Raw genomic sequence first — 227,083 nt, 5'->3', positions numbered from 1 at the left:
CCGAAGTAGTTGTCCTCCGGCCGGTGGTCCGCCGCGAAGGTGAACGGCGGATACATCGAGACCGGCATCATGTGCTTGAGTTCGACCCCCTTCGGCGGCCCCGTCGTCCCGCTGGTGTACTGGATGACGGCCGTATCGTGAGCGTCGGTGTCGGCGACCTCGTACTCCGGGGGTCGGTCGTCGATCTCGTCGAACCGGCGAACGTGTTCGCCGTCCTCGCCGCCGTCGTCGGTCAGGACGACGTGTTCGAGGTCGTCGAGTCCCGCGACGTCGACCTTGTCGCTGTGGGCCGACGTCGTGACGATGGCCTTCGCGTCGGCGTCCTCTAGGCGGTAGTTGGTCGCGTCCGGGCCGAACAGGATGAAAAGCGGCACGAACTCGACGCCGGCCAGCCAGCAGCCGAACATGGTGGTGTACAGTTCCGGCGAGGCCTCCAGCATGGCCGCGACGCGGTCGCCCTGTTCGAGACCGAGGTCGTCGAGGTAGTTGACGAACCGGCCGGCACGCCGCTGCAGTTCCCCGTAGGTGAACTCCTCGGCCTCGCCCGTCCCGAAGTCGACGATTCGGACCGCGAACCGATCGCCGTCACCGGCCTCGACGTGCTTTCCGATCACCTCGTGGCCGAGGTTCACCCGTCCGTCCTTCTCGCCGGCGATCGAATCCCACGCCTGGTCCCAGTCGTACGTCTCGTTGATTTCTTCGTAGCGTCCCATACTCGCACGTCCCCCGCGGAGGGGTTAAATCTACCCCCGCCAGGCGGTCCCGTCACCGACCCCCGAGCAGTCGACTCCCATCGGTCGGCGGCGTCCGTTCGCCTCCGGACGCGAGGAGGCTCCGACCGCCGGATCGGTCATTCAATAACAATGTTAAAGACGTTATCTGTGTGTGATAATCACGCAAGTTCTGTTCGGAAGGTAGTCGATGATCATGAACAATGTTCCTCAATCCGCCGAGAACGTGTCGGACAGTGTGTATTTCTGGTTGTTTTCTCCGCGTTCGTCCCTGTGTGGACGGCGCTTGCGGTGTCCCGGTAGCGGTCCGGTTCCCGGTTTCCCGGTCTCACAGCTCTGCCGAACGCAGTCCGGCGGTACTACCGTGTCGGCGTCCGCCGGCGCTCGCCACGAACCTCCCCGCCTCGGTCGTGACCGCCGAGTTCTCGACGCCGAGGATCGGACTCGTTCAGCCTTCGTACGGCTCCGATCGCTCGATCAACGCGTTGTTCAGGTACCGGATCACCTCCTCTTCGCGTTGGTTGCGGCCGACGTACCGGGTGGTGACCTTCCCGTATTCGGGCTTCCTTCGGGTCCGTTCCGTTTCGACCACCTCGATTTCGGTCGCGATCGAGTCGCCCGCGAAGACGGGACGGGGCCACTCGAGATCGGTGACGCCCATCCCGATCCCGTCGGCCCAGTCTTCGCTTTCGATCGCATCGACGCCCAGCCGATGACAGAGGGACGCGGTGTGCCACCCGCTGGCGATGAGTTCCCCCCACATGTATTCCGCCGCCGCCTCCGGGTCGGTGTGGAACGGCTGGGGATCGAACTGTTCGGCGAACTCGACGATGTCGGGTTCCGTTACGGTGATCCGACCCGCCCGGGCCGTGGCACCGACCTCGATGTCTTCGAAGAATTTCGTCATCGGTTATCGTTCGCTCGCGCCCTACTTATAAATCGGGTCCGGGGACGGCGGCTCCCGCGGCGGTCCTCCCGGTCGATGGGTGAAAAACAGCCGCTGTCGCCGTCTCACTCGCCGAAGTACGCCGATCGTACGCGTTCGTCCTCGATGATATCGGCGCCGCTCCCGGTGGCGACGATCTCACCCTGGTCGATGACGACGACGCGATCCGTGACGTCGACGATCTTCCCGACGTTGTGATCGATGACCAAGATCGTGGTGCCGGCGTCGTGTATCCGGTGGATTATCTCGGATACCTCGTCGGTCTCTTCGGAGGTGAGGCCCGCGAACGGCTCGTCCAGCATGAGCAGCTCCGGCTCGCCGACGAGGGCCCTGCCGATCGCCAGTTTGGTCAGCTCGATCTGTGTCATGTCCGGGGGTGCCTTCGAGAGCTGTTCGTCGCTCAGCCCGATCAGACCGGTGATCTCCCCGACGTCCACGGCGTCGTCGGACCCCCCGCCCCGGAGCGCCGAGAGGTACGTATCGAGCCGTAGCACCCGGTTTTCCATGTTTGCGACCTCGAGGTTCTCGTGGCCGGTGAACTCCTCGAAGTGCATCTGGTCCTGGAACGTCCGGAACACGCCCCGAGAGGCTATTTCGGAGACGGAACGGCCCGTGATCGACTCGCCGTCGTACTCGATGCTGCCGTCCGTCACGGGTAACACCCCCGTGATGACGTTTATGAGTGTGCTCTTTCCGGCGCCGTTCGGACCGATCAGTCCGAGCAGTTCGTCCGGCCTGACGTCGATGTCGACCCCGTTCAGCGCGACGACGCCGTCGAACCGTTTCGTCACGTCGCGCAGTCGGAGCAACGGCTCGTTCTCGGTCATCGATCGTCACCTTCGCCGCTGAAGTCGATCCGGTCGATCCGTTCCCGAATCCGCGGGTAGAGCCCCTCCGGCCAGAAGTAGAAGAACACGACCGCGATGCTCATCCATATGACCCGCCTGAACTCCCGAATGTCGACGTACCCCCCCAGGGAGTTCTGGTAGAGGGTCGACGTCTGTATCGTCGTGAGCGCCCAGTCGAGGAACTCGAGGACGAATATCCCGATGATCGGTCCCGTGATCGTCCCGAGTCCCCCGATGACGGCAGCGACGAGGATGTCGATCATGATGCCGAGCGAGAGCTGCGTCGCGGGGGTGAGCGACGAGAGGAAGTGCGTCCAGACGGCGCCGGTGAACCCGGTGAAGAACGCGGTGATCGCAAACGCCGTGATCTTGAACTTGTCCGGGTTGATGCCGAGCGACGAGAGGAGCAGTTCGTCCTGCTGGATGGCCCGCAACACGACCCCCATCTCCGATTTCGTCACCACGAGCAGGACGCCGGTGATGACCAGGAGGTTCAGGAACATGAAGTAATACAGGAGTAGATCGGTGCTCGCGCCCACCGGGAGGAGCCCCGTCAGTTCGGGGCCCAGGGGGGCGACGAAGAGATGGCCGCCGAGTCCCCCGGTGACGTCGGAGAAGAGTATCACCAGGTTCTCGCTCCAGATGGCCACGACGAGCGTGATCGCGGCGAAGTAGATGCCGGCCAGCCGCAGACTCGGCCCCGCGAGGAAGGCCGTCCCGACGACGGTCGTGATGAGCGTCGCCAGGAAGATCGATAGCAGGAGCGGCAGGCCGAGTTCGTGTTCGAGTATCACGCTCGAGTAGCCGCCCAGTCCGACCAGGAACATGTGTCCGAAGCTGAAGTAGCCCGAGAGACCGGTGAAGAAATCCCACGTCACGGCCAGTGCCGCCAGGATGAAGAACGTTCCCGCGAGAAACAGCTGGAACGAGGACAGCCCGACCGGGAGGACCAGCCCCCCGAGGACGAGCAGGGCCGCGACGATTCCCTTGCCGTTGGTCAGTTGGTGCCGAGCACGCGAGGCCAGCGAGACGTTGGACGAGGACATGGGTTCAGAACTCGACCTCCCGTTTTCCGAACAGGCCTTCGGGCCGATACAGCATGAACAGGATGAGCAGCCCGAAGCTGAACAGCCCCTGCGCACTCGGGGCGATCAGAAAGGCCGCGGCCGTCTCGAGGAGGCCGACGATGTACGCCGCGACGAGCGATCCGGTGATACTGCCGAGGCCGCCGATCACGACGATCACGAACGCGATCAGGAGCGGATCGAACCCCATCTGCGGGTTCAGCCCCGTAAACGCGCCGAGGAAATAGCCGGATATCGCCGCGAGGGTGCCGGCTATCCCCCACACGGCATAGTCGATCCGGGTGACGTCGATCCCGAGCGATGCGGCGCCTTTCCGGTCGATACTCACGGCCAGCATCGCCTGTCCGAACTGTGTCCGGTTGACGAAGTACCACAACCCCACGATCAGCACCCAGGAGACGAAGAACGCCAGGACGCGATTGAGCGGTATCGTGACCCCGAGGGGCTGGACGATGCCCGAGAGAATCGACGGCACCGATCGGGTCTCGTGTGTGACGAAGATGCCGACCAGTTCCTCTATGATGAACGCGACGAGCAACGTCACCATCAACGCCGTCAGCGGCTCCTCCCGTATCGGCTCGAAGAACACCCTGAAAAGGAGGATAGCCACGACGAACACGAACCCGGCGCTTATCACGACCGAGGGCGTGAGGGGAACGCCCCCGCCGACCATGAAGAACACGCCGTACGCGCCCAGCATGATGAACGCGCCGTGTGCGAGGTTTACGATCCCACCGATGCTGAATATGAGCGTAAACCCGATCGCGATCAGTACGTAGAGGGCGCTGAGTGCCGCCCCGGTCACGACGATATTTTGAATAGCTGACATATGTTACTGTTTCAAACCCGTCTCTCGGTTTCGCTGTACACGAGAGCCTTCGACGCTACCATCACTCCCAAATCACCGTCATGGTATTTCAATCATTCGCCGCCCAGCAGCGATTCCCGGACGCGGTCGACGAGGCCGTCCCCGTTCGTACCCCGTGGTTCACGTCGTGACACGGTGGGACGGGAAGTTCCCCTCGAATCCCGAACTCGGCAACGGCCCGGCCGCCTCCGTCGTTGGATCGCCACTGGCGCCCCGGTACTCGGTCGGTCGCAGCGGCAGGCAATCCCACCGTTCGAGAATTGATACCTTTGTTCGTCGTACCGGAAAAGCTTAAATAATGAGGGGCGTAAGGCGAACTCGTATGACGCGTGTAAGCAGGAGACATTATTTGCAAGCCGGGAGTGTCGTCGTCGGCGGCGCACTCGCTGGCTGTCTCGGTGGCGGCAATGGTAACGGCAACGGAAACGGCAACGGAAACGGCAATGGCAACGGCGGGAACCTGCCCGACGAGATCACGGTCGGGCTCCTTTCGCCGCAGCCACATCCGCTGGCCGAGGGCGCCGAGAACGGGACGGAGTTCGCGGTCGAGAAGCTCAACGAGGCCGGCGGGCTTTTAGACCGGGACCTGACGATCGAGCAGGGCACGACGGAGGTCGAACCCAATACGGCCGCTTCGGAGGCGAGACGGCTGGTCGAACAGGAGAACGCCGACGTCATCATCGGACCGATGACGAGCGAGTCGACGCTGTCGGTCCAGGCGCAGGTCACGGCCGATACGGGCGTCATTCTCTTCGGGCCGGGGGCAGCGTCCCCCCGGATGTCTCAGCGTGTCGCCGAGAGCTACGACACATACAAGAACTACTTCACATGTGTCCTGCGGTCGCCGGACGTGTTCCGCACGCTGGCGACGAACTACCAGGAGGTGGCTCGACCGAAGGTCGGCGGCGGGTCCGTCGTGGCCATCGCCGAGGACCTGGCGTGGACCGAGGGACACGCCGACGCGGTGAGTGACGTCCTCGACGCCGAGGTCCACGAGATCCGGTTCCCACACGACACGGAGGACTTCACCCCGATCTGGAGCGAGGCGGTCGACACCGGTGCGAACTTCGCCATGATGGCGTTCACCGTCGGCGACGACGCCGCGATGCTCCAGCAGTGGGCCGAATCCGAGATTCCGCTCGGGGTCATGGGGGTTATCCCCTCGATGACGCTCGCCAACTTCCCGGACACGGTCGGCGGGAACAACGCGCTATCGGTCGCCGGCGGCGAGGCCGCCGCTCGTGCGCCGAAGACCGACAAGACCATTCCCTATTACGACAACTACAGCGAACGATTCGACAAGCCGCCCGCGACGTACGCGTGGTACTTCCACGACGCCGTCATGACGTGGGCGGAGGCCGTCGCGGGAACGGAAACCCTCAACCTGGACGACCTGGTAGGGTTCCTCGAGACGGAAACGTTCACGTCGACGATGGGGACGCTCAATATGCAGGGTCCCGACGAACAGTACCCGCACGCCCCGATGATGGGCAAGGAAGACGGGTACTGGTGGACGTCCACGCAGTGGCAGGAGATCGACGGCGAACTCCAGCGGGTGATGATCGCTCCGAAAGCGTGGGCCGACCACGACGGAGAACAGGAGTACGTGCTCCCGCCCTGGATGCAGTAGCGATGGCCAGCGCCGACGATTCGGCACCGAACGAGGGGCCGGACACCGAACCGCTGGTTTCGATCAGGGGTCTCGACGCCTACTACGGGGCGCTGTACGTCCTCCAGGAGGTCGATCTCTCGGTCACCGAGGGAGCCATCACCGCCATCATCGGGCCGAACGGCGCGGGCAAGACGACGTTGCTCGACTGCATCACGGGGTTCAAGAGCTTCGAGGGTGACCTCCAGTATCGCGGTCGTTCGATAGCGGGCGACGATCCGTGGGACTTCGACGGCGCCATCGGCTACTCCACCGAGGACGGGAACCTCTTCGAGGACATGACCGTCGGGGAGAACCTGCGGCTCGGGGGGTACACGGTCGAGAAGGCCGACCACCGCGAACTGCTGGACCGGGTGTTCGATCTGTTCCCCCGTCTCGACGAGCGCCGCAACCAGCAGGCCAAGACGCTCAGCGGGGGCGAACAGCAGATGCTGTCCATCGGACGCAGCCTGATGACCGACCCGGAGCTTCTGATCCTCGACGAGCCGTCGCTCGGGCTCGCGCCGACGATCATCAAGGACATCAGCGAATCCCTCGAGGAGATCCACGAGCAGGGCGTGACGATCCTCATGGCCGAACAGAACGTGAGCCTGGCGCTGGATCACGCCGACAGGATCTACCTCCTGGAGCACGGTTCCATAGCGACGTCGGGAACGCCGTCGGAACTGGAAGACGACGACCGGATCCGCGAGAGCTACTTCGGGGGGTAATCCACGAGCGAGCGGCCGTCCCCGAAACGGAGGACTGTTTTCGTCACGCGGGACGACGACCCGGACCCCTCGACGGGGACCAAATCGGGCTCACTCGCCGGGATCGACGACGACCTTTATGTGACCGCCGTCGGGGTCGAGAAGCGCCCGGAACCCCTCCGTCACGTCCCCCAGCGGGACCCGTTTCGTCACCAGCGGTCGCGCGTCGAGTCGCCCGTCGCGGAGCATCCCTATCGTCGCGGCGAACTCCCCGCGCCGCGAGAGCGGCCCGGCGGCGTAGCCGAAGGAGCCGACGACCGACCGTTCGGCCATCATCACGAAATCGGGGTTGAACTCGACCTCCCGTCCGAAGAAGGAGACGATCACCACCGTGCCCGCCTTCTTCGAGGCGCGGACGGCCTGGGTCATCGTGGGTTCGGTCCCCGCGGCGTCGATAGCGACGTCGACGCCGCCCTCGGTGGCGGCGGAGACGAACCGAACCGGATCGCGTTCGGCCGGATCGACCGTCCCGGTCGCACCCAGCGCCTCGGCCCGCTCCCGGCGGGCGTCCCGCGGTTCGATCACGTAGACGTCCCCCGCGCCCGTGGCGACGGCGGCCTGTAGCACGCCGAGCCCGATGGGTCCGGCGCCGAAGACCGCGACCGAGTCGCCGGTCGTGACCCCGGACCGACGGACGGCGTGCACCGCGACGCTCAACGGTTCGACCAGGGCCGCCTCCTCGAGGGAGACGCCCTCGGGGAGGGAAACGACGTTTTCGGCCGGGACGACGACACTGTCGGCGAACCCGCCGCCACGCCCGTGCAGGCCGAGGCTCACGAGGGAGTCACAGAGCGCGTAGCGCCCCTCCTCGCAGTAGCGACACGTCCCGCAGGAGAAGAGGGGGTTGACGGCGACCCGTTCGCCCACCGGGAGGTCGTCGACCCCCTCTCCCGTCTCGGCGACCGTTCCGGACAGTTCGTGGCCGAGCGTGACCGGGAGCGTCTCGCCGGTCACCGGATGCGGTTTCCCGTCGGGAATCGTGACGGGCCCGTGGGCGTACTCGTGGATGTCGGTCCCACAGATCCCGCAGAACCCGACGTCGACCCGTACCTCGCCCGGACCGACTTCGTCCTCGTCGAGTTCCTCGATACGGACGTCCTCGCGCCCGTGGTAGACGGCTGCTCTCATACCGAAACAAGGGGATCACCGGCCCCATATACGTTGCGGGGGGTCGACGGGAGGACGCTACCGTCGGATCGGCGCCGACCGGGGACGCAAGCGCGGCGCCAACGGTTAAGTGGGCGTCCGGCCGTAGGCGAGGGAGCAGGTCGACGACCTGCGGATACCCCCATGACTGGAATCGAATACGACGACTCGAACGGTGCGGCGGAGATGACGGCCAAAACGAAGGCGTTCATGGACGAGGTGGTGATCCCCGCCGAGCGCGCCCTGCCGGGCGGCGAACCGATCTCGGAGGCGGGAATAACCGAACTCCAGGAGGCGGCCCGCGAGTACGGTGTGTTCGCGCCGCAGGTACCCGAGGAGTACGGTGGGCACGGCCTCGACTTCCGCTCGATGCTCCCCGTCTTCGAGCAGGCGGGCCGGAGCCTCATCGGACCGATCGCCATGCGTGTCAACGCGCCCGACGAGGGGAACATGCACCTGCTGGAACTGGCCGGCACGGACGAACAGAAGCGACGGTACCTCGGTCCCATCGCGGCCGGCGAGATGGACTCGGCGTTCGCGATGACCGAGCCGATGGACGGCGGCGGGGCCGACCCGAAGATGATCAAGACGACCGCCGAGAAGGATACCGACGAGTGGGTCATCGACGGCCACAAGTGGTGGACGGGACAGGCACCGGCGGCCGACGTACTGATCGTCATGGCCCGGACCGATCCCGACGCCCACCCCTACAGCGGCACGTCGATGTTCCTCGTCGACCCCGACCAGCCCGGCGTCGACATCGTGCGGGAGATCCCGAAACTCGGCGACGAGGTGCTCGGGATGGCACACTCGGAGATCCGATTCGACGGCGTTCGCGTGTCCGAGGCGGACGTGCTCGGGGAGCTGAACGAGGGGTTCGCGCTGGCCCAGCGGCGGCTGGCCCCGGCGCGAGTGACCCACTGTATGCGGTACTCGGGGCTCTGCGAGCGGGCGCTCGACGTGGCGAAGGCCTACACGAGCGAGCGGGAGGGCTTCGGCGAGCGACTGACCGAAAAGCAGGCGCTGCGTCACGACCTCGCCGACGCGGAGACGCGGTTGCACGCCGTCCGGTCGATGGTCCGTCACGCCGCCCGCCGGATCGCCGCCGGCGACGAGGCCCGCGTCGAGACCGCGATGTGCAAGGTATTCGGCGCCAACGTCTTCCAGGACGTCGTCGACACCGCCGTCCAGATGTGTGGCGCCAACGGCATCGGCAAGGACCTCCCGATCGCCGACTTCTACGAGGACGTTCGGATCCTCAGGATCGCCGACGGCCCCGACGAGGTCCACAGACGGACCATCGCCCGCCACGCGCTCAAGGAGGTCGACCCGTCGGAACTCGAACGTATCACCCGCTACGGGGAGGCCGTTTCCGGCGAGTAGCCGGGGGCGCCGGAGACAGATTTATAGCCCGTTCGTCGGCATCTCCGTGCGAGCCATGACCGACGCCCACGACACCGACGTCTCGTTCGACCCGACCGCACTCGAGGCGTTCCTGGAAGAACACCTCGGCAGCGTCGAGACGTTCGACGTCGCGCCCGGCGGCGAGGGCAAGTCAAACGAGACGTGCTTCGTCACCTGGGGTGACCGGGATCTGGTCGTCCGGAAACCTCCAGCCGGCGCGACGACCGACACCGCCCACGACGTCCTCCGGGAGTACCGGGTCCTGTCGGCGCTCCAGGGGACACCGGTCCCCGTCCCGGAGACGGTCCTCTCCTCGGAGGACCACTCGGTCGTCGGCAGCGACTTCTACGTGATGGAGCGGGTCTTCGGGGACGTGATCCGCGGCGAGGAGCCGGACCGGTTCGGGACTCCGGCGCACAGGCAGCGTTTGGGCGAGGAGATGATCGACACCCTCGCCGCGATCCACACCGTCGACTACGAGTCGGTCGGTCTGGGGGCGGGCGACTTCGGCTACCCCGACGGCTACCTCGAGCGACAGGTCGACCGCTGGACGAAACAGCTGGAGTGGGCGTTCGGAACGACGACGGACGAACGGGAGGTACCGGCGCTACACGACGTACGCGAGTGGCTGGAAGACAACCTGCCGGAGACCGCCGAGCCGACCCTGGTTCACGGGGACTACAAGCTCGACAACGTCATGTTCGGTCCGGGAACGCCGCCGGAACTGGCGGCCGTCTTCGACTGGGAGATGAGCACGCTCGGCGATCCGCTGGCGGATCTGGGCTGGCTCCTCATTCACTGGTACGACGACGGGGACTCCGAGCCGCTCCTCCCCACCACGAACCCGCCGTTTCTGGCGCGAGAGGGGTACCCGACCCGGCGCGAACTCGTCGACCGGTACGAGCGGCGAAGCGACGTCGAGGTACACGACCTGCGGTTCTATCGCGTCCTCGCCGTCTACAAGGAGGCGGCGGCGTGTGAGGTGTTCTTCGCCCGGCACCTCCTCGGGAGCGACGACCCGTTCTACCCGCAGATGCGCGAGCAGGTCCCGTCGATCGCCGAGCGTGCGCTCCGGATGATCGACGGCGACGAACCGCTGTGACCCCCGGCCGCGCCCGACGAGCAACGTCGGCTGGCAGGGTGTGAGCCGACCGTCCCCCAGCCGGCGCGAAGATTCCTCGACTCCCCCGTCGGTCAGTACTCCTCGGCGACGCGCTCCATCTTGGTCGCGCTCTCGAGGCCGATCGCGTCGCTGGTCGTGACGATCAGCTCCGCGGGAACGCCGAACTCATCGCTCAGGGCGGCTTCGGCGTCGTCACGAGTGTCCGAACCGATGTCAGCCTCGGTGGCCACCCGGGCGACGAGTTCCGACTGCTCGCCCGGTTTGCGCTTGACGATCTGGTAGTTCTCCCCCATCAGTTCGTCGAAGCCCCAGATGACCTCCTCGACCTCGATGTTCGTCACCGGCCGTTCGCGCCCCTCGACCTCGACACTCCAGCTGAGACGGCCGAGCGGCCGGATCCGCATCGTGGTCCGGCCGCAGTCGCACTCGCCGACCTTGTAGTCGACCAGATCCTCGAGCCGGTAGCGGATGTAGGGGTTGGCCTCGGCCCAGAGGTTCGTGATGTGCACCTCGCCGTACTCGCCGGGCTCGACGTGCTCGCCCGTCTCGGGGTCGAGCACCTCGACGAGGAACTTGTCCTCGGGGACGTGACAGTACTGGCCGTCGTGGCCGCACTCGTAGGACGTGAAGAACTGGTCGCCGCTGGCGTAGCCGTTGTAGAACGGGACGCCCCACGTCTCCTCCCAGAGTTCGCGCTTGGGCTGGGAGGCGTCGACCATGCTGAAGATGAACCGGACGTTGGGGAACACCTCCGTCGGGTCGATGTCGTTCTCCTCGATGAACTCGAGTTCGGTCTCGGGCTGGTAGACGAGCACGCCGTCGAAGTCCGCCTCGGTCTGGAGCCCGAAGATTATCTCGGCGATGTTCTGGGCGCCGAATATCCCGTTGACGGGCGTGACACCGATCTGTCGGGCGGCCTCGTCCAGGGCCATCACCGTCCCATTCCAGTGGGCCGTCCCCATCTGGTTGAACTTGTCGCCCTTCCGGAACCCCCAGGCGTACATCTGCCGGGCGAAGATCTCGCCGACGTGGTCGTGGTCGCGGTCGGTGAGCCCGAAGTAGTTCGGCTTCCCGGTCGTCCCCGTACTCTGGGTGGCCCGGCCGACCTCCGACTCGGGGACACAGAGCGCCCCACACCAGAAGTCGCCGGTCCGGTCGCGGTACTCGCGGAGGTCGTCCTTGTCGAACACCGGGAGCTTCTCGACGTCCTCCCGTCCCCGTATCTCGTTCGGGTGGACGCCGTGGTCGTCGTACAGCTCCTCGAAGAAGCTCGAGTTCCGGTAGACGTGTTTTACCTGTTCGCGGAGCCGTTCGCCCTGCAGGGCTCGTAGCTCCTCGCGCGGCAGCGCCTCGCGCTCCGGGTTCCACATGCTGGCGTGACTGGACATTTCTGGCTCACTCTTACCAAACTGCGATTCAATCGTATTTAATGGTGCGGGTGGTCGGAGAGGGGTTCAGCGAGACGTTCCCCTGGGGAACACGGGGTCGGCTCTCGTGGATAGATCGTGTGTTTCGACGTACCGTTCGTGTGCCACCACCGCAGCGGAGTCGAGGATGGTCGTGGGACGGCTACTCGACGGCTTCCTCCAGGGGATGTCGGGGAGAGTACTCGGCCAGCGTCACGAGAACGCCCGAGAAGTGTCTCGGATGGTACAGCGCCTCGGAGACGTCCCCGACCTCGTACTCGTCCATCGGGTCGATCCCGTCGGCGGCGAGGTCCCGTTTCGCCGAATCCAGGTCGTCTATCCGGAGCACCAACCCGTACAGCCCCGGCCCTTCGGCGTCGAGGTACGCCGATAGTTCCGTCCCCTCCCGTTTCGGGGTCATCAGGTCGAGCCCGGACCAATCGAGACGAGAGGCGATGACCTCCCCGCCGACCTCCATCTCCACGGGGTCCCCGAAGTCGAACCCGAGCCGTTCGAACTGCTCGACGGCTTCCTCCAGCGCCGGTGTCAGAACGATAACTCTGTCGACCGCGAGTACGTCCACCATGAACCCGCAACTCCGGAGCCCCACAAAAACATCCCGATATCGGCAACGGATAGCAAACGTAAATCGGCATCGGAGGGACGGCTGCCGGGCGTCCGGGTTCAGTACCGTTCGTCCCGGACGTGCCCCTCGGCGTCGATCCCGTCGGCGAGTTCGACCTCGTCGATGCCGACGAGCAGGTCCGTCTCGAGGGCCTCCCGGACGGCCTCGCCGTCGACGGTCCCTCCCTCGCCCACTTCGACGGTTATCTTCAGATGATCTGTCTCGTTCGGACGGGAGGCTTCGACGAGGAACTCGCCGGTCAGCCCCGGGAACTCGGTGAGCACCGGTCCAACGGCGTCGGGGTAGAACTTCACCCCCTTGATCTTGAGGCGACTGTCGACGCGGCCGAACACGCCGTTCGGGAGCGTGAGCGAACGGCCGCAGGCACACTCCTCGTCGACGAGTCGCGTCAGGTCGCCGGTGCGGTATCGGATCAGCGGCATCGCTTCCTTCTGCAGGTGCGTCAGGACGACCTCACCGCGCTCGCCCGGCGCGACCGGTTCGTCGGTCTCCGGGTCGATTATTTCCACGAGCACGTAGTCGTCGGCGACGTGTAGCCCGTTTTCGTGTTCGCACTCGGCGGCGACCGGTATGATCTCGCTCAGCGCGTACGTGTCGACGACGGTCGTGTCGCCGCCGAACGCCTCCCGGACCTCCTCCCGGAGGCCGGGGACCGAGGTGAACGGCTCGCCACCGCCGACGAAGACATCGAGGTCGACGTCCGCCTGTTCAGCGATCTTCAGGCCGAAACTGGGGAATGCGAGCATCCCGTCGGCGTCGAGGCGCCGGGCGAGGTGCGCCGCCTGCTCGGAGTCGCCGCCGCCGACCGGGACGACCGCCGCGCCGGCCGCCTGGAGGCCGATGTGCGACGCGAGCCCCCCGAGAAACACCGTGTACGTCGTACAGTTCAGGAAGACGTCCCCCTCCCCGATCCCCTGCGACCGGAACTGGTCGGCAAAGCTCTCGGCCAGCCGATCGAGGTCGCGCTCCGTGTTGAACTCGGGAAGTAGCTGTTCGCCGGCGGGGGTCATGTTGACCTGCCGGACGTCCTCGGAGAAGAACGAACCGTGCGGTGGCCGGGCGTCGTACTCCTCGACCAGGTCCCCGGTGGTCATGAACGGAAGCTCCCGGAACGCCTCGATCGAGGCGACCCCGGTCGGGTCGACGTCGGCGAAATGTTCCTCGTAGAACGGGACCCCCGAAACTCGTCGTAGCTGCTCGCGTAACTCGTCGAGTCTGTGTTCGAACGCGTATTTACTGTCTGTCATTGTGGGTCGTCCCTCGCGGTGGCACGCGAACCGAGGGTCGTTTGCGTCCCTGCTGTTCGGTCTCCGGCCTTCTATTTCAACCTTGTCCACACGTAACACGGGGGATCTGGACGGGGCGACCGGCTCCGGGAACGGCCCGCGACCGCCGTCCGGATCGGCGGTTCGGCGGTGACGGAAACGCTTTTCGACGTGCTCTCCCATCGGGGGAACGAACCTCTGATGTACAAGGCGGGAATCGACATCGGCGGGACGTTCACCGACGTCACGCTCCTGGACCGAGACGAGGCGGTCCTGACGAGTCACAAGGAGCCCACGACCCCCGACGATCCGGCCGTCGGCGCGTTCGAGGGGCTGGACGCACTCGTTCGGCGGCAGGACATCGCCTTCGAGGAGATCGAGGAGATCGTCCACGGGACGACGCTCGTCTCCAACACGATCATCGAGGGCGACGGGGCGACGACCGGCCTCGTCACGACCGCCGGAACGAAGGACGTTCTGGGCATCCGTCGTAGCTTCCGGTTCGACCTCTTCGACTGGGATGTCGAAGACCCGCCGCCGCTCGTCCCCCGACACCGGCGAATCGAGGTCGACGAACGTATCGACGCCGACGGTACCGTCGTCGAACCGCTCGACGACGAGGAGGTAGCGCGGGCGGTCGGGACCCTCGTTGCCCGCCACGACGTCGACTCGATCGCCGTCTCCCTGTTACACTCGTACGCGAACGACGCACACGAACGGGAGATCGGCGAAGCGATACGGGCGAACCACCCGTCGGTGGAGATGTCGCTGTCGTCGTCGGTCGCCCCGATCGTCCGGGAGTACGAGCGGACGTCGACGACGGTAGTGAACGCCTACGTCAAGCCGACGGTCGACAGCTATCTCGGGCGCTTGGAGACGGCGCTCCGTGCGGAGGGTTTCGAGGGCGAACTCTATTTGATGACGTCCGACGGCGGGGTCGTCGGAGTGGAGACGGCACGCCGGGAGCCCGTCCGGCTGGTGAGCTCCGGGCCGGCCGCGGGGCTGCTACTGAGCCGGGAGATCGGCCGACGGCTGGACGTCGACGGCGTGCTCTCGTTCGATATGGGCGGCACGACCGCGAAAGGGGGTCTCGTCACCGACGGCCGGATAGCGGTCACCTACGAGGACGACGTCGCACGGGCCTACCGTTTCAAGAAGGGCAGCGGCTACACGGTCTCGATACCCCTCGTCGAACTCGCCGAGATCGGAGCCGGAGGCGGGAGCATCGCCACGGTGGACGAAGTGGGGCTGATCGAGGTCGGTCCACGAAGCGCGGGCGCGGATCCGGGCCCGGCCTGTTACGGTCGGGGCGGCGAGGAGCCGACCGTCACCGACGCCGCGCTGTTGCTGGGATACGTCGACGAGGACGGGGCGTTCGGCGGCAACATAGCGATCGACCGATCGAGGGCGGCCGAGGTTTTCGACGAACGGATCGCCGACCCCCTGGACATCGAGCGCGAACGGGCGGCGTGGGAGGTGTTCGAGGTCGTTACCGAGAACATGTCGAACGCGTTCCGGCGGCACGCGACCGAGAGGGGTGTCGACCCGTCGGAGCTCACGATGGTCGTCCAGGGCGGGGCCGGCCCCATGACCGCGTTTCGGATCGCCGAACGGCTCCGCATCGACGAGATCGTCTGTCCGAGAGACGCCGGCGTCGGGTCCGCGCTCGGCCTCGTCGAGGCGCCGAAACGGTACGAGAGTACGACCACCGAACGACACCTCCTCTCGGAGGTCACGCGGGCGGAGCTGGTGGACGCCCTCGAGGAGCGGCGGCGAGAATCCGAGCGCGTGCTCCTGTCGGCGGACGCCTCTCCCGAGGCGTTGACCGTCGAGTTCTCCCTCGGGATGCGCCACGTCAACCAGGGGGCCGAGATAGAGGTTCCCCTGGCGGTCGAGGACGTCGAAGCGGTCACTCCGGAGCTGGTACGGCGCCGGTTTCGAGAGCGATACCGGCGGTCGTACAACCGGGGGGCGCTGGATGCCCCCATCGAAATACTGCAGTTTCGGGCCGGGGTCGCCGAAGAGGCAACCGACGACGGGTGGACGCGACGCGATCCGGCGACGGGGGCCGTTCGACGGACCGAAGCGGCGTACTTCGGGGAGGATGGGTGGGTCGAGACGGACGTCCGCAACTGGGCAGCCCTCGATCCGGGACGGACGGCCGCCGGACCGGCGATCGTCCAGTCGGATCAGACCTCGGTCGTCGTCGGCCCCCGGTCGACGTACACCCTGGAGAACGACACCCTCCGTATCCGCCGGGAGGACGACGGCTGATGGGGCGTGAGACCCTGCAGACGAACCTCGTCTGGAACCGGCTCGGAACGACGACGGAGGAGATGTACGAGGTGGCCTCGAAGCTGGCGTTCTCGAGTTCCATCCGGGACCGTGCGGACAACGCCAGTTCGATCTGTACGGTCGACGGCGAGGTGATCGGGAGTTCGAAGCGGAGCACGCCCGTCCTCTCGGGGGCGAACCGCTCTACGGTCCGCACCCTACTGGAAGGGCGGTATCCGCTCGAGGCGCTCTCGCCGGGGGATGCGATCGTCACGAACGATCCGTGGTTCGTCGGCGGCCATCTGTCCGACGTCGCGGTCGTGAGCCCGATCTTCGACGACGGCACCCTCCGCTGTCTCGCGAGTTCGATCGGACACGTCGCCGACATCGGCGGGAGCATCGGCGGGTGGTCGATCGATACCAGGGACGTCTACGAGGAGGGGATCCGGATCCCGCCGACGAAACTGTACGAGAACGGAACGATAAACGACGAGGTTCGTCGGTTCGTTCGGGCGAACGTTCGACTACCGGACAAGGTGATGGGCGACGTCGAGGCGCTCCGGTCGGCGAACACCTTCGCCGAGGCGAGGATCGAGGAGATCGTCGACGAGTTCGGGGCCGAGACGTTCGAACGAGCGACGGAGGACATCACGGCGCTGTCCCGCGAGCGGCTCCGAAACCACGTCGGGGCCGTCGACGACGGGACCTACCGGAGCGGCGGGACCTGGACGGTTCCTCGCGGTTCCGAGCCCGACGTCTCGTTTCGGGTCGAACTGGAAGCCGTGATCGACGGACGGACGATCGCGTTCGACTTCTCGGGAACGTCGGACCAGGTGGCGGTCGGGATCAACTGTCCCTCGGGGAACCTCCGGGGGATGATCTCCTACATCGTCAGGTCGATGATCGTCCCGGAGTCGGAGAAGACCGAATCGGTCGACGGCGTCTTCGATCTCTCGGTTCCCGAGGGGAGCGTCGTCGACCCCCGCCGTCCGGCCCCGACGGGTGGCCGGCACATCACGCTCTTTCCGGCGTCGTACTGCGTCATCGACGCGCTTGGCAAGGCGATCCCGGAGGCGGCGATGGCCTGGCCGAGCGGCGGCCAGCGCGTCGTGATAGACGGAACGGACGAAACGGGGCGGACGTTCCTCGGCGTCAACACCGCCATCTCCCCGTGGCCGGCGCGGTCCGGGAAGGACGGGCTCGACTGTCAGGCGTTTCCGACGAACGTGAAGAACCTCCCCATCGAGATGATGGAGCTGTACACCCCGATCCGGGTCCTGAGCAACAACCTCGTCCCGGACACGGAGGGAGCCGGCAGGACTCGGTCGGGCTTCGCTCAGGAACTCCGCTTGCACAACCCGACGACGAAGGAGTTTAACGTATCGTTAACCTCGGGCGCGTCCGACCGGCCGGAGGGTGTCCAGGGCGGATCGGCGGGGCGTGCGGCCAGCGTCGAGAGCCGGACTCGAAGCCGTGATCTCCCGCTCAACGGCTCGTTTCCGATCGACCCCGGCGAGGTGATCCGGTTGCGGTCCCCGAGCGGGGGCGGCTTCGGCCCGCCCGACGAACGGGACGCCGAACGACTCGAACGCGACGTCGAATCCGGGCTGATAACGCCGACGAGGGCCGAAGCGGTCTACGGGTACGACCCGGCCGACGAGTGACCGGGGATCGCGCCGCACGCTTTAACACACGCCGAGTGCATGAGGACGTATGGCCCGACCGCTGGAGGACGTCTCCGTCCTCGAACTGTCGACGATGGTCGCCGGTCCGTACGCCGGCCAACTTCTCGGCGATCTCGGCGCCGACGTCGTGAAACTCGAGCGGGTCGGATCGGGCGAACTCGCCCGTTCGCTCGAACCGACCGTCGGCGACGAGAGTTTCTACTATCTGACCGTAAACCGGAACAAACGCAGTCTGGCGATCGACATCACCACTGACGAGGGCAGGGAGGCCTTCTTGGATCTGGCGGCGACGGCCGATGTCGTACTGTTGAACTTCCCACCGACGTTCGCCGAACGCCACGGGATCGATTACGAGACGGTCCGTGACCGCAATCCCGGGATCGTCTACTGCGGCATCTCGGCGTACGGAGCCGACGGCCCCCACCGGGAGGACGCCGGCATCGACACGACCGTCCAGGCGCTCTCGGGGGCGATGTCCATGACGCGAGAGGAGGGTGGGCCCCCCATGCGGTCGGGAACGCCGATGAACGACGTGTTCGCCGCGCTGTATGCGGTACAGGGCATTCTGACCGCGCTGTACACCCGCGAACGGACCGGCGAGGGCGAGTTCGTCGACGTCTCGCTGCTGGACGCCGCGGTCGCCGGTCTCACGACCCGGGCGACCTACAGTCTCGTGACCGAGGAGCCGTATCCGGCGTTCGGTCGGCGACACAACTACTTCGCGCCCGAGGGCGTCTACGAGGTGGCCGACGGCGAGGTCCAGCTGTCCGTCGTCACGAACCGCCACTGGCGCCGGTTCTGTGAGGCGATCGACGAGCCGGGGCTGGCCGCCGACGACCGGTTCGCGGAGGTCAACCGCCGGGTCCAACACCGGGACGAACTCGAAACCGAGCTCGGAGAGCGATTGGCGGAGTGGTCCGTCGACGAACTCGTCGCCGAACTCCGAGAGCACGGCGTTCCCGCGGCGCCGATCGAGGACACGCTTTCGGTGTTCGAACATCCCCAGGTTCAGGCTCGGGAGATGCGTCGGACGATCGATCACCCCGATGCCGGCGCCGTCGACACGCTCGGGTTCCCGGTGAAGTACGAGAACATCGAGCCGGCGATCGAACGCCATCCGCCGAGGCTGGGCGAACACTCCGTCGAGGTGCTCCGCGAACGGGGGTTCACCGACGACGAGATCGAACGGCTGCTCCGGAGCGGGACGATCGAGGACGCCTGACGTCCGGACGCGAACATCGACGGCTTCGGTCGCGGAGGCGTCTCCACAGTGCACCGGGTCGCCCCCGACGAGAGGGACGCCTGGGCGGCGCTCGAGCGACCCGCCCCCGGTTCCCGACTGCGATTCGGGGATCCCATCCCGGACGAGGCCCCGTTCCGACGGGTTTCGGTGTATTCCCGGAACGTGGGGAGCGACGGACAGGGTTAAGTTCTAGCGACGGATTGTTAGATGTGATCACACCCCAACCGATGGTCGCCGCGGCCCCCCTCCGTAGTACCACGTATGCAAACTGGACACAAGCGACTCGACCGCGCCGAGGAACGCATCGCCGACGAGCAGTCGTCTCTCGGGGCCGAATGCGACGCCTTCGAGGAGTTCCGGGACGCGGTCAGCCTGGCGCGAACGACGGCCGGCAACGGCCCGGAGTCCGCGACCGAGACGGAACGGCTCCGGGCGGCGTACCGCGAGACGGTGATGTCGTCGCCGGACTTCGAGGAGACCTACGGGGAATCCCTCGCCGAGAGCCTCGAAAACGAGTTCTCCGCGCCGGTCGCAAACGCGCTGTCGTTCGAGGACCAGGTGACACAGCGACTGAAGCGAGACCTCCTCGTCGGGACGAACGAGGCCATCGAGCGACGCGAGCGGGTCAGGGAGGCGCTCGACGCCGAGCGAGAGTCGATCGAACGGGTCCGGGAGGCGCTCGTCGACATCGACCGGGCGCTAGCGGAGACCCCCGTCCCCACGCTCCGGGCCCTGTCCTTCGAGGAGTTCCTCGAGACGTGGGAAACCTGCGAGGAACTCGCGTGTCGCTGTGAGCGCCTCCTCGAGGAGCGACAGTCGGCGATCGAGGACATCCAGGCGGCGATCGGGGGAGCGACGTCCCCCCACGCTCTCAACGAGTATCTCTACGGCGAACTGGAGACCACCTACCCCGCGCTGGAGGCTATCGCCCGGACGCGACGGTCGATCAAACGGCACCGACGCCGGCGGGAACGTCACGACGACGACGATCCTCGGGAAACCTCACACGAGGACGGGGCGCGACACAGCCCCTCGATGGCGGACATATAGCCGACTCGACCCCATCGAACGGCGTCGATGGAGTCCTCCCGGGCTCTCGTGGCGCTACGAACCCGTCTCGATCCGGGACAGTTTCGCGGGCGAAACTCGAGTCGTTCGTGCCCGGAACGTCCGCACGACCTCCCGTGTCCGTCGGACGTGGCCCTTCCCGAACGCCGCCGGGCGGGCCGAACGGATGCGGTAGTTCGAGGCGTTCGTCGCTATCGAACGCCACGTTTTCGACGTTGACGGATCGAACGGCGGTGTTGCCGGGGCGTCGAAACCGACCACGAGCCGAACGAAGGGGCCGGGACCCCCGGTTACGTCGCCCCGGTGTAGGCGTAGTACGACCTGTCCCCCTCGTCGGTTATCTCGACGCGCCCGTCGTCTTCGAGCAGGTCGAGGTGGCCGATCACCTCCGACATCCCGAGGAACACCTCGGTCGTCGGGAGCCCGGAGAACATCTCCCGCATGAGATCGTAGGCGGTCGCCGGCCCGGACTCTTCGAGCAGCTCGGCGACGTCTTCCTTCCGCTCGCGGTGGTGGTCGAGCGTTTCGCGGACGCGGGCGTGGAGGTCGGGAATCGGCTCGCGGTGGCCGCCGTAGCCCCGTTCGGCGTCGACCGACAGCAGGCGCTCGAGGGAGGACATGTACGCCGGGAGGCTACGGGTTCGACCCTCGCCGCCGATCCGGACCGTCAGGACCGGGTTCGGCGTGATGTCGCTCATGACGTGGTCGCCGGTGAACGTGGTTCGCGTCTCGGGGACGTGATAACAGAGAGAGCCCGGCGCGTGCCCCGGGGTGTGAACGCAGGTGAACGTCGGCGCTCCCTCGACGATGTCGCCGCCGCCGACGGTCCGGTCGATGTCGATGGGTCGCTGGAACGGCAGATACGGTTCCGGGACCTCGGTCACGGCGACGGCCGTCGATTCGGGGACGCCCATCGAGATCAGAAACGGTTCGAAGAAGGACTGCTCCCGGACGAAGTGCGCCTCCATGTCGCGCATGATCGCCGCGGCGTGTTCGTGAGCGATCACGGACGCTCCGGATTCGTCCCGGACCCGCCCGGCGATCCCGAAGTGATCCATGTGGGGGTGTGTGACGAGGATCCGTTCGACGTCCTCGACGCCGGCGCCGATCCGGGCGAGTCCGTCGGCGAGCGCCTCGTAGGCCTCGTCGGTGTCCGGCCCTGGATCGATTACCGTGAGCGCGCCGGATTCGAAGGCGTAGCAGTTCACGGTCCCGATGTCGAACGGGGTGGGAACTTCGATTCGGTGTACGCCGTCCATACTCCGACCTCACGTTCGAACTACTAATCAGTTCGTCTCGGGCGAGTCGACCGGGTGAGAACCAACCGCTGGGGACGACCGGCGGAGCGAACACCTCGTTCACCGTCACCGAACGCTGTCTGGACGGCAGCGTCGATCCGAGCGAGCGAAACACGGCGGACACCCGCGGTTTAACGGCGATCCGGCGTTCGACCCATCCGTTCACGTCTGGGGAACGCCGGGAACAGGGGGCCCACGCGCAGAACGATCACGTCCGGGAGGCGTCACCGGTCGTCGATCCCGAACACTGCACGTCTCCGTCGGGAACCACCGAGGTGTACTCCCCGCCTGCCGAGTGCGGTACTCGTCGGCGGAGCGATCCGAACGCTCACGTTCGTCGTTCGGAATCACGGAACGCGGTGCTGTCGGCCGGCGACGCCGAGACGGGGCGCCCCCGGATCGACCGCAGCGAGTCCGGTATCACGACGGGATACCCCGTCGGACCGAAGTCGGCAGGTCGGCAGCGGGCTAGATGTCGCCGACGTACTGGTACTCCTCCGAGAGCCCGGCAGCGTCCTCCGAGAGGAGCGCCACGACGAGGTGGTCGTTGTACCCCTCAAGGTACTCGACCAGCGTCGCGATCCGGTCGGCGTCGATGGCCTCCAGCGAGTCCAAGAGCAGGAACGGCACTTCGTCGTACACCTCGTGTGTGAGATAGCCCGCGAGGGCGAACACGAGCCCCGTGACCTCGCGTTCGCTCTCGCTGAGGTGGTCGACGGTGTCCTCGTAGGTCGCTCCGCCGTCGGTCTGGCGGATGATGTGGAGTTCGAAGACGCTCTTGGTCACCTTGCGGCGGCCCTCCCGGACCTCCTTTTCGACCCGCTCCAGCCAGATCCGCTCGAGGTTGTGGTACTCCAGCAGCTCCAGCACCGTCTCCATGTGCTCGTTGAACTCCTCGACGGCCTGTCGCTCGATCCGGCCGATCTTCGTCCGGAGCTCCTCGATCTCCTCGTCGAGTTCCTCGCGGCGGTCCTTCAGCCGGTCCTCCTCGTCGAGCCGGTCCTCGATTTCGGTGATCTCGGACTCGACGTCCTCGAGGTCGCCCTCCAGGCGCCCGAGGTCGTACTCGATCTGGTTGGCCTCCTTGTGCAGGTCGAGGACCTCCTCGTAGGTCTCGTCCTCCATCCGCTCGATCTCCGCCTCCAGGTCCTCGACCTCGTCCCGGAGCTCCTCGCGGCGGTCGGTGAGCCGCTCGATGGAGTCCTCGGCGCGCTCGACCTCGGATTCGGCCTCCTCGAGGCGGCGCTGGAGGTCCTCGCGGCGGCGCTGTTTCTCCCGGAGTTCCCGGGCCTCCTCCGTGAGTTCGTCCATCCGGGTCTCGATGTCGTCGACTTCGCCGAGCTTCGACTGGCTGAGTTCCTGGAGCCGGTCGACGGTCGCCTCGATCTGGTCTTCGGGGACCTCGCTGCCGCAGGTCCAGCAGGTCACGTTCCCGTCGGGCAGCAGCTCCTCGGTCACGTCGTCGGCGGACTCCTCTAGGGCGTCGAGGACGTCCTCGTCGCCGTCGTCGAGCATCTCCTGGTTGAACCTGACGACGCTTTGAACCTCGTTGACCTCCGATTCGAGCTGTCGTTTCTGCTCTCTGAGGTCGTCGATCCGCGATTCCAGCTCGTCGATCTCGCCGACCGGCGCGTCCGGGAGATCGTCGAGCTCCGACTGGAGTTCGCGCGTCTCCGCGCGGGCCGACTCGAGCGTCTCACGTTCGGTCTCGAGGTCGTAGCGGACGTCCTCGAGGTCGGATCGCTTCGAGCGGAGTTCCTCGAATCGCTCCTCGAGTTCGGCCTTCTCCGCGCGCGTCTCCTCGACGTCGGTGTCGCGGTTCTCGAGTTCCTCCTCCTTTGCGGCGAGTTCCGCCTCGGTCTCTTCGATCTCCTCTTGGAGGCTGGTCCGGCGTTCTTCGAGAGACGGCAGTCGATCCTTCAGCGAGTCCAGCTCCTCGAGTTCCTCTTCGAGTTCGCGTCGTCGCTCGACGAGCCGGTCGATATCGCGTTGGATCTCGTCGGTGTCGATCGGGCGCATGATGAGGTCGCGGAGGTCCCCGTCGGCGGCGACCGTCCGGCGCGCCTCGTTGGACTCGAGGAGGAACGCAAAGAGGTCCGCAAGCGTCGGGTCGTCGAGGTAGGGGTCGCCCCCGGTCCGGATCGTCGATCCCTGCCGGGTGAGCTCGCGCGTGTACGTCTCGCCCCCGATCTCGAGTTCGACGGAGGCCTCCTCGGCGTCGCCCTTCATCGTCACCTCGTCGCTCCCCAGCGCCGCCATGATGGTTTGCAGGAGGGACGTACGGTTCGTCGCGTTCTCGCCCGTGAGGATGGTCACTCCCGGCGTGAACTGGACTGATGTCTCGTCGATGCCGCCGATGTTCTCTGCGTTCAGCGAAGCGGGTTTTTCTTTTTGTGTACTCATATGAACGGCCCCACGGAGTGGGAGTTGTTAAATGTGATGGAATCGAACGGTTTCGCTAGAACGACAGCGAAAAACCGAACGGTTTCGTGAGAACGGTGGCGTGGAATCGAACGGTTTCGCCGAAGCAGGCTACTCCGCACATTCGCAGCCGCCGGCTTCGAGCAACTCGACGACGTCGTACTGGGTGTTACAATCCTCACAGACGACTCGAACGTCGACGAACGTTCGGAACTCGCCGAGCGTGAGGTGTCCACCGTCGCGGAACTGTTCGAGCTTTCCCTCGGTGACGGAGTCGACCCGGCCGCGCAACTGCTGGATGTTCGATATCTCCCGTTCCAGCGGGTCCGTCTCGTCGGCCTCGTACTCCGCGTCCCGGTGTTTCTTCAGGTAGGTTCTGATCGCCTGGTAGGTGACGAAGTCGTCCAGTACCGCGTCGATGTCGACGCCTTCCCGTTCGAGTCGTCGGCGGGCCCGCGTCCGGTCGGCGCTCCCGACGTCCTCGTCGGTCAGCAAGCGGTAGGTGTTCTCGACCTCTCCGTCGAGCAGCTGGGCCCCCTCGGTCTCCAGGGCGGCCTCCAGTACCGACTGATTGAAGTGCGCCGCCAGTTCCCGGAGGCTCCAGCGGTCCTCCTCGGCGGTCCAGCGCCGTTCCATCTCGGCGCCGATCCCGTTCAGGTCGTACTCGTCGATGAGTCGTGCTACCTTGCTCCGGCGTCCTCGTCTCGCTTCGTTCGACACTTCGCCCATGGATCGGCTAACGGGTACCACCCTAGATAATCTTTCGCTCCGGAGCCGCGTTACTCGGGGTAGCGTCGCGGCGAGTACGTCGGGGGCGCCGTGTGGGTTCCGTCGGCCCACGGCGGTCGGTGGACCGGCCCGAGGAACGTGGCTGTTCGCCTGCGGCACGAACGGTGCCCGGAACGGACGGACTCGACCGGGCGGGTGGGGTCGGTACGGACCCCCGACCCCCGTCGTGGCCCTCGCCTACCCTGTCACCGCCGGAGGGCGTGCCGTCCCATAACAGCTATAATTCTGTTATCGTCGACCGTGAGAGACGAGCGTCCACGAACCACCATCGCGTCCCGTCGCTCTCTATCTGAGAGGTTTCACAACTGCTATCAGTTATACTCAAAAGCGTATTATATTGTGAAATGGTTGTAGTACATCGACAGTGATCGAGACACCGTTCGATAGCACCGTTTATGCCGTCGCCGGTCGTTCGGGCCGAGAGAACCATGACAGAGCCGACCGACCTGATCGTCGCGCTGTTCGAGAACGGCGGTATCGACACGGTGTTCGGATTTCCCTGCGAGCAGATGGACCCCTACTACTCGAGTCTGGCCGACTCGTCGCTCCGGCACGTCCTGGCCCGGAGCGAGGCGAGCGCGGCGCTGATGGCCGACGGCTACGCGCGGGCCAACCGGACGGTCGGTGTCGTCGACGGCGTCGGCGGCCCCGGTGCCGCCTACATCGGGGCCGGCCTCTGTGAGGCCGCCGGCGCCTCCAGCCCCGTCTTGGCGCTCACCGGCGACAACGAGCGCGGGATTCGGGGCCGGGAGGTCATCCAGGACGCCGACAACGAGGCGATACTGGCGCCCCACGCCGAGGCCACGTTCGACGCCGAATCCGCCGACCGCGCCGTCGAGGCCGTCCGGGCGGCGGTTCGGCGGATGACGACCGGCGTGCCGAAACCCGCCCACGTCAACCTCCCCGGCGACGTCTTCGACGACGAACCGACCGGCGACCCGCCCGCCGCCGTCTCGCTGTCGTATCCGCGCGACCGGCCCGAACCGAGCGCCGACCGCCTCGCGGCCGTCGTCGACCGACTGGACGCCGCCGAGCGGCCGGTCGTCCTCGCCGGCGAGGGGGTGGTCCGTGCCGGCGCCGCCGAGGCCCTGACCGAGTTCGCCGACCGGACGGACACGCCCGTCGTCACCTCGATCAACGGCAAGGGCGCGGTCCCCGAAACCGAGCCGTTCGCACTCGGCGTCGCCGGTCGGTGGGGCTTCTGTGAGGTGGCCAACGACGCGCTGGAGGCCGCCGACCTCGTCGTCGGTCTCGGGACGCGCTTCAGCGACCTCACGACGGTCGGCTGGTCGCTCGTCGACGACGACGCCGACGTCGTCCACGTCGACCTCGACCGGGCGTGGCTCGGCCGGAACTACGACCCCGACGTCGCCATCCAGGCCGATCTCCGGGCGACCGTCGAGGCACTCCTTGAGGCCGTCGATGCCGACGACTTCGCCGACCGCCGCGAGCGAATCGAGACGCTCGCCGACGAGCGGGCGGCGTGGCGCGAGTCCCACGCCGAGGACCTCCACAGCGACGACGCGCCCATCGCCCCCGCCCGGGTCGTCGACGAACTGAACGACCGCATCCCCGCCGACGGGATCCTCGTGAGTGCGACCAGTTACTCGGGCTTCTTCACCGGCGCGTTCTACGAGGTGGAGCAGCCGGGACTGGGCTACCTGCAGGCCCGCGGTAGCGACGGCATCAACGTCTGTCTCCCGCAGGCGCTGGGCGTTCAGGCCGCCCGCCCCGACACGCCGGTCGTCGCCCTCTCCGGGGACGGCGGCATCGGCTACCACATCGCCGACCTCGAAACCGCTGCCCGCGAGGGCTTCCCCGTCACCGTCGTCGTGCTGAACAACGACGGACTGGGATCCTCGACGGCGAGTCAGATCGGCACCGACAACTTCCAGCTGTCGACCGATTTCGACCCGAGCGTCGATTACGCGACGGTCGCGGAGGGTCTCGGCTGTCACGGCGAGACGGTCGAATCCGTCGAGACGCTGGAGTCCGAACTGGCGGCCGCCCTCGACCGCGAGGCGCCGACGCTCCTGGACGTCCAGGTCGACCCCTACGCAGTCCCGCCGGTGCTGGTGTGACGGCTGGTGGACGCTGTCGCCGGATCGCCCGAAACGTTTTCAATATGAATACGATATGAACACGTATGGCGAACGACGACACGCGGACGGTCGGCGAACGGGGGCAGGTCACGCTTCCGAAGGAACTCCGGGATCGGTTCGACATCCGGGGCGGTGACGAGGTCGTCGTGCGGGAGTCCGACGGGCGTATCGTCGTCGAGAAGCCGATCACCCGGTCGGACCTCGCCGAGGGCTACCGGCAGCGGGCGGAACGGGACGGACGGCTCGACCGCGAACTGGCGAGCGTCTCCAGTGAGGCCGACGAGGAACTCGGTGACGCGCCGGAATGGTAGCGACGGTCCGCCGCGGCGACATCGTCGTCGTCGAACTGGACCCGACCCGCGGGTCGGAACAGCGTGGTACCAGACCCTGTCTCGTCGTCCAGAACGACGTCGGAAACGAGAACGCGCCCACCACCATCGTCGTTCCGTTCACCACGTCGTTCGGGGACCGGCTGTACCCGTTCGAGGTCCTCGTGTCCGCCGAGGAGTGCGCCCTCTCGGAGGACTCCGTCGCCCTCTGTAGCCAGCTCCGGACCGTCTCGATAGAACACCGGATCGGCGATCGAATCGGGTCGATTCCCGACGAACTGCTTTCGGAGGTCGACCGTGCACTCGAGTACAGTCTCGGGCTCCGGGAAGTCAACTGACCGACTCGAGCCCCCGACTACAGTACCGGCTCGTAGACGCTCGCCCCCGTCTCGGCGTGGCGCGCCTCCAGCGTCGCCCGGAGCGACTCACGGCCGAACATCTCCGCGAGGTCGAAGGGGCCGACGTCGCTGTCGGCGCCCCGCTTGAGGACGTCGTTGACGGTCGCCTCGTCGCCGACGCCGTCCGCGACGAGCCGGTGGGCCTCGTTGACTAGGGCGGCTATGACCGGCGTCGCGTCGTGGGGCTCCTCGGGAGTTGGTCGCCGGCACTCGTCGCCGTCCCACTGGAAGAACCCCTCGCCGCTCTTCTTGCCGAGGCGACCGGCCTCCACCATCCGCTCCATCCGCTCGCGGACGGACGGCGGCGGTGCGTACCGATTGCCGTAGGCGTCCGCGAGGTTGTCGACGGTCGCCAGGTGGACGTCGAGGCCGATGAGGTCGACGAGTTCCAGGGGCCCGCGGTCGAAGCCGACGTTGCGCGCGCCGGCGTCGATGGCCGCCGCCTCGGCCGCCAGCAGTTCCCACGTCGCGGCGCACTTGATGCTCGCCGAGAGCCGCGAGAGGCAGTTCGCGCGGTACTCCCGGTGGAGCCGGACCGGCTCGCGGTCTATCGCCCCGGCCACCTCGTGGGCCGTCTCCAGGGCCGCCTCGTCGGCGTCGTCGCCCGAGATCTCGACGAGGTCGCGCTCTAGCGCCGGGTTGGCGAAGTGAAACAGCACGACGCGCTCGGGGTGGGCCATCTCGGCGCCGACGTCGCCCGGCGTCAGCGAGGAGGTGTTCGTTCCGACGACCGCCGTCGGTGCGAGGACGTCCTCGAGGTCGGCGACCAGCGAGCGCTTCAGGTCCAGGTCCTCGGGGACGGCCTCGACGACGAACTCGGCGTCGGCCAGCGCCGAGAGGTCGGTCCCGTAGGCGATGCGGTCGGCCGGAGTACCCGACACCTCGATTTCGCCCGCCCGGAGGTTCTCGACGAGGTCGGTCTCGTGGTACTGGCGTGCCGCCTCGAGGGCGTCGGGGTCGACGTCGACGAGCGTCACGGGGTAGCCGCCGTTGGCCAGCAGTCCGGCGATGTCGCGGCCCATCAGTCCCGCGCCGACGACGCCGGTCCGTTGTGGCTCCATGGTCACGCGGAGGTGCCCGGCACGGCCCCATAGTTCATTCGGACGGCCCGGTAGGCGAGTCCGACCGCGAGCAGTCCGAGCCAGGCCGCGAACAGCCGCGGCGAATCGACGGCGAGTAGCCCGATCAAAAGGAGGTTCAGCGGGACGGCGAGGACGGCCATCGCGCCGACGACCCGCGTCGGGACCGGGAAGGCCTCGGGGTCGAAGTCGGTCGGTGGGTCGCGGACGACGTCGATGGCGGCGAGCATCACTGCGGTCACGACCAGGGCGCCGCCGAACGCCAGCATCGTCCCGAGGTCGGCGAACGGCAGCGGCGCCAGGAGGATGACCCCGCTGAGCAGGAACGTGGCCAGCAGCGTCCAGTGGGCGGTGCCGAACCGGTCGTTCGTCCGGCCGGCCGCCGCGGGGAAGACGCCCGCCTCGGCCAGCACCTGGGCGTACCGCGGAATGAGGATGAACGTCGCGTTGAGGCTGGTCGCAACGGCGAACAGCGCCCCACAGACGACGAACACCGTCCGGAAGGCCGGCGAGAGGATTCGCTCGGCGGCCACGAGGAGTGTTTCGCCCGCCATCGCGTCGACGCCGAGCGTGCCGACGGCGACGGCGGCCACGAGCACGTACAGCAGGAAGACGAGGGGGATGCTGACGAGGAACGACTGCGGGATGGTGACGGTGGCGTCCCGCAACTCGCCGCCGATGTCGATGACGAAGTTCGCGCCCAGGCAGGTGAAGTAGAGGATGCCGGCCCCGACGAGGATGCCGCCCAACCCGCTGCCGAACAGCGGGCCGAGGTTCGCCGCCTCGACGCGCGGGACGCCGGCGACGACGAACGCCCCCAGCGCGACGACGAGGCCGACGAACATCAGCAGTTGGGCGCGGGCGGCCGGCCGGAGGCCCACGAGGTTCACCAGGAAGAAAAGCGTCAGGAGCGCGAGACCGGTCACGGTCGGCGACACGGCCAGGAGACCGGTCAGGTACTCGCCGGCCGTCAGCGCGTACAGCGGGAGGCCGCCGAGGAACATGCTCACGCCGAGGCCCCAGGCGGCCGCGAAGGCGAGCGTCGGCGAGACGAACCGCGCCGGATACCGGTAGTGCCCGCACGTCGTCGGGAAGGTCGCGCCGAGCATCGCGGTCGGGACCAATCCCAGGACGGCGATAGTGATGGCGATGGCAAAGGAGACGACGACGCCCGCGCCGGCCACCCCGACGCCGACGCCGACCAGCGCGAACAGCGCGCCGCCGACGATGAGGCCGACCTCGATGGCGACCGCGTCGAGCAGGCCGACCTCGCCCTCACTGGCCCCGGAACTGGTAGACACACCGGCCATACGCGGACCGGCAGGTAAAACCATGCCCTGGGACGCGGCAGTCGAAAGCAGTGGGAGCGGACCGCAGTCGTTCGGGTCCCGAAAACGCAGACGAGGCCGCCTCGGCGATGTCCACAGCGTGGTTTCGAACTCCGCGCCCCGTTCGATGTGGACGCCGCCACCGCCATCGTCGGTGGATGATTTCGACCGTTGTCCTGTCGGGCAGTCGGGCGGCGACGCTGACGCCCCCACAAAGGAGCCTGGTGGACGTCGGCCGACCTGCCCTACCGGTGGTTCGCCGCGGCCGTCTACGACTCACCGTGAAGGGGGAGGGAAAGCAGCGGTCGGACTCCTGTCATAATAATAATAATAAACATACTTTTATGAATTACATATGAAAAATTATAAAAGAAATCGTACTTTATATCGGTATGGGTTCAAAACACGCATAAGAGAATCGATCGATAAAACGTCGCCTGAAAACGGTCAAATATGACTCGAATACGTCTTTCTATGCGGCTACGAACAGGACAGAGAAATTCTCTAAACGCCAACCGTGTTATTTTTGCAGGTAATAGTAAACTATATCTGTCATATATTGGATAAAAGATCTTATATTTTGGCCTCACCGCCCGGTGTACCGTAACAGAGTTAAGTCTGTTAGTGGCTTCCCAGGTCTGAGCCGCGGTCGGTTCCACCCCTGCCGTCCACTCGTCGGCATCGTCGGACCGCGAACGGATCGCCATTCGTAGTTACCGAATGATCGGATCGGTCTCGCGGGACGGCCGGACTCCGTCCACGGACCAATCGACAATAACGTAACAATCTAAACGTTGTTATCGGCGTCTGTGACTGGTCGTCTCGACGTCCGGTCGGTGCGTTCGTGGTTCGCGAGGACCGAATTCACGCACGGCACCCTCTAGCTGTACCTGATCTTCAACTCGAGTTCGTTGGTCGCTCCGAGCAGTTGGGTGGTCAGTTGCTCGCGGTGTTCGGGGTTCTGCAGTCGGCTCGTGGGTCCGCTCACACTCAGCCCGCCGATGATGGTGTTTTCCGTCCCGACGACCGGTGCACTGAGCGTTTCGAGCCCCGCCGTGTGCTCGCCGGAACTCACCGCGTAGCCCCGCTCGCGGATCTCCTCGAGCTCCTGATAGAGCCGTTCTTCGTTCGTGATGGTGCGGTCCGTCTGCTCGGGGAGCCCCACCCTCTCGAGGGTCGATTCGACGCGTTCGACGGGCCAGTGAGCCATGATGGCTTTCCCTGCCGCCGTCGCGTGCAGCGGCACGCCGTTGCCCGTCCGGACGGCGGATTCGACCGCGTTCACCCCTCGTTCCCGGAGGAGCACCACGCCCCGACCGTTCTCTTCGACGATGAAAACGACCAGCTCACCGGTCTCTTCGGCGAGAATTTCAGCTTTCCGCCGAATCAACGAGAACCCCTCGGTTCGATTCCGGGCGTGAAACCCCAGATCAAGGAAGCCCAGACCGATGTGGTACCGGGTTCCCGTCTTGACCACGTAGTCGTTCTCACGGAGCGTCTGGAGGTGAGCGTGGACCGTGCTCTTCGCCAGGCCAGCGTCGTCCGCGATCTCGGTAACGGTGCCGCCGTCGATGGCCACGACCGAGTCGAGTATGGTAAAGGCCGTCCGCAGCGTGGCAACCGTTCGACCCGGCCCGTTTTCGTCTCCCATACGGGACCGACACGGTGAACGGTAATCAGTGTTCGCATAGTGCGAACGACTCCGGCACCGCTCTGTTCGCACCTTGCGAACGAGCCGCTCGTCCACCCCGTGGCATTCCTCCGGCAGTGTGGTCACTCGATGGTGTGCGTCTCCCGGGAACTCGCTGGACGCCGCGACGCGGGCGACTGAAACTGATCGGGTGTCGGCGCCGTCAGACGACCCGGTGTTCGAGTGGGTCGGCCGCGACCCAGCTGTCGTACATCGAGAGAAAGACGTCGGCGAACCGTTCCATGTATCGGTCCGAAACGCCGGCGAGGTGCGGGGTCAGGACTGCGTTTTCGAACGTCCACAGCGGGGATTCAGCCGGAAGCGGTTCCGATTCGAAGACGTCCAGTCCGGCGCCGGCGATGGTGCCCCGTTCCAGCGCGTCGACGAGCGCCGTCTCGTCGACCACGCCCCCTCGGGCGATATTTATCAGCACGGCCGAGTCGGGGAGCGCCGCGAACGTCGCCTCGTCGACGAGGTTCCGCGTCGAGTCGGTCAACGGGAGCACGACCACCAGGTAGTCGGTCGACGGAAGCAGTGCGTCCAGCCCGTCGGGCGTGGCGAGCTGTTCGGCGTCGAGACTGCCCTCGTAGGCGTCGACATCCCGCTTGATCGCCCGGACGTCCATGTCGAAGGCGCGCGCACGGGCGGCGATGGCCTCGCCGATGTTGCCCATCCCGAGGATCGTGACCCTCCGTTCGGCGAGTTCGGTTCCGTACACGCGGTCCCACCGACGGTCGCGCTGGGCGTCACGGAATTCGTGGAGCCGGCGGGCGAACGACAGCATGAGCGCCATAACGTGTTCGCCGGCGCTTTGATCGTGGATTCCCGGCGCATTCGTCAACATGATTCCCTCCGCGGCGAACCGGTCGATGGGGAATCGGTCGTAGCCGGCGCCGATGGTCTGAACCCAGTCGCCGGGACCGAGCCCACTCAGGTAGCGGTCGTCCCAGCTACCGTTCGAGGTAATGAGAATATCCGCGTCGATCGGTCGGTCGACCAGTGTATCCGAGGGCACTACCTCGACCTCGAGGGCCGACGGTCGTCCCCGAAGCGGTTCGATGTCGACGGGAACGGGGATATCGGCATCGACCACTGCGCGTGGCATGTTACTCGGGATACCCCGACTCGGCCAGTGACTTTGCGATCATCGTCCGGTGGACGTCGTTGGTCCCGGAGGCGATCTGGAACCCGCGGACGAACCGGTAGATGTAGGATTCGGGTGTGTCCCCGACGTAGCCGGCCGCGCCCTTGATCTGCAGGGCATCGTCGACGACCTCCTGACAGGCCTCGGAGACGTACACCTTCGCCAACGAGGAGTCGATCCGGGACGGGAGTTCGTCGTCGGCCAGCGCCTCGTATATCAGGAGCCGTGAGGTCTTGAGCCGCATGGCCATCTCGGCGAGTCGGTGCTGGACGGCCTGGAACTCACCGATCGGCTGCCCGAACTGCTCGCGCTGTTGGGCGTACTCGAGGGCCTCGTCGAAGGTCCACTTCGCGGCCACCCACACCTTCGCCATCGCACCGATGCGTTCGATGTTGTAGGCCGTGATTTGCTTCTTGAACGCGTCGGGGCCGCTGAGGAGTACCTTCTCCTTCGGGACGCGGGCGTCGTCGAAGTAGAGTTCGCTCTGCGGCTCTCCGGCCATGTTCCCGTCCGGATCGGCGACGGTGAACCCTGGGGTGTCACGGTCGACGAGAAGCGACCCGATGTGACCGTCGGGCAGTACCACGTACGTGAGGAAGGCGTCGGCGATGTCCGAATCCGACACCCAGGCCTTCCGCCCGTTGACGACGTACTCGTCGCCGTCGGCCTCGGCGGAGGTGGTCATGGAGGTCGCGTGGCTGCCCGCTTCGGGTTCGCTGATTGCGATCGCAATCACCGACTCCCCGGCGGCAACCGGCGGCAGGTACTCCGCTTTCTGTTCGTCCGTTCCGAATGTGTCGATCGCCCGACTCGGCCCGAAACAGGCCGCGTGAATCGTGTTCGCCGTCTGGGGGCAGACCGAGCCGACGCCCTCCATGGCGAGTACGGCGTCGAGGGCGGACATTCCTGCCCCGCCGTACTCCTCCGGGAGACTGACTGCGAGCATGTCGTGGTCCGCCAGCGTCTTCGCGTTCTCCAAGGGAATGTTGTCCCAGGTGAACGCGTCGTCGGCGAACTGTTCCTCGGCGAGGTCGCGCGCGGTTCGTCGGACGAGCCGCTGTTGTTCCGTCAGCTCGAAATCCATACCCCAACACTGAGCCGATGAGATATAAACGAACCGGATACGTGTACGGACGGTCGACACGTCGCCCCGCCGGCGGTAAGTATAAATGGAAGAGTTCGGTAGATGCTCCATGGCCGATAGTGATGCGGCAGCGTGGCGGACAGCCATTAGCGAAGCCCGCCCGGACGAGATAGTCTATCGGGGGTACCAGCTCACTGACGTCGTCGAGCAGTTGGACTTCGCCTCGACTGCGTTTCTCCTCGCACGCGGCGACCCGCCCACGACCGCCGAGGCCCGCGTTTTCAACGCACTTCTGGCGGCGACGGCCGACCACGGAATCAGTCCCAGCCAGGCCGTAACCCGGTACGTCTCGGCCTCGGGATCACCGATACAGGCCTGTGTCGCCGCCGGTGTCCTGACGATCGGTGACCACCACGGTGGTGCCGGGGAGATAGCGGCCAGCCTCTTCGAGGACCACCTCGACGCCCGTAACGACGAACCGATGGACGAGGTCGCAGCGGGGTTGATAGCCGACCGACAGGCGAGCGGCGATCGGGTGCCTGGATTCGGCCACCCCGAGCACACCGACGGCGATCCACGGGCACAGGTCCTCGTCGACATCGCCCGCGAGGAGGGACTCGACGGGGAGGCACTCGCGCTCGCGCTGGCCGTCGAACGGGAACTCGTCGAATCGGTCGGGGCGGGCCTCAAACTGAACATCAACGGCGTGACGGCGGCACTGATGCTGGATCTCGGATTCGATCCGTCGTTTGCGAGACCCCTGGTGATCATGGCTCGAGTCCCCGGTCTCATCGTCCACGCCATCGAGGAACGGGACCGAGAGCGGGTCTGGCGGATGGTCGGTGGCGGTGTCGAGTACGACGGGCCCGAGGACCGGAGTCTGGAGGAGCGATGAACGACACTCGGTCCGGGGGGTGGGTCTGATGGAGGAACTTCCCGAGTACGCGGCGAAACGGGCGTTCGAAGCGGAGGGCATCTCGGTCCCGGCAGGCGTGGTTGTGGAATCGGCCGACGATGTCGCCGATGTCGACCTGCCGGCGGTCGTGAAGGCTCAGGTACCGGTGTCCGGCCGGGGCACGATGGGCGGCATCGAGTTCGTGGACACTCGTGACGACCTCCGTGAGGCCATCGAGGCGATGCTGGGATCGACACTGGACGGCCACCGCGTCGACCGCGTGCTCGTCGAGGACGGCGTCGACGTCGCTCAGGAGCTGTACGTCGCTGTCTCCACCGACGGTTCGGCACAGCGGCCGGAACTGATAGTCTCCGACCGGGGGGGCAACGAAGTCGAGACGCTGCCGCCGGATGCGGTTGCCGCCGTTCCGGTCGACCCGCTGATCGGAGTGCAGCCGTATCACCTGCGACGGGCGCTGGGGCGACTCTCCGACCCGGCGGACGGCTGGCAGCAGGCGTACCCCGTCGTGGAGGCCATCTGGCGGCTCACCGTCGAGCGCGACTACCGACTCGTCGAGATCAATCCCCTGGGCGTAACCGCGACCGGGGACCTCACCGCGCTCGACGCGAAGGTAGTCGTCGACGAAGCGGCCGACTATCGGCAGGAGTTCGGTCCGCTGGACTCGACTCGAACCGCACTCGAGACGGAGGCAGCGACCGATGGGGTGTATCTCCGTGAAGCCGACGGTGACGTTGGAATCGTCTCGACGGGCGCGGGGCTCGGCATGGCGACCCTCGATCTGCTGGCCGATTCGGGGGTCTCGTTTGCGGGATTCGTCGACACGCGAGGAGCACAGTTCGACCGAGAGCAGATACGCTCCTTTCTGGAGTACCTCGGACGAACCGGCGCGACAGTCGTCGTCATCAACGTGGTCGGGTCGATGGTCGACTGCAGCGAGGTCGCCAGCGAACTGGTGGCGGCGGCCGAGGCTGGCTACGAGTTGCCGATCGTCGCCCGGTTTACGGGCACCAACGAGGCGGATGCGTACGATATCGTGTCGAACAGCGACGTGACCGGAGCGGCGGAGGTCTTCGAACTCGTCGACCGGGTCGGGGAACTCGTAGCCGGGGGTGAGGCCTGATGGCGATCTACGTCGACGACGACACGCGGCTCCTCGTACAGGGCGCCACCGGGGCGACCGGCCGGACGCTCATCCCACACCTCCTCGAGTACGGAACGGACGTGGTGGCCGGCGTCGCTCCCGGCCGGGGCGGGGCGTCCGTCGCGGACGTCCCGGTGTACGGGACCGTCGACGCAGCCGTCGACCATCAGGATGCGAACGCGTCGTTCGTAACCGTGCCCGCGAGGTTCGTGAAGGGCGCGACCCTCGAGGCTATCGACGCGGGAATCGATACCATCGTCGTAATCGCCGAAGACGTCCCCGTTCGGGACACCCTGATGATCACCGCGTACGCGGACGCCCACGACGTCACGCTCATCGGCCCGAACACGCTGGGGATACTCTCTCCTGGCAAGACGGCCGCGTCGCTCACCGCGACGGGTAACGGGTGGTACACGCCGGGTGACGTGGGTGTCGTGACCCGGAGCGGAACGCTATCGAGCGAGGTCGCCAACGCCCTGACCCAGCAGGGGATCGGACAGTCGACGGTGTTCAGCGTGGGCGGCGACCCCTACGTCGGAACCACGCCGGCGGATGCCTTCCGGGCCTTCGACGACGACCCGGAGACGGCGGTCATCGCGTACGTCGGCGAGATCGGCGGCAGCTTCGAACGGCACGCGGCCGCCGCCTGTACGGAAATCGACACGCCCGTCTGTGCGACCGTCGTCGGGCGGAACGCGCCGCCGGGAAAGCAGATGGGGCACGCCGGGGCGATTCGGGGAGACGACGAGGACAAGGTCGAGACGCTCCGGGCGGCCGGGGCTCGTGTGGTGGACTCCCCGTTCCGACTCCCCGACAGCATCGAGTCGTTACTCACGTAACACCCGGAGATAGATTTATACCATGTGGGGACTTGAGCGATGACATGGCACGGCCAGACCAGAGAGTAGACGTTAGCTCATCGAATCGCCGTCAGTGGCTCAAGGCCCTCGCTGCGGCCGGCAGCGCCGCCTCGCTATCCGCGCTCGCGGGGTGCTCGAGCGAGGACCCCGGGAGCCCGGACGACGGGAACGGAAACGGAAACGGGAACGGAAACGACGACGGGAACGGAAACGGTGACGACGGCTCGACTGATCAGATGACCGTGACCATCTCCTCGACTTCCGAGGGGACGATGGGATTCACGGCGCTGAACGGGTACGCACAGATCATGAACGACGTCGGGTCGCGGCTGCAGTTGCGGGTCGAACCCGCAAGCGGGAACATCGAGTCCGCCCGTCTGCTGGCGCGTGGCGACATGCCCCTTGCGACGGGGACCAACGGCACGATCTGGTCGGCGGCCAACGCGGAGGACATGGAGGGCGACTTCGGGAGCAATCCCCTTCCGGAGAACCGTCGTCCCCAGCAGGTCCTTCCCTGGGCGGAACTGAACTTCTACTTCGCCACCACCGAGGACACGGGCATCACGGACATGTCCCAGGAGAGCCTCGAGGGCAAGACCATCGCAACCGGGCCCGTCGGTGCGACCGGGACCTGGACCGCCCCGCTGAAGGTCGCGGGCATCGACCTCGATAGCGTCGAACTGGTCAGCGAGGAGTTCGGACAGACACCGACGGCGCTGCGGGAGGGCCGGGTCGACGTGATTCCGGCCTACACGGTCTCGCGGGCGACGGTACCGGGGTGGCTTCAGGAGCTCACCGGCGACGACAGCATCACGATCCCGACGTTCACGGACGAACAGCTCGACGCGCTGAGTGGCGCATACTACTCCAACGTCGAACTCGCCGCAAGCGACACCTGGCAGGCCGATGTCGGCATGGACCAGATTCCGACGGCGACGACCGGCTACCAGACCATCAGCACACGGCACACCTCGCCGGAGATCACCTACGAGTACGTCAAGACGCTGTTCGACAACCAGCAGCGTGTCCAGGACTTCCACGCCGGTCTCGCGTTGTTCGCCCCCGAGTTCGCGGTGAACAACCTCGTTTCCAGCGTCCCGGTCCATCCCGGCGCTGTCCAGTATTTCGAGGAAGAAGGGGTCTGGGACGACTCGCTCACCGTCGGCGAGGTGGACGATGACCCGAAGTTCACCTTCTAACCTCTCTCGATGACGGAATCAGGGACGGAGGACGTCGATGAGGAACAGCGGACGTCGCTCGACCTGAACGTCGCGTCCTACAAGCCCGGTGCCGGGTCGGTTCCGCTGGATGCGACGTCGATCGCGTCCCTCGAGGGGTCGCTTCCCCGGCTCACCCGGGCGAACGCTGGCGTCGTGTTGGTCTTCGCCCTCGGAATCGCACTGTCGCTGTACAGCGTCGTCTTCGCGTACGACCGTCCCTACACGCGATCGCAGTACACGGTGCTGTTTCTCGGACTCTCGCTGGTCCTGTTTTTCACCAAGGACGCACTGGAGTCGAAGGAGTACCGGAACCGCTACACCCGGTTCGTCAGCGTCGCAACTGCCGTCGGGTTCGTCCTCGCCGCCGGCGGTGCGAGTATCTACTTCTTCTACACCTTCGAGTCCCTCGCCACCAGGATTCTCGACTACTACTGGTACGAATACGTACTCTCGGCGATCATCGTCCTCGCCGTCCTCGAAGGAACCCGTCGAGCCTACGGGCTGCTGCTGTCGGCGGTCGCGTATCTAGCGATCATCTACGCCTACGCCGGGTATCTCGTTCCGGGTCGCTGGGGTCACCCTGGGTACGACACGGGTCGGATCCTCGAGGTTACCGTCCTCGGCCTCGAGTCGATATACGGGTCCCTGCCGACGATCGGTGCGACCTGGGTGGCGATCTTCATCATCTTCGCCGGTCTCGTCCAGGCGTACGGGGGCATGGAACTCATCCGCGACATCGCCCTGTACGTCGGCAACCGGTTCACGTCGGGTATCGCCCAGATCGCCGTCATCACGAGTATGCTCATGGGGACGATTACCGGCAGTGCAGCTGCGAACACCGCGGCCACGGGCTCGTTCACCATTCCGCTGATGAAACGATACAACGTCGACAGCGAGGAGGCGGCGGCTATCGAGAGCGTCGCCTCCAGCGGGGGGCAGATGCTGCCGCCCGTCATGGGGACCGCGGCCTTCCTGATGGCCGAGATAATCGGCGTCCCGTTCGCCGACATCGTCATCTGGGGGCTGCTGCCGGCACTGCTGTTCTACATGACCGTCTCGATAACCGTGAGCATCGTGACGGTCCGAAACGGTATCGAGGCGCCGGCCGTCGATATATCCGGCGGCAAGGCGCTGGAAGTGCTCCGACACGGCTTGAACATCCTGCTGGCACTGGCCGTCCTCGTCTACGTTCTCGTGATACTCCGGTACGATCCGATGACGGCCGGGATGTACGCGATTCTGACGCTCGTCGGGTCGACGTACGTCATCGCGGTCGTCAACGCCATCCGCAGCACGGACGAGGAACTCTCGGCGGCGACCGCCCTCGTCACGACGACCAAACAGACGCTCAACGGCCTCTACATCGGGGCCAAGAGCACGGCTCCGATCATGATCGTGCTCGGGCCGATAGCCATCGTCGTGTCACTGGTCACGCTGACGGCCATCAATCAGGCGATAAGTATGCTCATGGTCTCCTACGGCTCGACGCTCCCGCTGTTGCTCGTCCTCGGGGCGCTGATGTCCATCCTCTTCGGGCTGGGTATGCCGACCGTCGCGGCCTACATTCTCGTCTCGATATTCGTCGTCCCCAGCCTGATTCGGTTCGGTGTTCCCGACGTGTACGGTCACTTTTTCGTGTTCTACTTTGCGATTATCTCCGGTATCACCCCACCGATAGCCATAGTAATCGCCGTAGCCTCGGGTATCGCAAACGCCGACTTCGTCCGCACCTGCGTGAAGGCCATTCCGCTCGCCCTTCCCGGCTTCATCGTCCCGTTCGTCTTCGTGTACAACCCCTCGATAATCGACTGGGGCGCGACCACACCGATCGTGTTCCTCAGCATGCTGGTGGGAACCGTGCTGCTCGTCATCGCCGTGCTCGGCTATCTCTTCGACAACGACTACTCGGCCGTGACGCGAATCCTGATGGCAGGCGTGGCAGTGACGATCCTCTTTGCCCCGTGGCTTCTGCTCCAGGCGACGCTGGCGGCGGTCGCACTCTCGTTCATCCTCTACAACACGCCAACCGTCTACGGGGCCGCCAGAACGTTCGTTTCGCCTCGGTGATTCGACGGTGCGGCCCCCTCGACCGTGCGTCCGGTCGGAGGGGCTCTCGACCGTGATTGCCGGGGACGCCCCGAACACCGACGGGGCGCTCCGATGGCGGCGTGCCGGCGACTCGGCCGGTCGTCCCGTCGGCCTCGGCAGTATCTATATGGTCGTCCAGTACCGACAGTGAGCCGAGTACCGATGCCAGACGAACCTATTCGACGCAGCCAGCTCGCCACCCCGGGGAGCTCCCCGGAGATGATGGCGAAGGCGGCCGACGGCCCAGCCGACGAGGTGTTCCTCGATCTCGAGGATTCGGTCGCACCGGACGACAAGGTCGACGCCAGAGCGTCGGTCGTCGACGCCATCACAGACAACGATTGGACCGATACTGTCCTCGCATACCGAATCAACGGCCTCGACACGAAGTGGTGGTACGAGGATCTCATCACTGTGGTGTCGGCGGCCGGTGAGGCGCTGGACGACATCATCGTCCCGATGGTGGGCTCCGCGAGCGATATCGACACCGTCGAGACGCTGCTTCAACAGGTGGAGGTCAACGCCGGCCTCGAGGTCGGTGCTATCGGACTGGAAGCACAGATCGAGGACGGCGCCGGCATGAACAACGCGGTCGAGATCGCTCACGCGACCGACCGCCTCGATTCGCTCATCTTCGGTCCCGGCGACTACTCCGCATCGATGGGCACTCCCGGACTCACCATCGGACAGTTCGAGGACTATCCCGGCCACTACTGGCACTACCAGCTCTCCCGACTCAACCACGCGGCAAAAAGCGCGAACATCCCGTGCATCGACGGCCCCTACGCCGTCCTCGACGACCCGGACGGCTACCGGGAGTCCTGTCGCCACGCGAACCTGCTCGGGTGCGACGGCAAGTGGGCGATCCATCCCGCACAGATCGAGATCGCCAACGAGGTCTTCGCGCCCGATCCGGAAACGGCCGAAAAGGCCGAGCGGATGGTCGAGGCCTACCGGAACGCGACCGACAGCGGTCAGGGATCGGTGTCTATCGACGGCGAGATGGTCGACGAAGCCACCCACAAGATGGCCAAACGCGTCCTCGACCGTGCTCGCGCGGCCGGCGTTCTATAGCCGAGGAACACCGATACCCTGCCCCAGCGACGTTGACTCGCCGTACGACGTCACCTAGATCCGCGCAGGCGGACGAATTCGTCGATCGATCGGTAGCGGGATGGGCGGCGAGTGGGGTGTTGCGTTACCGTTCGGCCGCGACGTCATCGCGTCGACGGACGATGTTGATCGACCGGAGCGACAACACGTCGACGCCGTCCTGGTTCAGCAGGTGCCGCTCGAACGTCACGTAGCCCCTGTCCGACCGGCTGTTCGACGGTGTCTTCTCGACAACCTTGAGGGTCAGCGACAGCTCGTCGCCCGGCGTCACGGCCTCGTGCCATCTGAGCTCGTCGAACCCGATTCCACCCAGGTTCGCAAGTCCGTCCGACGGGTTCACGTACTCGGTGACGAAGATTCGGACCGACACACAGAGCGTGTGGAGGCCGCTGGCGACGAGCTCCCCGAACGCCGAGTCGGCCGCTGCCTCCTCGTCGACGTGGAACGGCTGGGGGTCGAACTGTCGAGCGAACTCGACGATATCCGATTTCGGCATCGTCGCCGAACCCAGCGTCTGCGTGTCTCCCACCGTCAGGTCCTCGAAGTACACGGTCATAGAACCGGGGACGGGAGGCAGTCCCTTTACTCTACCGTCCGGCGGTCCATCGCTGTGCGCGACCGCACCCTTGTCGTGAGTGACCGACGCACGACCGGCCCGTCCGGTTCCGTATCGAACGAACCGCCCCGGCGTCAGTGAAGGCCGACCACGCCGGCGAGGCTCCAGTTTCCAAACCGGAAATGTCAGAATCAACGACAGTCTACACATGTGAATAGCAATCGAAAAAGCTTATGAACACAAGTGAGTGAGATTGTGTCAACTCGATTCAGGGCACTCCTGGTCAGGGTGTCGACGAGTGGATGCTATCGCCATCGATCCCCTCTGGCGGCAACGGGTGTCCCGACGGGCTGTACGGTCGCCACGGCCCCCGGACGCGACGATTATCGGCGTGGAAGCTGCAAGACCGCCGCTTGGCTCACTTTTACTACTCCGCCACATATGCTCGGTGTATGGAATCCATCGGTAGCGGCCTGGCAGCCGTCGAGTGGAACGAACCGCGAGCCGACGTCTACCTCTCGCGGCCCGAGAAGCGCAACGCGATGACCGTCCAGTTGATGAAGGACCTGACCGACGCGTTCCGGGCGGTGAGCGAGGCAGACGATGTCCGGGCGGTCGCACTGCTGGGAGAAGGACCGGTATTCTCCGCCGGGATGGATCTGGAGATGATGCGCGCCCGTGTCGAGGAGGACTCCGGCATCGACCGGGACGTCTTCCCCGACCTGCTGGACGCCATCGAATCGACGCGTCAGCCGGTCGTCGCCGGTATCAAGCGGGCGGCCCCCGCCGGCGCCTTCGAGTTGACGCTGCCCTGTGACTTCCGCGTGCTCGGCCGGGAGGCGAAGTACGGCGTCATCGAGGTACAGCTAGGAACCTTCCCGCACGGCGGCGCCACCCAGCGGCTCCCCCGACTGGTCGGCCTCTCGAAGGCGAAGGAACTGGTCCTCACCGGCGAGTTCGTCGACCCCGAGGCGGCGCTGGACTGCAATCTGGTCCACGAACTCTGCGACGACGAGGCCGTCGACGAGCGGACGACGGCCTTCGCCGACCGACTCTGTGAGAACGCGCCGCTCGGCCTCCGGAACGCGAAGCGCGCGCTCAACGCGGCCCTCGAGGCGCCGCTCGAGTCCGGCCTCGAGTTCGAGCGCGCGCTCGGCCGCGAACTCGACGACACCCGCGACTACCGGGAGGGGTTCGACGCCCGCATCGAGGGCCGCGAACCGGAGTTCCGCGGGGAGTAGCGGCGCGGCCGTTCGCCTCGCTCCGGCTGCAAGCCGGGGTCGTCGCGGTTCCCACGGCGTCGGCCCGTCGCCGCTCGCTCACCGCCCGTGGCCACCGGTATTAACACGACAGGGAGCCTTCCCGACGGTACGATGGGGCTCTCCGTTCCCGAACACGTCCACGTCGCCCCGCTCGGAATCGAGCACGACCGCGTCGTGGAACCGCCGGTGGAGCACTCGGCCGACCGGGTCGTCCTGCTCCAGTACCTCCCCGGGTCGCTCCGCCACCACCTCGAGGACGAGGCCATCGAGACGACGTTCGACGACCACGGCATCGACTGTGAGGTCGTCGAAGTCGAGATCGAGGACCTCTTCGACGCGGTGGCGGCGTTCGGCCGAGTGCTCGGCGCCCACGCGGACGACCGGGTGTACGTCAACCTGGCGTCGGGGGACAAGGTGACCGCCATCGGCGGGATGATCGCCTGCATGGCCGACGGGAGCGCACAGCCGTACTACGTCGAGGCCGAGGAGTACGGCTCGCTCCAGCCGCCGGCGCCCCGGGGCGTGCGCTCGATCGACACCGTTCCGACCTACCACATCGAACGGCCCGAGCGCCAGCACCTCGCTATCATGGCCCACGTCGCCGACTCCGAGCGGACGAACGCGGCCGGCGACCCCTACAGGATCAAGCGCGAACTCTTCGAGTACGGCGAGCGTGCGGGGCTGCCGTTCATGCTCGACTTCGACGGCGACACGGACAAGGGCAAGTTCCGGCGACTGGACGCCCACGTCATCTCGCCGCTCTCCGAGCGGGGCTACGTCGAAATCGAGCAGGTCGGCACCCAAAAACGGGTGTTCCTCACCGAGGACGGCCGGAACACGCTCAGGGCCTTCGAGTACCTCCTCGAGTAAATCGAGGGGACCGACGAACTCAGGGGCGCTCGCTGTCCTCGGGCGCGGTCCGGACCCACTCGCGGTGGCGGTCGGCCACCGGCTCCGGCGCGGCTTCGAGCAGTTCCTCGGCCCGCCTCGACCACTGGTCGGCCGCGTCGTCGTTTCCCGCCTCCCGACAGGCCCCGACGAGGTGCTCGAGCGTCGCCAGGGCGTCCTGTGGCGCGCCGACGGCCTCGAAGGTTTCGAGGGCCCCTTGCCAGTGCTGGCGGGCGGTCGCCGTCTCGTCGGCTTCGGCGGCGACCCGCCCCTGCAGTCGCCGCGCCCGCCCCTCCCAGTGGGTCGCGCCCACGTCGGCGAACGTCCGGTGGGCCTCGTCTATCCGCTCGCGTGCCAGGTCGACGTCGCCGCAATCGAGAGCGAGTCGCCCGCGTGCGAGCCGGACCCGGCCGGTCTCGAGCGGGTCGTCGCCGACATCGAGGGTCTCGGCGGCCCGCTCGAGGTGTTCGCGGGCCCGCCGGTACTCGCCCCGACGAGTGGCGACGATTCCGAGGTTTCTGAGGCTGTTCGCCTCCCCCTGTCTGTCGCCGAGCTCTCGTTCGATTTCGAGGCTCCGTCGGAGGTGTTCGCGGGCCCGCCGGTACTCGCCCTGCCGAGTGGCGACGATTCCGAGGGCCGTTCGGCCGTGTGCCGCCTCGTAGCGCGTGCCGAGTTCGTTGCAGATCTCGAGGCTCCGCTCGAGGCGCTCGCGGCTCAGCCGGTACCGCCCCCGCTTTTCGGCCAGTCGCCCGAGGTCGACGAGTGTGCTGGCCACCCCCTGTCGATCGCCGAGCTCTCGCTTGATCTCGAGGCTCCGTTCGTAGCGGTCGGCGGCCCGGTCGTAGGCCCCCTGCAGGGAGGCCACCTCGCCGAGGTTCTTGAGGCTGTTCGCCTCCCCCTGTCTGTCGCCGAGCTCTCGCTTGATCTCGAGGCTCCGTTCGTAGCAGTCGGCGGCCCGGTCGTACTCGCCCTGGTGTCGGGCGACCATCCCGAGGTTGTTGAGACTGTGCGCTCTCCCCTGTCTGTCGCCGAGCTCTCGTCTGATCTCGAGACTTCGCCGGTTGTACGAACGGGCCCGGTCGTACTCGCCCTGCCGCCATGCGACGATCCCGAGGTGGTGGAGGTTGTTCGCCTCCCCCTGCCGGTCGCCGAGTTCCCGGGCCGTATCGAGACTCCGTTCGTGATACTGGCGCCCCCGGTCGTACTCACCCAGCTGCTGGGAGACGATCCCGAGGTTCTTGAGACTGGCCGCCTCGGCCCGCCGGTCGCCGAGCTGCCGTTCGATCTCGAGGCTCCGTCGGAGGTGCTCGTGAGCCCGGTCGTACTCGCCCTGGCGTCGGGCGTTTCTCCCCAGGTTGGTGAGGGCGCGGGCCGTCAGTCGGCGGTCCCCGACCGCCTCGAACGTCTCGAGGGCCGCCCGGTAGTGTCCGGTCGCGGAGTCGTAGTCGCCGCGCTCGGAGAGCGCCCGCCCGAGCAGCAACCGGGCGCGAGCCGCCGCGAGCGGCTCGTCGGCGTCCTCGATCGCGGTCAGACACGCCTCGGCGTGAGACACGGCGTCGTCGTATTCCCCGCACTCCTCCGCGATACGGGCCAGCCCGAGGCGACGCTCGACGGCACTGTCGGCTCGCCCCCGCGGCAGTCGCCGGAAGGCCCGTTCGGCTGCCTCGTAGTAGCCACCGGCGACGAACATCCGTCCGAGCCATACCGGCCGTTCGTCGGCGAGTTCCGCCGAGCACGCGGCTGGCAGCGCGACGCTGTCGCGGTCGCCGTCACCGAACAGCGGCGCGAGCTTCGGCCGTTCTCGGCCCAGGGCGTACACCGCCGCGGCCGTCTCGTCGGCCCACACCTCCGTCCCCCGTTCGACGCGGGCGATATAGGGCGCGTCCCCGTCGAGCGCGGCGGCGATCCGCTCGCGGGCCGCGTCGTCGTCCGCAAGCGACAGCACCCGCGTCAGCACCCGGCCGAACCGCTCGGAGGCCGCGTCCTCGTCCGCGTCGAGACAGTGGCCGAGAAACGCCGTCGACCACGCCTCGTGGACGGCCGGGTAGGCCGTCGTGCCGCCGTACTGGTCGGCTTCCCGGGGGAAGACGGCCCGCCCCTCCATGGCGTCGACTGCGTCGTGGACGGCCAGCGGGTCGTCGGGGACCGTCGCGTGGAGCAGTTCGGGGTGGACGCCGACGCCGGCCGCGTTCAACGCGTTCGCGCAGACGCCGACGTCGAGCGCCTCGTCACCAAGTCCGGCGAGTCGGTCGTACACGGCTGCCACGGCGTCGATCAGCGTCGTCGCCGTCTCGCCGTCGGTCAACGGATCGCGAGCAATCGCCGTCAGCCGGTGGAGGAGGAGGAGCAGTTCGCCCGGTCGGGGGCCGTCGTCGCCGGCGTCCCCGACCGACGCCCGCTCGTCGGTCCCACCGAGTCGGTCGACGTCGATAGATCGGTCGGAAACCGCCTCCACGGCGTCGACGAACCGCTCGCGTTCGTGGCTGTCCGGCCGGGGGACGTGCAACGGCTCGACCGCCTCGCGGCCCGTCCGCACGGGGTCTGACCCGAAGGGACCCGTGCCGCGACCGGTGCCGTGCCACTCGGACTCCCGGGCGTCGAGCAGCACCGTGACCCCCTCGACGTCCCTGACACCCTCGAGCAGGTCGAAGACCGCATTCGCCCCCGGTCGGACCGCGTCCTCGACGACGACGAGCGCGTGGCCCGCGGCGTCCGTCACCAGGCGTGCGAGCGCGTCCGGCCGTTCGAACCGGTTTCCCTGCCCGCTCTCCCGGTGGAACACCGGGCCGTGCCCCCGGTCGAACCACTCGCAGGCGATCTGCTTGCAGACGGTGCTCTTCCCCGACCCCGGCGGCCCGAGGACGACGTGATCGGTCCCCTCGACCAGCCGATCGATCAGTCGGTCGGCCAGCGGGACGCGCTCGCGTCCGTCCTCGCCCGGGAGCGTCCGCTCGACGGCGTGTCCGGCGCGGGCGTCGGCCAGCGTCACCCCTCGACGCCACGCCTCCAGCGGCGGCGCCGGCTCCCGCCGGGCGAAGTAGCCCTCGCTCAACCGGACGAACCCCTCGTCGGCGAGTTCCAGCGCACGCTCGTAGGGGGAGCCAGCGGCCGTGTCAGGTCCGTCATCGTCGTCGATACCCGGGGATTCCGTCGTGAAATCCGCCCCGACGACACCCGTCACGGTCTCCGCCCCGCTTCCGGTCAGGTCGGCGAACAGCCGCTCCAGGCGCCGCCGGAAGGCGGCCATCGAGTCGTACCGCTCCGCGGGCGCTTTCGCCAGCGCCCGGTCGAGTACGTCGTCGACGGCTGCGGGCAGTGCGGGGTTCCGTCCGGACGCCGGCGGCGGCGGTTCATCGAGGACGGCGTCCCGGAGCGCTTTCGGCGGCCCGGCGAACGGCGGTGCGTCGACGAGCACCTCGTACAGGACGACCCCGAGCTGGTAGACGTCCGTCCCGACCCCGGGCGGGCCGAACCGGTCGGGAGCGAACTGCTCGGGGGCGGCGTAGCCGGGGGACAGCCCATCGAGGTCCACCGGCTCCGACCGAAGCGCCCCGGCCAGCCCCCAGTCGCCGACCCCGGGAACGGGCCAGGCGTCGCCCGGTGACTCCCGGAGGAGAACGTTCTCGGGTTTCAGATCGAGGTGGGCGACGCCCTCGCGGTGTGCGTGCTCGAGTGCCGCCGCTACGCAGGCGCCCGTCCACACTCCCTGTGCCGGAGCACACTCCCCGACCCGCTCGGCGAGGGTCCCGCCGTCCATGTACTCGAGGGCGAGCCACGGACGGGGGTCGGTCCCCCACCCGTGGACGGTGACGACGTGGGGGTGGTCGTCCAGTTCGGCCCAGGTCTCGGCTTCGTTCTGAAACCGATCGAGGACCATCTCCGGAACGTCTCCGGACAGGTGTGGCTCCTTGAGCGCGACGGTCAGGCCCGGGTGGGTCCGGAGCGTCGCCCGGTAGACGGTTGCGTCGCCCCCCTGCCCGACCACGCTGGAGACGTCGAACGCGCCCCGACCGAGCTCCTCCTCGAGCGGACGCTCCGACCGTGACGCCGACGGTATCGAGTGGTCCCCGGTACCCCCTCGCCCGGACATGGTTCGACACACGAGCCAGGATTATTTATATCACGTCCCCGTTCCGCCCTCCGGTCGCCCGATCGGACCTCGGGTCGTCTCCACGGACCGTTTCGAACGGCGACCCGGAGGGTACTCGGGGTAGTAACGCTCGTAACGTTACTAACGGGGGATCAGTTTTCCGTCGATGCCGATACACCCGGATGGGGGTCGAGTGGGGATGCACCCAGACGGGACGTTCGGTCCCGGACCTCCAGCGGATTCGTCGGTGATCGACCGGGGGGCGAACACCGACGGGCGGTCGACCGCTGGGCATGCACTCCGGGGTTCCGGCCGCGGGAGTGACCGATGCTGGCCGCGTCGACGGCCACGGTGCCAGGGCCGGCATTGTCCGTGGTTCGGGGTGTTCGGCCCCAGTGGACGGACGAACAGCACCGAGATTGCCGAACGCTGTCATCCGCCGCCCACGTCGACAACGACGGTCAGCGTCGTCTCGCCGTCGGGGCCGACGACGCGAACGTCGAACGCCACCGCGAGCAACACCGCCTCGCCGGCCCGCTCCTGGCTGGCGACGCCACCGTCGACCGCACAGTTGCCGAACCGCTTGCCGTCGCCGGTGACGCAGTTGTCGTCGATCCACTCCGCTGCGGCGGTGTCGTTGTACCTGACGACGTAGGTGACGCCCTCCTCGAGGCGTGCTGTCTCCAGGGATTCGATGTCGGGGTCGACTTCGTCCCGAACCGCGTCGGCCATCGCCGCCCGCTGGCCCCAGGCGTACTCGCCGGCCGTCCGGTCGGCCGCGTCGTGGACCGAACGGTCCAGGTAGTCGACCGCCTCCTCGCCGGAGACGTCCGGTTCGGGCGCGACGTCGGGGTGGTAGCCGAGTTGCAGGTACGCGAGCAGGATGGGAACGAGTCCGATGGCCACGACGGCGGCGGCGACGAGCACGAGCTGGCCCCGCTCTACACGTACCAGACCCATATCGTCACCTCCCCGCCGGGCGTCGGCACGGTGGCCCGCCCGGTTCGTGCGCCGGCCGGCCGCTCGTAGCCCACCGCGCCGTGTGGCGTCCCGACGCGGTACATGAGGTTGTCGGCGACGATGCGGTCGACGCGGCGCTCGAGGGCGGCCCGCTCGCGGTCGAAGGCGTCGGCGGAGCGGGTCACCTCCGTCAGCCGCGTCTCGCCGGCGTGCTGCGGCGGCTCGTTTGCCAGCACCGTGGCGACGTCTTCGGCGTAGGCGTTCAACTGCGGCGTGTCGGTGTCGGCCGCCGGGACGCCGAGGGCGAAGCCCATCGTCACCGCCAGCACGAACACGACCCCGATCGCCGCCTCGATTATCGACAGCGACAGCTGTCCCCGTCGGTCAGGCACCGACGGTCACCTCCAGGCGTGCCTTCGTCGTCCGCCGGGGGTAGTACGTCACCGCCACCTCGCCCTCGGACGCCTCGCCCTCGAACCGGAGCTTCGTCGTCTCGTACCGCGAGAGGTTCACCTCGTGGCTGCCGACGACGCCGTCGGGGTCGTGGAGGACCACCCGGTCGTTGGCCCGCACCGTCCGGACGTCGGCCGACGGGTCGATGTCGACGGTCGCCCGTGGACTCCGTCGCGGGAGCGTCACGCTCTCGAACTCCAGCGGCGGGACGAGCGTGACCGCCTGCCGTTCGGCGACGATTGCCAGCCGACGTGCGGTCGGCCCGGTGGGGTTCCCGCGCTCGTAGACGGGTCGGCCGTCGACGGCCACCCGGACGGCCGCCCCCGAGGGGACGACCCCCTCGACGTTCGCCGCCGTGAGCCGACTCGCGTTCAGCACGTTCGCCCGGTCGGTGAGCGGGCTGTCGGGTGCCAGGAGGCGGTCCGCGACGGCGGTCGCCGTCGCCCGCTCGCCCGCGCTTCGCTCGGCGCTGGCGAAGGCCCCGTCGGCGATGACGACCGCCAGGCCGGTGGTGGTGGTGACGACGAGCAGCGCGATCGCCAGGGCCGGGAGGTTCGCCTGGCCCCTCACGCGAGACGCACCTCCAGGCCATCCTCGACGGACTCGACGCGGAGCGTCGCCTCGTCGCCGCTCTCCCAGGTCCCGGACACGGCGACGACGCGGTCCGGGAGGACCAGCGGTGCGGTCGTCGCCACCCGGGGGTCGGGGTGCTCCAGGACCAGTTCGTCCGGCCCGGCCCGCACCCGGTAGGCCGTCCCGGCGATGGTCGGCGGCAACTCGGTCTCGATTCGGACGGTCGCGGCCGTCGTCGCCGGTGGAATCGCCCGCTCGACGTCCGTCGAGAGGTCCGCAAGCGTGCGGTCGGCCACCTCCGCGCCGGCCGCGCCCCGGTACCCGTCGACGGCGCCGCCGTACAGCGCCGTCGTCACGAGGCCGAGATAGAGGACGACCAGCGTCGCCTCCATCGCCTTGCCGACGACGGGGCTCGTCGCCCGCGTCGACGTCCGCAGGCTGTCAGTCACCGCCGGACACCTCCGTGTCGAGTCGGTGGACGACGAGATAGCCCGTCCGATCGCCCTCGAAGGTCGCCACGACGGTCGGCGGGTCGCCGGGATTGCGGTCGACCGTCGCGCCCATCTCCTCGAAGGTCCGGGCCCAGGCGCCCGGCGCGGTCGTCTCGATGGCGAGCGTGAACGTCGCTTCCCCGAGGTTCCGCCGGTCGTGGCTCACGTCCGTCTCGACGGTCGCGGTGACGCCCTCCGACCCCGAGACGGCGCCCACGTCCTCCCCGAGCACGGGCGCGCCGACGACCAGGACGTCGTCGTCGACGGTCACCGGCGGACCGGTCTCCAGCCACCCTCGGCCACGCTCGCCCCGGACGATGGCGCCCATGAGGAAGGCCACTCTGCGGTCGCCGGACTCATACACCAGGGCGTCGACGTCGAGGCGTTCGACGACGCCCCCGTCGGCCCGGACCTCCAGCGTCCTGTCGGCGGCCTGGAGGCGGCCCTGGCTGAAGGTCACGGTGCCTCGCTGGGGACCGGTGGCGGCGACCGGTTCCAGCGCCGAGTCGAAGTCGTTGGCGACCCGCTCGGCGTCCGCCTGGGCGGCGCTTTCGTCGACGACGACCCCGACCGCCGCCGTCAGCGCGCCCATCGAGACGACGGCGATGCCGAGCAGGAGCGCGACGCCGACGACGTTCGACTGACCGCGGTTCTCGATTCGCTTCATACCATACCGGCCCCCGCGAAGACGGCGTAGCAGACGACGACCAGCGCCGCCGAGTGCAACAGCGCCTCGTAGCGGCCCCGAGAGGCGGTGCCGGCGAACCACCCGCAGGCGAGCATCGTCGCCTGCGTGACGACGTAGAACCGCCAGGTGTCGCGCTCGACGTCGACGGCGTTCGGGTCGATGGCGACGCTGGAGCCCTGCGAGACGCTGGAGAGCTGGGCGAACCCGTCGAGGACGTAGGCGTTGACGGCCACGACGATGCCGACGACGAGGAGCGCGGTCGTCCACCCGACAGCGACGTAGACGAGCATCGACGACCGGAGTTCCTTGCGCTGGTGGTAGAGCTGCCCGATTTCGGTTTGGAGCGTCTCGAAGGTGGTCTCGGCGTCGCTGCCCGCATCGAGCGCGCCCGTCACCAGGCCGACGGACTGCTCGGCCAGCGGCGTCCCCACCCGCTCGACGAAGCGGTCCAGCGCCTCGCTGCGAGTGTCGCCGCCCTGGCTGGCCGTCGTGAGTCCCAGTGCGAACGCGAGGTCGTCGATGTCCTCCTGGAGCGGGCCGAAGTCGACCTCGCGGGCCACGGTCTCGACGGCCGCCCCGAACGGCCGCCCGAGGCTGACGTGCCCGGAGACCGCGTGGACGAAGTCCCGAATCTCGCGGTCCTTCGCGTCGTCGATGCGGGCCCGCCGGAGGGCGACGCCGCCGACCGGCAGCCCGTAGGCGGCGTATCCCAGGAGGAGCGCGTTCGTCGGGCGCTCGCCGAGCGTCCAGAGTCCGCCCGCGACGACGACCGCCAGCGGCAGGAAGACGACCGCAGCGCTCGCGGGATTCGCGGTCGCGGTGAGGACCGTCGCCAGCCCCGACGGTCGCTCGTAGGTCGGCGTGTGGCTGGAGGGTCGCAACTCGGCGACCAGCCAGGCGGTGCCGGCACCGACGAGCAGGACGAAGCCGGCGCTGGAGTAGACCAGAAGCGCCCGGACGGTCGGCTCCCCCGGCACCTCGACCGTCGTCGACAGTCCTGGCGCGAGCACGCTCATCACGGTGACGATGATGACGAGTAGCGCGGGCATCACGAGCAGGACGATGAACAGTTCGGCCAGCAACTCGAGGAAGTCGCTCGCCCGCTGGCGCGCGCGGGACTGCTGGTGGGAGAGCATCCGCGACTCCATGCGGAGGTAGCCCACGAGCGCGTCGGACCCCTGATTGGCGTGTTCGCGGAACTTGAGCAGGAAGGGTGACAGCAACTCCCGGGAGGGCGTCTCGCGGGCAACCCGGCGGAGTCCGGCGTCGAGGCTCCCGGTCAGCGCCGCCTTCTCGAGGACGCGCTCGAAGGCGTCGCTCGTCTCGCCGTAGGCGTCCTGGTCGGCGACCTTCCGGAGCATCTCGTGGCGGTCCTCGCTGCCGTCGGCCAGCGCCCGCAGGTAGCGGACCGCGCCCGGCAGCGTCCGTTCGATGGCGCTGCGTCGGGCGTCGGCCCGCCACTTGAGGTAGACGCTGCCGACCTTGAGGGTGGCGAGTCGGGTGCCCCCGCCGGCGAAGAGCGCGAGGACGGCCGCCACGTAGAGGCTCGGTATCGCGGGAACTGCCACCCGGTCGAGTCCCGGGAGCACCGCCCCGACCGTCGACACGACCGCCGACAGCGTCGACGCTGGAAGCGCGAGCACGACGAGGGCAGTCCCGGCGGCGACGCCCGCTCCCAGCACCCACGAGGCGCCGTAGACCCGGGCCAGATACGTGTCGAAGCCGACGTCGAGGGCGGCGCCGCGGTACCGGTCGCGGTCCCGTTCGTGGCGCGGGCGGTCGGCGTGTCTGGAGAACAGCGCGTACAGCCCCCGGTCGATGGCGGTCCACGGCTCAGTCATCGGTCCTCCCGGCGTGACGGCGCTGCAGCCGCTCGACGGTCGCCGCCTCGTCCGTCCGCAGATCCGAGAGGAACCCGAACACGTCCTCGATGTCGGTCATCTCCTCGCGGACGAGGTACTCGACGTAGCCGTGCTTGCGGTGGAACTCCGCCTCGACGTCCTCGATCGGCCGGTCGGTCCGCTCTGCGATCCGGTCGAGCGTCCGCAGGCCGCGCCGCTCTGTCGGGTCGCCGAGTTTCGGGTGGTCGTAGGCGAAGGTCCACTCCCCGTCGGGCGTCCGGCCGAGCACCTCGTTGTGGTGAATGGCCGTGCCGTCCTTCTCGATGCGGTCGGTCCCCTCGATGCCGGCCGCCTCCCGGTCGTCGAGCAACTCGACGGCTTCGCCGACGTAGCGGTCGCCGTCGACGTGTCGCGGAAACACGACCAGGTCTATCTCCCGGAGGAGATACGCGGGCAGGCCCTTCTCGATGACGCGGTTGATGAGTTTCTCGATGTCCTCGGCGTGGGTGGTCCCGAGGACGCCGTGACCGGTCTGCAGCACCTCGCCGAACGTCTCGAAGGAGGCCGGCGTGTTGATTTCTGCGATGACCTCCACGTCGGGGTTGAGGTAGTTGGTCTCGGTCATCAGGTCCGCCATCGAGACGTTCTTGTAGTCGTCGCGGTGCTCGCGGGTCGTCAGCGAGACGCCCGTCTCGTGGGGCAACAGCACCTCCCGTGAGCCCTCGTCGATGCTGACCGGCCGGTCGTCGAACTCGACGAACGGCATGTGGGCGTTCATCAGCGTCGTCTTCCCGACCCCCGTCGGACCCGAGAAGAGGACGACGCCGTGGTGCTCGTACAGCATCCACAGCAGCGTGACGAGTTCGGTCGGCACGGAGTCGGCCTCGACGAGGTCGACCGGCGTGAGCACGTCCGGCGCCTGCTTCCGGATGGAGATGTGGGGACCGTCCTCGGAGATGGTGGGCAGCGCGACCGCACACCGGATGGTCTGGTCGATGCCCTCGGGGTCGAGGTTCACCTTCGCGGAGGGCCGACTCGCCGAGAGTTCGACGCCGTCCTTGGCAGCCAGTTGCGTGACGACGTTGACGAAGGCGTCCTCCGAATCGAACCGGAGGTTCGTCGGTTCGCGGGTGTTGCCGCGCGGGACGACCTTGATGCGCTCGCCGACGCAGTTGGCCTCGATGTCCTCGAGGTTCGGGTCGCGTATCGGCACCGTCAGCTGGCTGTAGCCCGTCAGATCCCGGAGGACGTAGTACAGGAGGTCCTCGAGGCGGTCGTCGGCGAACCGGCGGTCGACGGGCGGCACCGCCAGGTCGTGTTCGGCCAGCAGGCTCCGGACCCGATGTCGGGTCGCGTCGAGCCAGGCGCGGGTGTTCCGGGCGGTCAGTCGCCGCGAGAGCAGTTTCGCGGCCCGCTCGCGGACGACCGCGGCGCGGTCCTCGAAGGCTGTCTCGCTGTCGATGCCCTCGATGCCGACCTCCCAGACGCGCTCCTTGCACTCCTCGATGAGCCGTTCGTCGCCCGGCAACAGGTCGGGTTCGAGGACGGCGTACTTGCGCTCGAAGGGGTCGGCGCCGAGGCTCCGCTCCCGGTAGCGGACGACCGGTATCTCGTAGCCCGCGAAGGGAACGGTGTAGCGCTCGATGCGTTCCGCACAGAAGCGGTCCCCGTAGTCGGGGTCCTCGATGCCGGTCGCGGCGGGCGCGTAGTCGGTCAGGTGGACGAGCAACTCGCCGTCCTGGAGGCTGGCCACCTCCAGGCGCTCGTCCAGCGCGTGCGGGGTCAGTCCCCCGAGACACCGCAACTCGGCCAGCGCGTGATACTCGAGGCGTCGTCGCTCCGAGGCCGCACAGTCGACCAGCCGGTCGATGGCCCGCTCGTACTTCGGGTCGAAGCCGGCCCGGAGCCGCTCGGCGGCGCCCTGTCGGGTCCGGGGGCGTCGCGGCTCGGCGTCGGCGAAGTGCTCCAGCACCGCCTCGAGGTCCCGTTCGGCGCGAGCCGACAGGCTCGGCTCCCGCACCTCGTAGGCGAACTCGTCGTCCTCGCTCCTGACGGTGGCGACGACACCCGACCCCAGCGCGTACTGGTCGTGGACGTCGGGCGCGTACCACGCGTCCGGTGAATCGGGCGGCTCCGGCGCCGGGACGGCTCGATTCATTCCTACAACTATTCTGTTAATTCTGGCACTTGAATGTTAGTATAATACACGATGAGGCCGGCCGGAGCGACTGCTGGCATGGAGGCGAGTATTTCTGCGAGTGGGAGAGAACGATCCGGTCGTCGCCCTGTAGTCTAGCGGTCCTACGGAGCGCGACGATTCAATGGCGCTGTCGAGCGCGTGACCCCGACCACGCGGGTGCCAACGGCACGAACCGTGGGGAGACGCTCGTCTCCCGTTCAGTCCTCGTAGGCTATCGGGGGTTGGTTCCGATCACCGATCGAACTCGGGGTCTCGACCTTCGAAGAACGCCTCTCTGGCTTCCGCTGCATTGTCGCCGAGCATGAGTTCCTCCGTCCGGCGGCGTTCTCTGCGGAAGTCCGTCATCGGCCACTCCGGCTGGTGCCGATTGATGAGCCCGACGAAGGCCTCTACGGCGTCGGGGCTCTTGGCCGCGATCTCCCGTGCGAGTTTGTTGGCGTCTTCTTTCGGGGACTCGGACCGTTCGCTGGCGAATCCGAGTCGATACGCGTGGTCCCCGTCGATCGTCTTCCCCGTGAGCGCCATGTACCGAGCGATGCCGTCGGGGAACTGCCGACGGACCGGTCGATAGCCCGCCGCGAGACCGACGTCGATCTCCGGTAACCCGAGCGTCGCCGACGGAGCGACGACCCGGAGATCACAGAAGCACGCGACGACCAGGCCGGTCCCCAACGCGGGGCCGTCGATGGCGGCGACGGTCGGTATCGAGAGTTCGTACAGCTCCTCCAGAAAGGCCATGTACGTGTCCGTCCCGTCCCGTTCCGTCTTCGCTGTAGACGTTTCGAGATCGCCGATGTCGTGGCCACCCATGAACGCCTTCGAGCCGGCAGTTTGAACGACGACGGCGAGTTCGTCTTCACGAGGTATCGTGTGGAGTTCCTCGCGGAGTCGGCCGATCTGTTCGTACGTCAGTGCGTTCACCGGCGGATGCGAAACGGTCAGAGTCCCGACCCTGTCCGTGACGTCGTATCGAACCTCGAAATCGCCCATGGCCTACAGATCGGCCGTTCGCTGATAATACCCATTGACGATCCACCAACAGGTCCTTTCGAGAGAACTCGGCGCTGCAGGTTCGAGTCAGCTAGTGGGGCGTTCGACCCGCGAGAACAAGTTATGTCGTAGACCAGCAAATACCCCACCTGCGGTACGGGAAGCCCCGCCGTTCAAGACGCGGAGGATGTCACCAGTGGTGGTCGTGGTCGCCTGAGATAACCGGGTCGACGGTGTCGTATTCGCCCGGTGTCTTCTCGAACGCACGCTTGCACCGCTTCGAACAGAAGTAGTACGTCTCGCCGTCGTGGGTGAGGCTTGAGTTCCCTCGCCCTCCAACGAAAACGCACATATGTTCCCATCCCGAGATCCATTCAATGGCCCTGCAAGACGTGTTTCTCGCTCCCCTGGGGCTCGCAGCTATCCTGCTTTCGGTGCCGATCGTCGTGCTGTATCTGATCCGGCCGGATCCCGAGCGCGTGGAGCTGCCGACCTTCCGGTTTCTCGCCAGCGAGGAGCGACAGCGGACGACCAGCCCCTATCTCGAGCGGCTTTCCCGGAGCACGCTCCTTTTCGTGCAGCTGCTCGTCGTCGTGCTGCTTGCAGTCTCGCTCGCAGCGCCGTACGTGCTCGTCGCCGAGCGGACGGCCGTCGAGGAGACCATCGTCGTCGTCGACACGAGCGCGAGCATGGCGACAACCGACGGCGACACCAGCCGCTTCGAGGCGGCCATCGCAACCGCCGACGACGAGATGACCCCGAAGAGTACCGTGGTCACGACATCGGGTGGCGGCGAGGTGGTCGCTCGCCAGGTGACCTCGGGGACGGCCCGCGAGGCGCTGGCCGGCCTCGAGCCGACCGACGCGCCGGGGAGCCTCCGGGGCGCCATCGCCCAGGCGGCGGCGCTGGCCGACGAGGACAGCCGGATCGTGGTGTTCAGCGACTTCGCCGGCGACGACTGGGCCGACCCCGTCACGACCGCCCGGGCACGGGACGTCTCGGTCGACCTCCGGCAGTTCGACCGGGGCGGCGAGGCCAACGTCGGTTTCATCGACATGCGCTTTGCCGGCTCCGAGGTGACGCTGTCGGTGAAGAACTTCGGCGACGAGTCCGCCACCCGGACGGTTCGGTTCGGCGAGGAAAGCCGCGAGGTCGACCTCGGGCCGGACGGCGTCGCCACGGTGACGATGCCGGTCCCGGCCGGCGGCGGCGAGGCCCGACTGGAGCCCGGCGACGACTTCGCGGTCGACGACACCGCCTACGTAGCCGCGCCGCAGGACTCGACAGTCGACGTGCTCGTGTTCACGAACGACCGCAACCGCTACCTGACGACGGCGCTGTCGGTCGTCGAGCAGGTGAACCTCACCGTCGAGACGCCGCCGACGACGTCGGAGGACGAGTACGACGTCATCATATACAGCAACGTCGACTCCGAGTCGCTCTTGCCGGGCAACGTCGAGAGCGGCCGCCAGCTCGTCACCGACGGTGGCGGTGTCGCTGTCCAGGCCCAAGAGGGGCTGCCAGAGAGCTACGGCGACCTGCTGTTGCTCGAGCCGGTCGGACAGCGGTCGAACCCGCGAGTCGAGTCGACGACGCGGACCGATCTCACGCGTGGCATCGACTTCCAGCCACCCGCGGAGTACCTCAACGGCTCGCTCCGCGAGGGCCGAACCCTGGTTGAATTCGACGACGGCTCGCCGTTGATCGCCACGTCCGACCGGGAGGCGGGGCGACTGCTGTACTTCGGCTACATGGAGCAGTATTCCTCGTTCAAGTTCGACAGCCAGTACCCGGTGTTCTGGAAGCGAGCAGCGTTCTACCTGGCCGATCGACCGACGCTGTCGGCGATCAATCACGCCACCGGCGAGACGGGTCGATTCGGCTCGGGAACGGTCGAATCCCCCGATGGCGACACGGCCGAGTCGCCGGTTTCGCTCCGGATGGCGGGGTTCTACACCGCCGACGGCCAGCGGGAGGCCGCCTCGCTTCTCGACGAGCGGGAGTCGGACACGAACGTCGAGCCCCTCGAGGACCGGAACAGCGTCGCCGGTTCGCTGGTGGAAACCGAACAGCGGACCGTTCCCAGGCCGCTCAGCGAGTACGTCGCGCTGGCGGCACTCGTGGTGGTCGTCCTCGAGATCGGCTATCTCCGTCGACGGGGGGACCTCTGATGCCTGCGGCCGTCTCCTACAACGTCGCCGACGGGCTGACCGTCGGCCTCGAACAGCTTTGGCCGCTGGTGTTGCTTCCGGTCGTCGTTGCGGCACTTTCGTACTTGACGCTGTGGAGCGACTCCGACGACGCCCGGTCCGCGTCCGACCGGAGCCGCCGGCTGCTGCTGGCGAGCCGCGTCTTCGTGGCCTGTCTGCTCGTCTTCGGGGCGATGGGCCCCTACACGATCCAGGCCCGGGAGACACCGGGCGAACCGGAGGTGACGCTGGTGACGGATGGCTCGGACAGCATGATGGTCTATCCGGACGCGACCGAGGCCCTCGCCGCCGACATCGAAGAGGAGGGCGCCCCGGTATCGACCGTCAGGGTCGGGAACGGGTCGAGTTCACCCATCGGCGACGGGGTGGCGGCGAATCTCCAGGAGAACGGGACGGTCGTCGTCGTCTCCGACGGCCAGGTGACCGAGGGGCGAGGTCTCGCGGTCGCCGCCGACGAGGCGCGCCGGTTGAACGCGACGATACACGCGGTCGAACTCGAGGCCAACCGGACCGAGCGGGCCGTCGCCATCGAGGGACCGGGAACGCTCACCGCCGGCGTCGAGGCCGAGTTCACCGTCCGGTTGCGAGGGACCAACGTCGACGAACCAGTCCCGGTCGAGGCCCGCATCGACGGCGAGAACATCACGACCCAGGAGATCGACGACAACGGCGCGTTCACCGTCTCGAAGACGTTCAACGAGACCGGCACCCACCGGGTGACCGCGACCATCGAGGGCGGGGACGTCTTCGCCCGGAACGACGTCTTCCACCGGAGCGTCCGCGTCGTCGAACAGCCGGAGGTCCTGTACGTCGCGGACGGCGACTACCCGCTCGAGGGGTACCTCGACGAACTGTACGACGTGACGAGGGCCTCGAGCGTGCCGCCCGACCTCGACGACTACGCGGCGGTCGTCGTCCAGGACGTCCCGGCCTCCGAAATGGGCGATGTCGGCGCGTTGCAGGAGTTCGTTGTCGGCGGCGGCGGCCTGGTGGTCGTCGGTGGGGAGAACGCCTACGAGAACGGCGGCTACAATCGGTCGTCGCTGGCGCCCGTCCTGCCGGTCCGGGTCGGCAACGCGACCGGCGGCGCAGCCAGTATCGTCCTGGTCGTCGACATCTCTGGGAGCACACAGCGGACCTTCGAGATACAGAAGGCGACCGCCCTGGACGTCATCGAGGACATCGACGGCCGCCACCAGGTCGGCATCGTCGCCTACACGATCCAACCCTACCGGATCGCCGACCTCCAGCGGCTGGAGGGCAACCGTGACGAACTCGCGGACAAGATACGGCGGCTCGAGAACGGCGGGGCGACGGACACCGCACGCGGCCTCCAGGGCGCTGGCCTGATGCTCGGGGACAGACAGGGGACGGTCATCCTCCTGAGCGACGGCCAGGACGACCCCGACCAGGCGGCGGTCGTCGCCAGGCAGCTCCAGCGCGACGGCAACCGGGTCATCGCCGTCGGGACCGGCGAGAACGTCGACGCCGAGATGCTCAAGGCGGTCGCCGACGCCTCCGGCGGGACGTATCTCCGGGCCGACGATACGACCAAGCTGGAACTGCTGTTCAGCGGCGGCGGCGGCCGCAGCTTCGAGGGCGAGAACCTCACGGTCGTCTCGCGGGACACGTTCATCACCTCGGGGCTGGAGCTTTCGGCCAACCCCGGCAAGGCCAACGAGGTGCAGGTCAAGCAGGGCGCCGACTACCAGGTCGCGACGGCCGAGGGGACGCCCGCGGTCGCCTCCTGGCGGTTCGGCCTCGGGCGCGTCGCTACCGTCACTGCCTACGACGAGGCGGGCACGCTCGACGGCCTGCTGGAGCAGCCGGACTCGCTTTTGACGACCCGGACCGTCAACTACGCCGTCGGCGACCCGACGCGGACGATGACCGGCGTTACGACGGTCGATGACACACGGGTCGGCACCCGGACCGCCGTCAGATACAGGGGAGAGACGCCCCCGGAGACCGACGAGGTCACCTTCCGACAGCTCGAGGAGGGGCTGTATCGCGGCGAGATAACGCCCGAGGAGGCGGGCTACCAGCGGACCGCCGGCACCGAGTACGCGGTCAACTATCCCCTCGAGTACGGCACGTTCGGCACGAGTTCGGAGCTGTCGAACGCCGTCTCGAGCACCGACGGACGGACTTTCGACGCCGACGAGGGCAGCCGGATCGCCGACGTGGCCAAGGAACGGTCGACCAAAGTCCGCTCGGTGCGCGACTCGTGGGCCTGGCTGCCGCTGTTGCTCGGGCTCTTGGTGTTCGTTCTGGAAGTCGTGACCCGACGTGTTCAAGTATACCGTGGCCGGACGTTACTGGAGAGTGGTCTCCCGTGAAGTTCGTCGGCCAAACCCTCAACGTCGGCCTGATAGCAGTCGTGATCATCGCGCTTGTCGGAACGGTTGGCGCGACCGTCATGTACCAGGACTCCGCCGAGGACATCCGCGGCCAAAACGAGCAGCTGCGCTCGGAGAACGCGGAGCTCCGGAGCCAGCTCAACGAAACCGCCGGGGAACTCCAGAACGCGCGCGAACGGATCGACGCCCTCGAGCAGCGACTCTCGACCCGGACCGAGGACGTAGATCAGGTTTCGGGCGAACTCAACGAGACTGAACAGGAGCTCGCTGCCACCGAGGCTCAACTCGAGGAGACCCGCGATGAGCTGACGGAGGCCCGAAACAGGATCGTCGACCTCGAAACCCAGGTCGACGACCTCAAGCGACAGCGCGACCAGCTCGAGGAGAACGTCACCTACCTCGAGGAGAACGTCACCTACCTCGAAGAGAACGTCTCGAAGCTCGAGACGGAAAACGAGAACCTCGAGACGGAAAACGAGAACCTCGAAGAGGAAAACGAGAACCTCGAAGAGGAAAACGAGAACCTCGAAGAGGAAAACGCGGATCTCGTCGACCGGCTCGACGACCTGTGTGCGAAGGAAGAGAACCAGAACGAAGACGCATGCCAGGGGTACGATTAGCGCCGTGACGGACGACGAGGAAACCGGAGCGTCGGCGGCTTCCGCGGCCGAATCCACCGGCCGGCCGGACGCGGAAGCCCCGGCGGAGACGGACGGCGACGCCATCGACGAAGCGGGCGCAGAAGCGTCAGCGGACGCGGAAGCCGACACCATCGACGAGTCGGCCCCCGATACGACGGCCGAGGAGTCGTCCAGAGAGCGAATCGAGCGTGCCCTCGAGGCGGTCCGGCGCGAGGGACTGAAGGCGGCGGCCGTCTACGCCGTCTTGGACGCGACGGCGGTGTTCCTCGCGGTCAACCTGCTGTTGGCCACGGCCGCGCCGGCGGGGCTCCCGGACCACGTCGTCACCGCCGCCGTCGCAGCGGTCGTCGCCCTCGTCGCGGAGCTTTGGTTCCGGACCCGCCGGTCGCTGGTCGAGCAGTTCGAGGCGGCGAACCCCGAGGTGGCTGGACCGCTCCGGACCGCCCGCGACGCGGTCGAACGCGGGACGGACACCCGAATGGCTGCCCGGCTCTACGAGGAGGTCATCGAGCGATTGCGCGAAACCTCCGGCGTCGCCCTCGTCGACTCCCGGCGGGTGGCCGCGACCGCCGTCGTCGTGGTCCTGCTCTCGGCGGCGACGGTGCAGGTGTCCATCGTCGGGCTCTCGCTGTTCGGCACCGACGAGGACGTCCCGGAAGGCGAGGTCGAACCGGGCGGGGCCCTGACGCCGGAGAACGACGGCCTCCGGGACGGCAGTGAGGTCCTCGGCGACCCCGATTCCGTCGACCGGGGTGACGACGAGACGACCGCGGAACTCGAGACCAACGAGGGCGACGGCCCCGTCGAGGAGGAGCGGTCCTTCCCCTCGGACGGCGGGGGTAGCACCGGCGGCTACGACGTCGAGAGCCAGCAGGCCGGCTTCGAGGAGGGCGAACGGCTCGAGGACGCCGAACTCGTCCGGAAGTACAACGTTCGCATCCGCGAGGACGAGTGACCGATGGCGGACGCCGAACCGCGAACGGAGCGCGTCGGCATCGTCGCCGATAGCTCATCCGCACGGGGCGACCACTGACAGACCCACCACACCACATGACCACAGACGACACCGAATCCGCGACGTTCGATTACGAGGAGTACGACATCGACGAAATTCAGTCGAAGCTACAGGCGGCCCGCGAGCAGGTCGACCGGCGTATCGTCGGCCAGGAGGAGGTCCTGCAGGGGCTGTTCGTCTGCATCCTGGCGGACGGCAACGCCCTGCTGGAGTCGAACCCCGGCCTCGGGAAGACGACGATGGTCCGGACGGTCGCGGAGGTCACCGACCTCTCGTTTTCGCGCATTCAGAACACCCCCGACCTGATGCCATCGGACATCACGGGCACGGAGATTATCCGCGATAGCGGCGACCGACGCGAGTTCGTCTTCGAGAAAGGACCCGTCTTCGCGAACGTGGTGCTGGCCGACGAAATCAACCGCGCGACGCCGAAGACTCAGGCCGCGCTGCTGGAGGCGATGCAGGAGCGACAGGTCACGAGTACCGGCGAAACCTACGACCTCCCGGAGCCGTTCTTCGTGCTGGCGACCCAGAATCCGATCGATCAGTCGGGAACCTACGCGCTGCCGGAAGCTCAGACGGACCGCTTCACCCTGAAACTGCTCGTCGAGTACCCCGACAAGGACGACGAGGAAGCCATCGTCGACCTCTACACGGAGGGCAGCGAGGATGTCCCGGTCGAGCGGGTGCTCACCCGCGAGGAGATCCGCGCCGCCCAGCGGTTCGTCCGGGATGTCCCCATCGCCGACGATCTCCGAAAGCGTGCGGTCGACCTCGTCCGGCGGACCCGCGAGGCCGAGGAGATCGAGTTCGGCGCCAGCCCGCGGGCGAGCATGGCACTCGTCTCGACCGCCAAGGCGCGGGCGTTCTTGCAGGGGCGCTCCCACGTGACCGAGGCGGACCTCGAGGCGCTTGCCGCGCCCGTCCTCAGACACCGGATCATCCTCGATTTCCGCTCGGAGCGGGAGGGAACCACGCCGGACGACGTCATCGCGTCGCTCCTGGAGTGACGATGGCGCCGGACTACCCGCCGTCGACAACCGGCCGCGACAGGGGGGCAGCGCCGTGACCATCGATCCGGCGTTCCTCGACGAACTCGGCCGGTTCGGGACCGTCCTCGACAGGGAGACGGGCGCGCTCCAGCAGGGCGACAAGCAGTCACCACGTATCGGCGAGGGGCTCACGTTCAGCGACTACCGGCGCTACTCGCCGGGCGACGACACCCGGCTCATCGACTGGAAACTCTTTGCCCGGACCGAGGAGTACTATATCAAGCAGTTCGAGGAGGAGCGCAACCTCACCGTCCACCTTCTGGTCGACGCCAGCGGGTCGATGGACTTCGGCGACGACGCCGCCGGGGATCACAAGTTCGAGTACGCTGCGAAGCTGGCGCTCGGGTTCGGCTACCTCACCGCCGAGAACAACGACGACTACCGGTTCTCGACGTTCCGGGAGACGGCCGACCGACTCGACGCCGGGCGCTCGAACCGTGGCGAACTGCTCGACATCATCGACCAGTTGAACGACACGAATCCGTCGGGCGAGGCGGACCTCCGGTCGGTTCTGGAGACGTATGCCGATCGGATCCGCTCGCGGTCGCTCGTTGTGGTGTTCAGCGACTGCCTGGCCGACCCCCAGGCAATCGAAGACGGCGTCGCGGCGCTGACCCGGAAGGACGTCGACGTGCTGGTTGTCAGGCTGGTTGCGCCGGCCGAGCGGGACCCGCCTATCGCCGGCGACGCGCTGTTCGAGGACCCCGAGGGCGAGGAAACCCGCCGGTCCTACTTCAGCGGGTCGCTGGCCGAGGACTACCGGAGCAGGCTCGACACCCACGTCGACGCCGTCTCCGAGCGCGTGACGGCACTGCGGGGCGACCACGTCCTCGTCGACACCGGGTCGGACTACTTCGACGCCTTCGCGAGCGTCTGGCTGGCGTAGCCGGACAGCCCGGGACGGCGACCCGTCGTCCCTGGCTCTGTGGATCACAGCAGTCGACCTACTGCTCGATGACCGCCCGCTCGTCGGTTCGCCCGACTTCGAATCCGTCGTAGTCGTCGCGGGCGACCCGGTCGCAGATGTCGCGGTAGACGTCCAGTCCGCCGGGGAACGGCGTGAACACCGGCGGCTTGCCGGGGACGTTCTCGCCCCGATACCAGGAATCGGCCTCCGAGAACAGCATGCTGTCCGCGAGGGTGTTGGTGTTCTGCACCCACTGCTGTTCGGCGTCGGCGGTCGGCTCGATGTAGTCGTAACCCTCCCGGTCCATGTAGGCGATGCAGTCGTCGATCCACTCGACGTGCTGCTCGATGGACAGCGGCATGTTCGTCAGCACGGACGGCGACTGCGGCCCGGTGATGGTGAACAGGTTGGGGAACCCGCGGGTCATGAGCCCGAGGTAGGTCCGGGGGCCGTCGGCCCACTTCTCCTCGAGCCGCAGGCCGTGTCGGCCCTCGATGTCCATCGCCAGGATGGCGCCCGTCATCGCGTCGAACCCCGTCGCGAAGACCAGCACGTCGAGGTCGTACGCCGCGTCGGTCGTCCGGACGCCGTCGGCCGTGACGCGCTCGATGGGCTCGCCGTCCTCGCTGACGTCGACCAGGGAGACGTCGTCGCGGTTGTACGTCCGGTAGTAGTCGTCGTAGTCCATCGGCGGGCGCTTGGCGCCGTAGGGGTGGTCCGTCGGGACGAGCGCCTCGGCGGTTTCGGGGTCGTCGACCTTCGCGCGGATCTTCTCGCGGATGAACTCCGAGATGGTCTCGTTCAGCTCGGGGTTCGAGAGGACGTGGCCGGGTTCGAACGCGTGGAGGAACCGGAAGCCGCCCTGCTGCCAGCGGTCCTCGAGCGTCTCCCGAACCTCCGCCTCGGAGAGGCTCGCCGCGGTGTAGTGGTCGTGGTCGAACGGCATCCCCAGCCGGGCGTCGCGGGCCCGCTCCCAGATCTCCTCGTAGTTCGCCCTGATCTCCTCGTACTCGTCGTCGCCCAGCGGTCGGTTGCGCGCCGGGACGGCGTAGTTCGGCGTCCGCTGGAAGACGGTGAGGTGCTCGGCGGTCCCGCCGGTTTCGGAGACGAACTGGATACCGGTCGAGCCGGTGCCGACGACGCCGACGCGCTCGCCCGCGAGGTCGACCCCCTCGTCCGGCCAGCGGGCGGTGTGATACCACTCGCCGCCGAAGTCACCGAGGCCGTCGAAATCGGGAACGAACGGCTCGGAGAGACAGCCGACACCGGTGATAAAAAAGCGGGTCGTGACGCGCTCGCCATCGGCCAGCTCGACGGTCCACGTGGCCGCGTCCTCGTCGTACGTGGCGGATTCGACCTCGCGCTCGAAGGCGATGTCCCGCCGGAGGTCCAACTCGTCGGCGACGAAGTTGAGGTACTCGAGGATCTCGGGCTGTTCGGGGTAGCGCTCGCTCCACTCCCACTGCGCTCGGATCTCGTCGGAGAAGGAGTAACAGTAGATGTGGCTCTCGCTGTCGCAGCGGGCGCCGGGATACCGGTTCCAGTACCACGTCCCACCGACGCCGTCGCCCTTCTCGTAGACGCGAACGTCCAGCCCCCGTTCGCGGAGGCGGTGCAGCATGTACAGCCCCGAGAACCCGGCGCCGACGACGACGGCGTCGACGTCCGTCGCCCCCTCGGTCCGTCCGGTCCGTGTGTCCGCGTCAGGCATGGCTCCTCACTGCCGGAGGTGCGGGCCAGTCGGGATTAATTATGCTGCTTGTCAAACGACGTGGTTTAAATACCCCTGCCCGTTCCGACGGCTACACGACCTCGTCGAAGGTGGCCGTCCGACCCTCCTCCGGGTCGTCCTCGCCGGCCGGCACCCAGACGACTTCGGGCTCTGCGTCGCCCTCGCCCGGTTCGATGTCGACGATTTCGGCCTCCTCGCCGGTAGCGACGACGCGGCACCGGTCCCCGATCTCGAGCCCCCGCTCGTCGGCCAGCCGCTCGACGGCCTCGTCGTACCGGCGCTGCTCCTCGGCGACCGGACAGGGTTCGTGCTCGATGCGGAGCGCCGAGAGCGTCTCGAACTCCTCGCCGCAGGCGTCGCAGGCGTACATGCGGCCCGCTTCGTCGGCCCCCGGCAAACGTCTGTGGGTTCCGACGCCCCATCGACGTGGGCCCCGCTCGCCGTTCGCGCTGGCGGCCTCGAGTGACGCTCGTTTCGCCTCCATCTCGACGTGAAACCGACCTCACATATATACCGGCTCGGTCCTGACACGTTCTCAAGCCTACGCGCATGGTACGCGAACGTTCTACCGGTGGGGTCCGGGGCGACCGGGCGACTCTGCTCTGCGAACCGGGGCGGTGCGGGGACGAGAACGATGAACGGTGACGCGTCGGCAGTGCTCTTCGGCGACGGCGACGCCGCGGGGCTCGGCGGCGCCGACGGCGTCCGGCTTCGGACGGTCGACGACGTCGAGGCTGGCCTCGAGGCGGTCGACGAGGCGCCCCCGGACTGCGTGGTCTGTGTGGCCGGGGTCGTCGAGCCGTTCGGCCTGCTGGGGCGGGTCCGCGAGCGGGTTCCGGGCCTCCCGTTCGTGGTGGTGACGGCCGATCACGATCCGGACCTGGCGGTGCGGGCGAGCCGGTCGGACCGCGTCGAGTACCTCCCCCGAAGCCACGCCGAAAACGGCGAGTTGGCCGAGCGGATCCGGGTGCTGGCCGACGAAACCGGCGTGGTCAGGACCCACAACCGCGCACTCGTGCGACTACAGGAGATACTCGCCGACGAGGAGGCCGACTTCGGGGAGTCGGTCGACCGGCTGCTCGCGCTGGGCTGTGAGTACCTCGGCACCGACATCGCCTTCCTGTCGGCCATCGACCGCGACGACGAGCGGTTCGACATCGAGCACGCCGTCGGCGGTCACGAACTCATCGCGCCCGGCGCGACCGACTCGCTGTCGAACACCTACTGTCGGCGGGCCATCGACGGCGAGGGGCTGCTCGGCGTCGCCGACACGACGGTCGACGAGGGGTGGACCGGCGACCCCGCCTACCAGCGGTACGAACTCGGCTGTTACATCGGCGGCCGCATCGACGTCGACGGCGACCTGTACGGGACGCTGTGCTTCGCCGACGAGGAGCCGCGGGACCGGACCTTTGCCCACCGCGAGGAGGCATTCGTCGAGTTGCTCGTCGAGTGGGTCCAGGAGGAACTCGAGCGGCGCGCCTACGAGAGCGAACTCGGGGCCGCCCGCGAGGACCTCCGGCGGATGCTCGGCCGCATCGGCGAGGGGTTCCTCTCGCTTGACGACGAGTGGCGGGTCACCCACCTCAACGAGCGGGGCGAGGCGTTCCTCGGCCGGAGCGCGGACGAACTGCTCGGCGAGAACCTCTGGGAGGCCTTCCCGGAGGCGACCGACGAGCGGTTCTACGAGGAGTACCACCGCGCCATGGAGACCCAGGAGCCGGTCACCTTCGAGGAGCGCCACGAGCCGCTCGACCAGTGGTTCGAGGTGCGCGCCTACCCCGCCTCGGACGGGCTGTCCGTGTTCTTCCGGGATGTCACCGAGGTGAAAGACAGGAGGCGGAAGCTCCGGCGGAGCCGGGAGCGCTACCGGACGCTCGCGGAGAACCTCCCCAACAGCGCGGTCCTGCTCGTCGACGAGAACCGCCGGTTCCAGCTCGCCCGCGGCGGTGGTCTCGAGGACACCAGCTTCGTCCCCGAGGACTTCGAGGGAAAGCCGGTGACCGAAGCGCTGGACGAACTCGCCGACATGGCCGTCGAACTGGTCGACGCGACGTTCGACGGCGAGTCCGTCCGGACGGAGTTCGCGATGGCCGGCAACGACTACCAGCTCCGGACCGCCCCGGTCGAGGACGAGACCGGCGAGGTGTTCGCCGCGACGGCGGTGGTCTCGGAGATCACCGACATCCGGGAGCGCGAGCGGGCCGTCCGGGAGGTCTACGAGGTCATCGCCGACTCCGACCGGTCGTTCGACGGCAAGGTCGAGGCGCTCCTGGAGATCGGCTGCGAGCGGCTCGGCACCGACTACGGCTCGCTGTCGGAGATCGACGGCGAGGAGTACCACTTCCAGGTGGTGCAGGCGCCGCCCGGGACCATCGAGGCCGGCGACACCGTGGCACTGTCGGCGACCAACTGTGAGCGGACGGCCGCGACCGAGGAGACGCTCGTCCTGTCGGACGTCGCCGACGAGGCCCCGGAACTGACCGAGAAGGCCGGCTACACCGAGTGGGGTATCGCCTGCTATCTCGGCGCGCCCGTCTTCGACGGCGACGGCGTCCACGGGACGTTCTGCTTCTACGACGACGAGCCCCGCCGGGAGCCGTTCTCGGAGTGGGAGACGACGCTCGTCGACCTGATGAGCCAGTGGGTCAGCTACGAACTCCAGCGGGGCGAGCGCGAGCGGGAACTGGAGCGCTACGAGTCGGTACTGGAGACCGTCCGGAACCCCATCTACGCCGTCGACGAGTCGCTCCGGTTCCGGCTGGTGACCGAGCCGCTGGCGATGGCGCTCGGCTACGACCGCGAGGACCTGACCGGCCGACCGGTCGCCGACGTCCTCGACGGGGCGAGCGCCGACGCCTTCGAGGCGGCCGTCGCCGACCTCCGGTCGGGCGAGGCGGAGGCGACCGTCTTCCAGGGCGAGGCCGTCACCGCCGACGGCGGGAGCTACCCCCTCGAGGTGGGCGTCTCGGTTCCCGACGAGGCCGGCGGCTTCGTCGGGTCGATGCGGGACATCACCGCCCGCCGCGAGCGGAAGCGGGACCTGAAGTTCTTCTACGAACTCGTGTCGGCTGCGGGGGTCGGCGTCGTCGCCATCGACGAACTCGGGCGGCTGGAGTACCTCAACGACGCCTGCGCCGAGTTGCTCGGCGACCCCCCCGAGGGCGCGGCCGCCGACATCGGCGACGTCATCGCCGACGGGGCCTTCGCGGGCCACGAGTCCGTCTGGGAGGAGGTCGGCTTCGAGGGCTACGAGGCCGTCTGGGACCGTGTCGGCTTCGACGAGACGACGGCCATCGAGGCGACGGCCGACGGCGACGGCGCCGGCGCGCCCGTCGAGTTGCGCCTCACGAAGCAGGCCATCGAAGGCGAGCCCTACCTGTTCGGCACCGTCGTCGACATCAGCGAGCGGAAGGAGACGGCCGAGATACGCCGGACGCTCAGCGAGACCGCCGGCGCGATGTTGGAGTCCGGCGGCCGGGCCGAGACGTACCAGCGGGCGCTGGAGGCCGGGCGCGTCATCACCGGCTTCCCCGCCGGGGCGGTCTACCGCTTCGACGACGACCGCGGGGCGCTCGTCCCCGAGACGGCGACCCCCGAACTCGAGGCGGTCGCCGGCGACCTGCCGACGCTGTCCGGCGGCGAGAGCGTCACCTGGCAGTCCTTCGTCGAGGGCCGGATACGCGTCCTCGAGGACGTCTCCGGCCACGGACTACTCGACGGCGACGACCACCCGTTCCACAGCGGGCTCTTCGTCCCGCTGGGCGAACACGGCGTGGTCGCGTTCCTCTCCAGGGAGCCCCGGACAGTCTCCGAGAAGCAACGCGACGCCCTCGAGATACTCGCGGCCAACGTCGAGGGCGACCTTGACCGGACGCTCCGGGAGCAGGCGCTCGAAGCGCGGGAGCGCGAACTCGAAGAGCGCACCGAGCGCCTCCAGCGGCTGAACCGCGTCAACAGCGTCGTCCGCTCCATCGCCGCCGTCGTCGTTCAGGAGTCCGACCGCGACGGGATAAAGCAGGCCGTCCCCGAACGGCTCGTCGGCGTCGAACCGTTCTCGTTCGTCTGGGTCGGCGACGACGGCCCGACCGGGCCGTCGGCGGAGGCGTGGGCCGGCGAGCCGACGGCCTTCGACGACCCCGCAGAGGAGGCCGGCGACGGCCACCCGGCCGTCCGGGCCGCCTCGACCGGCGAGGTCCAGTTCGCGCGGAACCTCGTCACCGTCCCGGAGTCCGAGCGGGCGGTCTGGCAGGCGGCCGCGCTCGAACGGGGCTACCCCGCCTGCTGTGCGGTGCCGCTGGTCTACGAGGGGACGACCCGCGGCGTGCTGACCGTCTACGCCGACCGGGTCGGCGTCTTCGACGACTCGATGGTCGAGTTGCTCGCCGAACTGGGCGAGATGATAGGCTACGCGCTGACGGCCGCCGAGCGGCGGGCCGCCCTGGAGTCCGAGCGGACCGTCGAATTGACCTTCGACGTCGACGGGGGGACCGCCGCCACTCGCCTGGCGGAACACCTGGGCTGTACCGTCGAACTGAAGCGGGTCCGCAACGAGGGCGACACGACGGCCGTAACGTACCTCCTGAGCGACGTCGACGAGGCGGCACTCTCCGAGGTCGAGGCGGCGCTGCCGGGCGGGACGACGGTGGCGACGACGGAACTCGACGACGGGACGGCGCTGGTCGAGGTGACGTTCGGCGGCGAGTGGGTCGGCTCGTCGTTCGCCGCCGAGGGCGGCCGCGTCGAGACGGCGAGTGCCGACCCCGACGGCGGCGAACTCGTCGCCACCGTCCCGCTCGGTATCGAGGTCCGGCCAATCGTCGAGTCCGTCCGGGAGTCGTACCCCGGCGTCGAACTCGTCGCAAAGCGGGAGCGCGAGCGGAGTCCGGAGACGAAGACCATGCTCCGGGGCGGCGTCGAGGAGCGACTGACCGACAAGCAACTCGACGTCCTCGAGACGGCCTACCTCGCGGGCTTCTTCGACCAGCCGCGGCAGAGCAGCGGCAGCGACGTCGCCGACCTGCTCGACGTCAGCCAGCCGACGTTCAACCAGCAGCGCCGCGCCGCCGAGCGGAAACTCGTCGAGTTCCTCGTCGACGAGCGCTGACTGCCGCCTATCAGTATAGGCACGGCGCGAGCGACCCAATCAGCATAGCAGTCAGTGGCTGGTGGGACCGGTCCGTACGTCGGGATAGATGTTGGATCGAACGGTCGTCCGTGACAACGGGGTTGCTCCCGGCCGAACGCCGAACGAGCGCGGGGCGATAGCCCGCCTCGCGGTCCTCGAACCGTCGTGTCGGCCCGTTAGGAACACGGTTACAACTCCCGTCCGGCCCGTCGCGTCGGCCGTGAGGGATCGTCCGAGTAGGAACGGGATGACGGCGCATCGACCAGCGCCGACTGACGCCGATCGTGGCGCGCACGGCGGAGACGAACCGGGGAGGTCGAGCCGATGACCGGACGGATGGTGACCGACGCCGGGGCTCTCGACCGAAAGCGCGACGAGAGCGAGTCGACGACGACCGAACCGGGCGCACCGACCGACGAGCCGTTCGCCAGCCTGCTCCGGCGTTCGGTCCGGCCGGTCGACCTGCTGGCGCTGCTCGTCGTGCCGGCGGTGCTCGTCGCCGGCGCCCTCCTGCCCGCCGAGACCCGACTCGAACTGGCCTTCTCCTACACGGACCCGACGCTCCCGACCGCGTTCAAGTCGGCCTTCGTCCACGTCGGCCCCGACCACCTGCTGTTCAACCTCGCCACCTACGCGTTCGTGGTCCCGACGGTCTACCTGCTGTCGGTGCTGGCCGGCGACCGCGACCGCTTCTACGTCGCGTTCGTCTCCTTCCTGGTCGTCTTCCCGGTCGTGCTGTCGTTTCTGAACCTCGCGGTCCCGCGGGACGGCGTCTCGCTGGGCTTCTCGGGCGTCAACATGGCCTTCGTCGGCTACCTGCCGGTGGCGCTCGCGGGCTACCTCCGGCGGCACTTCGACGTGACCGACGAGTACGACGCCGCGAGCGGCCTGTTCTTCGCCGGCCTCGTGCTCGTGGCGGTGCTCGTGGTCCGGATGCCGCTCACCGAGGCCGTCGCGGCGGTGGCCGCCGTGGCGGCGCTCGTCCACCTGCGGTCGGCCGCGGGCGGACTCCCGCGGTCGCTACCCGCCCTCGGTCCCGCCGGCTACGCGGAACTCGGCGCCGTCGCCGTGCTCCTCCTGGCGGGCGGACTCGTCGGCGGCTTCCCGCCGGACCTCACCGCCGGCGGCGCCGTCGTCAACGTCTACGTCCACTTCCTCGGCTACGCGCTCGGGTTCGTGGCGACGTACGTCACGTTCCGGGTCGCGCCGGTCGTCGAGCGCTCGCCGCTCGTGGCTGCGGTCCGCGACCTCACGGTCGCCGTCCTGCCGGGCCTCACCGCGGGTTCGTGACTCCCTCACGACCGGAGGCACCGCCACGCAACGATGCCGCCCACCAGCGGCGTTCCAACTGCTGCCCGCCAGCGGCGTCCTGATAGATGACCGCGAACGCGACGCAGACGGTGACTCCTCCGGGCGGACGGAACGGTCAGGCGAGGCCGTCCAGGCGCTCGCTGTCGGCCCGAATCTCCGAGAACCGCCGTTCCAGCCACCGCGTCGCGTCCGGATCGCTCGTCACGATTACCCCGGCCAGTTCCTTCTCGGGGGTGTGTACCACGACCCCGCCCTTCGTTTCGGACTCGGCGTCGACGACGGCGACCGTGTAATCGGGACCGGCCGTCGTCTCGTAGCCCGTGACCCCTTCGAGGTCGAACAGCGCGGTCATGGCATCGGGGGTGTCGTTGCGCAGTTCTCCCAGGAGGTCGGCGTCGAACACGAGTTCGAGGTCCACCCGTTCGGCGAGGTCCCGTGCCAGTTCGATGCCACGGGGGTTCGTGAAGGCCGGCACGTACACCCGGACCCGGTCGTCGGCCGCTCCCAGCAGCGCCTCGAATGCGTGGTAGGCCTCGTACGGACTCGAACCACCGGGCGTGCTCACCTCCGCGTCCGCGAGAACGCTCGGGTCGAAGTCCGCCCCCGGCGGGAGCGATTCGAGCACCTCGCGGCCCTCCAGAACGTCCGACGCCGCACGGACGTACGCCTCGTACTGCTCGAGCAGCAGCGACCCGACGACGGTCGTCCGGCAGCCACCGGGTGCGTCGTTGACCAGGCCCGCGTCCGACAGCGCCGCGACGGCCCGGTTGACCGTCGACCGCGAGCACTCCAGTTCCGCCTCGATCCGCCGCTTCGGAACCCGCTCGCCGTCCAGCAATGCGAGCACGTCGCACCGCTTCGAGACGAGGCCGAGCGCGTCCTCGACGTCCGAATCCGGCTGCATGGGTGTGCATGACGGGCGGGCCCTATTTATTTGCGAGCAAGGCGAATCCCCCGGGGCTTGGCCCCGGGGATGAAGCTGACAACCTGTGACACAAACCACTAAGTGAACGCATCGGTAATCAAGAGACAGCGATGGAGTACAGTCACCGCTACCACGCCTTCCCGACAGACGAGGTAGCGGAGCGACTGGAACGCCATCTCGACGTTCATCGCCAACTCTACAACCACGTCCGCTGGGACTACGAGAACAGTCCCGAGGACGACAAACCGTCCGAGTACAACCAGAACAACAAACTCCCCGAGTGGAAGCGCAAGTGGCCGGTGTTCAGTGAACTGCACTCGAAGGCCGCACAAGCCACCGTCGCTCGCTTCCATCGCAACCTCTCGAACCTTCGCAAGAAGAAAGAGAAGGGATACAACGTCGGTCGCCTCAAACGGCAAGCACCTACCGAATATCGAAGCGTGACGTACAACCAGTCCGGGTTCGACCTCGATGAAAAGAGGGGCCGCGACAGGTTTGCATACGTCCGTTTCAGCAAGATTGGCTGGGTCAAAATCCGTTACCACCGCCCGATTCCCGACCACGCCACCATCAAAGAAGTCACGTTCAAAAAGGAGACGACCGGCGAGTGGTTCGTCTCCTTCGGTCTGGAAACCGACGACGCCAACCTACCCGAGAACCCCGACGTGGACTCGCTGGACGCGAGTAACAGTGTCGGGATTGACCTCGGTATCCAGCACTACATCCACACCAGCGACGGTAAGACTGTAGACTGGCTCGACCTCGAAGACGAGTACGAACGCCTCCAACGCGAGCAACGCAAACTGTCTCGCAAGGAGCAAGGGTCAACCAACTACGAGAAGCAACGCCGAGACGTGGCGAAGGTGAAGCGACACATCCGTCGGAAGGTGCTGGACTACCAGCACAAGATTACGACGTGGCTCGTCCGCGAGTACGACGCCGTATTCGTCGAGGACTTGGACGTGAAGGGGATGCTCGAACAGTCGCACAACGCCCGTAACAAGCAGGATGCGGCGTGGCGACAGTTCATCACGCTCCTCGAATACAAGGCCGACCTGTACGGCTGTCACGTCGTGCAGGTCGAATCACGAGGCACCACGAAAGAGTGTGCCCGGTTTGGCGTGGAGACAGCGAAACCCATCTGGGTACGGGAACACTCTTGCCCGGCGTGTGGATTCAAAACGGATAGAGATGCGAACGCGGCGATGAACGTGTTGCAGAGAGGCTTTTCTGAACTAGGGCTGGGATGGCCCGAAGACACGCCCGTGGAGACTGTGACCGCTACGGACAGGACTCACTTCGAGTCCGTGTCTGCAAGTCACGTCGTGGAAACGGGAAGCCTCGGGGCTTGACCCCGAGGCGATTCACTTGCTCAACCGGTGCGTGGCGGTGCAACCGGTAGGAATACCGCCTCCGTGCTCGCCACTCGGAGACGCGTCATGGATCGAACGGTGGGACGGGCGGTCCCGGTCCGGTCGTCACCTCGGCGACCGTTGCCGGTGCCGGCGGACGCCGGACGGGGGAGACCGTGACCGGTGGAGTCGCCAGGCGCCGGATGCTCGCGTGTCTCGGTACCGGACTCGCGGTCGGCGTGGCCGGCTGTTCGGGTGGCGGCGAGGAGACGGCCGACCCGGACGGCGGGGACGACAGCACGCCGACCGGGGGCGGCGACGGTGGCGACCCGGCCACGGACGCGCCCGACGAGGATGTGGGGGACCCCACCGCGACGCCAACCGACGCCGACGCGATGCCCGTCTCGGGCGTCGAGGGCACCAGCACGGTCGACGGGCTGGAGGTCACCGACGTCGAACGGGTGGACAGCGACGACTACTTCACCGCCTACGTGACCGTCCGCAACGCCGGCGAGCGGTCGACCGACCCCTACGCGTACGGCTACGACGTTGCGCTGTACGACGCCGAGGGAGTCGACATCGCCGCCGGCGCGACGAGCAAGCGGCTGAACGAAGAGGAGATCGCGCCGGGCGCACAGGCGATAGCGACCGTCACCGCGTCCGTCGACGGCAGCGTCGACGACGTCGACGCCGCCAGGGTGACGGTGAACTGCCGGCCCGACACCGGCGACACCGGCGCCTACTGCGCCGACTGAGAGGGGGATGCACCCGACGAACGCACGCGACGCCGGGACCGACCGAACGGCCCGAACTGGGGGGTTCGACCGTTCGAAGTCCCGGCAGCCGGCGATGCGGCTGCGACCCGTTTTCCGTCGCCGGCAGCGCCGACCAGCGCCGCCTCAGACCTCCCGGTCGTAGGCGCCCTGCCGCTGTAGCTCGCCGCGCCGCCGGAGCACCGCGGGCGTCCGGCAGACGCCCTCGGCGCCCGTCACCTGCGGCACGGTGCAGTTGTTACAGCTCTCACAGACGGCGGCGGCCTCCCCGTCGGCCAGCAACCGCGCCGGCAGCCGCGGTTCGGCGTAGAACGGCCGCGCCATGCCCGCGAGGTCGCAGGCCTCCCCCAGCAGCGCGTCGATGCGGTCGCGCTCCCGGAGACCGCCCTCCAGCAGGACGGGCACGTCGACGGCCGCCCGCACGCGGCGACAGAGGTCGGCGTTCCACCCCGACGCCGCGGGGAATCGGCGGGCCTGCAATCGGTTCAGAAACGCGACGGCCCGCGCACGCCGCCGGCTGCCGAACGCCTCGGCGTACCCCGACCGGAACCGCTCGTCGTTCCAGGCGCGCTCCGGGAACGCCCCGCGGACGATGCTCGCGTCCCAGAACGTCGACGTGTGGACGGGCACGAGGGCGTCGAACCCGACGTCGGCAAGCCGTTCGCAGATGCGGACGGCGTCGTCGGCGTCGAGGTGCCGACGCACGACCCGCGGCGCGGCCGTCTCTGCGGGCACCTTCGTCAGGAGCGGCACGTCGCCGGCCCGCGCTCGAATCTCGTCGTGGACCAGTTCGGGAAAGCGGACGCGCGAATCGAGCGAGCCGCCGAACTCGTCGTCGCGGCGGTTGTAGAACGGCGAGAGGAACTGCTGGACGATGCCCATGTTCGCGCCGGCGATGTGGATTCCGTCGTAGCCGGCGTCGACGGCCCGCGCCGCCGCCCGGCCGAAGTCCGCGGCCAGTTCGCGCACCTCCGCAGTCGAGAGCACGCGCGTCGACAGCGACAGCAGGCCGAGCCGATCCAGCGCCCGCAGTTGCCACGGCGGCCGGGAGACGGCCAGTTGCTCCAGGTCGGGGTGCTCGTCCCGGTAGCCGGCGTGCCACGTCTCCATGCTCCGCAGACCGCCGTGTTCGAGTTGCATGACGATGCGGCTCCCGTGGGCGTGTACCCGGTCGACGAGGTCGGAGAGCCGGGCGACGAAGGTCGGGTCGTCGACGCGGGTCATCCCCGGCGCGGCACAGCCGCCCTCGCCGCGGACGACGGTCGCACCCTGACAGACGAGGCCCGCCCCCGACGCGGCCGCCGGCTCCAGTTCCGCTATCAGGCGGTCGACCGCCGCCGGCCCGTTGCCGGCACACTCGAGCAACGGCGCCCGGTAGAGCCGGTTGGAGAGCTCCAGCCCGCCGACCGACACCGAATCGGAGAGCGTGACCATCAGCGACGCTTGCGCGACGAGACACAAGAACCCATCCCCCCGACAGTCCCTGGCGGCCGACCCGCCCCGCGTTTTTAGTTCCGGCGTGCGAACAGCTCCCATGGACATCGCTCCCTTCATCGACGACCTCGTTCACGAACCGACCCAGACCGAGGGCCGCGGCGTCGACCTGACCGCCGCCGGGGTCCACCGCGTCGCCGCGCCCGGCCGCGTCGACTTCGGCGGCGGCGAACTCGAAGCGGCCGACCTCGAGGCGGTCGAGACCGAACCGCGGAACCCCGACGACGACTACGAGTGGTGGCACCTCGACGCCGGCCGGTACCTGCTGTCGTACAACGAATCCCTGTCGGCGCCCGAGGACGTCTCGCTCCTGGTCCAGACCCGCGAGGCGGTGCGGGCCCGCGGCGCCTTCCACCCGACGCTGCACGTCGACTCGCTTTCCGCCGTGCCGCTGGCCGTCGGCGGCGCCGGCCTCCGCCTCAAGGAGAACGCTCGCGTCTCGACGCTGCTCGTCGGGTGAGGCGAGCGAGGCGACCCGGCTATATAGCCCTCGCCAGCCCACGAGAGCCGTTCGTACCCCAATTATAACCGGCTATGTTCCCGGCGGTACCGAGACCGACATGGACGCGACCGATGGGGAGGCGTTCGGCATCGAGAGGCGCCTGGAGCGGGCCGCGACGGCGTTGCGGCGCGAACGGCGGCGGACGGCCGACGAGTTCGAGGCACTCCGCACCTTCGAGGAGCGAGTCCGGGAAATAGAGACCGAGACCACCGTCTCGCAGGGCGGAGCGGTCGCCCGGGTCGGCGTCGCTGCCGGCCCGACGGACGGTCTCGATTCGGTCCGGGAGGCCTACGAGGAGACGGTGATGAGCGCGCCGCACTACGACGAGGAGTACGGCGACAGCTACGTCGAGAGCCTCGGGGCGGAGTTCTCGCCGGACCTGGCGGCCGCACTCACCGACGGCACGCGGTTCAACGCGCGCTGCAAGCGGGCGCTGTTGTCGGCGGCCGGCGCCGCCCGCTCGGCCCGGGAGTCGCTGCTGGGGACGCTGTCGGGGGAGGCCGAGTCGCTGGAAGCGGCCGCCGAGGCGCTGTCGCCCGTCGCCGAGGAGGTGGCCGACCTGTCGGCGCGGTCGCTGTCGGAGGCGCCGTTCGGGACGCTCGACGCCTACCGGGCCCGGCTAACCGTCCTCGAGGAGAACTGCGAGGCCGTCGCCGAGGAGCGACAGGCGACGCTGTTCGAGCAGCGCCGCACGGCCGGGTTGCCGACCGACGCGCCCGACGTCCCACAGTACGTCTACCAGGAGCTACCCTTCGACTACCCGGTCATGTCGGCCGTCGCGGACCTCACGGCGGCCGTCGGCCGCGTCCGGGACGACGTCGAGAGTGCGATGGCTCGCTGTTGAGGCGGGGACGGCGCGTCGCTCCCGAACAGCCGACAGCGTTAGCATCTCCGAGCCCAACGGGAACGTATGCCGAGTTCCTACACCTGCGACTGTGGGGCGACGCTGTCCTCGGGGGACGAACTCATCCGGGAGTCGCGGCCGACCGGCCGGTCGTGGTACTGCCGGTACTGTCGGACCCCGGTGCCGGGGTCGGTGGGCGAGCGCCTGGCCCACCGCGAGGACGGCTCACCGACCGATCGCCGACCCTGACGCGGCCTACGGCGGGGGGTCCCCGGGGAGCACCGACGGGGGGTCGGACGGAACGTCCTCCGGCGGCCCGCCGGCGGGGAACGAGAGCGTCCGGTACTCGGATTCGTCGACGTCGTCCAGCGAGCGGTACTCCTCGCTGCCGACGTTCGCCAGCGTGTCGACGTCGGCGGGCAGCAGTTCCAGTTCCGCGCCGGCGCGGACGAACAGCGGAATCTCGTCCAGCGGCGCGTCGACGGTGACGTACTGACCGCCCTCGACGACCTCGACCGGCCCGACCCGCTCGAAGGCGCCCGTCGCCTCGTCGTACTCGACCGCGTCCCAGAAGTTCACCCACTCGCCGTCGGGGAGGTACAGGCGGCGCTCGCGGGCGCCCTCGGTGACGACCGGCGCGACGAGCAGGTCACGGCCGAACAGGAACTGGTACTCGGCGTCGGCGGCGTACACCTCGGGGTCGTCGGGGTAGTGGAAGGCGAGGTGCCGCATGATGGGGAGGCCGCTCTCGCGGTACGTCCCGGCGGCCTCGCGGAGGTAGGGGAACAGCTGGGTCCGTAGCTTGCAGAGCTTCCGCCAGACGGGCCGGACGTCCTCGTGCCACGGCTGGGCGCGCTCGGAGTCGTCGCCCGGTCGGGGGTACCCGCGCGCCCGCGGCGCCATGACGCCGTTGAACGCGCCGAAGGCCGCCCACCGGAGGAACAGTTCCTCGTCGGCCTTCTCCTCGTTGAGGAGGCCGACGAAGCCGCCGATGTCCGACCGCCAGTAGGCGACGCCGGAGACGCCCATCGACTGGCCCTGGCTGACGGCGGCGGCGAGGCCGTCGGCCTTCGAGTAGTCCTGGTTGGGGTCGCCGCCCCACACCATGCGGGCGTACTGGGCGGTCCGGGTGTAGCCGGCGCGGACGAACTGCCCGAAGTCGGTGCCCCGTCGCTCGGTCGTGAGGGCGTGGCTGGCCCGGTGGTACAGCGTCGGGTAGCGGTTGTGGAGTTCGTAGCCCGTCCGGCCGTCCGCCGAGACGGAGCGCGGCGGGACGTACTCGCCGAAGTCCTCCATCCAGCCGTCGTAGCCGTCCTCGATGGGTTTCGAGATGAGGTCCTGCCACCAGGCCGTCGCCTCGGGGTCGGTGAAGTCGACGACGCCGTGGTACGGGTGGTCCCGCTCGAAGTACGCGAAGTACGGGACCGGGTAGGTCTCGCCGCTCTGGGTCGGGTCGCCGTCGGCGTCGGGCGCACCCGGGGTCTGGAGGAAGTAGCCCTCGCTGTCGCCCTCGGCGTAGGCGCCGTTGGGGTGGTTTTCGCAGACGAAGGAGTTGACGTACGCCGTCACCTTGTAGCCGCGCTCGTGGTCGCGGGCGGTCCGCTCGCGGTGGAACTCGCGGTCGCCGGCCTGGTCGGCACACGGCAGGTAGTGGATGGACGTCTCCCGGACCGTCGTCGGGACGTCCCACTCGCGGAACAGCCTCGTGAGGTCCTCCCGGAAGTCGCCGGGACCGGCGGCCTGGAACCACGGCCCGAATATCCAGTCGGCTGGCTCGGGCTGTCGGCCGACGAACCCGCTGAAGGCGGCGACGGCGTCGGCCGGGTCGGGGCCGGCGAAGACGACGCACTCGAAGGTCGGCTCCCACGTCTCGACGTGCCAGGCGTCCGGCCGGTCGGCCGCCAGTCGGAACTCGTTGTAGTACGTCGACTCCAGCAGGAAGCCGTAGCCGTCGCTGGAGGCGAACCACGGGACGGGGTAGTTCGTGCCCCCGACGGGGCCGCCCTGGAAGCGCTCGCCGACCAGCGGGTCCGTCGCGGGCTTCAGCGCCCCCGTCGAGTAGGGCCCCTCCTCGGTCCAGTTCTCGACGACGCTGCCCGTCTGGTCGACGCCGTCGGAGCGCTCGCCGAAGCCGAGGAACCGCTCGCCCGTGCGGTCGTCGTTCGCCCCGTCGCCGGTCGGTCGCAGGAACGACCACCCCGACTTCCGGACCGCCGCCGGCGCCGAGGGTTCGGCCCGCACCCGCAGGCCGCCGTCGACGCCGTCGACCGTGACGGTCGCCGACAGTCCCGGCACCTCCGTGGCCACCTCGAAGGTCGCTCCCTCCCGGTCGGTGACCCGCGTCGCGTGGACCCACTGGATGTCGGCCTCGACGGTGACGGCCCACGCTTCCAGCGGCGTGTTCTCTGCTTCGGCGACGCTGACGGCGAAGCCGAGCGTCCCGTAGCGGTCGCTGGCGGCTCCCTCGGCGGCCGCTGCGACCGTCTCGGCGGCTTCGACGGGCGCGTCCCCGGTCGGCGGCGCGGCGACCGGCGAGGCGTCGCCGTAGCCGAACCCCGTGGGGCCCTCGCCGTCGACGCCCGAAAAGCGGACGCCGAAGGGGTCCAGCCGAACCTCGGCGGTCATGCCGTCGTGTTCGATGCGTACCGCGTCGTCGTCGGTCTCGACGGTCGGGTCCTCGCCGGCGGGCCGAGGACCGGTCGCCCCGCTCGCGACCGTCGGCAGGCCGGCCGCGACCCCCGTCGCCGCGAGGCTCCGGAGGACGCGCCGCCTCGAGAGGCCGTCAGTCGGCTCCATGGGCCGACCTGCGACCGCTGTGAAAAATGCCTGCTGCCGTCTACCGCGGGTGGTTTTTGTGCGACCTGCGGGGGGTCACCCCCCGACGGCGACTGCCCGCTCGACCGTTCCCGGGAGTCATGCCCGTCGTAGTGGACGGCGCTCAATCAACCCACCGCCGGTCCCCGACAGACGGGACCGAGACGGCGGCCGCCCCCTCACGACCGCGGGGCTACTCGACCGGCCGGACCGTCGCCTCGACACCGTCGGCGGGCCGCAGCGTCGGCGTGATGCGCAAGTCGTCGAGGGCGTCCTCGGGGACGTCGACGTCGAAGTCCCGCACGAGACGCGCGAGCACGAGCGTCGCCCCCGACAGGGCGAACCCGCGGCCGATGCAGGCGTGCGGTCCCGTCGAGAACGGCATGTAGGCGTCGACGGCGTTGGGGTCGCGGCGCTGCCAGCGGTCGGGGTCGAACGTCCCGGGGTCCTCGAAGTACCGCGCGTCGCGGTGGATGGACCACAGCGGGCTGATGACGGCCGAGCCGTCCGCGACGGTGTACTCGCCGAGGGGCTGGTCGCCGTCGGCCTGCCGGAAGACGGCCCAGGCCGGCGGGTAGAGCCGCAGCGCCTCGTGGTAGGCCCGCTTCGTGTACTCCAGGTCGGCGAGGTCGGCGTGTTCCGGCGGGCCATCGCCCAGCACCTCGCGGGCCTCCTCGCGGACGCGCCGGCGAGCCTCGGGGTGCCACGACAGAAGCGAGAGGGTGTAGGTGAGGCTCAGCGCCGTCGTCTCGTGGCCGGCGATGAGGAACGTCGCCACCTCGTCGCGTATCTGCTCGTCCGGCATCTCGACGTCGGGGTTCTCGGCGGCCCGGAGCAGGAGCGTCAGCATGTCGGCGCCCTCCTCGCCGCCGTCGGCCATCGCCGCCCGGCGCCGGTCGATGAGTTCCTCGCTCAGCCCGCGGATACCCTCGGCGGCCTCCTCGAAGGCCGGGGAGGTCCGCGTGGGGACCCACTCGGGTAGCGCCACCTCGACGCCGAACTCGAACTCCCGGCCGGCGACCGACATCCACTCGTGGAACTGCTCGGCGCGGTCGGCGCCGATGTCCTCGCCGAGCAGGATTTCCGAGGCGACACGAATCGTCATCGCGGTCATCTCGCGGTGGAGGTTCAGGTCCTGCCGGCCGGCGGCGGCCCACTCGTCGGCCAGGCGGTGGGCGCGCCGACCGGTCGTGTTCGCGTAGGCGGTCACCTGCTTGCCGCCGAAGGCCGGCGCCATGACCGACCGCTGCTGCTCCCAGAGGTCGCCCTCGCTCTGGACGAGGCCTTGCTCGGCTATCATGGCCGCGGCGTCCTGGGCGGGCACGCGCGGGAAGTTCTCGCGGCGCTCCAGCGCCTCGGCGACGAGGTCGGGATTCGTCAGGAGCACCAGCGGCGGCCGGCCGGGAATCGGAATCGCCGTGCCGTCCTCGAACCGCGCTTGGATGCCCTCGAGGAACCGGAAGGTTCCCGTGCCGAACCGGACCGCGTTCAACAGGCCCGCGTCCGGCGGGGCCGGGAGTGGACGCGACATACCCGAGAGTAGGGTCTCACCCGCTTGGGGCTTTCGCGCCCGGCAGAGGGTTCCGCATACGCGGTCGACGGCCTCCCCGAGCCGTGGGCAGGCAGTACGACGTTCGACTCGCTCGCCTCGCCCCGGCTCGCAACCGCTGGCCACCACCGCGTTTATGCCCCGCCCGGCGGTATCGGGACCGATGCCGACGCTCGACGTCACCGCGGATCAGAAACTCGACAGCAATCTCTTCGTCACCGTCTCGGGCCGGTCCGGTTCCGGGGTGACGACGCTGTGTGAGGCGCTCTCGGAGGCGCTGGACTGTGGCTACGTCTCCGGCGGCGAGGTGTTCCGCGAACTCGCCGACGAGCGGGACATGAGCCTCACCCAGTTCGTCGCCGAGGCCAGTGCCTCCGAGGAGATCGACCGCGAGATCGACCGCCGCCTGCGCACCGTCGCCGAGAAGTGGGGCACGGCGAACAAGGCGTTCATCCTCGAGTCACGGCTCGCTGGCTGGATCGCGGGCAACCGTGCCGACCTCCGCGTCTGGCTGGACGCCCCCGAGGAGGTTCGGGTCGACCGGACCGCCGACCGCGAGGAGATCGGCGCCGAGATGCGCGTCCGGGACGTCATCGACACCAAACGGTACGAGGACTACTACGGCATCGACATCACCGACCGCTCCATCTACGACCTCTCGATCAACACCGCCCGCTGGAGTCCGGCGGGCGTCCTCGAACTCGTCCTCACCGCGATCGAGACGTACGAACCGACCGACGACGAGGGTGCCGTTCCGACGCAGGATCTCGAAATCTGACGGCGACGCCGGTTCGTTCGGCGCCGGTTCTCACCCGGCCGGCAGCGTCAACACTGGCACCGAACAGGTGCGCACGACCCGCTCGGTCGTGCTCCCGAGGAGGTGTTCGGCGACGCCCTCCCGGCCGCTGGTCGGCATGATGACGAGGTCGGCGTTGGCCTCGGCGTACTCGACGATGATATCGTGAGGCTGCCCCTGGATGACGGCGTCGACGGCGTCGATGCCGCGGGCCTTCGCCCGGTCGACGTACTCGTCGACGATTTCCTCGCCCTCCTGCTCGAGGACATCGACGACGTCCCCGCCGACGGTGGTCACGCTGTCTCTGGTCGTGTCGGCGACGTAGAGGACGTGCAGCCTCGCGCCGAAGGTCTCGGCGGCCGCCACGGCCCGCTCGAACCCCGCGTCGGCACCCGTCTCGCCGTCCGTCGGAAAGAGGATGTCGTCGTACATACACTCGACGTCGGGTGGCAGCCACAAAAGCGGTCCGGCGGAACCGCTCAGAACGTCAGATGCGACGTCGAGGAGGGCGAACCGTCGTCGTCGATGCCGCCCTCGCCGACGAACTCGAGGTCGTCGTCGGTGAGGTACACCTGGCCGTGCCGGACGGCGATGTCGACTTCGACGAGCGTCGAGCCCGCGGCCTTCCCGTTGTCGCAGTAGCCCGTCTCGGCGTCGAACATCGAGCCGTGTTTCGGGCAGATGAGCCGGCCGTCGCGCACGGCGGCGCCGTTGCCCCGGTCGAGTCGCTGGTCGGTCTCGTGCTGGCAGAAGTTCTTCCACGCAGCGACGCCGTCCTCGAGATCGACGAGGACGACCTCCTCCAGGCTCCCGTCGGGTTCGCGCACGGTAAAGAGGTACGTCCCGACCTCCGGAATATCGTCGGTAGCGGCGACGAGGCTCGCACACATGGCCGTCGTTCCGGCCGTGACTGACTTAAACGTACAGACCGGAAGTTTCAGGAACGGCGGGACAGTACAGGGTACCAGCATTGAACCCCGAAGGCGGCGCCGCGGGCGACCACACCACCGACCAATGACCGGCGTAGACATCGACAACGTCGTACTCGTGACCGTCGATTCGCTCCGTGCGGACGCGACCAGTCCGTACGACCCCGAGCGGCACACGCCGGTGCTTCAGGACCTCGCCGACAGCGGCACGGTCTTCGAACACGCCTTCGCCAACGGCAACTGGACGCCCTTCTCGTTTCCCGGTATCCTCGCCTCGCGGCCGGTCTTCGCCGACACCGGACACATTGGCGTCGACGAGTCCCGCACGCTGGCCGAGGTCATGTCGGAGGCCGGCTTCGAAACCGGCGGGTTCAACGCCGCCAACGGCTTTTTGACGAGCCACTGGGGGTACGACGACGGCTTCGACGACTTCGAACCGTTCGTCGCCGAGATCGGCTCCAGCATCTACAGCCGGTATCTCGCCGCCCACCCGACCGTCGAGGCGTGGCTCCAGTTGGCCACCTCGCCGTTCCGGCGACTCTCCTCGAAGCTCCGGGGCAACTCCGACGAACAGCCGTTCCACGACGCCTCACGGGGGCTCGACGTCGAGCGGAGCGCCACCGAGTTCGTCGAGTCGACCGACGGCCCCTTTTTCCTGTGGGTCCACTACATGGACGCACACACGCCGTACGTCCCCGCGCCCCGCTACGTCCGGGAGGTCTCCGACTCGCGGCTCGGCACCCACCGGATGATCGTCGCCCACACCAAGACCGGCCTCGGCTGGGAGGTCGACGACCGGACGCTCGGGGACCTCCGGACGCTGTACCAGGGCGCTGTCCGGCAGGTCGACGCCAGTATCGGCCGCCTCCGGGACACCCTCGCTGCGGCCGGCCTCGCCGACGACACCGCCTTCGTCGTCGCCGGCGACCACGGCGAGGAGTTCCAGGAGCACGGTCACCTCGCCCACTACCCCAAACTGTACGACGAACTCGCCCACGTCCCGCTCGTCGTCGACGTGCCCGGCGTCGATGGGGGCCGCGTCGAGGGGGCCGTCGGACTGGACGCCATCCCGCCGACGGTGTGCGAACTCGCGGGCGTCGATGCCGACGCCTCCTGGGGCGGCGAGAGCCTCCTCCCGGCCGTCCTCGAGGGGACGCCGCCGGCCGACGATCCCGTGGTCTCCGTCACCGTCCGCGGCGAGGAGGTGACAAAACAGCCCATCCCGCGGGGACTCGACGACGGCGACCTGCTCGTCAGCGCCCGGACGACCGAGTGGACCTACATCACGAACACGGAGACGGGCCACGAGGAACTGTACCACCGACCTTCCGATCCCGACCAGCAGGAGAACCGACTGTCGGCGGCGCCGGGCGGCGAGACGGCGGCGGTTCTCGACCGACTCCGTCCCGTCGCCGAGGCGCACGCGGCGTCGCTGACCGAGGAGTCGGCCGGCGACGCCGGCGACGCTATGGATGAGGACCTCGAAACGCGGCTCTCGGCGCTCGGCTACAGGTAGATGGTGCGGCGACTGCTCCGCATGGCAGTCGAGGGGCCGCTGGCGGTCCGGCTCCGGCGGTTCTTCCTCGTCGGCCTCCTCGCAGCGGGCGTCCAGCAGGGGCTGCTGTTCGGGTTCGTCGAACTCGGGAGACTCAACTACCTGCTTGCGGCGGCAATCGCCATCGAGATAACAATCGTGTTCCAGTACGTCCTGAACAACGCATGGACGTTCACCGCCGACCGGAAGACCGAGCGGTGGGCCTACCTATACGGACTGTTGAAGACCAACATCGTCCGGGGGTCGGCCATCCCGCTCCAGCTCGGGCTCCTGTGGCTGCTGGTCACGTACGCCTCCCTGCAGTACCTCGTTGCGAACGTCTTCGCCATCGGCGTCACGGGGCTGTACCGGTACGCGCTGGACTCCCAGTGGACCTGGGCGTGAGCCCCGGCCGACCCCGTCAGGTCGGGTCGCCGACGGGGTCGTCGACGCCGCCGAAGTACCGCTCGGCGGCGTGTTCTGCGGTCCGGAGCGCCAGCGCCTGACCGGTGTGGGTCGGGTTCGCGCCGCCGACGCCGTTGGCCAGCGCCGAGTGGTCGGCCACGAACAGCCGGTCGACGTTCTTCGCCTCGCCGCCCGTATCGAGGACCTTCCCGATGGCCATCGAGGACTGCATGTGCAGGAGGATGGGCGCGGCGTCGGTCCGGTGGACGTGCTCGGCGCCGGCCTCCCGCAGCACCTCGGCGCCGCGTCGGGCGAGTTCGTCCCGCCGTTCGTCGTCGTCGGGGTGGGGTTCCCACTCGACCAGCGGGACGGGGCCGTGCTCGTCCTCGGTGGATTCGTCGACGGAGACGCCGTTGTCCTTCCGGGGTCGGTCGTCGGTGTGACAGATGAGCGTCAGCGTCCGCCGGTAGTCGGCCATCTGTTCCTTCAGTTCGCGGCCGGACAGCCGGCCGCAGGTGTCCCACGGCTCTCCCGCGGTGTCGCGGTCGAAGGCCCACTCGCCCTTCCCGGCGGCGTACGTCGCCATCGCCGTGATGCCGGGCGCGAAGGTGTTGACCGCGATCCCGCCGACGCCCGGCACGTCGAGGCGGGAGCCTGCCGCCTGCCCCTGGTGGGGTTCGATGGCTCGCTGGCCGATCAGTTCCTCCAGCGTGTCGGGGTCGAAGGTGCCGGCCACGAAGTCGAACCAGTGGGTCGTCAGCCCCCGGCCCACCCAGCCGTCGTCCGGTAGGCCGCTGTTGAGCCACAGCCGCGGCGTCTCGACACACCCGGCCGCCAGCACGACGACGTCGGCGTGGACGCGCTCGGTGGTCCCGGCCCAGGTGTCGCGGAACTCCACGCCGGTGGCCTCGATGCTCCCGGGGCCGCCCGCGGTCAGCACCTCGGTGGCGAAGGCGTTGGGCCGTATCTCGACGTGGCCCGTGTCGAAGGCCCGCGGCACCAGCGAGACGTTCGAGGACCTGCGGGCCCGCTCGCGGAACGGTGCGTCCCGCGGGTGGGGGCCGCCCTGGTGTTCGTGCATCGCCAGCGTGTCGCCCTCGAAGTCGGGATAGCGGTACGGGCCGTCGTCACCGGACGTCTCGTCGCCGTCGCCCGCGCCTCCACCGTCGCGCCGTAGCCGTTCGTCCGGCTGTGGGATGGCGTTCGGGAACGGCCGGTAGCCCGCCTCGGTGACGTTGAACCCGTCGTTGCGGTCGTACCCGGCCCGCCGGGCGCCCTCGAAGAACGCCTCGGCCTTCGGCGTCGTCGGCGCCGGCTTCACCGGGTGGGTATCCTCCAGGAGCTGATAGTACGGCACCAGGTCGGCGTAGTCGATGGGCCAGTGAGGCTGGTCGTTCACCGCCGGCACGAACGCCCGCGGGTGGTTGGCGTAGTAGTGCTGGGTCGTCCCGCCGACGCCGGATAGCTGGGCGATGAGCGCCTGCTGGGGGACGGTGCGCTGCCACGGCGGTCGGTCGTCGTCCGCCGGTCCCCACCGGAGTTTCCCGGTGACGGGGTCGTTCATCTCGCCTTCCCTCGCGGTGAACTGCTCGTCGTACAGCGTCCCCGAGAGGTCGTCGGGGTCGCCCGAGGCCTCGCCGCCGGGCGCGTCGTTCGGCGCCGGCCACTCCTCGTTGCCGTAGAAGGGGCCGGCCTCCAGTATCGTCACGTCGACGCCGAGTTGACCGAGGCGCCACGCCAGGGCGGGACCGTCCCCGCCGGCGCCGACCACCACGACGTCGGTGTCGCGTTCGCGCATCAGTACTCGTTCTCCTCGAACTCCGCTACTTCGTAGCCCATCATCACGGGATAGCCGTCGGCCGGCCCGGGGTAGTCGGCCTGCCGCCACCCGAGCGACCGCTCTTCGCCTTCCTCGGCCGTCGCTTCCGAGTAGTAGACGAACTCCACGAGGATGGGCAGCGAACTCGCCAGGAACTGGACGGTCCCGAGGCTCGCGGCGTCGAACCGCTCGGCCAGCGCCGCGACGACGCCCTCCTCCTCCAGCAGCCGGAGCGCGCGCAGGCGGTCCTCCCGCGAGAGCCGCGAGAACGGTCCCGACGAGAACGCCGAATCGGGCGACTGCAGGCCGTCCTCGTCCCGCCGCCGAACGAGTAACTCCGCGGCGGCCGTGTCCAGAAGCGCCGCGACGACGGGCGCCAGCGGCACCGCGTCGCCGGCCAGCGACGCCAGCCCGTGGGTCTCGACGAAGTTGTTCACGCGCTCGATCACCGCCTCCTCCAGTCCCACCTCCAGGCCGCCGGGGACCTGCTCGTCGCCGCGGGCTGCCAGTTCCGGCGTCTCGGGGATCAGGGCGTCGACGAGCGCCGCGAACGTCCCGCGGGTGTAGCTCACGACCGGCCCACCTCCGCCCGCTGTGTGTTTGCCATGCCTTCCCGTGTGACGGAACGCCCGTCAACCTTCCGCCGGCCATCACGGCGGCGTTGAAAACCCTCCATCGGACCGGTGGTAGCCGACCGCTACCACGGCCCTGCAACGCCGACGATTCCTCCGAGGGGTGATATATCCCCGCCCGGGTCCAAACCCGCAGAAGAAACGGGGATATAACGTCTGACGCACGTTTTGGACCCGTATATTCGGCGTTTTCACGGGGTTAGACGGCTCTGTGGCGAGAATCCGGAATATACGTACTTCCGATATCTGTCTTAAATCTTAAGGTAATTTTATTTGCCGTGCCACCATCTACCAATCTGTCATGTCCGAAAGCGAGAACGCGGTCGCCGCGTGGCTGGCGGAGAACCCGAAGATGACCGGCGTGCTGTTTACGATGATGCTACTGCTGTCGCAGGCGGGGACAGTGGCGGCGAACGGCGCGAGTGCTGGGCCGTAACTGGAGGATTCAGAAAATGAGTGACGACACAATCTCGACGTGGCTGGCGGAGAACCCGAAGATGACCGGCGTGCTGTTTACGATGATGCTACTGCTGTCGCAGGCGGGGACAGTGGCGGCGAACGGCGCGAGTGCTGGGCCGTAATTTCTAAACGAAAAACAGCGCGAGTTCCCCGCCCCACCGTGGGCGGGGGTGAAGCGCGTCACTCCGGCGCGTGTTCCGCCCCTTCGATATACCGTTCAACCACTTCTTCTGACACCGCTCCCGTCGTTCCCACGTAGTACCCAACCTTCCAGAATCCGCCACCCCAGAAATACGACTCCCGAATTTCGGGATACCGCTCCAGCAAGTGCTTACCCGAATACGACTTGAACTGCCGAGCAATGTCCGCCGGACTGTGCTTCGGGTCTGTTTGCACGAACAAGTGTACGTGGTCGTCCGCGATCTCCAACGCCAGAATTTCGTGTCCGAAGTGGTCGGCAGTCTCTCCAAACAACTCCCGCACATCGTCCTCCACTACATCCAGAACCGGGTGGCGGTACTTGGGACATCACACTAAGTGACACTTGCAGGAACTAACTGAATGTGCATGACTACGGTATTCTTTCACACCTAATCCCTACATTTATGACAGTCTAGAACGATTGTCAAAACATGGGTGAAGAAGCCACAAAAACGATTCAGACGCGTCTTCACATAGCGTCTGGTGAACGGTCGTGGCTTCACGACGCCCGCCTCGCCTCACGCGAAATTTTCAATCAAACCATCCGCCTCACACAACAGGGGTACACGCGTACCGAGATACAGAACGAGGTTGACCGCGACGACTTCTTGCGGAACAACAAGTGCGCGGTTGTCGGCAAAGCCCTCCAAACGTGGGACTCCTACCAGTCACTCAAAGAGTGGTGGGAGAACCAAGACAATCCAAACGGAGGAAAACCGACGCCTCCCAGTACCGACAGGACTGGCGCGTACCCGCTCGTGATGGCGCATACGGAAGGTTACCGCCTCACCGTTGACGACGACACGAACCGCGTCCAGTTCCGGATCAGCGCGAAACCCTACAAGAAGGTGAGAGGCCACCTTCGGGGGGAACCGGACGCGATAGACGAACTTCGAGACGCCCTCGCGTCGGACGAGGTGGATGTGGGGCAAGCCGAACTCCTATACCGCGATGACGTGTACTACCTACACGTCACGGTCACACGCGAGTTCGACGTACCCGAACCCGACACCGCTGATACTGTAGTCGGCGTAGACATCAACGAACGCAACGTCGCTCTCACAGCCCTCGACCGCGAGACGATGCGGACGAAGGGCACGCTCGTCCTCGACTACGGACGGGTCAAGCAGGAACGCCAACGCTACCACACCATCACCACACGCTGTCAGGAACACGGCAAGGCGAGCATCCACCACAGACTCGGTGACAAGGAGGAACGATTCACCGAGTGGGTGTTGCATCGGCTCTCCCGTGCTGTCGTGGAGTTCGCAGAACAGTTCTCAAACCCGGTTATCGTGTTCGAGGATATGAGTGGTATCCGAGACGAGATCAGGTACGGGACGTATATGAACCGCCGATTGCACAAACTCCCGTTCCACAAGTTCGAGACGTTCGTCTCGTACAAGGCGACGTGGCGAGAGATTCCCACGGACACGGTGGACGCATACTACAACTCACAGACGTGTTCGTGCTGTGGTGAGCGTGGGTATCGTCAGGGACGGCGGTTCCGGTGTACGAACGACGAGTGTGACGTGGTGCAAGACCACGCCGACCGGAACGCGTCGGTGAACATCGCGGGGCGCGAAAAGGCGAAACTCGACGGTAACACGACGAATTACCGGACTCACAAAACCCAACCACAGGTTCGGTTGGTGCGTCTGTCCGGGTCGGGGCGTGTAAGCCGCCCAACCTCATCCCGCTCGCTTGCCGAGCAGGGAGTGCTAGCGCACGGCTGAGGGAACTACAAAAGCCTCGGCCCACCGCGCCCGAGGCTGTTTACACGACTCAATTGTCGTCTCTTCTATCCTTGAGGCGGCTGCGGAGTTCCGACACTGAAACATTGTCAGACCAGTGGAACTCTCCAGCCGAAATAATCGGGAAGAGTCCGTGGTCAAGATAGTCCGCAAGTGTGTCACTGTCGATAGTCCACGGTCCAAGCTCCCCTGGGACAACGTATCTGCGATCGACTGCGTCAAGATACGGCGTGAACATGGCACCGATACCGTAGTCCCAACTCGCAAACGCTTCAATTCGCAGTCTAAATCGCCCGTCGCTGTCTAACTCTATTTTCTGGACGTTCGGGACGCCCCCCGTTGATTGTGCGACTGTTGCGTTTGAGTCTCCCACCACAGCGTAGTGCTCGCCCGAAAACATGGTCTCTTGTATAAGATTCGTCGCACTACCAATTGGGAATCCGTAATTGAGTAAGCGGGCGATTTTTCGACCAATCTTCGTCGCCATCGAATTGATGACGTCCTTCAGTGTGACCACACCTGCGATCGCTCCGCTGTCGACGAGACGCTGGCCCTGCCCGTAGGACGAACAGGCGTTCAACACGAAGGTGTCGGCGCCCACGTCGCCGATCTGGGCGGCGTCGAGGTGGCCGTCGGCGCAGTCGAATCCCTCCGGGTCGACGTGGCCGATGTAGTGGACGAAGTCGGTGTCCCGCTCGAACACGTCGGCCAGTTCCGAGGTGGTGAGGTCGCGTTGGAGATTGATGTCGAAGTCGAGGTGGTCCCGCGTGCCGTAGATGTCGGAGACGTCGGCCTCTTCGGCCATCTCCGCATCGTTGACCACGACATCGATTTCGATTCTGGAGTTACCTTCCACCTGTTTTTCCAGCCGCTGGAGGTACGATTTGGTGGTCGCCTTCGCCGCGCCGACGGCGAACCCGTCACCGACCCACGCCTGGGACATACTGTCGGCCTCCGGCAGGTCGATGACCTCCTCGTGGGTCGTCGTCTCTTGCACTGGTTCGGACGAGGACGACGATCTGGTGAGAACGCTATCCGAGTCCCCGGTGGCCGGGCCGCCTCCGGCTCCGGCCGACCGTGTGAACACGTTTGCGGGAGCCGCCTGCTTCGCGTCCGTGAGCACGGCATCCGACGGACACCGGACGACCGCGAGGTCCCGGGCGAGAAACGGCGTCGTCGTTGCCCGACTCGGCTCGGGTTCGACATCGGCGGTGAGCCGCCAGTCCGGGCGGCCGATCTCGTCCGCGAGTCTATCGAGGGGCTCGCCGACCTCTAGGTACCGCCGGGTCCGTTCGGCGAGAGAGACCTCGGCCAGGCGATCGACATCGAGCGAGAGGTCCGACGCCTCGATGCGCCGTTCGACGTCCAACTCGACGTCGTAGAATCCCCGTGCCGCACAGTCGAACTGGAACGTGAACTGCAGGACATCCCTGACGTGGTGCTCGAAGGCCCGGCGGTCGGTGTCGGCGTCGTAGCCGCCGGCGGTCCCCAGCGGGTACCGCCAGCCGTCGACGTGCAGCGCCGGTGGTCCCGGTTCGACGGTCGCGCCCAGCCAGTAGGCCAGCGGAACTGCCGGATAGAGCCACTCGTGGGTCTCGGGCACCGTCAGCCGGATGCCGTTGTCCGGCGGGGCGGCCCCGTCGGGCAGGTCCGGTTCGCCGTCGAGTTCGAGCAGCGGCGGGTGGCCGCGCAGCGTCGGGAACGTCCGCTCGGGCGACCACGTCTTCATCGCGTTGCCGAACAGCGACACCGCTTCCATCAGGTCGCGCGGGTCGCTCGTGGTCGTCAGTGTCCGGCCCGGCTGGGAGTGGAAGGACCGCGCGCCGACGCGAACCGTCGTGTCCGGATCCAAGAGGATGTCGACGGACTCCTCGCCCGGAACGACGTGGAAGCCGGCGTCGTCTACCCGGGCGTACAGTTTCATCGGCAGGCTATCGAGTTCGAGGCTGTAGCTTCCGACAGGTACCTCCACGCTCCCGTTGTTCGGGGTGAATTCTGCGACGACGTTCCCTTCCATGTCCCGGACCCAGACGTTCAGGAGGAAGGGAGTCCGGAGCCGCGTCGCCGTCACCGAAACGGCGGTGTCGACGGGGTAGACGAAGTCCTCCGTCGACGCCGGCGTCGGGTCGACCGGCCCGTCGGTGTACAGTTGCGCCTGCACGTCCTCGATCGGATCCCGGACGTGGAGTCCGGAGCGTCCGAACAGCGACTCGAACCGCGGAACGACGCCCGTTCCCTCACTCATGGGTCCCTCCCCGGGCCGTCGCCCGGACCCCCCGGTGGCCCGTCCCGGTCCGATGCTTCCGCCGTCCGGTCTCCTGCCCGCTCTCGAACGACGGCGGGGGTCCCTCCGGACCGGACGGCGAGGTCATGATGTTGTTACGATTTGCCTAACAGCTTAAAAAGACTGCGGCCGACTCAGGGATCCGAACCGGGGCGGTCACGGCGGTCGCCGGCCCGGTTGGTTCAGTAGACGCTCACGTCGGCGAAGGCGCCGTCGTAGGCGATGTGGCCGGGGTGGGTCGGCTCCGTTCCCGACAGGAACAGGCGGTCGATCTTCTTCCAGGTGTTCTCGTAGAAGAGGTGGCCGAACTCCGCGGCGCACCGCAGCCGGTGGCCGACGCCGTCCCGGTGGTAGATCCGCCGGGGCGCCCCCGACTTCAGGGCGTCGACGAGTTCCTCGCCGGTGTCGAGGCGCTCCTCGAAGGCGGTCCACACCTCCCCGACGCTGCCGTGCAGGTGGGCGTACGAAGAGCCGAACGCCGGCAGGTCGAACTCCTCGGCCAGTTCCCGTGCCCGATCGTTGTGGATTCCGAAGTGCTTGGGATTGTAGACCTCGATCGCGTCGATCCGTTCGCGGTGGGCCCGGATGTCGTGGGCCTCGAGGCTCACCGTGGCGAACTCGGGATGTGGCGCCAGCACGGTCGCGTCTTGGCGGTCGAACTCGGCCATCGCGGCCTCCAGCGTGATGAAGTCCGGCACCGGGTCGGACAGCCCGACCGCCAGTACGTGCTTGCGGTTGCGCCAGTCGCCGGTGAACACCTCCCGGGCGGGGACGACGAGCAACTCCTCGTCGGAGAACCGCTCGGCGCGGGCCTCGATGTCCGGCAACCGCCTGAAGTGCGGCGCGTACACCAGGGCGTCCAGCCCGCGGGCCTTGGCCCGCTCGACGACCCCCTCGTCGAGCACCTTCACATGGGTATCGACGCGAAACTCGTCCATGGGCCGGCTACCGACCCTGCCCCGTTAGCGGTTCCGATTCGTCCGTACCACGGCAAACCCTAAGCCGTCCCCCGTCCAGGCTCCCGGTATGTGGGCGTGTGCAATCGACGGCTGTGCGTACGGCGCCGAGTCCGTCGAGAACCTGCTGGTCCACCAGGCGACCGACCACGAGCGCCACCAGTGTGCGGTCTGTAGCACCATCGTCCCGGACGGTTACTTCGCCATCCGGCACGCCTTCTCCGAGCATTCCCGTGTCGAGTACATGCGCCACTACGACGCCGACGCCGACGACGTCCGGACGCGAGAGGCGGTGGTGGAGACCGTCGAGTCCGAAGCGGACGTCGAGGCGGTGGCCGAACGACTCGACGACGACGTGACCGGCGACTGAGAAATCGAACTGCCCGGGGAGCGCTTTCAGCGCTCTTCGGAATATTCTCGCGGGCTGCGCCCGCTCGAACTGCCCGAGGAGCGCGTCATCGCTCCTCGCTGTCGAGCACGCGAATCTGGTCGCCGCGGACGGTGACCGGGATGGGGACGGTCGCCTCGTAGAGTTCGACCGTGACCTGATCCTTGCCCTCGTCGATACGCTGGACCTGGGCCTTCTCGCCCTTGAACGGCCCGGCGATGAGTTCGACGATGTCGCCCTCGGCGATGCCCTCGACGTCCGGCTTGGGACTGAGGAAGTGCTCGACCTCCGCGATTGAGGACTTGCCGGGGACGAGGTTGCGGGCGTGCGGGATGTCCTCCAGTGCCCGCTCGATGGCCGCCGTCCCGTCGGCCTCGACCATCACGTAACTGGTCAGCGAGTCGGGTGCCAGAGCGGCGTGAATGTCTGGCTCCTCGCGGTTGATGATCATGTCCGCGACGGTCCGCTCCTGGCTCGCCGTGGTCTTGACGGCGAAGACGCCCATCAGGGCCCTCCCGGAACGAACGACATGATGGCGAAGATGCTGAACCCGAGAAGGCCGACGAGCAGGATGCCGAGTCCCGCGATGGTCGACACCTTCGAGAACTCGTCCCAGGAGGGCGTGCTGGCCAGTTTCAGCACGCGAATGTAGGACGACAGGTCTTTCGGCGTGTTCATGTCTCCCCGTTCCGTCTCGGGGGTTTTCTACCTGTTGGTTGCGCCGAACGACCCGCTCGCAGGCGATAGCGGCGCTGGCGGCCGTCGCCGGCTTACTCGACGTAGTCGATGTCGTCGCCCGACGCGGTCGCGGCCCGCTCCTCTTCGACCTCGCTCTTGCCGTAAATCTGGGGGCTGTCGACGCCGGTGACGACGATCATCGTCTCCATCTTGCCGTCGAACTCCTGGTCGACGGAGGCGCCCCAGATGATGCGGGCGTCGGGGTCGATGCGGTCGTAGATCTCCTCGACGACGCCCTCGGCCTCGTCGATCGACATGTCGGGACCGCCGACGACGTTCACGAGGGCGCTGGAGGCGCCGTCGAACTCGACGTCGAGCAGCGGCGACCGCAGCGCCGACCGGATCGAATCCTGGGCCTTGTTCTCGGAGTCGGACTCGCCGAGGCCGATCATGGCGACGCCGCCGTTCTCCATGATGGTCTTGACGTCGGCGAAGTCGACGTTGACCAGTCCGGGCTTGGTGATGAGTTCGGTCATGCCCTTGACCGACCGCATCAGGACGCGGTCACAGATCTTGAAGGCGTCCTGCAGCGGCATGTTCGGGGCGTAATCGAGGAGCCGGTCGTTCGGGATCACGATGACGGTGTCGGCGACGGCCCGGAGCCGCTCGAGGCCGGCGTCGGCGTTGGCGCGGCGCCGCTCGCCCTCGGCGGTGAACGGGATGGTGACGATGGCGATGGTCAGGGCGCCGGCGTCCTGGGCGGCCTGTGCGACGACCGGGGCCGACCCGGTGCCGGTGCCGCCGCCGAGTCCGGCGGTGACGAACACCATGTCGGAGTCGTCTATCTCCTGGGAGATGTCGTCGATGTTCTCCTGGGCGGCCTCTTCGCCGATCTTCGGGACGGAGCCGGCGCCGCGGCCGCCGGTTCGCTGCCGACCGATGAGGATCTTCGTGTCGGCATCGACCTCGTTTGCAAGGTGCTGGGCGTCGGTGTTGGCGGCGACCAGCTTCGCGCCGTGGATGCCGGCCTCGGACATCCGGGTGACGGTGTTGCCGCCGGCGCCACCGCAGCCGACGACCGTGATGTTCGTCTCGAGGTCCTTGACGACGCTTGCGAGCTCGTCGTCGGTCATCGTGCCGGACCCCTTCACGTCCGTGCTCGCACCGTTGGAATCGGCCGACGCCGGCTCCCCGGCCGACGCCTCCCCATCCTCTTCGGCTTCGTCAATGGCATCCTCGATAATCGAGTCCATTATGCCTGCCGCTGTTGCGCACGCGATTAAAGTATCTTTCCCCCATGTCTGACGCTCGTCGGACGATATCGGCCCGTCGAGGGGGTGCGGTTCGTTTCGAGGTATAAACCAAAGACGACGATACAAAAACGGCGGCGGCTCAGAGCGGGAAGCGACGCTCGCGCGCGCTCCGGACGTCGGCGGGGTCGACCGTCTCGCCGCCGACCTCGACGGTCTCTCCGTCGGCGAGGCGGCCGAACGCCGGTCCCTCCTCGACGCCGGCCTCGCGGGCCAGCGCGGGGTCGAACGTCTCGCGGGCGGCGACCACCTCGTCGTCGCGCACCTCGACGGTGTCGTACTTCGCCTCCAGCACCGCGGCCAGGGCCTCGACGATTCCCCGTCGGTCGCCGTCGTCCGCGAGTGCGACCGGTCCGGCGACGACCGTCCCGCCCTCGCTTGTCTCGTAGGCCAGCGCCCGGCCGTCGACGGCCTCGCGGACCGCCTCGCGGTCGATACCGGTCGCCTCCTCCAGTAGTTCGGCCGGCAGGTCGGCGGCCACGAACTCGCCGTCGTACCCCTCGGCCGGGGTCCCGAAACGGAGGCCGTTGTCGATTCTCGACAGCGCCTCTTCGACCCGCTCGACCAGTTCCAGCGGGACCGCCGTCGTCTCCCGGAGCCACGTCTCCGAGACCGTCTCGAAGCCCAGTTCCTCGATGACCTCGACCAGCCGCGGCCGGTCGCCGTCGACGAGGGCGAACTCGGTCCCGCTCGTCGTGAAGGCCTTTCCGACGACTGCCTTCGCCTCCCGGGGGTCGCCCATCGCCTCCAGCGCCCAGTCGGCGGCGACGTGGCCGACCCGCCAGTCCGTCTCGGCGAGTACGCGGTCGAACCGGGGGGCGTAGTGACCGCCGCCGAAGCCGACGACCGTCCGGTAGTCGGTCGGGGCGACGCCCCGAAGGTCCAGAATCGAGCGGGCGACCGCTTCCGCACCCTCGGGGTCGGCCCACTCGTCTTCGCCGCTGCCCAACTCGACGAAAAGCGACGGGCGGCCGACGGTGCTCGGGCCGTGGTGGGTGCACTCGATGCCGACGTCGTAGCCCTCGGGAGCGTGCTCGGCGAACGCCTGTCGGACCGCTCGCAGCGCGTTCGGCGCGGCGCGGGCGAGTGACCCCGCTCCGCCGCCGTACTCGGCCGGCCCGAAGTTGCCGGTCGCGTGGGCGGTCAACAGCGGCCCGGTCTCCCCGGAGTGTCTCGAGGCGAAGACCAGCAGGTCGGGGTCCTCGAAGGCCGCGGCGGCCCCATCGAGGTGCAGGTGGAGGTCCTCGAAGGTCCGGAGTTCCGCGCCCTCGGTGCGGTAGTAGGTGCCGCCGCCCTCGGCGTCGCTCCTCGTTTCGTCTTCGTGTTCCGTCCACGATGCCAACTCGAGCAGGTGGTCGCCGATGTGGGAGGAGGCAGAATCGGCGCGGGAGACGACGACAGCGAGCATACCGCCACTCGGGACCGCCCCGGTAAAGCCGCGGTGGTCTCGGATCGGACCTGTGTGGCCCCGACGCGTGCCGAGGGAGCCACGTCTCCTGTGTCCGTCCGATACCGCCGATTGCGGGTTCTATATCGCGCTATCCGATTTATCACTCGGTACCGGGCCGGGTCGAGTTCCCCGCCGTCCAACTGTGCGTCGAGAACTCGTACCGTCGGGCGATCCACACCAAGTACGGACGGTACGCACTCGTCGGCCCCCGGCCGAGCACTCGATGCGATTCTCGGTCACCGCTCGACGGCAGGGCTGGCTTCCGGGGTCCGTGGACGGGTGAAGGATGCCGTACCGTACAGCCACAGGACGCCGACGACAACGGTGACGTCCACGCCGACGAGACGTAGACAAAGGGCGATTCCTCTCCCGATCACGCTCCGAGAGCGGCGACCAGTGCCAGCCCGATACCGATGGCGTTGACCAGTCCGTGGACCAGGATGACCACGACGAGGTTCTCCGTGCGCTCGTAGATGGCGCCGAGGATGACAGACGCGGCGGCGATGTTCACGAGGGCCACGAGAACGCCCAGCGAGAGCAGGTCGGACCCACCGATCCAGTAGCTCGGCACATGACCGAGTGCGAACCCGACCGAGACGATGCCGATTGCGGGAACGGGGCCCATCCGTTCGCGGAGGCGGCCCTGGACGATGCCGCGGTAGAAGTACTCCTCGATGGGAGCGAGGATGAACAGGACGGCGAACAGTGCCAGTCCGTACACCAGGACGGGGCGTTCGGCGGCCGCGGCGGTGATGAAGTTCGTCGGCTGAACCGCGCCTACCAGTTGGCCGCCGATACCGATCAGGATCGCGGCCGCGATAGAGAGGACCATACCCCCAAGTATCCAGCCCGTCTCGCGCACCGTCGGGAGCCACCTCGGCGCGTGGACGGTGACCGGATGGAAGCGGTGGTAGGCAACGCCGAGGAGGCCCACGGCGAGCGACGCGATGAGGCCGCCTCCGATGTACGTGATGGCGAGGTCGCCGCCGTACCCGAGCTGTCTCTGGAGGAGCTTGAAGCCCTCGACGAGGGCAAGCGGCGGTATCGCCGCGGCGACAAGCAGCCCCAGAGCGACGAGGACCGCCCGTCGTGGACTATCGTTCCGGGTGGGCTGGACGTTCGACTGATTCTGTGTAGGTGTTGACATGATGCTGCGGAGCGGCACGATGCGTCTGTACGCTCGGTTTTCTCTACGTCCGCACCGCCAGTGAATGGGGCCGTCGGACCTGTCCGCGGTTTAAATACTACTGTCGGAGTACTACTGTCGAAATCGAAGAATCGGATACGTAGTAGTTAGATCGGTCGTATCGAACACCAAATACCGGACGGCGGCTGGAGTCGACGACCGCGGAATGTGTTGGTCGTTCGTATCGTGTGTCGGATAGGGGCCGTTGGAGGTTGGAGCGCCGATCTATCCCGAGGTCCGTTCGAGCGGGTCGGTGCTGCCGTCAGCGTGTTCATCGGCATCAACGACGCGCCGGTCCTGCCAGAGGAGCCAGGCGCCCATCAGCCCGACGACCAGCGAGAGACCGAGATACGCGAGGACGAACCGCGTCGTCGCGGCAGCCCCAATCGTGGCGGGCACCAGCGGAAGGGCGATGTCGGCTGCGACGTGCCAGACGATGAGTGGCCAGAGGCTCCCGAGTCGGAACGCGACGGCCGCGAGACCGATCGCCATCGGGATCATGAGGACGACCCCGACCAGCCAGTCCCCGATCGACGCGCCGAAGACGACCTGCGAGACGTGCGTCAGTGCGAAGAGAGCGGCCGTGACGAGCGCGGCGAACACCCTGCCCTTCGATTCGAGCGCCCGGAGGAGTACCCCTCGGTAGAGGATCTCCTCGCTGATACCGGCTCCCAGGGCACTCCCGACGACGATGACGAGTAACGCGACCCACCCGGAGAGCGTCACTCCCTCGACGAGCGAAACGTCGGGGATGGCGACCCCGAACGCGAACGGGAGAGCCACGAACCCGAACAGCGGCACGAGATACACGAGCGCACGGCGGTCGACCGGTGCAGTCAGGCGGATCTTGCCCCACCAGCCGAGCCACGCGACGAGTCCGACGACGACGGCGACGAGGAGCCAGTTCGTGACCAGGGAGATGCCGTCGACCGTGAGGCTCGGAACGGCGGCGCTCAACACGAGACGGGTGCCGACGAACAGGGCGACGATGAACCCGAGGGTCCCGACGGCGAAAGCTACCGGACGACGGTCTACGACGGTTGTCATGCTGGTAGAGACGTGCCAGTAACCCAAGGGTTCGCACCCCGTATCCGTCCGTGGCTTATATACCCGGTCGCCGCTACCCATGGTGGCCGGTCCGAGGGCCCGAACCGACAGCCTCCGTCGGATAGGGTGTACAGCACGCCACCAGCGAGCAACGGTTGGCGGCGACTACTAACGTGGCTGGGGACCGTCCTCGGGTTATGAGCGTCTTCGGCGAGTTCCGGGTTCCCACGGACGCGCTGGTGTTGGCCGAGACATTCACCGCGGAGCCGGCGTTAGTTATCGACATCGACCGCGTCGTCGCCACCGACGAGGAGTATCTCACGCCGTACTTCGTGGCCACGGGCGTCTCCAACGACGCCTTCGAGTCGGTTGCCCGGGAGGACGATTCGATCGGCGACCTGCAGCGAGTCCACGAGTCCGACGGCATGACGATGTACCTCGCCGAGTGGCGTGATCACGTCGAGGCGCTCGCCTACAGTTACACGCGCGACGGGGCGTCGATCCTCAAGGCCACGGGCTCCACCGACGGCTGGCTCCTGCGGATGCGGTTCGACGCCCGCGAGAACATCGCGGGCTTCACCGATCACCTCCGAGAACGGGGGTTCTCGTTCGATCTCATCCGGCTCCACGAACGGTCCTACGCCCGCCCTGGGAGCAAGTTCGGCCTCACCCCGAAACAGTACGAGACACTCGTCACCGCCTGGGAGATGGGGTACTTCGACCTTCCACGCGACACGTCGATGACGGACGTCGCTGCGAAACTCGGAATATCGACCTCCTCGCTGTCCGACCGGCTCCGCCGGGCGCAGCATACGCTCATCGGCGATACCCTCCGCGTGTCCGTCGATCGGAACCATCGGAAATGATGCACCGATCGGACCGCGGTTCGACGGGACACGGTCCGTCCGAGCCCGTGTGACGAATCCGGGACTCCCGACCGTGACCGGCTGTCCGAACTCCGTCCACCTATAGTAGAATCTGGAAGTCTTTGCAGGGCAACCAGCCGAAAACCGGTGTTTCCTGTCCGCCCTCAGAGATTCAGAGAGGAGTGTGAGTAGATACTTCTGGAGATTACTATATCTGGCCGGTCTGAGACTCGATTCGTCGTGTCCACGTCGGGTTCTCTATCGTGGTGTCTCGTTTACGCTGATCGGGGTTCATCCAGGGGTCCTCTCTGGTCGTATCGAACGGTCGTTGCGGCTGCTGGCCGTCGACCTTCGCGTTGTCCGCGCTTTCAGGTCGAGAACGCTTATGCCGGCGGCCGGGCCAACGCCGGTATGGATGTCTTCGGTCTCGTCGGCAATCCGGTCGAACACTCGGTGTCGCCACCGATGCACGAGGCGGCCTACGAGGAACTGGACATGGACGCCCGCTACGTGACGTTCGAGCCGACCGAGGAGCGACTCGGCCTGGCCATCGAGGGCGCCAGCGCCCTCGGCGTCCGCGGGCTGAACGTCACCATCCCGTTCAAGGAGTCGGTCCTCCCGCTCGTCGACCCGGACCCGCTGGCGGAACGGATCGGCGCGGTCAACACGGTCGACTTCGACGGGGAGCCGACGGGCCACAACACCGACGCCGCGGGCGTCACGCGCGCGTTCGAGTATCACGACGTCGACCTGTCGGGGACGGCGGTCGTCGTCGGGGCGGGCGGGGCCGGCCGCGCGGCCGCCTTCGCACTCGCCGACGCCGGGGTGTCCGTCCGGGTCGCCAACCGGACCGTCCCGCGGGCCGAGGCGCTCGCCGAGGAGGTGCCGGGTGCCGACGCCCACGGTCTCGACGCCCTCGGTGAACTGCTCGCCGATGCCGACCTGCTGGTCAACGCCACGAGCGTCGGCATGGAGTCCGACGAAACGCCCGTTCCGGCCGACGCACTCCACGGCGACCTCGCCGTCCTCGATGCGGTGTACGCGCCGCTCGAGACGAGGCTCCTCCGGGAAGCGGCGGCGGCCGGCGCGAGAACCATCGACGGCGCCTGGATGCTGCTGTTCCAGGGGGTCGAGGCCTTCGAGCTGTGGACCGACCGGACGGCGCCCGTTGAGGCGATGAACCGGGCGCTGCGCGCGGCGCTGTAGCGGTCCGGTGCCTCCGGCGGTGGCCGGGTTTAAGTGCGAGCCGATGCTTCCCTCGTACATATGGTGTTCAAGCTGATCCGATCGGTTCTGGGGCTGGAGAGCTCCGATTCCTCCAGCGGGACCGACGTGACGGTCGAACGGGAATCCGGCGAGGCGGCCGCCGCGGGCACCTCGGCGTCGGCGTCGACCGGTTCGGTGACCGACGAATCGGAGGACGGCGACGGCGCTGCCGAGCCGGCCGAGGCCGTCGGCGCCGCCTCGACGGACGAGGATGCCGACGAACCCGACCCCGACGCCGAAACACCGGACGAGGCCGTCGCGGCGGGCACTTCGGCGTCGGCGTCGACCGGCTCGCTGACCGAGGAACCGCCCGAGGAGGAGGCCGCCGCCGAGCCAGCCGAGGCCGCCGGCCCGACCTCGGAGGACACTCCCGACGCTCCGGAGGACGGCGGTGACGGCGCCGTCCCCGTCGAGGAGGTCAGCGGCATCGGACCGGCCTACGCCGAACGGCTCGAGGACGCCGGCATCGAGACGGTCGCCCAGTTGCTCGCGGCCGACCCCGAGGAACTCGCCGACAGCACGGAGCTGTCCGCGAAGCGAATCGGCCGCTGGCAGGACCGCGCCGCGGAGCTGTAGACCGCAAGAGCGTTACCGCTCCGTCGCCTGCCTCCGGCAATGCGAGTCGTTACCGACCGGGCGGCCTTCCGCGAGACGGCCGCGGACGCGCCCCCCGAGGCGCGGGTGCCGGTCGAACTCCGCGTCCGCGTCGCCGACCCCTTCGAGGCGTACCGACGCGCCCGTCGCGGCGACGGCAACGATGTCTTCCTCGAGACGACCGGCGGGCAGTCGGGCTGGGGGTACTTCGCCACCGACGCGGTCGAGCGGGTGACCGTCTCCGCCGACGCCGCCTCCATCGATGGCGGGTCGCCGTCCGTCGACGCCCTGGCGAACGCACTCGACGGAGAGGCGCTTCGCCGCGGCGACTGTGACGTGCCGTACCCCTGCGGACTGTTCGGCTGGCTCTCCTACGACGTCGCTCGGGAACTGGAGTCGTTGCCCGAAACGACCGACGACGACCGGGAACTGCCCCGGCTCCAGCTTGCGAAGTACGACCGCGTCGCCGCCTGGGAGGAGCCGTGGACGGCCGAGGCGACCCTGCGGGTGACGGCGTGTCCGCGGCTCTGCGACCACGCGTCGGTCGACGCCGCCTACGAGTGGGCGGTCGGTCACGCCCGCAACCTCGTGGCCCGGGCGGTGGCGGGCGACCGGTCGGTCGGTCGCGGGGCGACCGCCAGCGGTCGGGCCACCTTCACCGCCGGTACCTCCCGCGAGGTGTTCACCGACCGGGTACGGACCGTCAAGGAGTACGTCCGCGACGGCGACACCTTCCAGGCGAACGTCTCCCAGCGGCTCTCCGCCCCGGCGACGGTCCACCCCGTCGAGGCGTACGCCGCGCTCCGACGGGTGAACCCGGCGCCGTACTCGGCGCTCGTCGAGTTCCCTGGTGTCGACCTCGTGAGCGCGAGTCCCGAACTGCTGCTCGACGTCGAGGGCGACCGCCTGCTGACCGAACCCATCGCCGGGACCCGACCGAGGGGCGAGACGCCCGAGGCGGACGACGATCTCGAGACGGACCTGCTGGCCGACGAGAAGGAGCGGGCCGAACACGCGATGCTCGTCGATCTCGAGCGAAACGACCTCGGCAAGGTCAGCGAGTTCGGCTCCGTCGACGTGCCCGAGTACCGCCGGGTCGACCGCTACTCGGAGGTGATGCACCTGGTCAGCCTCGTCGAGGGCCGGCGCCGCGAGGACTGCTCGGTCGCCGACGCCGTCGCGGCCGTCTTCCCCGGCGGCACCATCACCGGCGCGCCCAAGCCCCGGACGATGGAGATAATCGACGAGGTGGAGACGACACGGCGAGGACCGTACACCGGTTCCGTCGGCGTCTTCGGCTTCGACGACCGGGCGACGCTCAACATCGTCATCCGGACGCTCGTCCGGCACGGGGGGACCTACTACCTGCGGGTCGGCGCCGGCGTCGTCCACGACTCGAATCCCGACGACGAGTTCGAGGAGACGCTCGACAAGGGCCGGGCGCTGGTCACCGCCATCGACGCCGCTCTCGAGGAGCACTCGGCGTTCACCCTGGAGGCAGTCGAGCGATGACCCGCCTGCTCGTCGTCGACAACTACGATTCGTTCGTCTACAACCTCGTCCAGTACGTCGGTACCCACGCCGACGTCGTGGTTCGGCGCAACGACGACATCGACGTCGCCGGGATTCGTGACCTCGACCCCGACGGCATCGTCATCTCGCCCGGTCCCGGAACGCCCGCGGAGGCGGGCGTCTCGATGGCCGTCTTCGAGGAACTCTCCTACCCGACGCTCGGGGTCTGTCTCGGCCACCAGGCGCTGTGTGCCGCCAACGGGGCCGGCGTGGGCCACGCCCCCAGCGTCGTCCACGGGAAGCCCTCGACGGTGACCCACGACGGACGGGGCCTGTTCGAGGGGTTGCCGGCTCGTCTCGAAGTGGGCCGGTACCACTCGCTGGCGGTCGAGCGCGGCGACCTCCCGGCGCCGCTCGTCGAGACGGCCCGGACCGAGGACGAACAGGGCGTCGTGATGGGCGTCCGCCACCGGTCGAAACCCCACGTCGGCGTCCAGTTCCACCCCGAGAGCATCCTCACCGACGCCGGTGAGCGCATGATAGAGAGCTTCTGTGAACGATGCAGTACCACGTAGACGGCGAACTCCTCGACCGGGAGAACGCGACCGTCAGCGTCGACGACCGCGGCTTCCGGTACGGGGACGCCGCCTTCGAGACCTGTCGGGCCTACGGCGGCGAGGTGTTCGCGTGGGACCGCCACCTGCGGCGACTCCGGCGGACCTGCGAGACGCTCGGCATGCCGGGGGCGGTGCCCGACGACCTCGCCGTCCGGGTCGCCGACACGCTTGACGCCAACGGCCTCGCCGACGCGTACGTCCGCGTCTCGGTCAGCCGGGGGGTCCAGCCGGGAAAGCTGACGCCCCAAGAGCGCGTCGACCCGACAGTCGTCGTCTACGTCGATTCGCTTCCGCGCGGCGGCGCCGACGGTGAACCGGTATGGGACGGCCCCGCCGTCGTCCAGTCGGTCACGACCCGGCGCGTGCCCGACGCGGCGCTGCCGGCCGACGCGAAGACCCACAACTACCTCAGCGGCATCCTCGCGCGGCTGGAGTTGCGCCGGGCGGCTAACGAGGACTACCGGCCCGACGAGGCGCTGATGCGGGATGTCGACGGCCACGTCGCCGAGGGGGCGACGAGCAACCTCTTCTTCGTCGACGACGGTGTCCTGAAGACGCCCGCGGAGGGGTCGCTCCTGCCGGGCATCACGCGGGAAATCGTCGTCGAACTCGCCGAGTCCGAGGGGTTCCCGGTCGAGACGGGCCGCTACGCCGTCGACGACGTCCGCGAGGCCGACGAGGCGTTCCTGACGAACACGACATGGGAACTCCGGCCGGTCGAGAGCGTGGACGGCATCGACGTCGGCGGCGGGCCGATGACCTCGCTTCTCGGACGACTCTACGACGAGCGGGTCGAGGAGCGCTGTTACTAGCTGCCGCCGAAGCCGATGCGACCCGATGAGAGGTCGCGGTCGCTCTTCGGGCCGAGTCCCTCGAACTCGTAGTCGTCGTCGGTGAGGTAGACGGCCCCTTCCCGAATCGTCACGTCGACCTCCTCGAGGTACGCCCCCTCGCATGGACCGTGCGTGCACGCGCCGGAGTCCGACTCGAAGGTCGCGCCGTGGCGCGTACAGACGATGTCGCCGTCGCGGAACTCGGCGCCGCTGCCCTTGTCGAGGCGGACGTCGGTCCAGTGCGGACAGTAGTTCCGCCAGGCCGCGACCTCGCCGTCGAGACGGACGAGAAGCACTTCCTTCTCGTCGAACCCCTCGCGGACGGTGAAGAGAAACGTCGAATCGTCGGGCACGTCCTCGACGTCGACGATGCGACTCTCCGATTCCATCACCTGCGGGTAGCGGCCGCCCCGGCTTAGGTCCTTAGGTTTCCGACAGCACTGTCGCGGCGTCGACGTCGGCGTCCGAGCCGCCGACGACCAAGTCGCCGGCTGCTCCGGGGCCGATAGCGATGGCCGCACCGGCGAGTATCGGTGCGACCAGCCCCGCTGCGACGGTTCCGGGATCGGAAAAGGAGGTTCCGGCCGCGACGGCAACCTCGTCGTCGGCGTCGATGGCGTGCTCTTCGACGACGGTTTCGGCGGCGGCGATCACCTCGCCGTGGGTGTAGGTGCGCTCCGCGCTCCGGAGGAGCAGGTCGTCGGGCATCACGAGGTCCGGCGGTGCCGTCGGGTTCTCGCTCCAGACGTCGCGTTCGAAGTACGCCACGTCGGGGTCGGCGTGGCGGTCGCCGTAGACGACCGCCTTCGTCCCGGGACCGACCTCGTCGGCGTCGAGTTCCGACGCGGGGACGACGACTGCTCGCGCGTCGTCGCTCGGCGCCGATGGCGGGTCGAAGCGGACGATGCCGCCCAGCAGTGCGGCGCCGTAGAAGGTCAACACGGGTTCCGGAGTCGGGTCGTCGGCGACCGCGACGTTGGCACCGCTTCTGACGCCGAGATGTCGGAGGAAGTTCCCGACCTTCCAGGCGCTCGTGCAGAACCGCCGGTAGTCGTACTCCCGACCGACGGCCGGCACCCGAAGTGCCGGTGTCCCGGACCGTCGGTCCCGGTCGACGAGGTCACCCAGGACGTCCATGCAGTCGGTAGGAACGCCGGACGTTTATATGCGAGCGAATCGCGTCGCCGACATGGACTCCCAGTCCCGCGTCGCGGCGTTCGTCGAGGACAACGACATCGAGGCACCGGCGGCGTACCGGTTGCTGGACACCGTCTCGGAACTCGGTGAGGTCGCAAAGGAGGTCTGTACCTCCACCGACTACGGCGACGACCCCGGTTCGGTCGACGTTTCGGAGGACGAACTCGGCGACGCGCTGTTCGCGCTCTTGGCGCTGTGTTCGGCGCTGGACGTCGACGCGGAGGCCGCCCTGGAGACATCGCTGGCGAAGTACGAGGAACGTCTCGCCGAGTCGGGGCAGGCCGGCAGCGGCGAGTAGCGAGCAGGCGGAACGCCGGTTCGGTCGGATGGCAGTCGACGGCCCACGTTCCGCGCTCCCGCCTCGGCGGGCCGCCGTCGGTTCGTCAGATCACGGGCCGTCTGGCCGCCCGTTCGGTTATAAACGTTCGCAGGGGTGCGCGCAGTGCCGTGTGGCGCGCTTCAGCCGAAGTTCTCCGTCTTCGCGGCGTCGGGGTCGCCGCCGGCGGCCTCGATTGCAGTCTCGGCGTCATCGAGGAAGTCGGCGAAGCCGTAGACGAAGACCTGTTCGGCCTCGGCGCCCGACAGGGCGGCCCCGACGGCGTCGGTCAGGGGTTCGGTCTCGTTCAGGAGGAACACGTCCGCGCCGGCGGCGGCGATGTCCGCCAGGCGGTCCTCGTGGATCGGCGCGTCGTCGCGGTAGACGACGGCAGCCTCGTTACCGTCCTCGAGGGCGCGCTCGGCGATGGCGACGGCGGGGCCGATGCCGGGCCCGCCGGCGACGACGACCACGCGGGACTCGCCCTCGTAGTAGTTGCTGCCGAACGGGCCGCTGAAGGTGACGGCGTCGCCGGGCTTGAGCTCCCGGAGGTAGTCGCTGAACGCCCCGGCCTGGTCGGGGTCGAAGCCGACGGTGAACTCGAAGGTGCCGACGGTGGTCGGAGAGGAGATGGTGTAAAAGCGGCTCTCGGTCTCGCCGTCGACGGTGGCGGTAATCTTGACGAACTGACCCGGTTCGGCCTCGAAGCCGCCGGGGGTCTCGAGGTCGAAGGCGAGCGCGTCCTCGCCGGCCTCTCGGACCGCGGCGACGGTCGTCTCGGTCGCGTCCATACCCGGAGGTACGGGCTCTACGGCAAGGCGCTTTCGAAGCCGTGTCGTCGACAGGTGGAAAAATCCCGGCCGCTACCGGCGAACGAAAACCGCGAGTTCGGCGGGCCGACGCCGGGCAAACCGCTGACGGGTGGCAACATTCAGAAGGCTTAACGTCCGTCGTGCTGAATTCGGACCTAGTATGCCAGAGGACCTCAACTGGGCCATCGGCGGGGAGGCCGGCGATGGGATCAACTCCACCGGCAAGATATTCGCCCAGGCGCTCTCGCGGGCGGGGCGACACGTTTTTACGTCGAAGGACTTCGCCTCGCGCATCCGGGGCGGGTACACCGCCTACAAGGTGCGGTCGTCGGTCGACCGCGTCGAGAGCGTCGTCGACAGACTGGACATCCTGATCGCGCTGACCCAGCGGACCGTCGACGAAAACATGGACGAACTCCACGACGGCTCGGTCATCATCTACGACGGCGAGCGGACGATGATGGAGGACTTCGAGGCCCCCGGCGAGATGACGGGCCTGGACGTCCCGCTGAAGCGCCTCGCGGAGGACGCCGGCGGCGCCATCATGCGCAACATCGTCGCCCTGGGAGCGGCGTGTGAGGTGACCGGCTTCGACATCGAGTACCTCGATGAGTCCCTCGAGAAGCGCTTCGGCAACAAGGGCCAGGCCATCGTCGACAACAACCGGGAGGCGGCCCGCCTCGGCGCCGAGTACGTCCGCGAGGAGATAGACACGACGACCGACTACGACATCGATACGACCGACAACGACTACGTCCTGCTGAACGGCGACGAGGCCATCGGCATGGGCGCCCTCGCCGCCGGCTGTCGGTTCTACGCCGGCTACCCCATCACGCCCGCGACGGACGTGATGGAGTACCTGAAGGGCCGCATCGAGAACTACGGCGGTATCGTCGTCCAGGCTGAGGACGAACTGTCGGCCATCAACATGGCGCTCGGTGCCGCGCGCGCCGGCGCGCGCTCGATGACGGCCACCTCCGGTCCCGGTATCGACCTGATGACCGAGACGTTCGGGCTGGTGGCCACGTCGGAGACGCCGCTCGTCATCTGTAACGTGATGCGCTCGGGGCCCTCGACGGGGATGCCGACCAAACAGGAGCAGGGCGACCTCAACGCGATGCTGTACGGCGGCCACGGCGAGGTGCCGCGGTTCGTCGTCGCGCCGACGACCGTCGCCGAGTGCTTCCACAAGACCGTCGAGGCGTTCAACCTCGCCGAGAAGTACCAGCTCCCGGTCTATCTGACCGCGGACCTGGCGCTCGCGGTCACCGAGCAGACCTTCGAACCCGAGGAGTTCGACATGGAAGCCGTCGAAGTCGACCGCGGGAAGGTCGTCGACGAGGACAGCGTCGAGGAGTGGACCAACGACCAGGGGCAGTTCAAGCCCCACGCCGTCACCGACGACGGCGTCAGCCCGCGGGCCTTCCCCGGGACCACCGACGGCGCCCACATGTCCACCGGTCTCGAGCACGACGAACTCGGGCGCCGGACCGAGGACACCGACATGCGCGTCCAGCAGGTCGACAAGCGCGACCGGAAGGTCGAGACCGCAATCGAGCGGGAGGACTGGAGTTACCGCGAGTTCGGCGACCCCGACGCCGACACGCTCGTCGTCTCGTGGGGGTCCAACGAGGGCGCCATGCAGGAGGCGATGGACTTCCTCGACGAGGACGGCATCGACGTCCGGTTCATCTCGGTACCGTACATCTTCCCGCGGCCCGACCTCACCGAGGAGATCGAGGCCGCCGACGACGTCATCGTCGTCGAGTGTAACGCGACCGGCCAGTTCGCCGACCTGATCGAACACGACGCGCTGACCCGGGTCGAGCGAATCAACAAGTACGACGGCGTCCGGTTCAAGGCGGACGAACTCGCCGAAGAGGTCGAGGCAGCCCTCGGCGAACCCGACGAGGCGGACGCGGAGGTGGAGGCATAACGATGAGTTCCGAGATCCGATTCACTGACTTCAAATCCGACAAGCAACCGACGTGGTGTCCCGGCTGCGGCGACTTCGGGACGATGAACGGCATGATGAAGGCGCTGGCCAACACCGGCAACGACCCCGACAACACGTTCGTGGTCGCCGGCATCGGCTGTTCCGGCAAGATCGGGACCTATATGCACAGCTACGCGCTGCACGGCGTCCACGGTCGCGCGCTGCCGGTCGGCACCGGCGTCAAGATCGCCAACCCCGAACTCGAGGTCATGGTCGCCGGCGGCGACGGCGACGGCTACTCCATCGGGGCCGGCCACTTCGTCCACGCCGTCCGCCGGAACGTCGACATGACCTACGTCGTGATGGACAACCGCATCTACGGGCTCACCAAGGGCCAGTTCTCGCCCACCTCGCGGGAGGACTTCGAGACCTCGACCTCGCCCGACGGCACGAACCAACAGCCCGTCAATCCGCTCGCCCTGGCGCTCGCCGCGGGCGGCACCTTCATCGCCCAGTCGTTCTCGTCGGACTCCCAGCGCCACACCGAAATCGTCCAGGAGGCCATCGAGCACGACGGCTTCGGCTTCGTCAACGTCTACTCGCCGTGCGTGACGTTCAACGACGTCGACACCTACGACTACTTCCGGGACGCCATCGTCGACGTCGGCGACGAGGAGTTCGACCACGACCGCGGCGACTACGACGCCGCCAAGGACCTCATCATGGACCGCGACAAGGAGTACCAGGGCGTCATCTACCAGGACGAGAGCTCGGTCGGCTACGAGAAGCGCGAGGGCGTCGAGGCACCGATGACCGACATCCCCGACGGCGCCCCCGAGGACGCGATGGACCTGGTGCGGGAGTTCTACTGAAACTCCGCTTTTTGCCCTTTCGGCGTCGTTGCATATCTCGGTCGGTGACACGTCCCAGCGACCGTGCTGAATACAAGGCGCGAATCTTGTACGTGGAATTGCGCTAGGAACCGTCGGTAACGCGAGCCGCGTCTATGATAGATTGAGTCGCCTTCATCGGTCCCGGCATGCGAGAATTGAGTGCTCAGTTTATCTATAGCGGGCGCGTATACTTCTACGAGGGAAATACTATGAACAAAAACGTCGGCGGCATGGACCGCCTCGCTCGCCTCGTTATCGGTCCCATCCTAGTTCTGGCTGGGATCGCTGGCTACGCGGGCTTACTTGTCCTCGCAGTCGGTCCGTTACCCCAAGCACTTACCTCAGTACTCGTGTTGCTCGTTGGGATGATACTGCTGGTCACCGGCCTCATCCAGAAGTGTCCACTCAACCGAATCCTCGGATTCAACACGTACCGCCAGAAGGGGTCCCGCGAATCAGAAGAGCCGACTTTGACCGACCCGAAGTAATCGTTTCCCTTCCTTGGGCGGCGATACCGGCCAGCCGAAAGGGCTGATCGATTCACGCTCTGAAGTCGCATGCTGTTTCTGACAGAAAGCGGGTAGTTCGTTTGGCCGCTGCTGAACCTATAGCGCGAGTCGGTCGCGCAGTTCAAACGATTCCAGCGAACCAGAGAACCGTATAGGTCAACGCCAGAATAGACAGGACGATGCCGACGATACCGAGGAGACGCCCTTGCCGTTCGCTCATACCTATCTTTGGAACTGGTACGTAATCATTCTACTGCCGACACAGTCACCCTGCTGCATACACGCTCTATATTCAGCACGGCAAGCGTATCAAATATTTGCCATCACAGTTGAAATATAAGGTTATCATCATTTTGAAATGGTGGGGTAGGGCCAACTTTGATGTGTACACAAACTCATACACAAACACGGATGGCCTCGAAAAATATCGGTATCAAGGAGGACGTTTACGAGCGGCTGAAAGCACACAAACGCGGTGACGAGAGCTTCAGTGAGACGCTTGACCGTCTCCTCCACGAACTCGATTCCGATTGGCGGACGAACGCCGGATTTCTCTCTCAGCAAGCGGCTGCCGACCTCGAAGCAGAGGTCGAGCGAGGCTTCGAGGACCTCGATGACGCGTTCGATGAACGCGGCGACGGAATCGACGAGCGGCTTTCAGGGGAATCGTGAAGCTCGTAGACGCGTCGTTTCTCATCGACTACGCCCGAGGTGACGACGCCGCAATCGCGTATTTAGCCGCCCACGACGAGGAAGAGATCGGTGCATCGACCATCGTCCTCTCCGAGCTCTATCGCGGGTTGATGATCACCCAGGATATGCCACGAGAGGAGGCGATGTCGAAGTACGAATGGGTGGAGCCGGTGCCGTTCACGAACGAAACGGCTGCAGAAGCCGCCGAGATCTACGTCGGGCTCCGTGCCGACGGCGAAATGATCAACAAAAGCGACATCTACGTAGCTGGAACTGCTCGCTCGCTCGGTGTGTCCCTCGTCGTGAACGACAACCATTTTGCTGCTATCGAGGACCTGGAAGTCGAGACGTACCGGGAATAGCCTTCTCTTGGTAACATCTGACCCTGTCGAACCCCTCGGTTGCTGATAGTTCTCAGAGGTGTGCTACAGGGAGATGCATCCTATCGTTTGGTTGCTCTAGCTACCCCGGTTTGGAATCGACGGTGACCGACTGCTTCACCCCCGTCTCTATCAGCACGCGACTCTTGATAGCACCAAGAGATTTCGAAAGGTCACTTCCTCGCGCCACCCTGTGGTCGCGCTGCGGGGGGTCACGTTTTCGGTAGACCGCTCGCTCCGTTCGCTCGCGGATGCTCGTTCTCCTCTCGACTCGCTACGCGACCAGTCCGGTGAGGTCTTCGACCCGTGCCTCCGTTTCAGCGACCAGTTCCTCGACGGCCAGGTCGTCGCCATCGCAGCCGGGCGAGAAGCGCCGGTTTCAGTGCTCGACGAACTCCACGAGAACGCCGCCGGTCGATTCGGGGTGGAGGAAGGCGACGTCGTGGCCCCACGCGCCCGGTCGCGGCTCTTCGTCTATCAACTCGACGCCGACGGACTCGGCGTTCTCCAGGGCGGCCTCGATGTCGTCGGTCTCGAGTGCGACGTGGTGCAGGCCCGGCCCGTGGTTCTCGAGGTACCGCGAGATGGTGCCCTCCTCGCGGGGTTCGAGCAACTCGAAGTAGCCGTTATCGAGTTCGAGAAACAGTACCTGGAGGTCTCCGAACCGTTCCTCGTGGGCGATTTCACAGCCGAACAGGTCCTCGTAGCGGAAGGCCAGGCTCTCGGCGTTCTCGGTGGCGACGCCGGCGTGGTCGAAGCGCATGGTGGGTGGTCGACGGCCGACGAGAAAAGCCCGACGTTCTACCGGGGTTCGCTCACACCCCGGCTCGGTACTCGCCGAAGACGTCCCGCATGGCGTCGCATATCTCGCCGGTCGTCGCGTAGGCCTTCACCGCGTCGACGATGTACGGCATCACGTTCTCCTCGCCGCGGGCAGCCTCCCGGAGCGCCTCGAGGGCGGCGTCGACGGCCTCGCCGTCCCGCTCCTCGCGGAGTTGCTGGACGCGCTCGCGCTGGCGGCGCTGCTCTTCCTCGCTTACCTCCTCGATGTCCTCCTTGGGGTCCTCGTCGACGGTGTACTCGTTGACGCCGACGATGACGCGCTCGCCGGTCTCTATCTCGCGCTGGCGCTCGAAGGCGACGTTCTGGATCTGGTCCTGGACCCACCCGCGCTCGATGGCCTTCCGCATCCCGCCGCGGTCGTCGACCTCATCGAGGATGTCGAAGGCCTCGCTCTCGAGTTCGTCGGTCAGCGCCTCGACGTAGTACGACCCCGCCAGCGGGTCGATGGTGTCGGCGGCGCCGGACTCGTGTGCGAGGATCTGCTGGGTGCGGAGCGCGGTCCGGACGGACTTCTCGGTCGGGAGGCTGAGCGCCTCGTCCTTGCCGTTGGTGTGGAGGCTCTGGGTGCCGCCCAGCACTGCTGCGAGCGCCTGATACGCGACGCGGACGACGTTGTTCTCGACCTGCTGGGCGGTCAGCGTCGAGCCGGCGGTCTGGGTGTGGAACTTCAACTGCTTGGACCCGGGTTTCTCGGCGTCGAAGCGCTCCTCCATGATTCTGTACCACATCCGGCGGGCGGCGCGGAACTTCGCCACCTCCTCGAGGATGTTGTTGTGGGCGTTGAAGAAGAAGGATAGCTGCGGGGCGAACTCGTCGACGTCCTGGCCGGCCTCGATTGCGGCCTCGACGTACTCGATGCCGTCGCCGAGGGTGAAGGCGAGTTCCTGGGCGGCGGTGGCGCCGGCCTCGCGGACGTGGTACCCCGAGATGGAGATGGTGTTGAAGTTCGGCACCTCGGCGGCGCAGAACTCGAAGATGTCGGTGATGATCCGCATCGAGGGCTCGGGCGGGTAGATGTAGGTGTTGCGGGCGATGTACTCCTTGAGGATGTCGTTCTGGATCGTGCCGCGGAGCTGTTCGCGGTCGACGCCCTGCCGGTCGCCGACGGCGATGTACATTGCAAGCAGGACCGAGGCGGGCGCGTTGATGGTCATCGAGGTCGACACCTCGTCCAGCGGGATGCCGTCGAAGACCGTCTCGAAGTCCTCCAGGGAGTCGATAGCGACGCCGGCCTTCCCGACCTCGCCCTCGGCCATCGCCGAATCGGAGTCGTAGCCCATCTGGGTCGGGAGGTCGAAGGCCATCGAGAGACCGGTCTGGCCCTCGTCCATCAGGTAGTTGAACCGCTCGTTGGTCTCGCTCGCGGTGCCCATGCCGGCGTACTGTCGCATCGTCCACAGGCGGCCGCGGTACATCGTCGAGTAGACGCCGCGGGTGTAGGGCGACTCGCCAGGGAAGCCGACGTCGTCGTCGTAGTCGAGGTCTGCCACGTCGGCGGGCGTGTAGAGGGGATCGACCTCCTGGCCGCCGGTGTCGGTCGTGAACTGCTCGGTTCGTTCTCCGAAGCGCTCGACGGTCGGACCGTAGGTCTCCGCTTCCCACCGGTCGTGTCCCTCCCGAATCGCCTCGAGATCGTCCGGATCGAACATTATCGAAGAAGGGGACGGACGAGGCTTAAGCGTTGGCTGGTGTGGGGCGGCCGAACGTCGCCGTTCGATCCGGGAAATCGGTCGAAAGAACTGCGGATGTCGATCCGTGCCGGACCCGACCCCACCGTCTCAGAACAGGTGGTCCGGAATCACGACGTTGAGCAACGAGAGCGCCATCAGGAGCAGGAACACGTAGACCAACAAAACGATGACGTTGCGCTTGTGGGCTCCGGGCGCTATCCCCGGAAGAAGCGCCGCCCAGTTGCCGTTTCTTTCCTTCATCACTGATCGCTCCCGGCTATCTCCCGGTCATCCCTATCCGCTATCGTCACTCTCCGAGTCGGCCCCGGTCGGCGTCGATGCCGGCTCCGAGGGCGGCGTCGGGGTATCGTCCGGTGTCTGAGTCGGGGTATCGTTCGGTGTCCGGGTCGGGGTATCGTTCGGTGTCCGGGTCGGGGTATCGTTCGGTGTCTGAGTCGGGGTATCGTTCGGTGTCCGGGTCGGCGTTTCGTCCGGCGTCGGGGTCGCTCGGCGGTTCGGCGGTGTCGGCGTCGGTGTTTCGCCCGGCATCGATGTCGGCGTCGGTGTTGCTCGCCGATCCGACCCATCGTCGGGCGGACCGCGAGGTCTGTCGTCCGGTGGGCCGCGGGGTCCGTCGTCCGGTGGGCCGCGAGGTCCGTCGTCGGGCGGGCCGGTCGGAAGTTCCGGCGTGTCCGTCGGCGTCGGTGTCGGCTCGATCCCTTCGATGGTGACGGTGGCACTCTCCTGGTCGCTGAGCACCGCGAAGCTGTACCCGCCCCCGAGGCTCAGGCCGAACACGAGCAGTCCCAGCAGGACGGCCCACCGTGCCTCAGTCATCCCGACCACCTCCGCCGGCGAACGGCAGTCGCCGGTAGACGAACCTGACCGGTTCGACGATCACGTACCCGATCGCATAGAGGATCGCGTGCAGCGGATACAACAGCGGGTTCCTCGCCAGCGGCCACGTCGTTTCCTCGGCTGCCTGCTCCCTGGCGTCGGCTGCCTGCTCTCCGGCGTCGGCTGCTTGCTCCACCTCGACGACGGCGGGTTCGAGGTCCTCGAAGTTCGGGTTCGAGGGTTCGCCCCCGGGGCGTTCCGGTTCTGCTGTCGTCGGCCGGTCCGGTTCCACCGCGGTCCTCGGTATTCCCGGCCCGTCGACGGCCTCGATGCCGCCGTCGACGAGCGGTTCGGTCCTCGTTTCGGGCGGTCCAGCGACCGTCCCGCCGTGGGACGGCTCGGTGACCGTCTCTGCCGGCTCCTCGACCGAGTCCGACCCGCCGAAGAGGTACAGACCGCCGATCATGACGAGCGCCGCGGCCACCGTCGAGGCGGCCGTGAACGACCACACCTCCCGCGTCGTGTAGGCCACCCAGACCGCGTAGCCGGTGAACACGACGAGGAGGATCACCGAGAACCGGAGGTCCTTCGGCGTCAGCACGATCCCCGCCTCGTCCTCGTCCGCCTCGGGGGTCGCCGCGGGCACCTCGCCCTCGACCCCGTCGTCGGGACCGGTCGCCTTCGAGGGGGCGTCTCCCCGCTCGTCGTTGTGGGTCGTTCCCGCCGCACTCCCCGCGGGTTCCGGCTCCTCGTCCCCGCGGGTCGACCGAATCAGGTCGTACGCTTCCGAGAGCACCAGGAGTATCAGCGGGGTGACGACGAGCGCGACGAACCCGAGTCGGGTCCCGGCGAACCCGATGACGTACCCGATGTACGGGAGGACGAACAGGTGGCCGTCGACGGTCGGCACTCGCCCTCTGACCTGATCGGGCTGGACGAGCGCCGGATCGGGGTCCTCGTTGGCGTCCCCGGCCGTCCGGAACGCCGGCCCCGCCTCGGTTTCGACCACCTCGATGACGCGGTGGGTCGTCGGCCGGCTCTCGCCGTCGCGGGCGAACGTTATCACGTCGCCCGCCGATATCGACTCGGCGGGCACCGACTCGACGACGATGACGTCGCCCGGGCTGAACGCCGGCTCCATGCTGCCCGAGAGGACGACGTAGCTCTGGTCGGCCCCGACGGTCTGTGGAACCGCATAGACGACGAACGGGAGTACGAGGACGATCAGTGCGATCGTCGCCGTGATCGAAAGCAGATCCCGCTTGGACAGCGACGAGCCTCCCCCGTCGCTTTCCTCTCCGTATTCGGTATTGTCCGTACTCATGATGAACACCCCTTCGCCTCCGGTGAGCCGACGTCGTCGTCCACCTCGTATTTCAGGCCACACACCCCGGGACACGGGTCGGGGTTCGACCGGTCGGTGTTTCCGAACCCGCTACCCTGCTGTTGATACACGGTTCCGCCCTCCGCCGTGGTGAACACCCCCGCCGCTCCGGGGTCGCCGAAGACTCGGATTTCGGTGCCGTACTTCAGCACGACCGCGCCGAGCGACTCCGGCGCGTCGGTCAAAACGAGGGTGTCACCGTCGACGGTAAACGCCAGGTCGTCGTCGGTCAGCCCCGTGTCGGCCGTCGCACAGAAGCCGATCCAGCTGATGTCCTTGCCGGAGGGGGGACTCCCGCACTCGTCGGGCCCCAGCGTCTCCGATTCGGCGAACGGCGACGCTCCCGGTGCGCTGCCGTAGCGACACTGTTCGGCGTAGAACTCCAGTTCGAGATCGAGGTCCGAACTGGGGGCAGACGGCGTCTGGATGACGAGCGTCCGCGTCTCGCCCGGGCGGAGACAGTCGTTTTCGTCGGTCCCACACGAGAGGAGGAATCCCTCGCGGAACGTCTCGCTCGTGAACACGTCGAAGGCGGTTCCCTGGTCTATCAGGGTCCAGTCGTTCCCGCAGACCCGGTACACCTCGACGTACGTCGTGGCGGCCACGACGGGGTCCGGACACGTCTTTGTCCGCACCCAGACGTGAGACGGGTTGTTGTTCACGTCGTCGGGCAGACTGACCCGCAGCTCCGCCATCCCGGGGTTCGGCGACCCGACGGTCACCTCTATGTCGACGACGCCGGCGACGCTCTTCGACGCCGAGACGTCGTTGTCCTCGAAGGTCTCGGTGTCCGAGAACAGCGCCGCGCTGCCGCTGCCGGCCACCGCACCGGTCCCGCCGGTTACGGCGAGTCCGGCGAGTAACTGACGGCGACTGATACTATAATCCGGCATTGACACCCCCCCGTAAGCCGTCCGGTCTCCCCCTCGTTCCTGACGGGTGTGACGTACTCCGCTGTAGGGGCGATGACCTAATATAGGTACCTATCATCCCGCTGTCATTCACCGACGAAATTAACGCCGGGCGGGGAATACACCACCGCTCGACGTCCCGCTGTTCGGACCCGGTAGATGCCTGCCCGCGTGTGGTCCGGCCGCTGTTCGAGGGCGAGCAACGACCGATGCCGGGCGAATGTATCATTTATCTGTTTTCTCTTGGTTCGTTCGTCCGTTCGTTACCGCGGGTTCACGACTCCTCCCGGCGGAGTCGAACCGCCGAAGCGCCAGCGTGGAGGTCGGTCGGCGTCCATCGATGTCTCGTTGATTCGTCGCATTCGTCCCTCATGGTGCGGGCGTGTTGTTCCGACTCTGTTCGGTGTAGCCGCGGAGGTCGAATCCCAGCGAGTCGGTCTGTATTTCGTTGCCGACGTCGGTCGGAATCGTCCACTCCAGTCCGATACACAGGGTGGTGCCGTTGCCGGGAACCGGGTCCCGGCCACTGCTCCCGTAGGGGTCGCCGTCCAGTTCGAGTCGGCGCCCGCCGGCGACCGACTGGCCGGCGCTGTCGAACAGCGTCCGCACGCTCGCGTACCCGGAATCCGGATAGATGGTCCGCTCGCCGCCGTCGAAGGCGTTGTTGCAGTCCTCGTCGTACCAGAGTCGAACGTAGACGTTCTCCGCGAGTTCGCTTCCCCCGTCGTCGTCGACGGTCGCTTCCGGTTCGGTCATCCCGTTTTCGCCGCCGGTCAGGTTCAGGAAGTCCAGCCAGAGGTATCCGGGGTTGCCGCAGTTGTGGATGCTGAACGTGATCTCGCCGGTGTCTCCGGGTTTGACGTCGGCCAGTTCTATCAGGTGCTCCTGGTCCGGGTAGCCGTCGCTTTGGAACACGTCCGGCACCTCGAGGTCCTTGCCGCTCCTTGCGCTACACCGCGCGCTCAGCGTCAGCGGTTCCGTCACGTCGAGTTCGATCGGGTCCGTCCGGTCGCTCGAGATGGCGACCCAGTCGGTGACGTCCGACGCCGAGAAGTCGGGGACGAGGGTGATCGGCCCGAAGTCGTCGGCCAGGTGGCCGTACGCCCCGCCGTCGCCGTAGGGACCGCCCCACTGGAACCGCGCGCTGGCGGTCGTGAGCGTGTCGTTGCCCTCCTCGACGACGAGCCACGACTCGCCGTCGTCGTCGGGCAGTCCTCCGGGGAAGTCGAAGACGACGACCTCGCTGCCCTCCTCGGGACTGTCGGCGACGTCGTGGACGAACACGAGACTCAGGTCGCCCTCGTCGCTGTCGGCGGCGGCACCCGTTTCCTCGTAGAGGAAAACCGCGCTGCGGTCGGTCTGCTCGAAGCCGGTGTTCGGGCTGCCGTCCGAGTAGTCGTAGAACTCCTCGATGGGATCGTCGCCGCGGATCGGCTCGATACACGTCGAGAGCCGACCGGACCCCGTCTCCTGGAAGAGCAGGTACTCGTCTATGCCACAGTCACAGCAGACGGCCGGGATGTCCGAGGCGTCCTGCGTGGCACCCGGGCCGCCGTACTGCACTTCGTTGAACGACTGGAGGCCGTCGCCGTCGTGGTCGGGATAGGCGTTGACGCCGTGGCGTTCGACCTCGCCGGTGTCCGGGTTCGGCCCGCTGTAGGTCTGTTGCCAGTCGATCTTGAGATCGAGGTCGCCGGCGGCGAGCGTGTTCCGCTCGAACGACTCCGTGTCGCTCAACAGGGCCCTGGTCCCCACCCCGGCACCGACGCCGGAGAGCCCTATCGCTCCGGTCGCCTTCAGCAGCCTCCGTCGCGAGATGTCCATGTGTTCCCTCATGTGCTGAACCCCCAAGCGGGGGAGGCCCACCGGCGGAATCGAACCGCCGTGACGCACCAGCGTGGGAACCGCGCCGCCCGTCGCCCCGGGTTCGTCGGCCCGGGTCGGTCGTTCGTCTCAGTTTTCGACGAGGAACGCCGCTCCATCACCCCCGTTCGCCGCCGGTGCCCCGACGACGCCCCTGGTCCCGTCCGGGGCGATCGCCACGGACGCGCCGAAGGAGGGGGTCTCGGGAAGCTCGAACCGCCCGGCGAGCCCGTACGGCGATCCGATTTCTCCCGGGCCTGTCGGCTCGAAGAGGGCCGCGTACCGTCCGCCGGGGGCGCCGGCGAGGAACGGTCCCTCTTCGGAGCCCGAGAGCGACGCCCCCAGCCCGTCCGCGTCGTTCGGAGCGTCGCTCTCGGCCGATAACTGGCGTGCGGAGAACGACGGCCCCTCGACGGGGACGAATCGGTACACGGTCCCCGCTTCCGCCTCGCTGCCCGGCGCACCGACTATCGGCGGGAACGGTCCGACGGCGTCGACCGCGGTCCCGAAACGATCCCCCTCGCTCAGTGCTACGCCGGCCTCGTTGGCCAGCTCCATGCTGATGGCCTCGCTCCCGTCGTCGAAGAAGAAGTATCCTGCTCCCCTCGTTTGGTTCGCGCCCGGCGCGCCGACGAGAGCGAACGGAAACGAGAGCGAAACCGCGGCTCCGAACCCGGCACCGGGTTCGAGTTCGCTCGGCGCCTCGATCATCGGAACGGGGAACTCGCTGTCGCCCCCCTCCAGCGTCTTCAACTCGGCCGAACCGCTACCGTCGGCCTCGGGCGCGCCGACGAGAACGAACGCGCCGAGGTCCGAGTCGACCGCGACATCGACCGTCGAGCCGTATCCGCCGCCCGAGCCCTCGAACTTCGTTCGGAGACTCCAGGCAGACGATTCCCCCGACCGGTCGAAGAGGTACACCGCGCCGTCGCCGCCGTCGTCCCCGGGCGCACCGACGGCCAGCAGCTCCGCACCGGAGCCGCGGTCCTGATCGTGGGCGACCGCAGTGCCGAACTCGGCCCCGTCGAGGGGTTCGTCCGCGCCGACGAGCCCCGCGTTGCCCGGCTCGAGCTCCTCGAAGATGCCGTTCAGGACGTAGGCCGATCCCGTGTCCGCGGAGTGATCCTCGGCCGGTGCCCCGGCGACGACCGTCGACTCGCGCCGCTGCTCATCTGATTTCCGCAGCCTGAACTCGTCGGGTCCGGGCCCGGACGGGATCTCGACCCCCGTCCTGGGCGTCCCGAGTAGTTCCCCCTCAGAGGGATCGCCGATGTCGACCGACATACCGAACCGGGGCGAATCCCCGTCGCCGAACGTTTCCGGGGTCAGCACGGACCGTTCGAAACTCCCGCCCCCGGGTGTCGTTCCCTCGTTGATGGGGAGCAACGACGGGTTCCGGTCCAGGCTCGTGATGCGTGCGCTGTCCCCGGGGTCGTCGGAGAGCGGGCCGAACGCCCTGGTGAACTCCCCGGAGTCCGGGATCGGTTCGGCCGTCACGCCCCAGAGCCGCGCCACGACCTCGGTATCCCCGTCCGGGTTCGGCGGGTACGTCCCTCCTGGGGGTGCCCGGTCGTTCGGGCGTTTCACGTTCCCGTTAAGGAGCGTAAAGGGGAAGATCGGGACCTCGAACTCCTCGGTGTAGGTTCCCTTCTCCCGGATCCTGAACCCGATCACCGACGAGAAGTCGTCGGGGCTGCCGGAGCCGACGGGCGGATCGACGGCGTGAATCGCCACGACGAACGCGGGGGTATCGGACCCGTGGAGGTGCTCCGGGTCCACCAGGGGCGGCACCGGAACGAGGGACTCCGAGGGATCGGTCGATACCGCCGGAGCGGGCAGCCGACGCAGGTCGTCGTCCGTGTATTCGGCCCGCTCGATCGTCACGGTCGAGTACAGCTCGAAGTCTGGTTCTGATTCTGGCATCGTTCTGTCAGGGTGGTGCGTTCGCGGTCTGGTCGGGAATGACGACCGACTGGCCCCCGGCCGCCCCGAACGGGTCGTCGTTGTTGCGGACCTGTTCGGCCTGGAAGGCCAGGTCGAAGCTCACGGAGTCGCCCATGACCTCGTTGCCGACGCCGAGGGGCAACTCGAACTCGATGAAGTGGGTGACCTTCCCCCGGTCGACGTTGCTCCCCGTCGGGTCGCCGATGCGCGTCGGTGGCCCGCTGTCGGCGTGTCCGCCCGGCGGCGACCCGCTGGCGCCCTCCTGCCCGCGGTAGACGTACCCGCCGTCGAGCGCCGCCAGGAACGCGGTGGCGGTTGCCGATGGGGTCCCGTCGAAGCCGGATTCGGGCACGATACTCCCCTCGAGGCCGTCGTCGTGTCGACTGGTCCTGTCGCTGTCGTATCCCAGCGTGACCAAGAGCCGGTTGTCGAGGTCACCCGCGTCGTCGCCGGACCCGTCCCCGATCGGGTCGGACCCGTTCCCGGCGCCGCTGTTGGGGTCGTCGTTCTGCACGTCGGGGTTCGTGCCGGCGGCCTGCGTGGCGGCTTCCGGTTCCGGATTCGGGCGGTTCTCGCTGTCGTCGACGGCGTCGCCCCCGGGTAACACCGCCGCCACGTACATCGGATTGTCCTCGACGTCGACGGTGACCCGGAGGACGAACGAGTCGCCCGGTTTGGCGTCCCCGACGGTCAGTCCCAGCGCCGGCGCCGGCGTCCCGTCGACGGTGAGCTGGTCGTCGTCGCCGTCCCCGTCGTCGGTCGCGTCGACGATCTCGACGGTGCCGTTGGCCGCGAGCCCCTCCGACACCTCGACGACCGCGGCCTCCACGACGAGGTTCGTCGTCCCCGCTCTGATCGCATTGTCGGTGAACGCCTCCTCGTCGGAGAACAGCGCGCTCGTCCCCGCACCGACGCCCGCACCGGCGATGCCGACGGCACCGGCTGCACCGAGGATCTTGCGCCGCGTCAGTTCCAGTCTTTTTCGCGTCATGGTTTTTCCGTCCCGTGGAAGGCCCACCGGCGGAGTCGAACCGCCGTACGCCGAACGTGGGTTGGTTATCGGTGGTTTCCTTGCTATTGTCGGACGATTGCACCTCCCGAAATCGCCCCTGCCGGGGTGTAGCTATTATTAGCCAGCACGGCATTCAGATCCAGATCGCCTGTATCATCGCCAACGTAGACCTCGTCGTCTGTACTATCGCCGGAGAAGTCGTTCGAGTCGATGGAAACCGTCGTACCATCCGTGCTTCCCCCTAGGATAACGTGGAACGGCGGGGCGAAGTTATCTGTAGTCGTCGTCTCGATGTTCGAGATGGCGTTACCGCGAATCGTGACGTTCGAGGGACCAGTAGTACTCCCGCCACCCTGCTGCAGCGCGATGACCTGCGTGAAGCCCCCTGGCGCTCCGCCCGATCCGGGAATCGTTCCCTCGGTGTTCAGGTCGCTGATGTCGTTGTCGCTGATCTCTCCGGTGACGTCGCCGTTGAACCGGATTGCGTTCGTCGAGCGCGTGTCAAGCAGGCCAGTGATCGTGTTGTTGCTGACTTCCGCATCCGTGATCTGGGCACCGGACTCGTTGATCAGGACGCCCTGAACCTGCCCCTGATCCTCGTCGGTTCCCTCGAGATTGCTGATTTCGTTGTTGTAAACCCGGATTCCGCTGGTACCGTCGCTCGCGAGGACCCCAATCGGGTTCGCGTCGTCGTCCCCGGTCCCAATATTCGTGATGATATTGTTCTGTATGCACACGTTCGTGTTTCCGGATTTGATGTCGACGCCTCCGATTCCGCCAGGTGATCCCGGATTAGCCGTACCCTGCGTCCCGGGATTTCGGATTTCGAACCCATCGACCGTCACGTCGGCGGCGTCGACCCCCACTGCGAATCCATTCTGACCGTTAATTACGGGCCGTTCGGCGCTCGCTCTCGCCAGCGTCACGCCCGACGCGTCAATATTGAAGTTTCCGTCGTAGTCACTTCCGTCCCCGAAGCTTCCGCCGAAGACGCTGATTATCTCGTCCTGGCCAGCATTACTGACTACATTCGCGAGATCGTCACCCGGCCAGACCGTCGTGGTGGCGATCGGGTTCTCGGGGTTGGGGTTGTTCCGCCACTGCCGGGCCGCGAACGTGATGTCGAACTCGACGGCGTCGGACTGGATCTCGTTGCCGACCTCGGTCGGGATGTTCCAACTGATGCAGAGACACGGGCCGCTCTGCGTGCTCTGATTCGGTGACGAGGGATACTCCGTCGTTCCGTTCGCGGGGTCTGCGTCGCCGTCCAGCAGGATCCCACTCTCGAGTTCCTTGAACAGGTCCGCCAACGTGTAGTCGTCCGGGTTGTTGAACTCGCGGATCGTGTCGTAGTCCTCGAGACCGCTCGGGTCGGACGTGTTGGGCTCGCAGTACTCGACGTCGACCTGGATGGCCTCGGAGAGTTCGCCCGCATCCGAGCCGTCGTTCGTGTTGTTGTTGAGACTCCCGCTGCCGCTCGGGTCGACATCTCCCTCGGGTTCGGTCTGGCCGTTCTCGTAGTCGGTGACACCCTCGGCGCTCCCCACGAACAGCCAGCCGGGGTTGTCGACGATCTTCGGACAGAACGCCAGGAACCCGCTGTCGCCCGGTTTGGCGTCGGCGATCTGGTACTCGCCCGATTCGCCGCCTTGGATGGTCCCGTCGTTTGTCGTACTGCCCGGACTGACGCCATCCTGGGTGACCGTCGTCACGTAGTCGACCACGAGGTCCAGCGTCCCCGCCTGAACCGAGTTGTTCTCGAACTCTTCGGTATCACTGAACAGGGCGCTCGTGCCCAGTCCAGCGCCGGCGCCCGCGACCCCGATGGCCCCGACACCGCCGAGTATCTTCCGCCGCGACAGATCGATTGTATCCCGTGTCATTGTCGGTCCCCACTTTCGTGGAAGGCCCACCGGCGGAGTCGAACCGCCGTACGCCGAACGTGGGTAGGGGAGGGGAACGGCGCGCCGACTACGGCCCGCTGTAGGCGCCGTCGTTGTTGCGACACTGCTGGGTGTAGAACCCGAGGTCGAAGCTCACGGAGTCGCCCTGGATCTCGTTGCCGACGCTGTCGGGCACCCACCAGCCGAAGCCGATGTAGTGGGTGACGCCCGGCTGGAAGCACTCCCGGTCCGGGCTCGTATCGGGGTCGCTGAACTCGTCGAAGGCCGTCGTCAGGTCGCCGTCGAGCGGCACCGGCGTCGAGAGCGCGTTCAGGTCGCTCTCCAGGGTCCCGCGGCGGAACACCTCCTCGGACGTCGCGATCGTCTCGAGGATCGAGTTGAGGATGTTCGAGACGGCACCCGCGTCCTCCGCGGAGAAGTAATCGGCCATGCCGCCGGCGATCTCGTTCTGGAGGTAGCTCGAGAGGTAGCCGTTGGATCCCGTGCCGAAGATGCTGCCGGCGGGGTCGCTCTCGCGGCCCGACGGCTTCCGGTCGTCGTTGATACCGACCGTGAGGATGCGATGGTCGCTGCGGATGCCGTCGGCGATAGTCGCCGTCTCTTCGAGTTCGCTGTCGTCGACCGTCGAGTTGCCCGAAATACCGCCCGTGTAGCCGCTCCCGACCGTGTATCCGCCCGCGGAGTAGGTCTGGTTGGGGTAGTTCGGCCCGCCGTCGGTGAACAGCACGATGAACGTCTCGGCGCCCGGACGGGCGTTCGCGTCCAGTTCCGCCGCAGCGATCTCGAGCGCCGCCGGCGTCGGCGTGTTCCCGTTCGGGGACAGCCCGGAGAACAGCGTGCCCGGGCTGGCACTCAGCCCCGAGAAGTTCCCGATGGAGCTGTCGCCGAACGTCAGCCCGCCGACCTGTGCGTCGCCCGCGTTGACGAGGTCGGTGGCGAGCTGGTTCGCGTCCGACTCCAGGTCGCTCACGTTACCGCTCGTCAGCGACGCCGACGTGTCGACCGCCAACATTACGTCGACCTTCCCGATCTCCTCCTCGAGGACGTTGTCGCCGTCGTCGTACCACCACACCGTCTGGATGTTCTCCGCGAGGTTGGGGTCGTTGTTCGCGTCCCCCTCGGCGTCCTGTTCCGGCTCCGGGTTCGCGCCGCCCGACTGGTCGACGTTCGCCGCCTCGAGCCACAGGTATCCCGGGTTGTCACAGAGGTGGAAGCTCAGCGTGAACTCGCCGAAGTCACCGGGCTTGACGTCCGTCAGGTTGATGAGCGGCTCCCTGTTCCCGTCGGTCATCGTGTCCGCGTTGTCCGTGCGCGTCGCGCCGCTCCCGGACGGGGACGGCGTCAGATGATCGGGGAGATCGGCACCGTCCTCACAGGGCAGGTAGGTGAAGCCGCTGGTATCGACCTCCTGTGCCCCGTCGTTGTCGGGGTCCGGGAACGCCTCGATGGCCGTGTTCGCCATGTAGGCACCGAGGTCGTCCTCGTGGACCCACACGACCGGACTTTCGGGGTCCGGCAGCCCGACGTAGTCCGTCGTGTTGGTCGGTTCGGTCCGGGTGACGGTCAGTCCGCTCGTCGGATCGTCGAACCCGTATATCTGCGGGTACGAGTAGTGTTCCTCCCAGTCGACCTTGAGGTCGAGTTCGCCTGCCGTGATCGTGTTCTCCTCGAACGACTCCGTGTCGCTGAACAGGGCGCTCGTGCCCATGCCGGCGCCGGCACCGGCGACTCCGATGCCGCCGACGGCGCCGAGGACTTTCCGCCGCGTGAGATCGATTCTGCGTTCTGTCATGTTGTTCCCCTCCTGGGGAAGGCCCACCGGCGGAATCGAACCGCCGTCGCACACCAGTGTGGGGTGAAGATCACGGTCACGGGACTACTGAAACGGGTTATCGTTGTTCCGGCACTGCTCGGTGCGGAACGTGACGTCGAACGTGTACGAGTCCGATTGAATCTCGTTGCCGACATCGCGCGGTACCCACCACGCCAGCGCAACACAGTGCTCGGGGCACAGGGCTCCAGCGGTCATGTCGCCGAACTGTTGGTTGAAATCCGGGTCGATAACGTTCCCATTGTCATCGACCTCGACCATGTCGTAGGTATCAACCTCACTACCGTCGCTTGGATCGAGTTCGTAGAGTTCGTTGTTCGTGGAATCGTTCCCGATGAGGTTCCCGTCACCAGCCTCCCGGACAGCCAAGCCCGGTAGATTCGCATTAGATAGTTCGGAAACCAGTTCGGCGTCGCCGGTCGACGGGTCCGGGAGTTTGTAGAGATCAGGCGTACCGTCGTCGACGTTCCCGTCGAACAGATAGAGCGTTCCGTTCGAGAGGAAGGCGATATCCGAACCACCCACCTCGATCTGATCTCCGTTCTGGTCTGTTAACTGGATCGTTTGATCGACGCTCGTACTCGAGGAGGGATCTTCGATGACGTACAGATTACTTTTTCCCCACGCAGTGAAATACAGTTCGCCAGCGGGGGAGACTGCACCTTGAAGGATGCTACCCGTTGGTCCACCGGTGATTTCGCCCCCGTCGCTGAACGTGTCATTCACGATGTCGTACTTGCCGAGCCGATTCGAGAACTTGTCGATGAGGTATATCGTTTGTCCGTCCGGACTTGCTGCGATGGAAACGACGTGGTTGTAATCGCCCTCCCCGTCGCCGTCGAAGTCCCTACCGGTGAGGTCGATCAACTCGGTCAGTTCCGCATCGCCGTTGTTGATATCGGCTCTGTAAAGTTTCGTCGTGTCGTCCGACGGACTGCCGAACGGATCGTCACCTGGACTCTGATCAGGGTCGTCGAGGGTGTTGGTCAGGTACAACTGCTCCGAACACTCGAACGGCGGGCCGCCCGGAGCGTTGATCGTCCCGTGGCAGTTGCGCTCCGTGGGGTCCGTTTCGTCGTACCCCTCGGCGAGTCGGCCACCGCTCTCGGTCGGATCGAGCAGCGGCGGTTCCCCGCCGGACGCTCCCAGGAAGTCCATGACTTCGTCGAGCGTGCCCCGCTTGAGGACTGTCTCCATCCCGTCGTCAAGCACGTTGTCACAGTCTGGGTCGTACCACAGCGCCGCCTGGACCTCCTCGCCGAGTTCGCCTTCCGTGCCCGGATTGCTCTGCGTGCCGTCCTCCCCGTCCGAGCTTGCTTCGGGCTCGGTAACCCCGTTCTCGGCATCCTTGGTCACCTTGGCTTCCAGCCGAACGTACCCGGGGTTGTCGTACAGGTGATAGCTGTACGTGACCTCGCCGAAGTCCCCGGGCTTGACGTCGCTTAGATTGATCACGCCCGCGGGCGGGTTGCTCTCGGGGCCGCCGACGGAGTCCGTCGTACTGGCGTCCATGAACGCGTCGAGATCGTCCTCACTGACGGCGACGACCGGATCAGTCGGATCGGGGAGCCCGACCTCTCCGGCGGCGACGTCACCCGGACCGTCGACGAGCCGCAGACTACTGATGTTCTCGCCGTTGTCGGGGGGCGCCTGACCATTGTAGTAGTGCTCCTCCCAGTCGACCTGCAGATCGAGCGTGCCAGCTGTGAGGCTGTTCTCCTCGAACTCTTCGGTGTCGCTGAAGAGGGCGCTCGTGCCCATGCCGGCACCGGCACCAGCGAGCCCGATTCCCCCGACGGCGCCGAGTATCTTTCGCCGTGTGATGTCGATTTTGCGTTGTGTCATTGGCTCTTGTCTCCTGGGAGAGGCCCACCGGCGGAATCGAACCGCCGCAGCCACCGTGAGGTGGGGTCGGCCAGCGTGGGTCGAAGTCGTTCGTGAGTCGATACGCTACGAGCCGCCGCTCCGCGGATCGTCGTTGTTCCGGACCTGCTCGGCGCTGAACCGGAGGTTACCCTTCACTCCGTCACCCTGGATCTCGTTGCCGACCTCCGAGGGGAGCTCGAGCAGCAGGTAGAAGGTGAGTTCAGCCTCACTGTCATTGTCCGGGTCGCCCATGCGGGGTCGACTGATTTCGTTCGGGTCGGTTGACCCAACCTGGACGGGATCGCTCGTCCCACCGACGAGGATGCCGTCACCGCTCGCGATGCCGTTGCCGAGCGGGTCGTTGTCGGGTTCTGATGTATTGGGATTCTGATCGTTGCCGAAGTAGAACTCGCGTGCGTCCGTGTAGCCGAGCCCAGAGTTAACAACCCCGTCCTCGCCCGGTTCCGAATAACTACTGGCAGACGGGTACGCGTTCGACTCCGTGTTGGTGATGTTGTCCATCCTCCCCAGCTCGGTCTTGCCGCCACTCTGGGTACCTTCGGACGGCGCCGTACCGTCCCACTGCTCCCAGTAGCTGACGAGGAGTTTGTCGCCGAGTTCGGCGTTCGTGGCGTTGACCCACTCCCAGCCGTCGTCAACCCAGGTGCTATCAGCATCCTTCTCGGGTTCCGTGGTTTTACCCTCCTTCTCCTTGTACTCGTCCGCGTCTCCGTGGATCGTCAGGTAGAACGGATTGTCCGCCACAGAGTCCACGGTGAAGCAAATGATGGCCCAGTCGCCCGGCTTGACGTCATGGAGCTGGAATTTCTGCAGAACGTCGCCGTCGGCCGTGACTGGGTTGCCAAGGATTTCCTGGTTTTTCCAGTATTCGTTCGCTGCAACGACCTCGGCCGTCACCGCCATGTCGAGCGTCCCGGCGGTCAATTGGTTGTTCTCGAACTCTTCCTCGTCGCTGAACAGGGCACTCGTACCCAGTCCAGCGCCGGCGCCCGCGACCCCGATGGTCCCGAGCCCGGCCAGCGCCTTCCGCCGCGACAGTTTGTATCTTTCTGTCATGCTTTCTCCAGTCCGGATCCCCCCTCGCGGGGTGTCCGAACGTGTGCTATCCCTGCACACCCACCCACTTAGCTAATTACCGCATCAGATACCGCTAACGGCAGAATTGGAGCCTCTAACGTCAGTATTCGATTTCGAATGGTCGAATAGCCACCCATAACGGGCCGATAGCACGGTAAATGGGTGTGTAGAATCGGCTAATGGGTCATTGGAACGTGTAAGGAGCCGGCTACCAACCAGCGCCGGCAGCGGTCGATCACGCCCGACGGGGTCGATAACGGTCTATTAAACACCCGTGCATGAACGAAATATCACCATTCTTTATATAGCCACATGGGATTAGATGACGCACGTCAGACGATCGGGTCCGGACCGGCCCGCCGGGGGGGGAACCAAATGGTAATACCGACCTACAACCCGAAAATAGACAGAACAGCGGTACACGAGATACTGCAGAACGACCGGCGACGCGCGACGATAGAGGTACTCCGCGACCGGCTGGGGCAGGTCTCGCTGCGGGACCTCGCGGAGACGATAGCCGAACGGGAGACCGGCCAGTCGCCGCCGCCGCGGAACGCCCGCGAGAGCGTGCACAACTCGCTGCACCAGTTTCACCTCCCGAAACTGGACGAGCAAGGTGTCGTCACCTACGACCGCGACCGCAAGACGATCAAACTCGAGGAGAACGCACGCGAGGTGTACGTTCACATGGAACTGGTCACGCGGTACGGGATCACCTGGGCGGATTACTACCGGTCGCTCGGCGTCCTCGCTCTCATGACCGTCGTCGCCGCCGAACTCGGGGTGCCCGGCCTCGCCGAACTCGAGCCGCTGTTGCTCGCGACCGTCTTCCTCGTCGTCTTCGGCCTCTCGACCGCCAGACAGCTGTGGGCCAACCGCTGGATCTTCCTGAACTCCCTGCTATCGTGAGTCGTCCCGACGCCGAGAACCACCATCGAAACTCCAACATGTATGACAGTACCGAACCGACGGCCGACCCGAACCACCCTGCAGGACGAGTCCAGCGGAGGGTTCGCCATGCCTAATTACGGCGACATCGAGACGGTCGCGTCCATCGACGACGTCCTCGCGCCGGGGGAGACGGGCACCGTGCTCCTGCTCGCCGATTCGGCGGTCGCACGCGGTGCGTGCCTCGAGCGGCTCGGAACGAGCGCGGGACGGACCGACGGCCTGTTCGTGCTGTTCGACGAGCCGCTGGAACGCTGGCTGGACGACACGAACGGATCCGCCGGCGGGCGGGGCGTCCCGACGATCGCGGTCGGCGAGAGCTACCGTTCGGCGACCCGCTCGAACGCCACCACCCACGACGGCGGGTCGGCCGCGGTCGAGACCGTCCCCGATTTCGCGGACGTCGAGAGCGTGACCGAACTCGTCGAGACGAACCTGGGGGCGGACGAAGACCGGACCGGGTGGGTCTGGGTCCACTCGCTGGACAGCCTCGCCGACGAGAGCGCTCCGCCGACGGCCGTGGGGTTCGCCCGCGAGGTCGTCGACCGCTGTCGACGGGAGGGGATCTCGGGTTACGTCCACCTCGACCCCTCGCAGTTCGAGGAGTCGATCCTCCGGGCGCTGGCCGCGGCCTTCGACGGGGTCGTGCGGCTCGAGGAGTCGACCGGTCGGCCCGGCGCCAGCGGGACCACGTCACTGCGAGCCGATCACACAGGGACCGATTCGCCCGACGACGCCGAACCCGAGGTGGGCTCCGTCGACGGCGCGGACGCTGACGACACCGACGGTGACGGCGGCCTCCGCGAGCGCGGAGCCGACCGGGGGTCGGCGAACCAGACGGCGGCGATCACCGTTGCGGTCGTCGGGGAGGGAGACGGGTTCGCGGGTCTCGTCGCCGCCTACCTGGAGGAGGTCGCCGGCCTGAATGTCGTCACCGAACCGGATCTGGACGGCGTCCTCGACCGCCTCGACGCGGTCGACTGCGTCGTCGGGACGGCGGACCCGTCTGACCGGTCGCTGGTCGATTTCTACCGTCCGATCGGGGCGACGGCCCCGGATGTCCCCGTCCTCTGGCTGTCGTCGACGCCGGAGGCGGTCTCCGAACCACTCGGCCCGACGGAGGTGTTCGAGCGGAACCGCTCCGGCTACCGACGGCTCGCCGAGAGCATCCCGGACGCGGTCGGGTCGGCGGTAACTCGCCCCGACTGGGACGCCCTCGAGAACGCGCCCGAGCCGACGTTCGTGCTCGCGGCCGACGGAACCGTCGAGCGGAGCGGTGTCCCGCTCGAGGAGTACACCGACACGGGCGGCGAGCGGTCGGCGTCGCTTTCCTTCCAGGATCTGTTCGCCGACGACGTCGAAGAGGGGCTCGCGGCGGCCCGCGACGGGGCAGAGTGGACCGGCGAACTCGACCGCGAGGTCGGGGACGGGACGGTCGCGTCCCGCGTTTCCATTTCCCCCGTCGAGGCGGACGGCCGTATCGACCATCTGGCGGCGACGGTGGTCGACGTCGAGGAGTACCGCGACCGGATCCGCGAACTCGAGGCCGAACGCGACCGCGTCGAACAGGCCACGCAACTGCTCGCCCACGACTTCCGCAACCTGATGATGGTCATCGACGACAACCTCAAGACGGCCCGGAAAGCGGTCGATCGGGTGGGCAGTTCCTTCGACCGTATCGAGGGGCGCATCCAGGACACCGCCGCGCTGACCGGTGAGGCGGCCATCGACTCCGTCAGCGGGATGGACCTCGAGGGGACGGCCCGCGACGCCTGGGACTCGATCAGACACGCCGAGGCGACGCTTCTCGTCGAGGAGACGACCACGGTGTACGCCGACGAGGGGCTCTTCGAACGGCTGCTCGAGAACCTCTTCGACAACGCCGTCTCCCACGGTGGCGAGGACGTGACCGTCCGCGTCGGTCCGCTGACGGAGGGGTTCTTCGTCGAGGACACCGGGGTTGGAATTCCGCCCGAGGAGCGCGAGCGGGTGTTCGACGAACGGTACTCGACGGCTGGCAGCACCGGCCTCGGCCTGAGCGTCGTCGCACGGGTCGTCGAGGCCCACGGCTGGGAGATCGCCGTCACCGACAGCGACGAGGGCGGCGCCCGGTTCGAGATAACCGGCATCTCGCCGGAGTGACCGTCGCGCCGACCGGTCGGCGCGACACCGGCCGCACACGAGACGGCCGAACGCCCGCGGCGGGTATCAGCTCGTGTCGTACTTGTAGGTCGCGTCGTCGGGGTCGATACCGAAGTCCTCGGCGGATTCGGCTGGCTCCTCGTCGGGTTCGGCCTCGGCGGCGGTCTTGAACCGCTCCCGGAGGCGGTCGGGCATCCTGAAGCGGTCGGTGTCGATTCGCATCGGGACGGCCTCGGGGTCCAGCGTCTCCCGCTTCTCCTCGAGGCGGGCCTGCAGGCGCTCGGGCAGGTCCTCGGCGGGCAGTCCCTCGAAGCCGAACTGCGAGAGGTAGTCGTGTTCGCTCGTCAGCGCGTAGACGACATCGAAGCCGTTCGTGGCGGCGCCGTCGACGAGTCGCTCGACGACGTGTGCGCCGACCCCCTGGCGCCGCCAGCCGTCCAGCACGCCGATGCTCGTCAACTCGCAGACCTCCCCATCGGTCTTGTGGATCCGGATCCGGCCGAACCCCGCCCGGGTGTTGGACTCCTCGTCGACGGCGATGACGTAGTCCCGCGACCGGAAGGCGGTCTCGTCCAGGCCCATCGCCTCGATGTGGTCCAGAAGCCAGGCCTCATCGCGGTTGCGTGCGTCCCGGACGTACATGTCGCCGGGTACGGCGGGGCGACGCAAAACGGTTCCCCCTCGTCGGCGAAAACCATAAACGCATTTCCTGTTTCAGCGCGTGAGAAAACTACTTGCCGACGGCTCCGGACACCACCCACTATGGAGTCCCTCGAGGAGTTCGACGAGGTGGTGTACGAACCCGACGAGGCGTTCGTCGAGTCCACCAACGTCCACGCGTTCATGCAGGAGTACGGCATCGACGACTACGAGGAACTTATCGAGCGGACGACGTCGGAGGTGGAGTGGTTCTGGGACGAACTCCCCGACTACCTGGGAATCGAGTGGTACGAGCCCTACGACGCGGTCCGGGACGACACCGACGGCCCGCAGTTCACGGACTGGTACCCCGGCGGCGAGTTGAACGTCGCCCACAACACCGTCGACCGCCACGCGGCCCGCGACGAGGAGCGCCGCAACAAGGTCGCCTGCATCTGGGAGGGCGAGGACGGCGAGACGCGGGACTTCACCTACCACGAACTCGCCCGCACGTCGAACCAGGTGGCCAGCTACCTCGAGTCGGTCGGCGTCGAGACCGGCGACACCGTCGCGCTGTACATGCCGATGGTGCCGGAGGTCATCTCCATCCTCTACGGCTGTTTCAAGGCCGGCGCCATCGCGGTTCCCATCTTCTCCGGGTTCGGCGTCGAGGCAACCGCCACCCGCATCGAGGACCCCGAGGCCGACGTGCTGTTCACCGCCGACGGCTTCTATCGGCGCGGCTCGCAGGTCACCCTGAAGGACACCGCCGACGAGGCCATCGACGAGGCCGACCACGACGTGACCGACGTGGTCGTCTACCGGCGCTTCGAGGACGGCGACCCCGACATGACCGACGGCCGGGACGTCTACTGGTCGGACTCCGTCGCCGAGGCCGACGACGACTACGAGACGAAGGAACTCGACGCCTCGGACGAGTCGATGCTCCTCTATTCGTCGGGCACGACCGGCACGCCGAAGGGCATCGTCCACACCCACGCCGGTGCCCAGATGCAGGCCGCAAAGGAGGTGTACTTCGGCTTCGACCTCAAGCCCTCCGACCGGTTCTTCTGGGTGTCGGATGTCGGCTGGATGATGGGGCCGTGGACGCTCATCGGTACCCACACCTTCGGCGGGACGATGGTGATGTACGAGGGCGCGCCGGACCACCCCGAGCCCGACCGGTTCTGGAAGCTGATCGACCGCCACGACGTCACCCAGTTCGGGATCTCCCCGACCGCCATCCGCGCGCTCCGCAAGCAGGGCGACGAGTGGGTCGATGGCCACGACCTCTCCTCGCTCCGGCTGCTGGGCTCCACCGGCGAGCCGTGGGACCCCGAATCCTGGATGTGGTTCTACGAGGAGGTCGGCGGCGGCGACACCCCCATCATCAACATCTCCGGCGGCACCGAGATATTCGGCTGCTTCCTGATGCCCCTGCCGAACCAGCCGCTGAAGCCCTGCACGCTGGGCGGTCCCGGCCTCGGGATGGACATCGACATCGTCGACGAGACGGGCCGCTCGATCAAGGACGACAACGAGCGCGGCTACCTCGTCGCCCGGGACTCCTGTCCCTCGATGACGAAGTCGCTGTGGAGCGGCGACGAGCGGTACCTCCACGAGTACTGGTCGAGCTTCGAGGACCCGCCGATGTGGGACCACGGCGACTGGGCCCAGAAGGACGAAGACGGCTTCTGGTACCTGCACGGTCGCGCCGACGACGCGCTGAACGTCGCCGGCCGGAAGGTCGGGCCCGCCGAGATCGAGGGCGCTCTCATCGAACACGAGGCGGTCAACCAGGCCGCCGCCGTCGGCGTCCCCGACGACACCACCGGCACGGCCGTCGTCACCTACGTCGTGCTGGAACCGGGCTACGAGGAGACGGACGAACTGCGCGAGCAACTGCGCGAGAAGGTCGGCGAGGAGCACGGCAAACCGTTCCGGCCCCGCGAGGTGCTGTTCGTCGACGAGTTCCCCAAGACGCAGTCGGGCAAGATCATCCGGCGGGCCATCGAGGCCACCTACACGGGCGAGGACCTCGGCGACATGTCCTCGATCGAGAACCCGGAGGCGCTCGAGGAAGTCGAGAACGCCCGGTAGGGGGACGAAACGACGGCCGCGACCCGGACAACCGTCGACGCTCGGCTGTATCCGGTCGCCGTGGTCGGCGAAAACCCCGCGATTTTTGACACGGAGACCCGGACCGCCACATGAGTGCGTCGAGATCGTGCGGAGTCGGTCCCCGAGGAGGAGCGTGAAGCACTGGTACGGATAGCTCACGGTGCCGTCGTCACCTCTGCCGGCGTCTCCGGGCAGCGCGTCCTGACGACGGCGGTGGAGGTCGTCCTCGCGCGCGGCCTCGGCCCCGCCGCGTACGGGGTCTACGCGCTGGCGTGGCGCATCGCCCAGCTGCTCGCCACGCTCGTCACGTTCGGCAGCGTCCCCACACTCCAGCGGTATCTCCCGGCCTACCGTGACGACCCGGATCGGCGTGCCGTCGTCGCGGGGCTGGCCTACGCGACGACGGTAACGTTCGGCCTCCTGATGGCCGCCGGTATCTGGGTCGCCGCACCGTGGCTCGACGACCTCACCGTGGGCCGGCCGTCGTTCGTGTCGACGATGCGCGTCTTTGGGGCCCTCGTCGGCCTGCTCGGCGTCGTCACGGTCGGTGCCGCCATCTTCCGGGCGGTCGGCGCGGCCCGCGGCGAGGTGACGTTCAACAAACTCCTCCGACCGGCGGCCCGCCTCGTCGGCGCGGTCGCGGCGCTGTGGGCTGGCTACTCGGTCGTCGGGGTCGCGGGCGGCATCCTCGTCTGTACCGGGGTACTCGCGGTCGCCGTCGTTCCGCTCGCCGCCCGGACGACGGGCATCACGCCGACGTTTCGCGGCGCGCGAGGGGAGGCGCGACGGTTCTTCGACCACGCCGCACCGGTCGCCATGAGCAGTCTCGGGAGTATTTTCCAGAACCGGATCGATGTCCTCCTCGTCGGTGCGCTGCTTTCGGCCGCCGCTGCCGGTGTCTACAACGCGGTTCTCGTGTTGGTGACCGTCGCCTGGATACCGTTGCTGTCGTTCAATCAGTTGTTGCCACCGGTCGCCTCCGACCTCCACGCCGACGGGCGGGTCGAGACGCTGGACGCCGTCTACTCGTCGGTGACGCGGCTGATCGTCACGACGGTCGTCCCGATACTGGCCGTCCTCCTCGTGTACGGACGGGCGTTGCTGGCCGTCTTCGGCCCGACGTTCACCCAGGGGTACGTCCCGCTCGTCGTCTACCTCGGGGGCGTGTTCGTCGGGAGTGCCGTCGGCGCGACGGGGTGGCTCCTCATGATGACCGACCACCAGTACGCACGGATGGCGCTGGACTGGCTGCTCGCGGCCCTCAACGTCGGGCTGACGTACGCGTTCGTCCTCCGGTTCGGTCTCGCGGGTGCGGCCCTCGGGACCTCGCTCGCCATCGCCATCCAGAACTGGATTCAGGTCCTGCTGTTGCGTCGGTTCGAGGGACTGTGGCCCTTCGATAGGTCCTTTCTCACCCCGGTGGCGGCGGGTACCGTCGCGCTCGCGGGTATGTGGGCGGTTCGGCTCGTCGTTCCCGGGTTAGCGGCCGTCCCCGTCGGCGTCCTCGCCGGACTGGTCCTGTACGTGGCTGTCCTCGACGTCCTCGGCGTCGACCCGCGGGACCGACTCGTCATCCGCGAGCTCGCCGACAGGTACGCCAGCGGCCTTCGCCCCGGTCGGCTGTAGCCGATTCACGGTGCGGGCCGGTGCCACGAGTATCGCGCCGTCTCACCACTACGAGGCGGACGCTCGACACCGACGGCGTACTCGACGCGGTCGAAAACAGGCGGCGATAGCGGAACCGGACACGGGGCTCGAAAGCGGGGCTCCGGGACGGGATACCGACGGCGCCAACAGGGTTTTCGGGGTTCGAACGCGACCGTTCGGGACGGGATACGGTACTGGACGATACTGCTCGATGGCTGGTGTTCGGTGTCGTAACCCATCACCTCCGACGGTGTATGGTATGTTATGACATAACAATAATCTTGTGGTCGAGTCAACTGCGGTTTCCACGGGCGAGTTCCACCGCTGCGCTGCGGTTCGGTCGGGGTCGCCGTCCCGTCGGAATCAGCCTCCGGGCGCGTGTCCGTGACCGACGAGGGCACAGACGGCGTCGAACGCGAGCACGCCCGCGAGCGCGGGGAGGTGCCGGCCGAGCGGCTCCACCAGCAGGCCCATGAGGACCGCGGCCGGCAGCAGGGCCGCCGTCCAGAACGCGGCCGCCCGGAGACCCGCCGCGACCCGGCGGAGCAGCGCCGCGGCCAGTCCCGGGATTCCCACGGCCCCGACGGGGGTTTCCGACGGCACCGCGTCGGTTGACAGGCTCGTCCCCTCTGCGGTCGTGAGGTCGTCGAGCATCGGTATCTCTCCGTGTGTCCGCCATTTACCTGTCGTCTCCCGCTATCATGTTACCCATCGAACCGGGGACGCTATCAGAATAGGTTCGGGGCGTCCCCGACGGGGTGGGCCAACGGGACCGGTGGCGGCCCCGGGCGACTCAGACGTGCTCGTCGAGGAACTCGACGATGTCGGCGTAGGCCTCGATCCTGTTTTCGAGCTTCGAGATGCCGTGACCCTCGTCCTCGAAGATGCGCTTGCGGACGGGGACGCCCTGGTCGGCGGCTTTCTCGGCGATCTGTTCGGCCTCGCCGACCGGGACGCGAGGGTCGTTGGCCCCGTGAAGCACGTACAGCGGCGCCTCGATGTTCTCGATGCTGTTTATCGGCGAGATGGACTCGAGGAACTCCCGGTCGTCGGCCAGCGAGCCGTACTCCGCCTCCCGTAGCTCTCGGCGCCAGGAGCCGGTGTTCTCGAGGAAGGTGACGAAGTTGGCGATGCCGACGATGTCGACGCCGGCGGCCCACAACTCGGGGTACTCCGTGAGCGCCGCCAGCACCATGAACCCGCCGTAGGAGCCGCCCTTGGCGACGATGCGGTCTGGGTCGACCTCGGGGCGGTCGCGGAGCCACTCGACGGCGGCCTCCAGGTCGGCGACGGCGTCCATCCGATTTTCGATATCGTCGAGGTGGGTGTACGAGCGGCCGTAGCCGGTCGACCCCCGGACGTTCGGCTCGAAGACCGCGTAGCCGTGCGCGAGGAAGTACTGCTTCAGCGGCGAGAAGGAGGGCCGCCGCTGGCTCTCGGGACCGCCGTGGACGTCGACGATGACCGGCGTTCTACCATCCGGCGAGTCGTCCGGCACCGCGTAGAACGCCGGGATTTCGCGGCCGTCGAACGTCTCGTAGCCGACCGACTCGGAGGCGACGAACGTCTCCGGCGGAATCGCGGCCGTCGAGGCGTCGGTCCACCGCTCGGCCGCGCCCGTCTCGACGTCGACGACGTGGACGTTGGTGTTGTCGGTGTCGGTCGTGACGGTGAGGGCGAACCGCTCGGCGCCGTCGTCGAAACTCACGCCGCCGGCGACGCCGGCCGGCACGTCCGGGTCGGGGTGGGTCTCTATTTCGGTCGCACCCGCCAGTTCGCCGACCGTCAACTCGGTGTAGCCGTCGACGTTCCGCGAGTAGACCAGCCGCCCGGTCTCGTCGTCCAGGGCGACGCCGTCGAGGTTCCACTCCCCGCCCGTCTCGACGGTCTCGATGTCGCCGCTCTCGGCGTCGAGGCGGGCGAGATACAGCGTGTCGGCGTCCAGGTCCGTACAGCAGTAGACGCCCTCGCCGTCCGGCCCCCACGAGAGGCTACTGTACCGAATCTCGTCGTCGCCGTGGTCGGTCAGGTGTGTCGTCTCGCCCGTCTCGACGTCGAGGGCGGAGACGTCGTGGTCGAAACTGGAGTACGCCTCGTGGACGAGCAGTCGGTCGTCGTCGGGGCTCCAACCGCCGAGCGAGAGCCAGCCGTCGCCCTCGAGCAGCAGGTCGGCGTCGTCGCCGGTCTCCTCGCGGCCCTGGGCGTAGACGTCGAAGACGGCCTCCTCGCGGCGGTTCGAGGCGAACGCGAACCGGTCGCCGTCGTGGCTCCACCCGCCCCACCGGTGCTTGGCGTCCGCCCTCGTGAGGTTCCTGACGGTGCCGTCGGGGTCCAGCCGGTACAGTTGCTGGCGCTCGTCGCCGCCCTCGTCCATCCCGAAGGCCAGTTCCCGACGCTCGGGCGAGAAGGAGGCGAAGGTGACCCGTTCGTCGTAGAAGGTCCGCTGGTCGGGCCAGCCGCCGGGTTCCTCGACGGTCCACACCTGCGGCGTCCCCGTCGTGTCCATGCGGAACGCCAGCGTCCCCTCCGGGCCGAACGAGGCGCCGAAGGCGCTCCGTACGCTCAGGTACCGCTCGATGTCGTACACACCCCATCGTGGAGTGGAGGGCTCAAATCCGTTCGGGCGCCCGGGGCCCCGTCGCGTTCAGTCTTCGCCCGGGACGAACGTCGAAAACCGGGCCCCGTCGAGGGTCTCCTCGACCTGCGTGGCCACGAGGACGAGCGCCGCGACCGCGAGGACGGCGCCGAAGGCGAACGGGACGACGAAGCCGTAGCCGAACAACACCCCGGATGCCAGCGGGCCGACGGCCGTTCCGAAGCCGAACGCCATCGTCAGGACGGACAGCGTCGTCCCGGACTTGCCCTCCTCGGCGAGGTCGCCGGCGGCCGCCAGGCCCGGCGCGAACACCATCGCCACCGAGACACCGTGGAAAAGACGGGCGACGAGCATCGTCCACGGCGAGGTGACCAGTCCCTGCGCGAGGACGGCCGGGGCCAGAAGGACCAGGCCACCCACGAGGAACGGCTTGCGGCCGAGGCGGTCGGCCGCGCGGCCGATGGGCACCTGCAGGACCACGTTGGCGATGACGACGGCGGCGAACTGGACGCCGAACCACAGCGGGCCCTGGCCGAGGCGGGCGTTGATGGGCTCCTGCAGGGTGGCGTACAGGGCGATGGTGACCGCCATGAAGAAGGTGCCCAGCCCCAGAACGAAGACGGGGTCGAGCAACTGCTCGCGCTCGTCGCCCCGGACCGAAACCGAGAGGTCGTCGCCGGTGTCGGCCGTCGTGATGTCGGGTTCGTCGATGAGCACGAGTACGAGCGTGAAGCTGACCAGCGCCCCGAAGACGGCGACGCCGAAGGCGGCGTCGAATCCCGACAGGAAGAGATCGCCCGGCCGGTAGGGGCCGCCCCTGACGACGAGTCCGGCGACGATGGGACCGAACCCGAACCCGAGAAGCCGGAAGGTGTTGAACACGCCGAAGTTGCCGCCCCGCTGGGCGTCGCTTCTGGCCAGGTCGTTCACCAGCGCGATGGTCGTCGGGATGACGAACGCGCCGCCGAGGCCCTGTATCGCCCGGACGACGACCAGCGCCTCGTAGGTGTCGACGAAGGCGTAGGCGACGGCCGTCACCGACAGCACCGCCAGTCCGAACAGGATGAACACCTTCCGGCGACCGGTACGGTCGGAGACCCGACCCGTCAGCGGCTGGAAGGAGCTGTTGAGGAAGCCGAAAAGCGACAGCGCGAAGCCGATGAGCAACTCGAGGGTCAGCGGGTAGCCGGCCACCGTCGCACCCTCCAGCGGCACGACCAGTTCGCCGCTGCCGATGTACAGCGGCAACACGATGATGAGAAACGAGTTCGCGACGGCGTCGGCCATGCGGGCCAGCGCCAAGACGACCACACGGCGGTCCGTCCCGAACATTATCGGCCGATGGGACGCCCCTGTCATCACGCTTCCGAAGCCGACCGGCGGCGAACCCGGCCGTTTAAGTACGGCGCGGGGCCTGACACACGAACATGGAGTTTTGCGACGAGTGCGGTTCGATGATGCACGGCGAGGACGGGGTGTGGGTCTGTCGTTCCTGCGGCTTCGAGAAGGCCCGCGACGCCGGCACCGAGAGCGCGATGACGACGACGGAAGGACAGGACACCGACAGCGGTCCCGTCGACATGTCCGAGGTCGACGACGAGGAGATCGGCCCGACGACCGAGGTTCGCTGTCCCGAGTGCGGCCACGACCGGGCCCGCTACGAGATGAAGCAGATCCGGGCCGCCGACGAGTCCGAGACCCGGTTTTTCACCTGCACCGAGTGCGAGCACAAGTGGCGCGAGGACGATCACTAGCAACCACTTTTTACACGACCCTCTCGCTGCGCGAGGGGGTCGGCAAAAACGTGGGGAAAATATGCGCGCGTGCTCCTGCCGCGCTCTCCCTGCGGTCGAGCGCGTTAGTCCGCGCGCGCTACCGGACACTCCCTGCGGTCGCGTCCGGGGACTATCCCCGTCCTTCCAGCGAATCTCAGGTTCGCCCTGGCCAACAGTTCCGCATCAGGTGCATTGACTTACCCTCGCCGTCACGACCACGTATGGGCGAAGCCGACCCACCTACGCTCCCGGAGTCGCGGCTCGCCGGGACCGGCTGGACGCTCTCGCGGACGGAGGCCGAGACGGTGTTCGAGGGGCTCGGCGTCTCCGTCACCGGCCACACCGCGATCTACGAGGACGAGGACCTCCGGGAGCGTATCGTGGCGGCCGGCGGCGAGGACCGCGTCTGGCGGTTCTTCTTCGCCTCCCGGCTCGACATCACGCCCTCGCCGGGGTTCGGGATGGCCTCCGTCGCCCGGCCCTACGTCGTCCGGGAGTCGAAGGCGGCTTTCGTCGAGGAACTCCGCGAGCGGGGCTTCGAGGACATCGCCCACGGCGACACCGAGACGGTCCGGCTCGGCGAGCACCGCGCGAGGATGACGCCCCACCGGGCGCGGCTCCCGCTCGACGACACCGATGTCGGCGTCCTCGGGGCGGTCGTGGTGTGGCACGACGGCCACTTCCACGTCGCCGGCGGCGCCTACCCGACGACGGGGCTCCAGCAGTGGGTCGAGACCGACCCCGACGCCTACGAGTCGGAACTGCTGGACCTCATTCGAGCCGTGGAGTAAAGCGGGCGAACGTCAGGTAGCCGGTGTGACCGACGCCGGCCGTCGAGGGGCGCGAGCCACGGTCGTCGAACTCCATCTCGCGCTGGATGGTCTCCAGGGACTCCACCGACGAGAGCCCGGCCTCGCGTGCGGCCTCGACGCAGTCGCGGGCCGACTCGACGAACGGCGTGTACGTCGCCACGAACCCGCCGGGTTCGAGGAGGTCGGGCGCGCGCTCGACGACGGCGGCCGCGTCGGCGGTGTCCAGCGTCAGGAGGTCGAACGTCTTCTCGATGTCGTCCAGCGCCTCCAGCAGGTCGCCGGTCCGGACCTCGACGCGGTCGGTCACACCGGCCAGGTCCATGTTCGCCCGCGCCACCTCGGCGAACTCGGGGTCCCGCTCGTAGGTGGTCACCTCGGCACCGAGACGGCCGAGGTACGCCGCGAGCACGCCGGTCCCGGTCCCGGCGTCGAGGACGCTGTCGCCCGCCGCCAGGCCGGTGTGCCCCACCACCAGACCGACGTCGCGGGGCATCATCGGCGCGCCCGTTCGCTCGAGGTGGTCGAAGAGGTCCGTCCCCCGGAGGCGGCGCACCTCGAATGGTTCGCCGAGATGCGTCTCGACGGTCGTTCCGGGTTCGACGTCCTCGGGGAGTTCGAGGACGCCGAGGTCGGACTCCAGCGTCTCGCCCGGTTCCAGCAGGAACTCCCGGTTGCCCCGGACGAGCAGTACTCGTCGGTCGCTCACTCCGACTCGAGGCGCTGGACCGCAGCGGCGAGGTCACCGGTCTCCTCGAGGGCCTCTCGCGCCTCGGACTCGGAGACGCCGGCCCGCTGGGCGACGATTTCGACGTCCTGATCGGCAATCTCCGAGCCGCCGGCGTCAGCGTCGGCGTCGCCGTCGTCGTCGTCCGTCTCGATTGTCTCGCCGTCGCCTCGCGGCCGCTCGTCGGGTTCCCCGACGACCTGGTAGGTCTGCTGGCCCTGGGCGTCCATCCGCTGGACGTCGGCGTCGTGGAAGACGTACTCGGTGTCCTCGGTGCGGATGATGACCTCCTCGGCGTCGATGTCGGTGAGGTCGATACCCATCTGGTTCATCATCTGCTTCATCTTGCGCGGGTTCATCCCGCCGCCTCCTCCGAACATACCCGGACCGAGGGGATGAGGCGCCAAAAAGCCTGACGTTACTGGTCGCCGGGTACGCCTTCGCGGACCGAGACGGCCATTCCGGTCTCGAAGTCCCTCATAGCGTCGGCGGACAGTTCCGCGCGCCCGACGGCGAGCAGGTCGCCGTCGTAGTGTTCGACGAGCACCTCGTCGCCCGGACGGACGACCAGGTCGACCTCCCGGACGAACTTCGCAAAGACGTTCTTCCCGTCGCGGACGAACGGTTCGCTGTCGTCGCCGACGATCACCCGGTAGGCCGGGGGGTCGAGCGTCCGCTGGAGCCGTCGGCCGCCGGCCGCCCCGAGCGTGAACCGGCCGTCGGTCCCGTAGGAGACGACCCGCTCGCCGTCGACGAGTACCTGCTGGGGCCGACCGGAACTCGTCCGCCGGATCTCGACGGACCCGTCGAACAGCGCCGCCCCCGCTCCGCGGCCGAACTGGTAGTCGGCGATCGTCTCCAGGGCGTCGAGCCCACGCTCCATATCACCGACGTGGCGTGAGAGGGGGATACGCCTTTCGGGAACACTGTGGTATGGCTTCTCTTATCACTTCGTGTGGCAGGTGGATTCGGTGTGTCACACCGACGCGCATCCGTCGATTCCGGGAGATTTAAGAGAAGAAATTACCAACGGTCGAACATGGCAACGGACGTGCGCAAACTCGGAATCGGTGCGGCGGCCCTCCTCGTCAGTAGCATCGTCATTCTCGCGGCTGGGACCATGCAGACGCCGGTGCCGGACCTGCTGGCCGGTGTGGCTGCACTCGGCCTCGCCGCCGGGTCGCTCCTCGTCGGGATGTCCGAGGACGACGCCGCGGTCTGATTCGCCGCCGTATCCGCGACACAGTGCCGGTCGGCCACACTTAACAGCTAGCCGGCCGTCTGCCCTCTCACGATGACCGAACTGAGGGATCTGACCCGGACGGCTGTCGCGCTTCTCGTCGCGGCCATCGCGGCCGTCGTCGGATGGGTACTGTTCTTTCGAACGCCGGACTCGACCGCCGAGTTGCTCGGCGTCCTTCTGGTCGTTGGGACCGTACTCGTCGGTCTCCGCATCGGCGGCAACGTCGCCCGGAACGTCCTGCCGGGGTACAACGTCGCGGAGGTGGCCGTCGAGGGGCCGATAACCCGGGACTCGGGCGGGTTCCCGCCCGGTTCGCCCGGCAGGCCCGACGCCGACGACGTCGTCGACCTTCTCGAGCGGGCCGACGACGACGAGAACGCCGACGCGCTGTTGCTCCGGCTGAACACCCCCGGCGGCGCCGTCGTCCCGAGCGACGACATCCGGCTCGCCGCCGAACGGTTCGACGGGCCGACGGTGGCCTACGCGACCGACGTCTGTGCCAGTGGCGGCTACTGGATAGCCAGCGGCTGCGACGAACTGTGGGCCCGCGAGGGATCTATCGTCGGCTCCATCGGCGTTCGCGGCTCGCGGCTGACTGCCTCGGAGCTGCTCGAGAAGGCCGGACTGGAGTACGAACAGCTCGCCGCTGGCGAGTACAAGGAGGCCGGGTCCCCGTTCACCGACCTCGAGGAGGACGAGCGGGCGTACCTGCAGGGCATCGTCGACGACTACTACGACCAGTTCGTCGAGACCGCCGCCGAGGGTCGCGGTATCGAGGAGGCGACGCTCCGCGAGACCGAAGCCAAGGTGTTCCTCGGCGAGGAGGCCCACGAAATGGGTCTCGTCGACGATCTCGGCCCACGCGAGGACGTCGAGGAGCGACTCGAGGAACTGCTGGGCACCGAGGTCGAGACGACCGAACTGGAGCCGACCGTAAGCGTCGCCGCCCGGCTCCGGGGCGGCGCCGAGCGGGTCGCCTACGCCGTCGGTGCCGGTATCGCCGGCCAGTTCGCCGACGCCGACGGCGAGTTCCGCTTCCGCCTGTAGACGGGCTCCGGCACCGCCGTACGCCTGAAAGCTTTTATCCGTTCGAGAGAAGACGTATCCGTGAGCACGCTGGTGGTCTGTGTCGACCGAGAGGGCGGGCTCGGTCCGGTCAGTCCCGTCGTCGGCTGGGAGGCAGTCCAGGCGCTGGTCACCGACGTCGGGGTCGACGACCCCGAGGACAGCCGCGTCAACTGCCTGCTGGAGACGCTCCGGGTCGCCCGCGACCTCCGGGACGAGGGTGAGGAATCCATCGTCGCCGTCGTCTCCGGCGGCGGTGACGGCGTCGACAGCGACCGCGCCGTCGCCCGCCAGACCGACCAGCTCGTCGAGGAGTACGCCCCCGATGCGGCCATCGTCGTCACCGACTCCGCCAGCGACGAGCGGCTCGTCCCGATAATCGAGAGCCGGGTCCGCGTCGACGCCGTCGACCGCGTCGTCGTCCGGCAGTCCCACGACATCCAGTCGACCTACTACCTGCTGAAGCAGTTCCTGGGCGATGAGGAGCTACGGGGGACCGTGCTGGTTCCCATCGGTGCGGCCCTGCTGGCGTTCCCGGTGTTGCTCCTCCTCGCCGACAGCGTGACCGTCGCGCTGTCGGCCATCGCTGCCGTCATCGGTACCTTCCTCCTCTACAAGGGACTCGGCATCGACGACTTCGTCTCGACGCTCCCGGGTCGGGTCCGGGACGCCTTCTACTCCGGGCAGGTGTCGCTCGTCACCTACGTCGTCGGTGCGGGGCTCGCGCTCATCGGCGTCTTCGCCGGCGGAATCAGTGCCAACGGGATGGAGACGACGAGTGAACTCCTGCTCGGGCTCCGGTTCATCTACGCCAGCATCCCCTGGTTCGCCGCGGCCGCACTCGCGGCGGCGACCGGTCGCCTCATCGACGCCCTGCTCGGCGAGCAAGGGGTTTCCAGCGCACTCCTGAACCTGCCGTTCGGGGTCGTCGCTATCGGCTTGGTCGTACGCGGCTTCACGGGCTACTTCCTCGAGCGTGCCGGCGTCTTCGCCTCCATATCGGTCCCGCCGGTCACGCTCGGCGCAGTCTCGGTCGAGGGGTTCGTCCTCTCGATTTGGTCCCGTCTGGCGGTGTACGTCGCGGCCGGCATCCTCGTCAGTCTGCTCGGCGTCGCGTTCGCCTCCCGGATGAACGGGACCGAGACCGGGCTCGACGAACTCCCGGAGTGACCGAACCGACGGCCATTTCACCTCCCGTCGGCTACCGGGTGCATGGACCCGTGGGTGAGCCTCTTTTCGGGCGGGAAGGACTCCTCGTGGGCGCTCTATCGGGCGCTCGAGGCCGACAGACCGGTCGAGCGACTGGTCACCGTTCATCCTGCCGGCGAGTCGTTCATGTACCACGTCCCCGCGACGGAACTGGCCTCGCTGGCCGCCGAGAGCATCGGCATCCCCCTGGTCGACGTTCGGCCGGACGACTTCGAGACCGCCGCCGACGAGCGAGAGGACTCGGGGACTCGCGGCGACCGGGAACTCGAGCCGCTCGAGGACGCGCTGGTCGATCTGTCGGACGAACTCGAAGGTATCGACGGCGTCACCGCCGGTGCCGTCGAGAGCAGCTACCAGACCGACCGCATCGAGGCGATGTGCGACCGGCTGGACGCGGAGCTTTTCGCCCCGCTGTGGCAGGAGGAGCCCCGTGCCCTCGCCGACGCCATGCTCTCGGCCGGCTTCGAGATCACCATCGTTCGCGTGGCCGCCTACGGGCTCGACGAGTCCTGGCTGGGTCGGACGCTCGACTCGGACGCGCTCGCGGAACTGGCGGCGCTCGGCGACGAGTACGGCGTCCACCTCCTCGGCGAGGGTGGCGAGTTCGAGACGCTCGTCACCGACGGCCCTCACATGGACCGACGAATCGAACTCGACTACGAGACGGAGTTCGACGGCACACGCGGGTCGTTGCGCATCGAGGACGCGTGGCTGGGCGAGTAGGCGAGCAGGCGGAACGTTCGGCGCACCGCTCGCGCCGGGTATCGACGGTCCGCGTCCCGCACTACCGCCTCGACGGACCGTCGCCCTTCTCAGGTCATGACGCCGATGGTCACGGTTTCGTATATAAGGACGTGGGTGACGCGGAACAAAAGACACTTGTCGCGCGGTTCTGTCGTTCCGTACAATGAAAGCCGTCGTTCTAGCTGGCGGATACGCGACGCGTCTGTGGCCCATCACGAAGCACCGCCCGAAGATGCTGCTGCCCATCGGCGAGACGACCGTCATCGACCGCATCTTCCGGGCCCTGGAGGACGACGACCGCATCGAGGAGGTGTACGTCTCGACGAACGAGCGCTTCGCCGAGGAGTTCGAGGACCACCTCGAAGCGAGTGACTTCGAGAAGCCCCGCCTCTCGGTCGAGGACACGACCGAGGAGTCAGAGAAGTTCGGCGTCGTCGGCGCGCTGGGGCAACTGGTCGACCGGGAAGGCATCGACGACGACCTCCTGGTGGTTGCCGGCGACAACCTCATGGGCTTCGACCTCTCGGAGTTCGTCGACTACTTCGAGCGGACGGGCGCGGCCACGCTGGCCGCCCACGACGTCGGCGACCGCGAGAAGGCGAAGTCCTACGGGCTCGTCGAACTGGAGGGCGACCGGGTCGTCGACTTCCAGGAGAAACCCGACGAGCCGAACAGCACGCTCGTCTCCATCGCCTGCTACGGCTTCCCGGCCGAATCGCTCCGGTTCGAGGAGTACCTCGACGGCGACAACAACCCCGACGAACCGGGCTGGTTCCTCCAGTGGCTCCAGTCGCAGGAACCGGTCCACGCCTTCGTCTTCGAGGAGCCGTGGTTCGACATCGGGACCCCGGAGTCGTACCTGGAGGCCATCGCCTGGGAACTCGACGGCGAGAGCGTCATCGCGGAGTCGGCCGCCGTCGAGCGCTCGACTATCGGAGAGAACGTCCACGTCATGCCGGGCGCCGAGATCATCGACTCGACGCTGGACCGCTCGGTCGTCTTCGAGAACGCGACCGTCCGGAACTGCGAGACCCAGTCGACCATCATCGACGAGGAGACCCACATCGAGAACATCGACCTCGCGGGCGCGCTCATCGGCGCCCACACCCAGTTGACCAACGGGACCGGGCAGTAGCGTTTTATCTCTCGGCGCCCGAGAGCGGATATGCAGGGTGCAGAGCGGACCACCCGGCAGCGCATCGCCGACTTCCTCCGGGACGAGACTGCCGAAGCAGGCCGACTGGCCGGCGAGTTCGGAATCACGACGGCCGCGGCGCTCTCCCACGTCGAACACATCTCCCACTCGCTGGAGGGCACCGACGAGCAACTGCTCGCGGCGCCGCCGGCGTGTCGGGACTGCGGCTTCGAGCGGTTCGACGACCTGACGAACCGTCCCTCGCGGTGCCCGGAGTGCAAGAGCGAGGACGTGACCGAACCGACCTACACCATCCGGTAGTCGTCGCGCGCCGGCCGGGGACGCCGGGTCAGAAGGAGTTCTTCAGTTTCTCGAAGAAGCCCTGCTCGACGTCGATTTCCTCGCCGCCGGCCTCGGCGAACGCCTCCAGAGCCTCGCGCTGCTCCTCGTTGAGGCTCTCCGGGGTGACGACCTGCACCTTCACGTAGAGGTCGCCGTGTCCCCGCCGCTGGAGGTGGGGCATCCCCTTGTTCCGCAGGCGGAACGTCTCGCCGCTCTGGGTGCCGGCGGGGACGTCCATCTCGACTGCGCCGTCCAGCGTGGGCACCTCGACGGTGTCGCCGAAGGCCGCCTGCGGGAAGGATATGGGCATCCGGTAGCGGAGGTCGTCGCCGTTCCGCTCGAAGGCCTCGCTGTCCTCGACCTCGATTTCGACGAGCAGGTCGCCGTTCCGGCCGCCGTCCTCGCCGGGGGCGCCCTCGCCGTCCATCCGGAGGGTCTGGCCGCTCTGGATGCCGGCGGGCACCTCGACCTGTAGCGTCGCCTCGTTGCGGACCTGGCCGTCGCCGCGACACGTCGAACAGGTCTCGGAGTAGACCGTCCCCTCGCCCTCGCACTGCTGGCAGGTCTGGGTCTGCTGGACGCGGCCCAGCGGCGTCTGGCGGACGGTCCGCTGCTGGCCGCGGCCGTTGCAGGCCGAGCAGGTCCGGGCGTCGGCTTCCGGCGGGTGGCCCTTCCCGTCGCAGTCCGGGCACCGCTCGGGCCGCGCGACGGTCAACTGCTTGGTGACGCCCTCGTAGGCGTCCTCGAGGTCGACGGTCAGGCGGGTCTTGAGGTCGGCGCCCTGCTGGGGACCCGACCGGCCGCCGCCACCGCCGCCGAAGAACTGCTCGAAGATGTCGTTCATGCCGCCGGCGCCGCCACCGCCGAAGGGACCGCCGCCCATGCCGCCGGCGCCGCCGCCCTCGGTCGCGCCGCGCTTGTCGGCCTGCTGGAACCGCTCGTGGCCCATCTGGTCGTACATCCGGCGTTTCTCGTCGTCGAGCAGGACCTCCTTCGCCTCCTGAATCCTCTTGAACTTCTCCTCGGCGTTCGGGTCGTCGGAGACGTCCGGGTGGTACTCCGAGGCCTTCTCGCGGTAGGCCCGCTTGATGTCCTCCTCGCTCGCGTCGCGGTCGACGCCCAGCACCGAGTAGAAGTCCTCGCTCATCGCTTACCGGCTGTAGACGATTGAGACACTTCAAAAGAACGGGTCGCGGCCGGCAGGTGTCGTCGGACCTACAAAAACGCGCTTCAGATAACGGTTAACACACCCAGTCCCCTCGTTGGGAGTATGTCCGCAGAGAACTACGTCCCCGTCTGTGACCTCGCCGACCTCGAGGAGGAGGGCCGAACCGTCGTCCAGTACGACGGCCGGGCCGTCGCGCTGTTCTTCCACGAGGAGGAGGTCCACGCCGTCGACAACCGCTGTCCGCACATGGGATTTCCGCTCGTCCGCGGCACCGTCGAGGAGGGCGTGCTGACCTGCCACTGGCACCACGCCCGATTCGAACTGGCTGAGGGCGACACCTTCGACCCGTGGGCCGACGACGTCCAGACGTTCCCCGTCGAGGTGGGCGACGGCGAGGTCCGCATCGACCCCGACCCGGAGCCGACGGTACCGCCGGCGACCCGGTGGCGCAACCGCCTGGCCGACGGGATGCAGGAGGACATCACGCTCGTGCAGGCGAAGGCCGTCATCGGCGTTGACGAACACGGGGACGGCTTCCGGACGCCGCTGGAGACGGCGGCGAACTTCGGCACGAAGTACCGCGCCTCGGGGTGGGGCCGCGGGCTGACGTCACTGTCCTACATGGCGGAAATCCACCGGGACGTCGGCGGTCGCGACAGGCGGCGGGCGATGTTCACGGGCGTCCGAGAGGTATCGGACAACGTCGCCGGCGAGGCGCCCCGCTTCCAGCAGCACGCCTTCGAGAACCGCGACCTCTCGAAGGAGCGACTGAAGTCCTGGTTCCGCGCGAACTGCGAAGTTCGCGACGAGGACGGCGCCGAACGGACGCTCCTGACGGCCGTCGAGACGTTGCCGCCCGCCGACGTCGTCGAGATACTGGTCGCGGCCGCCACCGACCACCTCTACATGAACTCGAGTCACACGCTCGACTTCGTCAACAGCGCGCTGACGACGCTGGACCACCTCGGCTGGGAGGAACACGCCGCGCCGGTGCTGGCCTCGACGGTGCCGCAACTCACCGGCGCGACCCGCTCGGAGGAACTCTCGTCGTGGCGCCAGCCCGTCGACATCGCCGCGCTGTGCTTCGACGCCCGCGAACGCCTCGACGACCTCGTCGCCGCCGGGTCCGGCCGGGAGTGGGACGAACCCGACGACTTCGTCGAGACGCTGCTCGGCGAGGACCCGGAAGCCATCGTCGAGGCACTCTGTGACGCCATCGCCGCCGGCGCCACCCAGCGGGAACTCACCGACGCCGTCGCTCGTGCGGCCACCCGCCGGGTCGCCTACTTCGCCACCAACAACGAGTTCAACGACTGGGACACGGTGCATCACACCCTCGTCTACGCCAACGCCGCCCACGAGCTGGCCGACCGCACCGACGCCACCGAACTGTACCGTGCGGCCTTCGACGGCGCGATGAGCGTCTATCTGGACCGCTTCCTCAACAGCCCGCGAGCGCCGGTCCCGACCGCAGAAGCCGGCCGCGACCCCCAGGAGATACGCTCGGAGCTGCTGGAGTGCTTCGACGAGCAGGGCGCCGTCAACCGCGCCGCCCGCCTCGTCGTCGAACACTTCGAGTGCGACGGCGACCCCGCCGACCTGAAGGCCGTCCTCGGCCGCGGTCTGCTCCGAGAGGACGCCGACTTCCACACCCTCCAGAACGTCCCGGCGGCCTTCCGTCGGTTCGACGCTCTGGACGACGAGGAGCGCCGCCTCGCGCTGGTCGCCGGCGCCCGCTACCTCGCCGCTCACACCCCGACCCGACGCGAGCACGAACAGACCTTCTCGATTGCGACCCGCCTCCATCGCGGCGAGCGGCTCCACAAAGCCGAGTGACTCTATCCGTCCCGCGTATCGAGACGAACCGGCGATGTCACCGTACACATCGGGACGACAGGGAGCCTTCCCGCCGGCCCCGGGAACGCTCCGGTTTCGACAGGCGCCGAGTGCGGCGCAACGATCGAACTACGCCAGTGACAGTCGAGCCGTGATCGAACCCGGTGACGCTTACAGATGGCTGTGGCCCTTGCCGTCGTAGTACGTCTCGCTGCACATGACCGGATTGTCGCCGTTCGGCGGGATTTCGATCGTCCAGTGGGCGACGTTATCGGTGTCGAGCAGCTTGTCCTTGCCGTAGGCTCCGTTTAGCTCGTCGACGTCGTAGCTCAGCTTGATGTCGACGTAGAACGGCTCGGATTCCTGGCCGTCTACGGAGACGGTGAATCCGGAATTGACGGAGGTGAGGCCGAGGGTATGTTCGGGGTTCCACCAGTAGTAGAACGACTCGTTGCCGTTCTCGTACGGGTGTTCCGTGTTCTTGCCTGCGTCGTCCTTGAAGTCCGCCAGCCACTCGACGAAGGCGATGGTGTCGACCGCGAACGCCGTCCCACCGATGATGAGCGGAAGCGCACCCCCGGAGAGGCCACCGGCGGCGACGCCCGCGGCGAACGCTGCTCCCTGAACCCACTCCGGAACGTCGTTGTCGACGTAATCACTCCGGTCGATGGCGCTCTTGATCTCGGATTCGCTGGACGCCTCGCTCTCGCTGTTCTTCTTGTGTTCGTTCTTCCAGTCCAGGTATGCCGGTCCGTACAGCCCCGAGAGGGTCGTGAACGGTTCGACGCTCCCGTCGTCCATCCACTTCGAGGCCTCGAGGATGTCGGTGTCGCCGTAGTCGTTCCCCCTGAGAGCGACGTCCAGTTTGACCTCTTCCTGAGTGTTCCAGTCGGTCACGTAGTCCTCCTCGTCGATGTAGGTGTGGAACACCCCGTTCGTCTCGAACGTGTAGTTCTCGTTGCTGTCTACCCCGGTGAACGTCAACCCCCAGTTGTTGTCGACGTGGAACGTCGTCGTCCGTCTGCCGTCGGCTTCGTCGTTTCGACGGAGGTTATACGTGGTCCCCTCCGACATGACGATCCCGTAACTACATTCGGAGGCCCGGGTTCGCCCGGTGAACGTCGCGGTCGACCCGGCTCCGACGGCTGCCGCCGTCCCCAGTCGCTTGAGCACGCCGCGTCGGGCGACAGATTCCGTGATACCGTCCGATCCTGTCGGATTAGCTTTCTCACCCATAGACTATCGATTACAAGAATAGAAAATAAAATTTCCTAATTCATATCAAAATAAAAGACGGCTGTTCCGGAACGAGGCCGAGTGGCGCTGGCCAGTCCGGGGGTTTATCTGTCAGTGTACCGAACCGTCGACCATGCCCGAAATCCAGATCAGCGAGGAAACGCTCGAACGGCTCGACGGACTCCAGCGGGACGGCGAATCGCACGACGAACTGATAAACGAACTCATCAATATCTACGAGGCCGGTGAGCGGACGCTGGCCCACGGCGGCGACCACGTCGGTTCGGAGTAATCTCGTCTCCGGGATGAATCGGTACCGACCCCCGGCGTAAGAGCCGTCTTCGCCGGCTGCTACTCCTCGTCCTCGTCGTCGTCCACGTCCTCGAAGTCGGCGTCGACGAACTCCTCGTCGTCGCCCTCGGCGCCGCCCGCGCCGGCGGCACCACCGGGACCGGCACCGCCCATGCCGCCCATACCGCCCATGCCGCCGGGACCGGCGCCCGCGCCGCCAGCACCGCCGGCGCCGGCCGCGCCCTGGGCAGCCTGCTGTTCGTACATCTGCTTGCCGATCTCCTGCAGTTCCTCCGAGAGGCTCTCGGTCGCCGATTCGAGGGCGTCGGTCGCCGTCTCCAGGTCGTCGCTGTCGACGTCGGCGTACTCCTCTAAGGCCTCCTCGACGCGCTCGATTTCGGCCTCGATGTTGGCCTGGAGGTCCTCGTCGAGTTCGTCCTCGTTTTCCTCCAGCAGCGTCTCGGCGCGCTGGACGGACGATTCGGCCTCGTTTCTGGCCTCGACGAACTCGCGGCGCTTCTGGTCTTCCTCGGCGTGCTCCTCGGCTTCGGCCTGCATCTCCTCGATCTCCTCGTCGGAGAGACCGACGCCGCCCTCGATGGTGATGTCCTCGCTGTTGCCCGACCCCTGGTCCTCGGCGGCGACGTTGACGATGCCGTTCTCGTCGATGTTGAACGTCACCTCGATCTGCGGGGTGCCGGCGGGCGCCGGCGGGATGCCGGTCAACTGGAAGGCGCCGAGCAGTTCGTTCTCCTCGGCGATCTCGCGTTCGCCCTGGAAGACGCGGATGTTGACCGAGGTCTGGTTGTCCGCGGCGGTCGTGAAGATCTTCGACTCCTCGGTCGGAATGGTGGTGTTCTTGTCGATGAGGCGCTCGAAGATGCCACCCTTGACCTCGATGCCGAGGCTGAGCGGCGTCACGTCCAGGAGGACGATGTCGTCGACGTCACCGGCCAGGACGCCGCCCTGGATGGCGGCACCCAGCGCGACGGCCTCGTCGGGGTTGACGTTCTTCTTCGGCTCCTGGCCCGCCAGTTCCTCGACCTTCTCCTGAACCTGCGGCATCCGGGTCGACCCGCCGACGAGGATGACCTCGTCGATGTCGCCCTTCGAGTAGCCGGCGTCCGACAGCGCCTGCTCGGTCGGGCCGACGGTCCGCTCGACGAGGTCGGCGGTTAGCGACTCGAACTTGGCGCGCGAGATGCTCTCCTCGAGGTTGAGCGGTCCCTCGTCGGTCGCGGCGATGAAGGGCAGGTTCACCGTGGTCTCCTTCCGCGAGGAGAGTTCGATCTTGGCCTCCTCGGCGGCCTCGGTCAGTCGCTGGAGGGCCTGGCGGTCCTCCCGGAGGTCGATGCCGTGTTCGTCTTCGAAGGAATCTGCGAGATAGTCGATGATGGCCCCGTCCCAGTCGTCGCCGCCGAGTTCGTTGTCGCCGTTGGTGGCGACGACCTCGTAGACGCCGCCGCCGAGTTCGAGAATCGAGACGTCGAAGGTGCCCCCACCGAGGTCGTAGACGAGGACGGTCTGGTCGGACTCGTCGTCGAGGCCGTAGGCCATCGCCGCCGCGGTCGGTTCGTTGACGATGCGCTCGACCTCGAAGCCGGCGACCTCGCCGGCGTCCTTCGTCGCCTGCCGCTGTTTGTCGTTGAAGTACGCCGGGACGGTGATGACCGCCTTCTCGATATCGTCACCGAGGTACTCCTCGGCGTCGTGTTTGATCTTCTGGAGGATCATCGCCGAGATCTGTTCCGGCGTGTACTCCTCGTCGTCGATTTCGACGGTGTAGTCGGACTCGCCCATGTGCCGCTTGATGGACTGGATGGTCCGGTCGGGGTTCTGGACGGCCTGGTTCTTGGCCGGCTTGCCGACCAGTCGCTCGCCGTCGTCGGTGAAGGCGACGACGGAGGGCGTCGTCCGGTCGCCCTCCTCGTTGGTGATTATCTCGGGGTCGCCACCCTCCATGACCGCGAACGCCGAGTTGGTGGTACCGAGGTCGATACCGAGAATCTTGTTGCTCGCCATGTTGTTCGTCACTACCGGACTGAACCGGTTAAAAGTTGCTAGATACGACGACTCACGGTCGAATGGGACAGCGCCTCTTCGGGCGGTTTTCGACCGGGGCGCTCGCGCCGACCGGGAGGTATAAACAGAACCGCTATTCGGGTTCGCCGTCCGCGACGGTCACCTGGGCGGGTCGGAGGACCTTTCCGGCCATCTCGTAGCCGGGGCGCTGTAGCCCCGCGACGGTCCCGGCCGGCTGGTCGCTGTCGACGTTCAACAGCACCTCGTGGCGCGCCGGGTCGACCTCGCTGCCCGGCGCCGGTTCGATCGGCTCGACGTTCTCGGCGCTCAGTATCTCGTCCAGCTGCCGGAACGTGGCCTCGACGCCCTCGCGGATGTCGGTCCCCTCCTCCTGGTCGAGGGCGCGGTCGAGGTTGTCCCGGACCTCCAGTAGCTCCTCGACGAGGTCCTCGGTCGCCCGCTCCCGTATCTCCTCGCGCCGTTTCTCCTGGCGCTTCTTGTAGTTCTGGAACTCCGCGGCCTTCCGCTTGAGGCGGTCCTCGAGGTCGTCCCGCTCGGCCTCGGCTTCCGCGAGGTCGTCCTCGAGGTCGGCGACCCGCTCGCGGAGGCCGGCGATTTCGGTCGCAATCGTCTCGGCGTCGCCGTCCTCGACCCGCGCTGCGATGTCGGCGACGGGTTCGGCGGCCGCTCCGTCGGCACCGGTCTCGGCGTCGCCGTCCTCGACCTGCTCGGCGGCCGCGCCGTCGACGCTCGTCCCGGCGGCCGCCCCGTCGGCGTCCGTCCCCTCGCCGGGATTCCGGCCGGCGCTCCCGTCGGACCCGCCCGGCGTCCCCTCGTCGGCGTCCGTCGATTCGACGGTCTCGCCCTGCTCGTCGCTCATGTACGAGTGGAACCGTTCCGCGCCAATAAGGGTTGAGAAACCGCCGCGGCGTCGGGCGTCGGAGTTAAGCCGCCGGCCCCGCGAGGGAACGCGTGGTCCGGCTCCGGTACGACGAAGGGACGATACGCGTCGACGGCGAGCGGGCGGCCGAACTCGAATCGCTGTCGTTCGTCCGCCGCGACGACCGCTCGGAGAGCTACCGCGCTCCCGCCTTCCGGTACGCCTTCCTCCGCGAGACGGTCCGCGACCGTGGGCTCCCGCTCTCGGACGACGTCCTCGCCGTGCCCGACGTCGAGGGACTTTCGACCGAGTACGAACTCCGGGGCTACCAGTCGGCGGCTCTCGAGGCGTGGCACGACGCGGGCGACCGCGGCGTCGTCGAACTCCCGACCGGCAGCGGCAAGACCGTCATCGCCATCGGCGCGATGGTCGACCTCGGGGTCTCGGCGCTCGTCGTCGTGCCCACCATCGACCTGCTCGAACAGTGGCAGCGGGAACTCCACGCGGAGTTCGACCGACCCGTCGGTCGACTCGGCGGCGGTGAACAGCGCGTCGATGCGGTCACCGTCGCCACCTACGACTCGGCGTACCTCCGGGCCGACGAACTCGGCGACCGGTTCGGCCTGCTGGTCTTCGACGAGGTCCACCACCTCGGCGGCGAGGGCTACCGCGACATCGCCCGGCTGATGGCCGCGCCGGCCCGCCTCGGTCTCACCGCCACCTTCGAGCGGCCCGACGGCGCTCACGAGGCCATCGAGGAACTGGTCGGCGGCGTCGTCTACCGGCTCGACGCGGACGACCTCGCCGGCGAGCACCTCGCCGACTACGACATAAAGCGCGTCGAGGTCGAGTTGACGGCCGACGAGCGGGCCCGCTACGAGGAACACCAGGGCACCTTCACCGACTACCTCCGGGAGTCCGGCCTCCAGTTACACAGCGGCAGCGACTACCGGAAACTCGTCAAGCGGTCGGGGTCGGACCCGCGGGCACGCGAGGCGCTCCTGGCCAAGCAGCGCGCCCGCGAGGTGATGATGAACGCGGATGGGAAGACGACCGCGCTGGCCGACATCCTCGACCGCCACCGCGAGGATAGGGTCATCGTCTTCACCGCTCACACCGACCTCGTCTACGACATCGCCGAGCGGTTCCTGATTCCGCCCATCACCAGCGAGACGGGCGCCGCCGAGCGCCGCGAGATACTCGAGCGGTTCCGGCGGGGCGACTACTCGCGGGTCGTGACCGCGAACGTCCTCGACGAGGGCGTCGACGTCCCCGACGCCAACGTCGCGGTCGTGCTGTCGGGGTCGGGCTCCGAACGGGAGTTCACGCAACGCCTCGGCCGCGTCCTCCGGCCGATGGAAACCGACGACTCGACCGTCGGGCGAGCGCTGCTGTACGAGGTCGTCACCGCGGAGACGGCCGAAGAGCGGGTCGCTCGGCGGCGTCGTTGACCGCCGTCCAGTCGCAGTCCGGTTCGCGGCGGCTACGACTCGACCGGCGTCTGGTGGTGCGAAGCGAGCCGCCATCCGTCGTCCCCCCGGACGTACACCGATGTGACGAGGGCTGCGTATTCGGCGCCGTCCTCGCTCCGTACTGCATCGGCCCGATAGACCAGCTGGAACACTCCATCGCCGACGTCAACCACCCGTTCGTTGCTGAAGGCGACGCTACGCCACCGGTCGGCGTCTCCGAGCGACTCGATCACCGCCGCCCGCTCCAGGACTCCGGTGGGTGCCGGAAACACCATCACGGCGTCCTCGGTCAGGGTCGCGTCGTAGAACGCCGCGTCACCGTGCCAGAACCGCCGCTCCCGCTCCAGGAGGGTCGAAGGCTCCACCATACCGGGGTGCTCGCCTCCGGGGCACAAAGCGGTTTGCCGTCGGCGGTGCTTCCCGTCAGGAATTTGCCGGTCCGGCGTGTGGCAACGGCCATGTCCCCGACCCCGTCGTCGTTCCTGAACGGCCGCGTCGTCGCCGCCGTCGTCCTGCAGGTCGTCGGCTACGCGGCGCTTCTCGTGTTGGTCCCGCACGGCAGTCCCACCGCCCTCGTCGAGTCGCTGTCCGCCGTCCCGCCGGTCGTCCTCATCCCGCTGGCGGTGCTCGCGCTCCCCGCGACGGTCCTCGCGGTGGTTTCCGGCGTCGCGCTCGGCGCCGTCGGCGTGGCCCCACAGTCGATCCCCGCCATCGCCCTGACGCGGGGCGACGTACTCTTCTTCCTCGGCGCCTACCTCGTCGGGGTTGCCGCGGCGTGGGCGGACCGTCGGCCGACTGCGACGGCCTGACCGGCCGTCGCGCCGCGACGAAACACCCAACCGGCCGGCTGCCCTCTCGCCGCCCATGGGCGAGCAGACGACGGCGCTCAGCAAGCGCGAGGGGTGGCGAAGCGAGGGCTACGCCGCCCGCGTCCACTACGAGGGCGCGACCGAGCAGTACAGCGTCGAGTACTACGAGCCGACCGGCCTGGTCGTCTACTGGCGGGTCCGCGGCGACGGCGAGGCGGTGCCGGTCACCCGCGAGTCGGTTCCGGGACCGCTTCGGCAGCGCATCCGGGAGGACCTCTCGGCGGCCGGCGTCGACCCCACCGCCGAGCGGGAGACGCTGTAACCGGACCTCACAGCAGCGAGAGCGACCCGCCGATGAGGCCGATGACGATCAGGAACCGGCCGACGCTGCCGGCGAACGTCGCCAGCGCGAACTTCACGTCGTCCTCCTCGATGACGGCGAAGGCGTACACCGAGATGGTGTCCGGGAAGAACGGAACACAGAGCGCCAGCGCGAGACCGACGTAGCCGAACTCCCTGGCGATCTCGACCGTGCGTTTCTCGGACCACTCGATGACGTCGAAGCGGGACTCCCGGAGCCACGACACCACCGGCCCGGAGTGTTTGACGCCCTGTCCGACCTTGAACGCGACCACGCTCCCGGCCGCCTTCCCAACGGAGGCCACCAGAACGATAACGGACAGTTCGATCCAGTAGGGGAACCCGATGTCCAGCGGCGTCGCGAGCACGATTTCGCTCGGGCCGGGCAGGACGAACGCGATGAGAAACGAGTACGTGAAGATGATTCCCAGGCCGGGCCACCCCGTCGCCGACTCGACCAGTTGCTCGGTCGCGTGAAGCAGGTCGGCGAACGTCACCACGAGCATCGCGTCCGCTACGACCATCGGGAGGGTCCGCTCCGGGACGGTGTGCTTCTGGGCTGGTCGACGACGGTTGCGTCACGACGCCACGTTCGGGGACTCGGCGTGCGTTCGAGCGGTGCTGATGCAGGCGGGAAACCCATCCAGTAGTGGGTTCGCGCCGCCGCTACTTGAACCTGAACGTTTCGAGGTTCTTCGGTGCGAACGTCCGCATGTTGAACTCGTGGTACAGCGCACTGGAGAGGTCCTGGACGGAGGACTCGTCGCCGTGGACACAGAGTACCTTCTCGGGGCGTGGGTTCATCGTGCGGACGAAGTTCTCGAGGCCCTGGCGGTCGGCGTGCCCGGAGAATCCGTCGACCGTCTCGACGTCCATGTTCAACTGCAGCGTGCTACGGCCCTCGACGCGGTCGTTCATCGGAATCTCGTCCCAGCCGTTCTGGATGCGGCGGCCGAGCGTCCCCTGTGCCTGGTAGCCGACGAAGGTCAGCGTCGAGTCGTCCTCGGCGCCGACGTGGTCGAGCCACGACATGATCGGGCCCCCCTCGATCATCCCCGATGTCGAGAGGATGATGCAGGGGCCGCCGTCGGCGACCTCCTGGCGCTCCTCCTCGCCGCCGTCGATGTGGTTGAACTGCTCGGCGAGGAACGGGTTCTCGTCGTCGTGGAAGATGCGGTCCCGCAAATCGTCCCGGAGGTACTCGGGGTAGGTGGTGTGGATGGCCGTCGCCTCCCAGATCATCCCGTCGAGGTGGACGGGGATTTCGGGGATGTCCCCCGACCGCATCGCCTCCTCCAGGACGAGCATCAGTTCCTGGGAGCGACCGACCGCGAAGGCGGGGATGAGCACCTTGCCGCCGCGGTCGACGGTCCGGTTGATGACGCGCTTCAGTTTCGCCTCGGAGTCCGCCTGGTCGGTCTGGTAGTCGTTGCGGCCGCCGTAGGTCGACTCCATGACGAGCGTCTCCACGCGCGGGAACTCGTTGACGGCGCCGTTGAACAGCCGCGTGTCGTCGTAGTGGATGTCCCCGGAGAAGGCGACGTTGTAGAGGCCGTCGCCGACGTGGAAGTGCGAGACGGCCGACCCGAGGATGTGGCCGGCGTTGTGGAAGGTAAGCTTCAGGTCCGGCGCGATGTCGGTCACGTCGCCGTACTCCAGCGGGATGCAGTGCTTGATGGCCTCCCGGACCTGCTCGGACTCGTAGGGGGGCGTCCGGCCCTCCTTGGCGGCGACGTCGAGGTAGTCCAGCGTCAAGAGGCCCATCAGGTCGCGGGTCGGCTCCGTACAGTAGATGGGGCCGTCGTAGCCGTACTTGAACAGAAGCGGGATGAGCGCCGAGTGGTCGAGGTGGGCGTGCGTGAGGACGACGGCGTCGATGTTGGCCGCGCCCGCGCCGAGCGCCTCGGGCACCTGGAGGTAGGGCACCTCGCCCTCCGCGCCGGGCTTGTCGCCGCAGTCGATGAGCACGCGCGTCTCGGGGGTGTTGAGGATGAAGGCGGCCCGGCCGACCTCCCGACAGCAGCCCAGCGTCGTGATGCGGACCCACTCGTCGTCGGACATCTCCTCGCGGTGGATCTGCCGGCCGACCCGCTCCAGGATGTCGCGGCGCTCCTCGCGTTCCTGCTTGAGGAAGTTCCGGACGTTCGAGACGGTCGAGGACTCGATGGGCGGCGTGCGGACCACCTCGGGCGTCCAGCCGACGTCCTGGGTGATCTCCCGGAGCGTCGAGCCGTGGCGACCGATGACCATGCCCGGCTTCTCGGCCTCGATGACCACCTCGCCGGTGTCGGCGTGGAAATCGAGGTCCGTGACGCCCGCCTCCTCGGGGATTATCTCCCGGATCCGGCCGCGGGCCTCCCGCGGCGGCGAGAGGACGTCCGGGTCCGGCCGGACGGTGATTCGCTTGCGGAGCTGCGAGGCGAGCCGTCGGATGAGGTCGCCGTCGCCGGCGAACTTCTTCGGGTCTCTGGTGTAGACCACGAGTTCCGGCCCCTCGTATTTCACGTCCGAGATGGAGACGTCGTTCGGAACTTCGCTCGCGATCGTTTCCTTGATATCTTCGAGTTGCCGCTCTACTGCACTCATACTATAGACCTTTGAACGTGGGTGTTCCGAGCCCCCGGTGGGTCACCGTCCACGCCGAACCGACGACGTTCACGACGAGTCTCATCGGATTGGGACGGACGGTGTCGACGTTCGACCACCGCGGGAGACACCGGAAAACCCGCTCGTACTCGGCCCTTACCCACCACTCATATAAAATCCTTCGCAAACGGTAGATATGCACGTCACTCCCGAGACGGTCGCCGACGAACACGAACGAATCCGCGACGACGAGGCGGTTCCGGCAGTGATAAACGACGTTCGCGCCCGGCTCGGCCCGCTGTTCGGCGTCGAGGTCGACTCCGTCACCGTCGAGGCGTACCGCCGCGAGGTCGACGCGGTGTTCGCCGACGGCGACCGCGCCGTCAACGTCGCCGCGCTGTCGGGGCTGCTCCGCGAGCTGGACTGCACCGACGACTACCCGGGCTTCGTCGTCGACGAGTTCCTGGGCCGAAAGCTCGCCTCGACGGTCGCCGGCGGGGAGCCGCTGGCGCTGCTGGCCGAGGCGACGTTCCACTTTGCGGATGTCCATGTCCACGGCGACGGGCCGGCCGGCGCCGACGACCGCGAGGCGGCGCTGGCGACGGGCTTCCAGACGCGGCTTCCCGGCTGGACCTGGCGGGAGGGAGACAGCCCCTTCGCGGTCGATTCGGAGTGACTGGGACGGGATTTTTGACCCGTCCGACCGCGGTGCCCCCATGGAGCGAGTCGAGATAGCGGAACTGGAACGCGAACCGCACCCGATGGGCGTCAACCGCGAGCGCCGCGACGTCGGTGCCGCCCTCGGCACCGAGGAACTGGGCGTGGTCCACTACGAACTCCAGCCCGGCGAGCAGTTCTCCGGTGGCCTCCACACCCACCACGACCAGGAGGAGGCCTTCTACGTCGTCGAGGGGACTGCCACGTTCGAACACGGCACGGACGAGGACGAAGTCGAGGTCGAGGCCGGCGAGGTCGTCCACTTCGAGCCCGGCGAGTTCCAGTGCGGCCGCAACAGGAGCGACGAGCCGGTGGTCGCCGTGGCGCTGGCGGCGCCCGGCCGCCGGCACAACTGGGAGGACCTCGAGTCCTTTGCCCCCTGCGGGGAGTGCGGCGAGGTCACCTCCCACGGCGTCCGCGAACCCCAGGAGGCGTTCGTCATCTACTGCAACGAGTGCGGCCACGAGATGGAGATCGCCTGACCGACCCGCGGCCACCAGACCTATCACTCCGCTGTCGAATCCGTCGTGTATGCGACGACGCCAGTACCTCGCCGCGACGGGGAGCACGGCACTCGGAATCGGCCTCGCCGGCTGTCTCGGCGGTACCGGTGGCGGCGACGGCTCGACGGGCACCCTCGCCACGCAGGTGACCGATCAGCCCGGCGACATCGGGGACTTCGAGTCCTGCGTCGTCACCATCACCGAAATCCGGGTCAAGCCCGCCGGCGACGGCGATGATGACGGGGACGACGAAGCCACGGCGACGCCGACCGGGACCGACGGCACGGCGACCGACGCCGACGACGGGGATGAAGACGACAATGACGAGGACGACGATGACGCGGGCGTCGAGACCTACGACGTCGACGACGTCGAGGCCGACCTGGTCCAACTGCAGGACGGCGAGACGGACCTCGTCGCCGAGCAGGAACTGGAGACCGGCGACTACGAGTTCCTCCAGCTAATCGTCACCGACGTCGACGCGACGCTGTCGGGCGGCGGGGACGCCGAGGTGACGACGCCGGGCAACGCGCCCCTGAAGTTCGACCAGTCCTTCGAGATCCGGGCCGACACCCGGACCGTCTTCACGGCGGACTTCACACCGGTAAATCGGGGGCAGACCGGGCGCTACCTCCTGAAACCCGTCGCCTCCGGCACCGAGGTCGCCTACGAGTAACGGTCGGCCCGGTCCGGACGGCCCGAAACGACAACACCTGTATCCCCGCCGGCGGTAGGTCCCGGCATGCCCTCACGACGCGAGTCGTTCTCCGAAGGCGTTCGGGCGGTGGCGCCGGTGCTGGTCGGCATCGTCCCGTTCGGACTCGTCGCGGGTGCGGCCGCCGTCGAGGTCGGACTCTCGGGACTGCAGGCGGTCGGACTGTCGGTCGTCGTCTTCGCCGGCGCCGCCCAGCTGGCCGCCATCGACCTGCTGGGCGGGGACGCGCCGCTGGCCGTCGTCGTCGTGACGGCGCTGGTCATCAACCTCCGGATGCTGATGTACAGCGCCTCCATCGCGCCGCACTTCCGGGACGCTGCGACCCGGTGGCGCGCCGGCCTCGCGTACCTGCTGACCGACCAGGCCTACGCGCTGTCGGTGACCCGGTTCGGTGCCGACCGGCCGGTCCGGAAGCGGTGGTACTACCTCGGAGCGGCCCTCCCCCTGTGGGCCGTCTGGCAGGTCTGTACCGTCGCTGGCGTCGTCGTCGGCGCGCGGGTCCCCGACTCGCTGCCGCTGTCGTTCGCCGTCCCGCTGACCTTCCTCGCGCTCCTGATGCCGGCGGTCACCGATCGGGCGGCCGGCGTCGCGGCCACGGTCGGCGGCGTCGGCGCCGTCGTCGGCGCCGGCCTGCCGCTGAACCTCGGGCTGATAGCCGGCGCCCTCGGGGGCGTCGTCGCCGGCCTGCTCGTCGAGTCGGGGTGGCAGCGATGACGCCGCTCGGCGTCTGGGCCGTCATCGCCGTCGTCGGCGCCGGGACCTTCCTCATCCGGTTTTCCTTCATCTACCTCTTCGAGTACCTCTCGGAGGTGCCCGAGGGCGCGGAGCGGGCCCTCCGGTTCGTCCCGGCGGCGGTGCTGGCGGCGCTCGTCGCCCCCGCCGTGGTCGTCGTCGACGGCACGCCGGCGGTCGGTATCGGCAACGAGCGCCTCCTCGCCGCCAGCGTCGCGGCGCTGGTCGCCTGGCGGACCGAGAACGTCCTGGCGACCATCGTCGTCGGCATGGCCGCGCTGCTCGGACTCGGGACCGTGATGTAATTGGAAATAGTTCCTCCTCTGTCTCAGATAATCGCTTAAAGTTACGTCTCTGGCGTCCGTCCGTTCCAGTATGGGTTTCTCGCGCCGGCAACCGCACCAGGACCTCTCGCGGGCGGTCGCCAAGACGCTCGGCTACCGCCTGCTGATGGTCTGTATCACGGTCGCCGTCGCCTTCCTCGTCGTCGGCGACGTCGGGCAGGCGCTCAGCATCGGTCTCGTCGCCAACCTCGTGAAGACGGGGACGTACTTCGGCTACGAGCGACTCTGGGACCGCGTCGACTGGGGCCTGTAGCGACCGGATTTCCGCCTTCCGCCGACTTTTGCGGCCGCCGGCCCTACGCGCGGCATGGACACTGCTGTCGTCTGGTTCCGCGACGACCTGCGGGTGACGGACAACCCGACGCTGGCCGACGCCGTCGCGGCGGCCGACCGCGTCGTGCCCGTCTACACCTTCGACCCGCGTCGGCGCGGCGACGGCGAGTACGGCCCGGCGAAGCACGCCCCCCACCGGACCCGGTTCCGCCGGGAGGCCGTCCTCGCGCTGCGGGGGGCCCTCCGGGAGCGGGGCGGCGATCTCCTCGTCCGCGAGGGTCGCCCCGCAGACGTCGTTCCGTCCGTCGCCAGCGAGGTCAGCGCGGACGCCGTCTTCGCGGCGACGAAGGCGGCCCCCGAGGAACTGGCCGCCGAGTCGGCCGTCCGGCGGGCGCTCGGGGCGGGCGTCGACGTCGAGCGCCGCTGGACGCACACCTTGTACCACCCGGAGGACCTGCCGACGCCGCCCGCCGACATGGACGACACGTTCACGCCGTGGCGGAAGGCGGTCGAGGCGGCCACCGAGGTCCGGGCGCCGGTTCCCGCCCCGGAGTCAGTTCCGGTTCCCGACGGTCTCGCGGCCGGCGAGGTGCCGACCCTGCCCGAACTCGGCGTCGAGGCGCCGACCGACGACGACCGGGCTGTCCTCCGGTTCGAGGGTGGGGAACCCGCGGGGATGGCGCGCGTCGAGTCGTACGTCTGGGAGGGCGACCACCTCCGGGAGTACAGGGAGACCCGGAACGGCCTGCTCGGCGCGGACTACTCCTCGAAGCTCTCGCCGTGGCTGGCGGCCGGCTGTCTCTCGCCGCGCTGGGTTCACCGGGAGGTCGAACGCTACGAGGCCGAACGGGTCGCAAACGAGGACACCTACTGGCTCGTCTTCGAACTCATGTGGCGGGACTTCTTCCAGTTCCAGTTCCGCAAGCACGGCGCCGCGTTCTTCGCGCCCGGCGGCATCCGCGACGCCGACGCCGGGTGGCGCCGGGACCGCGAGGCGTTCCGCCGGTGGGCGGCGGGCGAGACGGGCGTCCCGTTCGTCGACGCCAACATCCGGGAGTTGAACCGGACGGGCTACATGTCCAATCGCGGCCGCCAGAACGTCGCCTCGTTCCTGGCCGACGCCCTCCGAATCGACTGGCGGTGGGGCGCGGCCTACTTCGAGTCGCGGCTCGTCGATTACGACGTCGCCTCGAACTGGGGCAACTGGGCCTACCAGGCCGGCGTCGGCAACGACTCCCGGGACCGCTTCTTCGATGTCTGCTCGCAGGCGGAGTACTACGACGACGACGCCGAGTACGTGAAGACGTGGCTACCGGAACTGGAGGGGCTACCGCCGGAGTACGCCCACCGGCCGTGGCGACTCTCCGAGGGGGAGCAGGCCGACTACGGCGTCGGACTCGGCGTCGACTACCCCGAACCGATGCTGGACGTCGAGGCGCGCTACGAGGAACTGGCGTGAGTGCGCGCCGACCTATTTCTGCCACTCGTCGTCGAGAACGGCGTACACCTCCCGGTCGACGTACTCGCCGCCGACGAAGGCGTCGTCCCGTTTCGTCCCCTCGTGGACGAAGCCGAGTTTCTCGACGACGCGCTTCGAGGCCTCGTTGTCCGCGACGATGGTCGCCGAGACGCGGTGCAGCGCCAGTTCCTCGAACCCGTGGGCGACGGCGAGGCGGGCGGCCTCGGTGGCGTACCCCTCGCCCCGGCGGTCGGGGTGGACCCAGTAGCCGAGATTAGCCCACCCCCGCCGGTCGTCGATGGGAGCCAGCGAGACGTCTCCGACCCGCTCGTCGCCCGTACAGACGAGCAGGTGCAGGACGTCGCCCCCCGAGATGGCGTCGAAGCGCTCGTCCTCGTAGCGCTCGCGGTTGTACGGCAGGTCGCCGCCGGCGTACCGGCGCACGCCGGGGTGGTTCATCCCCTCCTGGAGGAACTCGACGTCCTCCCGCTCGACGGTACGCAACCCGACGTCCTCGCCGTCGACGAAGACCGGTCCTGGCATGGTCGTCAGGGGGGTCGCGGCCGGACCACAAGTAACCACCTCCGGCGTGGCAACCGTTCCCGACGATACGCCGGGTTTAATACCGCGCTGCGGCACCCTCTTGGTATGAGCGGCGAGCAGGAACTCGGCATCACCGAGTCGAAGGAGCACAGCCCCGGCGAGTGGTACGCCGAGGTCGTCCAGAAGTCCGGCCTCGCGGACTACGCGCCGATGGGCGGGTTCATCGTCACCCGGCCCCGCGGGTACGCGGTCTGGGAGCACCTCCAGGACCACCTCGACGGCTGGTTCAAGGAGACCGGCGTCGACAACGCCTACTTCCCGATGTTCATCCCCGAGTCCTACCTCGAACGGGAGAAGGACATCGTCGAGGGATTCGACCCCGAGGTGGCGTGGGTGACCCACGGCGGTCACGACGAACTCGAGGAGCGACTGGCGGTCCGGCCCACCAGCGAGTCCATCATCGCGCCGTTCATGTCCCAGTGGGTGCGAAGCTACCGGGACCTGCCGCTGCGCCTCAATCAGTGGTGTTCGGTCGTCCGGTGGGAGGCCACCGAGACCAAGCCCTTCTTCCGCACCAAGGAGTTCCTCTGGCAGGAGGGCCACACCGCCCACGCCGACGAGGACGGCGCCTGGGAGGAGACGATGACCCGCCTCGGGCAGTACGAACGGCTCTACGAGGAGGTGATGGCCATCCCGAGCAGGACCGGCCGCAAGCCCGAACACGACAAGTTCCCCGGCGCCGACACCACCACGACCATCGAGGCGCTGATGCCCGACGGCAAGTCCGTCCAGGCCGGCACCTCCCACTACCTCGGCACCTCCTTCGCGGAGGCGTTCGACATCACCTACACCGACGAGGACGAGGACGAACGGACGGCTCACACCACCTCGTGGGGGCTCTCCTGGCGGGCGATGGGCGCGCTCATCATGACCCACTCCGACGACCAGGGGCTCGTGCTGCCGCCAGCGCTTGCGCCCACGCAGGTCGTCGTCGTCCCCATCTGGCAGGCCGACACCGAGGAGGCCGTCAAGGAGTACGCCGCCGACCTCGCGGCCGAACTGGACGCCGAGTACCGCGTCGAACTCGACGACCGCGACGAGCGCAACCCCGGCTTCAAGTTCAACGAACACGAGTTGAACGGCGTTCCCCTCCGCATCGAGGTCGGCCCCAACGAGGTCGAGGACGGCGAGGCCACGCTCGTCCAGCGCCCCGACGGGGAAAGCGAGGTCGCCGACCGCGACGGTATCGTCGAGTCCGTCGGCGAGGCACTCGACACCGTCCACGCGAAACTCTACGCCGACGCCGAGGAGAACCTTGAGGCGAACGTCCGCGAGGCCCACGGCCGCGGCGAGATACTCGGCACCATCGGTCAGCACGGCGGCTACGTCAAGACCGGCTGGTGCGGGGACGAGGCCTGCGAGGACGAGATCAAAGACGAGATCGCCGCCGAGATCGTCATGCTGCCGCTCGACGAGGACGAGGGACCGATTCACGACACCTGCGGGGTCTGCGGCGAGGACGCCGTCGAGACGGCGTACTTCGCCAAATCTTACTAACCCACTGAGGGTGTCGTAGGACCTTCACAGGGGTTGTTTTCACCCACAGTTTACAGCGTTAGCTGAAAGAACGTGCCTGCGTATTTGTCAAATCCGATCGCTCTCACTCAGCCCAATACTGGTTCTGGGACCAACGTGAGGAGAACGATCAAAACACCGAGGATGCCGAGGCCGAGTATTCGCAGTACTCCTGCCTGACGTCGTCGGTTCGGAGGAAGTGATTCGGCGACCCCGGAGAACGCAAACGCGATACCCAAAAAGAGCATGATGTGAGGGCCGTCGAGTACGATACCGAAATACCCCCACCCGAGGATGCAAACGAACGAGAAGAGCGAGAAGAGGAGACCCTTCCGCCGTCCGTCCGGCTCACGAAACAACATCCGTTGAACCGTCTCCACACGTACCGACAGAAGCTCGATTCAATAAAGGGTTCGGCTCTCCAGCAGACTCCTCGGGGAGTGTCCGCCCCAGGTGGTCGGGTTCCGCCCGGCGCGGATGTGACTGCACCACGCGGGAACGACCTTATATTTCCTTGTATGGGGTAAATCGACCATTAGTGTTTGAGGGGAAGTCTCTTATTGCGGTGTCGGCCACGGGTAGGTAATGCCTGAGCGAACGCACTCCTCTACGAGTTCGACCGGACTCGTAGACCCCGACGACGCCCGCGCCAACTGCGGCGTAGGGGTCGTCATGGACCTCGACGGGGACCGGACCAACCGACCGGTCGCCGACGGTATCGAACTGCTGGAGAACCTCGAACACCGGGGGACGACCGGCGCAGAACCCGACACCGGCGACGGCGCCGGCATCCTGCTGCAGGCGCCTCACGAGTTCTTCGACGACGAGGTCGACGCCCTCCCGGACCGCGGCGAGTACGCCGTCGGCTCTCTCTTCATGCCCCAGGACCGCGATGCGGTCGCCGGCCTGCAGGACCTCACCGAATCGGTGCTGGCCGACCACGGTCTGGAGGTGTTCGACTGGCGGGAGGTCCCGACGAACAACGAGTCGCTCGGCGAGACCGCCGTCGACTCCGAACCGCTCGTCGCCCAGTGTTTCGTCCGCTCGGACCTGGACGCCGACGCCTTCGACCGGGCGCTCTACGTCGCCCGCCGCGACCTCGAAACCACCGTCGAGGAGCGCCAGCCCGACGGCTACGGTCGCTTCTACATCTGCTCGCTGGATCGGGAGACCGTCGTCTACAAGGGCCTGCTCACCGCCGAACAGCTCCCGGAGTACTACCCCGAACTCACCGACGAGCGGATGCGGTCGACGTTCGTGATGGTCCACGCCCGTTTCTCGACGAACACGCTCGGCGCCTGGCACCTCGCACACCCCTACCGCAACATCATCCACAACGGCGAGTTCAACACCATCCAGGGCAACATCAACTGGATGCGGGCCCGCGAGGACGACCTCGAGGACCCGGCCTTCGGCGACGACATCGACACGCTGCGACCCATCATCAACGACCCCGAGCAGTCCGACACCGCCTCCGTCGACAACGCGCTGGAACTGCTGATGCAGGGCGGCCGCGACATGCCGCACGCCCTCCGGATGCTGATTCCCGAGGCGTGGCGCGGCGAGGCCAACCGCGTCCCCGAGAAGCGCCGGGAGTGGTACGACTACCACGCCTCGCTCGTCGAACCGTGGGACGGCCCGGCGCTGGTGGCGGCCACCGACGGCGACCGCGTCGGTGCCGTGCTGGACCGCAACGGCCTCCGGCCGTGCCGCTACGACGTCACGAGCGACAACCGCCTCATCATGGCCAGCGAGGCCGGCGCCCTGGAACCCGACTTCGGTGACATCGAGCGCCGCGACCGCCTCCAGCCCGGCCAGCTGTTCCTCGCCGACCCCGAGGAGGGCCGCGTCATCCCCGACGACGAGATATTCGACGAACTCGTCGACGAGAAGTACGCCGAGTGGGTCGACGACGAGCAGGTCCACCTCGACGAGATCGCCGACGAGGGGGCGGCCCCGCGGGGCGACGTCTCCGGGCTCCGCGGCCACCAGGCGCTGTACGGCTACACCCACGACGAGATGAACCACCTCGTCGAGCCGATGGCCCGCGACGGCAAGGACCCCGTCGGCTCGATGGGCGACGACACGCCGCTCAGCGTGCTCTCGCAGTTCAACCGCCCGCTGTTCTCGTACTTCAAGCAGCTGTTCGCACAGGTCACGAACCCGCCGCTGGACTACATCCGCGAGGAGCTGGTCACGTCGCTGGAGTCCCGGCTCGGCTACCAGCGGAACCTGCTCGACGAGACGCCCGCCCACGCCCGCCAGCTGGTGGTCGACTCGCCCGTGCTGCGGGACGCCGAGACGGCCGCGATCAAGGAACTCGACGGCTCGGAGCGCGACCTCTCGTCGTACGTACTGGACATCACCTTCGATCCCGAGACGGACCTCGAATCCGCCGTCGAAGCGGTTCGACGCGAGGCGACCGAGGCCGCCCGCGAGCACGACATCGTCGTCCTCTCGGACCGGGGGGCCGGCGAGGAGGCTATCCCCATCCCGGCGCTGTTGGCGACCGGCGGCGTCCACCACCACCTCGTCCGGAACGGCCTCCGGAACCACGTCGGCCTCGTGCTGGAGTCGGCCGACCCGCGGGCGGTCCACCACGTCGCCACCTGTATCGGCTACGGCGCCGGCGCGGTCAACCCCTACCTCGCCTACGAGTCCATCACCGACCTCGTGGCGGGACCGGACGGCGCCGACGAGGAGGCCGCCATCGAGGCCTACATCAAGGCCGTCGAGGACGGCCTGCTGAAGACGATGGCGAAGATGGGCATCTCGACGGTCGAGTCCTACCAGGGCGCCCAGATCTTCGAGGCGGTCGGGCTGGATTCGGAGTTCGTCGCCGAGTACTTCGAGGGCACTACCGCCCGGACCGAGGGCATCGATGTCGACGACATCGAGGACGACCTCCGGCGGCGCTACGGGGTCGCCTTCGGCGAGGACCCCGACCTCGAACACCAGGGCGAGTACGAGCACCGCTCGTCGGGGATGTTCCACGAGTGGAACCCCGAGTCGGTCGGCGCGCTCCAGAAGGCGGTCCGGCAGGGCGACTACGAGCAGTACCGCGAGTTCGCCGAGATGATGAACGACCAGACGGAGACGCTCCAGACACTCCGGGGCCTCCTGGAGTTCGATTCGGATCGGGCCCCCGTCGACATCGAGGATGTCGAGCCTGTCGAGTCGATCGTCACCCGGTTCGCTACCGCGTCGATGAGCCTCGGATCGCTGTCGCCGGAGGCCCACGAGAACAACGCTATCGCAATGAACCGGCTCGGCGGCAAGTCCGGCACCGGAGAGGGCGGCGAGCCGCCGGAGCGGTTCGATACAGAGAAGGAGTGTAATATCAAGCAGGTCGCCTCCGGCCGGTTCGGCGTCACCTCGACGTACCTCACGAACGCGGACTCACTGCAAATCAAGATGGCGCAGGGCTCGAAACCCGGCGAAGGGGGGCATCTGCCGGGCCGGAAGGTCAACGAGATGATAGCCCACGTCCGGTACGCGACGCCGGGCGTCGGCCTCATCTCGCCGCCGCCACTGCACGACATCTACTCCATCGAGGACCTCAAACAGCTCATCCACGACCTGAAGGCGGCGAACCCGGACGCCGACGTGAACGTCAAACTGGTCTCGGAGGCCGGCATCGGCACCATCGCCGCCGGCGTTGCCAAGGCCAACGCCGACGTCGTCCACATCTCCGGCCACTCCGGCGGGACGGGCGCCTCGCCGAAGACGAGCATCAAGAACGCCGGCCTCCCGTGGGAACTCGGGCTGGCGGAGGCCAACCAGATGCTCCGCTCGACGGACCTCCGTTCGCGCATCAAGGTCACCGTCGACGGCGGCATGAAAACCGGCCACGACGTCGCCGTCGGTGCCCTGCTCGGCGCCGAGGAGTACGTCTTCGGCACCGCGCCGCTTGTCACCTCCGGCTGTGTGATGGCCCGGCAGTGCCACGAGAACACCTGTCCTGTCGGCGTCGCCACCCAGGACGAGGACCTCCGGAAGCGGTTCCCCGGCGAGCCACAGCACGTCATCAACTACATGACGTTCATCGCCCAGGAACTGCGGGAGATTATGGCCGAGCTGGGCTTCACGACGGTCGACGAGATGATCGGTCGCGTGGACGCGCTGAAACAGCGCGAGGACGTCAAACAGGAGAAGGCGAAGAAACTGGACCTCTCGGCGATTCTGGCCGAACCGGCCGGCGAGGGCCGCCGCAAGACCGAACCGCAGACCCACGAGATCGACGAGGCGCTGGACTGGGACCTCATCGACGCCGCCGAGGGCGCCATCGAGCGGGGCGACCCGGTCCACCTCGACCGCGACATCTCGAACGTCAACCGCGCGGTGGGCGCCACGCTGTCGAACCGCATCTCGACGGCGTACGGCACAGAGGGCCTGCCCGACGACACCATCACCGTCGACTTCGGCGGCACCGCCGGTCAGAGCTTCGGCGCCTTCCTCCAGGACGGCGTCACGATGCAGTTGACCGGCACCGCCAACGACTACGTCGGCAAGGGGCTGTCGGGCGGCAAACTCGTCGTCAACACGCCCAACGACGCCCCCTACGAACCCGAGGAGAACATCCTCGTCGGCAACGTCGCGCTGTACGGCGCCACGCAGGGCGAGGCCTACATCAACGGCAAGGCTGGCGAGCGGTTCGCCGTCCGCAACTCCGGCGTCAAGTCCGTCGTCGAGTCCGTCGGCGACCACGGCTGCGAGTACATGACCGGCGGCGTCGTCGCCTGCCTCGGCGAGACGGGCAAGAACTTCGCGGCCGGGATGTCTGGCGGCGTCGCCTACGTGCTGGACCGGGAGGGCGACTTCGAGGAGAAGGTCAACTACGGCATGGTCTCGACGACGGACGAACTCGACGCCAAGGACCGGCGGATGCTCCGCCGCCTCGTCGAGAACCACGTCGCCTACACCGACTCGGACCGCGCCGAGTACGTCCTCGACAACTGGGAAGAGGAACTCGAGAAGTTCGTGAAGGTGATGCCGGACGCCTACGCCGAGATCATCGCCGAGCGGGAGTCCGCCGACGTCCGCAACTCGCCGCCCGAGAGCGCGACGCCCTCGGCGGAGACGGACGCGGCCGGCGGCGTCGTCAGCGACGACTGAGCGGTTTCACTCGTCGCGCTCTCGCTTCTCGACGACGCTCGGGTGCATCGTCGGCTCGTCGGGGTGCTGTTCGGCGAACGCCTCGGACATCACCTCGATCGACTCCCGTTCGCGGCGGCGGCGTTCCTCCTCGCTGATTTCCTCACAGCCCGGTGGGACCTCCCGGCCCCGCTCGGTGAAGTACCCCTCGGGAGCCACCCAGTCGTGGTAGTACGGCACGTCGGAATCGTCGACGAGGGCGACGGCCACCTCCGCGCCGTGACCGGCGGCGACGACGGCCTGGTGGGGTTTCTCGGCGATTCGGCCCGCCGCGTAGAGGCCGTCGACGCCGGTGCGGCCGCACTCGTCGACGTCGACGTAGGTCTTCGAGCCGCGGTCGAGGAGGCCGACGCCGTCGACGTCGGCGAGGTAGTCGGTGTCCGACCAGGAGGCGACGACGACGTAGTCGGCGGCGAGGTCGAACTCCTCGTCGCTCTCGACGCGGAGGCGGAACCCCTCGTCGGTCGCCTGCAGGTCCGTCACGAGGCCCTGCTCGAAGAGACAGCCGTTGCGGCCCGCCTGTTCCTCCAGGAGGTCCAGAAAGAGCCGCGAGTTGACGCCGGCCGGGAAGCCGGGCACGTTCTCGAGGTGGGCGTTCCGCCGGAGGATGGACTCGCCGTGGTCGACCACGACGGTGTCGAAGTCGGCGCGTGCGGTGTAGGTGCCGGCGGTCAGGCCGGCGACGCCGCCGCCGACGATTGCGACGCGCGGGGTGTCGGTCTGGCTCATGCGTGGGGCTTCCGCGTCCGCCCCTACAAACGCCCCGGTTCAGGCCCGCGTACGGTTTAAGCCGCCCGCGGCCCACCTCCGACCGTGACCGAGTTCGTACTCTACGGCGGGAAGGGCGGCGTCGGCAAGACGACCTGTGCCGCGGCGACGGCGCTGAAGCGGGGCCGCGAGGACGGCCCGACGCTCGTCGTCTCGACGGACCCCGCCCACTCGCTGTCGGACGTCTTCGACACGGAGGTCGGCCCCGAGCCGACCCGGGTCCGAGAGGAGGCGGACCTCTGGGCGGTCGAGGTCGACCCCGGCGAGCGCATCGGCCAGTACCGCGGGCAGGTCTCGGCGGCGCTCGAGGAACTGGAGGACCTGGGCATCTCGCTGGACGAGAGCGACGTCGACGACGTCATCGAGGCCGGCGTCGCGCCGGGCACCGACGAGGCCGCCGCGATGGACCTCTTTCTGGACTACATGGACGACCCCCGATTCGACTACATCGTCTTCGACACCGCCCCGACCGGGCACACCCTCCGGCTGCTGAAACTGCCGGACGTGATGAGTTCCGCGATGGGGAAGCTCATCTCGGTCCGCTCGCAGGTCTCCTCGCTTGCGGACTCGGTGCGGAGCTTCATGGGCGGCGAGGACGAGGACGACGAGGAGGGCGTCGACGTCGACGTGGACCTCGACGAACTGAAAGCGCGGATGGAGCGGGTCGCCGACGCGCTCCGGGACCCCGAGCGCACGGAGTTCCGGGTCGTCCTCATTCCCGAGACGATGGCCGTCCTGGAGACCGAACGGCTGCTGGCGGAACTGGACGCCTACGACGTCCCTGCGGGCCGCGCGATCATCAACAAGGTCATCGAGGACCCCGAACCCGCCTGCGACCTCTGTCGGTCCCGCCACGAGAGCCAGCAGAAGCGTATCGCGGAGGCCCGCGAGCGGTTCGACCTCCCCATCACGCTCGTCCCGCAACTGCACGGCGAGGTCCACGGCCTAGAGGCCGTCGAGACGGTCGCCGACCGGCTCTGAGGAAGCGGCCGGGCCAGCCTGTCGGGACGCCAACCCTTAGGGAGGCGGCGACCGAACGGGGGACGTGGACAGCGTCGAGGTCTCGACCGAGGTGTACCTGCCGCCCGAGGAGGTCTACGAGTTCCTGCTGGACTTCCCCCGGTACGCCCGCTACTCCGAGCACCTCACGGGCGTCAGGCAGTTCGGCGACGGGACGCCCGGCACGGAGTACGAACTCGACTTCTCGTGGTGGAAGCTCTCGTACACGGCCCGCTCGCGGGTCACCGACACGGACTCGCCGAACCGCATCGACTGGCGGGTAATCAAGGACGTCGACGCGGTCGGTCGCTGGCGGGTCGAGCGTCTCGACGACGAGGAGACCCGGGTCACGCTCGTCGTCGAGTACGCGCCCGGGTCGGCCGACGACGACGCCCTCGAACTGCCGCGGTTCGTCTCGCTGGACTGGGTCGTCGAGAAGGTCAAGCCGAAGGTCAGGACGGAGGCCGAGCGGGTCGTCCGGCGCATCGTCGCCGACCTGGAGGGCGAGCCACGCGACGTGACGCTGGAGATAGAGACGGTCTGAGGCTCCAGCCCCGCCGGAACCTGGCAGTTTTCCAGCTCGACGAAAGATAAATGTAGCTCGGTGTCGTGGCGGGAACGTACATGGTGGGGTGGCCCGGACACGGCCGTTCGAGAATCGAGACGCCGACAGTCGAGACGGGGGTCGCTCGGGCGCCCGCTGGCGGGGTGGTTCGGTCGTGAACGACGGCGGTCCGTCGGCCCTCCGGCGGGCGGCAGTCGTCGGCTTCGCCGCACTCCTCGCGTCTGCGCTTCTGTTCCCGTCGCTTCTGGTCGGCAGCGCCGTCGCCGCCGTGGAGTCCTCCGAGCGGACCCTCGGGACGACCCAGGTCGACCCGGGACAGACCGTCGAGGTGACCGTCGAGACGCGACTGGCCGAGGGCGGGAATCGCGTGGCGATAAGCGACGACTTCTCGCCGGGCTTCGCCGAGGTCGAGATAACCGAGACCCGGGTCAACGGGGAGTCGACGCTGCCGGTCATCGCCGCGACCAACGAGAGCTTCATCGAGGTCGGCTTCGAGGAGGACTTCTCGGCCGGCGACACGATAACGGTCGTCTACGAGGTGACCGTCCCGGAGGACACCGGGGACGGGCAGGTGTTCGCCTTCGACGGGGAGGCGGCCATCGACAGCACCGACCCCGTCGCCCACGAGGGTGACGGCCAACTGAGCGTCGGCGACGGGTCGATAGCCGTGACGGGGTACGACCTCGGGGCGACGGAACTGAACGTCGGCGAGACGCTCGCCGTCGAGGCGACGGTCGCCAACGGCCGAAACGACCCCGCCAACCTCGACGTGAAACTGCTGGTCGACGGCAGTACGGTGGCCAACGAGACGGTCGCGCTGGGGGGCGGTGAATCGAGGACCGTCGATCTCGAGGCGGCGTTCGACGCCGCGGGGAGCTACGACGTAACGGTCAACGATCTGGAGGCGACGGCCGTCACCGTCGAGGCGGCCGATGACTCGACGCCGGCGGAGGGACCGACCCCGACGCCCATCGCGTCGCCGGTTCAAGAGTCGGAGTCGTCGCCGACCGGGGAGGACGGAAGCAGTGATGACGAGGACGGCGGCGACGCGGACCCCTCGACGACGGACTCGGCGTCGTCCCCGACGGCGACGGACGGCACCGCCGCCTCGACCGACACCGACGACAGCCCCGGCTTCGGCGTCCCGGTCGCGCTCGTCGCCCTGCTCGCGGCGGCGCTCGTGGTAGGGCGTCGTTACCGCAGATAAGTATTGACGATATTACAATAGTCGGAACCCGAAGAGGGAGGTCCTCTCTACGATCAGTATTCGTTCCTTAACGTAGTCATATGGAATATAATTTATCCGTAGGTTTTTTTATGCTTACATCATGGCATAGCCCATGGCAAGCAATAGCCATCGACAAACAGACGACGAAGAGTCGGATTCCGACGGGTCTGTTGGCGGGGCCAGGGGTGGCGACCGGGACGGACCGACCGAGGACGACGATTCGTCGATAGGACTGTCGCGGCGGTTGTTGATGCGGGCGTCGGCGGCGGCCGGGATTCCCGGACTCGCCGGCGTCGCTGCCTCGGCGTCGTCGAGCACCCAGCAGCAACGCGAGGGCGAGACGATTCAGGGGAGCACGATTCGGGCCGAGGCCTTCTCCGACGACCTCGCGGCGGCCATAGCGACAACGAACTTCAACAACGTCGTCACGAACGCGAGTTTCGCGGGGGCCAACGAGCAGGCCACCCGCTTCGACAGCACCGTCAACAGCGGCAGCGGGATGCAGGGGTTCCCGCTGGAGGGCGAGGAGTTCGTCGTACTGAGTTCGGGGCTGGCGGCCGACGCACCGGGCGACCCCGGAACGTTCCTCAGCACCAACGTCTCCAACGGGCGGTCGTTCAACGACTACTCGCCCGACGGGTACGACGCGTTCAACGTCGCCGACATCGAAATCAGTTTCCAGGTGCCCGAGGACGCACAGGGCATCGGCTTCGACTACCGGTTCGTCAGCGACGAGAGCCCGAGTTTCCTCGGGTCCAATTTCCAGGACTTCTTCGAGGCGGTTCTGTTTACGCCCGACGGCTTCGAGAACATCGCACTCATCAACGGCAAATCGGTGACGCTCGACGTGGCCGATACGGTGGCGAACACGCCCGGCGGGAGTTCCCAGAGCCCGAGCCCGCCGCTGCCGGACCCACAGGACACCGCGTTCAACGCCGTCACCGAGCTACAGACCGTCACGAGGAACATCTCCGCCTACCAGGGCGAGGAACTGACCATTCTGTTCCGGGTCGCCGACGCAAGCGACGGCATCTACGACTCGGGGGTGTTCCTCGACAACCTTCGGTTCACCAACGACGTCAAGACGGACACGGACGCGTTCAGGGCCGCCCTCGAGAGCTACGAGGACGCCTTCAAGACGCTGCTCGAGAGCCAGATGAAGGCGCAGGCCCACTACATCGCTACTCTCTACAACGAACTCGGCGACACCTTCGCGAACACGCTGGTGAACTCCTGGGGCTACCGGGCCGGCCAGGTGTCCGAAAGCGAGTTCGGCGAGGAGAACGCGGCGGCCTTCGATTCGCTTCTGAACTCCGCCAACGAGAAGGGCGACTTCCAGGTCACCGAGGAGCGCGCGCTGGCGCTGTACGAGTTCTACGACGAACTGTTCGCCAACGTCTCGACGGACAGTACCCTCGAGACGATGAAACAGCAGATGACCGCCTACCACCTCGGGTCCGCCCAGGGCCAGGAGGCGCCGCTGCTGTTCGACGGCGGCAGCACCTTCGCCAACATTGTCGGGGAGAGCTGGAACGTCCAGCAGGAAGTGTTCGACTTCATCGGCCAGAACTACGACCCCGGTGCCGGCGAGTACCAGACGCTCACGGCGGCGGTGAACAACCTCGCCGAGCGCTTCGAGAACCGGGCCCAGCGGTTCATCGACCAGAAGGAGCGGCAGGCCGAGGAGGTGCTGTCGGTGCCGAACAACACCTGGCTTGAGGTCCACTCCGAGACGCTGGGCTCGGGCGTCGACTCCCAGGACGTCGAGGAGGAGGTGGCCGTCGGGGCGGCCGCGGTCCTCCTGTTGAAGGCCGCCGCCATCGGGACGGCCGGGCTGATGGCCGGCTACACCGCCGCGAAGTGTGCGGGCGGTTACACCGCCGAGTACGCCATCGACGGCGTCGAGACGACCGAGTTGAGCGTGAGCAACCCGCTGGCCGATAGCTGGGGCACGGGGGTCAACCTCGGTGCCATCCTGAACAGTTACACCGACAACGAGGCCACCCAGACGCAGTCCAGCATCTTCCTGACCGGGTTCAAGAACGGCGCGAAGTTCGGCGCGAAGGACCTGCTGAAGGACGGCCTCGTTCTCCTCCTCGAGTGGGGGGCTGCCCAGGAGGCCGACGGCGAACTCGACGTCTCGCTGCCGAACGTCACCGAGGAGGAGGACCTCGGGTTCTTCGGGTCGCTGTGGAACTCCATCAAGTCGCTGTGGTCCGGCCAGAGCGTCAACGACTCCTCGCTCGGGAAGGCGACGGGCACGATCACGGTGTCGAACACCTCCGACGTCGAGTACAAGCCCAAACTGAACGCGGAGTACCAGCTGTTCCACGGGCAGAACGACTGGGCGGGCTACGTGCCGCAGATTTCCGGCGACAACAGCCCGATGTCGCCCGGCGAGACCCGCGATTTCGACGTCACCTACCGCGCGCCGCTGGACACGACCGTGCTGTCGGGGGCGATGCGGGTCGACCTCGCCGTCTCGCCGACCATCGACGTCCCGACCGGCTGGGACGACGTCGTCCCGGTCGGCATCTGCGAGACGGACTACTACGCCGTCGAGAAGAACACCACGGCCGGCTCGTTCAAGGTCAACGAGCAGTGTACGGTCCAGACCGTCGCCAACGACAGCATGCAGGACGGCCAGAAGGAGACCTACACCTACTCGGTCGCCTCCGACACCCAGAAGGCGCTCATCAAGCTCAACTACTCCGGCGAGCCGCACTACTCGGACCTGCACGTCTACGACAGCAACGGCAACCACACCGGCTACAACTACAACACGAACGGGATCGAAGAGGGGATTCCGAACTCGACGCACTCCGGTCGGGACACCGGCCAGGACCAACAGGAGTTCGTCACCATCGAGGGCGACCTCGAGACGGAGTACGAGGTCGAGATCGTCACGCCGGAGGTCGGGACGGTCTCCCAGAGCGTCCAGGCGGAGGCGACGACCGTCGACTTCGACGTCGAGAGCACGGACGTGCCGACGCTGGACCCGAAGATGGCGACCTCGGCGGACGTCTCCATCGACGGCGTCGAGCGCGGCGGGTCGTCGTCGTTCGGCGCCACCATCAAGGAGGCCAACGGCGACAGCGACCTCGGGCAGGTGTCGCTGTCGGCCACCGGCTTCGACCACGAGGACGGCACGACCAGCATCGACGGCTCGGCGGTCTCCTTCGAGCAGAACGACTTCACGCTCGCCGCCGGCGAGTCGCAGGTCGTCAACGCCAGCGTCTCCATCCCCGACGGGGCCGCCGAGGGCTCCTACACCGGCAGCGTCGAGATAGCGCCCGAGAACGACGACACCCAGACCATCGACGCGACCATCGAGGTCGAGGTCCCGGTGTCGACGTTCGCCGACGACGCCGGCGTCGTCCAGAACCAGGGGCTGCGCGACTCCGTCGAGGAGTGGCGGACGAACTACATCGAGACCGACACCCTCCGGGACACGGTCAAGGCCTGGCGGACCAAGGAGCCCCAGTAGCCGCTCTCCGCGTCCCGCCGTTTCCGGGAGCATAAGTACCATCGACCGAATCTCCTTCCGAATGCGCGTCACATCGCCGTCGCCGCGGACGGTCGCGGCCCTCGTGCTCGTGGCCACCCTGGCCGTCGTCGCGCTGCCGGGCGTCGCCGTGCCCGCGGCGGCGGACAACGGCTCCGAGGATGTCTACGTCCACCCGGGCGTCGAGTCCGCCGACGGCGAGCGGGAACTGCTCGTGGGGTTCGAGACGGACGGTGGGACGCGCCGCGACGACGCCGAGTCGTTGCGGGCGGCCCGCCTAGAGGCGCAGTCCGCTCCGGTCGAACGGCTCCGTCGCACGGACGGTGTGACTGTCCTCCGGCAGTTCTGGGTCACGAACGCGGTCCTGATACGGGCCACGGAGGGCGTCGACGTCGGGACCGACCTCGCGGGCATCGAGGCGGTCGAGGAGATATACCTGAACTTCGAGACGAGGCCGTCGACGCCGGTTGCCACCGACGGCGTCGTCGAGACCGAGACCCACGACGCCGAGGAGGACGGCCTCGGCCAGGTGAACGCCCGGGCGGCCTGGGGGTCGTTCGACACCCGCGGGGCGAACGCGACGGTGGCGGTGCTGGACACCGGCGTCGACGACGACCACCCCGACATCGACCTCGCCGAGAACGGCTGGGCGGAGTTCGACGCCAGCGGCGACCGCCTCGACACGGAACCGCACGACCCGAGCGGGCACGGCACCCACGTCACGGGCGTCGTCGCTGGCGGGTCCGCAAGTGGGGAGTACATCGGCGTCGCTCCCGACGTGCGACTGCTGCACGGGAAGGTGCTGGACGACGGCGGTACCTTCGCCCAGATCATCGCGGGCATCGAGTGGGCGCTGGAGCGCGACGCGGACGTCATCAGTATGAGTTTCGGCATCCCCGCCAGTGACGACAGCGTCTACGAGGAGGCCTTCGTCGAGCCGATACGGACGGCCTCCGAGTCGGGCGCCGTCGTGGTGACCTCCAGCGGCAACACGGGCCAGGGAAAGACGGGGTCGCCGGGCAACGTCTACGACGCCGTCGCGGTCGGCGCGGTCGACGACGACGGCGAGGTTCCGGGCTTCTCCAGCGGCGAGACGGTCGACACCAGCGAGGCCTGGGGCGACGACGCGCCCGCCTCGTGGCCGGCGACGTTCGTCGTCCCCGACGTCGCCGCACCGGGGGTCGACGTGGTCAGCGCGGCCCCGGGCGGCGGCTACACCGCCGTCTCCGGGACGAGCGCCGCCGCGCCGTACGCCTCGGGGACGCTCGCGCTGATGGTCTCGGCCAACGGGAGTCTCTCGCGGGCCGAGGCGAAGTCCGTCCTCCGGGAGTCGGCCGTGCACCCCGACCCCTCGACGGAACCCGACGACCGGTACGGCGCGGGGGTCGTCGACGCCCACCGCGCCGTCACCGCCGCCGTCCACGACGGCAGCGTGGCGGGCACCGTCGAGACGGCCGACGGTGCCCCGGCGGTCGGCGTCGTCGTCCGGACGGCCCACGGGACGACCGGCCTGACGGACGAGTCGGGGCGGTTCTCGATACCGGTCCCGCCCGGAAGCCGGACCGTGACGGTCGACCCGTTCGGCTACACCGCTGCCTCCAGGACTGTCGACGTCGCCGCCGGCGGAAGCGGGAGCACCAACCTCGTCGTCTCGGAGACGGTCGACGTCCGGACTCACGCCGGCCAGCCGGACGTCGTCGCCGCCGGCGAGAGCTTCGACGTCGAACTGGAGGTGGCGAACCTGGAGACGTACGCGGTGGCAGTCGACGGCGAGCGGGGGACGCTCGGCGCCGAGAACGTGACGCTCCGCGTCGACGGCGAGGAGGTAGCCGCCGGCGAGACGGTGGCGGTCGAGAACGGCACATCCCGGGTGACTCTCTCGGTTTCGGTCGACGGCGACGCGACGGGGACGCTCGCGCTGAACCACACGGTGGCGGGGACCGACGAGACGGTCGTCGTCGAGACCGGGCCGACCGAGGCCATGGCCGACCCCCGTCCGGCGTCGTTCCGCATCACCGAGACCGCGTTCGGGGAGACGGTCGGCGCCGACCGGACGCTGGAGACGACCGCGGTCGTCGAGAACACGGGCGACTACACGGACACACAGTCGGTCGCCTACCGGGTCGACATCGGCGGCACGCAGCGGTCGTTCTACCGGCAGGTGACGCTGTCCGGCGGCGAGACGGCCGAGGTCTCCTGGACCGTCACCTTCGACGAGTTCGCGGGCGGCGAGTACGACCACCGGATCGAGACGGGCGACGACAGCGCGGCGGCCACCTTCGAGTACCTGACCAGCGAGTTCGTCGTCACCGGCGTCGAGGCACCCGCGACCGTGACGGCGGGCGAGACGGCGACGGTCTCGGCCACCGTCGAGAACGTCGGCGACATCGCGGGCGACGGGACAGCCGAGTTCTCGGTCGGCGGCGAGACGGTGGCCGGCCGCTCGGTCGACGGTGCGCCGGGCGAGACGGCGACGGTCGCCTTCGAGTTCGAGACGGCGACGCGCCCGACGGGCGTCTACGAGTACGTCGTCGGAACGCCGGACGACGCCGTCCGTGACGACCTCCTCGTCGAGGAACCGCCGATAACGGCGTACGCCGCCGAGGACGGCACCATCGGAAACGAGGGGCTGCGCGAGGCCAGCGAGGACTGGCGGGTCGGCCACCTCTCGACGGCGTCGTTCCGGGGGACGATCGACGAGTGGCGTACCAACGCGACCGTCACGGGGTAGTCGACGTTCGGCGTCGCCGTTCGGACACCACCCTCGCGGGCGCCGTCCTGTCTTTGGCCGCCAAAGTATGCGCAAAGAATAAATGCCTGTCCGTGACATGTGATTAGTGTCCATGATTGGGTGGTTGGCGGGGGGACCATCGTCGGTCGCGGCGGTGGTCGAAACGGATGTGTCCTACCCTGGAAGCCATCCGATTGGGGGTCGTGATCTATGGATACGAATTCCACACTAGCGTTCGAAGACAGGGGGACAGTACTTCTAATCGTCGCGGTGGTGGCGCTGTCGGCCGCGACGGTCGTCGCCTTCGCTGGCGGGGTGACCGCACAGGTCGACAGCTCCGAGCGGACTCTCAACGCCACCGAGGTCCAGCCCGGCGACACCGTCGAGGTGACCATCGAAGCCACGCTCGCAAACGGCGGGAGCAGGGTCGGCATCAGCGACGACTTCTCGCCGGAGTTTGCCAGCGCCGATGTAGATATACCGACGGTGAATGGAGACAGTGTGCTGCCGATCGTTAGCGTGAGCGATCCAGGCTTCATCGAGGTCGCCCTCGAGGAGGACTTCTCGGCCGGTGACACGATAACGGTCGTCTACACGGTCACCGTCCCGGAGGACGCCTCCAACGACCAGACGTACAGCTTCGACGGTACATCTGCCATCGACGACACAAGCGAAGTCTCCCACAGCGGCGACAGCGAACTCCTCGCGGGGTCGCCCGACATCTCCGTGACCGACTACTCCGTCGACAACACGACTGTCGGGCCGGGCGAGACGGTGACCGTCACCGCCAACGTCGAGAACACCGGCGCCATCGCCGGCGAGAAGGACGTGACGTTCGTGACGGACGGCACCGACGCCGAGAACCAGACGGTCTCGCTCGGCGCGGGCGAGTCCACCACCGTCGAGTTCACGACCTCCTTCAGCGACACCGGTGACCACACCGTGTCGGTCGACGACCTGTCGTCGACGACGGTCTCGGTTGTCACCTCCGACGTCTCAGTGACGGACTACTCGCTGTCCTCGACGCAGGTGGGGCCGGGCGAGCAGCTGACCGTCACCGCGACCGTCGAGAACACCGGCGGCCAGGACGGCCAGACCGACGTGACGCTTGTGACCGACGGCACCGACGCCGAGACCCAGACCGTCTCGGTCGCGGCCGGCGGCACCGAGACCGTCCAGTTCACGACCTCCTTCGCGGAGACGGGTCAGTACGACGTGACGGTCAACGACCTGTCGCCGACGACGGTCTCGGTCGTCCAGGCAGACCTCGCCGTGACGGACTACTCGGTCGACAAGACGAACCCCGACCCCGGGGAGACGATCACCATCACGGCCGACCTCACGAACACCGGCAGTTCCAGCGGCGAGATCGACGTGACGCTTGTGACCGACGGCACCGACGCCGAGACCCAGACCGTCTCGGTGCCGGCCGACAGCTCCGACACCGTCGAGTTCACGACGTCGTTCGCCGAGGCCGGCGACCACACCGTGACGATCAACGACCTCGAGCCGACGGCGATCCAGGTCGGATCGGCCGACGTCTCGGTGACGGACTACTCGCTGTCCTCGACGGAGGTCGAACCCGGCGAGGAACTCACCGTCACCGCGACGGTCGAGAACGCCGGCGAACTCGCCGGCGAGACGGACGTGACCCTCTACACCGGCGAGGACGTGCCCGCGCTCACGGCCGAATCCCAGACCACCAAGACGGTCTCGGTCGGTCCGGGCAACACTACTACCGTCGAGTTCACCACCTCCTTTGCGGAGGTCGGCCAGTACCCGGTGACGGTCAACAACCTCGAACCGACGACGGTCACCGTCGCCGATATCTCCGTAACCGACTACTCCGTCGACAAAACCGAGATCGAACTCGGCGAGACGCTCACGGTCACCGCGACCGTCGAGAACCTCAAGAGCACGACGGACTCGCTGGACGTCGAACTGCTGAGCAACGGCGAGGTCCAGGAGACCCAGTCCGTCTCGGTCGGTCCGGGCAACACCACGACCGTCGAGCTCACCACGAGCTTCGCGCAGATCGGCGAGTACGAGGTGGCGGTCAACGACCTCGATCCGACGACGGTGTCGGTCGTCGACATCGGCGTGACGGAATACTCGCTGAACAAGACCGAGGCCGAGCCGGGCGAGCCCGTCGGCGTGGAGGCGACCGTCGAGAACACCAAGAGCACGTCGGACACCCTCGAGGTGGTGCTGTCGACCGGCGAGACCACGACGGCGACCGAGAACATCACCCTCGACGGCGGCGAATCCGGGACCGTCCAGTTCACCACCAGCTACGAGGAGTTCGGTGACTACCAGCTGTCGGTCAACGGTCTCGAGCCGACGACCCTCACGGTCGGCGAACCGAACCTCTCGGTGACCGGCATCACCCTCTCGGAGGACGAGGTCCTGGTCGGCGCGCCGGTCATGGTCTCGGCGACGGTCACGAACGACGGCTCGATCACCGGTACCCTTGAGGTGACGCTGTTCGCCGACGGCGAGGAGGTCACGAGCGAGTCCATCTCGGTCGCCCCCGGCGAATCCGAGAACGTCGCCCAGGAGGTCGTCTTCGAATCCGTGGGCGTCGTCGAACTCTCGGTCAACGATGGGCCGCCCCAGCAGCTGACCGTCTTCGACTTCGAGGACGACGAGAGCGGGTCGGCCGACGACGAGCCGGCCGAGGAGCCGACGCCAACCGACGAGCCGGACGAGGAGCCGACACCGACCGACGAGCCGGCCGAGGAGCCGACGCCGACCGAGGCGTCCGACGACGATGACGACGAGCCGGCCGAGGAGCCGACGCCGACCGAGGCGTCCGGCGACGACGAGACCGACGAGACGCCGCCGTCCGACGCCGACGACCAGTTCGGCTTCGGCTTCGTCGCGGCGCTTGCGGCACTGCTGGCCGCGCTCGCAGTCCTGGCGACCCGGCGGGAGTAACGGCTCCCCCGGACCTCGAATCGACTACCGAACACCGGTAGCGAGCGAACGCCCGACGCTGGAGCTACTCGACGACGGAACGTTACTTCTCGAACCTGCTCGACGCGAAAAGGCAGCCGCAAAAACCGGTGCCGGTCGGCGACGGCGCTCTACTCGGTCTCGTAGTCTCCTCCATATTTCATGAAGAAGTAGCCGAGCCCCAGCGTCGTCGTCATGGCGAAGAAGGTCGCAACGGTCAGCGCGAGCGCCTGATCGGGGATGGTGATGGTGGGACCGCCGCCGCCCGTTTCGATGGTCGTCGTCTCGACGTCGTCGCCGACGGCGACGCCGCCCTTCATGCCCTGCCCCTCGTGGGGGATACACCGGTAGGTGGTGATACCGGCGTCCTCCTCGGTGAACTCGTACTCGTAGGTTGCGCCCTCCTCGCTGACGGGCGAGCCGCTGTCGAGGGTGGCCGGTCCCTCGTTCGTGTTGACGTTGTGGCCGCCGCCCTCGCCGGTCCACTCCCAGGTGACGGTGGTACCGGGCTGGACCCAGATGGTCGCCGGGTCGAAGGCGAGACCGTTCGAGCCGCCCCCAACCGAGACGGTCACCGCGTCCTGGCCGCGCGCGTCCTGGACATTCTCCTCGCTGTAGAGGTTCGCGCCGGTGAGGTAGGACCCGAAGACGGGGACGGTGTTCCCGGAGCCGCCGCCACCGCCGCCGCCGCCCGCTTCGGACTCGTTGCCGCTGGCCGTCGATTCGTTGCCGGTAGCCGTCGACTCGTTGCCGCCGCCCGCCGTCGCCGTCGGACTCTCCTGTGCGGCGGCCGTCGCGGCCGCGGCCGCCCCCGTGGCGGTCCCCGCCGCCGCCAGGAACCCGCGACGACTCACCTCGTTCGTACTCATGGTCGCGGTTAGGTCCCTCCCCGTACTGAATCTGTTCATTCGCAGCGACCTTTTTCCGCGTCGGTTTTCCTCGCGCGGCCCTGCGGGCCGCGCTGCGGGAACCTCTCCTTGAAAAACGTCGATGAAAAAAGGCCGGCGGCTCGCTCCGCTCGCCGCCGGAGAACCGCTCGCGCGCCTGCGGCGCGCTCGCGGCTGCTTTATCGAGCATCCGCACGAGCGAAGCGAGCCGACGGAGTACACGCTATGTTTCACGGCGCCGCAGGCGCCGTTCAACATACCGAGGCGGCGGAGCCGTGGTCCGAGAGACCCATCCGGCGTCTCTCGTCATCACGAGAGAGCAAAGCTCTCTCGAACGACCTCGCACCCCAGGTTCTTGCCGACCGCTCGCCGAGAGCGAACAGCCGTACAAAATCAGAGTGTATAGTCGTGGTCGCCGTCCTCGGTGTCGAGGAAGCCGACGAGCAACTCGACGGTGGCCGCCACGTCGTCGACGTGGACGCTCTCGGTCGGCGTGTGGAGGTACCGCGTCGGCACGGAGATGGCGCCCGCGGGGGTCGCACCGGAGACCCGCTGGAGACCGCCCGTGTCGGTGCCACCCGCCGGGAGCACCTCGAACTGGTGGTCGACGTCGTCGGCTTCGGCCACCGCGCGAAGCCGACGATGAACCTTGTGGTTCGTGATGACACTGGCGTCCTTCAGTTTGATGCCGACGCCATCGCCGAGTTCGGTGACGCGCTCGCCGGCCTCGAAGCCGGGGACGTCGTTTGCGACCGTGGTGTCGACGGCGACCACGAGGTCCGGACCGAGGTCGACGCCGAGCGCCTCCGCGCCGCGGAGACCGACCTCCTCCTGGGTGGTCGCGGCGAAGTGGACGTTCACGTCGGGCGCCTCGAGACGGCGTGCGGCCTCGAGCATTGCGAACACGGAGACGCGGTTGTCCAGGGCCTTCCCGGTGACGAACTCGCCGACCCGGGTCGTCGACTGGTCCATCGTGACGAGGTCGCCGACGGAGACGCGCTCCTCGACGGTCTCGCTCTCCAGGCCGAGGTCGACGTGGACGTCCTCGACCGACGGCTCGGCCTCGAGGTCGGCCTCGTCGAGCGTGTGCGGCGGGACCGACCCGATGAGCCCCGGGAGATCGCCCTCGTCGGTGTGGACGGTCACCCGCTGGGCGCGGAGTATCCGGGGGTCCCACCCGCCCAGCGCGTCCAGCTCGAGGAACCCCTCCTCGTCGACGTGTCTGACCATGAATCCGATCTCGTCCATGTGGGCGGCGACGACGACGTCGTAGTCGGCCTCGCCCTCGACGGTCCCGACGAGGTTACCCATCGCGTCCGAGCGGACGCGGTCGGCGTGCGGTTCGATCGCGCTTCGGACCTGCTCGCGGACGCGGTCCTCGTATCCCGGTACCCCCCGCTCCTCGGTGAGTGAGACCAGCAACTCGTAGTCGAGCCCCTCGTTCATACGCCCCTGTCGGGCGTCCAACGGGATAAACGGTGAGATTTCCTCAGAAGAACTCCTCGCTCTCGGGGAGGACGACCGTTTCGATGCCGTCGTCGCTCGTGAGGGTGACCGGGTCGTCGGTCGCTACCGTGCGTTCGGGTCGCCCGTCGGCGAGCAACTCGACGGGTGTCTCGTCGCGCTCGACCGCGAGGGTGACCGCCGCCGTCGGCAGCACCCACCGGTCGGCGTCGGTCGCAAAGGGCGCGATGGGGACGACCGCCACGACCCCGGTTCCCGGAGCTACGACGGGGCCGTCCGCCGACCGGTTGTACCCGACGCTGCCGGCCGGCGTCGAGGCGACGACGCCGTCGGCCCGGAACTGTGCGATCGGCTCGCCGTCGTGGCGGACCGAGAACTCCGAGATGCGTGCGGGTTCGGCGGCCATCAGCGCGACGTCGAAGAGGGCGCGCTCCCCCGTTCCGGTCGAGACGACGGGCCGCCGTTCGGTCCGGTACTCCCCGGCGAGGACTCGCTCGACGGCGTCGGCGCCCCCGGTAGCCGGCACCGACCGGACGCCCCTGCCGGCGTCGACGGGGAGGACTGGTGCGCCGACGCCCTGGCGGGCGCACTCGACGAGGGCGGTCTCGCCGCTGGCGACGACGAACGCCACGTCGTCGAACTCGTCGGGTGGGCCGACGACGGGCCGGCCCCCGGCGTCCTCGACGGCCGCCGCGAGGGAGGCGTCCCCGACGACGCCGACGCGCTGTCCGCTCATTGGGGATGGAAACGAACGGGGGGTTCAAAAGTCCCCCGTCGACGCGGCGACCGGTCTCCGCTCCCGTCCGCCGAACCGTCCACGGGAGGGTTTTTACCCCCGCACCGCAAGCACCGACACATGCGCAGCGTACTGGAGGAGTGGCGACCCGTGGTCGACGAGACCATCGAGTCGCTGCTCCCGCGGACGGTCGACGACGACTATCTCGCGGAGTTTTTCGGCGAACCGACGTACGCGTACGACCCGCCGGCGATCCAGCGCGCGCTCGCGGACCCGATCTGGGACCTGCTGGACCGCGGCGGCAAGCGCTGGCGGGCGGTGCTGTTTCTGTTGCTCGTCGACGCCTTCGGCGAGGACCCCGAGGAGTACCTCGAGTACGCGGCGATCCCCGAGGTGCTTCACAACGGGACGATCATCGTCGACGACGTCGAGGACGGCGCGACCCACCGCCGGGGGAGTCCGGCACTCCACCAGGCCCACGGCACCGACGTCGCGCTGAACGCCGGCAACGCGATGTACTTCCTGCCGCTGAAGGTCATCACCCGCGATCCGGCGGACCTGCCGGCCGAGACGCGACTGGCCGCCTACGAGATGCTGACCCACGAACTCAACCGGACGCATCTCGGCCAGGGAATGGACATCTGCTGGCACAACGACAAGGCCGTCCACGTCTCGGAGGCCGAGTACCTCGAGATGTGCGCCTGCAAGACCGGCTGTCTCGGCCGCATCGTCGCCCGACTGGCCGCCATCGTCACCGACAACTGCGACGCCGAGGCCGCCGTCGCCAGCTACGCCGAGGAGATGGCCGTCGCCTTCCAGATCGCCGACGACGTCCTCGACGTCGAACACGCCATGGAGGAGGGCGGCGAGTTCGGCAAGGGGACCGGCAACGACGTCCGGGAGGGCAAGAAGACGCTGATGGTCATCCACGCGGCCGAGCACGCCCCGCCGGCCGAGGTCGCCCGCCTCGAGGAACTGCTGTGGGCCGAGGACAACACCGACGAGGAGGTCCGCGAGGCCATCGCCATCCTCGAGGAGGCCGGCAGCGTCCAGTACGCCCGCGGGGTCGCCGAGGACCTCGCCACGAGTGCGAAGACCCACCTCGAGGGACTCGGCCTCGATCCCGGCCCCAGGGCCGAACTCGAGGGGTTCGCCGATTTCGTCGTCCAGCGGGAAACCTAGCCGCCGGCCCGCCGTAATTCGACGCCGACGGTCGTTCCTCGCGGATCGTTGTCGGTAATCCACACGTCGCCGCCGTACCGCTCGACGAGCGTCTCGACCAGGTACAGGCCCAGCCCCTGGCCGACGCTGGAGTCGTCCTGCTGGCCCGCCTCGAAGTACCGCTCGCGCTCGTCGGCCGGGATGCCGGGGCCGTTGTCCGAGACGCGAAGTTCGACCACGTCGCCGTCCCGTTCGGCGGTGACGACGACGCGCGGCGTCTCGGCGTCGTTGTGGTCGACGGCGTTGGCGAGCAGATTCTCCAGCACCGCGCCGAGCAGGTCGTCGCCCCGGACCGCCAGGTCGGCGGGCACGTCGACCTCGAACTCGGCGTCGGGATAGGCGCCGCTGGACTCCGAGACGGTCCGGCCGACCGTTGTCGCCAGTTCGACGTCCCGGAGCGGCATCGCCCGGGAGACCGAGTCGACGAGCACGCGGACGTTCCGGACGAGTTCGACGATGCTCTCGGCGCGCTCGTTTGTGGTCTCCAGCAGCGGGCGGCCCTCCTCGTCGACGTGCTCCTTGAGCAGCTCCGAGTTGCCCTTGACGACCTGCATCCCGTTGAGGACGTTGTGCCGGAGCAGTTCGTTCACGAACAGCAGCGTGTCGCGCTGTCGCTCGGCCCGCTGGGCCTCGACGGTCTCCTTGACCGTCGAGATGCCGATGAGCAGGCCGGCTATCGCGCCGCCGCCCGCCGCCAGCAGGATGGTCTGGATGAACGTCGGCTCCGAGAGGCTCTCGCCCTGGACCAGTTGCATCGAGTTCACCAGGACGACGATAGCGAGGATGCCGGTCAGCCCGATGAGCGTCCAGAGCCCGGCCCACCAGAGGCGGCGGCGGTCGAACTGCGAACTGGCGAGCCAGTAGCCCGCATACACCAGCACCAGCGAAAAGCCGCCGAGCAGCGATATCTCGATGAGTTCCAGCACGACGGCCGGCGTCGGGTCCAGCAGGCCGCCGCTGACGTAGTAGGCCCGGACGACGATGAGGTACCAAAGCGAGAGCCCGGCGAGGACGAGCCCGATGCCGCTCACGACCCACGCGGGGACGTTCAACAGCCCCGCTCTGATCTTCGGCCACCGGTTTCCCCCGCCCATGCCCTCCTCCACCGACCCACCGAGGAAAACGGTTCCGGCCCTTTCACGTTCCGAGTCGGCTGGCCCCCGGAATTTGGAAACACATTAATGGACGCCGCGTAGACGAATAGATATGGACCCATCGGTGACGCTGTTCGGCCCGGTCGACACCTACCTCGCGCCGGTGATCGGCTACGTGATGCTCGTCCTCATCGTCCTCAACGTGGTCGGCCGGGGCATCGAGTACAACCGCATCGCCGACCGCGCCGAGGAGGGGGCCGACGCCATCAGCCGCCACCCGCTCCGCGTCGCGACGAACTTCCTTCTGGTCGTCGGGGCCTTCTACTACCTCACCGTCGAGCGCCACGCCGGGATGATCGTCACGCTCCTGGTGGTCGGGCTCTTCCTGACGGACTTCTTCGAGTTCGAGTCCCGGAAGGTCGAGGCCCGACAGGGCTGGGAGATCGAACGACCCTGGGGTGCCATCGGTGCCTCCGCCGTCGCGCTCATGTACATCGCCTACCAGGCGCTCTTCTTCCTCGTCAAGCCCTACTGGAGCGCCGTCGTCTGAATCGTCCCCCGTTCTCGCAGTAGCGGTTTCCCGTCCCGTACGTTCGTCCGTGCTTTTCGCGTCCCGTTGGTCCTTCCGCTCGGTGGTCGTCCGTCGTGATCGCCCGGCGCCACCGTCGCAGTGGTCGCCGAACGCCGGCGTCGCCACTCCGGGAGACGGCCGCTCTCGAGAACTCGGCGCTTCGACCGTGACGGATCGGTGCGTCGCTTTCAGGCGCTCTCGGCGTCCTCTTCGAGGTACGCCCGAACTTCGCGGGCCGCGGGAATGGCGATCCAGAAGGCGAGTACGCCGAAGACGATGAACCAGGTGGTGATGTCACGCAGTAGCAAGGCGAGTTCGGCGTACGTACCGGGGTCCTCCGGCGGCTGTGCGATGAGCTGGGTCCCCTCGAAGCTCTCGGTCGTCAGCCACGCCGAGACGGCCATCCACACCATCCCGCCGCCGGTGAGTATCGCAAAGCCCTTGGCGAATTCGTCAGCCATTATCCGAGCGTTCGTCCGTCTCGTCCTTAGGCTTTCCCATTCCCGCGGTCCGAAATCGCGTCGAGAACGCGTAGACGGCGCTGCCGCCGACGATGAGCGCGAGCGCCACGGCGACCAGCGGGAGGTTGATCTCCTCGAGGCTGGCGGTCGCACGCTGGGTCCCCCGGTCCAGCAGGAAGAACCCGGCGAGAATGGAGACGATAGCGATGAGCGTCGAGAAGACGGTGACCGTCTTGTACATCCGCAGCGGGACGACGACGTCGCGGCCGCCCGGCCCGTCGGCCGGATCGGGATCGTTCGGTGACTCCCCCTCCGGACGGTCCTCGGGGCGGTCCGGCGACTCCTCGCCTTGCTCGTCGGTCATTGTCGAACGGTGGGCTGCCGCGGGAGTAAAACTGCCGGAACCGGGTTACTTCGGCGGACGGAGCCGGTAGTACCGGCGGTTGAGCTCGAACATGTACCCCTCGCGCATCGTCTTCAGCACCGCGTAGGTGAGGAACGTCGCCACCAGCGGCAGCAGGAACGTCAGGTCGAACAGCTCGTGGTTGCCGAGCGGGAACGTGCCGGTCACGAGGTTCTTGACGGCCAGCACGGCGATGGTGAACGCGAAGACGACGCCCCCGACGCCGACGGCCGCCCAGAAGGGCTCCTCGACCGGTCGGCGGGCACTGCCCTTGTTGAGGAACGGGACGATGGCGATGACCCCGACCACGATGAGGTTGGCGACGACGCCGTAGACGCGGTCGCTGACGAGCTTCTCGCCGCCGAGCAGCGCCAGTTCGGGGTTCAGCGGCGTCAGCTTCAGCAGCCCGAACGACCAGTAGAGATACCAGTCCGGCAGGATGACCGCCGGCGTCGAGTTGGCGTTGGCCGGCCCCGGCAGGTGCGGGGGCACCGCCGCCGAGACGAAGACGATGATGCCGACGAAGAAGGAGGTGATCGCCAGGTTCCGTATCATCTCGTGGGGCCACGTCGGGAACGCCAGCACGTCCCGCTCGACGTAGTCGGAGGCCTGCCGGAGGTCCTCGTCCTCGCGGCGGGACCGCTCGAAGTACTCGTAGGTCAGCCGCGGCAGTCCCTGGGTGCGCTCCTTCCGTTCGGACCAGGTCGGCGCCTGATCGTCCTGGGGGACGATGCCCGTCCCGCCATCCGTCTGTGCGTCGGTTCCGCCGTCGGTTTTGGGTTCTTCCTCGCTCATTGTTTCAGTGGGGTTCCGCGATGCCCTGCATCCAGACGATGCCGATGTGGACGGCGATGAGCGCCGTCACGACGAACGGCAACAGGAAGACGTGCAGTATGTACATCCGCTGTAGCGTCGCCTCCCCGAGCGTGAAGCCGCCGAAGATGAGCTGTGCGACCCACTCGCCGATGAGCGGGATGGACAGCGCCATCTCGACGCCGATCTGCCCGGCCCAGTAGGAAAGCTGGCTCCACGGCAGCAGGTAGCCCGTGTAACCGAACACCATCGTCAGCGAGATGAGGACGATGCCGATGATCCAGTTCAGTTCGCGGGGCTCCTTGTACGCCCCGGTGAAGTACACCCGCAGCATGTGCAGGAAGACGGCCGCGGTCATCACCTGGGCCGACCACCGATGGAGGCTCCGGAGGAACAGCCCGAAGTTCAGATCGCCCATGATGAAAAGCACGTTCGAGTACGCGACCGTTCTGAGCGTCTCCTGGCCGAGCGCCTGCGTCGAGGGCGCGTAGTAGAAGCCCAGCAGCGCGCCGGTTATCGAGGCGACGACGTAGGCGATGGTACTGAACGACCCCAGCGCGTACAGGGGGTACCAGTACCAGAACTTGTTGTCGAGGTTGTACTGCTCGGTGTGGCTCTTCGGCATCTGGAGGTTCGTCTTGTAGTACATGTCCTCCAGCAACTCGAGGTAGTCGACGATGCGGAGCCGCCGGTCGAGCCAGATGAGCGTGGTGAGGTAGACCTCCTCGATGGGCGAGAGGTCCTTGTTCTCCATCCACGCTTCGTGGTCGTGTTCGTCTTTGCGTTCGAGGCTCATTGTCAGTCAGGTCTGGGGAGGGACACGAAGGTCCCGAACTCCGGGCTGAACGGGTCGTACCGCGACTGGTGGCACTGGCAGTAGACGCCGTTCTCGGCGTTGTACTGCGCCGAACTGGTCGATTCCTTGTAGCCGGGAACACAGCAGAAGTGCGTACAGACGTTCAGGTACGCGATGACGCCCTGGCTGGAGGCCCCGGAGTACCACTGGCCGACCTCGTCGTCCCGCTGGGCCTTCTCCTCGATTCGCGTACTCCGGATGACGGTTACCGGGAGCTGGCCCTCCAGTCCCTGCGAGCGCCAGGTGGCCTGTGCGGGCTTGCCGACGCCCTCGTCGCCGACGTCGTTGCCCCACGTCTCGTAATCGGAGAAGTGCTCGATGTTGAGCCGGTCGCCCTCCGAGAGTTCCTCGGCCTGCCAGTCGTAGGCCGTGTCGCCGGAGGCCAACGACAGGAAGTAGTTGTCCGCCTCGGTGCCCGGCTGGACGCCCTCGGCGTTCTGGCGGCCGCAGTACTGGAACCACTCCGTCGAGTAGGTCTGGCCGCCGATTTCCGTCTCGGCGACCTGGAACGTGGTACCGCCCTGGCTCACCTGCTCGGCCTCCGGCCAGACGCCGCGGATGTCGCCGTTGTCCTCGATTTCGATGGGGATGTACGGCATCCCGCGGGGTGCCGGGCCGCCGAGGAGGGTGATGCCGACGTACTGTGTCGGGCCGCCACCGCCGCCGCCGGGCTGGGTCGCGAGGTTGATGCTCGCGGCACCGCCGACGCCGACGCCTGACAGCGCCGCGCTCCCGACGACGCCCTTGACGAACCGCCGCCGGCCGGACTCGCTCGGATACTTGTCGTCGCTCATTATTTCTTGTAGTATGGGTAGACGGCGCGTTTCAGCTTGTCGACCGCGCCGTCGGTAATTTCTTCGCCGTACATGTCGTCTTCCTCGATGTAGAGGTCCTCCCACTTGCGCCGCCGCTTCTTGACGACCATCACGTCCGGGAGGAACTCCTTGCGGTACAGAAGCAGGATGAACGCGAGGTTGATTAACACGCCCGCAAGCAGGAGGCCGAGAAGCACGTTCCCGGCCTCGGTTCCGGTCGCCGCACCGACCGCCCAACCCGCCGTCAGCCCGAACGTGAACAGGCCGACGAGAACGATCTGCATTATCGACAGCAGGACGATGGTGATGGCCGCCACGGTGCTCTCGCGGGCCGGCTCGTAGCGGTGTATCGCGCCGTAGCTGTTGTCGGACATCTCAGTCACCTCCGCTCGTGTGCGGCGACTCGCCGTACTTGAGCGTGAAGAACGTGAACACCATCGACACCGACATCAGCAGCATCACGCTGACGCCGACCCAGTGTTCGTGGATGTCGACGCCGAACTCGATTGGCTCCTTGACGTCGGCGCCGGCCAGCGTCGTCGTCTCGACGTCGTCGCCGACAGCGACGGCACCCTTCATCCCGCTCGTCTCGTGGGGGATGCACCGGTAGGTCGTGATGCCGGCGTGGTCCTCGGTGAACTCGAATTCGTAGGTCGCGCTGCTGGACTCGACGGCGGAACCACTGTCGAGCCCCGCGGGTCCCTCGTTTGCGACGACGTTGTGAGTGCCGCCCTCACCGGTCCACTCCCAGGTGACGGTCGTGCCGGGCGAAATCCAGATGGCCGGGGGGTCGAAGGCGAGGCCGTCACCGGCCCCGACCGAGATGGTCACGGAGTCTTGGTCCCGCGCGTCGACGATGCTCTCCTCGCTGTACAGGTTGGCGTCGTCGAGGTAGGAGCCGAACGCCGGCACGGTCCTGCCGCCGCTTTCGCCTCCGCCCTCGCCGCCGCCACCCGCGGCTGCGGCCGGGCCGGCCGCGCCCACGGTCGCGCCCGCTGCGGCCGTCGTACCGCCAGCGGCGCGCATGAAGTCCCGCCGTTTCATACACCACAACGTCAGGACCGTTCCCGCTTAAACCCACCGATGGCGGGCGCACGCGCTGCCGCTAATCAACCGTCTGAGGTGTTTTACGGGGTGTTCTCGAAACGACCCGCCGCCAACGGCGTCAGCGCCCCTCGTCGCCGGACAGCTCTCCGTCCGCTTCGGTCTCCTCCAGCGCCTCGCGGTGGACCCGCTCCATGGCCTCCTCCAGGCGCCGGCCGCCGGTCTCGAAGGCTTCGTCGGGCAGGAAGTCGGGCCGGCCCTCGCTGCCGGCGCCGACCGCCCGCAACCGGTCGCGGTACTGCTCGGCGCGCATCCGGTCCGAGAGGCGCGCGTTGGCGACTGTCAGGAAGAGGAAGCCGCCGACGATCAAGAAGAGGATGCCGATGGTCAGGACGATGGCACCGGCGAAGCCGATGTCGATTGCCCCGACGACGCTGCCGAGCCACACGACGACGAACGCCACGCCCGACAGCATCGTCGCGGCGGCGACGACCTGTAACATCCGGTTGCCGAAGTCGCCGCTGCCCTCCGCGACGCTGTCCGGATGCGGGAGGCCGGCGTCCTCGCCGACCTCGGGCACGTCGTAGGACTCCATCGAGCAGAGCGCGACCATCGGTTCGACGTCCCGGAGGATGGTCCCGGTGCCCTGGACGGTGCCGTCCGGCCGGACGAGGACGTACCCCTCGTCGGAGTAGGCGACCACCCGGTCGTCGTCGCCCTCGCCGACCCGTTCGACGACGGCGAACACCTCCCGCCGCTGGACGTTCCCGCGCAACTCCTTTTCGACCCGGTCGAGCAACTCCGTGCCCGTGAGCCACGAGTCGGGGTCGAAGACGGCCTCCCACTCCTCGACGCTCATCTCGGACATCTCCTCGGCGCCGAACTCCTCGAAGTCGTACTGCTCCTCGACGCGCGCCCGCAGTTCCTCGGTCGATAGCTCCTCGCTGCCCCCGTCGTCCGCTCGACGCCCGGCGTCGCCCTCCGTCTCCGGGTCGGCCTCGGACATCTCGGGGGCGTCCGTGGGCGGCGAGTCGCCGGAATTAGCCATCGTCGACCCTTCGTCCGGCCGCCATTTACGTATTCCGAACGCCGGGACCAGCGGGGACGGCGCGAGCGCGCGGTCCGGTCCACACGGCTTCGTCGCAGACGACCCGGGGAATTATATCCTGGCGACACGGAAAACCGAGTTACGACGGCGTATGGCTCGACTGACCGACGTGAACGCGCTACCGAGCATACTGGCGATGGACGCCCTGACGGTCCTCGAGGGCGACCGTCGCGGCGCGAGCCTCCAGTTGACCGACCGGTACTTCCGCCTGCAGGCGGCGGCGCTGCAGGGGATGGACGGATCGGAGTTCTTCGAGAACCGACTCGACATCGTCCGGGAGTCCCGCGACGTCTGGGACGAGATATACGTCGACTTCCCCTCGCTTACGACGGAGCACCTCCGGACGGCCTCGGAACGCCTCCGGAACGTCCTCGAACGGCTCCCGGAGGTCCAGTACCTGCGACGGAACTACCCGGCGACGTCGTACGTGGTCCCCGAGTGGATGCGGCTCGACGGCGAGGTGAAGTACGGCGCCCGCGTCTACTTCTTCGGCGACGACCCGCCGGAACGGGAGGAGATAGTCGCCCGGAACGTCGAGGCGACGGTCGACGACGCCCGCGGCGACTTCGACGCCTATCAGGGTCGCCTCCACGGGTATCCCGACTGCTGTATCGAGTTCTTCCGGGAGGGGGACCGCTTCGACGGTGAGGAGTCCCTCGAGGCCCGCTCGCTCGGCGCGTTCGACGATGCGATCGACGAGGAGCGTCTCCGGGAGGGATCGGTCGCCACGGCACCGATCGGGGAACTCCTCGACGGGTTCTTCGAGTCGCCGCAGGCGTACGCCTTCTTCGCCCACGAGTTCTACCCGGAGCCAGGCTGTGAGACGGCCCGGAAGCGAGGGGAAGCGATACACGACACGCTGACCGAACACCTCCCCGAACCGCTCGTCCGTGATTACTTCCGGGTCAACTTCGGCTGGTCGCTGCTCAAGGCCGGCGTGGTCACCGGCCCGGACGCCTTCGGTCGGGAACACCTGCTGTCGCAGCTGCCGCTCCAGGTGCGGTCCTCGATGTCTCGATACGAGCGGTGAACGGTCGAGAGTGGATGTCGGCCCGGCCGGCCCCGGGTGACGGCTTCGACACCCTGATTTTCCCGCGACGAGTAGGCTCTGTAGTGCCAGTTGGAACGTTCTCCGACGCCCAGGTCGCAACCGCCGTCCTCGTCGCCGTCGCCGCCAGCTTTCCGTGCTTTCTGTACGGCGCCTGGATAATGATCGACAACGAGGAGATCACCTGGGGCGTCCTCACCTACCACCTGAAGTTCATCTTCACGGGGCTGACGCTGACGACCGTGCCGCTGCTCTTCTGGATGTTGCCCCGCCTCCTCGAGCAACTCGGCGGGTTCGCGGCCGTCCACGCCTTCTTCGGCCTGCAGGCGTACGCCTTCCTCGCGTTCGGCTTCACCGGCATCGTCCGCATCTTCCGCGCGAAGTACGAACACGACCTCTACACCGAGTACGACGAGGACGTCCTGCTGGACGAAATCGGCGACGAGAACATGAAGTTCTGGCGGCGGCGCCTCCGCATCGGCGTCTTCGGCTACACTGCCTGCTGGATCGTCGCCTTCCTCACCGGCTTCTTCCGGTACGTCCTGCGGTACCTCTGAGCGGCGGTTCGCGGCCGGGCAGCCAGCGTCGACCCGCCGGACGAGCGGTTGAAGACGCTCCGGCCCCTCGGTCCGGTATGGGAATTACCCGCGAGCGGGCGGTCCGGTCGGCCGTCGCCGCGCTCGTTCTGCCGCACGAACTCGGGCACGTCCTGCTGGCGTGGCTCTTCCGGCTGGAGACGGAGGTGAGCGTCCTCCCGTCGTGGGAGGGGGAGGCCGTCCCGCTCGCCCGTGTCAACGCGACGCTTTCGGCCGACACCCCGACGCCGCTCATCCGCGCCGTGGCGGTGGCCCCGCTCCCGCTGGCGCTCGCGGCGGCGTGGGGCCTCGGTGGCGTGCTCCCGCCGGGGTCGCCGCTCGTCGTCCCGGCGCTCTTCGCGCTCTCCTTCTGGGGGTCGCTCTCCAGCGGCGACCTCGCCATCGCCGCCCGACCGCGCTTCGCCCGCGAGCAGGGGGAGTTCCTCGCGCCGAAGTCCCCCGGCGTCGTCACCGCTGCGGTGTCGCTGACGCCGCTGACCGTCGTCGCCGTCGGAACGCTGCTGCTCCGGTGACCGCGACCCGACGTCCCGTGCCCGTGCCTGTCGTCCCGCCGTCACCACTCGCTGCCGTCGGCCAGGTCGACGTCGCTATCCAGTTTCGAGGAGGGGCAGACGTCCTCCAGCACGCAGTCCTCGCAGTCGGGGTTCCGCGCCGTACACGTCGCCCGGCCGTGGCTGATGAGCAGGTGGGTGAACTCCTTCCAGTCCTCGCGGGGGACGATTCCCATGAGGTCCTCCTCGATGGCCTCGGGGCGCTCCTCGTCGGTCAGCCCGAGTCGGCGCGAGATGCGCTGGACGTGGGTGTCGACGACGATGCCCTCGGTGAGGTCGTGGCCGTGCTGGAGGACGACGTTGGCGGTCTTGCGGCCGACGCCGGCGAGGTCGGTCAACTCGGACATGGTGTCGGGCACCTCGCCGTCGTGTTTCTCGACGATGTCCCCGCAGGCCGACCTGATGTAGCCGGCCTTGTTGTTGTAGTAGGTGATGGAGTCGATGTCGGCGGCCAGTTCCTCGACGTCGGCGGCGGCGTACGCCTCTGGACCGTCGTACTTCTCGAAGAGGTCCGCCGTGACCGCGTTGACCCGCTCGTCGGTACACTGCGCCGAGAGGACGACCGCGACGAGCAGTTCCAGCCGCGTCGAGAAGTTCAGCGATATCTCGGGGTCGGGGTACTCCTCGTAGAGCCGGTCGAGCACTTCGGCGACCTGGCCGTCTCGTGAATCGAGCGCCGTTCCCATACGGTAGGGCGGGCGGCCGTCACCTTTGGCGTTCGGGTCGAGGACGCGTCCCGGCGCTGCCCGCTACCGGAGGACACCGGTGACCGTCGCCGCCTCGATGGCCGCCGACTCCTCGATGCCGTCGCCGAGGATGGTGTAGCGGTCCCGGATTTCGTGGGCCGACGTCATCGCCTCGACGAACTGCTCGTCGTCGACGTCGAGGTCGGCGGCGGTCGTCGGCGCGCCGATGTCGGCCAGCGCGTCCCGGACGCGCCGCCAGTCGCCGCCCTCGCCGGTGTGGAGGTACTCGGTGACGATGGCGGCGACGCCGACCTGGTGGCCGTGCAGCGCCGCGCCGGGCGCGATACGGTCCAGCTGGTGGGAGATGAGGTGTTCGGCGCCGGAGGCCGGCCGCGAGGACCCCGCGATGGACATCGCCACGCCGGAGGAGACCAGCGCCTTGGCGACGACCCAGGCGGACTCCTCTAAGCCGCGCTTGATGGAGTCGGCCCGGTCCACCAGCAGTTCGGCGGTCATCTGCGACAGCGCGCCGGCGTACTCGCTGTACTCGACGTTCTTCAACCGGTGGGCGAGTTGCCAGTCCTTGACGGCGGTGTAGTTCGAGACGATGTCCGCACAGCCGGCGGTCGTGAGCCGCCAGGGCGCCTCGGCGATGAGCTCGGTGTCGGCGACGACCGCCAGCGGCGGGTGGGCGGCGACCGAATGTCGGGTGTCGCCCTCCGGGACCGACCCCCGGCCCGAGACGATGCCGTCGTGGCTGGCGGCGGTCGGCACCGAGACGAAGCCACAGCCCCGCTCGTCGGCGGCCATCTTCGCGATGTCGATGGGCTTGCCGCCGCCGAGCCCGATGAGGAAGCCGGCGTCGACCGACTCGGCCGTCTCGAGGACGGCCTCGACCGACGAGAAGGTTGCGTCCTCGACGGTGGTGATGGCGGGATTGAAGCCGGCCTCCTCGAAGGCGGCCACGAGGCGGTCGCCGGCCAGCGCCTTCGGCGTCGGGCTGGTGACGATGAGGGGCCGGCCGTCGAGGTAGAGTTCGTCGACGGCCTCGACGGTCCGGTCGAGGACGCCGTGCCCCAGGACGACGCTCCGGGGCAGGCGTATCCACTTCGACTTGCCGAACATAGCCTGACTCCGAGAGGGCGGGACTAAACCTTTGGCCTCCGGCCCACCGGCTGACTGTCCCGCGAGCGCGGTGGATTTCCCCTTTCCGGAGATTTAGGTCGGTCCGGTCCTGGGAAAAAACAGGCCCGCGAACGCCCGTACTCCCGACCGGCGTGCGTCGGTGTGGAGCCACGGGCGGCCACGACCATCATGAGCGACGACGACCAACCGACCCCGCCGGCGGCCCCGGCGACCGACGAGGACTCGGCGAGCGGCCTCGCCGAGCGCTACTCCGTGCTGACCGACCGGTTCGTCCACGGCGTCGAACTGGCCGCCGCCTCGGTGTTCGCGCTGCTTTTCGCCATCGGCGTCATCGACCTGTGTCTCCAGATAGCGATGGCCGTCCAGAGCGGTGAAATAACCGATCCGAACGTCGTTATCGGGTTCATCGACACCGGGCTGCTGTTGCTCATCATCGTCGAGGTCTACCAGACGGTGCTGGCCTACGTCGAGGAGACCGAGACCCGCCGCATCGTCAAGCTCATCATCTACACCGGCGTCATAGCGATGGTCAGGAAGGCCATCATCTTCCGCACCGGCGAGTACTCGACCGAACTGGACGCCCTCTATGCGGCCATCGCCTACACGGTCATCATCTTCGGGCTGGTCGCGCTGCTGTTCGCCGAGCGAGTCTACGGCGAGGGCGTCGCGCTCGGGGACGGCTGAGCGCTGCCGTCGGCTACTCGACGGTCCCGAGCACGTCGATGAGCCGTTCTTCGGTCTCTCGGTCGGGACCGTTCTCCCGGCCGGTCCGGTCGGAGGCGCGGTGCTCCTCGACCGTCGCCGAAAGCGCCTCCCCGTGGGGGGTCGGCTCCCAGCCGAGGCCGCGGAGTTTCGCCGTCGACAGCAGGTGCGGCGGGTTCCGGTATATCGGGAAGTCCCCGGTCGACAGCCCCACGGTCCCCAGTTCCCGCTCGCCGGCGTGGACCGCCTCCACGTCGGTGTCGCAGGCCGCCGCGAGCAGTTCGACCCACTCGCCGAGCGTCGGCGCGTGGCCGTCCCCGACGTTGTACGCTTCGCCCGCGTCGCCGTTCTCGGCGACCGTCCGCAGCGCCGCCGCGACGTCCCTCACGTAGACGAGGTGCCAGAGGTTCGTCCCGTCGCCCGGCACCACGACCCGGTCGTGATTGTCCACCCGGTCGATCCAGTAGTCGAAGCGTTCGGTGTAGTCGTGAGGGCCGTAGACCACCGGCGGTCGGACCGACATCGCGCGGACGCCGCGGTCGGCGGCCGCGAAGACCGCCCGGTCGCCCTCGGCCTTCCGGGGGCCGTAGCTCTCCATCGAGTCGTCGACGGCCTCCTCCGGCGAACAGTCGCACAGCGGCGTCTCGTCTTCCCGTTTCGGAATCCGTTCCTCGCCGTAGGCCGCCCCCGAGGAGACGTAGACGTAGGCGTCGGCGTCGGCGAAGACGTCGGTCGCGGTGTGGACGTCACGGGGGTGGTAGGCGACGCAGTCGACGACGACGTCGGGGTCGACCGTCATCCCTGCCCGCCGGACGTCGGCCTCGTCGGTCCGGTCGCCCTCGAGGTGGGCGACGGCCTCGTCGTCGGCGAAGGGGTTGTCGTGGTTGCCGCGGTTGAGTATCGTCACGTCGTAGCCGGCGTCGAGGAACTCCTCGACGGTGTGTCGGCCGATGAATCGTGTGCCGCCGACGACGAGGGCGTGGTCGGACATGCCCACGACTCGGGGCGGTACGGCGAAAAAAGGTGCGGACCGCGCCGGCGGTCAGACGGCGTCGGCGCCGAGGACGTAGATGGTCTTCGTTCCGGCGAACTCGTCGGAGACGTCCCCCTCGGTGTCGAGCGCGATGGCGACGCCGGGACCGACCGTGTAGGACCCGGAGCTTTCGAGCCCGCTGGGGGTCTCGACGAAGTACGTGAACGTCGTCCCCTCCAGTTCCGCTGGGTCGGTCGTCTCGTCCTCGAAGGTGACGTAGCTCTCGCCGTCGGGGCTGGTGCCGTCGCTGAACGTCTCGTTGAACTCCCAGCTATCGGGGAACCGGTCACGAATCTCGACGCCGTCGGCCTCGGTGTCGACCGACTCGACGGTCAACTCGACCCGCTCGATGCGGCTGCCGAACTGGAACTGGCTGTCGGTCGTCCGGCTCCCGGTGACGCTGAGGTCGGCGCCGCCACCGCCGCCGATGCCGCCGACCTCCCACTCGTCGCCACGGCCGTACGTGCGGGTCGTCTCGCCGGTCTCGCGGACCTGCTGGAAGCCCAGCGCCGACGTGAACAGGATGTACCCGAGGAACGTCGGCGTGTAGTTCTGGAGGCCGAACGGGTGGAGGTTGGCCTGCGTCGCCGGCGGCAGCAGCGAGGAGATGTAGTGGATTCCCCGGCCGGAGCTTTCGCTTTCGGTGACGGAGGCGGTCGCCACCAGGCCGTTCGTCCGGCCGGCGATCGAGCCGACGCCGGCGGCGGCCTCGGTGAAGGCGGCCTCGTCGAGGAGGTCCATCGGCGCGCCCCCGGTCGTCGGGTAGCCGAGCGGCTGGACCTTCCACAGCTGGTTCTGAATCCCCCGGACGTCGCCGCTGAAAAGCGGGTGATCGAGGTTCTTGGCGGTGAACCGGGCGACGTCGAGGAACTGCCGCTGGACGTTCCCCTCCAGGGCCGACCCGTCGAAGAGGTCGTTGTCCAGTTCCGGCAGGACGTAGCTGCCGGTGTCGGTCACCACGAGGTTGCCGCCGGAGTCGACGAACTCGTCGAGTGCGCTGGTGTAGGCGTCGTCGGTGACGCCCCCGGTGACGCCGTCCTTCGCGTTCTCGGAGACGCCCTCCGAGATGCGCTCGGTCGGCGAGACGTAGTCGTGGATGACGACGGCGTGGTCGTACTCCGAGAGCGCCCCCGACTTGACCTCATCGACGGTGACCGGTTCGAGCGTGCCGCCGTCCTGGATGAACTCCCGGAGGACCCCCCGCTTCTCGGCGGACTCGTAGTCCCGGAAGAACTCGAACGGCGTCACGTCGTAGGCGGCCTGCTCGTAGCCCTCGCCGCCCCAGTTGTCGACGCTCTCGGGGTCGGGGTTGGCGTCGGCGGCCATCGCCCACTGCTGCATCTCGACGGGCACGCCGGCGTCCAGATAGTTGCTCGCCCGCAGCGTCCAGGTACCGGCCTGCGGCTCACTGACGGTGAACTCGGGGAGTCCACAGCACTTCCCGCCGACGCGCTCGTCGGTGACGCCCTCGAAGGAGCGGACGACCTCGCCGTCCGGCGACACGAGTTCGAGGTCGGCGAGGGCGTTCTGTCCGTGGAGATGGACGCCCATGCTGTGGAGGCCCTCCTCGACGTCGAAGCCGAACTCGGTGAGGCCGCCGGTTAGCTCGGCCTCCTCGGTCGTCCGGTAGGTCTCGGTGTCGGGGTCGAAACTGAGTTGTTCGTGGGTCCGCCGCAGCGCGTCCGCTTCGGTGCCCACCTCACCGGTGGTGACGTAGGCGACCGACTCGCCCCCGGTTTCAGTGCGGGTCGAGAAGTTCTCCTCGGTGGTCGGCGTCTCGGAGTTGTTGACCGCGAAGTCGGTGATGGTCCGGATGGCCGCCCGGTAGCCCGTCACCTCCATCTCGAACAGCTCGGGGTTGTAGACGTTCCCGCCGAGCATGTGGTTGAACGACATCTCGAAGTCCAGCGTCGTCATGTCCAGCCCGATGGGCTCGGGGTGGGCCATCCAGTCGAGGAACGCCCCCGACACCGTGTAGCCGATGGTGTCGTAAATGGTCGCATAATCGAAGGCGCTCTCGGGGACGACGCCGAAGAGCGCCGGGACGAACTGCTGGTCACCGACCAGGTCGACGCGGGCCTGTCCGACCGTCTCCCAGGTGCTGAGCGCCTCCGCCAGCGTGTCGTCGATGTTGAGACACATCTCGTAGACCTCGTGCAGTTCGCGGGTGTTGAACTGGTCCTGGGAGATGAGGCCCAAAACGAAGTTGTTGAAGACGGGGCCGCCGTGGAGGTCCGCGCCGTAGTTGAGGTTCTCGTAGTCCTGGAAGTAGTCGACCAGGGCCTTCGCGTCCGGCACCTTCTCGTCGACGAAGGAGGGCTCTTCGCCCTCGTAGTTGGCCGGTGCCGCCGGGAAGTGGACCGGATCGACGTAGCCGACGACGGGGTACTGGCGGTTGGTGTCGAACACCTCGGCGTTGCCCCGCTCGAACAGCGGCGCACCGGGGACGCGCGGGAACTGCGTGCCCGGCCCGCCGACCTGCCAGCCGGAGTCGTACTGGGGGTTCCGGGCCGCCCACCCGTCGGGGTTGGTGAAGCCCATGATGACGACGACGTCGTCCAGCAGTGGTTCGATCTTCGCGTCGCTGCCGGGGACGTCCGGCTCGGAGGAGCGGGCGACGTTTTCGAGGACGCGGGCGGCGGTTTCGCGGCCGGCCATCTCCAGGCCGTGCAGCGAGCAGGAGAAGAAGACCTTCTCCTTGTCCTCGAAGTCCGTCGCGGAGTCGAAGTTGGTCAACTCGACGACGTACATCCCCTTCGGGTCGGGGCGACCGGTGAGGTTGTTCGTGTGGCCCGGCGACCGACCGACGTTCCTCACCCGGATACGGTCGGGATAGCGCTCTTCGAGGACGCCGAGGCCGTCCTTCAGTTGCTCGAAGCCGATGTAATCGACGGAGCGGCGGGGCTCCGGGAAGACGCCGAGCGGATAGTAGCCGATGCGCCAGAACGGGTTCGATCCGGGGGCGAACTGGAACTCCGAGGCCGTCGGCAGGTCCGCCACCGTCTCGGCCTCGGTGGCCGTCAGCGGGGCGTACGCCGCCGGCTCGGGTTCGGTCGTGGTGTGGACGTCGCCGTCGCCGCCGACCAGCCCCTCCAGGGCCGTCGGTCCCGTCGGGTCGGAGAAGCGGACCAGCGTCGGGACGGCGTACTCCGCCGGCGTGTGGTTCAGTACGTACTGGTACTCCGCCGTGAACGCCTCGGCGGCGGTCGAGGCGGTCGCGTTGCCGGGCAGTGCGAGCGACGCGCCGACCGCGGCCGACAGCTGGAAGAACCGTCGCCGCGAAACCGGCGAGTCCGAGAATCTGTCCTCTTCACTCATGGGTGTGGCTCACACCCGCTGGTCCCGCTACGGCGTACAAAAGGTTCTGACAAACACGTCCAAACGTGCCCCTCTCGGCCGGTCGGACCGCCAGCGATGGCCCGCCTCCTAGGGTCGTGCGAAACTATTTTCGGGGGCAGTTAGCCATTCGACACCTCGGACGTCGAGATTCGGCGTTTCGTCTCCGTCAGGCTGTAATTCCTTACAGCGGTAGCGAAGCGAAAGCCCACCCGTTCACGGGTAGGGATGAAGCCGACAACTGGGAATCTATCCACGAGGGTGCGCAGCCCCGGAGTTTTATAGTTGAGTAGGGCGTAAAAAGGCCGTACCGAGGCGGTCGAGCCGCCCGAATAAACGGATAATATCGGGATTCGGGCCACACCACGTCTGAATCTGAAGGAATCCCCTTCGGGGCCGCTGGCTGTGGATTCCGACACACGGTACCTCTGAATCCCATGCCGGGATAGGAGTAACGGCGGCTTGGCCCCGCCAGCAGTCCCGTCATGCCGACGAGACTGCAAACCTGAAACTCCCAACGTGGGAATCCCACGGCGTCAGCCGTGGGAGGAGGTCAAGCACGACCCTCTCAGTGTTCGAACTCGGTGTCGATGCCGCGGCCCGTCTCGGTCATCTCGACTGCGGCCTCGCTGTACTGCAGCACCTTCTGCATGTCGCCCTCGATCTCGAACTCGCCGGACATCATCCCGTCGACGGGACCGAGTTCGCCCTCGAAGAGCCGCTTCCAGTTGGTGTAGGGTCCCCGGAAGACGAAGCCGTACTCCTCGTCGTCGGGATCGGCGACCTCGTAGGCGTCGGTGCAGTCGCCGTCCTCCAGGCCGAGGAAGAAGTAGACCTCCTCGCCGCCGTAGGCGTCGTCCGGTTCGACGACGAACAGGAAGTCGCCGTTGAAGCCGGCGCCCCAGCCCTCGCCGGCCTCGCTGTAGTCGTCGTTCTCGTCGAGCAACTCGCCGTACTCGGTGATCCACGCGTCCCCGTCGCTTGGGAATTGCAGCGCCATACCCAGGCGGAAAACCCACAACGGGTTCGGCGTTGTCCCGTTTATGCGAAGTACCTTTAATACGAGGCTCCCGTCGTGACCGCCGTGCCGCCCCGCCGGCCGCGCCGACGTCCACGGTAGTTATTACGCCGGGGCCGCGAAAGCCACGACGATGCTCGACGACGTTCGGGTCGCCCTCGGGGTGACCGGCTCCATCGCGGCGGTGAAGACGGTCGAATTGGCCCACGAACTCCGGCGGCAGGGCGCGGAGGTGCGGGCAGTGACGACCGACGCCGCCCGCGGTATCGTCCACCCCTGGGCGCTGGAGTTCGCAACCGACAACCCCGTCGTCACCGAGATTACCGGCTCGGTCGAACACGTCGAGCTGTGCGGCTACGACGGCTGGGCCGACGTGCTCCTGATAGCGCCATCGACGGCCAACACCGTCGGGAAGGTGGCGGCCGCCGTCGACGACTCGCCCGTCACGACGACCGCGACGACGGCGCTGGGCGCCGACGTGCCGGTCGTCGTCGCGCCCGCGATGCACGAACCGATGTACGACCACCCCGGCGTACTGGAGGCCATCGAGACCATAGAGTCGTGGGGCGTCTCCTTCGTCGACCCGCGCATCGAGGAGGGGAAGGCCAAGATAGCCAGCGAGGAGGCCATCGTCCTCGAGACGGCCCGCGCGAGCGGCGACCGCCCCCTCGCGGGCACCCACGTCGTCGTCACCAGCGGCGCGACGAGCGAGACCGTCGACCCCGTCCGCCTCATCACGAACCGCGCCTCCGGCCGGACCGGTCGGGCGGTGGCGAAGGCCTGCTACGCCCGCGGCGCCGAGGTGACGCTCGTCCACGACGGTTCCGAGGTGCCGTACGCCGAGACGCTGTCCGTCGAGAGCGCCGCCGAGATGCTCGCGGCCGTCGAGGGGGTGGCCGACGACGCCGACGCCCTGATTTCGGCGGCCGCCATCGGCGACTACACCGTCGCGGCCGCCGACGAGAAGATACGCTCCGGGCAGGACCTCACCCTCGAACTGGAGCCGACGCCGAAGCTCATCGACTCCGTCCGCGAGGCGCACCCGGACCTCCCCATCGTCGGGTTCAAGGTGGAGACGAACGGCGACGACGACGCGATGGTCGAGGCGGCGCGGGCGACGCTCGAACGGGCCGACCTGTCGTTCGTCGTCGCCAACGACGCGGCGGTCATGGGCGAGTCGACGACGCGGGTCCTCGTCGTCCGGGCCGACGACGTCCGCGAGTACGAGGGATCGAAGGCCGAGGTGGGCGCCCACGTCGCCGAGGAACTCGTCGCGGTCCTCGACGGCTGAGGTCCCTGGCGGATTTCGAGCGCCGAAACCGAAATCGGGGTTTTACTGCGGGAGCGCCTACGTCGATTCACGCCGGAGTCTCCCGGCGCCTGTTCGACGATGTCGGAAAACGTGAACACTGCACGCTCGCTGGCTGCTGGCGTGCTCCGGATGGTCGCGGTGATCGGACTGCTGTCGGTAGTCCTCGGTGCGTGTATCTACGTCGTCTCCGGCGAACTCGCCTCGACGGCCCCGACGGTCGAGTTCGGCGACGTGTACGACGGGTCGACGGGAACGGTCGAGACGCCGCACGAGGCCGGCGAGCCGCCCGCCCGTACCGACCGCGCCGAAAAGGGAGTCGGCGGAACTACGCCGGACGGCGGGGCTGTCGGAGCCGGATAGGCCGCGGGTTCGTCCGTCGCCGGTCGCGGTCCGCGAGGCGTACACGCGGCGGCCGCGGGGACTCCCCCGCCGCCGAGCGGCGCGGTCCCGGACCCGAGTGCCGACGAGTTTATATCCGCGGCCCCGTTGTCCTGTCCCGATGCGATCGGACAGGGCCGCCGTCGCCGCGACTGCCGTGGTTCTCGTCGGTGCCGCGGTCGTCTCGGGCCCGCTTTTGGGATTCTCGCTGACGAGTTCCGAGCCCGCAGCGCCGGGCACCGGCAGCGCCGACGTGACGGTCGAGGATGTCCCCGAACGGGGAACCCTCGAGGCGAAGAACTACGGCGAGGGCGGCTACAGCCTCCGTGGACCCCCGATCCAGCTGTCGATCGAGGACGTCTCCGGCCGACCGTACTTCTCGTACTCGCTTTCGGTTCCGGGGCTGAACCACTCGACGACGAGTCTCACCGTCGTCGAGGAGGCCGGCCGGCACCGACTCACCATGCGGCCGTCGACGATACCCGCCGACCGGATCGAGGCGGACAGCTACGACGGCACCATCGAGATTCACGTCATCGACGACGGAGGGCGGCGGCGACTCGGTGCGACCGAGGTCACCGTCGAGGTACGGGAATGAGCGTTCGGCGCCGCCTCGGTCGGGCCGTCTTCGGCGATCGACTCGGGGTAGTGGTCTTCCTGGCTGCGGTGTCGACGTACCTGCTGTGCTGGCGTGTCGGGGCGCTCATCACTGACACCTACACCGTCGCCAACACGCTGGTGGCCGTCTCCGAGGGGCACCTCTACGTCGACCGCGCGGTGTACGGCGGGTCGCTGCGGACGCCGGGCATGGCGCTCCGGGACGGCCAGCACTACGGCCGCAACTACGGACAGGTCCTCTTGGCGATGCCGTTCCTGTGGGTGGTCGAGGCGCTGGCCGCCGTCACCGACCTCCGGGTGACGCTGTCGGCGGTCTGGGGGCTGTCGCTGCTCTCGCTTTCGGTGCTGGTCGGGCGGGAACTCGGTCGCCCCCGGGTCGGCGCCTACGCGGGCAGCGCGATCGCGCTCGTCGCCTTCGTCGGTAGCGTCGCCGGCGCGACGCCGGTCGCCCCGGACCAGCGGTACCTGCTCGCCCTGCAGGCCCAGACCATCGTCGCCGCGGCCTTCGTCGGCGTCGTTCTCTACCGGCTGCTCGGTCGCGCCTACGGCCGGCGGGTCGGCGTCGCCGCGGGTCTGGCCGTCGTCGTGGCGACGCCGATCGGCTTCTGGGCGCAGTTCCCGAAACGGCACGTCCCCGTGACGCTGTGTGCGGTCGCCTCGATGTACTGTCTCTACCGGAGCCGCGAGGGGGGCTCGGTCGACACCCGGTTCCGGGCGCTGTCGTACGTCCCCGTCGGGGTCGCTGCCTGGGTTAGCGCCGCCGAGGGCGTCTTCCTGCTCGTCGCGCTCCTGGCCGTCGACGTCCCGACAGGCGGCCGGCGTCTCCGGTCGCTTGCGACCGCCGGCACCGTCGCCCTCGTCTCGACGCTCCCGATGTTCGTCACGAACTACCTCGTCACCGGCAATCCCGCCGAGCCCCCACGGACGCTGTCGGCGGGCGGCAGCGGCAGTCTCGCCGCCAGGGGGAGCGAGGTTACCGGCGGGGAGGGCGGTGGGGCCGGCGGCGGTGCCGGCGCGACGGGCGGGGGCTCCGCCGGCGGAGCCCCCGCCCCGGAGACCGGCAGCGAGACGCTGGACGCGCTCGTCGGCGCCGCCGACTTCGTGATCGAACTCTACTCGCGGGGCATCGAGGCAGTTCTCTCGGAGCCGGAGACCCTCTACGCGACGTTCCTCCGGGGCGGCTACATCGCCGACATCGCACGGCGGGACGCCGGCGAGGCCGTCCGACTTGCCTTCCTCGAGGCGATGCCGCTTGCAGCGGCGCTCGTGGCCGTTCCGCTGGTCGCCGCCCGGGTCGACCTCCGCGCCCGGCTCCGGGCGGTCCGGACGAACCGCGGGCTCTCGGCGCTCGGGACGGTCGACGCCTTCGCCGTCGTCTACGCGCTGGCGGTCCTTCTGGTCTACCTGCCCCGGCTCCCGATCCACGCCAGCATCACCGTCCGGTACCTGCTTGCGCTGTTCCCGCTTTCGGTCTACGGGCTCGCCCGGATACCGTCGGTCCGGCGGGTCGTCGAAGCGCGGACGCGGCTCTGTGCGTTCTCGTATGCGGCCGGCGTCTTCGTCGGCGGACAGCTACTGGTCGTCTACCTGTGGGCCATCGACGCGACGATAGGCGAGGCGGTCCAGACCCACGCCCTGGTCGGACTCGGGACGGCCGCCCTCGTCGTCGGGTGGGCGGTGGCCGACGGGGTCGACCGCCGGTTCGACCGCTTCGGCGCCGTCGCGCTGGGACTCGCCGCCGCCGCCGGGACCGCCTTCGTCGTTCTCGCGGGGCTGTGGCACTTCGCGTTCGTCGGCCCGCGGGCGGTGCCGTTCGGGTAGCTATCGTCAGCTTTTATTTCCGGCTTCGACTACGCGCTACATGGACCAGCTTCGGCAGTCGCTGCTGGAGGCGCCGATAATCGAGAAGGACGGCTACCACTACTTCGTCCACCCGATAAGCGACGGCGTCCCGATGCTCGAGCCGAGCCTGCTGCGCGAAATCGTCATCAAGATCATCCGGAAGGCGCAACTGGACGACGTCGACAAGATAGTCACGCCCGCGGCGATGGGCATCCACATCTCGACGGCCGTCTCGCTGATGACCGACATCCCACTGGTCGTCATCCGCAAGCGGGAGTACGGGCTGGACGGGGAGACCCCGCTGTTCCAGAAGACGGGCTACTCCGAGAACCAGATGTACATCAACGACGTCGAGGCCGGCGACAACGTGCTCGTGCTGGACGACGTCCTCTCGACGGGCGGGACGCTGTCGGCCATCTGCGACGCCCTCGAGGACATCGGCGCGAACCTCATCGACGTCGTCGCCGTCATCAAGAAGGTCGGCGGACAGAACGAACTCGATGGGTCGCCCTACTCCGCGAAGACGCTCATCAACGTCGACGTCGTCGACGGCGAGGTCGTCGTCGTCGACGCGGCCGGCGACGACTGAACCCGACCCCCCGACTCGCGTCCGGGTCACTCCAGCCGGGACTCGTCGACGTAGAAGACGAACGGAACGTCGTCGCTCCGCATGAAGTGGACCCGGGCCTCGTAGCGGTCGTCGATGCGTTCGTCGACGGCGGCCCGTTCCTTCTCGTAGGCGACGACGACCGGGGGGTTCTCCTCGAGGGCGTCGTCGAGAGCGGCGCCGTTTTCCGCACAGTCGGCCGACACGTCCCCGGCCTCGAAGTACCACGGCAGCGGCAGAGCGTTGAACCAGTTCGAACAGGTCGGTCGGCGCTCCAGTTCGTCGTCGACCGGGTTGTGCAGGTGCGGGCCGTAGAGGACGACGTCGGTGCCCTCGTTCTCGTCGGCCAGCCGCTGGATGTCCGCAATCGTCGGCTCGAGGTCGCCCGACGGCTGGGCGTACTGCACCAGCGGGTTGTCGTCGGACTGGGGGTTCTGGAAACTGGTCGCGTAGGCGGTCGCTCCCATCGAGGCGACGACGAGCACGACGACGACGCCGACGAGCGCGAGGCTGACGGTGTCCCCGTCGGCGCGGGCGTCCCGGCCCCACCGGAGGAGGACGCCGAGGGCGACGGCGGCCGGGATCGACAGCGGGAGGACGACGTGGACGACCAGCCAGCCGGCGCCGCCGATGTCCGTGATGAAGGGGTAGCCGACCACCGAGGCCGCCCCCCAGTAGAAGCTGAACGAGACCAGGTCGTCGGGTCGGTCGCCGGCGTACAGCGTCCCGAGGAAGCCGGCGACGGCCAGGAGGATCAGCGCCGTCGACGTCTCGGCCGTCGTCGCCGACAGCCCCCCGAGGTACTCGATGTAGGGGTTCGGGTCCTTCGTTCGCGGCGTTATCCACTGGCAGCCGTACAGTTCGGCGGTCGACCCGAGCGTGAAGGCGACCAGTTCGGGCAGTCGCAGCGGGTTGGCGAGAGCCTCGCCCAGCGTCGGTGCCGCCGCGACGTCGAAGTACCCGTCTATCGGGGACCTGTTACAGGAGAAGTAGAAGGTCTCCCTCGACGGGAGGCTGCCCCGCGGGGCGTAGATGTAGACGACGGTGGCGAAAAAGAGGGCGACGCTGCCGGCGATGCTGCCGGCGTGGCGGCGGAGGCCGCGGCCGGCCCACCGCAGGTACCGTCCCAGGACCGAAACCGGCGTCGCGTCGGTGAACCGCGCAAAGAGCAGGCGGTGGTGGAGCAGCAGCGCCGTCGCGCCGAGGAACGCCAGCAGGTACGCGATGACGTTCTCCTTGGCGCCGATGCCGACCGCCAGCGCGAAGGTCGCCCCGTAGAGGTAGCGGCCGTCGTCGAAGTCGATAGCCCGGACGAAACAGGCGAAGGCGAGAAAGGAGAGCCCGCCCGCAATCACGTCCCCGCGCATGAACCGCGAGTAGTACAGCAACACGGGATTCAGCGCGAGCAGTAGCGCCAGTGCGACGACGGACTCCTCGCGGAGCCGGTGCCGGAAGAGAAGCGCCACGAGCGGCAGCAGACCGCCGACGAGCGCCGGCACCAGCCGCATCGCGAAGTCGGTCGCGCCCAACAGTGCGAACAGGTCGTCGTTGAGGAGGTGCAACAGCGGGCCGTGGATGACGGGCCGGTAGAACAGCACGCCCGTCTCGCTGTACTCGATTATCCAGTAGGCGACCCGCCCCTCGTCGAAGTGGGCGACGCGGTTCCCGAGGAAGGCGAGCCGGAAAAGGAGCGCGAGAACGGCGAGTCCGACCACCGCCAGCGCCGTCCGGTCCCGACGAACGTTCATCGGGCGATACTGCTGTCGTCGGGATTAGAAGCCTTCCGGTCCATCCTGTTGTGTGTTACCGGATAACAAGATTCAAACTGCTGGGGTCCCAAGGGGACCGGAACTATGCCAGCACAGCGACCGACGTTCGACACCAGGGATCGACGGCGACTCTACGAGTTCGTCGACGAGCGGGGCGGCGCGACCTACGACGAACTCGTCGAGGCGGAGCTTCTGACCGACCCCGACCGGTACAGACAGCTCGTAGCGGTGATGAAACGCGACGGCGTCATCGAGGAGGTCGACGGCCGTCTCCGGTCGGCCGTGGACGCGGCGGGCGCCGAGCACCACCGCATCGACGGCGCGGAGGTCACCATCCGGCCCGCTCGCCAGGGTGATATCTCCGGCGTCGTCGGCGTGATGAAGCAGGTGGCAGACGAGAAACGCTACATCGTCGCCGAGGACGTCGCAAAGCAACTCGCGGGCGACAGCGCCCTGATGCGCGAGGACCTCGACCACCGGCGGTTCTTCGTCGGCACGATCGACGAGGAGGTGGTCGCGTGGTGCGGCGTCGAGCGACCGCACCTGGAGAAACTGGCACACAACGCCGAACTCACGCTCGGCGTCCTCGAGGAGTACCGCAGCGACGGCATCGGCAGCCGCCTCATGGAGCGGGCGCTGTCGTGGGCCGAGGCACGCGGCTTCCACAAGGTGTACAACAGCGTCCCCGCGACCAACGCCGCCGGCATCGAGTTCCTCGAGGATCACGGCTGGAACACCGAGGCCATCCGCCGGGACCACTACCGCATCGACGGCGCGTTCGTCGACGAGGTGATGATGGCGGTGGTCCTCGAAGACTGAGGGCCGCGGCCGGAGGGTGTCGCACGGTCCGTGTTGTCCGTCCGTTCTCGGCCCCACCGACGCCCGCTTCCGGCAGTTCTTTTAGCGGCCGTCGCCCACCCCGACTCATGGTAGCGCTCGGACTGGTGGTCGCGCAGTTCAACAAGGAGCGGCCGATAACCCACGAGATGGCCGACCGGGGGCGGGAGGCGGCACGCGAGGCCGGCGCCGAAATCGTCGAGACCCTCGAGGTACCCGGCGCCTACGACGCACCGCTGGCGGCCGACCGGCTGGCCCGCCGCGACGACGTCGACGCCGTCGCCGTGCTCGGCGCCATCATCACCGGCGACACGGACCACGACCGGGTCATCGCTGACGCGGCCGCCCAGGGGCTGACCGACGTGTCGCTGGAGCGGGACACGCCGGTCGCCTTCGGCGTCACGGGACCGGGGATGAGCACCGCCGAGGCCGAAGAGCGGGTCGAGTACGGCGCCACCGCCGTCGAGAGCGCTATTTCACTCGCAGAGGAACTCCAACAATGACAATGGAATTCGCGGACCGCGTCGAACGTGTCGAACCGAGCGCGACGCTCGCCATCAGCAACCTGGCGTCCGACCTGGAGGCCGAGGGAGTCGACGTCGTCGACCTCTCGGTCGGCGAACCGGACTTCCCGACGCCGGAGAACGTCGTCGAGGCCGGCAAGCGCGCGATGGACGAGGGCCACACCGGGTACACGCCCTCGAACGGCATCCCGCGACTGAAGACGGCCATCGCCGAGAAACTCGCGGCCGACGGTCTCGAGTACACTACCGACGAAATCATCGTCACGCCCGGCGCCAAGCAGGCCCTCTACGAGACGTTCCAGGCGCTCGTCCAGGAGGGCGACGAGGTGGTGCTGCTCGACCCGGCGTGGGTCAGCTACGAGGCCATGGCGAAGTTGGCCGGTGCCGACGTCTCGCGGCTGGATCTGTCGCCGCACGACTTCCAGCTAGCCGGCGCCGTCGACGAACTGGGCGAACTCGTCTCCGACGACACCGACCTGCTCGTCGTCAACTCGCCGTCGAACCCCTCCGGCGCCGTCTTCGAGGACGCGGCCCTGGCGGGCGTCCGCGACCTGGCGGTCGACCACGACGTCACGGTCGTCTCCGACGAGATATACGACGCCATCACCTACGGCGTCGAGCAGACGTCGCTGGGGTCGCTGGACGGCATGGGAGACCGGACGGTCACCATCAACGGCTTCTCGAAGGCCTACTCGATGACGGGCTGGCGGCTGGGCTACCTGGCGGCGCCGGAGCAGCTCGTCGATCAGGCCGGCAAACTGCACTCGCACTCGGTGTCGTGTGCGGCCAACTTCGTCCAGCACGCCGGCGTCGCGGCCCTGGAGGGAACGAACGGCGCCGTCGCCGAGATGCGCGACGCGTTCCGGGACCGCCGGGACATGCTCGTCGACCGCTTCGCCGAGTACGGCGTCGACGTCCCCGTCCCGGACGGCGCCTTCTACATGATGCTGCCGGTCGCGGGCGACGATCAGGAATGGTGCGAGGGCGCCCTCGAGGAGGCCCACGTCGCGACGGTGCCGGGCAGCGCCTTCGGGACGCCCGGCTACGCGCGACTCTCCTACGCGGCCAGCGAAGAACGGCTCGAGGAGGGCGTCGAACGGCTCGCCGATGCCGGCTACCTCTGAATCGGTGCCGGCCGCCGAGGCCGCAAAGCGCCGCAGGGACCCTCCCGCGGCCGCCTCCCCCGTCGGCGGGACCGACGCCCGCCGAGACGAGGCGGATGCATCCCCACCGGAGGAAATCCGGGGCGGGCACGACCGGGATTCCCGGTCGTGGCTCGCTCCGTTCGCCCTCGCGGGCCCGACGGGACGGGAGTTACCGACCGCCCGACCGCCGTCGAACGATCCTCCACCCGATTTACCGTCCGCGACTCGCATCAACGGTTTCTCTAGCGGCCTAGAAACGGGATCCGACCGCTCCGGCTCGGCTTCGTCGCTCCGCAACGAGGCCCCGTCCACAGGATATAACTATCGAGCGAAAAGTCGTCGAAATATGGTCAATCCCGTGGTCGGCGGGCTCCTGCTCGCGTTCGGACTCGGGAGCGCGCTCCGCCCGTACCGCTTCGCCCGGTTCGAGGAGCGCCTCGACGCCATCGGCAGCGAGCGGTCGTGGTCGGAGGTCGAACCCGCCGACTGGAAGGTGACTGTCACGCGGGTCTCCGGGGTCGTCGTCGCGCTGTTCGGCCTTCTGGTCTTCCTCGACGTCTGAGGAGCGCCCCGGCGGTCACTTCTGCTGGAGGTACGCCTCGACGAGGGCCTCCTCGGCCTGCCGGAGGTGGTAGTGCAGGGTGGGCGAGGAGATGTCCATGGCGTCGGCGAGTTCCTCGGCGGTGGCCTCCCGTGGCCACGAAAAGTAGCCGCCGAAGTAGGCGTGTCTGAGCGCGGCCTGCTGGCGGTCGGTGAGCCGACGGGCGAGCGGGTCGTGGAACTCCTCGGCGGTGCGGACCGTCCGGTCGAGGGTTCGCTTCGAGACCAGCTCCGCGTCGTCGCTCTCCTCGGCCGCCTCGACGACCGGTCGGACCGGTACCTCGCCGGGAACCTCCGCGACGACCGTCGAGACACCGTCCTCGGACACGAGGTCCGTCGTGACCGCTCCGGCGTCCAGCAGCCGGTGGACGAGCGATTCGTTCGTTATCACCTCGAAGACGTCGTCGTCGCCGTCGGACCCGACCCGCGAGACCGACTCCACCGTCGACCGCTCGGCGAGGCCGTCGGGGACGGCCTCCGAGTCGGACCCGGGTACGGTCACGTAGTGGCGGTAGTTCCCCGACTCGGTGGGTGTGGACCACTCGTGGTGGCAGGCCCCGTCGGCCAGCTCGGAGACGGGCGCGAGCAGTCCATCGGGGGCCGTCACCCGGAACCGAAGCTCCGTGGTCGACTCCGAGAGCAACAGCCGCTCGGTCTGGGTCGCGTGGATAGCGAAGCCCACGACGGAGCCGAGCCGGCCGAGTGCTTTCCGTTCGCGCTCGCTGAACGCGTCGTCCCGCGAGGAGTAGATGCAGAGGACGCCCTCGACGTGGTCGCGGTGAACGACCGGGACCGCGATGCCGGAGGCGATACCGAACCGCTCGGCGGCCTCCCTCGCGGCCGTCGGCAGGTCCGAGAGACCCTGGACGACCTGCGGGGTCTCCGTCTCGACGGCGACGCGGGCCGGCCGGTTCCAGTCGGTCCCGTTGAGGCGCTCGACGACGTCGAGGAACTCCTCGCTGGTACCGACGCCGGCACGCGGTTCGACGACGTCGGCGTGGTCGTTGCGGCCGATCCAGACGGACTGGTACAGCTCGCAGTCGGCCAGCCGCTCGCAGGTCACCTCCTCGACGCCCGCGCGAGTGGCGGCGTCCGTAACCGCCTGAACCACCTCGTGGACGGTTCGGCCGATCCGGTTGAGCCGCTCGAGTTCGTCGCGTCGCCGCCGGAGCCGTCGTTCGCGCTCGCGGCGCTCCGAGACGTCGCGCCCGATGCCGACGATCACGGTCCGGCCGTCGATGTCGAGCTTCGCGCCGTTGAACTCGTGGGGGACACACTCGCCGTCGGCCGTGAGAACGTCGAAGGTGACCGTCACGTCGGGCGGGAACGACCCTGCGTGCTCGAAGGCGGTGCGTGCGTCCTCGCGCTGGTCCGGCGGCAGGACCTCGAAGACCTCCAGCCCCTCGAGGGTCGACTCGTCGTAGCCGGTCGTCTCGGCGACCGTCTCGTTCCACCACAGCAGCCGCCCCTCGCGGTCCACGGCGTAACACAGGTCCGGACTGGCGCCGAGAATCCCCCGTGCCAGCGTGTCCGGTTTCAGATCCCCCATATCGGAACGTACGCCCGGCTGTGCGCGCAGGCTGAAAAAACGGTTGGAACGCGAACGTGACCGACTCGCGGGGTCAGTCCTCGAGGGCGTCGGCGACGCGTTCGATCTCGCGGCGAATGTCGTGGAGTTCGTCGCGGACCTTGCGGACCTCGCGGACGAGCTCCTCGTTGTCCTCCTCGCCGCGGCCGCCGGGACCGCCGGGACCGCCGCCCATGGCGCCGCCGGGGCCGCCGCCGCCCATCATACCGCCCATCATCTGGGCGAAGGGGCTGCCACCGCCGCCGCCCATGCCGCCAGGGCCACCGCCCATGCCGCCGGGACCGCCGCCGCCCATCATCTCCTCCATCTTCTCCTCGCGGCTCAGCCCCTCACCCTCCTCGCCTTCGCGCTCGTCGGCGCGCTGCTGTCGGATCTCCTCGACCCGCTCGCGGAAGGACTTCTCCTCGCCGCTCTCCTCGCTTTCTTCCGTGCTGACATCCTCTGACGCGTCTTCGTCGTCCGTCATGCACCACCGTTTCGGCTCCCGGCAGAAAAGTCTGCAGGTCTCGCTGCCGGCTACCGCCGCCGCAGCAGGACGGCCATCCCGGCGGCAGCGACGCAGAGCACCCCGAAGTTGAACACCGCGCGGGCGATGGGCCGGTAGCGTTCGCCGATCCAGACGCTGATGATCGACGAGAGGCTCCCGTAGAGACCCGCCGCCGCGACGACCGCGAGGACGCCCAGCGCGAGCAGCGCCCCCCACCGGACGTAGGGGACGATCCCCTCGGCGTCGACCCGCGAGCCGCCGCCCCCGTCGGTGCCGTCCGGGTCGGACTCGGCGTCCGGCACCTCGCGCTCCTCGACGCCGTCGCTCACGCCGACCACCTCCGCGTCGCCAACAGTCCGGCCACGAGGGCGACGACGACGGCGGCGGGACCGAAGCCCGGTGCGCCGCCCCCGGTGTCGGCCTCCGTCGGCTGCGGTGGTCCGCCGCCACCGCCGGTCTCGAAGTCGCTGGCCTCGAAGGCGACCTCGCGCCGCGTCTCGTTGACCGACAGCGTCTCCTGGGGGTCGAGGTTGGCGACCGTCCGCGTCGACTCGAGGACGACGCCGTCGCGCCACAGGGTCACGTCGAGGTAGTAGTTGTAGCCGTCAGGGACCGTCAGGCGGACGTCCGGGGTCGCCGTCCGTCCGGGTTCCAGACCTCCGAGGCGGGCGTCGCTCCGGGCGGCGACGACGTTCGAGTCGGCCTGTCGGGCGGTGACGACGAGTTTCAGTCCCGACTCGGGGTCGTCGCCGCCGTTCGTCAGGTAACTGGTGACGTTCAGCGTCGCGGCGTCGTCCGCGACGGACTCGACGCGGTACTCCACGGAGGGCTGGCTGGCAAACTCGTGGAACCGGACCGACGACCGGGCGTACGGCGGCGTCAACGCGCCGACGCCGCTGACGCGTGCGCTCGCCCTGTCGACGCGCTCGCCGTCGACGTACAGCAGCGTCGTCACCTCGTAGCCGCCCTCGCGGGGAACGGTCACGGCCAGCGGGACCTCGCGTTCGCCCTCGTCGTCGACGGTCCCCAGGTCGCGCCGCGTCGTGTTCACGACCAGACCGCTCTCGCGGTCGGTCGCGCGGGCGACGACGCTGACGTTGTCGGCCGCACCGCCGCGGTGCCGGAGGTAGACGGTCGTCTCCAGGGTCGCCGTCTCGCCGGTCACCTCGCCCGCGGCGAGGGTCATCTCGGCGACGTCGAACCTGGCTGGCGGTTCGTCCGCGTCGGGGGCCGGAGCGCTGACGAACCCCGGCACGAAGGCCGCGAGCGCGACGGCGACCAGGACGGCGGCCGCCGCCGCGGCTCCGAGGAGGGCTTCGGGTCGCATGCCAGAACGTGCCACGGCCCCCGGTAAGTGCTTTCCCCCTCAGCCGAAGGTACCGAGGCTCGACTGGACCTCCCGCGAGGAGGTCCCCTCCCGGAGTTCGTACCCGAGGAGGTCGCGCATGTCGACTGCGAAGACGCCGCCGGTCCGTTCGAGGACGAGCACCCGACCCTTGGTCCCCCGGACGGTACCCGAGGCGAGCGTCTCGGCCACCGGCGCGGAATCGAGGTCCAGTCCGTACTCGAGGTCGAACCGCTGGCGGACGTCGAACGCCGCCAGCAGGCGCTCCCAGGCGTCCCCGTCGACGGACCGCCCCATCCCGTCTATCTTCGTCGCCACGCGGACGGCGTCGGGCACGGGAACGTCGGCGGCCAGTTCGGACTCGATTTCTCGGGCAATTCGGCCGTTGGCGACGGTGTAGAGGTGCGCGCCCCTGTCGGCGCCCTGCTCGCGGAGCCGGGTTTCGAGTCGCGGGCGCTTCGTCACACCGACCTTGAACGTCGACGGCGCGAAGGCCGCCAGGTACACCGCGTGCTCGGTGTGACAGTCCATCTCGGCTTTCAGACAGGTCCCGGTGCACTTCGCACAGACCCACGTCGAGTCGTGGGCCGCACAGTACGGCGCCGTCGGGTTCTCGCAGGCGACGTGATCGTCGCCGTCGAACGTGCCCGCACACCGGCGCTCGCCGAGCGTGTACGCGAGCCGTCGCCCCGTCGACAGCGGCTCGCGCTCGACGACGCCGTCGGCGGCGACCCGGAGTGCAGCCTCCCGACCGCCGCCCTCGCCCGTGTCGTAGCCGACGACCTGCACGAGGGGATGTAGGCCGCTCGTCGGTTTAGGCGTTCCCGTCGCGGGTGGGTACCGATCGACGGCAGCTTGCAGGCGGGGACTCGCGGCGCTCGGACGCTGAGATAGTTCTTTGGGGGAGGCGCGCCAAGCGGCGGCATGCTCGATGCGTCGCTCGGGGTGACCGTCGGCGACGGCGTCTCCTTCAGTTTCACCGTCGAAAACGGCGGCGACCGTATCGTCGAACTCACCTTTCGGGACGCCTGCAAGGCCGACTTCGCCGTCTTCGAGGGCGACGAGGAGGTCTGGCGCTACAGCGACGGCCGGATGTTCGCACAGGCGCTCACGAGCGCGGAACTCCAGCCGGGCGAGTCGGCCGCCTTCGAGGAGACGTGGCCCGACCCCGCGCCGGGCGACTACACCGCCGAGGCGACGCTTCGGGTCGTCGACCACGAGATTACCGCGCGGACGCCCTTCTCCGTGTGACTACCGGAGGTCGGCCTCTAACAGTTCGCGGGTCGCCCGCCGGACCGCCTCGTCGGAGGAGTCGTCGGGCTCGAAGCCGAGACCCGCGAGTTTCTCGATGGAGAGGCGCATCCGGGGGACGTCGCCGGTCCAGCCGCGGTCCCCGCCGGTGAAACTGTACTCGGGGTCCAGCCCCATCTCGTCGGCGACGATGTCGGCGATGGTCCGCACCGACGTCGTCGTCCGGGTGCCGAGGTTGTAGGTGTTGACCGGGGCGTCGGCGTGCTCGACGACGTGACACATCGCCTCGACGCACTCGGAGATGTGCATGTAGGACTTCTCCTGGCGGCCGTCACCGAGGATTTCCAGTTCGGTGGGGTCGTCCCGTAGCTTGTCGATGAAGTCGGGGACGACGGCGCCGAGCTGGAGCCGGGGGCCGACGATGTTGGCGAACCGGAACGTCCAGACGGTGAAGTCGTGGCTGTGGGCGTACACCGACAGGAGCGACTCCTCGGCCAGTTTGGCGGCGGCGTAGGTGCTGATGGGCTCCAGCGGCGCGTAGTCCTCCGGGGTCGGCCGCGGCGCCTCGCCGTACACCGTCGACGAGGAGGTGAAGGCGACGTTCTCACAGCCGACCTCGTCCATCCGCGCGGCGACGTTGGCCGTCATCTCGGTGTTCAGCCGGAACTGGCCGGTCGGGTCGTCGGTGTTGACGGCCTTGTCGGCCGCGAAGTGAAAGACGGCGTCCGTCTCGTCGTCGATGGCCTCGGCGACCACGTCCTCGTTTCGCAGGTCGCCCTCGACGACCTCGGCCTCGCCGGGCACCCACTCGCGGCGGCCGTTCCCGAAGCGGTCGACGACGACGACGTCGTTGTCGGCGACGAGGCGGTCCGCGAGGTGCGAGCCGACGAAGCCGCCGCCGCCCGTGACGCAGATGCGCTTCTCGGAGAGTTCCATTGTCGGCCGATCGGGGGACACCGACAAGTCGGTTTCGAAGCGCTGCGTCCGGCGCGGCATCGAAACCCCCTAACGCGTTCCCCGAGAAGGACCTCGCATGCAGGGAGAACACGAGGTGGTCGTCCTCCGTCTCGGGCACCGGCCCGGGCGGGACAACCGGATGACCACCCATGTGGGGCTCACCGCGCGCGCACTCGGCGCCGACCGGGTCGTCATCGCGGGTGAGGCCTCCGACCCGAAGGCGACCGTCGAGGAGGTGGTCGACCGCTTCGGCGGCCCCTTCGCGGTCGAGGTGACGGACGGCCACCGGCGGCTTCTCCGGGAGTGGGAGGGTAGCGTCGTCCATCTGACGATGTACGGGCTGCCGCTCCAGGAGGTCGAAGGCGAGGTTCGGGCGGCCCACGAGACGGGACCGCTGGTCGTCGTCGTCGGGTCCGAGAAGGTACCCTTCGACGTCTACGAGGCGGCCGACTTCAACGTCGGCGTGACCAACCAGCCCCACTCGGAGGTGGCCGGCCTCGCGGTCTTCCTCGACCGGCTCTTCGAGGGCCGGGAACTCGACCGCGAGTGGACCGACGCGAGCCACCGGGTCGTCCCGAAGGCGACGGGCAAACTGGTCGAGCCCGTCGACGAGTAGCGGCGGCCGCGAACGGAGATTTAAAGGGACTGCGCGGCCGAACTACACCCAATGGCTTTTGAGGAACTGCTGAACGACCCCGTGATTCAGAAGTACCTCCACGAGCTCGTCGGTCCGACGGGGATGCCCGTCGCCGCCGCGCCGCCGGACGGCGAGGTCACCGACGAGGAGCTCGCGGAGGAGCTCGGGCTCGAGCTCAACGACGTCCGCCGGGCGCTGTTCATCCTCTACGAGAACGACCTGGCCTCGTACCGCCGGCTCCGGGACGAGGACTCGGGGTGGCTCACGTACCTGTGGACCTTCGAGTACGAGAACGTCCCCGAACAGCTCGAAGAGGAGATGCACCGCCTGCTCGAGGCGCTGGAGGAGCGTCGCGCCTACGAGCGGGACAACGAGTTCTACCTCTGTGGGCAGTGCCAGCTCCGCTTCGAGTTCGGCGAGGCCATGGAGTTCGGCTTCGAGTGTCCCCAGTGTGGCGCCCAACTCGAGACGATGGACAACCAGCGGCTCGTCAGCGCGATGGACGCCCGCATCGAGGAACTGCGAGACGAACTGAACGTCGACGACGAACGCGTGGAAGCCTGATGGTCGTCCTCGCCACGAAGGTCTACGTCGAGGGCGAGGCCCGCCGGCGGGCGCTGGACTCCCTGGAGTCGCTCGTCGCCAACGACCTGGCCGACCTCGACGTCGAGTTCACGCTCGGCCTCCGCGACGACGAGTTTCCCTCGGTCACCGTCACCGGCGAGGATGCCACCGTCGCCCGGAACCTACTCGCGGCGGAGTGGGGCGCGATCACGCCCCACCGCGAGACCGGCGAGACCCACGTTGGGACGCTGGAGTCGTGGGACGACGAGGGGTTCGTCCTGGACGCCGGCGAGGAGGTCCGGGTGCCGGCCGAGGAACTCGGCCTCGGGCAGGGCTCGCCCGCCCAGGTGCGCAAGCGGTTCGGCCTCGTCCAGCACGTCCCGTTGCGGTTCGTCGAAGCGGAGGACGGCCCCGCCCGACTCGCCGACGACGAGCGGGACCGCCTCTACGAGTGGACCCGTGGCACCGACCGGGTCAACGTAAACAGCGCGACGCGGGCGGAGGTCAGGGCGACGGTCAACCGGGCCGGCCACGCCGAGGACATCGTCACCGTCGAGCGGCTCGGCCTGCTGGAGCAGAGCATCGTCTGTCGGGAGGGCACCGACGCACCGGGACTGCTGGCGGACGTCGGCCCACACCTCCGGTCGGAACTGCTCGCGGTCGTTCCCTGAGATGAACCGACGCCTCCTCGCCGCGGCCGCCTTCCTCGTGTTGGTCGGGCTGGCCGGGTGCGTGACGCCGTTCGGCGGCGACGCCGCGAGCCCGTCGGACCTCTCGCAGGACGCCACCTACGAGTTCGACACCGACCGGGACGCCTACATCGTCGTCAACGAGAACAACTACACCGCGGTCTACAACGTCTCGAAGGCCGACAGCAACGAATCGATCGCACTCTACACCACCGACTCCCTCACCGTCGAGCAGCCGCTGGCGATACGCGCGCTCCAGTTCCGGTACGCCAACGAATCGAGATTCCCCAACGGGACGGTCGTCCGCTACGAGAGGAACGCGACGGGTCCCAGGCGGGTGTATCCGAACGGGGAGAACGACTCCGTCGACACGCTCACCGTCAACACCACCAACAAACGAACGAAGATCGATCTGCCGGCCGAGGAGGGCCAACTCGCCTTCACCGTCTCGAAGAGCGGCAAGGAACTCGCCATCCGGCCGCCCGTCAACGGGAGCTTCGAACTCGTGTTGCCGCCGAACACCGACGCCTCGCTCCCGCTCCTGTCGCAGGTCCGGCCGCCGAACGACGGCCGCGAGACGGTCGGCGACCGGGTCCACCTCACCTGGGAGGAACTCGACACGTCGGTGCTCGTCGTCCGGTGGTACCTGAACCGGGACGTCTGGCTGTTCGGCGGGCTCGCGGCGGTCGCACTGCTCGTCGGCCTCGTCGGGACGGGCTACTACTACCTGCAGGTCCAGCAGGCCAAGAAGCGCCGCCAGACTGAAGGCATCGACGTCGACTACGAGGACGACGGCCGCGACCCGCCGCCCGGGATGGGCTGACCTGGGGTACTCGCCGGGCGGACCCGTGCGGTTTAGGCGCTTGCGGTCCCACCTTCCTCCATGGACGTCGCGCTGGTGTGCGTCGGCGACGAGTTGCTGGCCGGCGACACCGTCAACACGAACGCCGCGTGGCTCGGCGAACGGCTCGCCGAGCGCGGCGTGAACGTCGAGCGGGTCACCGTCGTCCCCGACCGCGTGGCCGACATCGCCCGCACCGTCAACGAGTACCGCGCCGCCTACGATGCCGTCGTGACCACCGGCGGTCTCGGCCCGACCCACGACGACCTGACGATGGAGGGCGTCGCCGCGGCCGTCGGCCGGACGCTCGAACCCAGCGAGGCGGTCCTCGAACGGCTGGCGAGCGAGGGCGGCTACGCCCGCGAGGACCTCGCGGCAGGGACCGCCGACATCCCGGCCGGCGCTCGCCCGCTCCACAACGTCGAAGGGGTCGCCCCCGGCTGTGTCGTCGAGAACGTCTACGTCCTCCCGGGGGTCCCCGCCGAGATGAAGGCGATGTTCGAGGCCGTCGCCGGGGAGTTCGAGGGCGAGGAGCGCCACGTTGACTTCCTCGTCGTCGACGAACCGGAGAGCGCGCTCGTCGACCGCTTTGCGGAACTGCAGGAACGCTTCGACGTCATCGTCGGGAGCTACCCCGGCGACGACGTCCGGGTGAAGCTACAGGCCACCGACGAGACGGAACTGGAGGCGGCCACGGAGTGGCTCCGCGCCAACGTCGAGGTGGCCTAGCTACCGGTAGAGGTACCAGAGCCAGCCGACGGTG

At 68.0% G+C, this 227,083-nt stretch carries 207 protein-coding genes and 1 pseudogene (1 of these 208 cut by a window edge); 104 read left to right on the top strand and 104 right to left on the bottom strand.

Going from position 1 to position 227,083, the window contains the following annotated elements; genetic code table 11:
- The 5 genes from NLF94_RS15150 to NLF94_RS15130 form a co-directional block, all read right to left on the bottom strand.
- Positions 1-713 carry the 5' portion of an acetate--CoA ligase gene (locus NLF94_RS15150; protein WP_254838467.1) on the bottom strand. The gene continues 934 nt to the left of window position 1, outside the view, so 713 of the gene's 1,647 nt are visible here — the first part of the coding sequence; the start codon lies at positions 711-713; its stop codon lies beyond the left edge, outside the window.
- Positions 714-1,179: 466 nt separating this feature from the next.
- Positions 1,180-1,638 (bottom strand): MaoC family dehydratase, encoded by a 459-nt coding sequence (locus NLF94_RS15145; RefSeq protein WP_254838466.1) that lies wholly within the window; start codon positions 1,636-1,638, stop codon positions 1,180-1,182.
- Positions 1,639-1,742: 104 nt separating this feature from the next.
- Positions 1,743-2,504 (bottom strand): ABC transporter ATP-binding protein, encoded by a 762-nt coding sequence (locus NLF94_RS15140; RefSeq protein ID WP_254838465.1) that lies wholly within the window; start codon positions 2,502-2,504, stop codon positions 1,743-1,745.
- Positions 2,501-3,571, bottom strand: a complete 1,071-nt coding sequence (locus tag NLF94_RS15135; protein ID WP_254838464.1) for a branched-chain amino acid ABC transporter permease — start codon at positions 3,569-3,571, stop codon at positions 2,501-2,503. Before NLF94_RS15135 ends, NLF94_RS15140 begins: the two co-directional genes overlap by 4 nt.
- A gap of 4 nt (positions 3,572-3,575) precedes the next feature.
- Positions 3,576-4,415, bottom strand: coding sequence for a branched-chain amino acid ABC transporter permease (locus NLF94_RS15130; RefSeq protein WP_254838463.1), 840 nt, complete (start codon positions 4,413-4,415; stop codon positions 3,576-3,578).
- Between the two features lie 412 nt (positions 4,416-4,827).
- On the opposite strand from NLF94_RS15130, the gene NLF94_RS15125 reads away from it, so the two are divergent.
- Positions 4,828-6,108: an ABC transporter substrate-binding protein gene (locus NLF94_RS15125; RefSeq protein ID WP_254838462.1), complete on the top strand. Its 1,281-nt coding sequence runs from the start codon at positions 4,828-4,830 to the stop codon at positions 6,106-6,108.
- Positions 6,109-6,110: 2 nt separating this feature from the next.
- Positions 6,111-6,857, top strand: coding sequence for an ABC transporter ATP-binding protein (locus NLF94_RS15120; protein WP_254838461.1), 747 nt, complete (start codon positions 6,111-6,113; stop codon positions 6,855-6,857).
- A 90-nt stretch (positions 6,858-6,947) separates the two neighbouring features.
- Here NLF94_RS15120 and NLF94_RS15115 read toward each other — a convergent pair whose 3' ends face one another.
- The gene (locus NLF94_RS15115) at positions 6,948-8,024 is read right to left on the bottom strand and encodes a 2,3-butanediol dehydrogenase (protein WP_254838460.1); all 1,077 of its coding nucleotides are present in this window, start codon (positions 8,022-8,024) and stop codon (positions 6,948-6,950) included.
- A gap of 171 nt (positions 8,025-8,195) precedes the next feature.
- Here NLF94_RS15115 and NLF94_RS15110 point away from each other — a divergent pair, with 171 nt between their 5' ends.
- Entirely contained in the window at positions 8,196-9,425 is a 1,230-nt protein-coding gene (locus tag NLF94_RS15110) for an acyl-CoA dehydrogenase family protein (RefSeq protein ID WP_254841436.1), read from the top strand.
- Between the two features lie 55 nt (positions 9,426-9,480).
- On the top strand, positions 9,481-10,548 hold the full coding sequence (locus tag NLF94_RS15105; RefSeq protein ID WP_254838459.1) for a phosphotransferase family protein: 1,068 nt from the start codon (positions 9,481-9,483) through the stop codon (positions 10,546-10,548).
- A 92-nt stretch (positions 10,549-10,640) separates the two neighbouring features.
- On the opposite strand, the gene NLF94_RS15100 is transcribed toward NLF94_RS15105, so the two are convergent.
- The 3 genes from NLF94_RS15100 to NLF94_RS15090 all read right to left on the bottom strand — a co-directional run bounded on the left by NLF94_RS15100 (position 10,641) and on the right by NLF94_RS15090 (position 13,868).
- Positions 10,641-11,957 (bottom strand): phenylacetate--CoA ligase family protein, encoded by a 1,317-nt coding sequence (locus NLF94_RS15100; protein WP_254838458.1) that lies wholly within the window; start codon positions 11,955-11,957, stop codon positions 10,641-10,643.
- A gap of 181 nt (positions 11,958-12,138) precedes the next feature.
- Entirely contained in the window at positions 12,139-12,561 is a 423-nt protein-coding gene (locus NLF94_RS15095; RefSeq protein WP_254838457.1) for a VOC family protein, read from the bottom strand.
- A gap of 98 nt (positions 12,562-12,659) precedes the next feature.
- Positions 12,660-13,868, bottom strand: coding sequence for a phenylacetate--CoA ligase family protein (locus NLF94_RS15090; RefSeq protein ID WP_254838456.1), 1,209 nt, complete (start codon positions 13,866-13,868; stop codon positions 12,660-12,662).
- Between the two features lie 219 nt (positions 13,869-14,087).
- Between NLF94_RS15090 and NLF94_RS15085 the strand changes: the two genes are divergently transcribed.
- The 4 genes from NLF94_RS15085 to NLF94_RS15070 all read left to right on the top strand — a co-directional run bounded on the left by NLF94_RS15085 (position 14,088) and on the right by NLF94_RS15070 (position 20,138).
- Positions 14,088-16,160 (top strand): hydantoinase/oxoprolinase family protein, encoded by a 2,073-nt coding sequence (locus tag NLF94_RS15085; RefSeq protein WP_254838455.1) that lies wholly within the window; start codon positions 14,088-14,090, stop codon positions 16,158-16,160.
- Positions 16,160-17,824, top strand: coding sequence for a hydantoinase B/oxoprolinase family protein (locus NLF94_RS15080; protein WP_254838454.1), 1,665 nt, complete (start codon positions 16,160-16,162; stop codon positions 17,822-17,824). Before NLF94_RS15085 ends, NLF94_RS15080 begins: the two co-directional genes overlap by 1 nt.
- A gap of 49 nt (positions 17,825-17,873) precedes the next feature.
- On the top strand, positions 17,874-19,067 hold the full coding sequence (locus NLF94_RS15075; protein ID WP_254838453.1) for a CaiB/BaiF CoA transferase family protein: 1,194 nt from the start codon (positions 17,874-17,876) through the stop codon (positions 19,065-19,067).
- Between the two features lie 282 nt (positions 19,068-19,349).
- Complete coding sequence (locus NLF94_RS15070) at positions 19,350-20,138, top strand: DUF7260 family protein (RefSeq protein ID WP_254838452.1); 789 nt, start codon at positions 19,350-19,352, stop codon at positions 20,136-20,138.
- Positions 20,139-20,446: 308 nt separating this feature from the next.
- Here NLF94_RS15070 and NLF94_RS15065 read toward each other — a convergent pair whose 3' ends face one another.
- The 3 genes from NLF94_RS15065 to rdfA form a co-directional block, all read right to left on the bottom strand.
- The gene (locus NLF94_RS15065; RefSeq protein ID WP_254838451.1) at positions 20,447-21,415 is read right to left on the bottom strand and encodes an MBL fold metallo-hydrolase; all 969 of its coding nucleotides are present in this window, start codon (positions 21,413-21,415) and stop codon (positions 20,447-20,449) included.
- Between the two features lie 507 nt (positions 21,416-21,922).
- Positions 21,923-23,857, bottom strand: coding sequence for an archaea-specific SMC-related protein (locus NLF94_RS15060; protein WP_254838450.1), 1,935 nt, complete (start codon positions 23,855-23,857; stop codon positions 21,923-21,925).
- A gap of 129 nt (positions 23,858-23,986) precedes the next feature.
- Positions 23,987-24,604 carry a rod-determining factor RdfA gene (gene rdfA, locus NLF94_RS15055; RefSeq protein WP_254838449.1) on the bottom strand — a complete coding sequence of 206 codons (618 nt, stop codon included), beginning with the start codon at positions 24,602-24,604 and terminating at the stop codon, positions 23,987-23,989.
- Positions 24,605-25,092: 488 nt separating this feature from the next.
- Between rdfA and NLF94_RS15050 the strand changes: the two genes are divergently transcribed.
- From NLF94_RS15050 to NLF94_RS15040, 3 genes are all read left to right on the top strand, one after another.
- Positions 25,093-26,745, top strand: a complete 1,653-nt coding sequence (locus NLF94_RS15050; protein ID WP_254838448.1) for a thiamine pyrophosphate-binding protein — start codon at positions 25,093-25,095, stop codon at positions 26,743-26,745.
- Positions 26,746-26,810: 65 nt separating this feature from the next.
- Positions 26,811-27,077, top strand: a complete 267-nt coding sequence (locus NLF94_RS15045) for an AbrB/MazE/SpoVT family DNA-binding domain-containing protein (RefSeq protein ID WP_254838447.1) — start codon at positions 26,811-26,813, stop codon at positions 27,075-27,077.
- Positions 27,071-27,433 carry a type II toxin-antitoxin system PemK/MazF family toxin gene (locus NLF94_RS15040; RefSeq protein ID WP_254838446.1) on the top strand — a complete coding sequence of 121 codons (363 nt, stop codon included), beginning with the start codon at positions 27,071-27,073 and terminating at the stop codon, positions 27,431-27,433. Before NLF94_RS15045 ends, NLF94_RS15040 begins: the two co-directional genes overlap by 7 nt.
- Before the next feature lie 17 nt (positions 27,434-27,450).
- Here the strand turns inward: NLF94_RS15040 and NLF94_RS15035 are convergent, their stop codons facing one another.
- From NLF94_RS15035 to NLF94_RS15015, 5 genes are all read right to left on the bottom strand, one after another.
- Positions 27,451-28,554, bottom strand: a complete 1,104-nt coding sequence (locus tag NLF94_RS15035) for a 3-hydroxyacyl-CoA dehydrogenase (protein WP_254838445.1) — start codon at positions 28,552-28,554, stop codon at positions 27,451-27,453.
- 2 nt (positions 28,555-28,556) lie between these two features.
- Positions 28,557-29,873, bottom strand: coding sequence for an APC family permease (locus tag NLF94_RS15030; protein ID WP_254838444.1), 1,317 nt, complete (start codon positions 29,871-29,873; stop codon positions 28,557-28,559).
- Between the two features lie 907 nt (positions 29,874-30,780).
- Positions 30,781-31,551 (bottom strand): IclR family transcriptional regulator, encoded by a 771-nt coding sequence (locus NLF94_RS15025; protein ID WP_254838443.1) that lies wholly within the window; start codon positions 31,549-31,551, stop codon positions 30,781-30,783.
- A gap of 202 nt (positions 31,552-31,753) precedes the next feature.
- Complete coding sequence (locus NLF94_RS15020; protein ID WP_254838442.1) at positions 31,754-32,695, bottom strand: D-2-hydroxyacid dehydrogenase; 942 nt, start codon at positions 32,693-32,695, stop codon at positions 31,754-31,756.
- Position 32,696: 1 nt separating this feature from the next.
- Positions 32,697-33,818, bottom strand: coding sequence for an acyl-CoA dehydrogenase family protein (locus tag NLF94_RS15015; protein WP_254838441.1), 1,122 nt, complete (start codon positions 33,816-33,818; stop codon positions 32,697-32,699).
- Between the two features lie 109 nt (positions 33,819-33,927).
- Between NLF94_RS15015 and NLF94_RS15010 the strand changes: the two genes are divergently transcribed.
- The 6 genes from NLF94_RS15010 to NLF94_RS14985 all read left to right on the top strand — a co-directional run bounded on the left by NLF94_RS15010 (position 33,928) and on the right by NLF94_RS14985 (position 41,117).
- Positions 33,928-34,713 carry a citryl-CoA lyase gene (locus tag NLF94_RS15010; protein ID WP_254838440.1) on the top strand — a complete coding sequence of 262 codons (786 nt, stop codon included), beginning with the start codon at positions 33,928-33,930 and terminating at the stop codon, positions 34,711-34,713.
- Between the two features lie 28 nt (positions 34,714-34,741).
- Positions 34,742-35,854, top strand: coding sequence for an ATP-grasp domain-containing protein (locus NLF94_RS15005; RefSeq protein WP_254838439.1), 1,113 nt, complete (start codon positions 34,742-34,744; stop codon positions 35,852-35,854).
- Complete coding sequence (locus NLF94_RS15000) at positions 35,854-36,714, top strand: succinate--CoA ligase subunit alpha (protein ID WP_254838438.1); 861 nt, start codon at positions 35,854-35,856, stop codon at positions 36,712-36,714. The genes NLF94_RS15005 and NLF94_RS15000 overlap by 1 nt, the downstream gene beginning before the upstream one ends.
- Positions 36,715-36,758: 44 nt before the next feature.
- Positions 36,759-37,934, top strand: coding sequence for a TAXI family TRAP transporter solute-binding subunit (locus NLF94_RS14995; protein ID WP_254838437.1), 1,176 nt, complete (start codon positions 36,759-36,761; stop codon positions 37,932-37,934).
- Between the two features lie 9 nt (positions 37,935-37,943).
- Entirely contained in the window at positions 37,944-40,022 is a 2,079-nt protein-coding gene (locus tag NLF94_RS14990; protein WP_254838436.1) for a TRAP transporter permease, read from the top strand.
- Positions 40,023-40,205: 183 nt separating this feature from the next.
- Complete coding sequence (locus NLF94_RS14985; protein WP_254838435.1) at positions 40,206-41,117, top strand: HpcH/HpaI aldolase/citrate lyase family protein; 912 nt, start codon at positions 40,206-40,208, stop codon at positions 41,115-41,117.
- Positions 41,118-41,241: 124 nt separating this feature from the next.
- On the opposite strand, the gene NLF94_RS14980 is transcribed toward NLF94_RS14985, so the two are convergent.
- Positions 41,242-41,712: a MaoC family dehydratase gene (locus tag NLF94_RS14980; protein WP_254838434.1), complete on the bottom strand. Its 471-nt coding sequence runs from the start codon at positions 41,710-41,712 to the stop codon at positions 41,242-41,244.
- A gap of 452 nt (positions 41,713-42,164) precedes the next feature.
- Here NLF94_RS14980 and NLF94_RS14975 point away from each other — a divergent pair, with 452 nt between their 5' ends.
- Positions 42,165-42,953, top strand: coding sequence for an enoyl-CoA hydratase/isomerase family protein (locus tag NLF94_RS14975; RefSeq protein ID WP_254838433.1), 789 nt, complete (start codon positions 42,165-42,167; stop codon positions 42,951-42,953).
- Between the two features lie 132 nt (positions 42,954-43,085).
- Complete coding sequence (locus NLF94_RS14970; protein ID WP_254838432.1) at positions 43,086-43,844, top strand: HFX_2341 family transcriptional regulator domain-containing protein; 759 nt, start codon at positions 43,086-43,088, stop codon at positions 43,842-43,844.
- Between the two features lie 19 nt (positions 43,845-43,863).
- On the opposite strand, the gene NLF94_RS14965 is transcribed toward NLF94_RS14970, so the two are convergent.
- The 10 genes from NLF94_RS14965 to NLF94_RS14920 all read right to left on the bottom strand — a co-directional run bounded on the left by NLF94_RS14965 (position 43,864) and on the right by NLF94_RS14920 (position 56,500).
- Positions 43,864-47,952: a tetratricopeptide repeat protein gene (locus tag NLF94_RS14965; RefSeq protein ID WP_254838431.1), complete on the bottom strand. Its 4,089-nt coding sequence runs from the start codon at positions 47,950-47,952 to the stop codon at positions 43,864-43,866.
- 432 nt (positions 47,953-48,384) lie between these two features.
- On the bottom strand, positions 48,385-48,912 hold the full coding sequence (locus NLF94_RS14960; protein ID WP_254838430.1) for a DUF7261 family protein: 528 nt from the start codon (positions 48,910-48,912) through the stop codon (positions 48,385-48,387).
- On the bottom strand, positions 48,894-49,304 hold the full coding sequence (locus NLF94_RS14955) for a DUF7262 family protein (protein WP_254838429.1): 411 nt from the start codon (positions 49,302-49,304) through the stop codon (positions 48,894-48,896). The genes NLF94_RS14960 and NLF94_RS14955 overlap by 19 nt, the downstream gene beginning before the upstream one ends.
- Positions 49,297-49,935, bottom strand: a complete 639-nt coding sequence (locus NLF94_RS14950; protein ID WP_254838428.1) for a DUF7263 family protein — start codon at positions 49,933-49,935, stop codon at positions 49,297-49,299. The genes NLF94_RS14955 and NLF94_RS14950 overlap by 8 nt, the downstream gene beginning before the upstream one ends.
- Complete coding sequence (locus NLF94_RS14945; protein WP_254838427.1) at positions 49,932-50,387, bottom strand: DUF7266 family protein; 456 nt, start codon at positions 50,385-50,387, stop codon at positions 49,932-49,934. Before NLF94_RS14945 ends, NLF94_RS14950 begins: the two co-directional genes overlap by 4 nt.
- The gene (locus NLF94_RS14940; protein ID WP_254838426.1) at positions 50,380-51,096 is read right to left on the bottom strand and encodes a DUF7289 family protein; all 717 of its coding nucleotides are present in this window, start codon (positions 51,094-51,096) and stop codon (positions 50,380-50,382) included. Before NLF94_RS14940 ends, NLF94_RS14945 begins: the two co-directional genes overlap by 8 nt.
- Positions 51,093-52,958, bottom strand: a complete 1,866-nt coding sequence (locus NLF94_RS14935; RefSeq protein WP_254838425.1) for a type II secretion system F family protein — start codon at positions 52,956-52,958, stop codon at positions 51,093-51,095. Before NLF94_RS14935 ends, NLF94_RS14940 begins: the two co-directional genes overlap by 4 nt.
- Positions 52,951-55,116, bottom strand: a complete 2,166-nt coding sequence (locus NLF94_RS14930) for a type II/IV secretion system ATPase subunit (RefSeq protein ID WP_254838424.1) — start codon at positions 55,114-55,116, stop codon at positions 52,951-52,953. The genes NLF94_RS14935 and NLF94_RS14930 overlap by 8 nt, the downstream gene beginning before the upstream one ends.
- A 273-nt stretch (positions 55,117-55,389) precedes the next feature.
- Positions 55,390-56,148, bottom strand: a complete 759-nt coding sequence (locus tag NLF94_RS14925; protein ID WP_254838423.1) for an enoyl-CoA hydratase/isomerase family protein — start codon at positions 56,146-56,148, stop codon at positions 55,390-55,392.
- A gap of 190 nt (positions 56,149-56,338) precedes the next feature.
- The gene (locus NLF94_RS14920; RefSeq protein ID WP_254838422.1) at positions 56,339-56,500 is read right to left on the bottom strand and encodes a YHS domain-containing protein; all 162 of its coding nucleotides are present in this window, start codon (positions 56,498-56,500) and stop codon (positions 56,339-56,341) included.
- Positions 56,501-56,525: 25 nt separating this feature from the next.
- Between NLF94_RS14920 and NLF94_RS14915 the strand changes: the two genes are divergently transcribed.
- The 6 genes from NLF94_RS14915 to NLF94_RS14890 all read left to right on the top strand — a co-directional run bounded on the left by NLF94_RS14915 (position 56,526) and on the right by NLF94_RS14890 (position 64,312).
- Positions 56,526-58,319: a vWA domain-containing protein gene (locus tag NLF94_RS14915; protein ID WP_254838421.1), complete on the top strand. Its 1,794-nt coding sequence runs from the start codon at positions 56,526-56,528 to the stop codon at positions 58,317-58,319.
- Positions 58,319-60,697 (top strand): VWA domain-containing protein, encoded by a 2,379-nt coding sequence (locus tag NLF94_RS14910; protein WP_254838420.1) that lies wholly within the window; start codon positions 58,319-58,321, stop codon positions 60,695-60,697. The genes NLF94_RS14915 and NLF94_RS14910 overlap by 1 nt, the downstream gene beginning before the upstream one ends.
- The gene (locus tag NLF94_RS14905) at positions 60,694-61,338 is read left to right on the top strand and encodes a chromosome partitioning protein (protein ID WP_254838419.1); all 645 of its coding nucleotides are present in this window, start codon (positions 60,694-60,696) and stop codon (positions 61,336-61,338) included. Before NLF94_RS14910 ends, NLF94_RS14905 begins: the two co-directional genes overlap by 4 nt.
- Positions 61,339-61,342: 4 nt before the next feature.
- Entirely contained in the window at positions 61,343-62,314 is a 972-nt protein-coding gene (locus NLF94_RS14900) for a DUF7502 family protein (protein WP_254838418.1), read from the top strand.
- Between the two features lie 95 nt (positions 62,315-62,409).
- Positions 62,410-63,384, top strand: coding sequence for an AAA family ATPase (locus NLF94_RS14895; protein WP_254838417.1), 975 nt, complete (start codon positions 62,410-62,412; stop codon positions 63,382-63,384).
- 55 nt (positions 63,385-63,439) lie between these two features.
- A complete protein-coding gene (locus tag NLF94_RS14890) occupies positions 63,440-64,312 on the top strand; it encodes a DUF58 domain-containing protein (RefSeq protein ID WP_254838416.1) in 873 nt (290 codons plus the stop codon).
- A 58-nt stretch (positions 64,313-64,370) separates the two neighbouring features.
- Here the strand turns inward: NLF94_RS14890 and NLF94_RS14885 are convergent, their stop codons facing one another.
- Entirely contained in the window at positions 64,371-66,044 is a 1,674-nt protein-coding gene (locus NLF94_RS14885) for a flavin-containing monooxygenase (RefSeq protein WP_254838415.1), read from the bottom strand.
- Positions 66,045-66,135: 91 nt separating this feature from the next.
- Complete coding sequence (locus tag NLF94_RS14880; protein WP_254838414.1) at positions 66,136-66,435, bottom strand: hypothetical protein; 300 nt, start codon at positions 66,433-66,435, stop codon at positions 66,136-66,138.
- A 264-nt stretch (positions 66,436-66,699) separates the two neighbouring features.
- Here NLF94_RS14880 and NLF94_RS14875 point away from each other — a divergent pair, with 264 nt between their 5' ends.
- Positions 66,700-71,172 carry a GAF domain-containing protein gene (locus NLF94_RS14875; protein ID WP_254838413.1) on the top strand — a complete coding sequence of 1,491 codons (4,473 nt, stop codon included), beginning with the start codon at positions 66,700-66,702 and terminating at the stop codon, positions 71,170-71,172.
- 345 nt (positions 71,173-71,517) lie between these two features.
- Entirely contained in the window at positions 71,518-72,483 is a 966-nt protein-coding gene (locus tag NLF94_RS14870; protein ID WP_254838412.1) for a hypothetical protein, read from the top strand.
- Positions 72,484-72,619: 136 nt separating this feature from the next.
- Here the strand turns inward: NLF94_RS14870 and NLF94_RS14865 are convergent, their stop codons facing one another.
- Complete coding sequence (locus NLF94_RS14865; protein ID WP_254838411.1) at positions 72,620-73,408, bottom strand: helix-turn-helix transcriptional regulator; 789 nt, start codon at positions 73,406-73,408, stop codon at positions 72,620-72,622.
- A 131-nt stretch (positions 73,409-73,539) separates the two neighbouring features.
- Here NLF94_RS14865 and NLF94_RS14860 point away from each other — a divergent pair, with 131 nt between their 5' ends.
- Both NLF94_RS14860 and NLF94_RS14855 read left to right on the top strand, forming a co-directional pair.
- The gene (locus NLF94_RS14860) at positions 73,540-74,781 is read left to right on the top strand and encodes an RNA-guided endonuclease InsQ/TnpB family protein (protein WP_254838410.1); all 1,242 of its coding nucleotides are present in this window, start codon (positions 73,540-73,542) and stop codon (positions 74,779-74,781) included.
- Positions 74,782-74,957: 176 nt separating this feature from the next.
- On the top strand, positions 74,958-75,536 hold the full coding sequence (locus NLF94_RS14855; RefSeq protein ID WP_254838409.1) for a hypothetical protein: 579 nt from the start codon (positions 74,958-74,960) through the stop codon (positions 75,534-75,536).
- 144 nt (positions 75,537-75,680) lie between these two features.
- On the opposite strand, the gene NLF94_RS14850 is transcribed toward NLF94_RS14855, so the two are convergent.
- Positions 75,681-76,988: an oxidoreductase gene (locus NLF94_RS14850; RefSeq protein ID WP_254838408.1), complete on the bottom strand. Its 1,308-nt coding sequence runs from the start codon at positions 76,986-76,988 to the stop codon at positions 75,681-75,683.
- 100 nt (positions 76,989-77,088) lie between these two features.
- Here NLF94_RS14850 and NLF94_RS14845 point away from each other — a divergent pair, with 100 nt between their 5' ends.
- The 3 genes from NLF94_RS14845 (at position 77,089) to NLF94_RS14835 (ending at position 78,643) form a co-directional block, all read left to right on the top strand.
- Complete coding sequence (locus NLF94_RS14845) at positions 77,089-77,508, top strand: dCTP deaminase/dUTPase family protein (protein ID WP_254838407.1); 420 nt, start codon at positions 77,089-77,091, stop codon at positions 77,506-77,508.
- Positions 77,509-77,608: 100 nt separating this feature from the next.
- Entirely contained in the window at positions 77,609-78,394 is a 786-nt protein-coding gene (locus NLF94_RS14840) for a DUF7260 family protein (RefSeq protein WP_254838406.1), read from the top strand.
- Positions 78,395-78,460: 66 nt separating this feature from the next.
- Positions 78,461-78,643 carry a hypothetical protein gene (locus NLF94_RS14835; protein WP_254838405.1) on the top strand — a complete coding sequence of 61 codons (183 nt, stop codon included), beginning with the start codon at positions 78,461-78,463 and terminating at the stop codon, positions 78,641-78,643.
- A gap of 6 nt (positions 78,644-78,649) precedes the next feature.
- Here the strand turns inward: NLF94_RS14835 and NLF94_RS14830 are convergent, their stop codons facing one another.
- Together NLF94_RS14830 and NLF94_RS14825 are read right to left on the bottom strand one after the other, a co-directional pair.
- Positions 78,650-81,190 (bottom strand): TIM-barrel domain-containing protein, encoded by a 2,541-nt coding sequence (locus NLF94_RS14830; protein ID WP_254838404.1) that lies wholly within the window; start codon positions 81,188-81,190, stop codon positions 78,650-78,652.
- A 211-nt stretch (positions 81,191-81,401) separates the two neighbouring features.
- Entirely contained in the window at positions 81,402-82,739 is a 1,338-nt protein-coding gene (locus tag NLF94_RS14825) for a cytochrome P450 (RefSeq protein ID WP_254838403.1), read from the bottom strand.
- Between the two features lie 181 nt (positions 82,740-82,920).
- Here NLF94_RS14825 and cmk point away from each other — a divergent pair, with 181 nt between their 5' ends.
- Entirely contained in the window at positions 82,921-83,535 is a 615-nt protein-coding gene (cmk, locus tag NLF94_RS14820; protein ID WP_254838402.1) for a (d)CMP kinase, read from the top strand.
- 30 nt (positions 83,536-83,565) lie between these two features.
- On the opposite strand, the gene NLF94_RS14815 is transcribed toward cmk, so the two are convergent.
- Positions 83,566-83,985, bottom strand: a complete 420-nt coding sequence (locus tag NLF94_RS14815) for a universal stress protein (RefSeq protein WP_254838401.1) — start codon at positions 83,983-83,985, stop codon at positions 83,566-83,568.
- Positions 83,986-84,032: 47 nt separating this feature from the next.
- Entirely contained in the window at positions 84,033-84,443 is a 411-nt protein-coding gene (locus NLF94_RS14810) for a Rieske (2Fe-2S) protein (RefSeq protein WP_254838400.1), read from the bottom strand.
- Positions 84,444-84,567: 124 nt separating this feature from the next.
- On the opposite strand from NLF94_RS14810, the gene NLF94_RS14805 reads away from it, so the two are divergent.
- On the top strand, positions 84,568-85,998 hold the full coding sequence (locus NLF94_RS14805) for a sulfatase (protein WP_254838399.1): 1,431 nt from the start codon (positions 84,568-84,570) through the stop codon (positions 85,996-85,998).
- Entirely contained in the window at positions 85,999-86,421 is a 423-nt protein-coding gene (locus tag NLF94_RS14800; RefSeq protein WP_254838398.1) for a GtrA family protein, read from the top strand.
- A 16-nt stretch (positions 86,422-86,437) separates the two neighbouring features.
- On the opposite strand, the gene NLF94_RS14795 is transcribed toward NLF94_RS14800, so the two are convergent.
- Positions 86,438-88,219, bottom strand: coding sequence for a GMC family oxidoreductase N-terminal domain-containing protein (locus NLF94_RS14795; protein WP_254838397.1), 1,782 nt, complete (start codon positions 88,217-88,219; stop codon positions 86,438-86,440).
- On the bottom strand, positions 88,219-88,812 hold the full coding sequence (locus tag NLF94_RS14790) for a hypothetical protein (protein ID WP_254838396.1): 594 nt from the start codon (positions 88,810-88,812) through the stop codon (positions 88,219-88,221). Before NLF94_RS14790 ends, NLF94_RS14795 begins: the two co-directional genes overlap by 1 nt.
- Positions 88,813-89,173: 361 nt before the next feature.
- Between NLF94_RS14790 and NLF94_RS20810 the strand changes: the two genes are divergently transcribed.
- Positions 89,174-89,308 carry a DUF7503 family protein gene (locus NLF94_RS20810; protein WP_256558627.1) on the top strand — a complete coding sequence of 45 codons (135 nt, stop codon included), beginning with the start codon at positions 89,174-89,176 and terminating at the stop codon, positions 89,306-89,308.
- Positions 89,309-89,324: 16 nt separating this feature from the next.
- Positions 89,325-89,453 carry a DUF7503 family protein gene (locus tag NLF94_RS20805; RefSeq protein WP_256558626.1) on the top strand — a complete coding sequence of 43 codons (129 nt, stop codon included), beginning with the start codon at positions 89,325-89,327 and terminating at the stop codon, positions 89,451-89,453.
- 58 nt (positions 89,454-89,511) lie between these two features.
- Here NLF94_RS20805 and tnpA read toward each other — a convergent pair.
- Positions 89,512-89,919, bottom strand: a pseudogene (gene tnpA, locus NLF94_RS14785) (IS200/IS605 family transposase).
- A gap of 44 nt (positions 89,920-89,963) precedes the next feature.
- On the opposite strand from tnpA, the gene NLF94_RS14780 reads away from it, so the two are divergent.
- Positions 89,964-91,268, top strand: coding sequence for an RNA-guided endonuclease TnpB family protein (locus NLF94_RS14780; RefSeq protein WP_254838395.1), 1,305 nt, complete (start codon positions 89,964-89,966; stop codon positions 91,266-91,268).
- Positions 91,269-91,317: 49 nt separating this feature from the next.
- On the opposite strand, the gene NLF94_RS14775 is transcribed toward NLF94_RS14780, so the two are convergent.
- Positions 91,318-93,531 carry a hypothetical protein gene (locus tag NLF94_RS14775; RefSeq protein WP_254838394.1) on the bottom strand — a complete coding sequence of 738 codons (2,214 nt, stop codon included), beginning with the start codon at positions 93,529-93,531 and terminating at the stop codon, positions 91,318-91,320.
- 221 nt (positions 93,532-93,752) lie between these two features.
- Positions 93,753-94,508: a PHP-associated domain-containing protein gene (locus NLF94_RS14770; RefSeq protein WP_254838393.1), complete on the bottom strand. Its 756-nt coding sequence runs from the start codon at positions 94,506-94,508 to the stop codon at positions 93,753-93,755.
- Positions 94,509-94,596: 88 nt separating this feature from the next.
- Between NLF94_RS14770 and NLF94_RS14765 the strand changes: the two genes are divergently transcribed.
- A complete protein-coding gene (locus NLF94_RS14765) occupies positions 94,597-94,896 on the top strand; it encodes a DUF7565 family protein (RefSeq protein WP_254838392.1) in 300 nt (99 codons plus the stop codon).
- Positions 94,897-94,981: 85 nt separating this feature from the next.
- On the opposite strand, the gene NLF94_RS14760 is transcribed toward NLF94_RS14765, so the two are convergent.
- The 6 genes from NLF94_RS14760 to NLF94_RS14735 form a co-directional block, all read right to left on the bottom strand.
- Positions 94,982-95,419 (bottom strand): transcription elongation factor Spt5, encoded by a 438-nt coding sequence (locus NLF94_RS14760; RefSeq protein WP_254838391.1) that lies wholly within the window; start codon positions 95,417-95,419, stop codon positions 94,982-94,984.
- Positions 95,419-95,592: a protein translocase SEC61 complex subunit gamma gene (locus tag NLF94_RS14755; protein WP_254838390.1), complete on the bottom strand. Its 174-nt coding sequence runs from the start codon at positions 95,590-95,592 to the stop codon at positions 95,419-95,421. The genes NLF94_RS14760 and NLF94_RS14755 overlap by 1 nt, the downstream gene beginning before the upstream one ends.
- A 92-nt stretch (positions 95,593-95,684) precedes the next feature.
- Positions 95,685-96,845, bottom strand: coding sequence for a cell division protein FtsZ (gene ftsZ / locus NLF94_RS14750; protein ID WP_254838389.1), 1,161 nt, complete (start codon positions 96,843-96,845; stop codon positions 95,685-95,687).
- 139 nt (positions 96,846-96,984) lie between these two features.
- Positions 96,985-98,310, bottom strand: a complete 1,326-nt coding sequence (locus NLF94_RS14745) for a D-aminoacyl-tRNA deacylase (RefSeq protein ID WP_254838388.1) — start codon at positions 98,308-98,310, stop codon at positions 96,985-96,987.
- A 415-nt stretch (positions 98,311-98,725) separates the two neighbouring features.
- On the bottom strand, positions 98,726-99,499 hold the full coding sequence (locus tag NLF94_RS14740; RefSeq protein WP_254838387.1) for a CPBP family intramembrane glutamic endopeptidase: 774 nt from the start codon (positions 99,497-99,499) through the stop codon (positions 98,726-98,728).
- Between the two features lie 264 nt (positions 99,500-99,763).
- On the bottom strand, positions 99,764-100,585 hold the full coding sequence (locus NLF94_RS14735) for a CPBP family intramembrane glutamic endopeptidase (RefSeq protein ID WP_254838386.1): 822 nt from the start codon (positions 100,583-100,585) through the stop codon (positions 99,764-99,766).
- Positions 100,586-100,782: 197 nt separating this feature from the next.
- On the opposite strand from NLF94_RS14735, the gene NLF94_RS14730 reads away from it, so the two are divergent.
- From NLF94_RS14730 to NLF94_RS14705, 6 genes are all read left to right on the top strand, one after another.
- Positions 100,783-101,451: a helix-turn-helix domain-containing protein gene (locus tag NLF94_RS14730; protein ID WP_254838385.1), complete on the top strand. Its 669-nt coding sequence runs from the start codon at positions 100,783-100,785 to the stop codon at positions 101,449-101,451.
- A 411-nt stretch (positions 101,452-101,862) separates the two neighbouring features.
- Positions 101,863-102,657 carry a shikimate dehydrogenase gene (locus NLF94_RS14725; protein WP_254838384.1) on the top strand — a complete coding sequence of 265 codons (795 nt, stop codon included), beginning with the start codon at positions 101,863-101,865 and terminating at the stop codon, positions 102,655-102,657.
- A gap of 60 nt (positions 102,658-102,717) precedes the next feature.
- Entirely contained in the window at positions 102,718-103,293 is a 576-nt protein-coding gene (locus NLF94_RS20855; protein WP_286670322.1) for a helix-hairpin-helix domain-containing protein, read from the top strand.
- A 39-nt stretch (positions 103,294-103,332) separates the two neighbouring features.
- Entirely contained in the window at positions 103,333-104,823 is a 1,491-nt protein-coding gene (locus tag NLF94_RS14715; RefSeq protein ID WP_254838383.1) for an anthranilate synthase component I family protein, read from the top strand.
- Positions 104,820-105,398, top strand: coding sequence for an anthranilate synthase component II (locus tag NLF94_RS14710; protein ID WP_254838382.1), 579 nt, complete (start codon positions 104,820-104,822; stop codon positions 105,396-105,398). The genes NLF94_RS14715 and NLF94_RS14710 overlap by 4 nt, the downstream gene beginning before the upstream one ends.
- The gene (locus NLF94_RS14705; protein ID WP_254838381.1) at positions 105,383-106,252 is read left to right on the top strand and encodes an aminotransferase class IV; all 870 of its coding nucleotides are present in this window, start codon (positions 105,383-105,385) and stop codon (positions 106,250-106,252) included. Before NLF94_RS14710 ends, NLF94_RS14705 begins: the two co-directional genes overlap by 16 nt.
- On the opposite strand, the gene NLF94_RS14700 is transcribed toward NLF94_RS14705, so the two are convergent.
- Together NLF94_RS14700 and NLF94_RS14695 are read right to left on the bottom strand one after the other, a co-directional pair.
- A complete protein-coding gene (locus tag NLF94_RS14700; RefSeq protein WP_254838380.1) occupies positions 106,249-106,662 on the bottom strand; it encodes a Rieske (2Fe-2S) protein in 414 nt (137 codons plus the stop codon). The genes NLF94_RS14705 and NLF94_RS14700 overlap by 4 nt on opposite strands.
- Positions 106,663-106,696: 34 nt before the next feature.
- A complete protein-coding gene (locus NLF94_RS14695) occupies positions 106,697-107,410 on the bottom strand; it encodes a class I adenylate-forming enzyme family protein (RefSeq protein ID WP_254838379.1) in 714 nt (237 codons plus the stop codon).
- Between the two features lie 52 nt (positions 107,411-107,462).
- Here NLF94_RS14695 and NLF94_RS14690 point away from each other — a divergent pair, with 52 nt between their 5' ends.
- Entirely contained in the window at positions 107,463-107,768 is a 306-nt protein-coding gene (locus NLF94_RS14690; protein WP_254838378.1) for a MazG nucleotide pyrophosphohydrolase domain-containing protein, read from the top strand.
- Positions 107,769-107,929: 161 nt separating this feature from the next.
- Here NLF94_RS14690 and NLF94_RS14685 read toward each other — a convergent pair whose 3' ends face one another.
- Positions 107,930-108,577 (bottom strand): FAD-dependent oxidoreductase, encoded by a 648-nt coding sequence (locus tag NLF94_RS14685; protein WP_254838377.1) that lies wholly within the window; start codon positions 108,575-108,577, stop codon positions 107,930-107,932.
- Positions 108,578-108,758: 181 nt separating this feature from the next.
- Here NLF94_RS14685 and NLF94_RS14680 point away from each other — a divergent pair, with 181 nt between their 5' ends.
- The 5 genes from NLF94_RS14680 to NLF94_RS14660 all read left to right on the top strand — a co-directional run bounded on the left by NLF94_RS14680 (position 108,759) and on the right by NLF94_RS14660 (position 112,991).
- On the top strand, positions 108,759-110,534 hold the full coding sequence (locus tag NLF94_RS14680) for a 2-oxoacid:acceptor oxidoreductase subunit alpha (RefSeq protein WP_254838376.1): 1,776 nt from the start codon (positions 108,759-108,761) through the stop codon (positions 110,532-110,534).
- A gap of 2 nt (positions 110,535-110,536) precedes the next feature.
- Entirely contained in the window at positions 110,537-111,406 is an 870-nt protein-coding gene (locus NLF94_RS14675) for a 2-oxoacid:ferredoxin oxidoreductase subunit beta (RefSeq protein ID WP_254838375.1), read from the top strand.
- 230 nt (positions 111,407-111,636) lie between these two features.
- Positions 111,637-111,915 carry a YgaP family membrane protein gene (locus tag NLF94_RS14670; protein WP_254838374.1) on the top strand — a complete coding sequence of 93 codons (279 nt, stop codon included), beginning with the start codon at positions 111,637-111,639 and terminating at the stop codon, positions 111,913-111,915.
- Between the two features lie 432 nt (positions 111,916-112,347).
- On the top strand, positions 112,348-112,608 hold the full coding sequence (locus tag NLF94_RS14665) for an antitoxin VapB family protein (RefSeq protein ID WP_254838373.1): 261 nt from the start codon (positions 112,348-112,350) through the stop codon (positions 112,606-112,608).
- The gene (locus tag NLF94_RS14660) at positions 112,605-112,991 is read left to right on the top strand and encodes a PIN domain-containing protein (RefSeq protein WP_254838372.1); all 387 of its coding nucleotides are present in this window, start codon (positions 112,605-112,607) and stop codon (positions 112,989-112,991) included. Before NLF94_RS14665 ends, NLF94_RS14660 begins: the two co-directional genes overlap by 4 nt.
- A gap of 397 nt (positions 112,992-113,388) precedes the next feature.
- Here the strand turns inward: NLF94_RS14660 and mce are convergent, their stop codons facing one another.
- From mce to NLF94_RS14595, 13 genes are all read right to left on the bottom strand, one after another.
- On the bottom strand, positions 113,389-113,772 hold the full coding sequence (gene mce, locus NLF94_RS14655) for a methylmalonyl-CoA epimerase (RefSeq protein ID WP_254838371.1): 384 nt from the start codon (positions 113,770-113,772) through the stop codon (positions 113,389-113,391).
- A gap of 52 nt (positions 113,773-113,824) precedes the next feature.
- Positions 113,825-115,501 carry an acyl-CoA mutase large subunit family protein gene (locus NLF94_RS14650; RefSeq protein ID WP_254838370.1) on the bottom strand — a complete coding sequence of 559 codons (1,677 nt, stop codon included), beginning with the start codon at positions 115,499-115,501 and terminating at the stop codon, positions 113,825-113,827.
- 129 nt (positions 115,502-115,630) lie between these two features.
- Complete coding sequence (locus NLF94_RS14645; protein WP_254838369.1) at positions 115,631-115,783, bottom strand: hypothetical protein; 153 nt, start codon at positions 115,781-115,783, stop codon at positions 115,631-115,633.
- A 33-nt stretch (positions 115,784-115,816) separates the two neighbouring features.
- Positions 115,817-116,359 (bottom strand): hypothetical protein, encoded by a 543-nt coding sequence (locus NLF94_RS14640; RefSeq protein ID WP_254838368.1) that lies wholly within the window; start codon positions 116,357-116,359, stop codon positions 115,817-115,819.
- The gene (locus NLF94_RS14635; RefSeq protein ID WP_254838367.1) at positions 116,352-117,683 is read right to left on the bottom strand and encodes a signal peptidase I; all 1,332 of its coding nucleotides are present in this window, start codon (positions 117,681-117,683) and stop codon (positions 116,352-116,354) included. The genes NLF94_RS14640 and NLF94_RS14635 overlap by 8 nt, the downstream gene beginning before the upstream one ends.
- On the bottom strand, positions 117,680-118,636 hold the full coding sequence (locus tag NLF94_RS14630) for a SipW-dependent-type signal peptide-containing protein (protein ID WP_254838366.1): 957 nt from the start codon (positions 118,634-118,636) through the stop codon (positions 117,680-117,682). The genes NLF94_RS14635 and NLF94_RS14630 overlap by 4 nt, the downstream gene beginning before the upstream one ends.
- A gap of 387 nt (positions 118,637-119,023) precedes the next feature.
- Positions 119,024-120,490, bottom strand: coding sequence for a SipW-dependent-type signal peptide-containing protein (locus NLF94_RS14625; RefSeq protein WP_254838365.1), 1,467 nt, complete (start codon positions 120,488-120,490; stop codon positions 119,024-119,026).
- A gap of 117 nt (positions 120,491-120,607) precedes the next feature.
- Positions 120,608-122,440, bottom strand: coding sequence for a hypothetical protein (locus tag NLF94_RS14620; RefSeq protein WP_254838364.1), 1,833 nt, complete (start codon positions 122,438-122,440; stop codon positions 120,608-120,610).
- A 7-nt stretch (positions 122,441-122,447) separates the two neighbouring features.
- A complete protein-coding gene (locus tag NLF94_RS14615; RefSeq protein WP_254838363.1) occupies positions 122,448-123,452 on the bottom strand; it encodes a SipW-dependent-type signal peptide-containing protein in 1,005 nt (334 codons plus the stop codon).
- An 83-nt stretch (positions 123,453-123,535) separates the two neighbouring features.
- Positions 123,536-125,356, bottom strand: a complete 1,821-nt coding sequence (locus NLF94_RS14610; RefSeq protein ID WP_254838362.1) for a SipW-dependent-type signal peptide-containing protein — start codon at positions 125,354-125,356, stop codon at positions 123,536-123,538.
- 88 nt (positions 125,357-125,444) lie between these two features.
- Positions 125,445-127,169 carry a vWA domain-containing protein gene (locus NLF94_RS14605; RefSeq protein WP_254838361.1) on the bottom strand — a complete coding sequence of 575 codons (1,725 nt, stop codon included), beginning with the start codon at positions 127,167-127,169 and terminating at the stop codon, positions 125,445-125,447.
- 84 nt (positions 127,170-127,253) lie between these two features.
- On the bottom strand, positions 127,254-129,107 hold the full coding sequence (locus NLF94_RS14600; protein WP_254838360.1) for a SipW-dependent-type signal peptide-containing protein: 1,854 nt from the start codon (positions 129,105-129,107) through the stop codon (positions 127,254-127,256).
- Between the two features lie 51 nt (positions 129,108-129,158).
- Positions 129,159-130,151 carry a SipW-dependent-type signal peptide-containing protein gene (locus tag NLF94_RS14595; RefSeq protein WP_254838359.1) on the bottom strand — a complete coding sequence of 331 codons (993 nt, stop codon included), beginning with the start codon at positions 130,149-130,151 and terminating at the stop codon, positions 129,159-129,161.
- Between the two features lie 396 nt (positions 130,152-130,547).
- Between NLF94_RS14595 and NLF94_RS14590 the strand changes: the two genes are divergently transcribed.
- Positions 130,548-131,081 carry a DUF7344 domain-containing protein gene (locus NLF94_RS14590; RefSeq protein WP_254838358.1) on the top strand — a complete coding sequence of 178 codons (534 nt, stop codon included), beginning with the start codon at positions 130,548-130,550 and terminating at the stop codon, positions 131,079-131,081.
- 108 nt (positions 131,082-131,189) lie between these two features.
- A complete protein-coding gene (locus tag NLF94_RS14585; protein WP_254838357.1) occupies positions 131,190-133,262 on the top strand; it encodes a sensor histidine kinase in 2,073 nt (690 codons plus the stop codon).
- Positions 133,263-133,328: 66 nt separating this feature from the next.
- Here the strand turns inward: NLF94_RS14585 and NLF94_RS14580 are convergent, their stop codons facing one another.
- On the bottom strand, positions 133,329-133,904 hold the full coding sequence (locus NLF94_RS14580) for a GNAT family N-acetyltransferase (RefSeq protein ID WP_254838356.1): 576 nt from the start codon (positions 133,902-133,904) through the stop codon (positions 133,329-133,331).
- A gap of 120 nt (positions 133,905-134,024) precedes the next feature.
- On the opposite strand from NLF94_RS14580, the gene NLF94_RS14575 reads away from it, so the two are divergent.
- Both NLF94_RS14575 and NLF94_RS14570 read left to right on the top strand, forming a co-directional pair.
- Positions 134,025-136,001 carry an AMP-binding protein gene (locus tag NLF94_RS14575; protein ID WP_254838355.1) on the top strand — a complete coding sequence of 659 codons (1,977 nt, stop codon included), beginning with the start codon at positions 134,025-134,027 and terminating at the stop codon, positions 135,999-136,001.
- Between the two features lie 114 nt (positions 136,002-136,115).
- A complete protein-coding gene (locus NLF94_RS14570) occupies positions 136,116-137,648 on the top strand; it encodes a lipopolysaccharide biosynthesis protein (protein WP_254838354.1) in 1,533 nt (510 codons plus the stop codon).
- Positions 137,649-138,032: 384 nt separating this feature from the next.
- On the opposite strand, the gene NLF94_RS14565 is transcribed toward NLF94_RS14570, so the two are convergent.
- The 3 genes from NLF94_RS14565 to NLF94_RS14555 all read right to left on the bottom strand — a co-directional run bounded on the left by NLF94_RS14565 (position 138,033) and on the right by NLF94_RS14555 (position 141,597).
- Complete coding sequence (locus NLF94_RS14565; RefSeq protein ID WP_254838353.1) at positions 138,033-138,323, bottom strand: DUF8028 family protein; 291 nt, start codon at positions 138,321-138,323, stop codon at positions 138,033-138,035.
- Between the two features lie 139 nt (positions 138,324-138,462).
- A complete protein-coding gene (locus NLF94_RS14560; RefSeq protein WP_254838352.1) occupies positions 138,463-140,256 on the bottom strand; it encodes a S9 family peptidase in 1,794 nt (597 codons plus the stop codon).
- Between the two features lie 57 nt (positions 140,257-140,313).
- A complete protein-coding gene (locus NLF94_RS14555; RefSeq protein ID WP_350355830.1) occupies positions 140,314-141,597 on the bottom strand; it encodes an MFS transporter in 1,284 nt (427 codons plus the stop codon).
- Positions 141,598-141,692: 95 nt separating this feature from the next.
- Between NLF94_RS14555 and NLF94_RS14550 the strand changes: the two genes are divergently transcribed.
- Positions 141,693-142,019 carry a transcription factor S gene (locus NLF94_RS14550; protein WP_254838351.1) on the top strand — a complete coding sequence of 109 codons (327 nt, stop codon included), beginning with the start codon at positions 141,693-141,695 and terminating at the stop codon, positions 142,017-142,019.
- Positions 142,020-142,261: 242 nt separating this feature from the next.
- Positions 142,262-142,831 (top strand): DUF6517 family protein, encoded by a 570-nt coding sequence (locus NLF94_RS14545; protein WP_254838350.1) that lies wholly within the window; start codon positions 142,262-142,264, stop codon positions 142,829-142,831.
- Here the strand turns inward: NLF94_RS14545 and NLF94_RS14540 are convergent.
- The 3 genes from NLF94_RS14540 to NLF94_RS14530 are packed head-to-tail and all read right to left on the bottom strand — an operon-like array spanning position 142,812 to position 144,459.
- The gene (locus NLF94_RS14540; protein WP_254838349.1) at positions 142,812-143,558 is read right to left on the bottom strand and encodes a methyltransferase domain-containing protein; all 747 of its coding nucleotides are present in this window, start codon (positions 143,556-143,558) and stop codon (positions 142,812-142,814) included. The two genes, NLF94_RS14545 and NLF94_RS14540, sit on opposite strands and share 20 nt — an antisense overlap.
- Positions 143,555-143,956, bottom strand: a complete 402-nt coding sequence (locus tag NLF94_RS14535; RefSeq protein WP_254838348.1) for a nascent polypeptide-associated complex protein — start codon at positions 143,954-143,956, stop codon at positions 143,555-143,557. The genes NLF94_RS14540 and NLF94_RS14535 overlap by 4 nt, the downstream gene beginning before the upstream one ends.
- A 38-nt stretch (positions 143,957-143,994) precedes the next feature.
- Positions 143,995-144,459 (bottom strand): PUA domain-containing protein, encoded by a 465-nt coding sequence (locus NLF94_RS14530; protein WP_254838347.1) that lies wholly within the window; start codon positions 144,457-144,459, stop codon positions 143,995-143,997.
- 156 nt (positions 144,460-144,615) lie between these two features.
- Here NLF94_RS14530 and NLF94_RS14525 point away from each other — a divergent pair, with 156 nt between their 5' ends.
- The 6 genes from NLF94_RS14525 (at position 144,616) to NLF94_RS14500 (ending at position 149,293) form a co-directional block, all read left to right on the top strand.
- Entirely contained in the window at positions 144,616-144,798 is a 183-nt protein-coding gene (locus NLF94_RS14525) for a hypothetical protein (RefSeq protein ID WP_254838346.1), read from the top strand.
- A 72-nt stretch (positions 144,799-144,870) separates the two neighbouring features.
- Positions 144,871-145,866, top strand: a complete 996-nt coding sequence (sppA, locus tag NLF94_RS14520; RefSeq protein ID WP_254838345.1) for a signal peptide peptidase SppA — start codon at positions 144,871-144,873, stop codon at positions 145,864-145,866.
- 60 nt (positions 145,867-145,926) lie between these two features.
- Positions 145,927-147,054 (top strand): DUF373 family protein, encoded by a 1,128-nt coding sequence (locus tag NLF94_RS14515; RefSeq protein ID WP_254838344.1) that lies wholly within the window; start codon positions 145,927-145,929, stop codon positions 147,052-147,054.
- Between the two features lie 42 nt (positions 147,055-147,096).
- On the top strand, positions 147,097-147,816 hold the full coding sequence (locus NLF94_RS14510) for a diphthine--ammonia ligase (RefSeq protein ID WP_254838343.1): 720 nt from the start codon (positions 147,097-147,099) through the stop codon (positions 147,814-147,816).
- 184 nt (positions 147,817-148,000) lie between these two features.
- The gene (locus tag NLF94_RS14505) at positions 148,001-148,972 is read left to right on the top strand and encodes a nucleotidyltransferase family protein (protein ID WP_254838342.1); all 972 of its coding nucleotides are present in this window, start codon (positions 148,001-148,003) and stop codon (positions 148,970-148,972) included.
- A 30-nt stretch (positions 148,973-149,002) separates the two neighbouring features.
- Positions 149,003-149,293, top strand: coding sequence for a transcriptional regulator (locus NLF94_RS14500; RefSeq protein ID WP_254838341.1), 291 nt, complete (start codon positions 149,003-149,005; stop codon positions 149,291-149,293).
- A gap of 28 nt (positions 149,294-149,321) precedes the next feature.
- Here NLF94_RS14500 and dnaJ read toward each other — a convergent pair whose 3' ends face one another.
- Positions 149,322-150,461, bottom strand: coding sequence for a molecular chaperone DnaJ (gene dnaJ / locus NLF94_RS14495; protein ID WP_254838340.1), 1,140 nt, complete (start codon positions 150,459-150,461; stop codon positions 149,322-149,324).
- Positions 150,462-150,584: 123 nt separating this feature from the next.
- Here dnaJ and NLF94_RS14490 point away from each other — a divergent pair, with 123 nt between their 5' ends.
- A complete protein-coding gene (locus NLF94_RS14490) occupies positions 150,585-152,318 on the top strand; it encodes a Rieske (2Fe-2S) protein (protein ID WP_254838339.1) in 1,734 nt (577 codons plus the stop codon).
- Positions 152,319-152,489: 171 nt separating this feature from the next.
- On the opposite strand, the gene NLF94_RS14485 is transcribed toward NLF94_RS14490, so the two are convergent.
- Positions 152,490-153,554, bottom strand: a complete 1,065-nt coding sequence (locus NLF94_RS14485) for a hypothetical protein (RefSeq protein ID WP_254838338.1) — start codon at positions 153,552-153,554, stop codon at positions 152,490-152,492.
- 133 nt (positions 153,555-153,687) lie between these two features.
- Here NLF94_RS14485 and NLF94_RS14480 point away from each other — a divergent pair, with 133 nt between their 5' ends.
- On the top strand, positions 153,688-153,846 hold the full coding sequence (locus NLF94_RS14480) for an antitoxin VapB family protein (RefSeq protein WP_254838337.1): 159 nt from the start codon (positions 153,688-153,690) through the stop codon (positions 153,844-153,846).
- A gap of 59 nt (positions 153,847-153,905) precedes the next feature.
- Here NLF94_RS14480 and dnaK read toward each other — a convergent pair whose 3' ends face one another.
- Both dnaK and NLF94_RS14470 read right to left on the bottom strand, forming a co-directional pair.
- Positions 153,906-155,867 carry a molecular chaperone DnaK gene (gene dnaK, locus NLF94_RS14475; protein ID WP_254838336.1) on the bottom strand — a complete coding sequence of 654 codons (1,962 nt, stop codon included), beginning with the start codon at positions 155,865-155,867 and terminating at the stop codon, positions 153,906-153,908.
- 133 nt (positions 155,868-156,000) lie between these two features.
- Positions 156,001-156,747, bottom strand: coding sequence for a nucleotide exchange factor GrpE (locus tag NLF94_RS14470; protein ID WP_254838335.1), 747 nt, complete (start codon positions 156,745-156,747; stop codon positions 156,001-156,003).
- Between the two features lie 92 nt (positions 156,748-156,839).
- Between NLF94_RS14470 and NLF94_RS14465 the strand changes: the two genes are divergently transcribed.
- Positions 156,840-158,198: a DEAD/DEAH box helicase gene (locus NLF94_RS14465; protein ID WP_254838334.1), complete on the top strand. Its 1,359-nt coding sequence runs from the start codon at positions 156,840-156,842 to the stop codon at positions 158,196-158,198.
- Between the two features lie 32 nt (positions 158,199-158,230).
- Here the strand turns inward: NLF94_RS14465 and NLF94_RS14460 are convergent, their stop codons facing one another.
- Positions 158,231-158,587: a nuclear transport factor 2 family protein gene (locus NLF94_RS14460; protein ID WP_254838333.1), complete on the bottom strand. Its 357-nt coding sequence runs from the start codon at positions 158,585-158,587 to the stop codon at positions 158,231-158,233.
- Between the two features lie 90 nt (positions 158,588-158,677).
- Between NLF94_RS14460 and NLF94_RS14455 the strand changes: the two genes are divergently transcribed.
- The gene (locus tag NLF94_RS14455; protein WP_254838332.1) at positions 158,678-159,028 is read left to right on the top strand and encodes a hypothetical protein; all 351 of its coding nucleotides are present in this window, start codon (positions 158,678-158,680) and stop codon (positions 159,026-159,028) included.
- Between the two features lie 55 nt (positions 159,029-159,083).
- Entirely contained in the window at positions 159,084-159,350 is a 267-nt protein-coding gene (locus NLF94_RS14450; RefSeq protein ID WP_254838331.1) for a DUF7538 family protein, read from the top strand.
- Between the two features lie 7 nt (positions 159,351-159,357).
- Here NLF94_RS14450 and NLF94_RS14445 read toward each other — a convergent pair whose 3' ends face one another.
- Both NLF94_RS14445 and NLF94_RS14440 read right to left on the bottom strand, forming a co-directional pair.
- Complete coding sequence (locus NLF94_RS14445) at positions 159,358-159,912, bottom strand: YqaA family protein (RefSeq protein ID WP_434085364.1); 555 nt, start codon at positions 159,910-159,912, stop codon at positions 159,358-159,360.
- A gap of 142 nt (positions 159,913-160,054) precedes the next feature.
- Positions 160,055-161,974 carry a beta-CASP ribonuclease aCPSF1 gene (locus NLF94_RS14440; RefSeq protein ID WP_254838330.1) on the bottom strand — a complete coding sequence of 640 codons (1,920 nt, stop codon included), beginning with the start codon at positions 161,972-161,974 and terminating at the stop codon, positions 160,055-160,057.
- Positions 161,975-162,170: 196 nt separating this feature from the next.
- Between NLF94_RS14440 and NLF94_RS14435 the strand changes: the two genes are divergently transcribed.
- The 7 genes from NLF94_RS14435 to NLF94_RS14405 all read left to right on the top strand — a co-directional run bounded on the left by NLF94_RS14435 (position 162,171) and on the right by NLF94_RS14405 (position 166,717).
- Positions 162,171-162,650, top strand: coding sequence for a DUF7984 family protein (locus tag NLF94_RS14435; RefSeq protein ID WP_254838329.1), 480 nt, complete (start codon positions 162,171-162,173; stop codon positions 162,648-162,650).
- 40 nt (positions 162,651-162,690) lie between these two features.
- Positions 162,691-163,173, top strand: coding sequence for a cupin domain-containing protein (locus tag NLF94_RS14430; protein ID WP_254838328.1), 483 nt, complete (start codon positions 162,691-162,693; stop codon positions 163,171-163,173).
- A 49-nt stretch (positions 163,174-163,222) separates the two neighbouring features.
- Positions 163,223-163,870 carry a DUF4382 domain-containing protein gene (locus tag NLF94_RS14425; protein WP_254838327.1) on the top strand — a complete coding sequence of 216 codons (648 nt, stop codon included), beginning with the start codon at positions 163,223-163,225 and terminating at the stop codon, positions 163,868-163,870.
- Between the two features lie 66 nt (positions 163,871-163,936).
- Positions 163,937-164,623 (top strand): AzlC family ABC transporter permease, encoded by a 687-nt coding sequence (locus NLF94_RS14420; protein WP_254838326.1) that lies wholly within the window; start codon positions 163,937-163,939, stop codon positions 164,621-164,623.
- Positions 164,620-164,946: an AzlD domain-containing protein gene (locus NLF94_RS14415; protein WP_254838325.1), complete on the top strand. Its 327-nt coding sequence runs from the start codon at positions 164,620-164,622 to the stop codon at positions 164,944-164,946. Before NLF94_RS14420 ends, NLF94_RS14415 begins: the two co-directional genes overlap by 4 nt.
- A gap of 70 nt (positions 164,947-165,016) precedes the next feature.
- Positions 165,017-165,238, top strand: a complete 222-nt coding sequence (locus NLF94_RS14410) for a DUF2061 domain-containing protein (RefSeq protein WP_254838324.1) — start codon at positions 165,017-165,019, stop codon at positions 165,236-165,238.
- Between the two features lie 54 nt (positions 165,239-165,292).
- The gene (locus NLF94_RS14405; RefSeq protein WP_254838323.1) at positions 165,293-166,717 is read left to right on the top strand and encodes a DASH family cryptochrome; all 1,425 of its coding nucleotides are present in this window, start codon (positions 165,293-165,295) and stop codon (positions 166,715-166,717) included.
- Positions 166,718-166,729: 12 nt separating this feature from the next.
- On the opposite strand, the gene NLF94_RS14400 is transcribed toward NLF94_RS14405, so the two are convergent.
- On the bottom strand, positions 166,730-167,260 hold the full coding sequence (locus tag NLF94_RS14400) for a GNAT family N-acetyltransferase (RefSeq protein ID WP_254838322.1): 531 nt from the start codon (positions 167,258-167,260) through the stop codon (positions 166,730-166,732).
- 105 nt (positions 167,261-167,365) lie between these two features.
- Here NLF94_RS14400 and proS point away from each other — a divergent pair, with 105 nt between their 5' ends.
- The gene (gene proS, locus NLF94_RS14395; protein ID WP_254838321.1) at positions 167,366-168,817 is read left to right on the top strand and encodes a proline--tRNA ligase; all 1,452 of its coding nucleotides are present in this window, start codon (positions 167,366-167,368) and stop codon (positions 168,815-168,817) included.
- A gap of 107 nt (positions 168,818-168,924) precedes the next feature.
- Here the strand turns inward: proS and NLF94_RS14390 are convergent, their stop codons facing one another.
- The gene (locus tag NLF94_RS14390) at positions 168,925-169,215 is read right to left on the bottom strand and encodes a DUF8011 family protein (RefSeq protein ID WP_254838320.1); all 291 of its coding nucleotides are present in this window, start codon (positions 169,213-169,215) and stop codon (positions 168,925-168,927) included.
- Between the two features lie 205 nt (positions 169,216-169,420).
- On the opposite strand from NLF94_RS14390, the gene gltB reads away from it, so the two are divergent.
- Positions 169,421-173,950 (top strand): glutamate synthase large subunit, encoded by a 4,530-nt coding sequence (gltB, locus tag NLF94_RS14385; protein WP_254838319.1) that lies wholly within the window; start codon positions 169,421-169,423, stop codon positions 173,948-173,950.
- A gap of 6 nt (positions 173,951-173,956) precedes the next feature.
- Here gltB and NLF94_RS14380 read toward each other — a convergent pair whose 3' ends face one another.
- Entirely contained in the window at positions 173,957-174,718 is a 762-nt protein-coding gene (locus NLF94_RS14380; RefSeq protein ID WP_254838318.1) for an FAD-dependent oxidoreductase, read from the bottom strand.
- 84 nt (positions 174,719-174,802) lie between these two features.
- Between NLF94_RS14380 and NLF94_RS14375 the strand changes: the two genes are divergently transcribed.
- From NLF94_RS14375 to NLF94_RS14350, 6 genes are all read left to right on the top strand, one after another.
- The gene (locus NLF94_RS14375) at positions 174,803-175,738 is read left to right on the top strand and encodes an ArsA family ATPase (RefSeq protein WP_254838317.1); all 936 of its coding nucleotides are present in this window, start codon (positions 174,803-174,805) and stop codon (positions 175,736-175,738) included.
- A gap of 64 nt (positions 175,739-175,802) precedes the next feature.
- On the top strand, positions 175,803-176,300 hold the full coding sequence (locus NLF94_RS14370) for an SRPBCC family protein (RefSeq protein WP_254838316.1): 498 nt from the start codon (positions 175,803-175,805) through the stop codon (positions 176,298-176,300).
- A 175-nt stretch (positions 176,301-176,475) separates the two neighbouring features.
- Positions 176,476-177,528 (top strand): PGF-CTERM sorting domain-containing protein, encoded by a 1,053-nt coding sequence (locus tag NLF94_RS14365; RefSeq protein ID WP_254838315.1) that lies wholly within the window; start codon positions 176,476-176,478, stop codon positions 177,526-177,528.
- Positions 177,529-177,661: 133 nt separating this feature from the next.
- Positions 177,662-181,036 carry a choice-of-anchor L domain-containing protein gene (locus NLF94_RS14360; RefSeq protein WP_254838314.1) on the top strand — a complete coding sequence of 1,125 codons (3,375 nt, stop codon included), beginning with the start codon at positions 177,662-177,664 and terminating at the stop codon, positions 181,034-181,036.
- A gap of 61 nt (positions 181,037-181,097) precedes the next feature.
- Entirely contained in the window at positions 181,098-183,785 is a 2,688-nt protein-coding gene (locus NLF94_RS14355) for a S8 family serine peptidase (RefSeq protein WP_254838313.1), read from the top strand.
- Positions 183,786-183,995: 210 nt separating this feature from the next.
- Positions 183,996-186,722, top strand: a complete 2,727-nt coding sequence (locus tag NLF94_RS14350) for a CARDB domain-containing protein (protein ID WP_254838312.1) — start codon at positions 183,996-183,998, stop codon at positions 186,720-186,722.
- Positions 186,723-186,871: 149 nt separating this feature from the next.
- Here the strand turns inward: NLF94_RS14350 and NLF94_RS14345 are convergent, their stop codons facing one another.
- From NLF94_RS14345 to NLF94_RS14335, 3 genes are all read right to left on the bottom strand, one after another.
- On the bottom strand, positions 186,872-187,609 hold the full coding sequence (locus NLF94_RS14345; RefSeq protein ID WP_254838311.1) for a halocyanin domain-containing protein: 738 nt from the start codon (positions 187,607-187,609) through the stop codon (positions 186,872-186,874).
- Between the two features lie 411 nt (positions 187,610-188,020).
- A complete protein-coding gene (locus tag NLF94_RS14340) occupies positions 188,021-189,073 on the bottom strand; it encodes a M42 family metallopeptidase (protein WP_254838310.1) in 1,053 nt (350 codons plus the stop codon).
- Between the two features lie 43 nt (positions 189,074-189,116).
- Positions 189,117-189,827, bottom strand: coding sequence for an NAD(+)/NADH kinase (locus tag NLF94_RS14335; protein ID WP_254838309.1), 711 nt, complete (start codon positions 189,825-189,827; stop codon positions 189,117-189,119).
- Positions 189,828-189,947: 120 nt separating this feature from the next.
- On the opposite strand from NLF94_RS14335, the gene NLF94_RS14330 reads away from it, so the two are divergent.
- Positions 189,948-191,009, top strand: a complete 1,062-nt coding sequence (locus tag NLF94_RS14330) for a polyprenyl synthetase family protein (protein ID WP_254838308.1) — start codon at positions 189,948-189,950, stop codon at positions 191,007-191,009.
- Here NLF94_RS14330 and NLF94_RS14325 read toward each other — a convergent pair.
- Positions 191,006-192,142: a sensor histidine kinase gene (locus tag NLF94_RS14325; RefSeq protein ID WP_254838307.1), complete on the bottom strand. Its 1,137-nt coding sequence runs from the start codon at positions 192,140-192,142 to the stop codon at positions 191,006-191,008. The genes NLF94_RS14330 and NLF94_RS14325 overlap by 4 nt on opposite strands.
- 112 nt (positions 192,143-192,254) lie before the next feature.
- Between NLF94_RS14325 and NLF94_RS14320 the strand changes: the two genes are divergently transcribed.
- Entirely contained in the window at positions 192,255-192,692 is a 438-nt protein-coding gene (locus NLF94_RS14320) for a DUF7313 family protein (RefSeq protein ID WP_254838306.1), read from the top strand.
- A gap of 209 nt (positions 192,693-192,901) precedes the next feature.
- Here the strand turns inward: NLF94_RS14320 and NLF94_RS14315 are convergent, their stop codons facing one another.
- The 8 genes from NLF94_RS14315 to NLF94_RS14280 all read right to left on the bottom strand — a co-directional run bounded on the left by NLF94_RS14315 (position 192,902) and on the right by NLF94_RS14280 (position 198,153).
- Complete coding sequence (locus tag NLF94_RS14315) at positions 192,902-193,174, bottom strand: DUF7314 family protein (protein WP_254838305.1); 273 nt, start codon at positions 193,172-193,174, stop codon at positions 192,902-192,904.
- Positions 193,167-193,538, bottom strand: a complete 372-nt coding sequence (locus tag NLF94_RS14310; protein WP_254838304.1) for a DUF7315 family membrane protein — start codon at positions 193,536-193,538, stop codon at positions 193,167-193,169. Before NLF94_RS14310 ends, NLF94_RS14315 begins: the two co-directional genes overlap by 8 nt.
- A gap of 45 nt (positions 193,539-193,583) precedes the next feature.
- Positions 193,584-194,372: a cytochrome b family protein gene (locus NLF94_RS14305; protein WP_254838303.1), complete on the bottom strand. Its 789-nt coding sequence runs from the start codon at positions 194,370-194,372 to the stop codon at positions 193,584-193,586.
- A gap of 4 nt (positions 194,373-194,376) precedes the next feature.
- Positions 194,377-195,186 (bottom strand): cytochrome b, encoded by an 810-nt coding sequence (locus tag NLF94_RS14300; protein ID WP_254838302.1) that lies wholly within the window; start codon positions 195,184-195,186, stop codon positions 194,377-194,379.
- A 2-nt stretch (positions 195,187-195,188) separates the two neighbouring features.
- Complete coding sequence (locus tag NLF94_RS14295; RefSeq protein ID WP_254838301.1) at positions 195,189-196,040, bottom strand: QcrA and Rieske domain-containing protein; 852 nt, start codon at positions 196,038-196,040, stop codon at positions 195,189-195,191.
- A complete protein-coding gene (locus tag NLF94_RS14290) occupies positions 196,040-196,435 on the bottom strand; it encodes a DUF7318 family protein (protein WP_254838300.1) in 396 nt (131 codons plus the stop codon). The genes NLF94_RS14295 and NLF94_RS14290 overlap by 1 nt, the downstream gene beginning before the upstream one ends.
- 1 nt (position 196,436) lies before the next feature.
- A complete protein-coding gene (locus tag NLF94_RS14285; protein ID WP_254838299.1) occupies positions 196,437-197,105 on the bottom strand; it encodes a halocyanin domain-containing protein in 669 nt (222 codons plus the stop codon).
- 121 nt (positions 197,106-197,226) lie between these two features.
- A complete protein-coding gene (locus NLF94_RS14280) occupies positions 197,227-198,153 on the bottom strand; it encodes a DUF7319 domain-containing protein (protein ID WP_254838298.1) in 927 nt (308 codons plus the stop codon).
- A 151-nt stretch (positions 198,154-198,304) separates the two neighbouring features.
- On the opposite strand from NLF94_RS14280, the gene NLF94_RS14275 reads away from it, so the two are divergent.
- From NLF94_RS14275 to NLF94_RS14265, 3 genes are all read left to right on the top strand, one after another.
- Positions 198,305-199,243 (top strand): DUF483 domain-containing protein, encoded by a 939-nt coding sequence (locus NLF94_RS14275; protein ID WP_254838297.1) that lies wholly within the window; start codon positions 198,305-198,307, stop codon positions 199,241-199,243.
- 83 nt (positions 199,244-199,326) lie between these two features.
- Complete coding sequence (locus NLF94_RS14270; protein ID WP_254838296.1) at positions 199,327-199,818, top strand: DUF7321 family protein; 492 nt, start codon at positions 199,327-199,329, stop codon at positions 199,816-199,818.
- Between the two features lie 77 nt (positions 199,819-199,895).
- Positions 199,896-200,369, top strand: coding sequence for a hypothetical protein (locus tag NLF94_RS14265; protein ID WP_254838295.1), 474 nt, complete (start codon positions 199,896-199,898; stop codon positions 200,367-200,369).
- 41 nt (positions 200,370-200,410) lie between these two features.
- Here the strand turns inward: NLF94_RS14265 and nth are convergent, their stop codons facing one another.
- Both nth and NLF94_RS14255 read right to left on the bottom strand, forming a co-directional pair.
- Positions 200,411-201,094, bottom strand: coding sequence for an endonuclease III (gene nth / locus NLF94_RS14260; RefSeq protein WP_254838294.1), 684 nt, complete (start codon positions 201,092-201,094; stop codon positions 200,411-200,413).
- Positions 201,095-201,157: 63 nt separating this feature from the next.
- Complete coding sequence (locus NLF94_RS14255) at positions 201,158-202,219, bottom strand: NAD(P)-dependent glycerol-1-phosphate dehydrogenase (protein WP_254838293.1); 1,062 nt, start codon at positions 202,217-202,219, stop codon at positions 201,158-201,160.
- A gap of 189 nt (positions 202,220-202,408) precedes the next feature.
- Between NLF94_RS14255 and NLF94_RS14250 the strand changes: the two genes are divergently transcribed.
- The gene (locus NLF94_RS14250; protein ID WP_254838292.1) at positions 202,409-202,924 is read left to right on the top strand and encodes a phosphate-starvation-inducible PsiE family protein; all 516 of its coding nucleotides are present in this window, start codon (positions 202,409-202,411) and stop codon (positions 202,922-202,924) included.
- Positions 202,925-202,937: 13 nt separating this feature from the next.
- On the opposite strand, the gene NLF94_RS14245 is transcribed toward NLF94_RS14250, so the two are convergent.
- The 3 genes from NLF94_RS14245 to NLF94_RS14235 all read right to left on the bottom strand — a co-directional run bounded on the left by NLF94_RS14245 (position 202,938) and on the right by NLF94_RS14235 (position 208,311).
- Positions 202,938-203,933, bottom strand: coding sequence for an NAD-dependent epimerase/dehydratase family protein (locus NLF94_RS14245; RefSeq protein ID WP_254838291.1), 996 nt, complete (start codon positions 203,931-203,933; stop codon positions 202,938-202,940).
- Between the two features lie 51 nt (positions 203,934-203,984).
- On the bottom strand, positions 203,985-207,293 hold the full coding sequence (locus NLF94_RS14240; RefSeq protein WP_254838290.1) for a M14 family metallopeptidase: 3,309 nt from the start codon (positions 207,291-207,293) through the stop codon (positions 203,985-203,987).
- A 586-nt stretch (positions 207,294-207,879) separates the two neighbouring features.
- On the bottom strand, positions 207,880-208,311 hold the full coding sequence (locus NLF94_RS14235) for an SCP2 sterol-binding domain-containing protein (protein ID WP_254838289.1): 432 nt from the start codon (positions 208,309-208,311) through the stop codon (positions 207,880-207,882).
- Between the two features lie 151 nt (positions 208,312-208,462).
- On the opposite strand from NLF94_RS14235, the gene coaBC reads away from it, so the two are divergent.
- The 5 genes from coaBC (at position 208,463) to hpt (ending at position 213,068) form a co-directional block, all read left to right on the top strand.
- Positions 208,463-209,620, top strand: coding sequence for a bifunctional phosphopantothenoylcysteine decarboxylase/phosphopantothenate--cysteine ligase CoaBC (gene coaBC, locus NLF94_RS14230; protein WP_254838288.1), 1,158 nt, complete (start codon positions 208,463-208,465; stop codon positions 209,618-209,620).
- A gap of 99 nt (positions 209,621-209,719) precedes the next feature.
- Positions 209,720-210,001 (top strand): hypothetical protein, encoded by a 282-nt coding sequence (locus tag NLF94_RS14225; RefSeq protein ID WP_254838287.1) that lies wholly within the window; start codon positions 209,720-209,722, stop codon positions 209,999-210,001.
- Positions 210,002-210,140: 139 nt separating this feature from the next.
- Positions 210,141-210,617: a hypothetical protein gene (locus NLF94_RS14220; RefSeq protein ID WP_254838286.1), complete on the top strand. Its 477-nt coding sequence runs from the start codon at positions 210,141-210,143 to the stop codon at positions 210,615-210,617.
- The gene (locus tag NLF94_RS14215; protein ID WP_254838285.1) at positions 210,614-212,458 is read left to right on the top strand and encodes a hypothetical protein; all 1,845 of its coding nucleotides are present in this window, start codon (positions 210,614-210,616) and stop codon (positions 212,456-212,458) included. Before NLF94_RS14220 ends, NLF94_RS14215 begins: the two co-directional genes overlap by 4 nt.
- Positions 212,459-212,498: 40 nt before the next feature.
- Complete coding sequence (hpt, locus tag NLF94_RS14210) at positions 212,499-213,068, top strand: hypoxanthine/guanine phosphoribosyltransferase (protein ID WP_254838284.1); 570 nt, start codon at positions 212,499-212,501, stop codon at positions 213,066-213,068.
- A gap of 26 nt (positions 213,069-213,094) precedes the next feature.
- Here hpt and NLF94_RS14205 read toward each other — a convergent pair whose 3' ends face one another.
- Positions 213,095-214,834, bottom strand: a complete 1,740-nt coding sequence (locus tag NLF94_RS14205; RefSeq protein ID WP_254838283.1) for a flippase activity-associated protein Agl23 — start codon at positions 214,832-214,834, stop codon at positions 213,095-213,097.
- A 105-nt stretch (positions 214,835-214,939) separates the two neighbouring features.
- Between NLF94_RS14205 and NLF94_RS14200 the strand changes: the two genes are divergently transcribed.
- The 4 genes from NLF94_RS14200 (at position 214,940) to NLF94_RS14185 (ending at position 217,923) form a co-directional block, all read left to right on the top strand.
- Entirely contained in the window at positions 214,940-215,674 is a 735-nt protein-coding gene (locus tag NLF94_RS14200; RefSeq protein WP_254838282.1) for a GNAT family N-acetyltransferase, read from the top strand.
- 107 nt (positions 215,675-215,781) lie between these two features.
- Positions 215,782-216,195, top strand: coding sequence for a 6,7-dimethyl-8-ribityllumazine synthase (gene ribH / locus NLF94_RS14195; RefSeq protein WP_254838281.1), 414 nt, complete (start codon positions 215,782-215,784; stop codon positions 216,193-216,195).
- Positions 216,192-217,340 (top strand): pyridoxal phosphate-dependent aminotransferase, encoded by a 1,149-nt coding sequence (locus NLF94_RS14190; RefSeq protein WP_350355829.1) that lies wholly within the window; start codon positions 216,192-216,194, stop codon positions 217,338-217,340. The genes ribH and NLF94_RS14190 overlap by 4 nt, the downstream gene beginning before the upstream one ends.
- 367 nt (positions 217,341-217,707) lie before the next feature.
- Positions 217,708-217,923 (top strand): DUF6199 family natural product biosynthesis protein, encoded by a 216-nt coding sequence (locus NLF94_RS14185; protein WP_254838280.1) that lies wholly within the window; start codon positions 217,708-217,710, stop codon positions 217,921-217,923.
- Between the two features lie 15 nt (positions 217,924-217,938).
- Here NLF94_RS14185 and NLF94_RS14180 read toward each other — a convergent pair whose 3' ends face one another.
- The 5 genes from NLF94_RS14180 to NLF94_RS14160 form a co-directional block, all read right to left on the bottom strand.
- Positions 217,939-219,510, bottom strand: coding sequence for a bacterio-opsin activator domain-containing protein (locus tag NLF94_RS14180; protein WP_254838279.1), 1,572 nt, complete (start codon positions 219,508-219,510; stop codon positions 217,939-217,941).
- Positions 219,511-219,583: 73 nt separating this feature from the next.
- The gene (locus tag NLF94_RS14175) at positions 219,584-220,015 is read right to left on the bottom strand and encodes a hypothetical protein (protein ID WP_254838278.1); all 432 of its coding nucleotides are present in this window, start codon (positions 220,013-220,015) and stop codon (positions 219,584-219,586) included.
- 50 nt (positions 220,016-220,065) lie between these two features.
- Positions 220,066-220,365 carry a DUF8060 family membrane protein gene (locus NLF94_RS14170; RefSeq protein ID WP_254838277.1) on the bottom strand — a complete coding sequence of 100 codons (300 nt, stop codon included), beginning with the start codon at positions 220,363-220,365 and terminating at the stop codon, positions 220,066-220,068.
- The gene (locus NLF94_RS14165; protein ID WP_254838276.1) at positions 220,362-221,363 is read right to left on the bottom strand and encodes a DUF7490 domain-containing protein; all 1,002 of its coding nucleotides are present in this window, start codon (positions 221,361-221,363) and stop codon (positions 220,362-220,364) included. The genes NLF94_RS14170 and NLF94_RS14165 overlap by 4 nt, the downstream gene beginning before the upstream one ends.
- Positions 221,364-221,402: 39 nt before the next feature.
- On the bottom strand, positions 221,403-222,170 hold the full coding sequence (locus NLF94_RS14160; protein ID WP_254838275.1) for a DUF2797 domain-containing protein: 768 nt from the start codon (positions 222,168-222,170) through the stop codon (positions 221,403-221,405).
- Between the two features lie 135 nt (positions 222,171-222,305).
- Between NLF94_RS14160 and NLF94_RS14155 the strand changes: the two genes are divergently transcribed.
- A complete protein-coding gene (locus NLF94_RS14155; RefSeq protein ID WP_254838274.1) occupies positions 222,306-222,632 on the top strand; it encodes a BsuPI-related putative proteinase inhibitor in 327 nt (108 codons plus the stop codon).
- Here the strand turns inward: NLF94_RS14155 and NLF94_RS14150 are convergent, their stop codons facing one another.
- Positions 222,633-223,568: an NAD-dependent epimerase/dehydratase family protein gene (locus NLF94_RS14150; RefSeq protein WP_254838273.1), complete on the bottom strand. Its 936-nt coding sequence runs from the start codon at positions 223,566-223,568 to the stop codon at positions 222,633-222,635.
- 97 nt (positions 223,569-223,665) lie between these two features.
- Between NLF94_RS14150 and NLF94_RS14145 the strand changes: the two genes are divergently transcribed.
- From NLF94_RS14145 to NLF94_RS14125, 5 genes are read left to right on the top strand one after another with little or no spacing between them, the layout of a single operon-like run.
- Entirely contained in the window at positions 223,666-224,205 is a 540-nt protein-coding gene (locus NLF94_RS14145) for a tRNA (cytidine(56)-2'-O)-methyltransferase (RefSeq protein ID WP_254838272.1), read from the top strand.
- 51 nt (positions 224,206-224,256) lie between these two features.
- Positions 224,257-224,790 (top strand): transcription factor E, encoded by a 534-nt coding sequence (gene tfe / locus NLF94_RS14140; RefSeq protein ID WP_254838271.1) that lies wholly within the window; start codon positions 224,257-224,259, stop codon positions 224,788-224,790.
- On the top strand, positions 224,790-225,461 hold the full coding sequence (locus tag NLF94_RS14135; RefSeq protein ID WP_254838270.1) for a DUF2110 family protein: 672 nt from the start codon (positions 224,790-224,792) through the stop codon (positions 225,459-225,461). Before tfe ends, NLF94_RS14135 begins: the two co-directional genes overlap by 1 nt.
- Before the next feature lies 1 nt (position 225,462).
- A complete protein-coding gene (locus tag NLF94_RS14130; protein WP_254838269.1) occupies positions 225,463-226,302 on the top strand; it encodes a DUF5803 family protein in 840 nt (279 codons plus the stop codon).
- Positions 226,303-226,362: 60 nt separating this feature from the next.
- A complete protein-coding gene (locus NLF94_RS14125) occupies positions 226,363-227,049 on the top strand; it encodes a competence/damage-inducible protein A (protein ID WP_254838268.1) in 687 nt (228 codons plus the stop codon).
- Positions 227,050-227,083: the final 34 nt, after the last annotated feature.

It is taken from the genome of Natronomonas marina, from assembly GCF_024298905.1.
Classification (GTDB): Archaea; Halobacteriota; Halobacteria; order Halobacteriales; family Haloarculaceae; genus Natronomonas; species Natronomonas marina.
Note: the sequence above shows the minus strand (reverse complement) of the source record. Positions and strands in the feature narration are given on the sequence as shown.

What these genes read in the sequence shown, in the direction of transcription:
- NLF94_RS15145 (WP_254838466.1), bottom strand. Translation starts at nt 1,638, where the DNA reads ATGACGAAATTCTTCGAAGACATCGAGGTCGGTGCCACGGCCCGGGCG.
- NLF94_RS15140 (WP_254838465.1), bottom strand. Translation starts at nt 2,504, where the DNA reads ATGACCGAGAACGAGCCGTTGCTCCGACTGCGCGACGTGACGAAACGG.
- NLF94_RS15135 (WP_254838464.1), bottom strand. Translation starts at nt 3,571, where the DNA reads ATGTCCTCGTCCAACGTCTCGCTGGCCTCGCGTGCTCGGCACCAACTG.
- NLF94_RS15120 (WP_254838461.1), top strand. Translation starts at nt 6,111, where the DNA reads ATGGCCAGCGCCGACGATTCGGCACCGAACGAGGGGCCGGACACCGAA.
- NLF94_RS15115 (WP_254838460.1), bottom strand. Translation starts at nt 8,024, where the DNA reads ATGAGAGCAGCCGTCTACCACGGGCGCGAGGACGTCCGTATCGAGGAA.
- NLF94_RS15105 (WP_254838459.1), top strand. Translation starts at nt 9,481, where the DNA reads ATGACCGACGCCCACGACACCGACGTCTCGTTCGACCCGACCGCACTC.
- NLF94_RS15100 (WP_254838458.1), bottom strand. Translation starts at nt 11,957, where the DNA reads ATGTCCAGTCACGCCAGCATGTGGAACCCGGAGCGCGAGGCGCTGCCG.
- NLF94_RS15095 (WP_254838457.1), bottom strand. Translation starts at nt 12,561, where the DNA reads ATGGTGGACGTACTCGCGGTCGACAGAGTTATCGTTCTGACACCGGCG.
- NLF94_RS15090 (WP_254838456.1), bottom strand. Translation starts at nt 13,868, where the DNA reads ATGACAGACAGTAAATACGCGTTCGAACACAGACTCGACGAGTTACGC.
- NLF94_RS15085 (WP_254838455.1), top strand. Translation starts at nt 14,088, where the DNA reads ATGTACAAGGCGGGAATCGACATCGGCGGGACGTTCACCGACGTCACG.
- NLF94_RS15080 (WP_254838454.1), top strand. Translation starts at nt 16,160, where the DNA reads ATGGGGCGTGAGACCCTGCAGACGAACCTCGTCTGGAACCGGCTCGGA.
- NLF94_RS15075 (WP_254838453.1), top strand. Translation starts at nt 17,874, where the DNA reads ATGGCCCGACCGCTGGAGGACGTCTCCGTCCTCGAACTGTCGACGATG.
- NLF94_RS15070 (WP_254838452.1), top strand. Translation starts at nt 19,350, where the DNA reads ATGCAAACTGGACACAAGCGACTCGACCGCGCCGAGGAACGCATCGCC.
- NLF94_RS15065 (WP_254838451.1), bottom strand. Translation starts at nt 21,415, where the DNA reads ATGGACGGCGTACACCGAATCGAAGTTCCCACCCCGTTCGACATCGGG.
- NLF94_RS15060 (WP_254838450.1), bottom strand. Translation starts at nt 23,857, where the DNA reads ATGAGTACACAAAAAGAAAAACCCGCTTCGCTGAACGCAGAGAACATC.
- rdfA (WP_254838449.1), bottom strand. Translation starts at nt 24,604, where the DNA reads ATGGGCGAAGTGTCGAACGAAGCGAGACGAGGACGCCGGAGCAAGGTA.
- NLF94_RS15050 (WP_254838448.1), top strand. Translation starts at nt 25,093, where the DNA reads ATGACAGAGCCGACCGACCTGATCGTCGCGCTGTTCGAGAACGGCGGT.
- NLF94_RS15045 (WP_254838447.1), top strand. Translation starts at nt 26,811, where the DNA reads ATGGCGAACGACGACACGCGGACGGTCGGCGAACGGGGGCAGGTCACG.
- NLF94_RS15040 (WP_254838446.1), top strand. Translation starts at nt 27,071, where the DNA reads ATGGTAGCGACGGTCCGCCGCGGCGACATCGTCGTCGTCGAACTGGAC.
- NLF94_RS15035 (WP_254838445.1), bottom strand. Translation starts at nt 28,554, where the DNA reads ATGGAGCCACAACGGACCGGCGTCGTCGGCGCGGGACTGATGGGCCGC.
- NLF94_RS15025 (WP_254838443.1), bottom strand. Translation starts at nt 31,551, where the DNA reads ATGGGAGACGAAAACGGGCCGGGTCGAACGGTTGCCACGCTGCGGACG.
- NLF94_RS15020 (WP_254838442.1), bottom strand. Translation starts at nt 32,695, where the DNA reads ATGCCACGCGCAGTGGTCGATGCCGATATCCCCGTTCCCGTCGACATC.
- NLF94_RS15015 (WP_254838441.1), bottom strand. Translation starts at nt 33,818, where the DNA reads ATGGATTTCGAGCTGACGGAACAACAGCGGCTCGTCCGACGAACCGCG.
- NLF94_RS15010 (WP_254838440.1), top strand. Translation starts at nt 33,928, where the DNA reads ATGGCCGATAGTGATGCGGCAGCGTGGCGGACAGCCATTAGCGAAGCC.
- NLF94_RS15005 (WP_254838439.1), top strand. Translation starts at nt 34,742, where the DNA reads ATGGAGGAACTTCCCGAGTACGCGGCGAAACGGGCGTTCGAAGCGGAG.
- NLF94_RS15000 (WP_254838438.1), top strand. Translation starts at nt 35,854, where the DNA reads ATGGCGATCTACGTCGACGACGACACGCGGCTCCTCGTACAGGGCGCC.
- NLF94_RS14995 (WP_254838437.1), top strand. Translation starts at nt 36,759, where the DNA reads ATGGCACGGCCAGACCAGAGAGTAGACGTTAGCTCATCGAATCGCCGT.
- NLF94_RS14990 (WP_254838436.1), top strand. Translation starts at nt 37,944, where the DNA reads ATGACGGAATCAGGGACGGAGGACGTCGATGAGGAACAGCGGACGTCG.
- NLF94_RS14985 (WP_254838435.1), top strand. Translation starts at nt 40,206, where the DNA reads ATGCCAGACGAACCTATTCGACGCAGCCAGCTCGCCACCCCGGGGAGC.
- NLF94_RS14980 (WP_254838434.1), bottom strand. Translation starts at nt 41,712, where the DNA reads ATGACCGTGTACTTCGAGGACCTGACGGTGGGAGACACGCAGACGCTG.
- NLF94_RS14975 (WP_254838433.1), top strand. Translation starts at nt 42,165, where the DNA reads ATGGAATCCATCGGTAGCGGCCTGGCAGCCGTCGAGTGGAACGAACCG.
- NLF94_RS14970 (WP_254838432.1), top strand. Translation starts at nt 43,086, where the DNA reads ATGGGGCTCTCCGTTCCCGAACACGTCCACGTCGCCCCGCTCGGAATC.
- NLF94_RS14965 (WP_254838431.1), bottom strand. Translation starts at nt 47,952, where the DNA reads ATGTCCGGGCGAGGGGGTACCGGGGACCACTCGATACCGTCGGCGTCA.
- NLF94_RS14960 (WP_254838430.1), bottom strand. Translation starts at nt 48,912, where the DNA reads ATGGGTCTGGTACGTGTAGAGCGGGGCCAGCTCGTGCTCGTCGCCGCC.
- NLF94_RS14940 (WP_254838426.1), bottom strand. Translation starts at nt 51,096, where the DNA reads ATGAAGCGAATCGAGAACCGCGGTCAGTCGAACGTCGTCGGCGTCGCG.
- NLF94_RS14935 (WP_254838425.1), bottom strand. Translation starts at nt 52,958, where the DNA reads ATGACTGAGCCGTGGACCGCCATCGACCGGGGGCTGTACGCGCTGTTC.
- NLF94_RS14930 (WP_254838424.1), bottom strand. Translation starts at nt 55,116, where the DNA reads ATGAATCGAGCCGTCCCGGCGCCGGAGCCGCCCGATTCACCGGACGCG.
- NLF94_RS14925 (WP_254838423.1), bottom strand. Translation starts at nt 56,148, where the DNA reads ATGGGCGATTTCGAGGTTCGATACGACGTCACGGACAGGGTCGGGACT.
- NLF94_RS14920 (WP_254838422.1), bottom strand. Translation starts at nt 56,500, where the DNA reads ATGTGCGTTTTCGTTGGAGGGCGAGGGAACTCAAGCCTCACCCACGAC.
- NLF94_RS14915 (WP_254838421.1), top strand. Translation starts at nt 56,526, where the DNA reads ATGGCCCTGCAAGACGTGTTTCTCGCTCCCCTGGGGCTCGCAGCTATC.
- NLF94_RS14910 (WP_254838420.1), top strand. Translation starts at nt 58,319, where the DNA reads ATGCCTGCGGCCGTCTCCTACAACGTCGCCGACGGGCTGACCGTCGGC.
- NLF94_RS14895 (WP_254838417.1), top strand. Translation starts at nt 62,410, where the DNA reads ATGACCACAGACGACACCGAATCCGCGACGTTCGATTACGAGGAGTAC.
- NLF94_RS14885 (WP_254838415.1), bottom strand. Translation starts at nt 66,044, where the DNA reads ATGCCTGACGCGGACACACGGACCGGACGGACCGAGGGGGCGACGGAC.
- NLF94_RS14880 (WP_254838414.1), bottom strand. Translation starts at nt 66,435, where the DNA reads ATGTACGCCTGCGACGCCTGCGGCGAGGAGTTCGAGACGCTCTCGGCG.
- NLF94_RS14875 (WP_254838413.1), top strand. Translation starts at nt 66,700, where the DNA reads ATGAACGGTGACGCGTCGGCAGTGCTCTTCGGCGACGGCGACGCCGCG.
- NLF94_RS14870 (WP_254838412.1), top strand. Translation starts at nt 71,518, where the DNA reads ATGACCGGACGGATGGTGACCGACGCCGGGGCTCTCGACCGAAAGCGC.
- NLF94_RS14865 (WP_254838411.1), bottom strand. Translation starts at nt 73,408, where the DNA reads ATGCAGCCGGATTCGGACGTCGAGGACGCGCTCGGCCTCGTCTCGAAG.
- NLF94_RS14860 (WP_254838410.1), top strand. Translation starts at nt 73,540, where the DNA reads ATGGAGTACAGTCACCGCTACCACGCCTTCCCGACAGACGAGGTAGCG.
- NLF94_RS14850 (WP_254838408.1), bottom strand. Translation starts at nt 76,988, where the DNA reads ATGGTCACGCTCTCCGATTCGGTGTCGGTCGGCGGGCTGGAGCTCTCC.
- NLF94_RS14845 (WP_254838407.1), top strand. Translation starts at nt 77,089, where the DNA reads ATGGACATCGCTCCCTTCATCGACGACCTCGTTCACGAACCGACCCAG.
- NLF94_RS14840 (WP_254838406.1), top strand. Translation starts at nt 77,609, where the DNA reads ATGGACGCGACCGATGGGGAGGCGTTCGGCATCGAGAGGCGCCTGGAG.
- NLF94_RS14835 (WP_254838405.1), top strand. Translation starts at nt 78,461, where the DNA reads ATGCCGAGTTCCTACACCTGCGACTGTGGGGCGACGCTGTCCTCGGGG.
- NLF94_RS14830 (WP_254838404.1), bottom strand. Translation starts at nt 81,190, where the DNA reads ATGGAGCCGACTGACGGCCTCTCGAGGCGGCGCGTCCTCCGGAGCCTC.
- NLF94_RS14825 (WP_254838403.1), bottom strand. Translation starts at nt 82,739, where the DNA reads ATGTCGCGTCCACTCCCGGCCCCGCCGGACGCGGGCCTGTTGAACGCG.
- cmk (WP_254838402.1), top strand. Translation starts at nt 82,921, where the DNA reads ATGCCGACGCTCGACGTCACCGCGGATCAGAAACTCGACAGCAATCTC.
- NLF94_RS14815 (WP_254838401.1), bottom strand. Translation starts at nt 83,985, where the DNA reads ATGTACGACGACATCCTCTTTCCGACGGACGGCGAGACGGGTGCCGAC.
- NLF94_RS14810 (WP_254838400.1), bottom strand. Translation starts at nt 84,443, where the DNA reads ATGTGTGCGAGCCTCGTCGCCGCTACCGACGATATTCCGGAGGTCGGG.
- NLF94_RS14805 (WP_254838399.1), top strand. Translation starts at nt 84,568, where the DNA reads ATGACCGGCGTAGACATCGACAACGTCGTACTCGTGACCGTCGATTCG.
- NLF94_RS14800 (WP_254838398.1), top strand. Translation starts at nt 85,999, where the DNA reads ATGGTGCGGCGACTGCTCCGCATGGCAGTCGAGGGGCCGCTGGCGGTC.
- NLF94_RS14795 (WP_254838397.1), bottom strand. Translation starts at nt 88,219, where the DNA reads ATGCGCGAACGCGACACCGACGTCGTGGTGGTCGGCGCCGGCGGGGAC.
- NLF94_RS20810 (WP_256558627.1), top strand. Translation starts at nt 89,174, where the DNA reads ATGTCCGAAAGCGAGAACGCGGTCGCCGCGTGGCTGGCGGAGAACCCG.
- NLF94_RS20805 (WP_256558626.1), top strand. Translation starts at nt 89,325, where the DNA reads ATGAGTGACGACACAATCTCGACGTGGCTGGCGGAGAACCCGAAGATG.
- NLF94_RS14780 (WP_254838395.1), top strand. Translation starts at nt 89,964, where the DNA reads ATGGGTGAAGAAGCCACAAAAACGATTCAGACGCGTCTTCACATAGCG.
- NLF94_RS14775 (WP_254838394.1), bottom strand. Translation starts at nt 93,531, where the DNA reads ATGAGTGAGGGAACGGGCGTCGTTCCGCGGTTCGAGTCGCTGTTCGGA.
- NLF94_RS14770 (WP_254838393.1), bottom strand. Translation starts at nt 94,508, where the DNA reads ATGGACGAGTTTCGCGTCGATACCCATGTGAAGGTGCTCGACGAGGGG.
- NLF94_RS14765 (WP_254838392.1), top strand. Translation starts at nt 94,597, where the DNA reads ATGTGGGCGTGTGCAATCGACGGCTGTGCGTACGGCGCCGAGTCCGTC.
- NLF94_RS14760 (WP_254838391.1), bottom strand. Translation starts at nt 95,419, where the DNA reads ATGGGCGTCTTCGCCGTCAAGACCACGGCGAGCCAGGAGCGGACCGTC.
- NLF94_RS14755 (WP_254838390.1), bottom strand. Translation starts at nt 95,592, where the DNA reads ATGAACACGCCGAAAGACCTGTCGTCCTACATTCGCGTGCTGAAACTG.
- ftsZ (WP_254838389.1), bottom strand. Translation starts at nt 96,845, where the DNA reads ATGGACTCGATTATCGAGGATGCCATTGACGAAGCCGAAGAGGATGGG.
- NLF94_RS14745 (WP_254838388.1), bottom strand. Translation starts at nt 98,310, where the DNA reads ATGCTCGCTGTCGTCGTCTCCCGCGCCGATTCTGCCTCCTCCCACATC.
- NLF94_RS14740 (WP_254838387.1), bottom strand. Translation starts at nt 99,499, where the DNA reads ATGTCAACACCTACACAGAATCAGTCGAACGTCCAGCCCACCCGGAAC.
- NLF94_RS14735 (WP_254838386.1), bottom strand. Translation starts at nt 100,585, where the DNA reads ATGACAACCGTCGTAGACCGTCGTCCGGTAGCTTTCGCCGTCGGGACC.
- NLF94_RS14730 (WP_254838385.1), top strand. Translation starts at nt 100,783, where the DNA reads ATGAGCGTCTTCGGCGAGTTCCGGGTTCCCACGGACGCGCTGGTGTTG.
- NLF94_RS14725 (WP_254838384.1), top strand. Translation starts at nt 101,863, where the DNA reads ATGGATGTCTTCGGTCTCGTCGGCAATCCGGTCGAACACTCGGTGTCG.
- NLF94_RS20855 (WP_286670322.1), top strand. Translation starts at nt 102,718, where the DNA reads ATGGTGTTCAAGCTGATCCGATCGGTTCTGGGGCTGGAGAGCTCCGAT.
- NLF94_RS14715 (WP_254838383.1), top strand. Translation starts at nt 103,333, where the DNA reads ATGCGAGTCGTTACCGACCGGGCGGCCTTCCGCGAGACGGCCGCGGAC.
- NLF94_RS14710 (WP_254838382.1), top strand. Translation starts at nt 104,820, where the DNA reads ATGACCCGCCTGCTCGTCGTCGACAACTACGATTCGTTCGTCTACAAC.
- NLF94_RS14705 (WP_254838381.1), top strand. Translation starts at nt 105,383, where the DNA reads ATGCAGTACCACGTAGACGGCGAACTCCTCGACCGGGAGAACGCGACC.
- NLF94_RS14700 (WP_254838380.1), bottom strand. Translation starts at nt 106,662, where the DNA reads ATGGAATCGGAGAGTCGCATCGTCGACGTCGAGGACGTGCCCGACGAT.
- NLF94_RS14695 (WP_254838379.1), bottom strand. Translation starts at nt 107,410, where the DNA reads ATGGACGTCCTGGGTGACCTCGTCGACCGGGACCGACGGTCCGGGACA.
- NLF94_RS14690 (WP_254838378.1), top strand. Translation starts at nt 107,463, where the DNA reads ATGGACTCCCAGTCCCGCGTCGCGGCGTTCGTCGAGGACAACGACATC.
- NLF94_RS14685 (WP_254838377.1), bottom strand. Translation starts at nt 108,577, where the DNA reads ATGGACGCGACCGAGACGACCGTCGCCGCGGTCCGAGAGGCCGGCGAG.
- NLF94_RS14680 (WP_254838376.1), top strand. Translation starts at nt 108,759, where the DNA reads ATGCCAGAGGACCTCAACTGGGCCATCGGCGGGGAGGCCGGCGATGGG.
- NLF94_RS14675 (WP_254838375.1), top strand. Translation starts at nt 110,537, where the DNA reads ATGAGTTCCGAGATCCGATTCACTGACTTCAAATCCGACAAGCAACCG.
- NLF94_RS14670 (WP_254838374.1), top strand. Translation starts at nt 111,637, where the DNA reads ATGAACAAAAACGTCGGCGGCATGGACCGCCTCGCTCGCCTCGTTATC.
- NLF94_RS14665 (WP_254838373.1), top strand. Translation starts at nt 112,348, where the DNA reads ATGGCCTCGAAAAATATCGGTATCAAGGAGGACGTTTACGAGCGGCTG.
- mce (WP_254838371.1), bottom strand. Translation starts at nt 113,772, where the DNA reads ATGCGCTTCGACCACGCCGGCGTCGCCACCGAGAACGCCGAGAGCCTG.
- NLF94_RS14650 (WP_254838370.1), bottom strand. Translation starts at nt 115,501, where the DNA reads ATGTTCGATCCGGACGATCTCGAGGCGATTCGGGAGGGACACGACCGG.
- NLF94_RS14645 (WP_254838369.1), bottom strand. Translation starts at nt 115,783, where the DNA reads ATGAAGGAAAGAAACGGCAACTGGGCGGCGCTTCTTCCGGGGATAGCG.
- NLF94_RS14640 (WP_254838368.1), bottom strand. Translation starts at nt 116,359, where the DNA reads ATGACTGAGGCACGGTGGGCCGTCCTGCTGGGACTGCTCGTGTTCGGC.
- NLF94_RS14635 (WP_254838367.1), bottom strand. Translation starts at nt 117,683, where the DNA reads ATGAGTACGGACAATACCGAATACGGAGAGGAAAGCGACGGGGGAGGC.
- NLF94_RS14630 (WP_254838366.1), bottom strand. Translation starts at nt 118,636, where the DNA reads ATGCCGGATTATAGTATCAGTCGCCGTCAGTTACTCGCCGGACTCGCC.
- NLF94_RS14625 (WP_254838365.1), bottom strand. Translation starts at nt 120,490, where the DNA reads ATGAGGGAACACATGGACATCTCGCGACGGAGGCTGCTGAAGGCGACC.
- NLF94_RS14620 (WP_254838364.1), bottom strand. Translation starts at nt 122,440, where the DNA reads ATGCCAGAATCAGAACCAGACTTCGAGCTGTACTCGACCGTGACGATC.
- NLF94_RS14615 (WP_254838363.1), bottom strand. Translation starts at nt 123,452, where the DNA reads ATGACGCGAAAAAGACTGGAACTGACGCGGCGCAAGATCCTCGGTGCA.
- NLF94_RS14610 (WP_254838362.1), bottom strand. Translation starts at nt 125,356, where the DNA reads ATGACACGGGATACAATCGATCTGTCGCGGCGGAAGATACTCGGCGGT.
- NLF94_RS14605 (WP_254838361.1), bottom strand. Translation starts at nt 127,169, where the DNA reads ATGACAGAACGCAGAATCGATCTCACGCGGCGGAAAGTCCTCGGCGCC.
- NLF94_RS14595 (WP_254838359.1), bottom strand. Translation starts at nt 130,151, where the DNA reads ATGACAGAAAGATACAAACTGTCGCGGCGGAAGGCGCTGGCCGGGCTC.
- NLF94_RS14590 (WP_254838358.1), top strand. Translation starts at nt 130,548, where the DNA reads ATGGTAATACCGACCTACAACCCGAAAATAGACAGAACAGCGGTACAC.
- NLF94_RS14585 (WP_254838357.1), top strand. Translation starts at nt 131,190, where the DNA reads ATGCCTAATTACGGCGACATCGAGACGGTCGCGTCCATCGACGACGTC.
- NLF94_RS14580 (WP_254838356.1), bottom strand. Translation starts at nt 133,904, where the DNA reads ATGTACGTCCGGGACGCACGCAACCGCGATGAGGCCTGGCTTCTGGAC.
- NLF94_RS14575 (WP_254838355.1), top strand. Translation starts at nt 134,025, where the DNA reads ATGGAGTCCCTCGAGGAGTTCGACGAGGTGGTGTACGAACCCGACGAG.
- NLF94_RS14565 (WP_254838353.1), bottom strand. Translation starts at nt 138,323, where the DNA reads ATGCTCGACGACCTCACGACCGCAGAGGGGACGAGCCTGTCAACCGAC.
- NLF94_RS14555 (WP_350355830.1), bottom strand. Translation starts at nt 141,597, where the DNA reads ATGTTCGGGACGGACCGCCGTGTGGTCGTCTTGGCGCTGGCCCGCATG.
- NLF94_RS14550 (WP_254838351.1), top strand. Translation starts at nt 141,693, where the DNA reads ATGGAGTTTTGCGACGAGTGCGGTTCGATGATGCACGGCGAGGACGGG.
- NLF94_RS14545 (WP_254838350.1), top strand. Translation starts at nt 142,262, where the DNA reads ATGGGCGAAGCCGACCCACCTACGCTCCCGGAGTCGCGGCTCGCCGGG.
- NLF94_RS14535 (WP_254838348.1), bottom strand. Translation starts at nt 143,956, where the DNA reads ATGTTCGGAGGAGGCGGCGGGATGAACCCGCGCAAGATGAAGCAGATG.
- NLF94_RS14530 (WP_254838347.1), bottom strand. Translation starts at nt 144,459, where the DNA reads ATGGAGCGTGGGCTCGACGCCCTGGAGACGATCGCCGACTACCAGTTC.
- NLF94_RS14525 (WP_254838346.1), top strand. Translation starts at nt 144,616, where the DNA reads ATGGCAACGGACGTGCGCAAACTCGGAATCGGTGCGGCGGCCCTCCTC.
- sppA (WP_254838345.1), top strand. Translation starts at nt 144,871, where the DNA reads ATGACCGAACTGAGGGATCTGACCCGGACGGCTGTCGCGCTTCTCGTC.
- NLF94_RS14510 (WP_254838343.1), top strand. Translation starts at nt 147,097, where the DNA reads ATGGACCCGTGGGTGAGCCTCTTTTCGGGCGGGAAGGACTCCTCGTGG.
- NLF94_RS14505 (WP_254838342.1), top strand. Translation starts at nt 148,001, where the DNA reads ATGAAAGCCGTCGTTCTAGCTGGCGGATACGCGACGCGTCTGTGGCCC.
- NLF94_RS14500 (WP_254838341.1), top strand. Translation starts at nt 149,003, where the DNA reads ATGCAGGGTGCAGAGCGGACCACCCGGCAGCGCATCGCCGACTTCCTC.
- dnaJ (WP_254838340.1), bottom strand. Translation starts at nt 150,461, where the DNA reads ATGAGCGAGGACTTCTACTCGGTGCTGGGCGTCGACCGCGACGCGAGC.
- NLF94_RS14490 (WP_254838339.1), top strand. Translation starts at nt 150,585, where the DNA reads ATGTCCGCAGAGAACTACGTCCCCGTCTGTGACCTCGCCGACCTCGAG.
- NLF94_RS14485 (WP_254838338.1), bottom strand. Translation starts at nt 153,554, where the DNA reads ATGGGTGAGAAAGCTAATCCGACAGGATCGGACGGTATCACGGAATCT.
- NLF94_RS14480 (WP_254838337.1), top strand. Translation starts at nt 153,688, where the DNA reads ATGCCCGAAATCCAGATCAGCGAGGAAACGCTCGAACGGCTCGACGGA.
- dnaK (WP_254838336.1), bottom strand. Translation starts at nt 155,867, where the DNA reads ATGGCGAGCAACAAGATTCTCGGTATCGACCTCGGTACCACCAACTCG.
- NLF94_RS14470 (WP_254838335.1), bottom strand. Translation starts at nt 156,747, where the DNA reads ATGAGCGACGAGCAGGGCGAGACCGTCGAATCGACGGACGCCGACGAG.
- NLF94_RS14460 (WP_254838333.1), bottom strand. Translation starts at nt 158,587, where the DNA reads ATGGTGGAGCCTTCGACCCTCCTGGAGCGGGAGCGGCGGTTCTGGCAC.
- NLF94_RS14455 (WP_254838332.1), top strand. Translation starts at nt 158,678, where the DNA reads ATGTCCCCGACCCCGTCGTCGTTCCTGAACGGCCGCGTCGTCGCCGCC.
- NLF94_RS14450 (WP_254838331.1), top strand. Translation starts at nt 159,084, where the DNA reads ATGGGCGAGCAGACGACGGCGCTCAGCAAGCGCGAGGGGTGGCGAAGC.
- NLF94_RS14445 (WP_434085364.1), bottom strand. Translation starts at nt 159,912, where the DNA reads ATGGTCGTAGCGGACGCGATGCTCGTGGTGACGTTCGCCGACCTGCTT.
- NLF94_RS14440 (WP_254838330.1), bottom strand. Translation starts at nt 161,974, where the DNA reads ATGAGTGCAGTAGAGCGGCAACTCGAAGATATCAAGGAAACGATCGCG.
- NLF94_RS14435 (WP_254838329.1), top strand. Translation starts at nt 162,171, where the DNA reads ATGCACGTCACTCCCGAGACGGTCGCCGACGAACACGAACGAATCCGC.
- NLF94_RS14430 (WP_254838328.1), top strand. Translation starts at nt 162,691, where the DNA reads ATGGAGCGAGTCGAGATAGCGGAACTGGAACGCGAACCGCACCCGATG.
- NLF94_RS14425 (WP_254838327.1), top strand. Translation starts at nt 163,223, where the DNA reads ATGCGACGACGCCAGTACCTCGCCGCGACGGGGAGCACGGCACTCGGA.
- NLF94_RS14420 (WP_254838326.1), top strand. Translation starts at nt 163,937, where the DNA reads ATGCCCTCACGACGCGAGTCGTTCTCCGAAGGCGTTCGGGCGGTGGCG.
- NLF94_RS14415 (WP_254838325.1), top strand. Translation starts at nt 164,620, where the DNA reads ATGACGCCGCTCGGCGTCTGGGCCGTCATCGCCGTCGTCGGCGCCGGG.
- NLF94_RS14410 (WP_254838324.1), top strand. Translation starts at nt 165,017, where the DNA reads ATGGGTTTCTCGCGCCGGCAACCGCACCAGGACCTCTCGCGGGCGGTC.
- NLF94_RS14405 (WP_254838323.1), top strand. Translation starts at nt 165,293, where the DNA reads ATGGACACTGCTGTCGTCTGGTTCCGCGACGACCTGCGGGTGACGGAC.
- NLF94_RS14400 (WP_254838322.1), bottom strand. Translation starts at nt 167,260, where the DNA reads ATGCCAGGACCGGTCTTCGTCGACGGCGAGGACGTCGGGTTGCGTACC.
- proS (WP_254838321.1), top strand. Translation starts at nt 167,366, where the DNA reads ATGAGCGGCGAGCAGGAACTCGGCATCACCGAGTCGAAGGAGCACAGC.
- gltB (WP_254838319.1), top strand. Translation starts at nt 169,421, where the DNA reads ATGCCTGAGCGAACGCACTCCTCTACGAGTTCGACCGGACTCGTAGAC.
- NLF94_RS14380 (WP_254838318.1), bottom strand. Translation starts at nt 174,718, where the DNA reads ATGAGCCAGACCGACACCCCGCGCGTCGCAATCGTCGGCGGCGGCGTC.
- NLF94_RS14360 (WP_254838314.1), top strand. Translation starts at nt 177,662, where the DNA reads ATGGCAAGCAATAGCCATCGACAAACAGACGACGAAGAGTCGGATTCC.
- NLF94_RS14355 (WP_254838313.1), top strand. Translation starts at nt 181,098, where the DNA reads ATGCGCGTCACATCGCCGTCGCCGCGGACGGTCGCGGCCCTCGTGCTC.
- NLF94_RS14350 (WP_254838312.1), top strand. Translation starts at nt 183,996, where the DNA reads ATGGATACGAATTCCACACTAGCGTTCGAAGACAGGGGGACAGTACTT.
- NLF94_RS14345 (WP_254838311.1), bottom strand. Translation starts at nt 187,609, where the DNA reads ATGAGTACGAACGAGGTGAGTCGTCGCGGGTTCCTGGCGGCGGCGGGG.
- NLF94_RS14340 (WP_254838310.1), bottom strand. Translation starts at nt 189,073, where the DNA reads ATGAACGAGGGGCTCGACTACGAGTTGCTGGTCTCACTCACCGAGGAG.
- NLF94_RS14335 (WP_254838309.1), bottom strand. Translation starts at nt 189,827, where the DNA reads ATGAGCGGACAGCGCGTCGGCGTCGTCGGGGACGCCTCCCTCGCGGCG.
- NLF94_RS14330 (WP_254838308.1), top strand. Translation starts at nt 189,948, where the DNA reads ATGCGCAGCGTACTGGAGGAGTGGCGACCCGTGGTCGACGAGACCATC.
- NLF94_RS14325 (WP_254838307.1), bottom strand. Translation starts at nt 192,142, where the DNA reads ATGGGCGGGGGAAACCGGTGGCCGAAGATCAGAGCGGGGCTGTTGAAC.
- NLF94_RS14320 (WP_254838306.1), top strand. Translation starts at nt 192,255, where the DNA reads ATGGACCCATCGGTGACGCTGTTCGGCCCGGTCGACACCTACCTCGCG.
- NLF94_RS14315 (WP_254838305.1), bottom strand. Translation starts at nt 193,174, where the DNA reads ATGGCTGACGAATTCGCCAAGGGCTTTGCGATACTCACCGGCGGCGGG.
- NLF94_RS14310 (WP_254838304.1), bottom strand. Translation starts at nt 193,538, where the DNA reads ATGACCGACGAGCAAGGCGAGGAGTCGCCGGACCGCCCCGAGGACCGT.
- NLF94_RS14305 (WP_254838303.1), bottom strand. Translation starts at nt 194,372, where the DNA reads ATGAGCGAGGAAGAACCCAAAACCGACGGCGGAACCGACGCACAGACG.
- NLF94_RS14300 (WP_254838302.1), bottom strand. Translation starts at nt 195,186, where the DNA reads ATGAGCCTCGAACGCAAAGACGAACACGACCACGAAGCGTGGATGGAG.
- NLF94_RS14295 (WP_254838301.1), bottom strand. Translation starts at nt 196,040, where the DNA reads ATGAGCGACGACAAGTATCCGAGCGAGTCCGGCCGGCGGCGGTTCGTC.
- NLF94_RS14290 (WP_254838300.1), bottom strand. Translation starts at nt 196,435, where the DNA reads ATGTCCGACAACAGCTACGGCGCGATACACCGCTACGAGCCGGCCCGC.
- NLF94_RS14285 (WP_254838299.1), bottom strand. Translation starts at nt 197,105, where the DNA reads ATGAAACGGCGGGACTTCATGCGCGCCGCTGGCGGTACGACGGCCGCA.
- NLF94_RS14280 (WP_254838298.1), bottom strand. Translation starts at nt 198,153, where the DNA reads ATGGCTAATTCCGGCGACTCGCCGCCCACGGACGCCCCCGAGATGTCC.
- NLF94_RS14275 (WP_254838297.1), top strand. Translation starts at nt 198,305, where the DNA reads ATGGCTCGACTGACCGACGTGAACGCGCTACCGAGCATACTGGCGATG.
- NLF94_RS14265 (WP_254838295.1), top strand. Translation starts at nt 199,896, where the DNA reads ATGGGAATTACCCGCGAGCGGGCGGTCCGGTCGGCCGTCGCCGCGCTC.
- nth (WP_254838294.1), bottom strand. Translation starts at nt 201,094, where the DNA reads ATGGGAACGGCGCTCGATTCACGAGACGGCCAGGTCGCCGAAGTGCTC.
- NLF94_RS14255 (WP_254838293.1), bottom strand. Translation starts at nt 202,219, where the DNA reads ATGTTCGGCAAGTCGAAGTGGATACGCCTGCCCCGGAGCGTCGTCCTG.
- NLF94_RS14250 (WP_254838292.1), top strand. Translation starts at nt 202,409, where the DNA reads ATGAGCGACGACGACCAACCGACCCCGCCGGCGGCCCCGGCGACCGAC.
- NLF94_RS14245 (WP_254838291.1), bottom strand. Translation starts at nt 203,933, where the DNA reads ATGTCCGACCACGCCCTCGTCGTCGGCGGCACACGATTCATCGGCCGA.
- NLF94_RS14240 (WP_254838290.1), bottom strand. Translation starts at nt 207,293, where the DNA reads ATGAGTGAAGAGGACAGATTCTCGGACTCGCCGGTTTCGCGGCGACGG.
- NLF94_RS14235 (WP_254838289.1), bottom strand. Translation starts at nt 208,311, where the DNA reads ATGGCGCTGCAATTCCCAAGCGACGGGGACGCGTGGATCACCGAGTAC.
- coaBC (WP_254838288.1), top strand. Translation starts at nt 208,463, where the DNA reads ATGCTCGACGACGTTCGGGTCGCCCTCGGGGTGACCGGCTCCATCGCG.
- NLF94_RS14225 (WP_254838287.1), top strand. Translation starts at nt 209,720, where the DNA reads ATGTCGGAAAACGTGAACACTGCACGCTCGCTGGCTGCTGGCGTGCTC.
- NLF94_RS14220 (WP_254838286.1), top strand. Translation starts at nt 210,141, where the DNA reads ATGCGATCGGACAGGGCCGCCGTCGCCGCGACTGCCGTGGTTCTCGTC.
- NLF94_RS14215 (WP_254838285.1), top strand. Translation starts at nt 210,614, where the DNA reads ATGAGCGTTCGGCGCCGCCTCGGTCGGGCCGTCTTCGGCGATCGACTC.
- hpt (WP_254838284.1), top strand. Translation starts at nt 212,499, where the DNA reads ATGGACCAGCTTCGGCAGTCGCTGCTGGAGGCGCCGATAATCGAGAAG.
- NLF94_RS14205 (WP_254838283.1), bottom strand. Translation starts at nt 214,834, where the DNA reads ATGAACGTTCGTCGGGACCGGACGGCGCTGGCGGTGGTCGGACTCGCC.
- NLF94_RS14200 (WP_254838282.1), top strand. Translation starts at nt 214,940, where the DNA reads ATGCCAGCACAGCGACCGACGTTCGACACCAGGGATCGACGGCGACTC.
- ribH (WP_254838281.1), top strand. Translation starts at nt 215,782, where the DNA reads ATGGTAGCGCTCGGACTGGTGGTCGCGCAGTTCAACAAGGAGCGGCCG.
- NLF94_RS14190 (WP_350355829.1), top strand. Translation starts at nt 216,192, where the DNA reads ATGACAATGGAATTCGCGGACCGCGTCGAACGTGTCGAACCGAGCGCG.
- NLF94_RS14185 (WP_254838280.1), top strand. Translation starts at nt 217,708, where the DNA reads ATGGTCAATCCCGTGGTCGGCGGGCTCCTGCTCGCGTTCGGACTCGGG.
- NLF94_RS14180 (WP_254838279.1), bottom strand. Translation starts at nt 219,510, where the DNA reads ATGGGGGATCTGAAACCGGACACGCTGGCACGGGGGATTCTCGGCGCC.
- NLF94_RS14175 (WP_254838278.1), bottom strand. Translation starts at nt 220,015, where the DNA reads ATGACGGACGACGAAGACGCGTCAGAGGATGTCAGCACGGAAGAAAGC.
- NLF94_RS14165 (WP_254838276.1), bottom strand. Translation starts at nt 221,363, where the DNA reads ATGCGACCCGAAGCCCTCCTCGGAGCCGCGGCGGCGGCCGCCGTCCTG.
- NLF94_RS14155 (WP_254838274.1), top strand. Translation starts at nt 222,306, where the DNA reads ATGCTCGATGCGTCGCTCGGGGTGACCGTCGGCGACGGCGTCTCCTTC.
- NLF94_RS14150 (WP_254838273.1), bottom strand. Translation starts at nt 223,568, where the DNA reads ATGGAACTCTCCGAGAAGCGCATCTGCGTCACGGGCGGCGGCGGCTTC.
- NLF94_RS14145 (WP_254838272.1), top strand. Translation starts at nt 223,666, where the DNA reads ATGCAGGGAGAACACGAGGTGGTCGTCCTCCGTCTCGGGCACCGGCCC.
- tfe (WP_254838271.1), top strand. Translation starts at nt 224,257, where the DNA reads ATGGCTTTTGAGGAACTGCTGAACGACCCCGTGATTCAGAAGTACCTC.
- NLF94_RS14135 (WP_254838270.1), top strand. Translation starts at nt 224,790, where the DNA reads ATGGTCGTCCTCGCCACGAAGGTCTACGTCGAGGGCGAGGCCCGCCGG.
- NLF94_RS14130 (WP_254838269.1), top strand. Translation starts at nt 225,463, where the DNA reads ATGAACCGACGCCTCCTCGCCGCGGCCGCCTTCCTCGTGTTGGTCGGG.
- NLF94_RS14125 (WP_254838268.1), top strand. Translation starts at nt 226,363, where the DNA reads ATGGACGTCGCGCTGGTGTGCGTCGGCGACGAGTTGCTGGCCGGCGAC.